At 48.8% G+C, this 230,686-nt stretch carries 217 protein-coding genes and 1 tRNA gene (1 of these 218 cut by a window edge); 27 read left to right on the top strand and 191 right to left on the bottom strand.

Annotated features, from left to right (window positions below):
* From WH45_RS15955 to WH45_RS15600, 72 genes are all read right to left on the bottom strand, one after another.
* On the bottom strand, positions 1-822 hold the 5' portion of the coding sequence (locus WH45_RS15955; protein ID WP_046215410.1) for a ribonuclease J. The gene continues 858 nt to the left of window position 1, outside the view; only the first 822 of its 1,680 coding nucleotides appear in the window; it begins with the start codon at positions 820-822; its stop codon lies off the left edge, out of view.
* A gap of 525 nt (positions 823-1,347) precedes the next feature.
* Positions 1,348-2,223, bottom strand: a complete 876-nt coding sequence (dapA, locus tag WH45_RS15950) for a 4-hydroxy-tetrahydrodipicolinate synthase (protein ID WP_082096876.1) — start codon at positions 2,221-2,223, stop codon at positions 1,348-1,350.
* Between the two features lie 38 nt (positions 2,224-2,261).
* Complete coding sequence (dapG, locus tag WH45_RS15945; RefSeq protein ID WP_200897721.1) at positions 2,262-3,500, bottom strand: aspartate kinase; 1,239 nt, start codon at positions 3,498-3,500, stop codon at positions 2,262-2,264.
* An 18-nt stretch (positions 3,501-3,518) separates the two neighbouring features.
* Positions 3,519-4,568 carry an aspartate-semialdehyde dehydrogenase gene (locus WH45_RS15940; protein ID WP_046215408.1) on the bottom strand — a complete coding sequence of 350 codons (1,050 nt, stop codon included), beginning with the start codon at positions 4,566-4,568 and terminating at the stop codon, positions 3,519-3,521.
* A 212-nt stretch (positions 4,569-4,780) separates the two neighbouring features.
* Complete coding sequence (gene dut, locus WH45_RS15935; protein WP_046215407.1) at positions 4,781-5,236, bottom strand: dUTP diphosphatase; 456 nt, start codon at positions 5,234-5,236, stop codon at positions 4,781-4,783.
* The gene (locus tag WH45_RS15930) at positions 5,220-6,473 is read right to left on the bottom strand and encodes a M16 family metallopeptidase (RefSeq protein ID WP_046215406.1); all 1,254 of its coding nucleotides are present in this window, start codon (positions 6,471-6,473) and stop codon (positions 5,220-5,222) included. Before WH45_RS15930 ends, dut begins: the two co-directional genes overlap by 17 nt.
* Before the next feature lie 145 nt (positions 6,474-6,618).
* Positions 6,619-8,727: a polyribonucleotide nucleotidyltransferase gene (gene pnp, locus WH45_RS15925; RefSeq protein WP_046215405.1), complete on the bottom strand. Its 2,109-nt coding sequence runs from the start codon at positions 8,725-8,727 to the stop codon at positions 6,619-6,621.
* A gap of 177 nt (positions 8,728-8,904) precedes the next feature.
* Entirely contained in the window at positions 8,905-9,174 is a 270-nt protein-coding gene (gene rpsO, locus WH45_RS15920; RefSeq protein ID WP_017813726.1) for a 30S ribosomal protein S15, read from the bottom strand.
* A gap of 187 nt (positions 9,175-9,361) precedes the next feature.
* Positions 9,362-10,300: a bifunctional riboflavin kinase/FAD synthetase gene (locus WH45_RS15915; protein ID WP_052723811.1), complete on the bottom strand. Its 939-nt coding sequence runs from the start codon at positions 10,298-10,300 to the stop codon at positions 9,362-9,364.
* Between the two features lie 79 nt (positions 10,301-10,379).
* A complete protein-coding gene (gene truB / locus WH45_RS15910; protein WP_046215404.1) occupies positions 10,380-11,333 on the bottom strand; it encodes a tRNA pseudouridine(55) synthase TruB in 954 nt (317 codons plus the stop codon).
* Positions 11,330-12,307 carry a DHH family phosphoesterase gene (locus WH45_RS15905; RefSeq protein ID WP_046215403.1) on the bottom strand — a complete coding sequence of 326 codons (978 nt, stop codon included), beginning with the start codon at positions 12,305-12,307 and terminating at the stop codon, positions 11,330-11,332. The genes truB and WH45_RS15905 overlap by 4 nt, the downstream gene beginning before the upstream one ends.
* A 17-nt stretch (positions 12,308-12,324) precedes the next feature.
* Complete coding sequence (rbfA, locus tag WH45_RS15900) at positions 12,325-12,687, bottom strand: 30S ribosome-binding factor RbfA (RefSeq protein WP_046215402.1); 363 nt, start codon at positions 12,685-12,687, stop codon at positions 12,325-12,327.
* A 17-nt stretch (positions 12,688-12,704) separates the two neighbouring features.
* A complete protein-coding gene (infB, locus tag WH45_RS15895) occupies positions 12,705-15,242 on the bottom strand; it encodes a translation initiation factor IF-2 (protein WP_046215401.1) in 2,538 nt (845 codons plus the stop codon).
* A complete protein-coding gene (locus WH45_RS15890; protein ID WP_046215400.1) occupies positions 15,217-15,558 on the bottom strand; it encodes a YlxQ family RNA-binding protein in 342 nt (113 codons plus the stop codon). Before WH45_RS15890 ends, infB begins: the two co-directional genes overlap by 26 nt.
* Positions 15,551-15,859 (bottom strand): RNase P modulator RnpM, encoded by a 309-nt coding sequence (gene rnpM / locus WH45_RS15885; RefSeq protein ID WP_017813719.1) that lies wholly within the window; start codon positions 15,857-15,859, stop codon positions 15,551-15,553. The genes WH45_RS15890 and rnpM overlap by 8 nt, the downstream gene beginning before the upstream one ends.
* A gap of 119 nt (positions 15,860-15,978) precedes the next feature.
* Positions 15,979-17,076, bottom strand: a complete 1,098-nt coding sequence (gene nusA / locus WH45_RS15880) for a transcription termination factor NusA (protein WP_046215399.1) — start codon at positions 17,074-17,076, stop codon at positions 15,979-15,981.
* 35 nt (positions 17,077-17,111) lie between these two features.
* Entirely contained in the window at positions 17,112-17,573 is a 462-nt protein-coding gene (gene rimP / locus WH45_RS15875) for a ribosome maturation factor RimP (RefSeq protein WP_046215398.1), read from the bottom strand.
* Positions 17,574-17,865: 292 nt separating this feature from the next.
* Positions 17,866-22,143 carry a PolC-type DNA polymerase III gene (locus tag WH45_RS15870; protein ID WP_046215397.1) on the bottom strand — a complete coding sequence of 1,426 codons (4,278 nt, stop codon included), beginning with the start codon at positions 22,141-22,143 and terminating at the stop codon, positions 17,866-17,868.
* 228 nt (positions 22,144-22,371) lie between these two features.
* Positions 22,372-23,829 (bottom strand): proline--tRNA ligase, encoded by a 1,458-nt coding sequence (proS, locus tag WH45_RS15865; protein ID WP_046215396.1) that lies wholly within the window; start codon positions 23,827-23,829, stop codon positions 22,372-22,374.
* A gap of 359 nt (positions 23,830-24,188) precedes the next feature.
* Positions 24,189-25,460 (bottom strand): RIP metalloprotease RseP, encoded by a 1,272-nt coding sequence (rseP, locus tag WH45_RS15860; protein ID WP_046215395.1) that lies wholly within the window; start codon positions 25,458-25,460, stop codon positions 24,189-24,191.
* 238 nt (positions 25,461-25,698) lie between these two features.
* The gene (locus WH45_RS15855; protein ID WP_046215394.1) at positions 25,699-26,850 is read right to left on the bottom strand and encodes a 1-deoxy-D-xylulose-5-phosphate reductoisomerase; all 1,152 of its coding nucleotides are present in this window, start codon (positions 26,848-26,850) and stop codon (positions 25,699-25,701) included.
* Between the two features lie 40 nt (positions 26,851-26,890).
* Positions 26,891-27,691 carry a phosphatidate cytidylyltransferase gene (locus WH45_RS15850; protein ID WP_046215393.1) on the bottom strand — a complete coding sequence of 267 codons (801 nt, stop codon included), beginning with the start codon at positions 27,689-27,691 and terminating at the stop codon, positions 26,891-26,893.
* A gap of 47 nt (positions 27,692-27,738) precedes the next feature.
* Entirely contained in the window at positions 27,739-28,503 is a 765-nt protein-coding gene (locus WH45_RS15845; protein ID WP_046215392.1) for an isoprenyl transferase, read from the bottom strand.
* A 66-nt stretch (positions 28,504-28,569) separates the two neighbouring features.
* Positions 28,570-29,124: a ribosome recycling factor gene (gene frr / locus WH45_RS15840; protein ID WP_046215391.1), complete on the bottom strand. Its 555-nt coding sequence runs from the start codon at positions 29,122-29,124 to the stop codon at positions 28,570-28,572.
* Positions 29,124-29,852: a UMP kinase gene (gene pyrH, locus WH45_RS15835; protein WP_046215390.1), complete on the bottom strand. Its 729-nt coding sequence runs from the start codon at positions 29,850-29,852 to the stop codon at positions 29,124-29,126. The genes frr and pyrH overlap by 1 nt, the downstream gene beginning before the upstream one ends.
* Positions 29,853-30,049: 197 nt before the next feature.
* Positions 30,050-30,700: a translation elongation factor Ts gene (gene tsf, locus WH45_RS15830; RefSeq protein ID WP_046215389.1), complete on the bottom strand. Its 651-nt coding sequence runs from the start codon at positions 30,698-30,700 to the stop codon at positions 30,050-30,052.
* Positions 30,701-30,953: 253 nt separating this feature from the next.
* The gene (gene rpsB, locus WH45_RS15825; RefSeq protein ID WP_017813707.1) at positions 30,954-31,652 is read right to left on the bottom strand and encodes a 30S ribosomal protein S2; all 699 of its coding nucleotides are present in this window, start codon (positions 31,650-31,652) and stop codon (positions 30,954-30,956) included.
* Positions 31,653-31,874: 222 nt separating this feature from the next.
* Positions 31,875-32,501: a hypothetical protein gene (locus WH45_RS15820; protein WP_046215388.1), complete on the bottom strand. Its 627-nt coding sequence runs from the start codon at positions 32,499-32,501 to the stop codon at positions 31,875-31,877.
* On the bottom strand, positions 32,498-33,124 hold the full coding sequence (locus tag WH45_RS15815; RefSeq protein WP_046215387.1) for a hypothetical protein: 627 nt from the start codon (positions 33,122-33,124) through the stop codon (positions 32,498-32,500). The genes WH45_RS15820 and WH45_RS15815 overlap by 4 nt, the downstream gene beginning before the upstream one ends.
* Positions 33,125-33,174: 50 nt before the next feature.
* Positions 33,175-33,483, bottom strand: coding sequence for a hypothetical protein (locus tag WH45_RS15810; RefSeq protein ID WP_046215386.1), 309 nt, complete (start codon positions 33,481-33,483; stop codon positions 33,175-33,177).
* A 26-nt stretch (positions 33,484-33,509) separates the two neighbouring features.
* Complete coding sequence (locus WH45_RS15805) at positions 33,510-34,916, bottom strand: DUF342 domain-containing protein (protein WP_046215385.1); 1,407 nt, start codon at positions 34,914-34,916, stop codon at positions 33,510-33,512.
* A gap of 32 nt (positions 34,917-34,948) precedes the next feature.
* Positions 34,949-35,737 carry a FliA/WhiG family RNA polymerase sigma factor gene (locus tag WH45_RS15800; protein WP_046215384.1) on the bottom strand — a complete coding sequence of 263 codons (789 nt, stop codon included), beginning with the start codon at positions 35,735-35,737 and terminating at the stop codon, positions 34,949-34,951.
* A gap of 15 nt (positions 35,738-35,752) precedes the next feature.
* Entirely contained in the window at positions 35,753-36,196 is a 444-nt protein-coding gene (locus WH45_RS15795) for a hypothetical protein (RefSeq protein ID WP_046215383.1), read from the bottom strand.
* 3 nt (positions 36,197-36,199) lie between these two features.
* Complete coding sequence (locus WH45_RS15790; RefSeq protein WP_046215382.1) at positions 36,200-36,697, bottom strand: chemotaxis protein CheD; 498 nt, start codon at positions 36,695-36,697, stop codon at positions 36,200-36,202.
* Positions 36,690-37,316 (bottom strand): chemotaxis protein CheC, encoded by a 627-nt coding sequence (locus WH45_RS15785; protein WP_046215381.1) that lies wholly within the window; start codon positions 37,314-37,316, stop codon positions 36,690-36,692. The genes WH45_RS15790 and WH45_RS15785 overlap by 8 nt, the downstream gene beginning before the upstream one ends.
* 1 nt (position 37,317) lies before the next feature.
* On the bottom strand, positions 37,318-37,776 hold the full coding sequence (locus tag WH45_RS15780) for a chemotaxis protein CheW (protein ID WP_046215380.1): 459 nt from the start codon (positions 37,774-37,776) through the stop codon (positions 37,318-37,320).
* Between the two features lie 30 nt (positions 37,777-37,806).
* Positions 37,807-39,903, bottom strand: coding sequence for a chemotaxis protein CheA (locus WH45_RS15775; protein WP_046215379.1), 2,097 nt, complete (start codon positions 39,901-39,903; stop codon positions 37,807-37,809).
* A 44-nt stretch (positions 39,904-39,947) separates the two neighbouring features.
* Positions 39,948-41,405 carry a protein-glutamate methylesterase/protein-glutamine glutaminase gene (locus WH45_RS15770; RefSeq protein WP_046215378.1) on the bottom strand — a complete coding sequence of 486 codons (1,458 nt, stop codon included), beginning with the start codon at positions 41,403-41,405 and terminating at the stop codon, positions 39,948-39,950.
* A gap of 27 nt (positions 41,406-41,432) precedes the next feature.
* Positions 41,433-42,323: a MinD/ParA family protein gene (locus WH45_RS15765; protein ID WP_046215377.1), complete on the bottom strand. Its 891-nt coding sequence runs from the start codon at positions 42,321-42,323 to the stop codon at positions 41,433-41,435.
* Positions 42,320-43,660, bottom strand: coding sequence for a flagellar biosynthesis protein FlhF (flhF, locus tag WH45_RS15760; protein ID WP_046215376.1), 1,341 nt, complete (start codon positions 43,658-43,660; stop codon positions 42,320-42,322). The genes WH45_RS15765 and flhF overlap by 4 nt, the downstream gene beginning before the upstream one ends.
* Entirely contained in the window at positions 43,657-45,690 is a 2,034-nt protein-coding gene (flhA, locus tag WH45_RS15755) for a flagellar biosynthesis protein FlhA (protein WP_046215375.1), read from the bottom strand. The genes flhF and flhA overlap by 4 nt, the downstream gene beginning before the upstream one ends.
* 22 nt (positions 45,691-45,712) lie before the next feature.
* The gene (gene flhB, locus WH45_RS15750) at positions 45,713-46,801 is read right to left on the bottom strand and encodes a flagellar biosynthesis protein FlhB (protein WP_200897713.1); all 1,089 of its coding nucleotides are present in this window, start codon (positions 46,799-46,801) and stop codon (positions 45,713-45,715) included.
* Positions 46,802-46,825: 24 nt separating this feature from the next.
* On the bottom strand, positions 46,826-47,623 hold the full coding sequence (gene fliR / locus WH45_RS15745) for a flagellar biosynthetic protein FliR (protein ID WP_046215373.1): 798 nt from the start codon (positions 47,621-47,623) through the stop codon (positions 46,826-46,828).
* A gap of 11 nt (positions 47,624-47,634) precedes the next feature.
* Entirely contained in the window at positions 47,635-47,904 is a 270-nt protein-coding gene (gene fliQ / locus WH45_RS15740) for a flagellar biosynthesis protein FliQ (protein WP_046215372.1), read from the bottom strand.
* A 37-nt stretch (positions 47,905-47,941) separates the two neighbouring features.
* Positions 47,942-48,709: a flagellar type III secretion system pore protein FliP gene (gene fliP, locus WH45_RS15735; RefSeq protein WP_046215371.1), complete on the bottom strand. Its 768-nt coding sequence runs from the start codon at positions 48,707-48,709 to the stop codon at positions 47,942-47,944.
* Positions 48,706-49,215 carry a flagellar biosynthetic protein FliO gene (locus WH45_RS15730; protein WP_235338397.1) on the bottom strand — a complete coding sequence of 170 codons (510 nt, stop codon included), beginning with the start codon at positions 49,213-49,215 and terminating at the stop codon, positions 48,706-48,708. The genes fliP and WH45_RS15730 overlap by 4 nt, the downstream gene beginning before the upstream one ends.
* 33 nt (positions 49,216-49,248) lie before the next feature.
* Positions 49,249-49,614: a response regulator gene (locus tag WH45_RS15725; RefSeq protein WP_017813687.1), complete on the bottom strand. Its 366-nt coding sequence runs from the start codon at positions 49,612-49,614 to the stop codon at positions 49,249-49,251.
* Between the two features lie 27 nt (positions 49,615-49,641).
* A complete protein-coding gene (gene fliY, locus WH45_RS15720) occupies positions 49,642-50,949 on the bottom strand; it encodes a flagellar motor switch phosphatase FliY (protein ID WP_046215369.1) in 1,308 nt (435 codons plus the stop codon).
* The gene (gene fliM / locus WH45_RS15715) at positions 50,939-51,937 is read right to left on the bottom strand and encodes a flagellar motor switch protein FliM (RefSeq protein ID WP_046215368.1); all 999 of its coding nucleotides are present in this window, start codon (positions 51,935-51,937) and stop codon (positions 50,939-50,941) included. The genes fliY and fliM overlap by 11 nt, the downstream gene beginning before the upstream one ends.
* A gap of 66 nt (positions 51,938-52,003) precedes the next feature.
* On the bottom strand, positions 52,004-52,486 hold the full coding sequence (locus tag WH45_RS15710) for a flagellar basal body-associated FliL family protein (protein WP_046215367.1): 483 nt from the start codon (positions 52,484-52,486) through the stop codon (positions 52,004-52,006).
* Positions 52,483-52,707, bottom strand: a complete 225-nt coding sequence (locus WH45_RS15705) for a flagellar FlbD family protein (RefSeq protein WP_046215366.1) — start codon at positions 52,705-52,707, stop codon at positions 52,483-52,485. Before WH45_RS15705 ends, WH45_RS15710 begins: the two co-directional genes overlap by 4 nt.
* 81 nt (positions 52,708-52,788) lie before the next feature.
* Positions 52,789-53,607: a flagellar basal body rod protein FlgG gene (flgG, locus tag WH45_RS15700; protein ID WP_046215365.1), complete on the bottom strand. Its 819-nt coding sequence runs from the start codon at positions 53,605-53,607 to the stop codon at positions 52,789-52,791.
* Between the two features lie 96 nt (positions 53,608-53,703).
* Positions 53,704-54,084, bottom strand: coding sequence for a TIGR02530 family flagellar biosynthesis protein (locus tag WH45_RS15695; protein ID WP_046215364.1), 381 nt, complete (start codon positions 54,082-54,084; stop codon positions 53,704-53,706).
* Positions 54,081-54,845, bottom strand: coding sequence for a flagellar hook capping FlgD N-terminal domain-containing protein (locus WH45_RS15690; protein ID WP_052723810.1), 765 nt, complete (start codon positions 54,843-54,845; stop codon positions 54,081-54,083). Before WH45_RS15690 ends, WH45_RS15695 begins: the two co-directional genes overlap by 4 nt.
* Positions 54,846-54,866: 21 nt before the next feature.
* Positions 54,867-56,285 (bottom strand): flagellar hook-length control protein FliK, encoded by a 1,419-nt coding sequence (locus WH45_RS15685; protein ID WP_046215363.1) that lies wholly within the window; start codon positions 56,283-56,285, stop codon positions 54,867-54,869.
* 104 nt (positions 56,286-56,389) lie between these two features.
* Entirely contained in the window at positions 56,390-57,331 is a 942-nt protein-coding gene (locus WH45_RS15680; RefSeq protein ID WP_046215362.1) for a MotE family protein, read from the bottom strand.
* 104 nt (positions 57,332-57,435) lie between these two features.
* Entirely contained in the window at positions 57,436-57,879 is a 444-nt protein-coding gene (gene fliJ, locus WH45_RS15675; RefSeq protein ID WP_046215361.1) for a flagellar export protein FliJ, read from the bottom strand.
* A gap of 6 nt (positions 57,880-57,885) precedes the next feature.
* Positions 57,886-59,205: a flagellar protein export ATPase FliI gene (fliI, locus tag WH45_RS15670; RefSeq protein WP_046215360.1), complete on the bottom strand. Its 1,320-nt coding sequence runs from the start codon at positions 59,203-59,205 to the stop codon at positions 57,886-57,888.
* Positions 59,198-60,046: a FliH/SctL family protein gene (locus WH45_RS15665; protein WP_046215359.1), complete on the bottom strand. Its 849-nt coding sequence runs from the start codon at positions 60,044-60,046 to the stop codon at positions 59,198-59,200. The genes fliI and WH45_RS15665 overlap by 8 nt, the downstream gene beginning before the upstream one ends.
* The gene (gene fliG, locus WH45_RS15660; protein WP_046215358.1) at positions 60,039-61,052 is read right to left on the bottom strand and encodes a flagellar motor switch protein FliG; all 1,014 of its coding nucleotides are present in this window, start codon (positions 61,050-61,052) and stop codon (positions 60,039-60,041) included. Before fliG ends, WH45_RS15665 begins: the two co-directional genes overlap by 8 nt.
* A gap of 13 nt (positions 61,053-61,065) precedes the next feature.
* A complete protein-coding gene (gene fliF / locus WH45_RS15655; protein WP_046215357.1) occupies positions 61,066-62,667 on the bottom strand; it encodes a flagellar basal-body MS-ring/collar protein FliF in 1,602 nt (533 codons plus the stop codon).
* Positions 62,668-62,712: 45 nt separating this feature from the next.
* Complete coding sequence (gene fliE / locus WH45_RS15650) at positions 62,713-63,027, bottom strand: flagellar hook-basal body complex protein FliE (protein ID WP_017813672.1); 315 nt, start codon at positions 63,025-63,027, stop codon at positions 62,713-62,715.
* Between the two features lie 30 nt (positions 63,028-63,057).
* Positions 63,058-63,507: a flagellar basal body rod protein FlgC gene (flgC, locus tag WH45_RS15645; protein WP_046215356.1), complete on the bottom strand. Its 450-nt coding sequence runs from the start codon at positions 63,505-63,507 to the stop codon at positions 63,058-63,060.
* Between the two features lie 2 nt (positions 63,508-63,509).
* Entirely contained in the window at positions 63,510-63,923 is a 414-nt protein-coding gene (gene flgB / locus WH45_RS15640; protein ID WP_046215355.1) for a flagellar basal body rod protein FlgB, read from the bottom strand.
* An 856-nt stretch (positions 63,924-64,779) separates the two neighbouring features.
* The gene (gene hslU, locus WH45_RS15635) at positions 64,780-66,189 is read right to left on the bottom strand and encodes an ATP-dependent protease ATPase subunit HslU (RefSeq protein ID WP_046215354.1); all 1,410 of its coding nucleotides are present in this window, start codon (positions 66,187-66,189) and stop codon (positions 64,780-64,782) included.
* A gap of 85 nt (positions 66,190-66,274) precedes the next feature.
* Positions 66,275-66,817: an ATP-dependent protease subunit HslV gene (gene hslV, locus WH45_RS15630; protein WP_046215353.1), complete on the bottom strand. Its 543-nt coding sequence runs from the start codon at positions 66,815-66,817 to the stop codon at positions 66,275-66,277.
* Positions 66,818-66,870: 53 nt separating this feature from the next.
* The gene (gene trmFO / locus WH45_RS15625) at positions 66,871-68,202 is read right to left on the bottom strand and encodes an FADH(2)-oxidizing methylenetetrahydrofolate--tRNA-(uracil(54)-C(5))-methyltransferase TrmFO (protein ID WP_046215352.1); all 1,332 of its coding nucleotides are present in this window, start codon (positions 68,200-68,202) and stop codon (positions 66,871-66,873) included.
* Positions 68,203-68,421: 219 nt separating this feature from the next.
* Positions 68,422-70,527, bottom strand: coding sequence for a type I DNA topoisomerase (gene topA / locus WH45_RS15620; protein WP_046215351.1), 2,106 nt, complete (start codon positions 70,525-70,527; stop codon positions 68,422-68,424).
* Between the two features lie 41 nt (positions 70,528-70,568).
* Complete coding sequence (gene dprA, locus WH45_RS15615; protein ID WP_082096892.1) at positions 70,569-71,711, bottom strand: DNA-processing protein DprA; 1,143 nt, start codon at positions 71,709-71,711, stop codon at positions 70,569-70,571.
* A 256-nt stretch (positions 71,712-71,967) separates the two neighbouring features.
* Entirely contained in the window at positions 71,968-72,897 is a 930-nt protein-coding gene (gene sucD, locus WH45_RS15610; protein ID WP_046215350.1) for a succinate--CoA ligase subunit alpha, read from the bottom strand.
* A gap of 46 nt (positions 72,898-72,943) precedes the next feature.
* Positions 72,944-74,101 (bottom strand): ADP-forming succinate--CoA ligase subunit beta, encoded by a 1,158-nt coding sequence (sucC, locus tag WH45_RS15605; RefSeq protein ID WP_046215349.1) that lies wholly within the window; start codon positions 74,099-74,101, stop codon positions 72,944-72,946.
* Positions 74,102-74,375: 274 nt separating this feature from the next.
* Positions 74,376-74,858 carry a MarR family winged helix-turn-helix transcriptional regulator gene (locus WH45_RS15600; protein ID WP_046215348.1) on the bottom strand — a complete coding sequence of 161 codons (483 nt, stop codon included), beginning with the start codon at positions 74,856-74,858 and terminating at the stop codon, positions 74,376-74,378.
* 231 nt (positions 74,859-75,089) lie between these two features.
* On the opposite strand from WH45_RS15600, the gene WH45_RS15595 reads away from it, so the two are divergent.
* Both WH45_RS15595 and WH45_RS15590 read left to right on the top strand, forming a co-directional pair.
* Positions 75,090-75,518, top strand: a complete 429-nt coding sequence (locus WH45_RS15595; RefSeq protein ID WP_046215347.1) for an organic hydroperoxide resistance protein — start codon at positions 75,090-75,092, stop codon at positions 75,516-75,518.
* Between the two features lie 527 nt (positions 75,519-76,045).
* Entirely contained in the window at positions 76,046-76,672 is a 627-nt protein-coding gene (locus WH45_RS15590) for a hypothetical protein (protein ID WP_046215346.1), read from the top strand.
* 176 nt (positions 76,673-76,848) lie between these two features.
* Here WH45_RS15590 and WH45_RS23775 read toward each other — a convergent pair whose 3' ends face one another.
* The 31 genes from WH45_RS23775 to WH45_RS15450 all read right to left on the bottom strand — a co-directional run bounded on the left by WH45_RS23775 (position 76,849) and on the right by WH45_RS15450 (position 105,174).
* Positions 76,849-77,004, bottom strand: a complete 156-nt coding sequence (locus WH45_RS23775) for a hypothetical protein (RefSeq protein ID WP_200897711.1) — start codon at positions 77,002-77,004, stop codon at positions 76,849-76,851.
* A 77-nt stretch (positions 77,005-77,081) separates the two neighbouring features.
* Entirely contained in the window at positions 77,082-77,237 is a 156-nt protein-coding gene (locus WH45_RS23660) for a hypothetical protein (RefSeq protein WP_162198447.1), read from the bottom strand.
* Positions 77,238-77,335: 98 nt separating this feature from the next.
* A complete protein-coding gene (locus WH45_RS15585; RefSeq protein ID WP_046215345.1) occupies positions 77,336-78,013 on the bottom strand; it encodes a sulfite oxidase-like oxidoreductase in 678 nt (225 codons plus the stop codon).
* Between the two features lie 394 nt (positions 78,014-78,407).
* The gene (locus WH45_RS15580; RefSeq protein WP_046215344.1) at positions 78,408-80,327 is read right to left on the bottom strand and encodes a YifB family Mg chelatase-like AAA ATPase; all 1,920 of its coding nucleotides are present in this window, start codon (positions 80,325-80,327) and stop codon (positions 78,408-78,410) included.
* A gap of 106 nt (positions 80,328-80,433) precedes the next feature.
* Complete coding sequence (locus WH45_RS15575) at positions 80,434-80,877, bottom strand: YraN family protein (RefSeq protein ID WP_052723809.1); 444 nt, start codon at positions 80,875-80,877, stop codon at positions 80,434-80,436.
* A 6-nt stretch (positions 80,878-80,883) separates the two neighbouring features.
* Positions 80,884-81,186, bottom strand: coding sequence for an EscU/YscU/HrcU family type III secretion system export apparatus switch protein (locus tag WH45_RS15570; protein ID WP_046215343.1), 303 nt, complete (start codon positions 81,184-81,186; stop codon positions 80,884-80,886).
* Positions 81,183-83,255 carry a Smr/MutS family protein gene (locus WH45_RS15565; protein ID WP_046215342.1) on the bottom strand — a complete coding sequence of 691 codons (2,073 nt, stop codon included), beginning with the start codon at positions 83,253-83,255 and terminating at the stop codon, positions 81,183-81,185. The genes WH45_RS15570 and WH45_RS15565 overlap by 4 nt, the downstream gene beginning before the upstream one ends.
* A gap of 272 nt (positions 83,256-83,527) precedes the next feature.
* Entirely contained in the window at positions 83,528-84,148 is a 621-nt protein-coding gene (locus WH45_RS15560) for a ribonuclease HII (RefSeq protein ID WP_046215341.1), read from the bottom strand.
* Between the two features lie 19 nt (positions 84,149-84,167).
* Positions 84,168-85,028: a ribosome biogenesis GTPase YlqF gene (gene ylqF / locus WH45_RS15555; protein WP_046215340.1), complete on the bottom strand. Its 861-nt coding sequence runs from the start codon at positions 85,026-85,028 to the stop codon at positions 84,168-84,170.
* A 24-nt stretch (positions 85,029-85,052) separates the two neighbouring features.
* Positions 85,053-85,742 (bottom strand): signal peptidase I, encoded by a 690-nt coding sequence (gene lepB / locus WH45_RS15550; protein WP_046215339.1) that lies wholly within the window; start codon positions 85,740-85,742, stop codon positions 85,053-85,055.
* Positions 85,743-86,209: 467 nt separating this feature from the next.
* Positions 86,210-86,554 (bottom strand): 50S ribosomal protein L19, encoded by a 345-nt coding sequence (rplS, locus tag WH45_RS15545; RefSeq protein ID WP_046215338.1) that lies wholly within the window; start codon positions 86,552-86,554, stop codon positions 86,210-86,212.
* Between the two features lie 220 nt (positions 86,555-86,774).
* Positions 86,775-87,155, bottom strand: a complete 381-nt coding sequence (locus WH45_RS15540; protein ID WP_046215337.1) for a hypothetical protein — start codon at positions 87,153-87,155, stop codon at positions 86,775-86,777.
* Positions 87,156-87,279: 124 nt separating this feature from the next.
* Positions 87,280-88,101, bottom strand: a complete 822-nt coding sequence (trmD, locus tag WH45_RS15535) for a tRNA (guanosine(37)-N1)-methyltransferase TrmD (RefSeq protein WP_046215459.1) — start codon at positions 88,099-88,101, stop codon at positions 87,280-87,282.
* Positions 88,101-88,622 (bottom strand): ribosome maturation factor RimM, encoded by a 522-nt coding sequence (rimM, locus tag WH45_RS15530; RefSeq protein ID WP_046215336.1) that lies wholly within the window; start codon positions 88,620-88,622, stop codon positions 88,101-88,103. Before rimM ends, trmD begins: the two co-directional genes overlap by 1 nt.
* A gap of 154 nt (positions 88,623-88,776) precedes the next feature.
* Complete coding sequence (locus WH45_RS15525) at positions 88,777-89,007, bottom strand: KH domain-containing protein (protein ID WP_017813643.1); 231 nt, start codon at positions 89,005-89,007, stop codon at positions 88,777-88,779.
* 48 nt (positions 89,008-89,055) lie between these two features.
* Positions 89,056-89,328 (bottom strand): 30S ribosomal protein S16, encoded by a 273-nt coding sequence (rpsP, locus tag WH45_RS15520; RefSeq protein WP_046215335.1) that lies wholly within the window; start codon positions 89,326-89,328, stop codon positions 89,056-89,058.
* Between the two features lie 106 nt (positions 89,329-89,434).
* Positions 89,435-90,829, bottom strand: coding sequence for a signal recognition particle protein (ffh, locus tag WH45_RS15515; protein WP_046215334.1), 1,395 nt, complete (start codon positions 90,827-90,829; stop codon positions 89,435-89,437).
* Between the two features lie 161 nt (positions 90,830-90,990).
* Complete coding sequence (gene ylxM / locus WH45_RS15510; RefSeq protein ID WP_046215333.1) at positions 90,991-91,353, bottom strand: YlxM family DNA-binding protein; 363 nt, start codon at positions 91,351-91,353, stop codon at positions 90,991-90,993.
* Between the two features lie 228 nt (positions 91,354-91,581).
* Positions 91,582-92,229, bottom strand: a complete 648-nt coding sequence (trhA, locus tag WH45_RS15505) for a PAQR family membrane homeostasis protein TrhA (protein WP_046215332.1) — start codon at positions 92,227-92,229, stop codon at positions 91,582-91,584.
* A 218-nt stretch (positions 92,230-92,447) separates the two neighbouring features.
* A complete protein-coding gene (ftsY, locus tag WH45_RS15500; protein ID WP_046215331.1) occupies positions 92,448-93,455 on the bottom strand; it encodes a signal recognition particle-docking protein FtsY in 1,008 nt (335 codons plus the stop codon).
* 75 nt (positions 93,456-93,530) lie between these two features.
* Positions 93,531-97,103, bottom strand: coding sequence for a chromosome segregation protein SMC (gene smc / locus WH45_RS15495; protein ID WP_046215330.1), 3,573 nt, complete (start codon positions 97,101-97,103; stop codon positions 93,531-93,533).
* Between the two features lie 155 nt (positions 97,104-97,258).
* On the bottom strand, positions 97,259-97,951 hold the full coding sequence (rnc, locus tag WH45_RS15490; RefSeq protein WP_017813636.1) for a ribonuclease III: 693 nt from the start codon (positions 97,949-97,951) through the stop codon (positions 97,259-97,261).
* 12 nt (positions 97,952-97,963) lie between these two features.
* On the bottom strand, positions 97,964-99,202 hold the full coding sequence (gene fabF / locus WH45_RS15485; RefSeq protein WP_046215329.1) for a beta-ketoacyl-ACP synthase II: 1,239 nt from the start codon (positions 99,200-99,202) through the stop codon (positions 97,964-97,966).
* 115 nt (positions 99,203-99,317) lie between these two features.
* Positions 99,318-99,551: an acyl carrier protein gene (gene acpP, locus WH45_RS15480; RefSeq protein WP_046215328.1), complete on the bottom strand. Its 234-nt coding sequence runs from the start codon at positions 99,549-99,551 to the stop codon at positions 99,318-99,320.
* A gap of 81 nt (positions 99,552-99,632) precedes the next feature.
* On the bottom strand, positions 99,633-100,388 hold the full coding sequence (gene fabG, locus WH45_RS15475; protein WP_046215327.1) for a 3-oxoacyl-[acyl-carrier-protein] reductase: 756 nt from the start codon (positions 100,386-100,388) through the stop codon (positions 99,633-99,635).
* 64 nt (positions 100,389-100,452) lie between these two features.
* Positions 100,453-101,385: an ACP S-malonyltransferase gene (gene fabD, locus WH45_RS15470; RefSeq protein ID WP_046215326.1), complete on the bottom strand. Its 933-nt coding sequence runs from the start codon at positions 101,383-101,385 to the stop codon at positions 100,453-100,455.
* Between the two features lie 89 nt (positions 101,386-101,474).
* Positions 101,475-102,461 (bottom strand): beta-ketoacyl-ACP synthase III, encoded by a 987-nt coding sequence (locus WH45_RS15465; protein WP_046215325.1) that lies wholly within the window; start codon positions 102,459-102,461, stop codon positions 101,475-101,477.
* A 77-nt stretch (positions 102,462-102,538) separates the two neighbouring features.
* On the bottom strand, positions 102,539-103,522 hold the full coding sequence (plsX, locus tag WH45_RS15460) for a phosphate acyltransferase PlsX (protein WP_046215324.1): 984 nt from the start codon (positions 103,520-103,522) through the stop codon (positions 102,539-102,541).
* Positions 103,506-104,102 carry a transcription factor FapR gene (gene fapR / locus WH45_RS15455; protein ID WP_200897726.1) on the bottom strand — a complete coding sequence of 199 codons (597 nt, stop codon included), beginning with the start codon at positions 104,100-104,102 and terminating at the stop codon, positions 103,506-103,508. Before fapR ends, plsX begins: the two co-directional genes overlap by 17 nt.
* A gap of 327 nt (positions 104,103-104,429) precedes the next feature.
* On the bottom strand, positions 104,430-104,603 hold the full coding sequence (gene rpmF / locus WH45_RS23200; protein WP_081604133.1) for a 50S ribosomal protein L32: 174 nt from the start codon (positions 104,601-104,603) through the stop codon (positions 104,430-104,432).
* Between the two features lie 61 nt (positions 104,604-104,664).
* Positions 104,665-105,174, bottom strand: a complete 510-nt coding sequence (locus WH45_RS15450; protein ID WP_235338392.1) for a YceD family protein — start codon at positions 105,172-105,174, stop codon at positions 104,665-104,667.
* Positions 105,175-105,344: 170 nt separating this feature from the next.
* Here WH45_RS15450 and WH45_RS15445 point away from each other — a divergent pair, with 170 nt between their 5' ends.
* Positions 105,345-106,565, top strand: a complete 1,221-nt coding sequence (locus tag WH45_RS15445) for a nucleotidyltransferase (RefSeq protein ID WP_046215321.1) — start codon at positions 105,345-105,347, stop codon at positions 106,563-106,565.
* A 140-nt stretch (positions 106,566-106,705) separates the two neighbouring features.
* On the opposite strand, the gene WH45_RS15440 is transcribed toward WH45_RS15445, so the two are convergent.
* The 3 genes from WH45_RS15440 to rsmD all read right to left on the bottom strand — a co-directional run bounded on the left by WH45_RS15440 (position 106,706) and on the right by rsmD (position 108,936).
* A complete protein-coding gene (locus tag WH45_RS15440; RefSeq protein WP_046215320.1) occupies positions 106,706-107,734 on the bottom strand; it encodes a YlbL family protein in 1,029 nt (342 codons plus the stop codon).
* Between the two features lie 97 nt (positions 107,735-107,831).
* Positions 107,832-108,359 (bottom strand): pantetheine-phosphate adenylyltransferase, encoded by a 528-nt coding sequence (coaD, locus tag WH45_RS15435; protein ID WP_046215319.1) that lies wholly within the window; start codon positions 108,357-108,359, stop codon positions 107,832-107,834.
* Positions 108,352-108,936 carry a 16S rRNA (guanine(966)-N(2))-methyltransferase RsmD gene (gene rsmD, locus WH45_RS15430; RefSeq protein WP_046215318.1) on the bottom strand — a complete coding sequence of 195 codons (585 nt, stop codon included), beginning with the start codon at positions 108,934-108,936 and terminating at the stop codon, positions 108,352-108,354. The genes coaD and rsmD overlap by 8 nt, the downstream gene beginning before the upstream one ends.
* A gap of 205 nt (positions 108,937-109,141) precedes the next feature.
* On the opposite strand from rsmD, the gene WH45_RS15425 reads away from it, so the two are divergent.
* The 3 genes from WH45_RS15425 to WH45_RS15415 all read left to right on the top strand — a co-directional run bounded on the left by WH45_RS15425 (position 109,142) and on the right by WH45_RS15415 (position 115,048).
* Positions 109,142-109,738, top strand: a complete 597-nt coding sequence (locus WH45_RS15425; RefSeq protein WP_046215317.1) for a TetR/AcrR family transcriptional regulator — start codon at positions 109,142-109,144, stop codon at positions 109,736-109,738.
* A gap of 100 nt (positions 109,739-109,838) precedes the next feature.
* The gene (locus WH45_RS15420) at positions 109,839-111,044 is read left to right on the top strand and encodes an MFS transporter (RefSeq protein ID WP_046215316.1); all 1,206 of its coding nucleotides are present in this window, start codon (positions 109,839-109,841) and stop codon (positions 111,042-111,044) included.
* A gap of 251 nt (positions 111,045-111,295) precedes the next feature.
* Complete coding sequence (locus tag WH45_RS15415) at positions 111,296-115,048, top strand: hypothetical protein (protein ID WP_152663573.1); 3,753 nt, start codon at positions 111,296-111,298, stop codon at positions 115,046-115,048.
* Between the two features lie 105 nt (positions 115,049-115,153).
* Here the strand turns inward: WH45_RS15415 and WH45_RS15410 are convergent, their stop codons facing one another.
* A complete protein-coding gene (locus WH45_RS15410) occupies positions 115,154-115,582 on the bottom strand; it encodes a NucA/NucB deoxyribonuclease domain-containing protein (protein ID WP_046215314.1) in 429 nt (142 codons plus the stop codon).
* 409 nt (positions 115,583-115,991) lie between these two features.
* Between WH45_RS15410 and WH45_RS23195 the strand changes: the two genes are divergently transcribed.
* Positions 115,992-116,168 carry a YjfB family protein gene (locus WH45_RS23195; protein WP_017813620.1) on the top strand — a complete coding sequence of 59 codons (177 nt, stop codon included), beginning with the start codon at positions 115,992-115,994 and terminating at the stop codon, positions 116,166-116,168.
* Positions 116,169-116,406: 238 nt separating this feature from the next.
* Here the strand turns inward: WH45_RS23195 and WH45_RS15405 are convergent, their stop codons facing one another.
* The 6 genes from WH45_RS15405 to WH45_RS15380 form a co-directional block, all read right to left on the bottom strand.
* Complete coding sequence (locus tag WH45_RS15405; RefSeq protein WP_046215313.1) at positions 116,407-117,588, bottom strand: acyl-CoA dehydrogenase family protein; 1,182 nt, start codon at positions 117,586-117,588, stop codon at positions 116,407-116,409.
* A gap of 225 nt (positions 117,589-117,813) precedes the next feature.
* Entirely contained in the window at positions 117,814-118,227 is a 414-nt protein-coding gene (locus WH45_RS15400) for an SMI1/KNR4 family protein (protein WP_046215312.1), read from the bottom strand.
* Between the two features lie 171 nt (positions 118,228-118,398).
* On the bottom strand, positions 118,399-119,295 hold the full coding sequence (locus WH45_RS15395) for an SMP-30/gluconolactonase/LRE family protein (RefSeq protein WP_046215311.1): 897 nt from the start codon (positions 119,293-119,295) through the stop codon (positions 118,399-118,401).
* Positions 119,296-119,319: 24 nt separating this feature from the next.
* Positions 119,320-119,988, bottom strand: coding sequence for an SGNH/GDSL hydrolase family protein (locus tag WH45_RS15390; protein WP_046215310.1), 669 nt, complete (start codon positions 119,986-119,988; stop codon positions 119,320-119,322).
* Positions 119,989-120,036: 48 nt separating this feature from the next.
* Positions 120,037-120,813 carry an alpha/beta hydrolase gene (locus tag WH45_RS15385; protein WP_046215309.1) on the bottom strand — a complete coding sequence of 259 codons (777 nt, stop codon included), beginning with the start codon at positions 120,811-120,813 and terminating at the stop codon, positions 120,037-120,039.
* 203 nt (positions 120,814-121,016) lie between these two features.
* Positions 121,017-121,850 (bottom strand): AraC family transcriptional regulator, encoded by an 834-nt coding sequence (locus tag WH45_RS15380; RefSeq protein WP_046215308.1) that lies wholly within the window; start codon positions 121,848-121,850, stop codon positions 121,017-121,019.
* Between the two features lie 113 nt (positions 121,851-121,963).
* Between WH45_RS15380 and WH45_RS15375 the strand changes: the two genes are divergently transcribed.
* The gene (locus tag WH45_RS15375; protein ID WP_046215307.1) at positions 121,964-123,991 is read left to right on the top strand and encodes a beta-galactosidase; all 2,028 of its coding nucleotides are present in this window, start codon (positions 121,964-121,966) and stop codon (positions 123,989-123,991) included.
* Positions 123,992-124,232: 241 nt separating this feature from the next.
* Here WH45_RS15375 and WH45_RS15370 read toward each other — a convergent pair whose 3' ends face one another.
* From WH45_RS15370 to WH45_RS15360, 3 genes are all read right to left on the bottom strand, one after another.
* Positions 124,233-125,225, bottom strand: coding sequence for an aldo/keto reductase (locus WH45_RS15370; RefSeq protein ID WP_235338391.1), 993 nt, complete (start codon positions 125,223-125,225; stop codon positions 124,233-124,235).
* A gap of 61 nt (positions 125,226-125,286) precedes the next feature.
* The gene (locus WH45_RS15365; RefSeq protein ID WP_152663572.1) at positions 125,287-126,795 is read right to left on the bottom strand and encodes a UxaA family hydrolase; all 1,509 of its coding nucleotides are present in this window, start codon (positions 126,793-126,795) and stop codon (positions 125,287-125,289) included.
* Positions 126,792-128,321, bottom strand: coding sequence for a tagaturonate reductase (locus WH45_RS15360; protein ID WP_235338390.1), 1,530 nt, complete (start codon positions 128,319-128,321; stop codon positions 126,792-126,794). Before WH45_RS15360 ends, WH45_RS15365 begins: the two co-directional genes overlap by 4 nt.
* A 197-nt stretch (positions 128,322-128,518) precedes the next feature.
* Between WH45_RS15360 and WH45_RS15355 the strand changes: the two genes are divergently transcribed.
* Entirely contained in the window at positions 128,519-129,196 is a 678-nt protein-coding gene (locus tag WH45_RS15355) for a tetratricopeptide repeat protein (RefSeq protein WP_046215305.1), read from the top strand.
* A 30-nt stretch (positions 129,197-129,226) separates the two neighbouring features.
* Here WH45_RS15355 and WH45_RS15350 read toward each other — a convergent pair whose 3' ends face one another.
* From WH45_RS15350 to rpiA, 22 genes are all read right to left on the bottom strand, one after another.
* A complete protein-coding gene (locus WH45_RS15350; protein WP_052723807.1) occupies positions 129,227-130,285 on the bottom strand; it encodes a phosphotransferase in 1,059 nt (352 codons plus the stop codon).
* A gap of 897 nt (positions 130,286-131,182) precedes the next feature.
* Positions 131,183-131,707: a (2Fe-2S)-binding protein gene (locus WH45_RS15345; protein WP_046215304.1), complete on the bottom strand. Its 525-nt coding sequence runs from the start codon at positions 131,705-131,707 to the stop codon at positions 131,183-131,185.
* Complete coding sequence (gene pucD / locus WH45_RS15340) at positions 131,704-134,055, bottom strand: xanthine dehydrogenase subunit D (RefSeq protein ID WP_046215303.1); 2,352 nt, start codon at positions 134,053-134,055, stop codon at positions 131,704-131,706. The genes WH45_RS15345 and pucD overlap by 4 nt, the downstream gene beginning before the upstream one ends.
* A gap of 6 nt (positions 134,056-134,061) precedes the next feature.
* Positions 134,062-135,051 carry an FAD binding domain-containing protein gene (locus WH45_RS15335; protein ID WP_046215302.1) on the bottom strand — a complete coding sequence of 330 codons (990 nt, stop codon included), beginning with the start codon at positions 135,049-135,051 and terminating at the stop codon, positions 134,062-134,064.
* A gap of 335 nt (positions 135,052-135,386) precedes the next feature.
* On the bottom strand, positions 135,387-136,178 hold the full coding sequence (locus WH45_RS22920; protein ID WP_052723806.1) for a nucleotidyltransferase family protein: 792 nt from the start codon (positions 136,176-136,178) through the stop codon (positions 135,387-135,389).
* Entirely contained in the window at positions 136,144-137,256 is a 1,113-nt protein-coding gene (locus WH45_RS15325) for an XdhC family protein (protein ID WP_052723805.1), read from the bottom strand. The genes WH45_RS22920 and WH45_RS15325 overlap by 35 nt, the downstream gene beginning before the upstream one ends.
* Before the next feature lie 116 nt (positions 137,257-137,372).
* Positions 137,373-138,698, bottom strand: coding sequence for a 5'-deoxyadenosine deaminase (locus tag WH45_RS15320; RefSeq protein ID WP_046215301.1), 1,326 nt, complete (start codon positions 138,696-138,698; stop codon positions 137,373-137,375).
* 494 nt (positions 138,699-139,192) lie between these two features.
* A complete protein-coding gene (ggt, locus tag WH45_RS15315; protein WP_200897725.1) occupies positions 139,193-140,782 on the bottom strand; it encodes a gamma-glutamyltransferase in 1,590 nt (529 codons plus the stop codon).
* On the bottom strand, positions 140,782-142,035 hold the full coding sequence (locus WH45_RS15310) for a pyridoxal-phosphate-dependent aminotransferase family protein (protein ID WP_046215300.1): 1,254 nt from the start codon (positions 142,033-142,035) through the stop codon (positions 140,782-140,784). Before WH45_RS15310 ends, ggt begins: the two co-directional genes overlap by 1 nt.
* Positions 142,022-143,296 (bottom strand): M20 family metallo-hydrolase, encoded by a 1,275-nt coding sequence (locus WH45_RS15305; RefSeq protein ID WP_046215299.1) that lies wholly within the window; start codon positions 143,294-143,296, stop codon positions 142,022-142,024. Before WH45_RS15305 ends, WH45_RS15310 begins: the two co-directional genes overlap by 14 nt.
* Positions 143,289-144,683, bottom strand: coding sequence for an allantoinase AllB (gene allB, locus WH45_RS15300; RefSeq protein ID WP_046215298.1), 1,395 nt, complete (start codon positions 144,681-144,683; stop codon positions 143,289-143,291). Before allB ends, WH45_RS15305 begins: the two co-directional genes overlap by 8 nt.
* An 82-nt stretch (positions 144,684-144,765) precedes the next feature.
* The gene (gene uraH, locus WH45_RS15295; RefSeq protein WP_046215297.1) at positions 144,766-145,113 is read right to left on the bottom strand and encodes a hydroxyisourate hydrolase; all 348 of its coding nucleotides are present in this window, start codon (positions 145,111-145,113) and stop codon (positions 144,766-144,768) included.
* Positions 145,110-145,622 carry a 2-oxo-4-hydroxy-4-carboxy-5-ureidoimidazoline decarboxylase gene (gene uraD / locus WH45_RS15290; RefSeq protein WP_046215296.1) on the bottom strand — a complete coding sequence of 171 codons (513 nt, stop codon included), beginning with the start codon at positions 145,620-145,622 and terminating at the stop codon, positions 145,110-145,112. Before uraD ends, uraH begins: the two co-directional genes overlap by 4 nt.
* A 283-nt stretch (positions 145,623-145,905) precedes the next feature.
* A complete protein-coding gene (locus WH45_RS15285) occupies positions 145,906-147,498 on the bottom strand; it encodes a PucR family transcriptional regulator (RefSeq protein WP_046215295.1) in 1,593 nt (530 codons plus the stop codon).
* A 389-nt stretch (positions 147,499-147,887) separates the two neighbouring features.
* Positions 147,888-148,343, bottom strand: coding sequence for a GNAT family N-acetyltransferase (locus tag WH45_RS15280; protein ID WP_046215294.1), 456 nt, complete (start codon positions 148,341-148,343; stop codon positions 147,888-147,890).
* A 41-nt stretch (positions 148,344-148,384) separates the two neighbouring features.
* Positions 148,385-149,140 (bottom strand): class I SAM-dependent methyltransferase, encoded by a 756-nt coding sequence (locus WH45_RS15275; protein WP_046215293.1) that lies wholly within the window; start codon positions 149,138-149,140, stop codon positions 148,385-148,387.
* 300 nt (positions 149,141-149,440) lie between these two features.
* Positions 149,441-151,180: an ATP-binding protein gene (locus tag WH45_RS15270; RefSeq protein WP_082096855.1), complete on the bottom strand. Its 1,740-nt coding sequence runs from the start codon at positions 151,178-151,180 to the stop codon at positions 149,441-149,443.
* Between the two features lie 30 nt (positions 151,181-151,210).
* Positions 151,211-152,290, bottom strand: a complete 1,080-nt coding sequence (locus WH45_RS15265) for a cobalamin B12-binding domain-containing protein (RefSeq protein WP_046215291.1) — start codon at positions 152,288-152,290, stop codon at positions 151,211-151,213.
* A gap of 35 nt (positions 152,291-152,325) precedes the next feature.
* The gene (locus tag WH45_RS15260; protein WP_046215290.1) at positions 152,326-152,631 is read right to left on the bottom strand and encodes an antibiotic biosynthesis monooxygenase family protein; all 306 of its coding nucleotides are present in this window, start codon (positions 152,629-152,631) and stop codon (positions 152,326-152,328) included.
* A gap of 496 nt (positions 152,632-153,127) precedes the next feature.
* A complete protein-coding gene (locus WH45_RS15255; protein WP_407668033.1) occupies positions 153,128-153,610 on the bottom strand; it encodes a MarR family winged helix-turn-helix transcriptional regulator in 483 nt (160 codons plus the stop codon).
* A 179-nt stretch (positions 153,611-153,789) separates the two neighbouring features.
* Positions 153,790-154,416: an FMN-dependent NADH-azoreductase gene (locus tag WH45_RS15250; RefSeq protein ID WP_046215289.1), complete on the bottom strand. Its 627-nt coding sequence runs from the start codon at positions 154,414-154,416 to the stop codon at positions 153,790-153,792.
* A gap of 271 nt (positions 154,417-154,687) precedes the next feature.
* The gene (rpiA, locus tag WH45_RS15245) at positions 154,688-155,365 is read right to left on the bottom strand and encodes a ribose-5-phosphate isomerase RpiA (RefSeq protein ID WP_046215288.1); all 678 of its coding nucleotides are present in this window, start codon (positions 155,363-155,365) and stop codon (positions 154,688-154,690) included.
* A gap of 180 nt (positions 155,366-155,545) precedes the next feature.
* Here rpiA and WH45_RS15240 point away from each other — a divergent pair, with 180 nt between their 5' ends.
* The 4 genes from WH45_RS15240 to WH45_RS22915 all read left to right on the top strand — a co-directional run bounded on the left by WH45_RS15240 (position 155,546) and on the right by WH45_RS22915 (position 163,236).
* The gene (locus tag WH45_RS15240) at positions 155,546-155,743 is read left to right on the top strand and encodes a hypothetical protein (protein ID WP_046215287.1); all 198 of its coding nucleotides are present in this window, start codon (positions 155,546-155,548) and stop codon (positions 155,741-155,743) included.
* A gap of 420 nt (positions 155,744-156,163) precedes the next feature.
* On the top strand, positions 156,164-157,921 hold the full coding sequence (locus WH45_RS15235) for a methyl-accepting chemotaxis protein (RefSeq protein ID WP_046215286.1): 1,758 nt from the start codon (positions 156,164-156,166) through the stop codon (positions 157,919-157,921).
* Between the two features lie 192 nt (positions 157,922-158,113).
* Entirely contained in the window at positions 158,114-161,818 is a 3,705-nt protein-coding gene (locus WH45_RS15230) for a non-ribosomal peptide synthetase family protein (protein WP_082096853.1), read from the top strand.
* Positions 161,819-161,979: 161 nt separating this feature from the next.
* Positions 161,980-163,236 (top strand): S8 family peptidase, encoded by a 1,257-nt coding sequence (locus WH45_RS22915; RefSeq protein ID WP_052723804.1) that lies wholly within the window; start codon positions 161,980-161,982, stop codon positions 163,234-163,236.
* Between the two features lie 178 nt (positions 163,237-163,414).
* Here the strand turns inward: WH45_RS22915 and WH45_RS15220 are convergent, their stop codons facing one another.
* From WH45_RS15220 to WH45_RS24155, 4 genes are all read right to left on the bottom strand, one after another.
* Entirely contained in the window at positions 163,415-164,197 is a 783-nt protein-coding gene (locus tag WH45_RS15220; RefSeq protein WP_046215285.1) for a hypothetical protein, read from the bottom strand.
* Between the two features lie 267 nt (positions 164,198-164,464).
* Complete coding sequence (fumC, locus tag WH45_RS15215) at positions 164,465-165,853, bottom strand: class II fumarate hydratase (protein WP_046215284.1); 1,389 nt, start codon at positions 165,851-165,853, stop codon at positions 164,465-164,467.
* A 204-nt stretch (positions 165,854-166,057) separates the two neighbouring features.
* Positions 166,058-166,735, bottom strand: coding sequence for a uracil-DNA glycosylase (locus WH45_RS15210; RefSeq protein ID WP_046215283.1), 678 nt, complete (start codon positions 166,733-166,735; stop codon positions 166,058-166,060).
* Between the two features lie 139 nt (positions 166,736-166,874).
* Positions 166,875-167,756 carry a methyl-accepting chemotaxis protein gene (locus WH45_RS24155; RefSeq protein WP_082096851.1) on the bottom strand — a complete coding sequence of 294 codons (882 nt, stop codon included), beginning with the start codon at positions 167,754-167,756 and terminating at the stop codon, positions 166,875-166,877.
* A gap of 815 nt (positions 167,757-168,571) precedes the next feature.
* On the opposite strand from WH45_RS24155, the gene fsa reads away from it, so the two are divergent.
* The 3 genes from fsa to WH45_RS15190 all read left to right on the top strand — a co-directional run bounded on the left by fsa (position 168,572) and on the right by WH45_RS15190 (position 171,273).
* Positions 168,572-169,252: a fructose-6-phosphate aldolase gene (fsa, locus tag WH45_RS15200; protein WP_046215282.1), complete on the top strand. Its 681-nt coding sequence runs from the start codon at positions 168,572-168,574 to the stop codon at positions 169,250-169,252.
* Between the two features lie 207 nt (positions 169,253-169,459).
* On the top strand, positions 169,460-169,900 hold the full coding sequence (locus WH45_RS15195) for a MarR family winged helix-turn-helix transcriptional regulator (RefSeq protein ID WP_046215281.1): 441 nt from the start codon (positions 169,460-169,462) through the stop codon (positions 169,898-169,900).
* A 35-nt stretch (positions 169,901-169,935) separates the two neighbouring features.
* Complete coding sequence (locus tag WH45_RS15190; protein ID WP_235338389.1) at positions 169,936-171,273, top strand: MFS transporter; 1,338 nt, start codon at positions 169,936-169,938, stop codon at positions 171,271-171,273.
* 90 nt (positions 171,274-171,363) lie between these two features.
* Here WH45_RS15190 and WH45_RS15185 read toward each other — a convergent pair whose 3' ends face one another.
* Together WH45_RS15185 and yicI are read right to left on the bottom strand one after the other, a co-directional pair.
* Positions 171,364-171,765: a GyrI-like domain-containing protein gene (locus WH45_RS15185; RefSeq protein WP_046215280.1), complete on the bottom strand. Its 402-nt coding sequence runs from the start codon at positions 171,763-171,765 to the stop codon at positions 171,364-171,366.
* A gap of 360 nt (positions 171,766-172,125) precedes the next feature.
* Positions 172,126-174,438 (bottom strand): alpha-xylosidase, encoded by a 2,313-nt coding sequence (gene yicI / locus WH45_RS15180; protein WP_046215279.1) that lies wholly within the window; start codon positions 174,436-174,438, stop codon positions 172,126-172,128.
* A gap of 294 nt (positions 174,439-174,732) precedes the next feature.
* On the opposite strand from yicI, the gene WH45_RS15175 reads away from it, so the two are divergent.
* Positions 174,733-175,581 (top strand): AraC family transcriptional regulator, encoded by an 849-nt coding sequence (locus tag WH45_RS15175; RefSeq protein ID WP_235338388.1) that lies wholly within the window; start codon positions 174,733-174,735, stop codon positions 175,579-175,581.
* A 219-nt stretch (positions 175,582-175,800) separates the two neighbouring features.
* On the opposite strand, the gene helD is transcribed toward WH45_RS15175, so the two are convergent.
* The 12 genes from helD to WH45_RS15115 all read right to left on the bottom strand — a co-directional run bounded on the left by helD (position 175,801) and on the right by WH45_RS15115 (position 188,806).
* Positions 175,801-178,158, bottom strand: a complete 2,358-nt coding sequence (helD, locus tag WH45_RS15170) for an RNA polymerase recycling motor HelD (RefSeq protein ID WP_046215277.1) — start codon at positions 178,156-178,158, stop codon at positions 175,801-175,803.
* Between the two features lie 219 nt (positions 178,159-178,377).
* Positions 178,378-179,121, bottom strand: coding sequence for a type I methionyl aminopeptidase (gene map / locus WH45_RS15165; RefSeq protein WP_046215276.1), 744 nt, complete (start codon positions 179,119-179,121; stop codon positions 178,378-178,380).
* Positions 179,122-179,526: 405 nt separating this feature from the next.
* Positions 179,527-179,970: a MarR family winged helix-turn-helix transcriptional regulator gene (locus WH45_RS15160; RefSeq protein WP_046215275.1), complete on the bottom strand. Its 444-nt coding sequence runs from the start codon at positions 179,968-179,970 to the stop codon at positions 179,527-179,529.
* A 51-nt stretch (positions 179,971-180,021) separates the two neighbouring features.
* Complete coding sequence (locus WH45_RS15155; RefSeq protein WP_046215274.1) at positions 180,022-181,119, bottom strand: FUSC family protein; 1,098 nt, start codon at positions 181,117-181,119, stop codon at positions 180,022-180,024.
* Between the two features lie 105 nt (positions 181,120-181,224).
* Positions 181,225-181,734, bottom strand: a complete 510-nt coding sequence (locus WH45_RS15150) for a DUF2062 domain-containing protein (protein ID WP_046215273.1) — start codon at positions 181,732-181,734, stop codon at positions 181,225-181,227.
* A 230-nt stretch (positions 181,735-181,964) separates the two neighbouring features.
* Positions 181,965-182,708, bottom strand: a complete 744-nt coding sequence (locus WH45_RS15145) for a glycerophosphodiester phosphodiesterase (protein WP_046215272.1) — start codon at positions 182,706-182,708, stop codon at positions 181,965-181,967.
* Between the two features lie 267 nt (positions 182,709-182,975).
* Positions 182,976-184,418 carry a serine hydrolase gene (locus WH45_RS15140; protein ID WP_046215271.1) on the bottom strand — a complete coding sequence of 481 codons (1,443 nt, stop codon included), beginning with the start codon at positions 184,416-184,418 and terminating at the stop codon, positions 182,976-182,978.
* A gap of 330 nt (positions 184,419-184,748) precedes the next feature.
* Entirely contained in the window at positions 184,749-185,219 is a 471-nt protein-coding gene (locus WH45_RS15135; RefSeq protein WP_046215270.1) for a DinB family protein, read from the bottom strand.
* Between the two features lie 73 nt (positions 185,220-185,292).
* Positions 185,293-185,487, bottom strand: coding sequence for a hypothetical protein (locus WH45_RS15130; RefSeq protein ID WP_046215269.1), 195 nt, complete (start codon positions 185,485-185,487; stop codon positions 185,293-185,295).
* Between the two features lie 439 nt (positions 185,488-185,926).
* Positions 185,927-186,982 (bottom strand): hypothetical protein, encoded by a 1,056-nt coding sequence (locus WH45_RS15125; protein WP_324292938.1) that lies wholly within the window; start codon positions 186,980-186,982, stop codon positions 185,927-185,929.
* Positions 186,983-187,325: 343 nt separating this feature from the next.
* Complete coding sequence (locus WH45_RS15120; RefSeq protein ID WP_046215267.1) at positions 187,326-187,862, bottom strand: sigma-70 family RNA polymerase sigma factor; 537 nt, start codon at positions 187,860-187,862, stop codon at positions 187,326-187,328.
* 212 nt (positions 187,863-188,074) lie between these two features.
* Positions 188,075-188,806 (bottom strand): class I SAM-dependent methyltransferase, encoded by a 732-nt coding sequence (locus tag WH45_RS15115; protein ID WP_046215266.1) that lies wholly within the window; start codon positions 188,804-188,806, stop codon positions 188,075-188,077.
* Between the two features lie 108 nt (positions 188,807-188,914).
* Here WH45_RS15115 and WH45_RS15110 point away from each other — a divergent pair, with 108 nt between their 5' ends.
* Positions 188,915-189,202, top strand: a complete 288-nt coding sequence (locus WH45_RS15110; protein ID WP_046215265.1) for a hypothetical protein — start codon at positions 188,915-188,917, stop codon at positions 189,200-189,202.
* A gap of 79 nt (positions 189,203-189,281) precedes the next feature.
* The gene (locus WH45_RS15105; protein ID WP_052723803.1) at positions 189,282-189,689 is read left to right on the top strand and encodes a PH domain-containing protein; all 408 of its coding nucleotides are present in this window, start codon (positions 189,282-189,284) and stop codon (positions 189,687-189,689) included.
* Between the two features lie 99 nt (positions 189,690-189,788).
* On the opposite strand, the gene WH45_RS15100 is transcribed toward WH45_RS15105, so the two are convergent.
* The 3 genes from WH45_RS15100 to WH45_RS15090 form a co-directional block, all read right to left on the bottom strand.
* Positions 189,789-190,298 carry a ribonuclease gene (locus tag WH45_RS15100; RefSeq protein ID WP_046215264.1) on the bottom strand — a complete coding sequence of 170 codons (510 nt, stop codon included), beginning with the start codon at positions 190,296-190,298 and terminating at the stop codon, positions 189,789-189,791.
* 98 nt (positions 190,299-190,396) lie between these two features.
* Complete coding sequence (locus WH45_RS15095; RefSeq protein WP_052723802.1) at positions 190,397-190,798, bottom strand: immunity 22 family protein; 402 nt, start codon at positions 190,796-190,798, stop codon at positions 190,397-190,399.
* Between the two features lie 266 nt (positions 190,799-191,064).
* On the bottom strand, positions 191,065-191,901 hold the full coding sequence (locus WH45_RS15090; protein WP_046215263.1) for a formate/nitrite transporter family protein: 837 nt from the start codon (positions 191,899-191,901) through the stop codon (positions 191,065-191,067).
* 364 nt (positions 191,902-192,265) lie between these two features.
* Here WH45_RS15090 and WH45_RS15085 point away from each other — a divergent pair, with 364 nt between their 5' ends.
* Complete coding sequence (locus WH45_RS15085; RefSeq protein WP_046215262.1) at positions 192,266-192,550, top strand: hypothetical protein; 285 nt, start codon at positions 192,266-192,268, stop codon at positions 192,548-192,550.
* 81 nt (positions 192,551-192,631) lie between these two features.
* Here WH45_RS15085 and WH45_RS24280 read toward each other — a convergent pair whose 3' ends face one another.
* The 5 genes from WH45_RS24280 to WH45_RS15065 form a co-directional block, all read right to left on the bottom strand.
* Positions 192,632-192,808 carry a WapI family immunity protein gene (locus tag WH45_RS24280; protein ID WP_456093681.1) on the bottom strand — a complete coding sequence of 59 codons (177 nt, stop codon included), beginning with the start codon at positions 192,806-192,808 and terminating at the stop codon, positions 192,632-192,634.
* Positions 192,809-192,910: 102 nt separating this feature from the next.
* Positions 192,911-193,186 carry a barstar family protein gene (locus WH45_RS15080; protein ID WP_046215261.1) on the bottom strand — a complete coding sequence of 92 codons (276 nt, stop codon included), beginning with the start codon at positions 193,184-193,186 and terminating at the stop codon, positions 192,911-192,913.
* 318 nt (positions 193,187-193,504) lie between these two features.
* Positions 193,505-193,948, bottom strand: coding sequence for a ribonuclease (locus WH45_RS15075; RefSeq protein ID WP_046215260.1), 444 nt, complete (start codon positions 193,946-193,948; stop codon positions 193,505-193,507).
* A gap of 288 nt (positions 193,949-194,236) precedes the next feature.
* On the bottom strand, positions 194,237-194,542 hold the full coding sequence (locus WH45_RS15070; protein ID WP_046215259.1) for a spore coat protein: 306 nt from the start codon (positions 194,540-194,542) through the stop codon (positions 194,237-194,239).
* 63 nt (positions 194,543-194,605) lie between these two features.
* Complete coding sequence (locus tag WH45_RS15065; RefSeq protein WP_046215258.1) at positions 194,606-194,800, bottom strand: spore coat protein; 195 nt, start codon at positions 194,798-194,800, stop codon at positions 194,606-194,608.
* Positions 194,801-195,095: 295 nt separating this feature from the next.
* On the opposite strand from WH45_RS15065, the gene WH45_RS15060 reads away from it, so the two are divergent.
* Entirely contained in the window at positions 195,096-195,824 is a 729-nt protein-coding gene (locus WH45_RS15060) for a superoxide dismutase family protein (protein WP_046215257.1), read from the top strand.
* Between the two features lie 153 nt (positions 195,825-195,977).
* Here WH45_RS15060 and WH45_RS15055 read toward each other — a convergent pair whose 3' ends face one another.
* The 7 genes from WH45_RS15055 to WH45_RS15025 form a co-directional block, all read right to left on the bottom strand.
* The gene (locus WH45_RS15055; RefSeq protein WP_235338387.1) at positions 195,978-196,280 is read right to left on the bottom strand and encodes a barstar family protein; all 303 of its coding nucleotides are present in this window, start codon (positions 196,278-196,280) and stop codon (positions 195,978-195,980) included.
* A 600-nt stretch (positions 196,281-196,880) separates the two neighbouring features.
* A complete protein-coding gene (locus tag WH45_RS15050; protein ID WP_046215255.1) occupies positions 196,881-197,999 on the bottom strand; it encodes a glycerol dehydrogenase in 1,119 nt (372 codons plus the stop codon).
* A gap of 379 nt (positions 198,000-198,378) precedes the next feature.
* Positions 198,379-198,462 (bottom strand) — tRNA-Leu (locus WH45_RS15045).
* 399 nt (positions 198,463-198,861) lie between these two features.
* A complete protein-coding gene (locus WH45_RS15040) occupies positions 198,862-199,611 on the bottom strand; it encodes an HAD family hydrolase (protein ID WP_082096843.1) in 750 nt (249 codons plus the stop codon).
* Between the two features lie 77 nt (positions 199,612-199,688).
* Positions 199,689-200,726, bottom strand: a complete 1,038-nt coding sequence (locus WH45_RS15035; protein ID WP_046215254.1) for a zinc-dependent alcohol dehydrogenase — start codon at positions 200,724-200,726, stop codon at positions 199,689-199,691.
* Between the two features lie 17 nt (positions 200,727-200,743).
* Positions 200,744-201,985, bottom strand: coding sequence for an aspartate aminotransferase family protein (locus WH45_RS15030; RefSeq protein WP_046215253.1), 1,242 nt, complete (start codon positions 201,983-201,985; stop codon positions 200,744-200,746).
* A gap of 336 nt (positions 201,986-202,321) precedes the next feature.
* Complete coding sequence (locus WH45_RS15025) at positions 202,322-203,524, bottom strand: MFS transporter (RefSeq protein WP_046215252.1); 1,203 nt, start codon at positions 203,522-203,524, stop codon at positions 202,322-202,324.
* 123 nt (positions 203,525-203,647) lie between these two features.
* Between WH45_RS15025 and WH45_RS15020 the strand changes: the two genes are divergently transcribed.
* Together WH45_RS15020 and WH45_RS15015 are read left to right on the top strand one after the other, a co-directional pair.
* Positions 203,648-204,295, top strand: a complete 648-nt coding sequence (locus WH45_RS15020) for a DUF1349 domain-containing protein (RefSeq protein WP_407668031.1) — start codon at positions 203,648-203,650, stop codon at positions 204,293-204,295.
* 933 nt (positions 204,296-205,228) lie between these two features.
* Positions 205,229-205,705: a YhjD family protein gene (locus WH45_RS15015; protein ID WP_046215250.1), complete on the top strand. Its 477-nt coding sequence runs from the start codon at positions 205,229-205,231 to the stop codon at positions 205,703-205,705.
* Positions 205,706-206,043: 338 nt separating this feature from the next.
* Here WH45_RS15015 and WH45_RS15010 read toward each other — a convergent pair whose 3' ends face one another.
* From WH45_RS15010 to WH45_RS14930, 17 genes are all read right to left on the bottom strand, one after another.
* Positions 206,044-206,301, bottom strand: a complete 258-nt coding sequence (locus WH45_RS15010; protein ID WP_046215444.1) for a hypothetical protein — start codon at positions 206,299-206,301, stop codon at positions 206,044-206,046.
* Between the two features lie 124 nt (positions 206,302-206,425).
* Entirely contained in the window at positions 206,426-206,755 is a 330-nt protein-coding gene (locus WH45_RS15005; protein WP_046215249.1) for a hypothetical protein, read from the bottom strand.
* Between the two features lie 202 nt (positions 206,756-206,957).
* Positions 206,958-207,527, bottom strand: coding sequence for a xanthine phosphoribosyltransferase (locus tag WH45_RS15000; protein ID WP_046215248.1), 570 nt, complete (start codon positions 207,525-207,527; stop codon positions 206,958-206,960).
* A 255-nt stretch (positions 207,528-207,782) separates the two neighbouring features.
* The gene (locus WH45_RS14995) at positions 207,783-208,961 is read right to left on the bottom strand and encodes a glycosyltransferase family 4 protein (RefSeq protein ID WP_046215247.1); all 1,179 of its coding nucleotides are present in this window, start codon (positions 208,959-208,961) and stop codon (positions 207,783-207,785) included.
* Positions 208,962-209,198: 237 nt separating this feature from the next.
* Positions 209,199-210,020 carry a Cof-type HAD-IIB family hydrolase gene (locus tag WH45_RS14990; RefSeq protein WP_046215246.1) on the bottom strand — a complete coding sequence of 274 codons (822 nt, stop codon included), beginning with the start codon at positions 210,018-210,020 and terminating at the stop codon, positions 209,199-209,201.
* Positions 210,021-210,091: 71 nt separating this feature from the next.
* Positions 210,092-210,856 carry a pseudouridine synthase gene (locus WH45_RS14985; RefSeq protein WP_046215245.1) on the bottom strand — a complete coding sequence of 255 codons (765 nt, stop codon included), beginning with the start codon at positions 210,854-210,856 and terminating at the stop codon, positions 210,092-210,094.
* A gap of 3 nt (positions 210,857-210,859) precedes the next feature.
* Positions 210,860-212,512 (bottom strand): RsmB/NOP family class I SAM-dependent RNA methyltransferase, encoded by a 1,653-nt coding sequence (locus WH45_RS14980; protein ID WP_046215244.1) that lies wholly within the window; start codon positions 212,510-212,512, stop codon positions 210,860-210,862.
* A 209-nt stretch (positions 212,513-212,721) separates the two neighbouring features.
* Positions 212,722-213,210 (bottom strand): DUF309 domain-containing protein, encoded by a 489-nt coding sequence (locus tag WH45_RS14975; RefSeq protein ID WP_046215243.1) that lies wholly within the window; start codon positions 213,208-213,210, stop codon positions 212,722-212,724.
* Complete coding sequence (locus WH45_RS14970) at positions 213,200-214,018, bottom strand: GTP diphosphokinase (RefSeq protein ID WP_046215242.1); 819 nt, start codon at positions 214,016-214,018, stop codon at positions 213,200-213,202. The genes WH45_RS14975 and WH45_RS14970 overlap by 11 nt, the downstream gene beginning before the upstream one ends.
* Before the next feature lie 60 nt (positions 214,019-214,078).
* Positions 214,079-215,173, bottom strand: coding sequence for a quinone-dependent dihydroorotate dehydrogenase (locus tag WH45_RS14965; protein ID WP_046215241.1), 1,095 nt, complete (start codon positions 215,171-215,173; stop codon positions 214,079-214,081).
* Positions 215,174-215,373: 200 nt separating this feature from the next.
* Complete coding sequence (locus tag WH45_RS14960; protein ID WP_046215240.1) at positions 215,374-216,789, bottom strand: L,D-transpeptidase; 1,416 nt, start codon at positions 216,787-216,789, stop codon at positions 215,374-215,376.
* A 231-nt stretch (positions 216,790-217,020) separates the two neighbouring features.
* Positions 217,021-217,263, bottom strand: coding sequence for a ferredoxin (locus WH45_RS14955; protein ID WP_046215239.1), 243 nt, complete (start codon positions 217,261-217,263; stop codon positions 217,021-217,023).
* A 202-nt stretch (positions 217,264-217,465) separates the two neighbouring features.
* Positions 217,466-218,761, bottom strand: coding sequence for a DNA polymerase IV (locus WH45_RS14950; protein WP_046215238.1), 1,296 nt, complete (start codon positions 218,759-218,761; stop codon positions 217,466-217,468).
* A gap of 127 nt (positions 218,762-218,888) precedes the next feature.
* Positions 218,889-219,317 carry a hypothetical protein gene (locus tag WH45_RS14945; RefSeq protein ID WP_046215237.1) on the bottom strand — a complete coding sequence of 143 codons (429 nt, stop codon included), beginning with the start codon at positions 219,315-219,317 and terminating at the stop codon, positions 218,889-218,891.
* 25 nt (positions 219,318-219,342) lie between these two features.
* Positions 219,343-220,200, bottom strand: a complete 858-nt coding sequence (locus tag WH45_RS14940) for a hypothetical protein (RefSeq protein WP_046215236.1) — start codon at positions 220,198-220,200, stop codon at positions 219,343-219,345.
* A gap of 22 nt (positions 220,201-220,222) precedes the next feature.
* Positions 220,223-221,830, bottom strand: a complete 1,608-nt coding sequence (locus WH45_RS14935) for a HEAT repeat domain-containing protein (RefSeq protein WP_152663570.1) — start codon at positions 221,828-221,830, stop codon at positions 220,223-220,225.
* A gap of 302 nt (positions 221,831-222,132) precedes the next feature.
* On the bottom strand, positions 222,133-222,696 hold the full coding sequence (locus tag WH45_RS14930; RefSeq protein WP_162198448.1) for an Imm50 family immunity protein: 564 nt from the start codon (positions 222,694-222,696) through the stop codon (positions 222,133-222,135).
* 175 nt (positions 222,697-222,871) lie between these two features.
* Here WH45_RS14930 and cimA point away from each other — a divergent pair, with 175 nt between their 5' ends.
* Both cimA and WH45_RS22910 read left to right on the top strand, forming a co-directional pair.
* Positions 222,872-224,491: a citramalate synthase gene (cimA, locus tag WH45_RS14925; protein WP_046215233.1), complete on the top strand. Its 1,620-nt coding sequence runs from the start codon at positions 222,872-222,874 to the stop codon at positions 224,489-224,491.
* Positions 224,492-224,901: 410 nt separating this feature from the next.
* Positions 224,902-225,543 carry a M67 family metallopeptidase gene (locus WH45_RS22910; RefSeq protein WP_052723801.1) on the top strand — a complete coding sequence of 214 codons (642 nt, stop codon included), beginning with the start codon at positions 224,902-224,904 and terminating at the stop codon, positions 225,541-225,543.
* Between the two features lie 33 nt (positions 225,544-225,576).
* Here the strand turns inward: WH45_RS22910 and WH45_RS14915 are convergent, their stop codons facing one another.
* From WH45_RS14915 to WH45_RS14905, 3 genes are all read right to left on the bottom strand, one after another.
* Positions 225,577-226,308: an exonuclease domain-containing protein gene (locus tag WH45_RS14915; RefSeq protein ID WP_046215232.1), complete on the bottom strand. Its 732-nt coding sequence runs from the start codon at positions 226,306-226,308 to the stop codon at positions 225,577-225,579.
* A complete protein-coding gene (locus WH45_RS14910; protein WP_200897708.1) occupies positions 226,305-227,378 on the bottom strand; it encodes a DUF294 nucleotidyltransferase-like domain-containing protein in 1,074 nt (357 codons plus the stop codon). The genes WH45_RS14915 and WH45_RS14910 overlap by 4 nt, the downstream gene beginning before the upstream one ends.
* Before the next feature lie 94 nt (positions 227,379-227,472).
* The gene (locus WH45_RS14905) at positions 227,473-228,864 is read right to left on the bottom strand and encodes an ammonium transporter (RefSeq protein WP_046215230.1); all 1,392 of its coding nucleotides are present in this window, start codon (positions 228,862-228,864) and stop codon (positions 227,473-227,475) included.
* A gap of 481 nt (positions 228,865-229,345) precedes the next feature.
* Between WH45_RS14905 and WH45_RS14900 the strand changes: the two genes are divergently transcribed.
* Positions 229,346-229,780, top strand: a complete 435-nt coding sequence (locus tag WH45_RS14900; protein WP_046215229.1) for a MerR family transcriptional regulator — start codon at positions 229,346-229,348, stop codon at positions 229,778-229,780.
* Positions 229,781-229,811: 31 nt separating this feature from the next.
* Complete coding sequence (locus WH45_RS14895; RefSeq protein WP_046215228.1) at positions 229,812-230,489, top strand: zinc metallopeptidase; 678 nt, start codon at positions 229,812-229,814, stop codon at positions 230,487-230,489.
* The last annotated feature ends 197 nt before the right edge of the window (positions 230,490-230,686 follow it).

The raw sequence follows: 230,686 nt of genomic DNA, 5'->3' as shown, positions 1-230,686 counted from the left end.
ATAACCGAGATCTTCGGCAATACCTACGACGTTAACCATACTGCGACCGATAACGGTTACTTTACGGCCTGTAGCTGCTGCTGCATTGATGACCTGCTGAATCCGGTGTACGTTGGATGCAAATGTTGCTACAACCACACGCTGGGATGCTTTGCGGAAGATATCTTCCATCACGATACCCACATTTTTCTCGGAAGGGGTATAGCCCGGTCTGTCTGCATTGGTACTGTCTGACAGAAGTGCCAGTACGCCTTTGCTGCCAATCTCAGCCATACGCTGCAGGTTGGCAAATTCATTGTTTACCGGAGTATGGTCAAACTTGAAGTCACCGGTGTGTACTACGTTCCCTTCCGGGGTAGCCAGGCAGATACCGACCGAATCCGGGATACTGTGATTGGTACGGAAGAACGTAGCTGTGAGGGTGCTGCCCAGCTTCACTTCCGAATCTTCATTAATCAGAATCCGCTTGGTTTCACCAAGAAGATTTGCTTCTTTGAGTTTGTTTTCTACCAGACCGATAGTTAATTTGGTACCGTATACAGGTACGTTCAGGTGTTTGAGCACATAAGGCAATCCGCCGATGTGATCTTCATGGCCGTGAGTTAACAGGATCCCGCGGATTTTGTCACGGTTTTCTGTCAGATACGAGATATCGGGAATAACGATATCGATCCCCAGCATATCTTCTTCCGGGAACTTAAGTCCGGAGTCGATGACAACAATATCATTTCCATACTGAACGACATACATGTTTTTACCAATTTCACCGACGCCGCCCAGCGCAAAGATCGTCAGTTTTTCGTTGTTTGTTTTTTTGGACAATGTAATCTATACCTCCTATGAATGTTGGACGTCGTTTTAATATTTATAAACAAAAATGACTACACTTATACATATATTAATTGGCAAAACTAACCGAAAATGTTGGCTATGACAATATAAACTGACTATACAGCCAATTGGATATGCAAGAAACCAGCATCCGAAAGTTTCATTTTCTTGCATGGTTTGCCGATTTTACCGAACGCTCTGCCTGACAAAGAATTCTATCAGCAAACTCTATTACTTTATACCGCACCCAGTCACTTGAGAATATTATACATGATTAAAAAACAAAAACACAAGTCATGTTTATCTTATGCGCTGACAGCGTATGTAAAATCCTTTTACAGCAAGGAATTTTCGCATCTACCTGATACAGAATCAGATGATTGGCACAAGCTGATATCCATCATCTATCCGTTTATTTGCATAAAAATAGCCGCCTGTTTCCAGACGGCCATGAATAGATTGCTTTATTACTTGCGATGGAATTATTGAAAATCAAACAGACAGCTGTAACGCCGCTTACAGCAGCGCGTCGATAAATTCGCGTTCCGCAGCTGTCGGCGCCAGCAGCGGCAGACGCAGATTGCCATTACCGTATCCTTTACGGGACATGGCGTACTTCACCGCAGCCGGGTTGGGCAGCGGGTCCGGACAGGCAAACAGCCCCTGGAACACAGGCAGCAGCTGTTGATTTATATGGGCAGCCTGCTGATAATCACCGTGCAGATGTGCCTGAATCATCTCGGCCATCTTGGCACCAACCACATGACTGGCTACGCTGATCACGCCATGAGCCCCTACAGCTATGGCTGCAAAGCAGGTGGCATCTTCACCGGAATAGACACAGAATCCTTCCGGAGCATGACCGGCAATCTGTGTAACCTGCTCAATAGAAGCACATTCCTTGGTGCCTACGATATTGCTGATTTCCGCCAGCTGAAGCGTTGTTGCTGCCGACAGGCTCGATACGGTACGTCCCGGCACATTGTACAGGATAATCGGCAGCTCTGTTGCTTCAGCAATGGCTTTGAAATGGGCATACATGCCTGCCTGACTCGGCTTGTTGTAATAAGGAACAACCAGTAGTATTCCATCCACTCCGCGCTTGGCTGCTTCCCGTGTCAGGTGAATGGAGTGTTTTGTATTATTGCTGCCGGTTCCTGCAATAATTTTGCAGCGGCCTGCTGCATGTTTGACGGCAAAATCAAACATTTCCAGCTTCTCTTCATCACTGAGGGTCGGCGATTCACCGGTTGTACCGCAGATGATGAGTGCATCGGACTTTTGCTCATCAATTAAATAATCTATTAAACGGCCTGTTGCCTCCCAATCGATCTCATCCTGATTGTTAAAAGGAGTAATCATCGCCGTCATCAATCTACCAAAGTCTACCACTGTATTTCCTCCTTCAATAGGGAACCAAACCGGACCGATTAGACGTGCAGCTCAAACTGATTATGCAGTGCTCGTACCGCCTGCACCATATCTTCCTTCTTCACCAGCACCCATATGGTTGTATTGGAGTCAGCCGATTGCAGAATGGATATATTTTGTTCAGTCAGGGCTGCGACGATCCGGGCCATAATTCCGGGTACTCCACTGATCCCGCCTCCGACGACGGATACTTTGGCACAGCCCGACAGACTGGAAGGATTGAGATTCATCTCTTCCAGCACCGCCAGTGCACGCTGTGCTTCATTGTCAAATACGGTATATACCGCTCCATAAGGCGTTACATTAATAAAGTCCACACTGATCCGGTTCTCGGCCATCGCCTGAAATACTTTCAGCTGCAGCTGTTCAATGCCTTCCTGCTGGCTTACGGTAATCTGGGTCACATTATTAACATACGTAATCCCGGTTACGAACCGGTCTACCACACCGCCCGGTGAGTCGACAAACTGCTCCGGCTGGGTAACCAGTGTACCTTCACCCTCTGCAAACGTCGAACGGACCCTTACCGGCACCTGGGCCTGCATGGCGATCTCGACAGCACGGGGATGAATCACCTTGGCTCCCTGATGAGCCATATTGCAAATTTCTGTATAGCTCACATAGGCAAGCGGCTTGGCATCTTCCACAATCCGCGGATCCGCCGTCAGAATGCCGTTTACATCTGTATAAATATCAACCATATCGGCATGCAGTGCAGCTCCAAGCGCTGTCGCTGATGTATCGCTGCCTCCGCGGCCAAGTGTTGTCAGGTCTCCTGCTTCACTCTGTCCCTGAAAACCGGTCACAATAACGACTTTACCGGCTTCCAGTTCACGCAGCACCCGTTCCGGACGCACTGCCAGAATACGGGCATTGCCAAAATTATCATCTGTAATAAAGCCTGCCTGGGCTCCTGTAAGAGCGACAGCAGGTATACCTTCGCTGGACAGCATTCCGCTCAGGGTAACCGCGGATATGATTTCCCCGCAGCCCATCAGCAGGTCGCGTTCTCTTGCCGATGGAATACTGCCGTTCAGCACTGTACTCTCCAGCAGAGTATCTGTTGCATAGGGATCACCGCTGCGTCCCATGGCAGATACCACGACGACAAGCTTGACCTGGCGGGCAAGCTCGCGTCTGATATGCCGCAGCACATGCTCTCTCGCCTCAGGGGTGGAGAGCGATGTGCCGCCGAATTTTTGTACCAGTATATTTTGTTTTTGCATTAAGGTTGCCATAGTGACAATATGCCTCCGTTAGCTGCTAACTGCTGCTGTTTTTGCTGCAATGATCTCGGCGATTTGCACAGCGTTCCATGCTGCACCTTTGAGAAGATTATCCGAGACGATCCACATGTTTAGACCACGCTCATCTCCCAGATCACGACGCAGGCGGCCGACGAATACGTCGTTTTTGCCGGCTGCTTCGGTGGCCAGAGGGTAAGCCTGGTTAGATGGATCGTCAACAAGAGTCACTCCCGGCGCATTCTGAAGAAGCTGTTTCACTTCGTCCAGATCAAAGTCCTGCTTGAGTTCCACATAGACGGACTCGGAATGACCATAAACAACGGGAATGCGTACGCATGTCGTTGTGACTTTGATCGATTCGTCCTCCATGATCTTCTTCGTTTCCCGTACCATTTTCATTTCTTCCAGTGTATAGCCGTTGTCCTGAAATTTATCAATCTGCGGGATGGCATTGAAAGCAATCTGATGCTTGACCGGTAGTGAACCGACTGGCAGAATATCCGGTTCGACAGTTTCATTATCCAGTATAGATTTGCTTTGACGCTTCAATTCTTCAATCGCCTGATTGCCTGCTCCGGATACCGCCTGATAGGTGGATGCAATAATGCGTTCGATTCCATAGCGGTCATAAAGCGGCTTCAGAGCAGCTACCATCTGAATGGTGGAACAGTTCGGATTAGCGATAATTCCCTTGTGGTCGGCGATGCGATCTGCATTGACTTCCGGCACGATCAGAGGGGTATCCGGGTCCATACGGTAGGCATTGGTATTGTCGATACATACTGCACCATGACGTACAGCATGTGGTGCCAGTGCCTTACTAATGTCACCACCCGCACTGAACAGGGCGATATCGATCCCTGCAAAGCTGTCCGGGGTCGCTTCTTCCACAGTTACTTCCTGGCCTTTAAAAGTTACCTTTTTACCGGCAGAACGCGCGGAAGACAGCAGCTTCAGTGTCTTCACCGGGAAATCCCGCTCTTCAAGCAATCTTACGATTTGTTGTCCTACTGCTCCTGTCGCACCAACGACAGCCACATTAAAGAATTGATTAGACATCTAGCATCTCTCTCCCCTTTGGTATTCCAGGGTCTATGTACAACAAGACCTGATCAAAGACACAAACGGCGGCCCTTATACAGACCACCGCAGACCCTGGCCGGCTTGCGCCGGAATATAATTTCAGTATCCTGCAATAATTGTAGAAATGATATCATTCCCTGTTATATCTTTCAACTGTTTCGCAAAAATGAATTTAACACAATAAAGTATTACTTCGTTCCTGTGTGTCCGAATCCACCTGCTCCACGCACCGTCTCTGATAATTCTTCAACCTGAATCAGATCGGTATCCGGCACAGTCTGGAATACCATCTGTGCCACTCGTTCACCACGGTTGATCACAAAAGGTTCCTGCCCCAGATTAATGAGCAGTACCTTGATCTCGCCGCGATAATCCGCATCGATCGTGCCCGGTGTGTTCAGACAGGTAATGCCGTGCTTGTATGCCAGTCCGCTGCGAGGACGAATCTGTGCTTCCAGACCGGCTGGCATGGCCAGGGCGATGCCTGTTGGTACCAGCGCACGGCTTCCAGGCTCCAGTGTCATCGGTTCGGTCACCGATGCATACAGATCATAACCGGAAGCCAGTTCCGACATTCTCCGTGGAAGTTCCAGTCCTTCGCTTCCAGGGAGGGTCTTGATTTCTACCTTAATGGACAAGTTCATCTCTCCTTACATGTGCAATGCTTTTATCCGATCCGCCAACCATTGCCAGAGCATACGGTTCAGCGAACATATCGTCAATGACCGAACGGATATCTTCCATCGTCACTTCTTCGATATATTGGATGGTCTCATCAACCGTATTATGCTTGCGCAGCATAATTTCGTTTTTGCCGAGACGGTTCATAATGCTGCTTGTGCTTTCCAGACTGAGGATCAGGCTGCCTTTGAGCTGCTGCTTGCCCTGCTCCAGCTCTTCTGCAGTGAGCCCGTTCTGCTTGAGATCCTGCAGCAACGCATGGGTCAGTTCAAACACATCGCCTGTCTGCTTTGGTGCGGTTCCTGCATAAATGGTAAACAAACCGCTGTCTGCATGCGCCGTATAATAGGAATATACGGAGTAAGCGAGTCCGCGCTTTTCACGAATTTCCTGGAAAAGTCGGGAGCTCATGCCTCCACCAAGCGCATTGTTGAGCAATACCATCGCATAGTATCTCGGATCATCTATTTTACCACCCGGGAAGTTCATGCAGATGTGATTTTGCTCCGTTTTTTTCTTGCGGAAAATAACATCGCCTTTGAACACCGGTGCCGTTACGATCGGTTCCGGACCATGCACATCAAAGTCACCAAAATACTTGTCCAGCAGTGGCACGACACTATCGTCAATATTGCCGGCAATACTGATTACCGTATTTTCTATCGTATAACGATCCTTCATAAACAGACGCAGCTGATCCGGTCCCATCGGCTTCAGGCGATCTTCGGTACCGAGGATCGGATAGGCCAGCGGATGATTACCATAGGAAGCCATGGTGACCAGATCATGCACAAGATCATCCGGGTCATCTTCATACATGGAGATTTCCTCCAGAATGACATTTTTCTCCTTGGCCAGTTCATTCGGATCCAGCAGGGAATAGAAAAACATATCGGATAAAATATCCAAGGCAATCTCCAGATGTTCATCCAGCACTTTGGCATAAAAACAAGTATATTCCTTGCTCGTAAAGGCGTTTACGTTGCCGCCAATACCATCAAAAATTTCGGCAATCCGTTTAGCGTCATAACGCTTGGTGCCTTTGAACAGCATATGTTCAATAAAATGCGAAATTCCATTCGTCACCAGACTTTCATTGCGTGATCCGGTTTTGATCCAGATACCAAATGTGACAGAACGGAAGGTAGGCATTTTTTCCATAACGATTCGAAGACCATTGTTCAGTTGTACCCGTTCCATAGGCGGACCTCCCGTTTCATAAATGCATTCCTATCCTAACAGAATATGAGTGTTGACTCAACACGATGGAATGAAAAAAAGAGACAGAAGAAATTCTGACTCTTTTGGTTAATACTATTCAGATGCGATTGGAATAAAGAACAAATCAGGAATTGGATTTTTCAGACGCGTCTGCTGTTAGCAGTACTTTACGTGACAGGTTCACACGGCCCTGGTTATCGATTTCCGTAACTTTAACGGTAATCATATCTCCAATGGCTATAACGTCTTCCACCTTGGCTACGCGCTCTGTAGAGAGCTGAGAAATGTGTACCAGACCATCTTTACCCGGCAGGATTTCCACGAATGCGCCAAATTTCTCGATTCGTTTTACTTTGCCCAGATAGGTCTCGCCGACTTTCACTTCACGAACCAGATTTTCGATCATGGTTTGTGCTTTCTGGATCATTTCCTCATCGGAAGAACCGATAAAGACGCGACCATCCTGCTCGATATCAATTTTCACGCCGGTTTCATCAATGATTTTGTTGATGATTTTGCCGCCGGGTCCAATAACATCACGGATCTTATCCGGGTTAATATTAATGATAACGATTTTCGGAGCATAAGCGGACAGGCTTGTTCTTGGCTTATCCATGATTTCATTCATTTTGCCGAGGATATGCAGACGTCCTTCACGAGCCTGGGACAGTGCTTCGGACAGAATCGCACGGTCGATACCGTTGATTTTGATATCCATCTGAATGGCAGTAACGCCTTCAGCCGTACCGGCTACTTTGAAGTCCATATCGCCGAGGTGATCTTCCATCCCCTGAATATCGCTCAGAATCGATACATGATCCTGATCCTTGATCAGACCCATGGCAATACCGGCTACCGGCGCTTTGATCGGCACACCTGCATCCATCATCGCCAGTGTGCTTGCACAGATACTTGCCTGGGATGTAGAACCATTGGATTCCAGAACTTCGGATACGACACGAATCGTGTACGGGAATTCCTTCTCGGAAGGAATTACTTTGGACAATGCGCGCTCACCCAGTGCACCGTGACCGATTTCGCGGCGGCCTGGTGGACGCAGTGGACGTGCTTCCCCTACGCTGAATGGCGGAAAATTGTAATGATGCATGAAACGCTTGGATTCTTCCGGTGCAATACCGTCCAGAATCTGTACATCACCAAGTGCACCCAATGTACAAATGCTCAGTACCTGTGTCTGTCCACGTGTAAACAGACCTGAACCGTGCGTTCTAGGCAGCATTTTTACATCACATTCGATCGGGCGAATCTCTTCCAGACGACGTCCATCCGGACGTACTTTGTCATGAGTGATCAGACGACGAACTTCTTCTTTGACAATATCATGAAGAACTTCTTTGACATCGTCCATCAGATCCGGTGTTTCGGCATATTGCTCTTCAAAGTGAGCAACTGCTTCGTCATTTACTTTGTCGATTGCTTCCTGACGTGCCTGTTTTTCAGCGATTTTCAGCGCATCGACCAGACGTGCAGATGCGAATTCACGCACAGCTGCATTTACGTCGCTGTCTACCGTATGCAGTTTCACTGCCATTTTCGGTTTGCCGACAGCTTTTACCAGTTCCTCGATCGTTGCAATGATATTTTGGATCTCATTATGACCAAACATGATTGCTTCCAGCATGATATCTTCCGGCAGCTCGTTGGCTTCCGCTTCTACCATCATGATCGCATCTTTGGTACCGGCAACAACCAGGTACATTTCGCTTACTTCCTGCTGTGCCTGTGTAGGATTAACGACGAATTCGCCATCCACACGACCTACAGCTACGCCGCCAATCGGTCCGTCAAACGGAACATCCGAAATGCTGAGCGCTGCGGAAGTACCGATCATTGCAGCGATCTGAGGCTCGCAATCCTGCTCTACGCTCATTACGTAGTTGGCTACCTGTACATCGTTACGGAAGCCCTCCGGGAACAATGGACGAATCGGACGGTCAGTCAGACGGCTCGCCAGAATGGCTTTCTCGCTTGGTCTGCCTTCACGTTTGATGAATCCACCTGGAATCTTACCTACAGCGTACAATTTTTCCTCGTAGTTTACAGTTAACGGGAAAAAGTCCAGATCTTTGGGTTCAGAGGAGGCTGTTACTGTACAAAGCACTGCGGTGTCTCCGTAGCGTACCATTACGGCTCCATTTGCCTGTTTAGCCAAACGGCCCGTTTCCAGTGTCAGAGTTCTGCCTCCGAGCTGCATTTCAACTCGCTGTTCCATGAAATTCCTCCTTTTTAGGTCATCATCACTATTCTATAATCAAATCCCAATTCCTGCCGGAAATGATAATCAGTAATCTAAAATATGTGTACTTACAAAAAGCAACCCGGCCGTTGCCGTTGGCTCCGAAAAGACCATACGGCTGAACAACCAGGCTGCTTTGGAATTGCTTTAGTTTTAGCGACGCAGGCCGAGTCTTTCGATCAGCGCACTGTAACGTCTAACATCGGTTTTCTTGAGGTAAGCCAGAAGCTTACGACGTTGACCTACCATTTTCAGAAGACCACGACGGGAATGATGATCCTTTTTGTGGCTGCGGAAATGATCCTGCAGGTTAACGATGTTTTCAGTCAGGATAGCGACTTGTACCTCTGGAGATCCTGTATCGGACTCATGAGTTCTGTACTCTTCGATCAGCTGTTGTTTACGTTCTTGAGTTAATGCCATCCTATTCACCTCCTTAGAATTTTCATAATAATCGCCATTAGCCTCGTTATCGGCGGTGAGACTCGAGTAACCAAGCTAAGGTTGTGTTGACTGTTTACTTGAAACAGCAACGTTAACCAGTATAGCACAACCTGATCATGAATATCAATGTTGTACTGCAAATTTATTGCAGGTGTCCGGCAAGGTGTCAGACCAGCCGTTTTCTCGCCTCTTCGGCATCGCGTCCGATCTGGGCGACCAGTTCATCAATCGATCCGAACTTCTGCTCCGGACGAATATAATCGATCAATTCTACGGCCAGCTGCTGACCATAGAGATCTCCCTGGTAATCAAAAATATGCGCTTCAAAGCTGGGACGCGTCTCTCCGGTCTGGAAGGTAGGCTTGTAGCCAATATTCATTACACCGATACGCCAAGCTCCTTCTGCCATTACCCGTACCGCATAGACCCCGGATTTGGGCACTACATATTTCTCATTGAGCTCCAGATTGGCCGTCGGGAAACCGATCGTACGGCCCCGCTTGTCGCCATCGATTACTTTGCCGCGGATCTGATAGGGACGACCGAGCAGACGGGCTGCTGTGGCTGCATCACCTTCACGCAGTGCGCGGCGGATCGCTGTACTGCTGACTTTGGTTCCTTCCAGCTGAAAAGCAGGCACGGTGTCCACCTGCAGGGATTCCTGTCCTAGCTCCCGGAGAAGCTCCGGATTGCCTGCTCCCTTATGTCCAAAATGGAAGTCGAATCCTACCACTGCCGTATGCACCTGTAGAGGACGCAGCATTTCATAGTAGAACTGCTCCGGCGTTACCGTCGAGAAAGCATGATTGAATTGAGCAACATACAGTGTATCCACACCCATGTTACGTAAAATCTCTTCCTTGATGGACAGCGGCGTCAGATAACCTTCATAATCTCCCTTGCCCAGAATTTCCTTGGGATTCGGATTGAAAGTCATTACCGAGGCTGCTATGCCAAGGCTTCTGGCCAGACGGATTCCGTGCTCAATCACACTCGTATGTCCAAGATGCAGCCCGTCAAACTGACCAATAGCCATAACCTGGCGATGGTTCGAATGAGGTCTGCCGCCCTCTGCCCAGGGATAGGATAACCTTACGATATTCACTATGATATCACCTGCATTTCCGCAATTAGTTCATTTCAGCGCTGCTGTCTGTATTGTAACCCATGAAGATATGGATAGGCTATGCAGGCAAAAACACCTTTACCGGTGCAATCTGCCCAGTCTGCTCATCCTCACGGAAAATTCCGATAAATATCTCTTCCGGACCATACAGCTTGAACAAGCCTATACTGCCTTTGTCCAGCTGCTGATTCGTTACAGTTGCAGAAGCATCCTCCACAGGGTGGATATAACGCTTATCAATCTTTTTACCCTGCAGCGTCGAACGGTATAGCGCTTCATCAACCGTAAATGAAGGCAAGCCGGACATCGCCTGATCCGCCGGGATCAGATGCTGCTCCAGTTCGCCGGTCTCCATAAGCGCTTCGATCTGTTCAAAGGTCAGACATTGATCCAGCCGGATTCCTGCCGACTGGGTACGCACCAGCTCCACCATCGTAGAAGGGACATGAAGAGCGCGTCCTACATCGACACATAGTGTACGGATGTACGTACCTTTGGAACAGAGCACACGGAACGAGACTTCCGGATGCGTGCCCGGTTTCCAGCCTGTCATTTCCAGACTGTAAATGGTCACTTCCCGTGCCTTGCGTTCCACAGTCTTGCCTTCACGAGCCAGCTCATACAGACGCTTGCCATCCACTTTGACAGCGGAATACATGGGCGGCACCTGCGAGATCGTGCCGATCATGCTCTGCAAAGCCGTATGCACCTGCTCCTCGGTTAGCTGTACTTCGTCTACCTGCTCGATAATCTCACCGGTAAGATCTTCTGTATCGGTAGCTATGCCAAAGCGCAGCGTTGCCTCATACTCTTTGGGCATTTCCTGCAAATATTCCACGATACGCGTAGAACGCCCCAGACATAGCGGTAATACGCCGGTGACGGCCGGATCAAGTGTACCGGTATGACCGATACGCTTCATCCGTACCAGACGGCGAACTTTGGCTACTACATCATGGGAAGTAAATCCTGCCGGCTTGTGTACCGCCAGTACTCCGTCAAACTGATTCATAAGGACTCCTTCACCCGCTGCACTACTTTTTCAATGACTTCATTCAGACTGCCTTCAAGTCTGCAGCCTGCTGCTTTGATATGCCCGCCGCCGTCAAAATGCTGGGCAATGGCTGCCACATCCACTTTACCGGCAGAACGCATACTTGCTTTTACCGCGTTGGCGTTGATTACTTTGAAGAAAATGCCAACTTCGACGCCCTGAATATTCCGGGTAAAGTTAACAATTCCTTCGAGATCCTCGTTCTCGGCTCCCGATTGGATCATATGCTCAGGCGTTACGTGCACATAGGCAATCTTGCCGTCAGCAGTCAGTTCCAGGGTGGATAAGGCAAGTGCCAGCACTTTGACCTGCGCCAGGGTTACTTCCTCCAATAATGTCTCTGCCAGCTCGGGACCATTGACTCCCAACTCCAGCAGCCGGGAAGCAATCTCCATTACCTTGGGAGAAGTGCTGGAATAGCGGAAACCGCCTGTATCGGTCAGCAAGCCTGTATAGATCGCTTCTGCCGCTTCGCTCGTCCATTCGACATCAAAGCAATTAATCCAGTCATACAGCACTTCAGCTGTAGCTGCAGCATCCGGTTTGATCACATTGACTGTGCCAAATCCGTCATTGGTTGGATGATGATCTATGTTTAGAATAGTGGCGGATTCTGCCATCCATTCTTTTACTAAGCCTACACGCTTAAAGTCTGCACAGTCGACGCAGATTATGTTCTGATATTCACGTTGTCCACCATCGGACAGCTGGTTGATGATTTGGTCCGATAGCGTAAGGTAATTCATACGCTTCGGAATCGGACCTTCATTGACCAGTGTGAATTTTTTGCCCAGACAAGACAGAAGCCAGCCCACTGCTACAGTGGAACTGACTGCGTCTCCGTCCGGCTGAACATGCGAAACCACCAGAAAATCATCGTGCTCCTCAACGAATGCTTTCGCATCCAGAAGCGCTTGTTCATAGGTCTGCATTGCCGTCTCCTTTGAAGTTACTCTTTGGAAGAATCTTCATTACGGTGGATCTGATTGATCAACTGGTCAATCCGATTGCCGTAGGCAATGGACTCATCAATTTTGAAAATCAGTTCCGGTGTATGACGCAACCGGATGCGCTTGCCGATTTCGGAGCGCAGGAACCCGGATGCTTTTTCGATTCCTTTCAGAGAACCTTGTTTTTGTTCATCATCACCCAGTACGCTGAGGTAAACCTCAGCCTGGGAGAGATCATTGGTAACATCTACACCGGTAACGGTCACAAAACCGATACGCGGATCTTTGAGTTCATTTTGGATGAGCAGACTCAGTTCTTTTTTGATCTGTTCGCCTACTCGTCCTGTTCTGATCTTAGCCATTCTTTTTCACCTCGCGATTAGCGCTCTACAGCTTCCATGATAAAGGCTTCGATAACGTCGCCTTCTTTGAGATCATTGTAGCCATCCAGCGTAATACCACACTCGTAACCCTGTGCCACTTCTTTGGCGTCATCTTTGAAACGTTTGAGGGAATCGATCTTGCCCTCAAAGACAACGATGCCGTCACGGATCAGGCGGGTCTCTGCAGAACGGGTGATTTTGCCGGAAGTAACCATACAACCTGCAATTGTACCAACTCTGCTGATTTTGAATGTGCTGCGGACTTCTGCATGTCCAATAACCACTTCTTTGTATTCCGGATCGAGCATACCTTTCATAGCCTGCTCAATCTCTTCAATTGCACTGTAGATAACGCGATGCAGACGGATATCTACTTTTTCCTGCTCGGAAGTTTGCTTCGCCTGTACGTCAGGACGTACGTTAAAGCCGATAACGATCGCATTGGAAGCTGCGGCCAGGATAATATCGGACTCGTTGATTGCACCTACACCGCGGTGGATAATTTTGACGCGTACGCCTTCCACTTCGATTTTTTCCAGAGAGCCTTTGAGAGCCTCTACGGAACCCTGTACATCACCTTTGATGATGACGTTCAGGTCTTTGATTTCACCGTCTTTGATATGTTGGAACAGATCATCCAGCGTGACGCGTGTATTGGCGCCCAGCTCGGACTGACGATGTGTAATCGCACGTTTGTCAGCAATCGAACGTGCTTTGCGCTCATCTTCAAATACCATGAACGGATCGCCTGCCTGTGGCACTTCCGTCAGACCGGTAATTTCGACCGGTGTGGAAGGACCTGCTTCTTTGAGGCGGCGTCCCTTATCATTTACCATCGCACGGATACGTCCGAAACAGTTACCTGCAACAAAAGCATCTCCGACTTTGAGGGTACCATGCTGTACGAGAATACGAGCTACCGGACCGCGTCCTTTATCCAGCTCGGCTTCAATGACTGCACCACGGGCACGCTTGTCCGGGTTCGCTTTGTAGTCGTTCACTTCAGCGATCAGCAGGATCATTTCCAGCAGTTCTTCGAGACCTGTACGCTGCTTGGCAGATACATTAACGAAGATGGTGTCTCCACCCCACTCTTCCGGTACGAGTTCATACTCGGTGAGTTCCTGTTTTACTTTATCCGGATTCGCACCCGGCTTATCGATTTTGTTGACAGCCACGATAATTGGCAGACCTGCCGCTTTGGCATGGTTAATCGCCTCTACCGTCTGTGGCATAACGCCATCATCCGCCGCAACCACGATGATTGTAATATCCGTCACCTGTGCACCACGAGCACGCATAGCGGTAAACGCTTCGTGACCCGGTGTATCCAGGAAAGTAATTTTTTTCTTATTAATTTCTACCTGGTATGCGCCGATATGTTGAGTAATACCGCCTGCTTCGCCGCCTGTTACGTTCGTGGAACGAATGGCATCCAGCAAAGTGGTTTTACCGTGATCGACGTGACCCATAATAGTAACAACCGGTGGACGTGCTTTCAGATCTGCTTCTTCATCGACTTCTTCCACTGTCTCGAAACGATCATCTTCCACTGCGATTTTCACTTCAACTTCTACGCCATAATCATCAGCAAGCAGCTGGATCGTATCCAGATCAAGCTCCTGGTTGATTGTAGCCATAACGCCGCTGCTGATCAGCTTCTTGATAACTTCGGAAGCATCCTTGTGCAGTAGTTTGGCTGTTTCGCCAACCGTCATCTCACCACGAACGATGATTTTCTTAGGCGTGTTGTCGATTTTCTCGCGCGGAGGCTGGTTGTAGTTCTGGTTACGTCCGCCACGGCCTTTGCCGCCACGACCGTTACGGTTACCACCGCCACCACGGTTGTTATCGAAACGTCCGCCGCCACCGCCACTGCCGCCGCGGTTATTGTTGCTGCGGTTACCGCCGCCACTGCTGCCACGGTTACCACCGGAGTTGGAACTTGATCCTGTTCCACCGCTTTGGGCAGTTCTTACCTGGCCGGAAGGCTGACGGTTCTGTGAACTGCTGCTGGATTGAGGACGGGCAGCTGCACTGCTAGGCTGGCGAGTGCCACCTGTAGTACTGCGATTACCCTGTTGACCGGTGGAAGTTCCACCCTGTGAACTGCGGTTGCCCTGTTGGCCGGATGAAGATCCGCCTTGTGCACTACGGTTACCTTGTTGACTTGACGACGAGTTAGAGCGGTTACTGCTTGTACCGCTTTGGGACCTATTATTCCCATTGGTTGAGTTGTTCTGATTTTTTATATCCATACCTACCTGCTTTTCCTGTCTATTTTTTTCGCGTGACGTCGAAGAAGCGTCCGCTATTGTTGACTGTCCAGTACTTTGGTTATCCGCAGCACTGGATTTAATATTTTTAAAAAAACCTTCGACTTTGGTGACAGCGTCATTTTCCATGACGCTCATATGATTGTTGACCGGTACATTCAGTTTTTTCAAGATCGTAATGATTTCTTTGCTGCTCATATTGAGAGATTTCGCATATTCATAAACTCTCAGTTTATCCTTCTGCTCCTGTGTGCTCAATATATTCCACCTCCGACGAATCCCCTATTCGTTTGCGGAGAAGCTTGGCGAACCCGTTGTCGGTCAATGCCAGCACGACACGGCCATCCTTTCCGATGCTTGTTCCCAGCTGATCACGATCGTAACCGATGAGCAGAGGGATCTGGTAACTACTGCACTTATCACGGAATTTCTTTTGCGTGTTGGCTGAGGCATCCCCGGCCAGGACGACAAGTGAAGCGTCGCCGGAACGAATCGCTTTGAGCACGAGTTCGTCCCCGGATAATACTTTACCAGCCCGCATTGCAAGACCGAGTAGGGATAATTCGTTATTCATTAGCGTCTCTCTCCTGCACTGAACTGAAATTGCTTTCTACGCTGCTAAACTCGCTGGCAAGCCGTTCATATATTTCCGGACTTACCGGCACTTTGAGTGCGCGGTCAAACGCACGACTCTTCTGTGCCAGCTGAAAGCAGGCCATATTGCCGCATACATAGGCGCCACGACCCGATTTCTTACCGGTCAAATCAATCTCCACCGTTTCTTCCGGTGTACGTACGATGCGAACCAGCGTTTTCTTAGGCATCATTTGCTGGCAAGCGACACATTTGCGCAGCGGTATCTTTTTGGTCTTCAATGGTACCATCCCCCTTCAAACTTATGAACTCTCCCGATTGCCATCATGCACACACATCAGAACGGCCACGGCAAACAGCGGCCTGTAAGAGAGTCCAATCCTGCAAGTAATGGGAAAGGTTAGTCAACCGATACGGAATCCTGATGCATTTCTTCGCCCATTTCTCTCGGACGTCCAAATTCTTCTTCTGCCTGTGTCTCGCTCTTGATGTCGATTTTCCAGCCAGTCAGTTTGGCGGCAAGGCGCGCATTCTGACCTTTGATACCGATTGCCAGGGAAAGCTGGTAATCCGGTACAATGACGCGGGCCATCTTCTCTTCCTCGAACACTTGAACTTCAAGTACTTTAGAAGGGCTCAACGCGTTGGCTACGTATTCTTCCACACTCTCCGAATAACGGACGATATCGATCTTCTCGCCGCGCAGTTCACCGACGATAGTCTGTACGCGTATGCCGCGAGGACCTACACAGGAACCGACAGGATCGACTTCCGTATTACGGGAATACACTGCGATTTTGGAACGGAAGCCGGCTTCACGAGCCACCGAGCGGATCTCTACTACGCCATCAAAAATTTCTGGCACTTCCAGCTCAAACAGACGTTTCAGCAGACCAGGATGTGTACGTGAAAGTACAATCTGAGGTCCTTTGGTCGTGTTTTCCACTTTGGTGATGTAGCCTTTGATACGCTCGTTCATATTGAACTTCTCATTCGGCATCAATTCGGTCAAAGGCAGTACAGCTTCTACTTTACCCAGATCAACGTAAATGTTACGTGCATCCTGGCGCTGTACAATACCGGTGACGATATCTTCTTCTTTATCAATAAAAGCATTATAAATGAGTCCGCGTTCAGCTTCACGGATACGCTGTGTAACAACCTGCTTCGCAGTTTGCGCAGCAATACGTCCGAAATCACGTGGAGTGACTTCGATCTCTGCTACGTCTTCCAGCTGGAAGTGCGGGTTAATCTCACGAGCGGAAGCAACCGAAATCTCAGTGCGCTCATCCAGTACTTCTTCCACGACCATTTTACGGGCAAAGACTTTGATCGCCCCGGTGTTGCGGTTCATATCGACCCGCACGTTTTGCGCAGTATTGAAATTGCGCTTGTAACTGGAAATAAGTGCCGCTTCGATCGCTTCGAATAAAATATCCTTGCTGATCCCCTTTTCGCGTTCCAGCTCATTCATTGCTTCAATAAAATCCATACTCATGGCTTTCAAGATCCCCCTTTCAAAAAACTACCGTTTTAAAAAATGATTGCCAGTCTGGCGCTGGCTACTTTTTCATATGGAATAGTGTAACGTTTCTTGCCCGCTTCAATGAGCATGTCTTCATTATCAAAGGAGAGCAACCGTCCTTCAAATTCCTTGGACCCATCCACTGGTTCATATGTTGTTACAAATACGTCTTTTCCGACTGCTTTGAGAACATCCGACTCTTTTTTGAGAGGACGTTCAGCTCCCGGTGAGGAAACTTCCAGAAAGTAAGGATCTTTGATCGGATCATTGGCATCCAGCTGCTCACTTAAATACTCACTAACCCGGCCGCAATCATCGATATCAATGCCGCCTTCTTTGTCCACAAATACGCGGAGAAACCAGTTCTTACCTTCTTTTACATATTCCACATCGACCAGCTCAAACCCATGTTCCTCCAAAAATGGCTGTACCATTTCCTCGACGGTCGTTTTAATCTTTGGTGTACTCAAACAATCCAACCCTCCATCGCCTCAGAATCCCTTATTCAAATGAGCGCTGCCGAATGGCGTATAACTGCTGCATCTTAAAGAAAATCGAACCAAATAAGAATCTTTCGGTTCGATCTTTTCCATAGGCTATACCGTATACCTTTATTCAACAACCTCATACCAAACAGTAAAGAGTGGGTTTCCCCACTCTTTACAGGACGGTTATTTCTTTCTTAGCTCCTTAAAATTATATCATAATCCTGCATTAGTGACAAGTGAAACGCCTTGACCACATTTGATAGGGTGCAACCCTTTAGAAAAGAGACAGCTGATTACTCTCAGGCAGACCGCGGAAGCAGCCCATCTGTGTCATCAGCTCCACGATCGTCTTGGTGGCCTTTGATTTCTGCTGGAAATCCTCGATCGACAGGAACTCTCCATGCTCACGGGATGCGGCGATATTACGTGCCGCATTGTCCCCGATACCCTGTACCGCAGAGAACGGCGGCAGAAGGCTTTTATCATCCACAATAAAGGAAGTGGCATCCGAACGATACAGATCAATCGGTTTGAACGAGAACCCGCGGGCTGTCATTTCCAGCGCCATTTCGAGTGCTGGCAGCATGTTCTTTTCCTTTGGCGGTGCCTGGAAGCCCATCTGCTCAATCTCTTCAATCTTGCGATAGATCGCTTCGTAACCTTTGCAGCACAGATCGATATCAAAATCCTCTACCCGAACGGTAAAGTAGGTCGCATAGTATTCAATCGGATAATACAATTTGAAGTAAGCCGTACGCACTGCCGAGATAACATAGGCAGAGGCGTGGGCTTTCGGGAACATATACTGGATTTTGAGACAGGAATCAATGTACCACTGCGGCACCTTGCATTTCTTCATCTCATCGATCCATTCCGGTGTCAGACCTTTACCTTTACGCACACTCTCCGTAATTTTGAAGGCCAGACCGGCATCCATGCCCGCTTTGTAAATCAGGAACAGCATAATATCATCACGACAGCCGATAACGGTCTTGATCGTACATGTGTTGTTCTTGATCAGTTCCTGTGCGTTGCCGAGCCATACGCCGGTTCCGTGTGACAGACCCGAGATCTGGAGTAAATCGGCAAAGGAAGACGGCTGTGATTCCACGAGCATCTGCCGAACGAACTTGGTCCCCATCTCCGGTACACCATATGTCGCTACCGGACTGCGCAGCTGCTGCGGCGAAATGCCCAGTGCTTCCGTCGAGTTAAACATGCTCATAACCTTCGGATCGTTCATCGGAATGGTCGTTGGGTCTACACCGGTCAGATCCTGCAGCATCCGCATCATCGTCGGATCATCATGACCCAGAATATCCAGTTTGAGCAGATTCGCCTCAAACGCGTGATAGTCAAAGTGTGTTGTTTTCCACTCGGCATTTACATCATCTGCCGGGTATTGTACCGGTGTAACATCCTCTACATCGATGTAATCCGGTACAACTACGATACCGCCGGGATGCTGACCGGTACTGCGCTTGACGCCCGTACACCCCGATGCAAGACGGTTCAATTCGGCACCGCGCCATTTTTTCTGGTGCAGTTCTTCATATTTCTTGGCAAATCCATACGCTGTCTTCTCGGCGACCGTACCGATTGTTCCGGCACGAAATACGTTCTCTTCTCCAAACAGCACTTTGGTATAATTATGCGCCTTGGGCTGGTAATCGCCGGAGAAGTTCAAGTCAATATCGGGAACCTTATCCCCTTTGAAACCAAGAAACGTCTCAAACGGGATATCCTGACCTTCGCCTTTGAGTTTGCCGCCGCATTGCGGGCAGTCTTTCTCGGGAAGGTCGAATCCGCTCGGTACGCTGCCGTCGAGGAACCATTCGCTATGCCGGCATTCCGAATTGATACAGATATAATGGGCAGGCAGCGGATTAACCTCAGATATACCGAGGAATGTCGCTACGACCGACGAACCTACCGATCCCCGCGAACCGACCAGATAACCGTCCTGGTTGGACTTTTTAACCAGCTTCTCGGAAATCAGATAGTTGGCAGAGAATCCGTATTTGATAATCGGCTCCAGCTCTTTTTCCAGACGGGCAATAACGACTTCCGGCAGATCTTCGCCGTAAATGGACTTGGCCGTCTCATAACAGGTATTGCGTATTTCTTCATCGGCTCCGTCCAGTAGTGGCGTAAACAGCTTGTCCGGGAACAACGGGAAGTCCTCGAATCGTTCTGCCAGCGCCTGGGTGTTGGTGACGACCACTTCATAAGCTTTGTCTTCGCCGAGGAAAGTAAACTCTTCCAGCATCTCACTTGTTGTACGCAGATGCGCATCCGGCTTGCGCTGATCCTTGAGCGGACTAAAGCCGGTAATGCCGTTGATCGTAATATCCCGGAACAGCTTCTGACGTGGCTCCAGATAATGTACATTGCCTGTCGCTACAACCGGCTTGTTCAGGCGGTCACCGATCTCGCACACTTTAGTCAGTGCGGTCTCAATCTCGCGTGGACTGCCGACCAGACCTTTATCCACCAGATGCATGTACATGGTCATGGGCTGAATCTCCAGCACATCGTAGAACTGGGCCACTTCTTCCGCTTCCTCCACGGTTTTATTCAACACCGCTTCAAAGAATTCGCCTTTCTCACAGCCGGACATGACAAGTATGCCTTCGCGGTATTCGGTTAATACGGACTTGGGAATACGCGGCACACGTTTAAAGTATTCGGTGTGCGACAGGGAAATCAGCTTAAACAGATTCTTTTTGCCTTTTTCATTGAGTGCATAGATCGTGCAGTGGAATGGACGGGCATTGGACAGATCCTGACCGACAAATTCATTCAGACGATCCAGCCGGGTTAAACGGCGCTCCTGTTCCGCATCCTTGAGCAATCCGAACAAAATGCCTCCCAGGGCAATCGTATCGTCAATCGCACGGTGATGGCTTTCCAGAGATACTTTATATTTATCCGCCAGTGTATTCAGACGGTGGTTTTTCATTTTCGGGTGAAGCAGTCTTGCCAGTTCCAGTGTATCCAGCACCGGATTTTTCATTTCCGGCAGATCATGATTTTTCAGTGTAGCCTGGATAAAGCCAATATCGAATCGTGCGTTGTGCGCGACCAGAATGCCATCACCGGCAAAAGCAACAAATTCACGGATCACCTGATCAATTTCTGGAGCTCCACGAACCATCTCGTCGGTAATATTGGTCAGCTGCTGGATATTGTACGGTATCCGTTCATGCGGATCGACAAATGTAGCATACCGGTCCAGCTCCTTGCCATCCTGCATTTTGACAGCGGCAATCTCGATAATCTTGTTTTGTGTGATCGACAGACCCGTGGTCTCGATATCGAATACGATATAGGTCGCATCTTTGAGTTCAATCGGCTGCGGCTCGAGTACGATGGCGACCGAGTCATTAATGACGTTGGCTTCCAATCCATACAGTACTTTGACACCGTGCTTTTTGGCTGCTTTGGCTGCTTCGGGATAGCACTGTACACCACCATGATCGGTAACGGCAATCGCTGAGTGCCCCCATGCGGCAGCTGTTTTTACATACTGGTCAATCGGTGTGACGGCATCCATCGTGCTCATTGTTGTATGCAAGTGGAACTCTACCCGCTTTTCCTCCGCATCATCTTTGCGTCCGGGAGGGGCCTTGATTTCATTCAGATCAGAAGGAATCATCGCCAGTTCCGGAATCTGCATAAACCGGTCATATTCCACCCGGCCGCGTGCTTTCACCCATTTGCCGTTAGCCAGCAGGCTCATCACTTTCAGATCTTCCTTGTTTTTGGCAAACATCTTCATCTGCAGGGAATCGGTAAAGTCGGTCAGGAAGAATGTAAACAGGGTGCTGCCATTACGCAGTTCCTTGCTTTCCAGTCCGAAAATGGTACCCTGAACCGTAATCTTTTTCTCTTCATCCTGAAGATCCTGCAGCGGCACTGCCTGCTCCTTGATCTCATAACCGACCTGGAGACGTACCGGCTCGCCATCTTCATCCACTTCTTCTTCCAGCTCGGATTCCATGCTGGTCATGATGCGTTCAATCTCCTGCAGTTCTTCCTGACGGCGCTGTTCATGGAAAGCCTGAACCGCTTCAGTCGTGTTCTCGCCCACTTCTACCTTGATCCGCAGCTGAAGACCGAAATAATCTTCATAAAAGCGTACAATCGCCTGGTCAATCTGCTTTTTCTTGGCCAATTCCATAGCCATCTGATCACTCATTGTCAGTGTCAGTACATCCCCGTTCAGTGCAAACTTGGCACGGGTCATCCAGCCGTTAACCGATGGGATCTGACGTTGTACCCATTCCAGGAAAAGGCTCCAATATTCTTCTACAATCTGCACATGATCAATATGATCACTATACCGGAACAGGAACTTGATTTTGGCAATATGGCTCATTTTGTCCTGTATATGTTTGCAAAAGGTACGATAGGTCGGTGAAGGAATAAGCGTCTCTTTACTAATCGTCAGCTTCCATTCCTTGTTGCTGCGGCTGATTTCTACCTGCTCAATCGCTCCGTCTGCAAAATAGGGCTCCATCAATCCGGCAGGCACCTGCGCCTGCTTCATTAACAGCTCGAAACGTTGTCTTTTCTCTCCGCTAGCGCTCACGCTTATGAGGTCCCCCTTCAAAAAAGTGGCAAGCTCCCGTTAAAGTCGGTGCCAGACTGACGTCTACTCCGCTCTCCGGAAGCTTGCCTGCTTGATGTCATGCTTCTGTATAACTGGTTCACATGTAACCACCAGGCATACGATATATTTCGGATAATTATATTATTCTGAACAGTAAATCAAAAATCAATATGCACGTGCAAACACAACGGTGTGCTTGGCAGGCTGTCCGGTTACCAGACATTTATCCTTCTGCACATCCAGCTGGAACGGAATGTTACGGATCGTTGCGCCTGTCTCTTCTTTGACTTGGCGCTCGGTCTCTTCCGTGCCATCCCATCCGGCGATAAAGAATCCACGTTTTTCTTCCATGATCGCTTTCATCTCATCCAGTGTATCGATCACATGCATGTTCTCTTCACGGAATGCCAGTGCACGGGCATACATTTCCTCTTGTACCTGATCCAGCATAGCTTGTACTTCGGCAACGATGTTTTCCAGAGGTACCTGTTTCTTCTCGCCGCTAATACGGGAGACAAGCACACATACACCGTTCTCGATATCACGAGGACCCACTTCCAGACGTACCGGAATACCACGCATTTCGTATTCGTTGAATTTCCAGCCTGGACGTACATCTGCACGATCATCGATACCAACGCGTACGCCTGCTTTTTTCAGTTCAGCGAACAGCTCATCGGCACGACCAACGACCAGATCACGTGTTTTGGGAGGTCCAATCGGAATGATCATAACCTGCTTCGGTGCTACTTTTGGCGGCAGTGCCAGACCGCGGTCATCACCGTGTACCATGATCAGCGCACCGATCAGACGTGTACTTACACCCCATGAAGTGGTATGCGCATATTCCTGTGTATTTTCACGGCTCAGGAACTGGATATCAAAAGCTTCCGCAAAATTGGTTCCCATATAGTGGGAAGTACCTGCCTGTACAGCACGTCCATCTTTCATCATCGCTTCGATGGAGTATGTAGCTTTGGCGCCGGCAAACTTCTCCGAAGGGCTCTTTTGTCCTTTGATTACAGGGATAGCCAGGAAGTCCTGAACAAACTCCGTATATACATCCAGCATGCGCATCGTTTCTTCCATTGCTTCATCCTGGGTTTCATGAGCGGTATGACCTTCCTGCCACAGGAATTCACTTGTACGCAGGAATGGCAGTGTGCGCTTCTCCCAGCGTACTACGTTCGCCCATTGATTGATCATTACAGGCAGATCGCGGTAGGATTGAATCCATTTGGAATACATATGGCCAAACATGGTTTCGGAAGTTGGACGAATCGCCAGACGTTCTTCCAGCGGATCGCCACCAGCTTCGGTTACCCAAGGCAGTTCCGGGTTGAAGCCTTCAACGTGTTCTTTTTCTTTCTCAAAAAAGCTCTCCGGGATAAAGAGCGGGAAGTAGGCATTACGATGACCGGTTTCTTTGAAACGACGATCCAGATCCTGCTGGATGTGCTCCCAGATCTCATAACCGTCCGGACGGAAGACGATACATCCGCGAACCGGGGAATAATCCATCAGTTCGGCTTTCTTGATCACGTCGATATACCAACGCGAGAAATCTTCGCTCTGTGGAGTAATTTCTGTTACAAATTGTTTATCCTGCTTTTCGTTCGACATAAAAATGGATATCCTCCTGTAAGTAACCAGTATTTAAATGAGCAGGCTGTCCGGCTGCCGGATCATAGACGAAATCGACTATTCAGGCAGCGCTCACCAACATATTTTCATCTATTGTAGCACGATTGCCGGAACTTGTTGAACCCTTTCAGACAAAGAAGCACAAGAGTGATGAAATGCAATCCGCCTGAAGGGCTTCAAAGCGTACAGCTGCATTTCTGTTCGACTCTTCTGCTTCTCTCTGCTGCTTGTATGGATCTGTATGGAACAGATCAATAAACCATCAAACAAATAGTATCCTGAACCTGTTAAATTAACAAGTCATTTCACAAATTGTTCTGCTTGCTGCTTCTTTTCCATTATCCGCGGATCAGCCTCAAGATATCGTTATACGTTACTGCAATCATCAGCAGGAACAGCATAGCGAATCCGATAACATGTACAAGACCTTCCTTACCCGGATCCAGCGGTTTACGGCGAATCCATTCTACAAAGATGAAGATCAGACGACTGCCATCCAGTGCCGGAATCGGAAGCAGGTTGAAAATTCCAAGGTTGATACTGATAATCGCTGTCCAGCGGATCATCTGTTCCAAGCCCATTTTAGCTACATCATTTGTCGCTTGAATCGTACCTACCGGTCCAGCCAGTTGATCCAGTTCAAATTGTCCGAAAATCAATCTCTTGAGACCTTCCAGAATAAGTCCGCTCATATCCACAAAGGATTGACCGGCATATTTGAAGGTTTCTCCAATGGTTGCACTGCGAGCCTCTACATTTGGGATAACTCCAACTTTACCAATGTTGCTTGCATCCAGTTTGGGCGTAACTGTAATGGTCTGTTCCTGACCATCCCGTTCAATCACCCACTGCATTGGTTTGTTTGGCGATTCCTGCACGAGTTTGACTAGTGTCTGCGGATTGCTTCCAACCGGTGCTCCATTAATCTTTTCTACCAGATCGCCTTTTTGTAGTCCCGCTTCATCTGCCGCTCCATTAGCCATGACCTGTGTAAGTTCAAGACCTCTTGGATTTTCCGCAGGCACACCAACCATACGTACATAGACCAGACAAAGTATAATTGCCAAAATAAAGTTCATGGCTGGACCTGCAAAAATGGACAGTGCACGTTTGCCGACCGATGCGCTGTTAAAGTGACGGTTGCGAGGTGCAATCTGAATCTCCTGTCCTCTCGCCATCATCATCGCCTGTGGATGAACAGCAAATGTCTGCATTTCGCCATCCACATCCATAACAATCTTCAGATCGTCGACCAGATCGATGGACTGCACTTCACCGCGAATTACATTTTTGCGGTTATCCAGCTGATCGACAAAAATGGTCTTGACCAGATTGTCCGATGTCCGTACTGCGATTGTCTGACCTGGCTGAATCTCTGCCAGTTCCGGGTCTTCACCGGCCATACGGGCATAGCCACCGAATGGCAGCAGACGAAGCGTGAACACCGTTTCATTTCTTTTATATGAAAAAAGCTTGGGGCCAAATCCTATCGCAAATTCCCGCACCAGTACACCGGCACGCTTGGCAAAGAAATAGTGTCCCCACTCATGCACAGTCACGATCGTAAAAAACATGAGTACAATCATAATAATTCGTTGAAGTGTCTCCAAATTGCCAAATCCTCCTTTTATGCTTGCGACCGAAGGTCTTACTATTAGATTATCACTTCTGTAAGGCTATATACAAGCATAGCTGGCGAAGACAATGTAACAAATTACTTTAATTGGAAAATGGAGGTTTGGTCTATTATACTGGTGAACCTCCATCCCCAGATTGCTAACGTTCTGATCTAATGCCACAGCCTTTTGCCCATCAAAAAACATGCAAGCTGCAATTAATCGACAGCTATCAGCTGTTTGTGGAAAAAGCCATTGCCCGTCTCCGGGTCTCCTGATCCACGGCCTGAATGACTTCCAGTTCCGGATTCGCCGTTGTCTGATGATTCTCCAGCGCATCGGCAATGATATCCTCAATCGCCAGGAAAGCAATCTCTCCATTAAGGAATCGGGCCACTGCCACTTCATTAGCCGCGTTAAATACAGTGGGAGCTGTTCCGCCCAGACGACCTGCTTCAAACGCCATACGCAGGCAAGGGAAGCGCTCATAGTCCATTTCCTTGAAGTTCAGCTGTCCGACCTGAGCCAGAGACAGTCGAGGTGATGGCGAAGGCTGACGATCGGGATAAGTTAGTGCATACTGAATAGGCACTCTCATATCCGGGTTACCCAGCTGGGCAATAATGCTCGTATCCACAAATTCCACAAAAGAATGAATAATGCTCTCCGGGTGCAGAAGAACCGAAATCTGATCGTAGGGCATATCAAATAACCAGTGGGCTTCGATCACTTCAAGCCCTTTGTTCGCCATACTGGCGGAGTCAATCGTAATCTTGGCTCCCATCGACCAGTTCGGATGCTTGAGTGCATCTGCCACCGTTACATTCTGCAGCTCTGCACGTGTGCGATTGCGGAATGAACCACCTGAAGCGGTCAGTGTCAGTTGAGCGATTCGCTCACGCGGTTCCCCATTCAGAGACTGGAACAATGCCGAATGCTCACTGTCAATCGGAAGCAGCTGTACTCCTTTTTGACGGGCACGCTCGGTAACCAGATGTCCTGCGGTCACGAGTGTTTCTTTGTTCGCCAGTCCGATCGTCTTGCCCGCTTCGATAGCTGCTAGGGTGGATGGCAGACCCATACTGCCCATTACAGCAGTGACGACAGTATCCGCCTCAGTGCCTGCAGCCACCTCGATCAGCCCCTCTTCACCGGAATAAATCTTGGTACCGGCGGGAAGCTGATGACAAATCTGTTCTGCCAGCTCCTGGGTAGCTACAGACACAATTTTCGGCTTGAATTCATTCGCCTGCTGCACCACCAACTCTGTATTGGTACCTGCCGCTATCCCTTCTACCTGAAAGGCTTCGGGATGAGCACGTACTACGTCCAGCGTCTGGGTACCAATCGAACCGGTTGAACCGAGAATTGCTATCTTTTTCATTGCGTCCTCCGTCTGCTCTTCATTTACTATATTGTTACTATCAATAAGGCATTAACATTAAAATATGCACAAAAGGAAAGACCATCAGCCAGCTGTCGCATCGATCCAGAATCCCTCCGTGCCCAGGCAGTATTTTCCCGGAATCCTTGATCCCGTAAATACGCTTGTATGCGGATTGAATCAGATCGCCCATCTGTCCGATGATGGATGCGGCTACACCGATCAGAATGGCAGTCCACAGCGGGCACAGCATCGGTGACATTACCGAAAAGACGACGGCCACCACAATCGCAAAAAATATACCGCCAACTGCGCCTTCAATGGTCTTGTTCGGACTGATCGAAGGCCAGAGCTTGCGTTTGCCCAGCGCTTTCCCTGTAAAATATGCGCCAATATCGCTCGCCCAGATGGACGCCAGCAGCATAAATGTCCAATATAAGCCATGGCCATCCGGTGCCTGACGTGTATATGCAATATAAGCAAAACCTGCACCTATATAAAAGGCTCCAATGAACAGAAGTGCCATTTGTTTAATATCCAGACGATTCTTGGATATAACAGTAATGGACAGCAACAACAGCATTGCGATCCATAGACTGTGATCAACGGACAATGGCGGTGTCAGATTCATTAGTGTCCAGGGAAAGAGCATATACGCGACACTAATGTAGCCGATCACCGCCGGTGCTCCGAATGGAGCCGCCTTTGTCATGGTTACAAATTCATAATATCCAATTAGAGCCATTGCCAGTATCAAGCCCTGATATGCGTAGCCACCAAGCAGGCAAAAGCTAACATAAACCGCTGCAGCTATGATACCAGTGATTATCCGCTCTTTCACAATCCATCCTCCATCCGAACAACGTACAGAGCGTTCGCCGGTACAACCTAGAGACCGCCATACCTCCGTATTCTGCGCTGATATTCTGCTACTGCTTCAATCATATGTTCTTTGCCAAATTCCGGCCAGTAAATCGGTGTAAACCACAATTCACTGTAAGCCAGCTGCCAGAGCATAAAATTGCTCAGCCGAAGTTCTCCACTGGTACGGATCAGCAGATCAGGATCGGGCAGATCTGACGATTGCAGCACGGTACCGAATGTATCGGGATTGATATCCTCCACAGACATCACACCGTTTTGGACAGCTTCCACCATTTTTTTTACACCTTCCGTGATTTCAACCCGGCTGCCATAGTTCATGGCAAATGTTAATACCAGCCCTGTATTGTGCTGAGTATCACGGATTGCTTTTTCCAGCGGTTCCAGTGTAAAGGAAGGCAGTACACTCTTATCTCCCATTAATCGGACCTGTACATTTTTCTCAACCAGTTCTTCGAGCTCTGTAGCTACAAATTCCCCCGGAAGCTTCATTAGAAAATCCACTTCTTCTCTGGGTCTTTTCCAGTTCTCTGTCGAGAAAGCATACATGGTCAAATATTTGACTCCAAGTTCATCTGCAGCAATGGTGGCACGCTTTACAGCTTTCATTCCGTTTTGGTGCCCGATAACGCGCGGCATGCCCAAACTTTTCGCCCAGCGTCCATTTCCATCCATAATAATGGCAATATGCTGTGGAATATTCTCCTGCGAAAGTTCGCCGGAACTTTGTTGCTCTTCTTTTTCCCACCACGAGCGAACACGCTTGAACATCACTTTTCCTCCATGCCAGTAGTGAAAAGAGACAAACCCCACCATTTCGGAGGGGTCGCCAGTCTCTTACACTTCCATAATCTCTTTTTCTTTCGCAGCCAGTACGTTGTCGACTTCCTTGATGAAGCGGTCTGTCAGTTTTTGTACATCTTCCTGATGACCACGGGATTCATCTTCAGAGATATCGGTTTTTTCCAGCTTTTTGATATCATCATTCGCATCACGGCGAATGTTACGAATGGCAACTTTGGACTCTTCACCAAACTTTTTGGTCAGCTTTACCAGTTCTGAACGGCGTTCTTCAGTCAGCTGTGGAATCGACAGGCGAATGATGTTGCCATCGTTGGCCGGAGTCAATCCAAGATCCGATTTCATGATTGCACGTTCAATGTCTGACAAAGAAGATTTGTCCCAAGGCTGAATGAGCAGCGTGCGGGAATCCGGTGTACTAATGTTGGCCAACTGATTCAGAGGCGTCATGGAGCCATAATATTCTACCTGCACACGATCCAGAATGGATGGCGTTGCGCGTCCGGCGCGCAGTGTAGCCAGGTCACGGCTCAGAGCTTGAATCGCTTTTTGCATACGATCTTCTGCACTTTTTTTAACCGATTGAGGCATTAATCTACACTCCCTTTAACAACCGTACCGATCTTCTCACCGAGTACGACTCGTTTGATATTTCCCTGTTCCGTAATGGCGAATACAATTAGCGGGATATTATTATCCATACACAGAGAAGACGCTGTCGAATCCATAACACCCAGATTCTGATTCAGCACTTCCATGTATGTAAGTTGTTCGAATTTGACAGCGGTCGGGTCCTTGAATGGATCTGCCGAGTACACACCGTCGACTTTGTTTTTAGCCATCAAAATAACTTCTGCTTCGATCTCGGCTGCACGAAGTGCTGCTGTTGTATCGGTGGAGAAGAATGGATTACCTGTTCCGGCTGCGAAGATGACGACACGTCCCTTTTCCAGATGACGGATAGCTCTTCTACGGATATATGGCTCAGCGATCTGCTGCATTGCGATCGATGTCTGTACACGTGTTGGAACATCAATTTGTTCCAATGCATCCTGCAGAGCCAGCGAGTTCATTACAGTAGCCAGCATGCCCATGTAATCTGCCGTTGCACGGTCGATTCCATTCGCACTGCCTGCAATACCGCGCCAGATGTTACCGCCGCCGCACACTACTGCTACCTCCACGCCCAATTCAACAACTTCCTTGATCTGATCTGCGATCGAAGAAATCATGTCTGCTTCAATGCCGTACCCCGTCATACCTGACAGCGACTCACCACTGACCTTCAAGACCACTCTTTTAAATACAGGCTTATTCAAATTCATACCCTCCACTTTGCGAATTTAGTTCTGATAGCGGTATAACCGGCTATTTTGATGTCTTTTACTCTGTTCCGGTTCCACTTACAGGCTTCCGTAATTAAACGATCTTACAAAAGAAGGAACACAGTCTGTGTCCCCTCCTTGTTTGTTATAACTGAATCGTTTTTCGGTGATGCCACCCGAAATGAATCGGATTAGCGGTTAACCTGTGCCATAACTTCTTCAACAAAGTTGTCTTCTTTTTTCTCCAGGCCTTCACCCAGTTCGAAGCGGGCAAAACGACGGATAGAGATGTTTTCACCGATTGTGCTGATTTTTTCGTTCAGCAGTTGGCTGATTGTTTTGTCTGGATCTTTAACGAAAGATTGCTCCAGCAGGCAGTACTCTTCATAGTACTTGTTAATGCGGCCTTCAACCATTTTTTCAACGATTTTCTCAGGCTTGCCTTCGTTCAGAGCTTGTGCTTTCAGGATTTCTTTTTCTTTCTCGATCGCTTCAGCCGGAACTTCTTCACGACGAACATACAGCGGGTTAGCTGCTGCGATTTGCATAGCGATGTCGCGAGCGAAAGATTTGAATTGATCAGTTTTACCTACGAAGTCAGTTTCGCAGTTGATTTCAACCAGTACGCCGATACGTCCGCCAGCGTGGATGTAAGATTCAACAGTACCTTCAGTTGCTGCACGGCCAGCTTTGTTTGCTGCTGCAGACAGACCTTTTTCACGAAGTACGTCTACCGCTTTTGCGATGTCGCCGCCTGTTTCTTCCAGTGCTTTCTTACAATCCAGCATACCTGCGCCTGTTTTTTCACGAAGCTCTTTTACTGCGCTTGCACTAACTGCCATTATTGTGACCTCCATATAATTGAGTATTTAAGTAACATCCATCCGACCTGCACAGCCGGGGCTGTCGATCGTTTTTCACCCTGGTATCCTTTACCGGGATACACCCAGTAGAAGCTTACCATATTTTATCAGGAAATTAAATTTGCAATTCCTCTGATATCTTAAAAAAAGGGCAGTGAAAGGCTATACACCTACCAACCACCCTTTTATTTTTACGCAATCTTCATTGCCATGTTAATGCGTGATCAGCTAATTATGCAGTAGTTTGCTCGCCTTGGTTAGCTTCGATAACCGCATCAGCCATTTTTCCAGTCAGCAATTTAACCGCGCGAATCGCGTCATCGTTACCTGGAATTACATAGTCGATTTCGTCCGGATCACAGTTAGTATCAACGATACCTACGATTGGGATACCCAGTTTGCGAGCTTCTGCAACAGCAATACGCTCTTTACGAGGATCGATGATGAACAGGGCGCTAGGCAGGCCTCTCATGTTTTTGATACCGCCCAAGAATTTCTCCAGACGATCTTTCTCTTTACGAAGCAAGATTACTTCTTTTTTAGGGAGTACTTCGAAAGTACCGTCTTCTTCCCATTTTTCCAGTTCTTTCAGACGGTTGATACGTTTTTGGATCGTTTCGAAGTTAGTCAGTGTACCACCCAACCAACGTTGGTTGATGTAGAATTGACCTGCGCGCTCAGCTTCTTCCTTAACGGAATCTTGAGCTTGCTTTTTAGTACCAACGAACAGTACAGTACCGCCGTCAGCTGCTACGGATTTTACGAAGTTGTAAGCTTCATCGACTTTTTTAACTGTTTTTTGCAGGTCGATGATGTAAATTCCGTTTCTTTCTGTAAAGATGTAACGATCCATTTTTGGGTTCCAGCGACGAGTCTGGTGTCCGAAATGTACGCCAGCTTCCAAAAGCTGTTTCATGGAAATAACTGCCATTTGTGTGTTCCTCCTAAGATTTGGTTTTTTGTGTGCCTCCGCTCTCGTCCACTTTCGGCAAGACTTTTCAATGAAAAGCACCTTTGCCTGAAATCAGAAAGCGTGTGTTTTAACACCACCAATTAATATACCATAACGCTAATATAATGTGCAATACCCAATCTTAATACGTTTGATTTTGGGCAGAAAAACAGCCACCTTCACGCCGCTTTTCGCAGTGTATCATGAAGATGGCTGTCCGGTAATCACGCTGATGATATCATCGTAATCCTGTTTGGTTCCAATCTTGAAAGTACCGATCTGGAGCTTGGTGTTGGCCTTGCGTTCTGAAGCTTTGTTGATGAATTCATTTTGGCTGCTGATCAGCCCTTCCTTTTTGAGGGAAAAAGCAACATCATCCAGATTTTCACCAGGATTAATTGTAAAGCTTACATCGGGTGACTCTGGAGAGGATGGAGCTTTGGATTGCTGTGTCTGGCTGTTCTTACTGCTCGCCGGCTGCTTGGGCTGGCTGGTGGTCTCGTTGGACGACGCCTTTGGCTGCTGCGGGCTGGTTGGCGCTTTTGGCTCTTTGGTAGTGGATGCTGCCTTGCTGCCGTTTTGCGCTTCTTCCTTTTTAGCTGCCTCTTCTGCCTGCAGCTGCTTCCACTGTTCAGCCGTATATACTTTTTGATCCGAGCTGAACACCTGCATATTCTGGGCTTGTGCAGCCTCCTGCAACTGCTCCGGGGTCAGCTGTGTTCCATCCATCATCGTCTGGCCTTTGCCGATATTCACAAGCTGCAGCAAAATGGCTCCTACGATCATCCCTATTCCTATTCCAATAATCAAAGAACGATTTTTGATCACGATTGTTCCTCCTGTTTGGCCAGCTGCAGAATGAGCAGTACTTCACCGCGCTGCAAACCGACCGTTTTGGCAATCGTGTCCACGGACTTGCCGCTCTCATGCAGCTTGAACAGCTCCGGATAACGGTCCTGGATCTTTTCGGAAGGTGTCTCTTCGACAATTGTCACCGGAGCCGTGTCGGACTGTTCCTCCATCATACGGGCTGCTGACTGGCGCAAGGCTTCTCCCTGCTGATTAAACCCTCTCATATCGACAGATGCAGCCGGGACTTCTATTGGTACCGGTACTACGGGGATCTGCTGATAGACAGGCTGTACAGGGGTAGCAGAAGCTTTTTGCTCCAGTTCCATCAGACGCTGCCTCATCTCGCTTACCTGCTCCTGCAGGGCCAGCTGCTTGGCTGTGGATTCCTGTTTGATCTGGGATACCAGATCAATAATTTCCTCGTTTTCCTTTTCAATCTCGGTCATGTAATGCTCCAGCGTATCCTCAACCTTTTCCACTGTAGCGGATACGGCGGGATCGGCTGCTTTGGCATTATTTTTTCGGGGAAGCATGATGCCGTAGACTACAGCGATCGCTCCCAAAAGAACAATATATACCCATGGCGGAAGTTCGCCCATATTTACTCACCCTAATAATTATGTCGTCGAATGGCAAACAAAACCTGTCTTTAGAAGGACAGGTCGATATGTTTGCCTTTGTATGGATGTTCGGCAGGAGTAGGTTCCTGGATAGCTTCTTCCTGCTCATGCTGCCTGCCGGAAGCGTGCTGCTCACCGGGATGGCCGTCATGGATGGAAGCGGAGGAAGATTCCTTGACTCCATCACTTTTGGTACGCATACGGTCTGCCTGCTCATTCAGCTGATCAGCGAGCATTGCCTGATCCAGCGCCGGACGTATAAGATGCTCCTGTTGAATCTTCCCTGCATCGCTGGTACGAGGTACCGCAATTTGCAATTCCACAGCTCTCATTCCCATGACGAACACCTGCCCTCACAATTTAATTAATGATTGGACAGCATTGCGATATCTCCATTTTCGAAAATGAAGTGAACGCGCTGTGCCGTATCTTTAATATACTTGGTATAACGGCCGATGACCAGCTTGGATCCGCCATAAATTGAATGAATGACTTCGATTTTGGCTTTGACGGATTGTTCCAGTGTTCTCTCGATATTGAGAATACTGTCTTTGATATCGTCCCGCTCACGCAGCTGACTCTTTTTGGTTGCAGACAGCTTGATGCGCAGCGCCATTTTATCGGGGCCGAGCTGTCCAACAGCAGCCAACTGGTCGAGCAAAGTCAATGCTTTCTCGGTTTTGTCGAGATTTTCCATATGCGTTTTGAGCTCATTTCTCAGGCTCACAAGCCGATTGCGCAGCTCCGGCAGTACGCCTACTTCCAGTTCAGTTACCGTGTACGCGGTGTTGCCGATCGTACGGGCTACGATAATTTCCCCTGCCTGTAAATGTCCGCCTACAATCAGACCTTTGGGTCCATTGCAGAGGATACTGTTACCGGCCTGTACCTGAGAATGCATGATGCTCTGCGAGACGATAACCGATTCTCCAGCCTGCACATGACCATCCTGGATAAAGCCTGTCTTCACATCTACAGCGGCTTTAACGAGACCTTTATGGTAGCCGATAATACCGCCGGTAATTTCGATCGAGCCGCCCGCTTCCAGTTCGGCACCTTCCACTCCGCCTACAACCCGGATATCCCCCGAAGCCTTGACCCGGAAATTGGAAAGCACATTACCGCGAATGACTACCGTTCCTACAAAATCAATATTGCCTGTATGGTAATCAATATCCCCATTTACTTCATAAACGGGAAATACGTTGATTTTGCCGTTATCCGTGCGTGAAATCATTCCGTCAATCGCCGCATACATCGCGGTCTGTTCCGGATTCAGCACAATATTTTTACCGATTTTGAATCGTGCTTCCTTGCCGGGTTTGTACGGAATTGGTTCGCCACTGACATCAATGCCAGGCTCGCCGGGCTGCGGATCAACCTTCTCGGCAATCAGCTGCCCTTTCATCGCATTGTTGAGACGTATAATTTCTTTGTAGTCCACTTTGCCATCTTCGGTCTCAAGTGGTCTTCTTGGATTGGAGTCCAGCGATACATTGTATTGAATTTTGCCATCAATTCCATTGACCGGTTTGACACCAAAAGCTACTGCGATAGCTTCGGATGCATATTGTTCCGGCTGAAGGGCGATTTTTTGCAATTCATCCATACGTATACCGTAGGTCACTCCCTGTGTACGCAAAAATCCCTCCAGTTGTTCAGCAGTGCATTCAAACTGTTCATCGTGTTTCGTAAGTTCCAGATAAGCTACAGACTTGTCATTCGAAAAGCTAAGCTTCAAGTATTCATCCAGCAATAGTTGAGAGGTCACGCCATTTTCCCCTTTCCTGCTTATAGCGGCGTTCACATATCCTGCATTAACAGACCTCTTTGTTTGTCGAGTGCTCCGCGGAGACGAAGAATTGCTTTGGAGTGCAACTGCGAGATCCGGGATGGAGACAGTGACATAACTTCTGCAATTTCACTGAGTGACAGGTCTTCATAATAAAGTAGTGAGACAACCGTTCTTTCTTTTTCGGTAAGCTTTTCGATCCCTTTCATCAGCAAATCTTTCAGTACAAAATCATTGACGGAGCGATCCGGATTTTTGGCTTTTTCATCCACAATCAGGGACATCCGCGTCTCGGATTCTTCTTCCCGGATAGGATCTTCCAGCGAGGTGATTGTCATGACTGCGACATCCTGCAGCATGGTCTGGAATTCACGTTCACTCACGTCAAGATAATTGCTGATTTCAGCATCAGAGACAGAGCGCATATACTTTTGCTCCAACTGCTGGTAGGCATCTTCAATTTTGCGGGCTTTCTCGCGTACAGACCGTGGGACCCAGTCTCCTTGTCTCAAACCGTCCAGAATAGCGCCTCTTACCCGCCAGGACGCATACGTCTCGAATTGAAGACCGCGTTTATAATCAAATTTTTCAATGGCGTCGATTAATCCCATGACTCCATTGCTCATCAGATCGTCTTTGGATACATTCTTGGGGAGACCGATAGCAAGGCGGCTTGAGACATATTCAACAGTGCCGAGGTGATTTTCAATCAATCTTTTTTTGGCTTCTACATCGCCATGTTCTTTCCATTGGATCCATAATTCGATGTGGTTAAGATGACTTCCTTTTTGCTCGCTCAATTGCTTTCACCCTCCTTACTTTTGTGTCAGATGGCGTACAGCCTTCGCCAGTTCCTCTGGATCTTGTTGCTTGGTTGAAACCAGTTTGGGAGGGTTAAGAGGAGCAAATTCGTCCTTCTGCCCTGAATCTGCTGGCTTCGGTGTCAGCAAATCATGCAATTCACTATCCTGATCAGGTGTCACAACATCAAAATGGCTTCCTCTGTCCTGATCGTCCTGAGAAAGCTCCTGTTGAGTTAATTCTTCGTTCCCGGTCGGCATTTTCGGTACTGCGCCTGCGGGATTCGCAAGAATCCCCAGAATAAAGCGCAGTACGAATGCCAGCAGGAACCACACTACAAACCCTAATATTCCTCTAAAGAGACTTGTGGTCCATAAATTATTTCCAAAAGAGACAAGGAAGGTAATGACAAACCCTATTATCCCAAACCAGAGGTTAAGTTTAATATTCCCTGCCATACCCTATATTTCCTTCTTACCCATTTGTACACTGCGAATCGACAACATACCAGTAACACAATTCATTTCAATGGTACGTCCGTAGTTCGCGCCGGTATCCTCGGCAATCAAAGGAATATTGTATTCTTTCAAAAATAATTTACAGGCTTCCACATTGCGAGGACCAATCCGCATGTGATCACCACCACTTGAAAAAGTAAACATCTGTGCTCCACCCGCCATTTTGGCGATCAGGCGTGAGCGTACAGCACCCATATCCTGCATTTTTTGCAATAATGCCGGCAGCGCGGTGTCTGCGTACTTTGCAATATTGAGCTGCCCTTCACGTGCAATATCCGAAGAAGGCAGCATAACATGGGCCATACCGGCAAGTTGAACATTTTTGTCATACAGTGTAAGGCCAACACACGAGCCCAATCCCGTCGTTCGAATTATCCCGGATGTCTTCACGACGTTCAAATCGGCCATACCTACTTTGACAACATTTTGTTCTTCAATCATCTTGGAGCGGAACTCCCAACGATTTAAAAATTTTATCAAATGATTCGGGATCCGGAATCAGAAAAAACTGTCCCTCTACAACTTCAGTTCCTTCAAGGAAGGTGGTATCGATCAATAAGGCATCATCGCCCATCTGACCGAACTGGAGAAGTCCGTAATTCAGAATGGCACCTGCCATATCCATTGCCAGGCCCGGAACGGTTGGGCTCATGGATAGACCGGTAAAATCAGCCAGAGAAGATAAATAGGACCCTGCTAATATATTACCAATTTCTGCGAGCGCTGACTGCTCCATTTCCGTAAAAAATTCCTCTTCACTGGCTTCAATGCCTGCCAAACGTCGCAGCAGTCCTTTGCCTGCCTCTGGCGTCAGTACGAAAAACAGGTTACCCGGCGCTTCTCCCTCGACCCGGAAAAAGATAGCCAGTACGATTTGTTCGGGACCGCCCACTTTTTCGGCAATCTGTTCGAAAGGAAGAATCTGCACTTTGGGTACGGCCATATCGATGGGCTTGTCCAGGAGCTGGGAGAGGGCAGTGGCTGCATTGCCTGCCCCGATATTCCCTACTTCTTTGAGCACATCCATTTTGAACCCTTCAAGATTTTTGAACAGGTCCATATTAGTCCTCAATGCTCTCTAACTGGACGACTTCGGTCTTGTCCAGTACTTCCGCAAGATTGAGCATAACCAGCAGCCGTTCTTCATCAAGCTTTGCTACTCCGTCCAGATATCTGGCTTTGACACCGCCCACTACTTCAGGCGGTTTCTCAATGCTGCTGCGTTTAATGTCAACTACATCATTTGCGGAATCCACGATAAAGCCAACTTGCATCTTCTCGACTTCAACGATGATGATACGGGTCTGATCATTGTATTCCTGGGACGGCAGGTTAAACCGTCCACGCAGATCGATAACCGGGATAACCACACCGCGCAGGTTAATAACACCTTTGACAAAACCAAGTGTTTTCGGGACGCGGGTGATCGGCATCATGCGCTCGATCGTCTGTACTTTGTCGACTTCAATGCCGTATTCTTCCGTTGCTAGTTTGAAAACGATAACTTTTAATTCATCCATGGGTAAATCCTCCTCAATAAATGGACTGCATTATTTAATAAATGCATTCGGATCAATAATCAAAGCGACCTGGCCGTCTCCCAGAATCGTCGCACCGGAGATGCCGCGTGTTTCCGGCAGATAGCTTCCCAGGCTCTTCAGAACGATTTCGTTCTGCCCAATGAAGTTCTCAACCGCAATTGCTGCCAGCTTATCTCCTTTGCGGATAACGACAATCTCGGTCTCTTCCTCTTCACGCTCATCGAAGTCAGGTACTTCAAATACACGGCTGAGGGAGAGAAGCGGGATATGCGTGTCACGGTAAGGAATCAGCTGACTGCCATGCAGATCACGTACCTGCTTCGCTTTGATGATGCCGGTTTCCACAATTGAAGTCAGTGGAATCGCATATTTTTCCGATCCAACACGGATCAGCATTGCAGAAATAATGGACAATGTCAGTGGGAGCTGTACCGAGAACTTCGTTCCTTTTCCAAGTTCGGAAGTTACCATAACATGGCCGCCCAGCGAAGTGATCTTGGATTTAACTACATCCAGACCAACGCCGCGTCCGGATACATCAGAGATGACCTCGGCAGTACTGAAGCCCGGGGCAAACAGCAGTTGGTACACTTCTTCATCTTTCATGGTGTTGGCTACATCCTGCGTAACAATGCCGTTTTTGATCGCTTTGTTAAGAACATTCTCACGGTTGATTCCGCGGCCATCATCCTCAATCTCGATAAATACGTGGTTACCGCTGTGGAAAGCACTCAGTTTTACCGTACCTGTCTCTTCTTTGCCAGCCGCAATACGGTCAGCTACCGGTTCCACGCCATGATCGACAGAGTTGCGAAGCAAGTGGACGAGTGGATCGCCGATCTCATCGATAACGGTACGATCAAGCTCTGTCTCTGCACCTGTAATAACCAGATCCAGCTTTTTATCAAGCGATTTAGCCAGGTCACGTACCATACGAGGGAAACGGTTGAATACAGTATCGACTGGTACCATCCGAAGTTTCAGAACAATGTTCTGCAGGTCTGTACTTACACGTCCCATATGCTCTACCGTATCGGTCAGGGCAGGAACCTTGACTTCACTCGCCAGCTGTTCCAGACGAACGCGGTCAATCAGCAATTCGCTGAACAGGTTCATCAGTACATCCAGGCGATCAATGTCTACACGAATCGTACGGGATGGTGCCGGTGCTGGGGCTTTGGCAGCAGCCTTTGGAGCGGCCGCTGCTTTTGGCGCTGCTGCAGGAGCTGCTGCTGGTGCTGATGCAGTTGTTGTTTGCTGTGCCGGTGCCGGGGCTGCTTCAGGTTCTGCTGCCGGAGCGGCAGACATTTCCTTGAGCGATTGGGCATCCAGACGGGTTACATTTACGCTCTCGATTTCGGAAATGCTGGTAACCATCGGTTGGAGCTCAGCCGGATCTTTTTGTGTTACATAGTACAGCGAGAAGCTGCGTTCGAACTTGTCCTGCTCAATATCCTGAGTGGACGGTTCGGATTTGATCACATCGCCGTAGCGCTCCAGCAGATCGAATACCATATAGGCACGAACCGCCTTGAGCTGGCAGTCTTCGCGGATTGCCACGTCCATGTACAGCGCCTGGTGGCCTTCTGCCATGGATTGTTCAATAACGGATTGTTGAAACTCATCCAGTTGGATGCCTTTGCTGTCCTTCACCGCTATTTCCGCTGCCGGTGCAGCCGCTGGCGTGCTTGCTGCTGCCGGTGCAGAAGCTCCTCCTGCCGGAATATCACCGCGTACGATAGCCTGCAACGATTCCACAATCGCTGTAACGTCCGCTTTACCTTCGCCGCCCTGCGTGATGTCCTGTACCATTGACTCCAGAGCATCCAGACCCTTGAAGAGCGTGTCAAAGATAAATTCCTGCATGGCCAGCTTTTCGTTACGCACCAGATCCAGTACGTTCTCCATTTGGTGCGTCAGCGCCGCCAGATCTTCAAATCCCATTGTAGCAGCCATCCCTTTCAGCGTATGCGCTGAGCGGAAGATAACCTGTACAATGCCCAGATCAGTGGGATTGCTTTCTAGTTCCAGCATTTTTTCATTTAATGACTGCAGATGATCGTTCGACTCATCAATAAACATGGATAAATATTGATTCATGTCCATCGTGAGACACCTCCTCCATAAAGTAACATAGGGCTTGTTATAAGCTATTTAACGATTTGTACAAGTTTAGGCGCAATTTCAGGTAATGGCAGGAGGTGATTTACACATCCAAGCTCTACAGCCGATCGCGGCATGCCGTATACGACACAGGTATCTTCGTTTTCTGCGAAGGTAGGGATTACGCCACTGTCGTATAAATTTTTCATTTCCTTCGCGCCATCGCTTCCCATTCCTGTCATAATCACAGCATAGCGCTGCAAATCGGAGAATGGGCGGATTGAGGCAAAAAGCGTATCCACAGAAGGACGATGCCCGTTGCGTGGTGGTTCCTGTGAAAGCTGAATACGATAGCCGCCCTGACTACGAACAACTGTCATATGATAACCTCCGGGTGCAATATAGGCTGTCCCTGGCTGAAGCGGCATTCCCTGTTCAGCTTCTACGACCGTAATCTGGCTCAGACTGTTCAGACGCTGCGCAAGAGAACGTGTGAAGTTCGGCGGCATGTGCTGCACGATCACGATAGGAGCCGGGAAATTCGCTGGGATCTTTTCAAGAAAGCTTTTCAGTGCTCTGGGCCCACCTGTAGAGCAGCCTACCGCCACCAGTTTGCCGATAGAGGCCGCAGGAACGTCAGTATGGGACGTTTTGCCTGTAATACCATCCGAAGTAGCTCCAGGAGCCGAAGACGCTACAGAAGGCTTCTCAGGCTCTTTACGAGCTAACGGATTAACTGGAGCTGCAGGAGCTTTTGGTACTTTGGGCTCAGCTGGCTTGAGCGGACTCGGCGCAGCTGTGCGTGGCTCTGCTGGTTTGGGAGGTACAGCCGGTCTGGATGGCTTGAGATCCTCAGTACGTCCAGGTCGTGCTGTCCGATTATTCAGCGGTGGTGCAGGTCTGCCTACAGGCGGTGGATTCAGGTTGCCTGGCTGAGGACGTCTGGACGACTCCTCGACAGACAGTTTGTTGTGGTGAGGCGCTGCCTGAGAAGGTGGAGGAGTAATGGTCTCTTCCCGTTTCTTCTCGACTTGCGGCAGGGATGGCGACGGAGCAGCGTCAGCCGCCATGTTTTTTTGTTCCGCCCGCTTGCGGCGTCTTTCCAATACGTGTACAGCTGTATTGAGCTGTCTCAGCAGCTGCTGTCCTACTTCTTGAATATCCTGTGAATTGCTGACCGAAGGTTTACGGATAAAGTCAAAGGCACCATTCTCCAGCGCCATGATCGTCTCACGCATGCCCTGTTCATTGATACCGGACAGCATAATGACCGGCACCGGACGCTGAGCCATAATCACTTTCAGCGCCTCCAGCCCGTTCATCTCGGGCATTTCGACATCCATTGTAACTACATCGGGTTTGAGCTCCATAACTTTCTGGGTAGCTTCCAGCCCGTTATTTGCCGTGTCAATAACCTGGAATGTAGCATCAGCCTCAATCAAGTCGGAAACAATTTTTCGCATGAACGGGGAGTCGTCTACAACCAGTACCTTATAAGTTGCCATAATGATAGCACCTCTGTCCCTACAGAATCATTTAGTACGCCGCATCCATTTCTGTATAAATCCTTTGATTCCTGTTAAGCTTCCCTCCTGGCGGGCATCCGGCGAAACTACATACTGCATGGCCAGGTTTTGGATGTCTCTTGAAGCGTGACATCCAGGAGCATTGATCGAAAAGGGAACTTGCTTTTTCACTGACTGGCTGACATGCGCGTCATCACTTACAAATCCCAACATCGGAATTTCGAGATTCAGAAACCGGCTCGTTACCAGCCTGATCTTATCCGAGGTCTGAACCGCTTCTTTCTGACTCTCTGCCCGGTTGACGACCAGTTTGAAGTTTGTGCTTTCCTCCATCCCGTACACAACCTTGATTAGGGCGTAAGCATCAGTGATCGCTGTTGGCTCCGGAGTGGTGACCACAATACACTCATCTGCCGACATAATGAACTGCAATGTTTCCTTCGAAAGTCCTGCTCCTGTATCAAACAGGATATAATCCATATCGGCAGCAATTTTTTGAATTTGAGTAGTAAAGTAAACTAAATCTTTCTCAGAGAGAGAAAATAATGAATTTAAGCCTGATCCACCGGCAATATATGGCAAAGATCCGGCGCCTTTTTCAATAATTTCGTCGATCTCTTTTTCTCCGCTCAAAAGATGCGAGAGATTATACTGCGAACGTACGCCCATCAGAACATCGATATTTGCCATTCCTATATCCGCATCAAATACGAGTACTTTACGTCCGAGGCGCTGCAGGGCAAGCCCAAAATTCAATGTGAAATTCGACTTGCCTACGCCCCCCTTACCACTCGTAACGGCAACAAACTTGGCGTTTTTCGCACCGCGTTCGGGAGCTTCCAGCGCTTTTGCTTTGGCAGACATCAGGTTTCTTAACGATTGGGCCTGATCCATCATGGCAGAATTTCTCCCAGTAACAGATTCGCCAGGAAATCAGGGCTTGGCATTAGCAGATCATCCGGTACATTCTGTCCATTGGTCATATAGGACAGACGCAGCGGATGGTCCTGAAGCAAATTAAACAGTGCGCCATAGCTTCCTGTTTCGTCAGCCTTGGTAAAAATAACTTTATCCAGCGGATATTTGCTGAAATGATTTGTAATGGTGCGCATATCCTCGGTTTTGGATGTCAGTGCCAGCACCAGATAGGTCTCGCTCTGCTCCAGCGGAGCCAGCAGGCTCTGCAGTTCGGATACAAGCAGCTCGTTCCGATAATTGCGACCGGCTGTATCCATCAAAATCAGATCACATTCGGATAACCGCTGCAGTGAGCGCTGCAAATCCCCTGGCGACTGGACCACTTCAAGTGGTACTCCCAGAATGGATGCATAGGTTCTCAGCTGCTCCACAGCAGATATACGGTACGTATCCGAGGTAATAAATCCTACTTTACGTTTGTATTTAAATAACTGCTCTGCAGCAAGCTTGGCGATAGTGGTCGTCTTGCCCACACCTGTCGGCCCGGCAATATACACAATCCGGGTCTGGGGATCAATGCCACCGCCAATGCGTGTTGCGGTAAACTGCTCAATCTGTGATTTGGCTGCAGATTTGGCTTCTGCTGCCGTTATTGTCTCCAGATTGGCAGACTGCTGTACAATTTGATCCATCCAGAGGTCAAGCAGCGGCTGCTCCACACCCTGTGCTTTGAGCTGATTCATCAGATTATGAAGCGGCTCCGGCAGATCGGCTCTTTCTTTATCCCGCGTCAGATCGGCCATCATCTGCTTCATCTGGCGCAGTTCTTCAAACAGTCGTTGTTCCGACATTTGATCAGTCGAATCCGTCACGGCATGTTCTGCCACTGTGGCAGCTGCTGCGGGAATATGCTGGAGTCTGGCACGGGCCACTTCCGGCACAAACGGTTCTTCCTCTGGCAAAGGAGGCACTGCTGCTTGCGCAGAAGAGGCAGGTTCCGGCTGATCTGCAGCCAGAGCCTGACGCATGGATTCAGCAAAAGCCTGACTGGACTTGCGATAAGCGTCAGGCACTGCCTTTTTGGGCACCGGAGCTGCTGCTGCAATAACAGGTTCAGGCTGTGCCTTGGGCGCTTCCTGGACCTGCTCCTTCTCTACCGCAGCGATAACTTCGATCTTTTTCTTTTGGAACATACCGAGAAATCCGCCAGTCTTGAGTTCCTTGGTGCTCAGTATGACTGCATCACTGCCCAGATCTGTACGGATTTTCAGCATGGCATCCGGCATGGTATCAACGATATAGCGTTTTACTCTCATAAGTTCACCACCCCGACACTTTGAATTTCAACATTGGGTTCCAGTTCGCTATAGGATAAAACGGGTATATCCTGCATGGTACGTTCAATCAACTGGCGCAGATACATACGAATTGCCGGGGAAGTCAGCACAACAGGCTGCTGTCCCATTTGAAGCAAACGGTTAACCTGCTCATTAATTTTTTGATACATCGATTGTGTGGACACCGGATCAAGCGCAAGATAGGTTCCCTGCTCGGACTGCTGCACACTTTCTGCAATCTTTTTCTCCAGATTCGGACCGACGGTAATAACACGCAGCGTCTCTCCCTGGCTGGTAAACTGCTGTGTAATCTGCCGGGAAAGGGACTGACGTACATATTCAGTCAATACATCCGGATCTTTGGTATAAGCTCCATAATCGGCCAGTGTCTCAAATATAGTTACCATGTCGCGAATGGAAATTTTCTCTTTTAATAATTTAACCAATACTTTCTGTACGTCACCTACCGACAGGATTGAAGGAATCAGCTCATCCACCAATACAGGGTAGTTTTCACGCAGATTGTCGACCAAAGAACGTGTCTCCTGACGTCCCAGCAGCTCGTGGGAGTGCTTTTTGATCAGTTCGGTCAGATGGGTGGCTACTACGGAAGGCGGATCAACCACCGTATATCCGGATAATTCAGCCCGATCTTTGGTTAATTCATCAATCCACAAAGCAGGAAGACCAAAAGCTGGTTCCAAAGTCTCTATACCTGTAATGGAATCATCATCAAAACCAGGACTCATGGCCAGGTAGTGATTTAGTAATAATTCACCACCGCCTACGATATTTCCTTTAATTTTGATTACATATTCGTTAGGTTTTAACTGAATATTATCGCGAATACGAATAACAGGGACCACAAGACCCAGTTCAAGTGCGCATTGACGACGAATCATAATAATTCGATCCAGTAAATCTCCACCTTGCTGGGTATCAGCCAGCGGAATCAATCCGTAACCGAATTCGAACTCGATCGGGTCGATCTGCAGCAGATTGATAACACTTTCCGGACTGCGAACTTCTTCGATCTGTTGTTCTTCTTCATGCTGTTCTGCTTCTGCTATCTTCTGCGTCAGATTCGCCTGCATACGCCGAGCTGCAATGAAAAGCAGAACAGCCAGCGGGAAAGTCGTAAGGAAGTGAATAGGTGTAAATAGACCCAGCAGCGTAATAACGCCTGCCACAATATACAGCAGGGTTGGATAAGAAAACAGCTGCTTGGTAATATCATCAGCCAGATTGCCTTCGGAAGATGCACGGGTAACAATCAGACCTGCTGCTGTAGAGATCAGCAGTGCAGGAATCTGACTCACCAGACCATCACCAATGGTCAATATGGAATACGTCGAAAGAGCATCAGCGAATGCCATTCCATGAATCGCTATCCCAATAATAAATCCACCAATCAAGTTGATCAGGAGGATAATAATACCTGCAATAGCATCCCCTTTAACGAACTTACTCGCACCATCCATCGCACCATAAAAATCAGCTTCACGTTCAATTTTGCTGCGTCGTTCTCTGGCTTGTTGTTCGTTGATCAGACCTGCGTTCAAATCTGCATCGATACTCATCTGCTTACCGGGCATTGCATCGAGTGTAAAGCGTGCGCCTACCTCTGCAACCCGCTCTGAACCTTTGGTAATAACGATAAATTGTACGATAACCAGAATCAGGAAGACGATGAAACCTACCGCAATCTGTCCACCGGCTACCCAGCTGCCGAATGTAGCAACAACCGATCCGGCATCACCCTCTCCAAGAATCAGTTTGGTTGTAGAAATATTCAGCGCAAGGCGGAATAGTGTTGTGATCAACAGCATTGCCGGGAATATGGAAAATTCCAGCGCTTCCTTGGTGTTCATCGCAATCAGCAAAATAATCATTGCCAGTGAGATATTGACGATGAGCAATACGTCAAGCAGCCATGCCGGGATCGGAAGGATCATCATCATGATAATTCCAATAACGCCTACAAGGACAACCAGGTCTTTTTTCTTCAATGTTATTCAGCCCTCCGATCCCTTACTTTGTTTTGCCTTTGACTTTGTATACATACGCGAGTACTTCCGCTACAGCCTGGAACAAATCTGCAGGTATGGAATCACCAATTTCCGATCTGGCGAACAGTGCACGAGCCAGCGGCTTGTTTTCCATAATCACGACGTGATTTTGCTTTGCTACTTCGCGAATTCGTAATGCCATATGATCCTGACCCTTGGCAATCACCTGAGGCGCCGCCATTTGCGAATTATCATATTTGAGTGCCACCGCAAAGTGAGTCGGGTTGGTAATAATAACATCGGCATTAGGTACTTCTTGCATCATCCGCTGCATCGCCATCCGGCGCTGTCTTTCACGGATTTTCCCTTTTATCAACGGGTCCCCTTCCGACTTTTTATATTCATCCTTGATATCCTGCTTGGACATTCGGATACTTTTATTGTGTTCATAACGCTGGTACATATAATCGAGTATGGCGAGAATAAATAGCGCAACTCCGACTTTGATTCCGAGGCTCACGGTAAGCTGCCCTGTAAAATGAAGAATGGCCTCCACGGACATATACGCTGTTTTGGAAATTTCATGTATAACGCCCTCAAGCGTACTGTATACAAGATAAGCGATTACACTCATTTTCAGTACTGATTTGATAAACTCTACAAAAGACCGCATCGATACGATATTTTTGAATCCCTTGATTGGATCGAGCTTGCTGAATCTGGGTGTGATCGGCTCTCCGGTAAACAGAAACCCAATCTGGGCATAACTTGCAGCCAGAGCCAGAATAACGACAATACCGAAGACAGGACCAAGCAGCAATAAAATCTGTATGGCATACTGTCCCAGCATCTGCATAATATTAACGACCGTTACCTCAGTAGACATCCGGTGGATGAAGGCATCTGTAAATAGCCAGGTAATACGCTTCATATAAAAATCATTAAACATAAGTAAGCATAATATCCCACCCAGCATGATCGCTGCGCCTGGTATATCCATACTTTTGGCAACCTGGCCTTTTTTACGGGTCTCCTGGCGCTTCTGGGGTGTTGCTTCCTCTGTTTTCTCGCCAGAGAATAACTGCAGATTCATTCGTAACCTGAATGCCAATGTACTGCCTCCCTTCCTCCGAGTCTACTTGGGCTGTGGAGCTGTGCCGATTACTTTCAATAAAGACTGCATCGCCTGAAATAGCTGTCCAAACAAATTTTCGAAAATAAAGGCAAAACTTGGTGTCAGCAGCATCAGCATGAACAGACCGACAATAATTTTGACCGGTACTCCGATAACAAAGATATTGAACTGCGGAGCACTCCGTGCGAGGAACCCGAGTCCCACATCCGTCAGGAACATTGCTACAACGATCGGTGCTGCCATTTGAAATGCGATCATAAACGAGTTGCTGAAGGTACGAATAAGAAATTCGCTGATGGAGCCATCCATCATCTTACTCATAATCTCTGCATCCAGTGGTATCCAATCATAACTGTACAATACCGATTGAATCAGATAGTGATGACCGTTCATGCTCAGGAACAGCAGTATGGCAAACATGTATTTGAAGTTACCGATCATCGGTGCCGAAGCTCCTGTCAGCGGGTCAAACACACTCGCTATACCAAAACCGGTCTGAATATCAATAAAGGAACCGGCCATTTGAATAACCGTGAACATCAGATAAGCGACATAACCGAGCAGCAACCCGATCAATACTTCGCGAAGAACGAGCAGTACGTATATTCCCGGTTCCTCGGATATGGTGACTGATGTTCCTTTGAGAAGGAAAATTAAAAGCGAGATAAAAAGAGCGATCCCTATCTTAAACGTATTCGGTACGCTTCGGGACGAGAAAATAGGTGAAACTACAAAAAAAGCGGTCATTCGACAAAAAATAAGCAAAAAAACAGGAAAACTTTGCTGCAGTATCTCCATAAGCAATCAGCCTAACCAATGTATTTGTATAAATTGCCGAGGATATCACCAGTGTAATCAACCATAACTGTCAATATCCACGGACCAAATAACAACAGTGCGAGCATTACAGCTACGATTTTAGGTACAAAGGCAAGAGTTTGCTCCTGGATTTGTGTAGTCGCCTGGAAAATACTCACAACCAGACCGACTACCAGTCCAAGAATAAGCATCGGGGCACTGATTTTTAAAACGGTGTATACCGCCTGTCCCGCCATACCGATGATAAACTCCGAACTCATGATTTACCTCCCTTAATGCGGTGTTTTGGGTGCTGCACTAATTAAAACTAATCAATAGCGATTTGACGATAAGATACCAGCCATCGACCAGCACAAATAGCAAAATTTTGAAAGGAAGTGAAATCATTACAGGTGGTAGCATCATCATACCCATGGCCATCAGTACACTCGCTACTACGATGTCGATGACAAGAAACGGTATAAAGACCATAAAGCCCATCTGGAAAGCTGTCTTGAGTTCACTAATTGCATAGGATGGAACCATGACCGAGAGCGGAATGTCCTGTACATTGTTTGGCTTTGGAGTACCGGTGTAATTCAGGAAAAGAAGCAGGTCTTTTTCTCTCGTATGCTTGAACATGAATTCCTTGATCGGCTTCTCTGCCGCCTTCAAAGCCTGCGTCTGGGTAATATCACCCTGCAGGTAAGGCTGTAAAGCAACTTCATTCATCTGGGATAATGTGGGTGACATAATGAAGATAGTTAAAAATAAAGCCAGTCCTACCAGTACCTGATTGGGAGGCATCTGGTTAGTCCCTAATGAAGTCCGGACAAAGCTGAGCACAATCACAATACGTGTAAAACTGGTCATTAATACCAGAAAAGATGGCGCTATGCTAATGAGTGTAATCATAAGCAAAATAGACAGCGAACTGGTCGCCGGGCCATCCGCTGCATTATCATTATTGCCGATCTGAATATCGATATTCGGTATCGGATCAGCAGTTGCAGCAAATATAGGGTGAACCGATAAGAAGCTGGCTAGAAAAAGCATCATAAAGGTTAATATCAGCTTTTTTTTCATGAATCCCTCGACCGATCTGTAGAATCTTCCTCTTTCAGCAGTTCCTCCATCTTCTGCCGGCGATTCGGAATCTGGCGCAGTTTGCTTTCGAATACTTCCTGGAAAGCATCCGTATCACCAAGTTCTTCTTCTTGCACGGAAGACTTAGGACGGAAACGGTTGCTGAGTTTGGAGATTAGCGGAGTAAGAATGTTATTCTGCTCCACCGATTCGGATTGAAATGAGCTTATAATCAGCTCTGCCTCTTCGGGATCAGAGATTTTATCCACAAGGGTAATATCATCTCCTACACCGATCAGATAGACGCTGCTGCCAATCTCAATCACCTGTAGCGACTTGTTTGGGCCCATAGCTACCCCGCCTATGGTGCGGATGGCACGGCGGGACAACCAGGTTTGATTTTTCCTGCCCAGGAACCGAAGCAGTAAAATAATTAGGCCTATTATTACAGCCAAGACGATTATAACCCAAACTAGGTTTAGGATATAATCGCCTGTTCCTCCCATTGTGGCTGCTGAACCTGACATGGGAATATTCTCCTATACTCCGAGCGTCTTGCTAATCGCTTCAATAACACGATCAGCCTGGAAAGGTTTTACGATAAAGTCTTTGGCTCCTGCTTGAATCGCATCGATAACCATGGCCTGCTGACCCATCGCTGAACACATGATTACTTTGGCTCCGCCATCCATCTTTTTAATTTCTTTCAATGCAGCAATGCCGTCCATCTCAGGCATTGTGATGTCCATGGTAACCAGATCCGGACGAAGTTCCTTAAATTTCTCTACTGCCTGTGCTCCGTCTTGAGCTTCTCCTACCACTTCGTATCCATTTTTAGTCAAAATATCCCGGATCATCATTCTCATAAAAGCTGCATCATCCACGATAAGAATTCGGTTTGCCATTGATTTAAAATCCTCCCTGAGTGATCTTTATTGTATTTTTTGAATTCGGTCCCACTGGCTTACGATATCTGTGACACGGACACCAAAGTTTTCATCAATAACGACAACTTCGCCTTTGGCGATCAGTTTGTTGTTAACCAGGATGTCTACCGGTTCCCCCGCCAATTTGTCCAGTTCAATAATCGCTCCCTGGGACAATTCAAGTATATCTTTAATTTGCCGTTGGGTCCTTCCTAATTCTACGGTGACTTTGAGTGGAATGTCCATCAGTAAGTTCAAATTATTTTCATCCAGGTTAGGAGGAGCTCCTGCGCCGAAGTTAGCAAATTGAACCGGTTGGACATTAACCTCTCTGCCTGCCGGTGCGCCATAGTGCTGTGGTGCCTGCGGATATGGCTGTGGCGGCATACCGTAACCCGGAGGATACGGATATGGAGGATACGGCGGATAAGGCTGATCAGGCATGCCATATGGAGGCTGCTGGCCATAGCCCGGCATTCCCTGCGGTGGCATCATTGGCGGCGCAGCAGGCTGCTCAGGAGCTTGTTGCGGCGGCATGGCTGCCTGCGGTGGTGCTGCCTGTGGAGGCGCTGCAGGAGCGGCTGGTGCACTTGGTACAGGCTGCTCAGGAGCAGCTTCCTCTCCGCCATTGATCAGAATATCTACCATGTACTTGGCAAATTCTACAGTAATCAGCTGCATGATAGTGGAATCAATCAGATCTCCAATCAATAAACGGAAAGAAATCTTGATTAATGTCTCCTCCGCTGGCAGCATGCTTACGCCCTGATCATTACTTACATCCAGGATATCAATTCCCGGTGGTGAGATATTAACAAACCGGTTGAAGATGGTCGACATCGAAGTGGCAGATGATCCCATCATCTGGTTCATGGCTTCCTGTACAGCGCTGACATGAATTTCGTTTAACTCTTCGTCCTTGGGATGTCCTTCACCTCCGAGCATCAAGTCCGCAATTACCTGAGCATCACGTGTTTGGATGACAAGAGAGTTAATTCCCTGGAATCCATCCACATACTCGACATGGACCGCTACATGCGGCTTGGGAAATTCATTTTCAAATTCAGTACGGGTAATGATGCCTACCTGTGGAGTAGTAATATCCACTTTTTGTCCCAACAGGGTCGATAATGCGGTTGCTGCACTACCAAATGTGATATTTCCGATTTCTCCAAGCGCATCCTGTTCCAGTGGAGTCAGAAAATCATCCACACTCTGTCCGGAAGTTCCTGAGGCTGCACTGTCATCATCACCGGATGATTGCTTAAGCAAAGCGTCAATCTCTTCCTGTGACAAATAATCTTTACTCGTCAATTTCTTCCACTCCTTCACTGACGATCTCGTCAATCTGAACGGCTACCCGGTCTTTTACCGTACCCGGGCTTCCTATAAATTTAAGCTGATTGCCTACTTTTATGGATAGTGAATCATGTACCGGTTTATTAAGCGAAATGACATCACCCACCGATAAGCTTAAAAACTCCTGAATGGATAATCGCGAATCACCCAGCTCAGCAATGATTGGCAGTTGTGCACGATTCACACGATACTCGAGTGCTTCCACTTCTTCTCGTGCCGGTTCTTTTTTCTGAGAAACGAACCAGTGATGTGCAGAAAGCTTGGTCATGATTGGTTCAATAACAACATGTGGAATACAAAGGTTAATCATCCCTGTCGTATCGCCAATTTTGGTACTCAGCGAGATCAGGGCAATCGTTTCATTCGGAGATACCAGTGACATAAATTGCGGGTTGGTCTCCAGTGCTTCCATACGTGGAGACAGATCAATCACTGTCTTCCATGCTTCCTGCAAGCTTTCGAACGTACGGCTGAACACACGCTCGATGATTGTAGTCTCAATCTCAGTGAGTGCATTGATTTTGGAAGGTGCTGTACCGGTACCGCCAAGCAGGCGATCCAGCATCGCAAAAGCGATATTCGGATGAACTTCCAGTACCATCCGGCCTTCCAGTGGTTCAGCTTCAAAAATGTTCAAAATCGTCATTTTAGGAATAGAGCGTATAAATTCGTCATAAGGAAGCTGCTCGACCTGAACAACATTAATTTGTACAAAAGTGCGAAGCTGCGCTGAAAAATACGTAGTCAGATAACGTGCAAAGTTCTCATGAATCCGGGTCAAACTCCGGATATGATCCTTGGAAAATCGGACTGCCCGTTTAAAGTCGTATACTCTAACCTTTTTCTGGGTCTCTTCCTTTTTGAGTTCCTCCGCATCCATTTCCCCGGAAGAAAGTGCCGCCAATAGGGCATCAATCTCACCTTGGGATAATACATCTACCATAATCTCACCCCCTTACGATAGTAAACTGATTCATTGTTAAGATTAGGTTGATTCCAGCTTTCTCTATTAAATGGAGCTTACGATGCGGTCGGATACCTGTACGTCTACCAGCTTGCCACCTTCGGCAGGCAATGCACTGTTAATCAATTTGAGCAGTTTGGCATCCAGCTGATCAATGCCCTTGGCACTGTTGAGGTCCTCCGGATTGGTGTCTGCCAGCGTTCTTACAATAATCGGTTTAACCTTCAGATCCTTGATCAGATCAAAGTTGGCCTTGGCGTCTTCATCGGCGAGTTGAAAGGAAAAGCTGATTTTCACTACATAGGAAGGGTCTGCCAGGTTTGTTGTCATATCCGTGATGTCCGATGATACAGCTGCAATCTCTGTCGCTGTCATACTTTCCAATTTGGCTTTCTCGGCCGCCGCGGCTTCAGCAGCAGTAGTTGGTTTCTTTTCACCAAACATATTTCCCATCAGGAAAAATGCAACCACACCAATCAATCCCAGCGCCAGTACCCCGCTAATTATCCAGGGTAGTAACTTTTTCATTCCAATTCCTCCATATGCTGCACCTTAATTGTTCCAGTAAGTGTGCCTATACTTTTATTGTATTCTTGAACCAGACTCGTTACCTGTGCCGCCTTTTCCAATACAATCAGACGCTTACCTGTGGTTAAGGTGATGTAGGTATCAGGCGTTTCTTCCACCATTTCGATTAGCAGGGCATTAAGCCACATGGGGGAACCGTTAAGCCGCGTGACAGGGATCATATATACCCTCCTTGAAAGTTACTTGCTATAGAGAAGAGGGAGAAGATAATATTCCTCCCTCTATCTATCTATCTATCTAGATTATCGTTTCAGGTTAACAACTTCCTGAAGGATCTCATCAGAAGTGGTAATGATACGGGAGTTCGCCTGGAAACCACGCTGTGCTACGATCATCTCGGTAAATTCACCAGTCAGATCGACGTTGGACATTTCCAGCTGACCAGCTACGATTGCGCCTGTACCATTCTCAGTATCTGCACCGGTCAGCAATTCAATCGTACCCTCGGGGTTGGCGTTCGGCGTTACACGATAAAGACTGCCACCGATTTTTTCCAGACCACCCGGGTTTACCACTTTGGCAATACCCAACTGAGGACCTGCTTCAGTTGTGCCATCTGCCAGTGTATACAGCAGAGTACCGTTATTTTGAATACTGAAGGAAACGGCAGCTTCATTAATCTGAATCGGTTCTCCACCGCTATCAACCACAAATGCTCCATCCGATGTTACGAGCTGGCGGGAAGCATCGACATGGAAGTCACCGGCACGTGTCAGGTAAGGAACTTCCTGCTCTGCAGACAGCTTGATAGCGAAGAAACCATCGCCATCGATACGCAGGTCTGTCGGGTTATTTGTTGTCTGTGCACTCCCTGCCAGATGAAGAGTATCAATCGAAGAAGTTTTCACACCCAGACCTACCTGCTGAGCGTTTACCCCACCGCTTTCTCCGTCTACTGGAGCCGTTACCCCTTTGGTAGTCTGGCTCAGGATATCCTGGAACATGACACGGGAGCTTTTGAAACCTGTTGTATTTACGTTTGCGATGTTGTTACCGATGACGTCCAGTTTGGTTTGAAAACCTTTCATACCTGAAACGCCGGAATACATGGATCTTATCATTAATACTTCCTCCTAATGAATGCATAATGTGGTGGTTGAGACTGCGTCAGTCGGTCGGCAGTCTCCTGGCTCTCCATTACTGGTCCGGCCAGAGAATTAAATAATTACAGCACTATCAATCTGAGTGAATACATTATCTTTCATTGAGTTGCCATCCATGGCGGTAACAACGGTCCTATTGGGCACATTGACGATAAGAGCGACATTGTTTTGCATTAAAATCAATGAATCTTTGGAGCCTTTGGCGGCGGCTTTATCAATCGCCTGATTCAAACTGTTCATCTGCTCACTGCTAAATTCAATTCCTCGTTGCTCCAGACGCTTGGAAGCGTGATTGCTGAACTTGAGCATGTTCTGATCCAGAATGTTTTGAAACTCATTGGGTTTGGAACCTGATATCGTACTTTTACTGCGTCCCAGCAATCCGGAATTGATATTGGACGGATACAGCTGGCCTACTTGAATGGGGCCGCTCATGACACCGCAGCCTCTGGATCTGCTGCTGTATTGCTTTCTTCAGCCGCTTGATTATTGGCTTGTGTATCCGTTGTAGATGAAGCAGGTACAGTCTGGGTGTTCTCTGCTGCTGGTGCTGTCGGTTGAGCAGATGCATCCGTTGGAACAGCAGAAGCTGTCTCGGTCTCTGCAGCAGCTGGTGCAGTCGTTGCCGGGCTATCTGTTGCCGCAGGTGAAGTATTACTTGCAGCCGGTGTTGCCGTAGTACTCGCTGGCGTCTGTGTCGCTGTACTTGCAGCTGGTGTCGCTTCAGCCGCTTTGGATGTCGCCGTTTCCACTTTTGCAATCAGTGTTAATGGAACTGCGTCTGCGCCTACCTGTGCGTATTGAACTCCGCCCTTCATAACGATACCTTCTACGATGCCTGTTTCATAAGTGGATGTTTTCTCGCCTGTTTTGCTGTCTGTTGCTTCATTAAGCCAGGTGACCTTCTTGCCGATCAGCTCTGAAGAAGCTCCTAATGAAGTATCGACAGATCCTTTCAGATTATCAAGCTTTTCTCCGATTTTTGTTAATTGTGTCAGTGAGGAGAACTGAGCCATCTGAGCGATAAACTGTGAGTTATCCATAGGCGACATGGGATCCTGGTTTTTCAATTGAGCTACCAGCAGCGCCATAAATTGATCTTGTCCCAACTCCGTTTTCGGGTTGGCTGCGGCCGTTTTTACATTACTTGCGGAATAGTTCGGCCATGTATTCGATGTGGAAATCAAATTCGGCAAAACATTCACCTCCATCCATAATTAAGCTTTAGCTACATACGTACTGCCATAAGCAGTCATATTGGCGGTTCCTGCACTCATTCTCTCTCCACGCCATTCATTCAGTTCATTACCAAGCTCTGCTGCCAGAATCGCATCGTCATTTTGTTCTTCTTTGGATTTGGATCGGCGTCCGGATTGCTGCTGGTCGGAACCAGACTGGAATCCTTGTCCCCCATTATATATATCGGATTGTAACGAAGAACTTTGAGTGACTTCGAGTTTTTCTACCTGAAGTCCCTGAGCTTGAAGTGCCGAGCGAAGCTGTGACATTTGCTGCTCCAGTATATCTTTGGCTCCATGCTTTTCCGTAACAAACTGCGCGATTAGCTGTCCATCTTGAATGCTGATCTTAACATCAACCTGTCCCAGCTGTTCCGGATTCAAAATAATCTTGGCTTCGGATACACCGTTAAGCTGCTGAATATCAAACTTGCTTACGATAAATTTCCCCATCTCCTGGGAAAAATTTTGTGCATTAATGGTTGGTGGTGGTGCAGCGGTCGTCAATGGTGTAGAATCAGCTTTCATTGCCAGCTGGCCGGCAGTTACGATTACCGGTTCTTGATGCTGTGTCTGAGTCGCTGCAGCTTCTGTACTCTCTACTGCACTTGCTGTCTGAAATGTTGAAGCACTATTTACAGTCTCGGAATCTTGAGCAGCGACTACCTGAAATGGTGTGTTTGACTGTTGTTGATTACCAGTTTGTCCACCACTGGCTTGTCCACCTGTAGATTCGCCTGATTTTTGCAGTACATTCTGAAGCTCATTCAGGAGCTGCTCCAGCTTGGGTTCAGCTTGCTGACTTCCACTCTGTACAGCCTGAAGTTTGTCAACGACCTGGGATACTGCATCAGCTACTGCAAACCGCAGTGTCTCTGGCTGTTGTGCAATCGCCGGAAGTGTTGCTGTCAGCGGTTGTGCTGTCTGTTGTCCGACAGCTGCCTGAGCCGTATCTGTACCTTCTCCCTGTGCTTCGGAACCTTCTCCCGATAATACCTGTTGTACCTGAACCAACCATCCTTGCAGCGATTGCATCAGGTTAGGATCACTTACTATGGAAGCATCCATATCTTCCAGCTTACCGAGGAGATCATCCAGTAACTTGCCAACTTTCTCTACTTGCTCTCCCTGACTCCCTTCCATGTTGTCCTGGTTACCGGAAATCATTTGTTGAAGCATTTCCAGTAACGAAGCGGCAGAACCCATAACTCCTGCAGAAACCTGACCGGCCATCGAAGTAGTTGCAGCAGTGCCTGCTGTTCCCGCGGAACCCATTACGTACGTCAGCGCCTGATTAAATCCTGCGGCTGCTGTACTTCCTGTTCCTCCAGCTGAAGCTGTTGCCGGGGTCTTGGCTGTTGCTGCTGTTGTTGTCATGTTTTGAAGTATCATGCTCATATACTAATTATCACCTACCGAGGGGCAAATTTTAATAAGAAGGAATTCCTGCTTATGACTGTTTTCGTTAGAATAGGAAATGATTCCGATCCTTCCTAGTGAGGTTAGTTCGCCATCAAACGGTTTACAATTTGAGCAGTTCCAGCCGGATCCTCAGCAGACATGGCTGATAGAATTCCAGCCCGTGTAGAATCGTCTATCGTGTTCAGAACCTGCAGCACCTTGCCCTGGCTTACCTTTGCGGTTTGCAGCAGCAATGATGCAGCACTGTTGGCTGGCATTGTTGTAAAGGTTTGCGCGAGTGCCTCGCTATCAAGCTTCGTACTTGCTGTAACTGTTGGCGTTGGCGTGCTGCTCGTTTTCACCTGCAGCGCAGCCAGGCTTGCTTCTGTGGCATTTTTCAAAGCCAGTGAGGTATCGGCAGCTGCTTTTGGGTCCATTTTCTGTAAAATGCTTGCCTGGTCCTGAGAGTTCATTTTGCTGAAAATCAGTATCTGTTCATCTGTAGTCATATTCTGTATAATCGCTGCCGCTTTGGAAGCGCTCATATCGGAGTACACATTCGCCAGATTTTTCAGCTGTTTGTCCTGCTCGGTTGGTGTAGTAACCGTACTTGCAGCTCCTGCTGGCGCTGTACCGGCTGCAGGTGTAGTTGCTGTACCTGTTGCTCCACCATTTGCGGCTGGAGTCTGGCTTTTCAGCTGATCCTGAAGCTTTTTGAGCTCCTGGGCCTGTGTAGCCTGTGCTTTCTTCGCCTCGTCCAGCTGCTGCTTTAACTGCTCTACAGTTGCTGCGTTACTTTCACTTTGATTGGATGCAACATCTGTGCTATTACCTTTATCGGCAGATGGGACCCAATTTTTCACTATAGGAATTTTATCCAGTGTGTTGAACATGCTTTGTCGTAAATCCACATTGAATAACATTACGATTGCGCCTACCAATACAAGGGTAAACAGAATTGGAGTAGCGATAAAAAGAAATCTTCCGAGCCCGCCTGACTCTTTTTCCACATCGACATCCAAATCCAGATTTTTCTTTGCCACGGTAATCCTCCTTGAGCAAAAACATCCTTCATGATTCTTCACTGATCAGGTAAGCCATGTACATTCTCAGCTTCCGGGTGCTGTTAGACGGATCAGATTACAATCTATTTCGATTGCATAGCGAATCGTACAGTCGCCATCTCATCCAGTTCATTTTGCTCACGCAGCATATTCTCCTGCATGAATTTTGCTTTTGCTTTATCTTTGGCCTGAAGCCATACTTTTTCATCGACCATTTTCTCGGTTAAATGAAGCTTTTTGTGTTCCACATTTACTTGTGCCTGGTGAACATCCGATATTTTTTTGGAAATACATTGATCCAGATAGACAATATAACGCTGCATATCCTGTAATTCCGATATGGGAGCACACTGCTCAATAGCCTGATTAATAGCTTCCAGTGTGCGGTTCTGATCTTCCAGTAACTGCTCCAGTGATTGTTCTTGTGCCTGTAACTCGCCCAAAGCTGTGGATAAAAGCCATTCTGCCTGGTTTTTAGCACTTGATTTAATGTCTACAACCTTTTGAAAGTTATACTGGAAATTCATAACTCATCAGCTCCTCACAAATTCGGAAATCATCTGCTCTTGCGCATCGGTTAGTGTCGTCTTCTCATGCACCTTTTGTTTTGTAAAATTCCAGACATCCTTGATCCGTTCGATCGCTTCATCGATATCCGGACTGGATCCCCTCTGGTAGGCACCAATATTAATTAAATCTTCGGATTCTTTATATACAGACATCAGACGCTTCATATTGTTGGCGGCATCAGTCTGTTCTTCCGTTACAATATCCTTCATAACCCGGCTGATACTGGCAAGTACGTCGATTGCCGGGAACTGTCCTTTATTGGCAATTGCCCGGTTGAGTACAATATGTCCATCAAGGATACCACGTACCGCATCCGCTATCGGCTCATTCATATCATCCCCATCTACCAGTACCGTATAGAATGCTGTAATGGAACCATTTGGTCCTGTACCGGCACGCTCCAGCAGTTTGGGTAATCCGGCAAATACCGACGGTGTATATCCGCGCATGGCGGGTGGTTCGCCGACAGCAAGACCAATCTCACGTTGAGCCATCGCATAACGGGTAACCGAGTCCATCATAAACATGACGTTCATACCCCGATCACGGAAATATTCTGCGATAGTTGTGGCAATTAAGGCCCCTTTAAGACGGATAAGCGCCGGTTGGTCTGAGGTCGCTACGATGACTATCGAACGCTGTAGCCCTTCCGGCCCTAGATCACGCTCGATAAAGTCACGTACTTCACGTCCCCGCTCCCCAATAAGGGCAATGACGTTCACATCCGCTTCGGTATTGCGGGCAATCATGCCCATCAGTGTACTTTTACCAACCCCGGAACCAGCAAAGATACCTACCCGCTGTCCTTTGCCAATTGTCAGCAGGCCGTCAATGGCTCGTACGCCCACGCTCATCGGATCCTGTACTCTCGGACGGGTCATCGGGTTGGGAGGTGTATTAAAGGTCGAATAGTGAGTCATACGTGCCGGAAGCAATGACCCATCGAGCGGCTGTCCAAGGCCATCCAGCACCTTACCCAGCAGTTCGGAGCCTACCTGTACCGTCAGCGGTTTGCCTGTACCGACAACGTCACAGCCTGGGCCGATCGATTGCAGTTCCCCCAGCGGCATTAACAGCACCTTGTTATCCCGGAACCCGACCACTTCGGCACGAAGTGGATCGGCACCCTTGGTAGGATAGATGTAACATAGTTCTCCGATGCTGGCATCAGGTCCTTCGGATTCAACCATAAGCCCAATAACCTGGGTTACTTTACCATTAATTCGTACTGGATCAAGCTGTTTGATATATTCCAGATAACGACCAGCATTCAGATCAAACATTCGCATTACCCCGCTCTTCATCATGGAGTGCCAAACGAAGAAGTTCTTTTTTCAGTTCTGCCAGCTGGGTATCCACACGTGCATCCACACTTCCGAATGCTGAGCGGATGACACAGCCGCGGTCACGAACTGTCGCATCCGGGAGAATCTGGAGTTCTGCCTGTGAATCAATAGCCAGTACCAGTTCTTCTCTTGCTGCATGAATAAAATCAAACTGGGAAGGGTTTACACACAATGTGATCAATCCCTGTTCCCGCTTACGGGCAAGCGTCTTCTTAATTAAGGAAAGAACCAGTTCCTGCTGGTCAGCCAGCTCTTTGTCGATAACCTTCTCGGCAATTCCGCAGCTAAGATTAACAAGGAATGGTTCCGCTTCCTGAATAATTTGTTCTTTGGCTTCATAAGCCTGGGTCAGTACCGTCTGAGCTTCCTGCATCATCTCATTAATGCGCTGCTGCATCTCAGTCTCTGCGCGCTGCTGCCCCTCCTCATAGCCTTCCTGGAAAGCTTGAGCCTTAACTGCTTCAATCAGATGCTCGTCCTGTTCACGCCGTTCATCCCACCAGGAAGCAATCATTTCCTGCGCGTTCTGAAGGATACGTTCCGCTTCTTCTGCTGCTTCGCGTACCTGACGTTCTGCGAATTCACGAGCATCCGCAAGCATTTGTTCTTTTAATAAAACGGTTTGTTCATCAATCCGCGGCTGGTCATACACGATGTGTGGAACCTGCTGATGAGCGCCAGCCGCCAGATTGGTTGGTTTGAAATGATCTTTGCTAAGATCCAGTTTTTTAAGAATTTCAACCGGAATATACTGGGATGATTTTATCAAATTAGACAATGATATCATCTCCTCCGCCACGAGCTATGATGATTTCTCCGGATTCTTCGAGTCTACGGATAATGCCTACGATACGACTTTGTGCTTCCTCTACATCTTTAAGACGTACAGGTCCCATGAATTCCATTTCTTCCTTGAACGTGTCTGCCATACGCTTGGACATGTTGCTGAATACCGCTTCGCGTACGTCTTCGCTGGCCACCTTGAGCGCCAGCTGCAGATCTGCATTTTCCAGATCGCGGATAATGCGCTGAATCGAACGATTGTCGACATTGACGATATCTTCGAAAACAAACATCCGTTTTTTGATTTCTTCTGCCAGTTCCGGATCCTGAATTTCCAGGGAATCAAGAATGGTTCTTTCTGTACCGCGATCGACACCATTCAAAATCTGTACGATCGATTCGATACCGCCTGCATTTGTATAATCCTGTGTAACCGTAGAAGAAAGCTTCTGCTCCAGTACACGTTCGATCTGGGCAATAATCTCAGGTGAAGTACTATCCATTACTGCAACTCTACGGGCAACCTCAGCCTGTTTTTCCTGAGGCAGCGACGATAGAATGGAAGCAGCCTGTTCGAACTGCAAGTACGAAAGCACGAGTGCAATCGTCTGCGGGTTCTCATTCTGGATAAAGTTCAAAATCTGACTTGGGTCCGCTTTACGAGCAAAATCGAAAGGACGAACCTGCAGCGTTGCTGTCAGACGATTGATAACTTCCAGTGCTTTGCTTTCTCCGAGTGCTTTTTCCAGGATTTCCTTGGCGTAGTTGATACCACCCTGGGAAATGTATTCCTGTGCCAGACAAATCTGATGGAACTCGGCGATGATAGTATCTTTATCCCCGCTCTCTACTTTGCGTACATTGGCGATTTCCAGTGTAAGCTGTTCGATTTCTTCATCACGTAGGTGTTTAAATATTTGAGCAGATACTTCGGGACCCAAGGCAACCAATAAAATGGCTGCCTTTTGCCGTCCGCTCAGTGGAGCTGTCCCCTTTGCCAATCCCGTTCACCTCTTATTCGTCAGCGAGCCATGTACGCAGCAGATTTACGAATTCGTCCGGTTTCTTTTTCGCCAGTGATTCGAGCTGCTTGCGTACCTGACTATCATTGGTCAAGTTGTCCAAACTAATGGAAGGAAGTTCTGTAACTGGAGGAAGCATAATGTCTTCTCCCATTTCTTCAGCCAGCTGCTGCTGTTTACGACGACGGTAAATAATAAATCCGACAATACCAAGAGCCAAGGCTGCTGCCGCACCGATGATCCAATTCATGTTGGAAGCAAAGAATCCTTCATCGGTTGTTTGGTTGGTAGCGAATGCCTGTGGAATAACATTAACTTTAGCGGTAAGAGCATCTGCATTAGCAGTATAGTCAATTCCATTCTCTGCAAGTGAAGCTCTTACAATGCTTTGCAGCATCTTTTGAATTTCTCCATTTAAATTTTCTTGTGCGGTGGTATCCAAATTAGGATTTGGTTCAATCGCTACTGTAATAGCCAGATCCTGCACATGATAAGGGCTGTCTGCAATTTCATTATGAATCCGGTTAACTTCGTAGTTGATCGTGCTTTGTGATTTCTCGGATTCGTTATTACCGGTGGCTGAGCCACCCGGGTAGGTTGGAGTGTCTGTGCTTCCTGTACCGGCTACGCCGCTGTCAGGTGTGCTTGTGCCTGTGTAGGATTCCTGAATTTCCTGGGCGCTGATCTCGATGCCCTTCATGTTTTCTTCATCTACAGGTTCTACCAGTTCCTCTTTGGATGTTTTTTGATCAAAGTTCAATGTGGAATTTACAAGAACATTAACCCTTTCAGGTCCTACCAGTCTGGCCAAGAATTGTCTTATGTTATTCTCTACGTCAGACTCGTATTTCTTTTGTAAAGCCATATTGTCCTGTACTGCACCGATCAGATCACCACGTCCGCCACCTTTGACTATGGAGACAAGCTCACTGCCGTCTGTACCGTTCGTGATCGTAATATTCTCAATCGGAAGACGAGGTACTGCTGTACTTACGAGGTTGAAATAACCATCAATCGCTTCCTGTGTAAGACGAACGCCCGGTTTGAACTGCATGACTACGGATGCTGTCGCATTATCTTGATCATCGGTTGCTGCAAACAGGCTTTCTTCAGGAAGGTTAATCAGTACTTTTGCATTTTCAACGCCATTCATGTTGCGAAGCAATTGGGATACTTCACCATTCAGTGCGTTGTTGTATTTGACATTAAATTCGTTATCGGTCATCCCGATTGCGGAAGAACTTGTGTTAAACTCGCTGAATCCGATAGAACCATTTTGGATCAAGCCTTGAGATCCTACTGCTACTTTTGCTTGAGCAGCACTCTCTGTTGGTACTGAAATGCTTTTGCCATCCTGGCTTAACTGGTAAGGAATTCCTTGTCCGGTTAAGTACTCCATAACTGCTGCCGAATCTGCAGCATCCATGTCCTGGAAAGCTACCTCATATTCTGTTTTGGAAAATTGTATTGTCAGTACTACGATTGCAATGATGATGAAGGCCAATGTTGATATCAGTAGTATTTTCTGATTTTTATTGAATCTTCTCCAGTATTGGACAATTTTATCTCTATACTGGGCAACTCTCTCATTCACAACGTCACCCCATTCGAAACTGTGCTATGAAACATATCATCCATCTTATAACTGTGTGCGCATGATTTCTTGGTAAGCTTCAATCGCTTTGTTTCGAACCTGAGCGGTCAACTGTAAGCTGAGCATCGACTTCTCTGAAGCGATCATCATCTGGTCGACATCGATTTTACCTACCAAAAACTGGTCATTCATTTTGTGTACCTGTTGTTCCTGAGCTCCCACCTGACTGATCGCATCCTGCAGATAAGAACCAAACTGTTCCATAGCCTGTCCTGGTGTTTCCTGTACCTGTGCAGCTCCTGAAGTCATTTGCAGCGGCGATGCAGCGGACATTCCATTAAACATCGTGTTTTCTATCATTAATTACCCCACCTTCCATTTTTTCACTCATTATTTACCAATTTGTAAAGCCCTGGTAATCATTGCCTTTGAGGCATTCAATGCAGTTACGTTAGCTTCATATGAACGCGAAGCTGATATCATGTCCACCATTTCTTTTAGAGTATCGACATTTGGCATTTTCACATATCCGTTTCTGTCGGCATCCGGATGTGTAGGATTGAATACGAGTTTGAATGGTTCTTTATCTTCATGAATTGCTACTGCTTTCACACCATTTACCCCGTTATTGCCATTCATTGCAGAATTCAGTGCATCGGCAAACGCTGGTTTGTTGGTTGAAAGCACTACTTCTTTGCGGCGGTAAGGAACCGCTTCTCCATTCTCGATCTTCGCTCTCGTTGTCTCGGCATTCGCAATGTTGGAGGATACGACGTCCATCCGCAGCCGCTGGGCTGTCAAAGCTGAAGCACTGATATCAAAACTATTACTTATTTTCATGATTACGCTCCTCCACCTTGAATTGCAGTACGCATCATTTTGATCTGGTGATTCACTTGCTCGATATAAGCATTGTAGCGAAGCTGATTCTCAGCCAGGCTTGTCATTTCCGAGTCCATGTCCACGTTGTTCAAGTTGTTATTCATCACCGTGCTGTTATCCGAGGTAATCATTGCTTTCGGAACACCTCCGGTAGAACCTATCTGGAAATGACGGGGATCCGTAGCATTACCGTGGATCGATCCGTTTGTGCCATCCATCTGCGCTTGAAGCATGTTTTCAAAAGAAACATCGGAACGTTTGAAGTAAGGTGTATCTGCATTGGCAATGTTGTTGGTGATTACTTGTTGTCTCAGGTTGGAAGCGTTAATGGCGCCTTCCAGTCTGCGAAATCCCACATCATTCAGCAAATTCACTCACGTCACCTCTTTCAGTCTGTGATTATATTCTAAATATGGGATGTGAATCTCATACTTTTTTCGATTTGTGCATTCATTCGACAAACATTGCATTTTTTTGTTTGGTTTACTAAGTTTCTGCGTCATATTTCCTAATGATTTGATACCATAAGTTTCCTAGAGAACAGGTTATAACACAATGAGAATAAAGGACTATCTTTTAGCGTATGCGCTCGTTTTTTGTCAATTTTTAAATAATTATTTCCAATTAATATAAGTAATATGACATTTATAGCAGATATTTGTATCAAACTGTTGGGAATAATGCTTTTAATTGGTAATTAAGGCCAGTGATTTCAGGTATAGGATTGGAGGGGAAGATACAACCGGGACAGTAGTTTTGTCCTGAAAAAATGGCTTAAAACCTTGGTTTTACCATTATCAGTCATAATTCATGTACCCTATAGCCTAGTGCGGATTACTTACTAACAATTAATTTATAGCGATCAAAGCTACGAACACTTCTATTTTCTGGAAAAAGTTCGACTTTAGTCAACTTGAGCTCCATTATTTACGAGGTTGGCAGGCTCATTTGCGCATTTGCGCAAATGCAATCATCATAACGTAAACACTAAGAAAAATCTACACTCATTTACTTATTATTACTTGATACGTGCTCATTGTTATATCGGATTACCTTTGATAATGTTGTAGGTGTTTTTGTTATATTCATCATACAATTTTCGCACTTATGAAAACATAGGAAAAAGGCGGGGAACTTGTAAAACAAGCCCCCCACCTTTTTCCTAAAAAACGATATTATGGTTTTGTCCTATTCCTAGACGTACTCCCATAGAATGATTTAACCATGCTATTAAAGAATATACTGGCTCAAATCCCGATCCTGAGCGATATCCTTGAGTTTCTCCTGTACATATTGCGGTGTAATCACAAACCGTTCCAGCGTCAATTCAGGAGCCTCAAAAGAAAGATCTTCAAGCAGCTTCTCCATAATGGTATGCAGACGGCGCGCGCCGATGTTCTCCGTGTTCTGATTGACTGTTGCTGCGATGCCTGCAATCTCCTGAATCGCTCCTTCTGCAAACTCCAGCTCAATATTTTCGGAACGAAGCAGATGTGTATATTGCTGGGTCAGTGCATTTTTAGGTTCCTTCAGGATGCTGACAAAGTCCTCCAGCGTCAGGCTCTCCAGTTCCACCCGGATCGGAAAACGTCCTTGCAGCTCGGGGATCAGATCCGAAGGCTTGGCCGTGTGGAATGCTCCTGCAGCCATAAACAGGATATAATCGGTTTTTACCGCTCCATATTTGGTCATGACGGTAGAACCTTCCACAATCGGCAGAATATCTCGCTGAACACCTTCGCGGGATACATCGGGTCCCGAACCACGGCCAGCACTAGCTACTTTATCAATCTCGTCTATGAAAATGATTCCGGTCTGCTCTGCACGGCGCAGCGATTCCTGGGTCACATCATCCATATCAAGCAGCTTGTTGGCCTCCTGCTGGGTCAATACCTTGCGAGCTTCCTTGATCGGCAGCTTGCGCTTTTTCATCTTTTTGGGCAGAAAGCTTCCCAGCATCTCTTGCATATTCATGCCCATCTGGTCATTGCCCTGGCCCATGAACATATCCATCATATTCGGTGTGCTGTCTTCCACTTCCACCTCGATGATTTGTTCTTCCAGCTTACCCGACAAAAGTTCAAAGCGTACCTGACGCCGTCTCTCCTGAATAGACGTGTCTTCGTTGCGATCTTCCATCGGCTCTTCAGGCTGGTTGCCATTACCGCCAAACAGCATTTCAAAAGGATTACGCTGCATTTTGGCTTTACTGGCAGAAGGAACAAGGATATGGACGATACGTTCATTAGCCGCTTCTTCCGCTCTGTCTTTCACTGCCTCTGTGCGTTCCAGCTTCACCATGCGGATCGCTGTCTCCACCAGATCACGGACCATGGACTCTACGTCGCGTCCTACATAGCCCACTTCAGTGAACTTGGTAGCTTCCACTTTGATAAATGGAGCCTGGACCAGCTTGGCGAGTCTGCGGGCAATTTCTGTTTTACCTACACCTGTAGGACCGATCATCAGAATATTTTTGGGTACAATCTCATCCTGTACGTCTTCCGCCAACAGGCTGCGGCGATAGCGATTACGAAGTGCGACAGCTACAGACTTTTTAGCCTTTTTCTGTCCAACGATATATTTATCCAATTCAGCCACAATCTGTCTCGGTGTCAATGCATTATGATCATTATTCATCTTGTTCCCTCCGTATCCATAAATTCAGAAAGAAAACCGGTGCGTACCGCCCCTGCAAGTAGAGTACGGACCGCACCGGCCAGGCTCACAATTCTTCTACGATGATATTGTTGTTGGTATATACACAGATCTCCGCAGCAATGTTCAGAGAAGCTTCGACAATCTCTTTGGCTTCCAGATCCTTGCTGTGGCGCTTAAGGGCACGAGCTGCGGACAGGGCAAAATTGCCACCGGAACCGATAGCGATCACATCGTCATCCGGCTCAATAATTTCTCCGCCGCCGGAGATAAGCAGAATACCGCTTTTATCCATAACGATTAGCAAGGCTTCCAGTTTGCGCAGTACTCGATCGGAACGCCATTCCTTGGCCAGTTCGACGGCTGCACGCTGAAGATTGCCATGATGCTCCTCCAGCTTGGCTTCGAACTTTTCAAATAAAGTTATGGCATCTGCAACAGAACCTGCGAATCCGGCAAGCACCTGTCCACGATAGAGACGGCGAATTTTCTTGGCATGCTGCTTCATAATTACATTTTGTCCAAAAGTCACCTGTCCATCGCCGGCGATTGCCGCTTTGCCGTTATGACGTACAGCACATATGGTCGTTGCGTGAAATGAGAGATCCATCGTTTTCCCTCCTGTTCATTATTTGTCCATATTGTCTGGCTATTAAGCTGACTTTACTCTGCAGGAGCAGGCTCTTCCAAGTGGAAGAACTGTCTGATACTCTCCAGTGCCTGCTGGGCCAACATTTCATTTTTTTCTTTTTTGTTACGGATTTTCTTTTCCGGTTTGGGCAGCAGACCAAAGTTCGCATTCATTGGCTGGAAATGGTCCGGATCGGCATGTGTAATATAATGTGCCATACTGCCCAGTGTGCTCTCCTGTGGCAATTGAATCAATTCTTCGCCTTTGGCCAGGCGTGCTGCATTCATACCGGCAATCATGCCGGATGCTGCGGACTCTACGTATCCTTCCACTCCGGTCATCTGACCAGCAAAGAAAATACGCGGCTGGCTTTTCAGCTGATACGTTGGTTCCAGCAGACGCGGCGAGTTGATAAAAGTATTACGATGCATTACCCCGTAACGGACAAAATCGGCATTTTCCAAACCAGGAATCATCGAGAATACCCGGCGCTGTTCTCCCCATTTCAGGTGAGTCTGGAAACCAACCATGTTATACAATGTACCTGCTGCATTGTCCTGACGCAGCTGTACGACCGCATAAGGAAGTTCTCCTGTATGCGGGTTAACCAGACCAACCGGCTTCATGGGACCGAATAACGCTGTCTGTTTACCGCGCTTCATCATAATTTCAATAGGCATACAGCCTTCAAAATAAATTTCTTTCTCAAATTCCTTGAGCTGTGCTGTCTCTGCGCCAATCAGAGCTTCATAAAAAGCGTTGAACTCTTCTTCGTTCATCGGGCAGTTCAGATAAGCTGCTTCTCCCTTGTCATAGCGGGAAGCCAAATAGACCTTGTTCATATCGATAGAGTCTTTTTCGATAATTGGTGCTGCCGCATCATAGAAATAGAAGTACTCTTCTCCCAGTAGAGACTGAATCTGCTGGGAAAGTGCGGGAGACGTCAGTGGACCGGTTGCAATCACAACGATGCCATCGGTTGGAATCTCCTGCACCTCTTCATTAAGTACAGTCACGAGCGGGTGATTATGCAGTGTGGATGTAATCTCTCCGGAGAAACCATCACGATCTACCGCCAACGCACCGCCAGCCGGTACAGCATTACGATCCGCCGATCCGATAACGAGCGAGTTCAGCATACGCATTTCTTCTTTCATAACACCGACTGCGTTTGCCAGGGTGTTGGAACGCAGTGAGTTACTGCATACCAGTTCCGCAAACTGATTGGTGTGATGAGCCGGTGTCTTCACAACCGGACGCATTTCATACAATGTTACCGGTATACCTTGACTGGCAATCTGCCAGGCCGCCTCGCTACCTGCTAATCCTGCGCCAATCACGGTTACCTTTTGAAATTCTGACACAATTCAAAACCTCCTGCATATTCCTGCTATAAATGAATGGGAAACAATGGGACCTGTATCCAGAAAAAGACTGCATACACGCCCAGGTCTCCGATAATTAATCTAAGCTTACTATCTATTAGTATACGCTAAACTGCTGCCAAATTCTAATGTCCGGATACACAGACAATATAATCAGCAGCAGCATGCGGTATTCCAATCAAGCCAGGTACAATCTCATCAATCGAGTTCGACGGCTTCGTTCTCGTTTTCCTCAACCATTTCGGTATGGTCACATTTTGTACATTGCAATTTGACACCCTGCTTGTTCCGTTTCTCGACCATCATCGAGTTGCATACCGGACACGGTTTGAGTGAAGGACGATCCCATGATACAAAGTCACATTCCGGATAACGATCACATCCGTAGAATACACGGCCTTTTTTGCTGCGACGCTCTACGACATGACCTTCATGACAGGTTGGACAAGGCACGCCAATATCCTTGATGATCGGCTTGGTATTGCGACAATCCGGGAATCCGGAGCAGGCGAGAAACTTGCCGAATCGACCGAGTTTATATACCAGGTGACGTCCACATTTGTCACAAATCTCATCCGATACTTCATCCTCGATCTCAATCTCTTTCATTTCCTCTTCCGCAACCTTGAGACGTTTCTCAAAGGATTCGTAAAACTGGCTCAGTACGTGTACCCACTCTTCCTGTCCATCGCCCACATGGTCCAAATCCTGCTCCATATGTGCCGTGAATTCCGGGTCCAGAATTTCGGGGAAAAATTCTTCCATCTGCTCAATAATGAGTTCGCCGAGTTCGGTAGGCATGAATTTCTTCTCTTCGATCGCTACATATCCACGCTTCTGGATCGTCTCCAGTGTTGGTGCATACGTACTCGGACGCCCTATGCCGAGCTCTTCCAGCGTTTTGACGAGACGGGCTTCCGTGTATCTTGGCGGCGGTTGTGTGAAATGCTGCTTGGGCTCAATCTCTTCTTTTTGCAGCTTGTCTCCTTTAGCCAGAGGCGGCAGGAATTTCTCGCCTTCTTCCTTGTCGTCGTCATTACCTTCCACATATACTTTCATAAAGCCCGGGAAGCGTACTTTGGAACCTGCTGCACGGAAGTTGGCAGAACCTGCTGCAATATCCACGGACAGGGTATCCAGTACAGCAGAAGCCATCTGACTCGCTGCAAAGCGTTCCCATACCAGTTTGTACAGACGAAACTGATCACGGCTCATATACTCTTTTACCGATTCCGGATCACGGACTGCCGATGTTGGACGGATCGCTTCGTGCGCGTCCTGGGCATTGGCATTCTTTTTGGTATATTGGCGGGGTTCTTCCGGGATAAAGTCAGCGCCGTATCGGCCAGTGATGTATTCGCGGATTTCTTCCTGGGCGGAAGCAGCAATACGTGTAGAGTCTGTACGCATGTAAGTGATCAGACCAACCGTACCTTCTTTGCCAAGGTCGATACCTTCGTACAGCTGCTGAGCAACAGACATGGTTTTGGCTGCGCGGAAGTTAAGCTTGCGGGCAGCTTCCTGCTGTAGGGAGGAGGTCGTAAACGGAGCAGCCGGATGGCGCAAACGCTCGCGTTCTTTGATATCCGTAACTTCAAATGCAGCATCGGCGATCGCTGCAAGCACTTCATTGACGTCGTCTTCACTGTGAAGCTCTTTTTTCTCGCCATTCAGCTGATTGAACTTGGCTTCAAAGGTAGTTCCGTTAATCGTAAGCCGGGCAGTAATGCTCCAGTATTCTTCCGGCGTAAATTCCGAAATCTCATTCTCACGATCAATAATAATTTTCACTGCAACAGATTGTACACGTCCTGCGGACAATCCCTTTTTGACTTTCTTCCATAATAGTGGACTGATTTTGTAACCCACCAGCCGATCCAGAATGCGTCTGGCCTGCTGGGCATTGACCAGATCCATGTTAATCTGACGCGGTGTTTTGAAAGCATCCTTTACCGCCTGCTTGGTAATTTCGTTAAATACAACGCGGCATTCTTCGCCTTCAGCCACATCCAGTGCATGAGCCAAATGCCAGGCAATCGCTTCACCTTCGCGATCCGGGTCAGCCGCCAGATAGACTTTTTTCACTTTTTTGCGTGCATCTTTTAATTCTTTTAGAACGGAACCCTTACCACGAATCGTAATATATTTGGGATCAAAGTCGTTCTCCACATCTACACCGATCTGACTTTTCGGCAGGTCGCGGACGTGACCCATTGACGCTTTGACAATAAATTTGCTGCCCAGATATTTACCGATCGTCTTCGCTTTTGCCGGTGATTCTACAATTACGAGTGAATCTGCCATCAGGTTCGTCCCCCTTTCTGTTATTCTATCTATGGTTTATTTTATATTAAGGTGTATATCGCACCAGAGCGTTGACTGATCTGTTTTTTTATGATTAAAGATAACAGAACCGTATGCAAAAGTCCAAAATCAAACTTCGATTGTAACTGAAGCTCGTCGATATTCGCATCTCCCTGCTCCAATATAAGGTATATCGTTTTTTCATCTTCTGTCAAATAAGAAATATCTGGCAATATCATGGATGAGGAGTCATGAGCATTATTAATATCCCCATTTTCTTCCTTTTTGTATGGTTTATCACACCAATTCAAAAGAATTGAATCATATTCCTTTATAATGTCATCCGCTCCGGTCACCAGGATGGCTCCCTGCTTGAGGAGCGAGAGTGTGCCCTGGCTTTTGGGAGAAGTAATCGGACCGGGTACGGCAAAAACATCACGGTTGCTGTCCATGGCATAATCGGCTGTAATAAGAGAGCCGCTGCGCACATCGGCTTCGACGACTACAGAACCGTGCGAAAGCCCGGCAATAATGCGATTACGCTGTGGAAACAGTCCCGGCGAAGAGCGCGTGCCGATCGGATATTCGGATACAATCAATCCACGTTCTGAGAGCGTATGATATAAAGACCGATTCTCCGGCGGATAAATAACATTAATCCCCGTGCCAAGTACTGCGATCGTATTGCCATTTGCCTGCAGTGCCGCTTCATGACAAGTGCTGTCGATTCCCCTTGCCATGCCGCTGACGACTGTCACTCCACGGGCTGCCATATCACCTGCCAGCAGCTCTGCCACTTTACGTCCATAAGCGGTCGGCACCCTTGTGCCTACCATGCCTATGCAAAAGGAAGAAAGCAATTCCTGTCTTCCGATTGTGTACAGCACCCACGGCGGCTGAGCGATTTCCTTCATTAAAATGGGATACGTATCATCCATAATCGTCATGATCTGAATTCCTTTATCCTGATAACGTGATAAACGGGTCAGCAGATAATCTTCCTGCAGCTGAGCAGGTAACGTCTGAGAGACTTTATCAGGCATGCCCAATCTCCGCCAGCGTCCGGCATCCCAATCCGGCAGTTCGCGCAGATCCGCATGTTGTTGTAGTATATCATAGATTCTTTTCCAGCCAATACCTGTCGCTTCATGTAATCCTATCAATATGGAACGTTCATCCAGCATCATTATCCATTCTCCTCTGTCAGGAGGCAGACGTGACCATCTACTCCATTTAATCGTATGTCATTTCATATTGCAAGCGTTTACTCTATTGGTGCTTGCAGCTGGACAACGCAAAGAAGCAACCCCTGTCTCAATAAGAGAATCAGAGGTTGCTTACCCTGTCACGAACGATATCCAATTACAGCTATTATAATGAAAAGAAAGACAGAAGTCTATCCCTGTTCATCGACAGGCTGAATCGGCTTTGTTCATTGTTTTAGTGAGTCGTGCACTCGCTCAGCAGACCGCGCTCTTCAAGCACTTCCACCAGCGTAGAACCCATCTCGGACGGCGTTGGAGCGACTTTGACACCGCAGGATTCCAGCTTGGCAATTTTCTCGGCAGCTGTACCTTTACCACCGGAAATGATTGCACCCGCATGACCCATACGCTTGCCTGGAGGCGCGGTAGCACCACCAATGAAGCCTACGACAGGCTTGGTCATATTCGCTTGAATCCACTCTGCCGCTTCTTCTTCCGCTGTACCGCCAATTTCTCCGATCATAATAACTGCACGGGTATCCGGATCTTCATTGAACATTTTGAGAATGTCGATGAATTCGGAACCTTTGACAGGGTCACCACCGATACCTACGGCAGAAGATTGACCAATGCCGCGTGTAGACAGTTGATGCACTGCTTCATACGTCAGCGTACCACTGCGTGATACGACACCTACATAACCCGGCTTGTGGATATAGCCTGGCATGATGCCGATTTTGCACTCGCCTGGCGTGATAACGCCTGGACAGTTAGGTCCGATCAATACCGTCTTTTTGCCTTCCATATAACGGGCTACTTTGACCATATCGAGTACAGGGATACCTTCTGTAATACAGATAACGAGGTCAAGGTCTGCATCGACCGCTTCCATGATGGAATCTGCTGCAAATGCAGGTGGAACATAGATAACACTTGCCGTAGCGCCTGTTTTCTCCTTGGCTTCAACAACCGTATTAAATACCGGCAGACTCACTGTGGAGCCATTCTCCAGCGTAATATCCACGTTGGTTCCACCTTTGCCCGGCGTTACTCCGCCGACCATTTGCGTACCATAATCCAGGGCACCTTTGGTGTGAAATAATCCCGTTGAACCGGTAATCCCTTGAGTGATCACTTTTGTATGCTTATCTACAAGAATACTCATTGTCCAGTCACAGCTCCTATCACTTAATTTAGGTCCTGGTGTTGTTTTATACCAGCGCTACGATCTTTTGCGCTCCATCTGCCATGGAGTCGGCAGCTACGATGTTCAGTCCCGATTCAGCCAGAATCTGCTTACCGAGATCCACGTTCGTACCTTCCAGTCTCACGACGAGCGGACGATCCAGCCCGATCTGCTTGGCAGCTTCAACGACGCCGTTAGCAATAACGTCACAGCGCATGATACCGCCGAATATATTGATGAAAATTCCTTTTACGTTCGGATCGGACAGAATGATTTTGAAGGCTTCGGTAACCTTCTCTGTCGTTGCACCGCCCCCTACGTCCAGGAAGTTGGCGGGTTCGCCGCCGTAGTATTTAATAATATCCATCGTGGCCATCGCCAGACCGGCACCATTGACCATACAGCCGATATTGCCGTCCAGAGCGATATAACTCAGGTCGAATTTGGAAGCTTCAATCTCTTTCTCATCTTCTTCTTCCAGATCACGAAGTTCAAGAATTTCCGGATGACGGAACAACGCGTTGGAGTCAAAGTTCAGCTTGGCATCCAGAGCCATAACCTGACCGTCACCTGTTACAACCAGCGGGTTGATCTCGGCAATCGAGCAGTCTTTCTCTACGAATGCTTTGTACAAAGACAACATAAACTGAGCTGCTTTGTTTACCAGCTTGGTAGGAATATTGATGGCATAAGCCAGCTTGCGGGCCTGAAAAGCCTGCAGACCGACCGCAGGATCGACAGCTTCACGGAAAATCTTTTCCGGTGTCTTTTCTGCCACTTCCTCGATCTCTGTGCCACCTTCTTCAGAAGCCATAATAACCACTTTGCCTGTAGCACGGTCGATAACTACGCCTATGTAATATTCTTTTTGAATATCACAGCCTTCTTCAATCAATAGACGTTTGATTTCTTTGCCTTCCGGACCTGTCTGGTGGGTAACAAGTACCTTGCCAAGCAGTTCCTGCGCATACGTACGAACTTCGTCTACGCTTTTGGCTACTTTAACGCCTCCGGCTTTACCTCTACCGCCAGCGTGGATCTGTGCTTTGACCACACATACCGGACTGCCCAGAGATTGTGCTGCTTCTACAGCTTCTTCTACTGTAAAGGCAACTTTGCCCTCAGGCACTGCCACTCCATACTGTTTAAGTAATTGTTTTCCCTGATATTCATGGATATTCATCTGGTAAATCCTCCTATCGACATGAATGCATTCCGGCCATATTGCCCGGCAAATCAATAACCTTTGCTATTGTAACATGTTTTTAAAACGCTTTCCTTAAAAATTTTACCATTTTAATCCACGATATGGAGAAAATTATAAGGAAGTAATTGCCTATGCTTAATATATCATGTATGCGTTAACAATGTAAAAAAATAAAATCCCTCTCAACTAAATCGTTAAGAGGGATGATCATTTCGTACCTGTATATCATTATAATCCGGCATCGGAAAAATTATTTCTTGTTTGCTGCCCCGCTTACATTAGCCTGATGAATATTTTGCAGCAGCTGCTTGAACTCGTGCAGCAGCTCGTCAAGCTTATCCGTGTTAATGCATGTTCTCTGCTTAATATCATCTGGAATGGAAACCGCTTGCTGCTGCAAGCTCCAGCCGGCTTCGGTCAATGTAATATGAACTTTGCGTTCATCTTCCGTAGAACGTTTGCGGATAATAAGGCCTGCCGCTTCCAGACGTTTGAGCAGCGGTGTCAGCGTACCGGAATCAAGGTATAATGCATTACCCAATTCTTTCACTGTACATTCCTGCTGTTCCCATAGTACGAGCATCACAAGATACTGCGAATACGTAAGGCCGAGATGATCCAGCAGCGGCTGGTACATTTTGGTCATTTCACGGGACGACGCATAGATGGCAAAGCAAAGCTGATTGTCCAGCTTAAGCTGGGGATGCGGATATTCCTGAGATTGAGTGTCCATTCTATAATCACCTGCTTTTATATAATGAGTATTCTGATAGGTTCGGGATTTTTATATAGTAATAACCCACCAAACGATATATGAATACTTGATTGTATTTAATGCTTAAACTCTATTCTATCACAAATTTAATTGCCTGACATTATTATTACGAAAAACATTTTACTTTTTATATTAATTGTGATAAATTTAATTTTGTAAAATAAAATATCGAAAAAGGTGGTAATAAATATGTTAAATATCCAGCAAAAAATGTACGAGACTTCTGTAACAGCAATTGGCGGAAGACAGGGTTACGTGGAATCTTCCAGCCCGGATCTGCGCCTTGATATTGCCACTCCAAAAGAAATGGGCGGTGCTGGTGGTGCCGGTACGAATCCCGAGCAACTGTTTGCAGCCGGTTACTCTGCCTGCTTTGATAGCGCGCTGAACATGGTAGCCCGTATGCAAAAAGTAAAACATGAAGGCACTCAGGTAACAGGTACAGTGAGCTTTGGTAAAGCGGAAGATGGCGGCTTTGCACTGGCTGTACGTCTGGATGTCCTGGTCAAAGGTATCGATCGTGATATAGCTTCCAAGCTGGCTGAAGAAGCACATAATGTATGTCCTTACTCCCGTGCAACACGCGGTAATATTGCAGTAAAAATTAACGTTCTGTAATTCATTTTGCAGCTTGATACATGATTGCCAGGTATTATTTTGCCGCTGTACGGAGAATAATTCGGAACCTAAAAGTCTATTTATACGCTAGCAGTGGCATATGTCATACTCATAATATCCATCCCTTTCCCCTTTCCAGTCTTTCTTTCCCCCTGAGAAAGATTTCTGATATAGGACGGTTCATATAAATATAATGAAGAGAAGCAGCTTCCCCTGGCTGCTTCTCTTTTTGATTTACAGCTATTTTCATGAGCAATTCAGATTAATAGTGCACACTATACAATATTATTTTTTATTTTTCTGGTACCGCATACATTACTATCATATCAGCTTTTGTAGTAGATTGAAGAATAGGCTTGCTGCCTGATCGGAATGTAAGCTTCGTGTCAAAAGTTGTTCATTGGTGTATGTATGTTATAATGAATATTGCTTTGCATCTTCATTGCAAAGGGTTATTACGCTCCATTTTACATGATCATGAGCACCAATAACCTTACCAAATCACGCATAATAACAGGAGGTCACTTATGAAACTGAAAATCACTACGCTTTTACTCGCACTCACTGTCGTTACAGCGACCGGCTGTTCCAAAGCCAACGAATCTGCGCCTGCGGCAGCACCTGCTACCGGGTCGACTACTACTGAACAGGGCACTACAGATACTTCCGCTACAGATAACAAGGAAGCTGACGAGCAAGGAACCGCTGCAAATGATACTACAAAAGACGCTGTTACCGAGAATAAGCCTGGTGAGTCGGATAATTCCACTGACTCTGCCAAAAGCGGTACTGCTGCTAATATGACTACCAAAGAAGTTGCCGCAGCTATCAAAAAGCAGGGAATCGATCTGGTATCTGAACCAGATGCTGCAGGAAAATGGGTACTCAATAACGTGAAACCAGATCGTTATGTTACAACCAAAGATCCTAAAAAAACCGAGCCTGTATCAATCTATGTTTTCAAATCCGAAGATGACCTGAAAAAAGGTCTGGAAGATCTGAAGACTCAGCAAAACGGTATTCCTTTCAAAAAAACCGAGTATACAAACGACAATGTACTGGTAATCTACTGGTTTAACCCGGATCTGAACGAGGGTAATGTAGAAAAAGGAGTTTTGGATGCCAAATTGTCTAAAGCAGTCGAAAGCCTGTAATAGGCTTATTATGAATTAGCAAAATTGAACCATAAAAATGAATTACAAAAAAGACTGGCGTGTTATAGCGTCAGTCTTTTTTACATGTGTATGCAGGATGTGTTGTGACTATGGTATGGAGAATATTTCTACAACATTTTCTGTTTCCTTTTTCTGCAATGTCTGATCAAGCGAACCTACGATTTATGACTACCTGTAAAGGGATTGGCTTCATATGTCAGATCGCGGCCGATCTCCTGCTCTTCCGCATGAATACGTCTGCCCACAGCTATGATATAAAGGGCATTCGCTGCTTTGGCAAATCCAGATAAGATATGCACTATAATCTCCATCCTGTCAACCTCCTCATCATCCTGCATTTCCATTTTGCTGCTAATTAATTTCAAGCTATACTGACATCTACAGCGTATTAATCACGTCCGCCGGTAAAAGGATTGATCTCGTGGGTAAGGTCACGACCTGCTTTTTGCTCTTCGTCATGAATTCGCTTGCCAATTGCAATTTTGTTCCATACCAGAGGAGCAAAGATTGCTGTCATAAACAAAATAAGCCAGAATAATTCCATATCATTCATTCCTTTCTTGATAATTATTCAAATTATTAATAGAAGGATGTATGATCATATACGGAATAAAAAGGAATTTGTTTCATATAAATGGAAATTCAATCCGCTTCGCAGTACTTCCATTCATCTTCGGGCATCTCATATTCGTCGGATGAGAAACGCTCTTCTTTGAAAGGATCGGCTATATTATGGAAGCCGTGGTTCTCCCAGAAGCCTCTTCGGTCTTCGTTCATAAATTCAATGCCCCGAATCCATTTGGCGCTTTTCCAGAAGTAAAACTGCGGTACGATCAGGCGCAGCGGCCAACCATGTTTGGCCGTAAGAGGCTTGCCGTCATAATTCCAGGCCAGCAGTACATCATCCTTCATCAGCTCTTCCAGAGCTACATTTGTCTCATAATCCGGATCAGCGTGGATCATCACATAACGGGCTTCCGGTTTGATTTTTAGCTGACGGACCAGATCCGAGAATCGGACTCCTTCCCATGGCGTATCAAACTTGGACCAGCGCGTAACGCAGTGAATATCACTTATCGTCTGTGTCACTGGCATCGCCTGAAGCTGTTCAAACGAAAAAGTATATTCCTGCTCCACTTCTCCAAAAATCCGCAGGTTCCACTCCTTCAGATCGTACTCGGGTACACTTCCTTCATGCAAAATCGGAAAACTGTCGGTAAGTGTCTGCCCCGGTGGCAGACGGTGCTGAAGCTCCTCATCCAATAAGGGTTTATTGAGAATACGTGCATTTTTAAGACGTTCTGCTTTATTGGACTGCATTGAACGGCCTCCTTTCTTCTAGTAAGTTTTATATTAACGATTGAAGCGCCAAATAGAAAGAGGCTTATTATGCTTTTTATCACCAAAAATATAACCGTTTCAGCCGCACCTTATCGGCAGCCCGATGTGTACATCTGTTATACCAAGTCTCAGATTCTCGTATCGCTAACTCCCCAGTCAGTTTTACTCCTCAACAAGGATACGCTTGTGTCATTTTAGTAGTAATTATGACCAATCAGGATGAGAAATTGCCAGACATACATAAGAGTGTAATGAAAAGCGGATCTGATTGCTTGCCAGCCCAATGATTTCAAGCCCTAATCTGTTCCTTTCGACAACAAACTGATAATTTTCTGCCAATGCTAAAATTGTGCAACAGCAAAATGATATCTGCCTAGCCCCCCGTTTTTTTGCGATCCAGCTGACGATACTGTATCGCTTCGGCAATATGTACAGCCTCAATCTGATTCTTTTCTTCCAGATCGGCAATCGTACGGGCCAGCTTGAGTACACGATCTCTCGCCCGCATGCTCATTCCCAATTGTTCAAATGCAGCTTCCAGCAGCAGATTCGCGTCTGCTGCCAGATGCGTATGCTCCCGCAGCCAGCGGCCGGACAACTGGCTGTTCCACTGGATGCCTATGCCTGCATAACGCTTCAGCTGGCGTTCATGGGTGCGATGTACAATATCTCTCATGCTGGCGGAGTCATAACCATCCGGTTGGAATCTTTCCGACTGCTGCCAGTCGCGCTCGCTCGGACGCGGCACTTCGATCTGCAGGTCTATCCGGTCCAGCAGCGGGCCGGATATTTTGGCGCGGTAGCGGGCAATCTGCGCATCGCTGCACGTACAGTGATGCACTGGATGGTGGCTGCCCAGGTATCCGCATGGACAGGGGTTCATCGAGCCAGCAAGCAGGAAATTCGCCGGGAAAGTAAATACGGCTCTGGCCCGGCTGATATGTACTTCATGATCTTCCAGCGGCTGCCGCAGTACTTCCAGCACGGATCTTGGAAATTCCGGTAATTCGTCGAGGAACAGAATTCCCTGATGGGCGAGACTCACTTCACCCGGCTTGGGAATACTGCTGCCACCGATTAAACCTGGAACGGTAATACTGTGATGAGGAGAACGGAACGGACGCGTAGAGACGAGTCCGGCTGTGCTGTCCTTGAACCTGCCAGCGACACTGAGTATTTTGGTCACTTCCAGTGCTTCCTCTTCGGTCAAAGGGGGCAGAATTGTTGGCAGACGCTTGATCAGCATAGTTTTTCCGGTACCTGGGGGACCAAGCAGTAAAATATTATGCATGCCGGAAGCAGCAATCATAAGTGCCCGTTTGACGTGCTGCTGTCCAAATACATCCGCATAGTCTTCATGGGTCGCTGGAGCAGACTGACGAAGTTCCCGAATATGTTGGCGGCTCAGTAACAGCGGCTCCAGATGAACCAGTTTACGCGGATCGGATTTCTTGAGTGGACCCGGCAGTTCGATCGCAGAGTCGTTCTGATTGGATTGTGCCTGTACAGATTCTACTGGTGACATATTGCCAGAATGTTCATCATTTTGGGCTGTACCTATTGCTTCCGGCGTCTCCATAGATTCGATTTGGGCAGCTTTTGAGTCTTTTGAGTCTTCAGATATGACAGTATGCTCGGATAACTCGGCATCTGTGCTATGCGCTGCAGCAACAGACTGTAAGGAAGCTGCCTGTGTCACTTTTTTGACAATCATGGGCGGCTGTCCCGGTACTCCCATCGTAAACACCTCAACACCTGTCTCTGTCCTGGAGGGAGTCGAATGATTATGATTCAGTTCCACAAACAGCTCATTCATATGCTTGATTCCATATATACGTACGCCCTCTACGAGTGCTGCCTCCATCGCATTCTCTGCGGGTAAAATAACGGAAGTTAATCCATGCTGACGGGCAGCATCCACCATCGACAGAACACCCGGTACCGGACGAAGTGCGCCATCCAGAGCAAGTTCGCCGATCAGCAGCATCTTCTCCTGACCGGGGAAAATAATCTGATCACTCGTTGCCAGTATCCCCATCGCTATGGCCAGATCAAATGCAGAACCTTCCTTGCGCAGATCGGCAGGTGCCAGGTTGATGGTGACCCGCTGGGAAGGAAAAGTAAACCCGCAATTTTTAATCGCCGAGCGGACCCGTTCAACAGATTCGCGAATCGCCGAATCCGGCAGACCGATAATGGATACCATCGGCAGCCCATTGGAAAGGTCCGTCTCCACTTCTACCATTACCCCATGAATGCCCTGAAGACAGGCACTGAACAATTTACCATACATAACAAAAACACCCCTTCTGTATACATTATCCTGCCAGTCTGCAGGAGTGTAATACAAATGGGTGCTTCCTCATTTTGCATATTATCATTTATTATTCTGTCCGAATTCAACGAAAAGCTTCTATAATATGTTCCAGCTCTACTACCTGATATGCCGAATTCATCTGTATTGTAATAACATCATAGCGAAAGCGCTGATTATATTGATGTGTAGCATAAGCATAGACTTCAGCGGTCTCCCGGATCTGACGCTGTTTGCGCCAGTCTACCGATTCAGCTGCTGTACCATGGGTTATACCGCTGCGGCTGCGTACTTCCACGATGACAATAATGCCGTCCACAGCGGCGATAATATCCAGTTCACCGCTGCGACAGCGCCAATTTCTCGTCATAACCTGATAACCCTGCTGATCCAGGTAATAGGCTGCCGTATCTTCGGCAATTCGGCCCTTGAGTTTTCTGTCGTCCTGCCGTTCATCTGTATGTTCACTTCTATCACTGTGCGCGACACATAAAGAGTCGGCATTAACGGACAAATCGGATTTATTCATATCTCATCACCAGATATCCAGGTTGGAAGTAAAGTTCTTGTCTGCCCGGTAAATAAATGTCAGGATCTCGGCGACCAGATCATACAATTCGCCTGGGATCTGCTGATCGAGATCAAGCTTGGACAGTACTTCCACCAGTGCAGCATCTTCCTGGATGGCGACACCCGCTTCCTGGGCCTTTTCCAGAATCGTCTCGGCGACCCGGCCTCGTCCTTTGGCGACAACGACCGGGGCTTCTCCCTGAGAAGGATCATATTTCAGTGCAACTGCACGCTTGCCTATAAATGAGCTATCTTTGGGCTTATTCATATTTTCATATCCACCCCTTTGTATTCAGGCGGTGCATACTGATCCATCAGTCCGAAACCAGGCGCAGCTGTACTGCCAGCTTCATTGGTCGAACGAACAGGCAGACCGGCGAACTGCAGGGATAACAGCTGATAACCGAGGGAACCGATCGCATCGGCTACTTCCTGCTTTTTGCTCTCTATCAATGGAGCCAGCTGCTCCAGATCATTATGCACTTTGAGTGTAACAATTTTGTCCACTACCTGCACATCCAGCAGCGTAGGTCCGAGCATTTTCATATCGAGATCAAACCACAAACGACAGTTGGAAGCATCCAGCTCTCCCTTGGCTCCCCTGCGTGACTGAATCTGTACAGAAGCGGTCTCCTGTCCGTCCGGTCCGTTAAAAGGCACAAACATGGTAACCTGGGCAAAAGGAGCCGTACGATCCGTATTCAGCAGCAGCTGCTGGCCGGTCAGCTGTTGTACGAGCTGCTGAGCAGCATCCTTAAGAGCAGGAGGCACATCATCCGCTGATGTTAATTGCAGCAGCAGACCTTTGAGTGTATCCTGTGCTTTAGCCAAGGCATCTTCAGCAGCCTGGAGAGCGGGCTGGGCAATCTGTGAAGCGTCCGGTCGGGTAACCGTATTCAGCAAGGCCGGATCATGTGCATGCAGTATATTCGGATGCTGTGCAGACATTGGTACTGCTGCAGTAGTTGGAACAATAATTGCCGGTGCCTGCGGTGCCACTGGAGCATTTGGAGCATCGGGTACCAGTGGAGTGGCAGCGGCTGGCGCTTGTCCGTTAACAGGTGTACTGCTCGCTGGTAATGGAGCTGTAGTACCAGCATTGGCAGTAGTACTAGGAACAGGCCCTCCTGTATTGGCAGGAGCAGGCTGGCGAGGATCTACATCAGGCTGCTGCGCCTGATTGGCTGGTCCAGGAGCGGCCGTTGTGCCTGCCTGCGCTTCCGCAGAAGCCGCAGTTGAGCCCGCAGTCAGCGTGAGTGCTGCGCGGACTGTCTGCTGCTCATATTCAGCTCCCAGGAGCTTCAGAACCTGTCCTACCCATGGAGCAGCCACTGTCGGCTTAGTCTGACCTGCAGCAGTGGAAGCTTGTGTTGATGAAGCTGCATTTTGCGCAGCTGATCCGGTATTACTGGATGCAGCGCGACTGGCAGGATCACTTTCCCCTTCGACTGATGCTGCCTGTGTACTTGTTGTACCGACATTTTGCAGCGGCGCATCCTGTCCTGCTGCCTGAGGCACCAGACTGTTGATCTGCTGAATGACATTTTGCAGCTTATTCAACAGTACAGCAGTTGTTCCGCCTGCATTGGCAGACTGTGCAGCGGGTGGAGTCGGAGAGGTCGTCATCCCCTTAGTGGCAGCCTCTGGTGTATCTGCAGCAGACGGAGCAGCAGATGAGGCAGCGGGATTGGCATTATTTCCATTAGTTAACGCACTCTGGGATGAGCCGCCGCCTTTGAGCTGGGTAGATGCAGACTGAAGCAGCTGCTCCATATTGCCCAGCATTTCGTGCAGCGGTGGACCGAACAACGCCTGATGCAATCCTGCAACACTCTGGCCTGTGACAGGCAGCCCTTTTTGCACAGCTACAGCTGCGGCTTGAACCCATTCTCCTACCGGAACAGCAGCAGGCTTCTGAGCAAGCGAAGTTTGTATATTTTTCACATTCTCCGGTGTTAAAGGGATACCTGATGTACGCATCTGGTTAATCATGGCCCGGTTATCTTTGGTGTCCGGGAGATTCATGGACTCCAGCACTTCTGCTGTAGAGGCAGCAGGCAGCTGTGCAGCAGGATTACCTGCAACCGGTTTGAGGACAGGCATGCCATCCTTGCCTGGAGGCTGTACCTGCAGCATGGTCGTCTCTCCCTGCTGAAGCGGTGTCTCGAGCTTGGCACGTACTTTGACACCCTGAATCTGTACGACTGCCTCCTGTCCGTCATCCGATATACTGGTTACCACTCCGCGGACCACCTGGCCTTCTTTTAATTCCATTTGCTTGGCTTCCCCCGGCTTGACATCACCCATCATCCCCCGGAATAGTGATCCGATATTCATCATCTAACCTCCTGTCTGTATTTATAAATAGGTATAGGGAACAATCCGTTCATGCTACATAGAACCGCTCCGGATTATTCGCCTTTGTATATTTATCGGTTACATACTGTCTTCCAATAAGTCAATGTCATATATACAGATATATACAAAAAGAACCCGATCTCTATAAAAGATTCGGGTTCTTCCCTAACCGTGTCTACGATAATATATGCAACATCGTAACCGATTCGCAGCAGGAAATCAACTATTTTCCTGCTGGATAATATGATTAATCAAAAAAGTGTCGGCTGCTCCAGCAGCAGATTGCCGAGGAAGCTGCGACGATGCAATGGCGTGACACCAAGCTCAAGGATACGCTCCCGGTGCAACTTGGTCGCATATCCCTTGTGACCGGCAATGCCGTAGCCCGGATACTGTTCTTCCCATTCTCCTGCACACAGCCGATCACGTGTTACCTTGGCAATAATAGAAGCTGCGGCGATACTGTGACTGTTGGCATCTCCCTTGATAATACTCTGCTGGGGAATCGGCATATCTACCGTTTCGGCATCCACCAGAATATAATCGGGTGCCACTGTCAGCTGCTGAAGTGCAATCTTCATCGCCAGGCGTGCAGCCTGTCTGATATTGATCTCATCGATCATTGCCGCATTGACATGGCCGACACCTACAGCAAGCGCCTGCTCCATAATTTGCGCATAGAGCTGCTCTCTTTTCTTGTCGGTAAGTTTCTTGGAGTCATTTACTCCCTCAATGATCAGCTCCTGCGGCATGATGACAGCTGCAGCTACCACATCCCCAAACAGGCATCCCCGGCCGACTTCATCGACACCGGCGATATGTTCATAGCCTGCTGACCAGCGTTCCCGTTCATAGTTCAACAGTTCAGACATGCCATAATCCTCCAATCATTTATGGAGTCTCCATGGAAATGCGGCCCATTTTGCCTGCACGGAATTCACGCAGGATAACTTTTGAAGCCTTCTCCAGATCGATACGTCCGCCGCTCATCAGACAGCCGCGCTTACGACCGATCTCTTCCATAATTTCCACGATATCATTTGGATTATCCAGATCCTGTGGTGGTTCTGACAGTTCAAAGCGTTCTGCGATATTTTTCCAGTAATATTCGCAAATGTACTTCATACCGAAATAAGCCACATCTTCGACATTGAGAATCTCTTCACGAATCGCTCCGGTTACAGCAAGACGGTAACCCACTGTCTGATCTTCAAACTTGGGCCACAGAATCCCAGGTGTATCGAGAAGTTCCATTTCCGTACCGACCTTGATCCACTGCTGGCCTTTGGTCACGCCTGGACGGTCTCCAGTAGCAGCAATACTTTTGCCTGCGAGTCGGTTAATCAGCGTCGATTTACCCACGTTCGGGATACCGACGATCAGTCCGCGCATCGGGCGCTGATTCATGCCTTTGGCAGCCCGTTTGTCGCGCTTTTCCTTGAGCAGCAGCTTGGAGCGTTCCGGAATCTCCTTGATTCCGTAGCCGCTGGCTGCATCAAGAGGCAGCACTTCATGACCTTGCTTTTTAAAATATTCTACCCATAATGCGGTTGTTGCCGGATCTGCCAGATCTGCTTTATTCAAAATAATCATTCTTGGCTTGCCCTGCAAAATCTCGTCAATCATCGGGTTGCGGCTGGATAACGGCAAACGCGCATCCAACAGTTCAATAACCATATCGATAAGCTTAAGCTTGTCTTCGATCTGGCGTCTTGCTCTTGTCATATGTCCGGGAAACCATTGAATGGTCACAGGTTTTCCCCCTAACTTCTAAAATTAATTTTGTGCGGCAGGTGCATCCTGATCGATCCATTCCGCATTGCTCAGCGGCCAGAAGATCACGTCAGCACGTCCAATAATATCTCCCAGCGGTACATAACCGATCATCCGGCTGTCCTGGCTGTTGGAGCGGTTGTCTCCCATTACAAATACATACCCTTCCGGCACTTTGCCATCCGGGAGCTGCTCTGTCGGGAAGTTGTTAATGTTATAATCGCTTCCCTGGGCATGTGCATTATCGATGGCTGCCTGAATGTACGGCTCGCTCATCACTTTTCCGTTCACCGTCAGCGTATCTCCTTCGACCTTGACGGTATCTCCACCCACAGCGATAACCCGTTTGATAAAGTCACGGTGCTGGGACGGAACTTTGAGTACGACCACTTCACCCGGCTTGGGATCGCGAATGTCGTACAGAATCTTATTTACAATAACACGTTCGCCGGTATGGAAATTAGGCTGCATCGAAGGCCCATCCACAATAAAAGGCTCAAAAAGGAACCAGCGGATCACAATGACGAGCAGCAGAGCTACAACAATCGCTTTGATCCATTCTTTGGCTTCGCTCTTCTTTTTGGGAGAAGCGGCTGCCGTCTCGGAATTGCTGCCTCCGTTTGTTGGTTCCTGAACTTCGGCAGACGGTGCTGCCTCAGCTTGATTGTTGGTTTGTTTTGAGTCTTGCTCCATAGATATGCCTTCTTTCCTGGTTGAATTGGCGCTTTGTATATGTACCATCCGGTAACATACAGGAGATTTCCCGGATGTTGTTACCAAGTACCTATACGATATCCTCTATCTATTTTACACACAATTTTGCAAAAACCAAATTTTGAAATAAGCTATTTGTCAAGCATTATCCCGGTTTTGCATTTTAGCCAGGCAGCCTTTGAAAATGATACAAAAAATCCCGTCTGCCGTCTTTTTGCAATTTGCACAATGAATCACAGTATAACTACCGATGCGGTAACGAATATCCTGACATACAAGCAATATCGTTGAGGCACGGGAGATGACTGCAATTCTGCAAAATCGCTTGTTCAAGACGGTCTGGCGGAATAGCAACTTTATTCTATAATCAAGCTGTAAACATCCTGTAAAAACAACGAAAAGGGCTTGTATGACCAAGCCCTTCTCTTCCGTATTCTCTGTAAGGATTAACGGCGCAGTTCTTTAATTCTCGCTGCTTTACCGCGCAGTTCACGAAGATAGTACAACTTCGCACGACGCACTTTACCACGGCGAGCCACGTCGATTTTATCAATTTTAGGAGAGTTTACTGGGAAAGTTCTTTCCACACCTACACCGTAAGAGATTTTACGAACTGTAAAAGTCTCACTGATGCCTCCACCTTGACGTTTAATTACTACACCTTCGAACAACTGAACGCGTTCGCGGGTTCCCTCAATTACCTTAACGTGTACTTTTAAAGTATCACCAGCACGGAAATTAGGAATATCCTTGCGCAGTTGATCTTGAGTAATCGCCTGAATGATATTCATCTATGACTTCCTCCTTCCACACAGATGTTCTTGCGACTCAGGGAGACCTTTTGTCTCCTCATCATTGTCTGCAGAGGACCACCAGATTCACACAACATTCGAATTATATCATAACTTTTCAGGTAATGACAAGCCCTTTTAAAGGGTTTGTCATTACATTTTTAGTATTTTATGATAATTAATTCTCCAATGACCATACATCCCTGATCAATGGCTCCACTTAACCGAAACGTTCCATGCGCAGCATTTTCTGTAGACTGTGCAAGCGGTCCAGCTCTTCACTGTAGCGGTCATAAGTAAGTCTGTCTTTTTCCATCACATTCAGACGTGCTGTCTTTTTGTGATCCATCATGCGGTCAAGCAGTTTGATGACGGTATTGCGGCCCGCGTAATCAGCGATAAAGTATTTTCTGCGCGGTTCTGCCTCCAGATACAGCAGATATTTAAATTCCGGCAGCAGCAGCCCGATAACCGAATCTGCCTCTGTATCGGTAAAACTGGCACTCAATATAGAAGCATAACCCTGACTGCGCAGATCGCTGCTGAGACGAGAAATCCACTCCGGCATGCTGTCGTCCTGTTGTTTATAAGAAGATGTCATGATACTACTCCTGTCTTTGTAGCCTTTCGTTAGCCGGATCATACGGTATGAAGCAGGCTGCCCTAAAGATGCAGCTTACTCTTACCTCTATTCATCGATAAAGCCTATCTGCTGCTGGATATCGTTATTCCACTTTATCGGTAGATTGCAGATTAGACTGCTGACGCAGCCACTGCTTTTCCTTTTCCGTCAATTCTGCTTGTTCCAGCAGATCGGGACGGCGCTGGAGCGTACGCAGCAGTGACTGTTCACGACGCCATTTCTCCACATTCGCGTGATGGCCGGACAGCAATACATCCGGTACCTTCATGCCTCGGAACTCGGCAGGACGCGTATAATGCGGATATTCCAGCAGACCGGTACTAAACGAATCGGTAACTGCGCTCGTCTCATTACCCAGTACGCCGGGCAGCAGACGTACCACACTGTCCACTACCGTCATTGCCGGCAGCTCTCCACCAGTCAACACATAGTCGCCAATGGAGATCTCATCCGTAACCAGATGCTCTCTAATTCGCTCATCATAACCTTCGTAATGCCCACAAATAAAAATCAGATGCTGCTCACGTGCCAGTTCTTCCGCCTTTTGCTGAGTAAATGTCTCGCCCTGCGGACACATCAGGATAATGCGCGGCTTGACTGCCGAAGACATATTAAGATCGACCGGATCGACTGCAGCCTGCTTTTCTTTTGGTTCTTCAGATGACAACTGCTTTTGAGCCAGCAAATCTTCCACTGCAGCGAAGATCGGATCTGGCTTAAGCACCATTCCCCCTCCACCACCATAAGGTGTATCATCCACTGTCCCATGCTTGCTGGTGGAATACGTGCGGAAATTCACCGCATTCAGCTCTACCAGCCCTTTGGCAGCCGCTTTGCCGAGAATGCTGGAGCCGAACACGCCAGTGAACATTTCCGGAAATAAAGTCAATACGTCGATCTTCATCATTCCAGCAGGCCTTCCATCACATGCACAGTAATCTTCTTCTCATCCACATTAATATCCAGTACCACGTCATGAATGTATGGGATCAGAATGTCTTTGCCTTTTGCCGGTTTGACCACCCATACGTCATTGGCACCCGGAGTAAGAATCTCTGTAATCACACCCAGAGATTGACCTTCATCAGTAACAACTTCGCAGCCGATAATCTCATGGAAATAATACTCGTCCTCTTCCAGTTCCACCGTATCATCTTTGGATACTTTAAGCACCCAGCCTTTGTATTTTTCTACGTCGTTGATATTGCCAAATCCTTTGAAACGGATAACATACATGTTTTTTTGCAAACGTGAAGACTGCACTTCTACCTGCTGGCTGGCACCTGTCTCTTCATGAACCATCTGCAGCTTGTTACCGGGTGCAAAACGTACTTCCGGGAAATCTGTATTCGGGTATATTTTGAGTTCTCCACGAATTCCGTGTGTATTTACAATTTTGCCTACCATCAACCATTGATCTGACATTGGTATTCTCCTTTGCTTACTGAAAGATGTTCTTGCTATTATAATCTGCCTGAGGCAGCATGAACTACAGCTTATTCTAACCAATATGTCTTGAATACTGCAAAAAATGTACGAAAAAAGGCTAGGATTCCTCCTAACCCTTTTTCGTATATTTTTAAGACATAATATCAACGGTAACCCGCTTATGTGTCTTAACTGCTGCAGAGGTAACAACGGTGCGGAGGGCCTTGGCGATACGTCCCTGCTTGCCGATAACTTTACCGGCATCGTCCGGATGGACGCTAAGTTCGTATACGATCAAGTTATCCTTCTCCACCACGTTTACCGACACATCTTCCGGATGATCTACCAGAGCCTTAGCAATAACCATTACTAATTGTTCCATCGTTGACCCTCCATGTGCCTCGCTGGTTAACCCAGACGCTGTCAGCTATTATTTTTGTTGTTTAAGCTCGTGAAATTTTTTCATCACGCCCGCTTTGCTAAGCAAGTTGCGAACAGTGTCAGAAGCTTGCGCTCCATCTTGAAGCCATTTCAAAGCTTTTTCTTCATCAATTTTAGTTACAGATGGTTCTGCAACCGGGTTGTAAGTACCGATTTCTTCGATAAAACGTCCATCACGAGGAGAACGGGAATCGGAAACAACGATACGGTAGAAAGGCGCTTTATGAGCACCGATACGTTTCAGACGAATGCGTACTGCCAAGAGAATTCACCTCCTTCAAATAATTCAAACTTCTATTTTACAGCCAGGCTGTTAAAATCAATTGAATACAGAGCGTTGTAATCACTGCGCTGCAGTTCCACCCGGTTTAACGGAATGGGAACTTCATGCCTCCGCCGCCTTTGCTCAGCTTCTGCATTTGTTTCATCATTTTGTTCTTGCCGCCTTTGGCGCTTTTCGGGTCCATCATATCCGAGAATTGCTTCATCATGCGGCGCATCTCATCAAACTGCTTGATCAGACGGTTCACTTCGGCTACGGAGGTTCCGCTGCCTGCTGCAATCCGTTTGCGTCGGCTGTGATTAATCACTTCCGGATGCTGTTTCTCCTGAACGGTCATGGAATGAACAATCGCTTCGATACGTCCAACCTGTTTATCATCGACTTGCAGGTTTTGCGTTTGTTTCATTTTGCCCATGCCAGGCAGCATATCCATAATTTGGTCCAGCGGACCGAGCTTTTTGACCTGATCCATCTGCTCCAGGAAATCCTCGAACGTGAACTCGGCGTTGCGCATTTTGCGCTCCATTTCCTTGGCCTTGTCCTCGTCGATATTCATTTGGGCTTTCTCAATCAAGGAGAGCATATCGCCCATGCCGAGAATACGGGATGCCATACGTTCCGGATGGAACACTTCCAGCGCATCCAGCTTTTCACCCAGTGTTGCAAACTTGATCGGACAGCCGGTAACTGCTTTGACGGACAATGCGGCACCACCACGGGTATCGCCATCCAGTTTGGTCAGTACCACACCGGTCAGCTGCAGCTGGTTGTTAAAGTTCTCTGCTACATTGACAGCATCCTGACCTGTCATCGCATCGACAACGAGCAGCACTTCATCCGGATTGGTCAGTTCGTGGATCTGACGAAGTTCATCCATCAGCTCCTCATCGATATGAAGACGACCGGCGGTATCAATGATTAGATAATCATTGTTGTTGTTCTTCGCTTCCTGAAGGGCCTGGCGTGCAATTTCTACCGGGCTCGTCTGATCTCCCATGGAGAAGACAGGGACCTTAATCTGTTCACCGAGCACCTGGAGCTGCTTGATCGCAGCCGGACGATAAATATCACCTGCTACCAGGAGTGGACGATGATTCTGCTTTTGCAGCATCCGTGCCAGTTTGCCGGAAGTGGTCGTTTTACCGGCACCCTGCAGACCGACCATCATAATAACGGTTGGCGGCTTGGTCGCTTTGGCCAGCTTGGACTGTGTACCGCCCATCAGCTCAGTCAGCTCTCTATTTACAATATCGATGATGACCATGCCCGGCGTGAAGCTTTCCATGACTTCTTTGCCGACTGCTTTTTCTTTGACTTTGGAAATGAATTCCTTAACGACTTTGAAGTTAACGTCCGCCTCCAGGAGAGCCAGTCGTACTTCACGCATTGCTTCAGCTACATCTTCATCGGATACTTTACCTTTACCGCGAAGTTTGCTGAATACATTTTGCAGCCGTGTCGTCAATCCTTCAAATGCCATGTGTCCTCACCTCGCTTCCATTTGGTTCTTGGCTAAGCTTTGTTGACAGCAGAGATGATGCAATCCACTGTTTGCTGCTCTGATCGTGTATTTATATAGTATACCGCATCCGGTTATGTAGTACTAATCCGGCCAAGCGATGTTTTCATTATTGATCGATGTTACAGTCGGTCAATGCTTTCCAGATGATCCATGATCTCCAGTGCTTCTGCCTGGTGCTGATCATTCAGTCCGCTCTGATGAAGCGCAGCTTTAAGCTTCTCCAGTTCCTTGACCCGCTGATAATGCTTGTCCATCAGTCCAAGCTTTTGTTCGTACATTTCCAGAACCTGTTCCGCACGCTTGATGTGCTCATATACCGCCTGTCGGCTGATATTGAACTCGGCCGCAATCTCACCGAGGGAATAGTCATCGTGGAAATAATATTTAAGGAACATTTGCTGTTTTTCGGTCAGCAGCAGTTCATAAAAGTCAAACAGTAAATTAATCCGGTTCGTTTTCTCGAGCCGATTCTCCTGACTCATCCGGGACACTCCCTCCGTCAAGGAAAAACACTTTACAGCACATCAACGTTTTATATCATATCGAAAATGAAATGAGATGTCAAGCATTTCACCTTAACATTTATTCATAAAAAAATCCCGCTGTAAAAAGCGGGATTTTTCAAGCCTTGGATAAGGTGAATCCGAGTCATTGGACTGCATATCAACTGCCCAAAAATAACTGCTTTCTGCCGGGCTATCGATCTATTGTTAACGAAGCGGCAGCAGATAAAACAGCACGGCAAAGAAATGAAGAATACTGCCGACCAGTACAAACAGATGCCAGACGGCATGATGAAAAGGAAAGCCCCGCCATACATAAAATACGGTGCCGAGTGTATACATCAGACCTCCGATGATCAACAGCGTCATGCCTCCCGGCGCCAGTGATGCCGTGAGTGGTCCCCAGGCGATCACAATCAGCCAGCCCATTAATAGATAAAAAACGGTCGACATAAACAGGAACCGTTTGACAAAGTAGGCTTTGAACGCACAGCCGAACAATGCAATTCCCCAGACGACTCCGAAAATACTCCAGCCGAGCGTTCCTTTGACTGCAAGCAGCATAAATGGTGTATACGTTCCTGCAATAAACAGATAGATGGCTGAATGGTCGAAGATTTCGAATAAATCTTTGGCTTTTCCGTCCTTAAAACCGTGCACCAGTGTAGAACTGATATACAACAGCAGCATCGTGATGCCATAAATCGTGAAGCTCACGATATGCCATGGCGTTCCCTTCAGACTGGCAAATGTAATCAGTATGGCGAGCGCAGCGATACTGAGAACTGCTCCAATCCCATGAGTAACCGCATTAGCAATCTCTTCTCTGCGCGTATAAGTGTACGTATTCGCCATAATTCACTTCCTCTCTTCGTTTTCCGTATCCAATTCCCTATTCTGTCTCTATGCAAGCCCTGTGTCCTTTAGCCCTCAGCAGTATGATTCGTTACGCCGGGGAGTCTATTAACGTACATCCGAATTGTAGATACTCTATTCATTGTAAACCTATTTGTCCTGACATTCCACCCGGGCCTGTTTCTCGGACGAGCAGCAGCTAACGGAGTATATCGCTATTACTCGGCTGCGTCTTCCTTCTCCGCCTCTTCTTCCGCCTGAATCAGCCCGGCGAACAGCGCATGAACAAACTGCTCACTGTCAAATGGCTGCAGATCGTCGATCTTCTCACCGAGACCGATAAATTTAACCGGCAGATTCAGCTCTTGACGGATTGCCACCACGATACCACCCTTGGCCGTACCGTCCAGCTTGGTCAGCACGAGACCGGTCACGCCGCTTTTCTCGCCGAACAGCTTGGCCTGGCTGAGCGCATTCTGGCCTGTCGTTGCATCCAGTACCATCAGTACCTCATGCGGCGCATCCGGAATCTCCCGCTGAATGACGCGGAAAATCTTATTCAACTCTTCCATCAGATTCGTTTTGTTTTGCAGACGGCCGGCGGTATCGCACAGCAGTACATCCACACCACGCTGCTTGGCCGCACGAACCGCATCATACATAACAGCTGCCGGATCGGAACCGGACTGCTGCTTGATTACTTCTACGCCAGCACGCTGTCCCCATACTTCCAGCTGTTCGATCGCTCCAGCACGGAATGTATCACCGGCAGCAAGCATGACTTTTTTGCCTTCCTGTTTGAAGCGGTGAGCCATTTTGCCAATAGTGGTCGTTTTACCAACACCATTGACACCGACAAACAGAATGACGGTAATCCCGCTTGGGTTGGTGTTCAGTCCAGGATTGTCATCTCCGCGCAGCAGTTCGGTCAGCTTCTCGGACAATACCGGCTGCAGATCGGCTGCATCCTCGATACGTCTCTTCTTCACTTCTACCCGCAGATCATCGATCAGTGCCATAACCGTATTTACACCGACATCGGCACCGATCAGAATCTCTTCCAGTTCTTCGTAGAACTCCTCATCAATCTTTTTGCGGCGGATAACCAGATCGGATACTTTCTCGACGAATCCTTTCCGCGTTTTCTCCAGACCGTCACGGAACTGCTTGGTGACTGTTTCTGTTTTTTGGGAAATGCTTTCTTTTAGTTTCTTGAAAAAGCTCATAGAATGCCTCCATTGGTTTATGCTTGAATAGGATTGAATATCATTGCTTTATTGGAAAACAGGCTGATCAGAAACTCAGGCAATATCCGCTTCCTCGATATCATCCAGACGGACGGATACGAGCTTGGATACACCGCCTTCCTCCATGGTCACGCCATACAGCACATCCGCTTCTTCCATGGTACCTTTGCGGTGGGTAACCACGATGAACTGGGTCTGGCCGGAGAATTCGCGCAGATACTGAGCAAAACGCACCACATTCGCTTCATCCAGTGCCGCCTCTACCTCATCCAGTACACAGAACGGAACCGGCTTGACCTGCAAAATAGCAAACAGCAGTGCCATAGCGGTCAGTGCACGCTCTCCACCGGACAGCAGCTGCAGATTTTGCAGCTTTTTGCCTGGCGGCTGGGCGACGATATCGATCCCTGTCTCCAGCATACGCTCCGGGTCCGCCAGTACCAGATCAGCACGTCCTCCACCAAACAGCTTGGAGAATACAGTGCCGAACTGTCCGCGAATTGCTTCAAAGGTATGCTTAAAGCGCTTGGACATCTCATCGTCCATTTCCTTGATCACCTGATACAGGGCGGTCTTAGCTTCAATCAGATCATTCTGCTGCTCGGACAGGAATTCATAGCGTTCATTGACACGCTGATATTCCTCGATCGCACCCAGGTTCACTTCACCGAGCGCTGTAATCTGCGCTCGTAGTCCGCGTACATCCTGCTCGGCGATCTGCAAATCTTCCGGCAGTTCATAGCGCTGCTTGGCCATCTCGTAGGTCAGTTCATAATCTGCCTGCAGCTTAGCCAGAATATTCTCCAGCTCCACATCGAGACGATTGACCTGGATCTCTGTTTTACGCAGTTCGTCTTCTACGGTCTTGAGTTCGTTGCGCTGCTCACGGGTTTTGTTTTCTTCCTGCTCCAGCTTTTGCTGCAGCCGTGTTCGTTCCGCACGCTTGAGCTCCAGCTCTTCACTCGTCTCTGTACGCTTGCGGCGCAGACGAATCAATTCTTCCTGCTGGCGCTGCTGCTCACGGCTGTTTTTCTCCATATCCTTATCAATGGCAGCCAGCTGCTCCCGATTGCTTTCCAGTTCACGTCCGTAGTCCTGGGACTCTTCCTGGGTACGGGACATTTGCTCTTCCAGCGAGAAGATTTCCTGGCTAAGCTTACCCTGACGGATTTTGAGATCAGTTACTTTCTCCTGAAGCTCTTCTTTCACCGATTCATTGGATTTGCGTGCCTGCTCGGCCGCCTGGATATCCGACTGGATTTGCTGTTCCTGCTGCTGCAGCTCTGCCAGTTTCTGCTCGGCTTCCTTGCGTGATTTGGCAATCGCAGCAAGCTCTTCATTGTAGGTTGTCTTCTCCTGGCCATACAGCTCATACTGCTCATTCACATGACGGAACTCATGCTCCAGCTGCTTGAGCTCACCGGCCGCCTGCTGCTCTTCATTACGTTTGCGGTCACCTGCGGAGCGCAGTTGATCCAATCGGTTCTCGGTATCCTGCAGACGCTGACGCATCTGTTGAATCTCCTGATGCAGACGCTTGATCTGCGCTTCACTCTCGATGATCTGTTCACCGAGCTGATCCAATTGACGCTTGCGTCCCAGCAGATTGGTATTTTTCTTGTGCTGGCTTCCGCCTGTCATCGAACCGCCGGCATTGACCACATCACCTTCCAGTGTAACAACGCGATAACGATAACTCAGCTTGGCCGCGATGCGGTTCGCCTGCTCCAGTGTCTCGGCAATAACGACACTGCCGATCAGACTGCCGACGATGGATGCATACCGGTCATCGTAACCGACCAGCTCTGCCCCGATCCCTACGAAACCTTCTGCACTCTCAGCCAGACGCTTGTCGCTTTCCTGGATACGGCGTGGACGAATAACGTTCAGCGGCAGGAAGGTAGCCCGGCCCAGCTGACGCTGCTTCAGAAAAGCAATCGCCTGGCGGGACGTCTCCTCATTCTCCATAACCACATGCTGAACGGAAGCGCCCAGTGCAGTCTCCATCGCCTGCTCCAGATGCTCCGGTACACGAATCAGTTCAGCGACGGCTCCATGTACGCCAGCCAGCTGGTTATTGCGGGAAGCTTTGAGCACTTCCTTGACTCCGAGCATAAAGCCTTCGAAGTCTTCCTGCATCTCCTGCATCGTATCACGCCGGGAAATAAGCGCTTCACGCCGCTGTTCCCATTTACGGATAGAGCTTTGCATTTCTTCGCCGGACTTTTGCAGTGCATGCAGCTGTTCGCTCTGCTGGATATAATCGGTCCGCACCTTGGCAATTTCCTTGGCTAATTTATCCATAAGAGTCGTCAGTGCAGCCTTGCTGTCTTCCAGGCGTTTCTTCTCATCTCGCCATTTGCCTGACTCGCTCTCTGCACGCACCATACGGCGCTGCGTCGCTTCAGTCTGCTGATCGGCATAACGGATCTCGTTACGCATCTGTGCCATCGTATTCATCAGTTCCAGCAGGTCACCCTTGAGGCTCTCCTCCTGATTCTGCTGAATCCCTCCGTTGATTCCGGTCAGACGCTCTTCTTCACTGGACAATGTCTGCTGCAGCTGGGACAGCTGCTCATTCAGTTCAGCCAGTCGGGTCTGCAGCTGCTCGGTCTCACCGGTACGCTGGCTGGTCCGTTCTTCACTGCGCTCCAGTGCTGCTCCCAGCTGTTTGCGATTATTTTCCAGATTGTGACGTCGTTCCTTGAGCAGTTCTCCCAGGCCTTCGGCTTTCTCGGTCTGCTCGCTGTATTGCAGCAGCAGTTCCTGAAGCCGCTCTACCGCTTGCTCCGCTTCACGCAGGGCCCCACGTTCATTTTCCAGCTTGGCATCATGACCGGCAACGACAGCTGCCAGCGCCTGCTGGGCAGTTTCCAGCTCTTTGAGCTTGTCCCCAGCCAGACTCCATGCGCTGTGAATACGTTCAATCTCATGGACATAGAGCGATATTTCTTTATGTTTCAGTTCTTCTTTGAGCTCCTTGTAGTGAAGCGCTTTGGCCGACTGCTCCTTGAGCGGGCCGATCTGATCTTCCAGCTCATGCACCAGATCATGGATACGCAGCAAATTCTGCTCAGTGTCGTCCAGCTTGCGGACAGCATCCTTTTTGCGAGACTTGTATTTGACAATACCGGAAGCTTCCTCAAAAATACCCCGCCGGTCTTCCGAACGGGTACTGAGTATCTCCTCGATCCGTCCCTGCCCGATAATAGAATAGGCTTCTTTACCGATACCGGTATCCATAAACAGCTCGGTAATGTCCTTGAGACGGCAAGTCTGCTTGTTGATCAAATATTCGCTGTCTCCGCTGCGATGTACACGTCGGGTCACGGTTACCTCGTTAAAATCAAGCGGCAGCGCCTGATCTTCATTATCAAGCGTCAGCGAAACTTCGGAATAGCTGACTGCCTTGCGCGAGTCACTGCCTGCAAAGATAATATCTTCCATTTTGCCACCACGAAGGGACTTGGCACTCTGTTCACCGAGTACCCAACGGATGCCATCGGATATATTACTTTTGCCGCTGCCATTGGGTCCGACCACAGCCGTGATCCCTTTGACAAACTCCATTTCCGTCTTGTCGGCAAATGATTTAAAACCGGATAATTCAATTCTTTTCAGGAACATAATTCGTGTTCACCTCTACTGCTATTGTAGCATAATTACCTGCTGTTCCATCAATGGAAAAAGAGCAAAAAGCGGTCGTGCCTCTTGTACTCCTCAAGGGGACTATGACTGCTCTTTGCTCTTTGTTTGTCCTGTAATTGTCAGAAAAGAGAATGTTATTTCAGCTTCAACCGGTTCAGTGCAGCAGACGCCGCGCGTTGTTCCGCTTCTTTTTTGGAGCGGCCTGATCCCTGGCCAAGACTCTCTTCTCCCATATATACTTCCGAGACAAACTCCCGCTCATGGGCAGGACCTTTTTCCTCGACGATACGGTACTCCAAAACGCCCATATTGTGATGCTGGGTAAGTTCCTGCAGTTCCGTCTTGAAGTCCATCATCTGGAACTGGCCACCGGGCGATATGCTTGAGAATACATACTTATCCAGGAAAGATTTTACTGCATCGAGACCCTGATCCAGGTACAACGCTCCGATAAAAGATTCAAATACATCGGCGAGCAATGCCGGACGCTGACGCCCGCCTGTCAGTTCTTCTCCTTTACCGAGCAGAACATAACGTCCAAAATCAAGTGATTCCGCAAACTTTACCAGGGAAGGCTCACAGACGATCGCTGCACGCAGCTTGGTCAGTTCGCCTTCCGGACGTTCGGGATATTCATTGTACAGATACTCCGACACCGTCAACTCCAAAACCGCGTCTCCCAAAAACTCCAGACGTTCATTATCCTGATGCTGACTGAAGCGATGTTCATTCACATACGATGCGTGTGTGAATGCCTGTTTGAGCAGCTGGCGGTTATGAAACTGAATTTGAATTTGTTGCTGTAGCTGTTTCACATCTCCGTTCAAGAAACTGACTCCTTACGCTTCAAATTTCTTCAGGATGATCGAGGCATTATGTCCCCCGAATCCAAAAGAGTTGGACATTACTACATTCAAATTGGCCTGACGTGGTTCATTCGGTACATAATCAAGGTCACATTCTGGATCCTGATCGTGTAGATTGATCGTTGGCGCAATAATCTGGTTCTGCAGAGACAATGCACAGATCAGCGCTTCTACCCCGCCGGCTGCGCCAAGCAGATGGCCGGTCATGGATTTGGTGGAGCTGACAGCAATCTTGGCTGCATGCTCGCCCAGTGCCATTTTGATCGCACGGGTCTCCGATTTGTCACCTACCGGTGTAGATGTACCGTGAGCATTGATGTAATCAATGTCTTCCGGCTGAATGCCTGCTGTGCGGATCGCCATTTTCATACAACGGGCCGGTCCATCCGGATCGGGTTCTGTCATATGGAATGCGTCTGCACTCAGACCATAACCAATAACCTCTGCATAAATGTGAGCACCGCGCTTTTGCGCATGTTCCAGAGATTCGAGAATCAGTATGCCTGAACCTTCACCCATTACGAATCCGTCACGTCCTGTATCAAATGGACGACTGGCTGCAGCCGGGTCATCATTGCGTGTGGACATGGCGCGCATCGAACAGAAACCTGCGAGTCCGGTAGGACGAATCGTCGCTTCCGCTCCGCCGGTAATCATTACGTCCGCTTCACCGCTCTGGATGAATTTGAACGCATCTCCAATCGCATGACTGCCGCTTGCACATGCCGTAACAGGTGCTACGTTAGGGCCTTTGGCTCCGTGAACGATCGATACATGACCGGAAGCCATGTTCGCGATCATCATCGGGATGAAAAATGGACTGATGCGTTTTGGACCTTTTTCCAGCAAAATGCTGTGCTGATCTTCAAACGTGCCCAGACCGCCAATACCGGAGCCGATAATCACGCCGACACGTTCAGGATCTGTATCTTCACGTACATTCAGCTTGCTGTCTTTCAGCGCTTCCGCTGTAGCCGCTACCGCGAATTGTACGAAACGATCGAGCTTGCGTGCCTCTTTGCGTTCCATATATTCTTCCGGGTTGAAATCATGAACCTGTGCGGCGATTTTCGTTGGATAATCGCTCACATCAAATCCTTCAATCGGTGAAATGCCGGACTTGCCGGCCATCAAGTTATTCCAAAATGTATCTTTATCCTTGCCCAGAGCTGTCATCACTCCGAGACCTGTAATTACCACTCTATGCTTCAAACACATTCACCTCATATCGACTGCATGTGTATATTTTGTATTCACTCCGATAGACGCCAAAAATGTGGAGAAGTCCCGACCTGCAGTATATCGCAGGTAACGGGACTTATGATCCTTAGGTATGAGATTGTATGTAGTTCACAACTTCACCTACGGTCGTAATTTTCTCCGCGTCTTCATCAGAAATTTCCAGGTCGAATTCATCTTCCAATTCCATAACGAGTTCCACCACATCGAGGGAATCTGCGCCAAGGTCATCTTTAAAAGAAGATTCAAGCTTGATATCAGCCTCGTCAGCGCCTAAACGGTCGATAACGATGCGTTTTACACGCTCCATAACATCAGACATCCGGTTCACCTCCTCTTCCAAGTATTATACGAAAATTGCAGATAAAAATCTATATAAGCATCTGTAAGAATGCTCTATATATTACATGTACATTCCGCCATCCACATGCAGGGTCTGACCTGTCATATAGGAAGCAGCTGGTGATACCAGGAAGGACACTACCTGAGCAATCTCTTCCGGCTGTCCAAGCCGTCCCAGTGGAATGGTATTCAGAATGCCGGCACGCTGATCTTCGTTCAGTTCATCTGTCATGTCGGTAGCGATAAATCCTGGCGCTACACAATTGACAGTGATTCCGCGCGAAGCGAGCTCACGGGCCGCAGATTTGGTCAGGCCAATTACGCCTGCTTTGGCTGCTACATAGTTGGCCTGGCCCGGATTACCCTGAACACCGACCACGGAAGAAATGTTGACGATCCGGCCATAACGCTGCTTCATCATCGGGCGTGTCACTGCTTTGAGGCAGTTGAATACGCCTTTGAGATTCGTCTCGATGACCTGATCAAATTCATCTTCCTTCATGCGCATAATCAGATTATCACGCGTGATGCCTGCATTGTTGATCAGAATATCCAGTCGGCCAAATGTATCATTGACCTGTTTGACCATGGCCTCTGCCTCATCGGTCTTGCCGACATTGGCTTGAATGGCAATAGCTTTTACACCCATGGCTTCGATCTGGCTTACGGTTTCATTGGCAGCAGACTCACTGCCCGCATAGTTGACGGCTACGTCGGCACCGGCAGCAGCCAGTGCAAGCGCAATACTGCGTCCAATACCACGGGATGCTCCTGTTACCAGTGCAACCTGCCCTTGAAGCGGTTTACTGTTTTCCATACATTCCTCCCTCTCCTGGTACGATTCGTAATTGATGCTGCATGGTTATCAAGTCAAGCCTGTATCAGGCGTCAACTTCAATAGTTTCCAGGCTTTCCAGACTGTTAATGTTAATGAGTCGTACATTTTTATCTGTCTTTTTGATCAGGCCTGTCAGTACATTGCCCGGTCCAATCTCGATAAATGTATCCACACCTTCATTAATAAGGTAGCGAACACTGTCTTCCCATAATACAGGAGAATACACCTGTTCTACCAGCAGCGAACGGATATCATCACCCGACGTCACCTGACTGGCTGTTACATTGGCTACAACCGGAATTGCTGCATCTTGAATCTGTACTTCCTGCAGACGCTCGCCGAGACGTTCGGCTGCAGGCTTCATCAGGGAAGAATGGAAAGGTCCACTCACTTCCAGTGCAATCGCACGCTTGCCGCCGATCTCCTTGACCCGGCCGGCAACCGCATCGACGCCTTCCCGGGAACCCGATACAACGATCTGTCCCGGACAGTTGACATTGGCCAGCTCTACCGCATGACCGTCGGCTGTAATCTCTGCACACAACGCTGTCAGCGCTTCGCGTTCCGCACCCAGTACGGCTGCCATGGCACCCTGGCCGGCAGGAACAGCCTGTTCCATAAATTGTCCGCGAGCACGGACAATCGCTACCGCATCCTCAAAGGACAGTGCACCAGCCGCTACAAGAGCGCTGTATTCGCCAAGGCTATGCCCTGCCACATAATCCGGCTGGATATTGCGGGCTTTGAGTGCTTCCAGCAGCGTGATGCTGGCTGTCAGCAGTGCAGGCTGCGTATTGGCTGTCTGCTTGAGTTCTTCTTCCGGACCTTCAAAAGCGAGTGTACTGATAGGAAAACCAAGCACTTCATCAGCCTTGTTGAAATACACTGCCGCTTCCGGCATTGCATCATACACATCCTTGGCCATGCCTGCTTTTTGTGCTCCCTGTCCGGGAAACACAAATGCGATTTTACCCATTCGGAATAACCTCCTGAAATCCGTTGATTATATTTGGTCGTTCATTTGCTGTCATGCTTATGCAGTTCTAATACTAACACGATCACCCGTTACCATACCAGCACGGATGCTCCCCATGTCAGACCGCCGCCAAAACCGACCATAACGACACGGTCGCCTTCGCTAATGCGACCCTGTTCTACCGCCTCTACAAGAGCCAGCGGAATGGAAGCTGCGGATGTGTTGGCATAGTTCTGCACGTTGACCATTACACGGTCTTCGCTCAGGTTCAGACGCTCCATGGCGGACTGGATAATGCGCACGTTCGCCTGATGAGGAATGAACAGATCGATATCATCCTTGGACATTTCCGCTTTGCGCAGCACTTCTTCGGTCGCTGTCCCCATTACACGTACCGCGAACTTGAATACTTCACGTCCGCTCATCTGGATAAAATGCTGCTTGGCTTCCAGTGTCTCTGCGGAGGCTGGTGTTCTGGAACCGCCAGCCGGCAGTTTCAGCAGTTCGCCGCCTGCACCTTCAGCGCCCAGATCAAATGATTTGAATCCACGCCCTTCGCCAACTTCACCGATCACTACCGCGCCGGCTCCATCGCCGAACAGTACGCAGGTATTGCGGTCGGTGTAGTCCGTAATCCGGGACAGTGTATCCGCACCGATGATCAGGGCATTTTTGTACATGCCCATCTGCAGCATGCTGGTCGCTGCTGCCAGCGAGTAGACAAACCCCGAACAGGCGGCAGACAGGTCAAACGCTGCTGCTTTCTTGGCTCCAAGCTTTTCCTGCAAAATGCAGGCGGTGGAAGGGAAAGACATATCCGGCGTAATCGTCGCAATCACGATCAGATCCAGCTCTTCTGCCGTAATGCCTGCAGAAGCAATCGCCTTGACAGCCGCTTCATAAGCCAGATCCGAGGTCGCCTGATCCGGTGCAGCGATATGACGCTCACGGATACCGGTACGGCTGACGATCCATTCGTCATTCGTATCGACCATTTTCTCCAGATCAGCATTGCTTAATATTTTCTCAGGAACATATTTTCCTGTTCCGATAATTCCGATAGGCAAAACGCTCATATAGGTCACTCTTTTCTCGCTAATTTCCATGATGGATAGAATCTGCAAAAATGTGCAAATGGCAATTCAACAAAAACCTATTGTATAACTTCTTTGGAAATGTTGGCAACCAGTCCGCTGCTAACCGCTACTCTGGCCTGGCGTACAGCGTTTTTGATCGCACCCGCATCGGAAGAACCGTGACTTTTGACAACCAGTCCGTTCAGTCCGAGCAGTGGTGCACCGCCATGTTCCTTATAATCCAGTGTATCCTTGAGACCGCGCAGTTCAGGCATCAGCACGGCTGCCGCCAGCTTGTTCTTGAGCGATCGGGTAAAACTATCCTTAAGCAGGGAGAAAATCGCCGAAGCGGTTCCTTCCATGGACTTGAGCAGAATATTTCCGGCAAATCCATCGCATACGAGAACATCGCATACGCCGTTCAGAATATCCCGCGCTTCTACATTGCCCACGAAATTGATCGGCAGTGCTTCAAGCAGCGGGAAAGCTTCTTTGGTCAGCTCGTTGCCCTTTTGAGCTTCGGTGCCGACATTCAGCAGGCCGATACGGGGATTCGCTACACCCTGTACCTTTTCCCGGTAAATGCTGCCCATCAGCGCGTACTGTGCCAGATGTTCGGGCTTGGCATCCATATTGGCACCCAGATCAAGCGCCAGTACGCCCCGGCCGTCAATGGTCGGAATCATCGGCGCCAGTGCCGGCCGCTCGATGCCTGCCATACGTCCGACGACGAGCAGACCTGTCGTCATCAATGCCCCGGTATTACCGGCGGAAATCATCGCGTCCGCTTCATTGTCCTTGACCATGCGGCCTGCGACGACCATTGAAGAATCCTTTTTGCGTCGAACGGACTTAACCGGTTCATCATCCGGTTCAATTACTTCGGACGCATGTACAATCCGGAGATTGGAAGGAATCTCGGACAGCAGGGATCGCATCCGCTGCTCATCACCAACCAGAATAATCTCCGTATCTTTCCATTCTTTTGCTGCCTGTAATCCGCCTAAGACATTGCTGTCTGGAGCATGATCTCCCCCCATCGCGTCAATCGCGATTCGCATGATCAAGTCCTCCTTCGTCGTGTTCTTCCCCGTCTGACCGGTAAATCACAAAGTTCCCCTGAAATACCATTTCTTCTCCCACATATGTCAGCACCTCTACCCGGGCTTTGCCTCTGCGTGTCGTGCCGGACTGTACATAGGCTTTGGCAATACATTTCTCTCCAAGATTCACCGGACGCACAAACCGCAAATCCGCTGAAGCGGTCAGAGCGATCGCATCGTTAATGACAGCTACCGCCAACGAGTTGGCCTGGGCAAAAATGTGGTGGCCCCGGGCAATATGGTTACGCGAGAATACATGCTCCTCACGAATCTCAAAAATGGAAATACCGCTCTTGTCCAGCTGCAAATCAACAACTTCCCCGATAACTTCATCGAGCGGCAGTGACTTGACCTGATCGTAGGAGCGTTCAGCCATCAGCTTCATCCGCTCCCGCAGCTCGGGAATGCCCAGCTCCATCCGGTCCAGACGAATCGTCTGAATGCTTACCTTCAGCTGGCGGGTCAGTTCCTGATCCGTAACAAATGGATTATCATCGATAATTTTGACGAGCCGCTGCTGCCGCTGCCTTTTGGGCAAACGTTCGATGGCCACACACCTCCCTTGTTGGCTACTGCTTTGATGCTGTAATGACATCCGAATGATGCCATGCTGCTGTTGTAAACCTATATGTAAACCTGTTGGTTTTGTTTTAGAACCTGGTACTAAGAATGTAGTATAAAGCATATTTCCGCAAAAAGAAAGAGGCAGTGCAATCTTCTTCCCTAAATCCATATGCCACAAGGGCTGAGGGGTTTTATTGCCTTCCAAACATGCACTCCAGATGACAGGAATATCCCCATAATCTGCCTGCAAAACAAAAAAGTAGTACTCCATCAAGTGATGAAGTACTACTTTTGCGAAAGACTATTGTTGTACAATCTCTCTTTGTTTGTAAGTTCCGCACACTTTGCACACGCGGTGAGATAATTTCATTTCTCCGCAGTTTTCGCATTTTACCATACCTGGTACTGCCAATTTAAAGTGTGTACGACGTTTGTCACGGCGTGTCTTGGAAGTTCTCCGTTGAGGTACTGCCATCGTTCCCACCTCCTTCATCTAATTGAATGCCATTTAACACTCTGAATACAGAGTTATCAAATCATTTGAAAAAATCCTTAAGTCCTGCCAGCCTAGGATCAATCGGCCGGTTATCGCAATCACAATCCTGTTCGTTCAGGTTGACTCCACATGTCGGGCACAGTCCCTTGCAATCATCCTTGCATAGAACTGCCGCCGGCAAATCCATTAAAGCAGCTTCTTCCAGATAAGGTTGAAGATCCACAGTATCACTCTTCACATATACTGCATCATCTTCCTCGGCTACGTTCTCCGGTTCTTCGCCGTGTCTGATCTCCTCATGAACTTCAACATCAAGATGAAGATCCACAGGTCTCAGACAGCGGGCACACGCCATCTGTAAGTCAAGCTTCAACGTTCCGTTCACATCAACAGCCTGATCTACACTGTACTTCGCTTTTACATCCACATGTAAAGGTGAAGCTGACAGGATATCATTACGTCCGCTTTTTACAAAGCCGGAATCAAGTGTCTGATGAAACTCTATAGGCTGATCGCTCTGCGCCATTTTTCTAAATTGGAATTGCATCATTATCACTCCAAACAAACAAAAATTATTATACCGATTAATGACTCTTTTTGTCAACGTATGATTTATTAATTCAGTATAATGATATCGTAAACGTATCATTTATAATAGAATCTACAAATTGCACATACGATTTATTTTACCATATTTTTACCCAAAAGAGGAGAGATTTTATGAAAGTTGCCGGCATTATTGTAGAATATAATCCGCTTCATAACGGACATCTGCTGCATATACATAAAACACGTGAACTGACGGGCTGTGATGCCGTTGTGGCCGTCATGAGCGGGGGCTTTACCCAGCGCGGCGAACCGGCGGCTTTTAGCAAATGGGCGCGGGCGGAGATGGCACTGCGCTGCGGATGTGATCTGGTGATCGAGCTGCCTTCTGTCTATGTGGTGCAGCCTGCAGAATGGTTTGCCTACGGTGCGGTTTCTCTGCTGGAAGCGACCGGAGTGGTTGATCAGCTGGTATTTGGCAGTGAAGCCGGTTCGCTGCTTCATCTGAATGCCCTAGCTGATCTTCTGACAGACGAACGGCCTGAATTCAGGCAGAGACTGCAGGATGCGCTAAAGGAAGGACTGAGCTACCCTGCAGCGGTCAGTCAGGCTGCCGGTGCGGCAGAAAGCATCTCATCGGAAGCGGCAGCCATGTTAAGCGAACCCAATAATACACTGGGGCTTCAATATCTGATTGCTCTGAGGCGTCTGAACAGTTCCATCGTACCCGGTACCATTCAGCGGGAAAAGTCTCATTATCATGATCCGCAGCCTGTGCATGAACAGATTGCCAGCGCAACGGCGATTCGTAATCTGCTCATGGAGCAGCCGGATCGGGCCGCTGCCTATATGCCTGCAGAAGTCATGCGCATTATCCACAATGAGACCGAGTCCGGACGCGGGCCGGCTCACATCAATGACCTCTGGCAGCCGCTGCTGCAGACGATAGCCACTGCTACACCTGCCCGCTTGGCTGACTATTATGATATGAATGAAGGACTGGAACACCGTCTGCTGTCCAAATTGACGTCCCTGACAGATTGTTCGGTGACCGGACTGCTGGACAGCCTCAAGACCCGGCGATATACATACGCCCGACTGCAGCGGCTGATCGCCCATCTGCTGCTCGGCCACCGGCGGACCGAACTGACGGAAGCCACCCTGCAGGACGGTCCCGGCTACCTGCGTGTGCTTGGCTTTACCGAACATGGACGCCAGCTGCTCAAATTAATGAAGAAAACGTCCACTTTGCCTGTGATTACCCGTCCAGCCGATACGGACCATCCGCATATGGAGATGGATATCCGGGCGACCGTAATGCAGGCGTCTGCTTTTGCTTCACAGGATGCTCGTCAACTGTATTCCGATTATTATCGTGCTCCGATCAGAGTCTAGAGAGTACATCATTTATGGATATATATGAATCCTATTGCCGTACAGAAAAAGCATCGTCACGAATGACGATGCTTTTCAGTATACCTGTGCAGCGTAGTGCAAAAAGCCTGCTGGAAGCTCACTGACTGTTTAAAATTAGTTTAACCTTTTGCAGGCAGACGATCCAGTTCACGGAGTGCATCATCCAGCGTCTTCACCGGAATCAGTCGCATGGTGGAATGCATCTTTTGCAGCTGCTTCTGAGCATCCGGATAATTCCCCTGGGGAACAAAGAAAATCTCGGCTCCTTTTTCCTGGGCAGCCACTACTTTGTGCTGGACGCCGCCAATCACGCCGACATTGCCCTGAACATCGATTGTTCCTGTGCCGGCGATCCGGTAGCCTTTGCTGAGGTCTCCGTCTGTTAGCTGATTGTAAATCTCCAGCGTGAACATCAATCCCGCCGAGGGACCTCCAATGCTCGTACTGGCAAAGTGAACTTCATGCGCCGGATCATCCGGCGTGACCTTTTGCACTTCGCCAATCGATACGCCAAACCCAACACGTGACTTGCCGCTGGCATCCCGGAAGCTTTTGAGTGTAATCTGCTGCTCCACTGTCGTACCTGCACGGTCAAAAGTAACATCAACCGTATCGCCGGCCTTTTTGCTCTGCAATATCTTTTCCAACTGTGCGAATGAATCGATCGCCTGCCCGTCCAGCTTTACAAAACGGTCGCCCGCATGAATCTGTGTATTACCTTCCGGCACGTTAATCACAAATACATACTGCGGCTCAACCGAGTAAGGCACTCCAGCCCGGTGATAAGCAGCGGCAACCGCGTTAGACTGGGAACTGTTCATATAATACAGCTGCTCCGCCTCATATTCCTTATGATTCGACTGGGGCGGTTTTGGGCCAATCTCTTCATTATCATCAAAAACGCTTCCGATCAGCATCGCCATATTAGCATAACTGACAGATACGGTGGTCATCATAAATGTACCTTTTTCGGTAGGATCGCCGCCGCTGACGGTGACCATCGGCTTTAGCTCGTCTGCACTGCCCGGTGCATTAAGCACGTAGGGAGTGGGCATATAGACAAGTACGTATACAAGAATAATCATGCATAGTAAATACAGCCAGGACCGTCTCGAGGACAGCGGCGGACGAAGATTTCGGCCGGACATGGGATTCTCTCCTTTGGTGTCTGATGCGCTGACGCTCAGTAGGTGTATAGGCAATTCTGCTTCCTTTTATTATCCCATGTCCACCGGTTCAATTCCACTACAGACTGCCTTCTCCATGCAGGTCTGCCGACATGAACTTGCGCTGCAGCTGCTGCTCAATCACCGGCGGTACAAAATCGGATACATTGCCGTTAAAGCGGGCAATTTCCTTGACCATACTGGAACTCAAATACGAGTAACGCGGATTGGTCATCATAAAGATGGTCTCTGCATCCGGGTTCAACTCACGATTAATGGAAGCCATCTGCAATTCATACTCAAAATCGGTTACCGAACGAATCCCGCGTACAACTACCTGTGCTTCACGTTCACGAATATAGTTGGCCAGCAGATCGCGGAAGCTGTCGATCTCGACATTGGGCAGATCGGCGGTCACTTCTTTTAGCTGAGCAACACGTTCTTCGACGGTAAACAGCGGCTTTTTGCTCAGATTGTTCAGTACAGAGACAATCAGTGTATCGAACTGCCGTGCGGCACGCTGAATAATGTCCAGATGCCCCATCGTCACCGGATCAAAGCTGCCGGGATATACGGCTACACGTCCCTTGTTCGCTGCATTATTCATTGTCCGCACCTCCTTGTTCATCTTCCGGCTCGTATCGATATACATGTACGGTGGTCTCGCCATACACCGCTTGCCGTACCCCCTGGAAATGTTCCAATTGCTCAGGATAACGATGACTGCTCTCAAACTCCAGCACGATAGTGGCTCCACGGTTGAGCAGATGACGCTCATGCATCTCGGTCATTAGCTCTGTGCCGTTCTTCATCCGATAAGGCGGGTCCAGGAACACCAGATCAAACGCGGCTTCCTTTTTGGCCAGCACTTTGAGCGCACGTCCGGCTTCATTGCGGTATACCTCTGCCTGGTCACTGAAGCTGGCCGCTTTGAGATTGCCTTTGACCACTTCAATACTCTTGTACTCCATATCTATAAATATGCCGTGTTCCATCCCGCGGCTAAGCGCTTCAATACCGAGTCCACCGGTACCGGCGAACAGATCCAGTACGGTTCCTCCTTCAAAATAGGGACCGATAATACTGAAAATCGCTTCCTTGACCTTGTCGGTTGTTGGCCGGGTTCCATTCCCGGGTACCGCTTTGAGCGGTCTGCCTTTGGCACTGCCTGATATGACTCTCATCTATTTATTCACCCGTTCTCTGATTTAGCATCGGACACTGTACCCTACGGAAAGCAAAGGCTGGCCGCAGGCCATTTGTCCTGTAAATTACGACGCTATCGTATCATATCACAGCCTTTTTTCAAAATCATCGGATAATCTGCTTGCTTTGTTCAAGCCGGATTTGCTACAATACTGAACAAACGTTCAGTGTTGAGGTGATATGATGAATAAAAAGCAGGCCCAGAGTGAATTGACCCGCAAAAAAATAAGTGAAGCGGCCCGAGGCCTGTTCGTACAAAAGGGATACAAGGCGACTTCCATCGAAGATATTGTCGCCGCCACAGGCAGCAGCAAAGGCAACATCTATTATCATTTCAAAAGCAAGGAAGGCCTCTTCCTTTATTTATTAAATGAATGGGATCGTGACTGGCTTGATAAATGGCAGGAAAAGCAGTCTTCCTATGCTACGGTAACCGATAAATTATTCGGCCTGGCCGAGCAGATCATCCAGGAAGAACTGAATCATCCGCTCACTCGTGCCGCTGACGAATTCTTCAGTAACGATGAGCAAAAAAGCGAAGTGGAAGAAAAAATGACCAGTATGATGGCCGAACATCTGCAGTTTAACCGGAAGCTGATTCAGGAAGGCATTGATGCAGGTGAATTTGCGGCAGGCCATGTGGAACAAAAAGCGATGGTATTGGAGAGCATTCTGGTCGGTCTCAGTCAGACGTCCCGTAATGCTTCAATCGAGACCATGCTGGACAGCTATCAGTTTGCCATTCGGACATTTCTGTACGGAATTGCCAGAGAAAAATGACAGGTGCGAACGACCTGTCTCTCTTCCGGTATACCCATGCATGAATACAGACCGAATGTTCAGTATATGAAAATCAATACATGATATGGTGGAGGATACAATGGCACTCTTATTACGCAACCGGGCAGCATTGCTGCTGCTCATGTTTAACATTTTTCTCGTCTTTACCGGGATTGGTCTGGTCATTCCGATCATGCCAACCTATATGAACGAGCTGCATATCGGAGGCAGCATTCTGGGCTTGATGGTCGCGGCATTCTCGATCAGCCAGCTCGTCTTTTCTCCTTTTACAGGACGTCTGTCCGACCGGGTCGGCCGCAAAAAGCTGATCATCGCCGGTATGATTATTTTTGCCATCTCGGAATGGTTGTTCGCTATCGCCAATGCACCGGGTCTGCTATTCGTCTCACGTATGATCGGCGGTCTCGGCGCAGCCCTGATTATGCCATCGGTTATGGCATATGCAGCGGATATTACTTCCAATGAAGAACGTGGTGCCGGGATGGGCTTTATTAATGCGGCGATTACAACCGGCTTTATTATCGGGCCGGGCATCGGCGGACTGCTGGCTGAATATGGTATTCGTGTACCATTTTACGCAGCAGCTATAGCCGGTCTGATCGCTGCGGTGGCTACCTTTATTCTGCTGCCGGAATCACTGAGTCCGGAACGCCGGGCGCAGCTGGCTACCGCACAGGATGCAGGTCCGCGAAGCAGTCTGGTTCGTCAGCTGATGGAATCATACCGCAAGCCTTATTTCCTGAGTCTGGTCATCGTGTTCGTCGCTTCGTTCGGACTGGCGAATTACGAAACGGTATTCTCGCTGTTTGTGGATCACAAGTTCGGCTTTACCGCGCGGGATATTGCCATCATTATTACATTTGGCTCCATCGCCGGTGCCGTCGTACAGGCGACCATATTTGGCTGGATGATCAACCGGTTCGGCGGACAGCGACTGATCGTGATCTGTCTGATTGCTTCGGCGTTGTTCATCTCACTGACACTGCTAGTGCATACGTACTTCCTGATCTTTGTCGTTACATTTGCCGTCTTTCTGGCTATGGATATTTTGCGACCGGCGATTGGTACCCAGCTGTCCCAGAATGCCGGAGACGAGCAGGGTTATATCGCCGGTCTGAATTCGGCTTATACCAGCCTTGGTAATATTGCCGGGCCGGTTGTAGCAGGTGCATTATTCGATCTGGATATTAATTATCCTTATGTACTGGCAACTGTTGTATTATGCGTCTGCTTCCTTCTGGCCATGCGGGTCAAACCGCCGAGATGGAATGACAGCACCGTATAATGCTTTATAATTAAAAATATTCAGCCTGATACCTCTTATACAGCAGGTACCTGCGCAGACTGCTTTTCCGTTATCAAACAAAATTCATTCTATTTCCAGCAGACCCCCACCATTTATGACAATATGGTGGGGGTCTGCTGGATTTTTTTATAAAGATGAACAACACCGCTTAGTCCCTATATCCATTTATAAGAATAAGCTGCTATATTAGTTTTAGTAATACATTTATACCAATTAAAGGAGGAATTTTTATGAGAAAAGGTTTAATTTGGGGATTGGTACTCTGTCTAATCCTCACAGGGATGGTGAACAACCGAACTTTTGCGGCAAGCTTCGTTCCTGAGGGAGAAGTTACAGGTACGATGCAGGAAGATGCCGTAGCCGATGATCCTGCCAAGCCGGCTGTACATAATGACGTGTACACTCTTCCGGAAGAGCCGGCTGTCTCCGCTTTGCAAAATGAGTCGTCGTCCGTACAGCAAGATGTATATGATCAATTGCAGAATTTCGCTATAGCCACTCCTTATGGCATGGGCTATTACAACGGATATATTTATGTCGCTCAGGGTCAGAACGGATTATCACGAATCTCCCTGACGACAGGCAAGATTCATGGAGTGGTAGGCAAAAGCGCCCGGGTTGCTTTTCGTTCCGTGACGGTGGATACATATGGCAGCCTGTACTACTCGCTGCGCTCCGATCCGAATGTTTACAAATTTACGTTCAACAAGTCTGTAGCGCTCCCTCTGACTGCCGACAAATTTGTAAGTCAGAGTACCATTTATACTGAAGTACCCCTTCCTTCCAATGGTTCAGAACATTCAGAAATCAGCGGTCTGGCCATGGGACCGGATAATCAACTGTATATCTCTCTTTTTAACAAGTACTATACCAGCTTGGGTCCTGAACTTACAGGATTGCTCAAATGGGATTCTTCTAAACAAAAATTTTATAAGGTTATTGAGGACCAATCCATGAGTATCAAAGCTATCGCTTTTGACCCTCAAGGAAATCTGCAGGTTCAGTTGGTTGGCTACTATGAGCACGAACCTCCGTATGTAATGGATCAATTAAATCGAATTCCGGGCAGTGCACTCAAGAATCTACCCGTTTCCGAAGAAACGCCCAAACCGTACTTCCATAAGTCCATGCATATTTATGGATTTGTTATCCTTCCCAATGGGAGGGTCTATGTGGCAGATAGCCAATCTATTTTTGCGCCTTTTCCCGATTCCAAGCCGCGGATCATTTTGAATAATTCTGAAGCAATCGAACTGTTCCAAAATGAGCCCTATGTTGAAAGAGGAGCGATCGTGGAAGATGAAAAATACGGTGACATTCCTCTGGAGCTTACCTATACGCTGGACGGACAACCTGTATCCCGTCTGGACACTTCCCTGCCGGGAGAGTATACGGTTTATTACAATGCCATAAATGCTGATGGTCTTGCAGCAGACACCCAAACGCAAATCGTTACCGTTAAGCCGCTACCCAAAGATCTATCCGAAATTGATCTGAGAAATCCAAAAACGATGGATTATGCCAATGGAAATCTATATGTAGCCAATGGTCCCATCTCTGATCAGTCCCAACGAACAGGCATTTATAAAGTCTCTTTATCCGATTACAAGCGCTCTCTATTGGTGGATACAAAACAGTTGTTTAGTGCGCTGACAGTAGATACGGCAGGTAATCTGTACTTCGTTCTCCCTAAAAGCAAACAGATCGGAAAAGTGGATGCCCGTTATCTTAACACGTCTGTACCTTTGACTTCGGAACAGTTTTTATCTCGTGCGGAGTATTTCATGCCCTTTACAGAAGGACAAGTATGGGCGAATGGCTGGATAACAGGTCTTGATTTTGATAAAGATGGAAAATTGTATATAGCATTAACAAAAGAAAGAGATGTGGATCCTGTTTCCATACTGGCACGAACAGATGCCGAGGATCTGAAAGTTACCGACCCGGTTGTAAACATCCCTTATATAATAAAGGATATATCATTCGGCCCTTCCGGCAATTTGCTTTTGCTGGAATCTTATATTCACCGTATAACAGCCACACAATTGCTGGATTTCCAACCAAACCTCGATACCGAAAAGCTAAGTGACAATTATCCTACCTTCTCAGGTGTCGGTATTGCTATTTTGCCGAATGGTGAAGTATATACCAGCAATGATAGCATCAATGGTACGTATGTATTCACAGATATACAAAAAACACCTTTTAGCGAGCCTGCTTTTCCTGAAGGGATTGAAGAGGATCATTACCGACTGGAAAATCTGAATATTACCGCTCCATGGAGTGTAGACTATCATGATGGATATGTGTATTTTGCACAGGGAATGTACGGATTATCCAAAGTGTCCCTTGCCACACGCCAGATCACATCAATCGTAACCAAGTCCAATACATTCTTTTTCTCTGTCGCTCTGGATTCCTCAGGCAACCTCTATTACACTACCCTTGATGATATGGATAAAGCATCTGTTAAAAAGGTAGCGGCTGAGGATATGCCGACCACTCCTGTAACGGCAGCGGAATTCAGCCGGATCAGTACAAATTATGCTGCATTCCCTTCTGAAGGGTTGTACAGCGGGTCCTCTCTGGAAATTGCAATCAGTCCGCAGGATGAGTTGTACGTCTCCACTACTGTCCCAGTGAAAGCAGGCAGAACGATTTTCAAATGGAATGTAAATTCCGGAAAGTGGATTCCGCTTCTGGCCAATAATGAACCTACATCACACATTGCTTTTGATACTAAAGGTAATCTTTATTTTATGGATTATTGGGGAAATAGCTGGAATTCGCTATTCACACAAGGAATCAATAGAATTACTGCAGACAGCCTGAATGGCAAATGGCCAATAACTGCGGATAAAGTAAACATTTATAAACACAAGGATTCCCAAACTGATAGTGCAAGAGACTTTTTGTTCCTGCCTGACGGCAAATCCTATATAGTTGATAGTGCGCAGATCCACCGTATTTTCCCGGCATCCCGACCTGTCATTGCTATCGATAAGGAAAAAATTTCGCAATTTCAGGATGATCTGTATTACGAACGGGGATTTACAGTAGACGATGATACGTATTCCGATTTCAAAAAAACCATTACGTACTCCTTTAAAGGTAAAATGGTTCCAAAAATTGATGTGCATACGCCAGGAATATATACGGTTCATTATAATGCGGTTAATTCTGCCGGTATCAGCGCTCTGGAGAAAGTACGCTTTGTCCGTATTAAGCCATTGCCCGTTTTTTTATCCGATTGGGATGTAGATGCGATCAAAGGAATGGGAAGCAATAATAAAGATCTGTATCTGACCAGCGAAGCAAGTGAACAGAATCCCAATTACGGGCTACTCAAAATCTCTACCTCCACTCTGGTCAAAACCAAAATTGCCGATCTTCCCAATGGCAAAGCGGTAACCGTCAATGATCATGGAGACATTTTCTTCTCCCGCTCCGGTTATGAGAATATGTTCTACAAACTGGATGCCCGCTATGTTAAAGAAGGAGCGGTGTTGTCCCATAATGAACTGATGCGCCATAGTCAGACATTCAAGCCATTTACCGATGCAGAAGTCAAAGGATATTCTGTGCAGATTACCGGTCTGGACTGGGATAAACGAGGTAACCTGTATGCAGCTGCTTCCTTTACCAATAAAAAGACGCATGTGACTACAGGCAAAGTTGTACGTCTGAAAGGAACCTCCTTCCAGAGTGCTATACCGGTTGTCGAATTCCCGACAGCCACCTATGACATCGAGTTTAGCCGAAACGGGAATCTATACGTTATTGCAGACGGATTCAAAATATACAAAGCCACTGCCGCTCAACTGAACACGCTGCCTCTGACACCCCAAAAGTTCACAACCATCGACAATCAGTTTGGTGATGAGGCGATTTCCTTCCTCGCTGATGGATATGGTTATGTAAGCAGCATGCAATTCAGACAATCATATGAATATAGTCTTGATCAGCTTCCATTCAAAGATTAAGGCTACAGCTACCCAAACTTGCCAATAGAAAAAAACACCTTCAGCAATCTGTTCCCTGTCATTGGATAGGGACTTCTGCTGAAGGTGTTTGCCTTTCATATGTTATTAGTTCACGATAAATTTCACTTTTGTACCATCCGGGTAATTCTCCAGTCGGTTGCCTACCCATGATCCGGCACCGCGGTTATCCGAAGGGGTCACATAACGGATATCTGCACCGGTACCGCCTTCCAGACACATCGCCATCGGCCATTCGTCGCGGTCATAGCCGGATTTGGTCGGTACGCCTCTCAAGGAATCTTCACGACGCTCACTCGCGCCTGTCCGGTCGATCGTACATACAGCCGAATGGCCCTCTGCAATCGCATCACGAATATGGTCGGCTGTCTCCGGGTAACGATCGGTAGGGAAATTCAGCGTATAATCGTAAGCTGCTGCCGCGTATACCTTATGTATTTGTGCTTCACCCTGAAGCACTACCGGCAATGTCATCATCATCACCAGCATTGTTACCGTCATCCATACTTTTTTCATCTCATCATCTCTCTTCCATTTTATTGGTAAATCAGGAAAACCTAGATTAGTTTAAAACATTATATTTAAAACTTAAATCATTTTATGTAAATTTATTCCACTATTTGTGTAAATATTGGTATAAAAAAGAACCCTGCCTTATCGAGGACAGGGTCTATGCAAAATATATATTTAAAGGGGTATGTAATTATTTTAACCATCCCCTCCGAAAATAACCTTATTTGTGCTTGAAAATCATATGAAATCAGCGAAGGATTAACGAAAAGGTGAGCAGAGAGCCCATTCGATCGATTGTAGTTTTCTTTGTCTGCTTATTCGCGCTTCGGTGTTTGCTGCTATTAATCATTTGTACTTTTGCAGCCGATAACCATACTATGCCCTGTCTTAGGCAGGAAAGGAGGAAGCATCCATGGATATCCCTGCTTTGTCAATGGCAATGAGCCAGGCTTCTGTAGCTCAGGCCGCCGGAATCCAGGTCATGTCTTTATCAAAAGATATGATGGAACAGCAAGGTCAACAAATGGCTCAGATGCTCCAGCAAGCTCCGCATCCGAATCTTGGCAAAAGTCTGGACATTCGTGCCTGAGTGATTCTGTCTGCGGACAGCGATTATTTCAGACATATTTCAGACGGCTTGACATGCTTCAATCCGAATTTGGGAATAGCACAAACCGCCTCAAATGACATTCATTGGGGCTGTTTGTGCTGTGCTCTGCTTCCGCTATCTGGGCAAGCTGTTCCGGAGAAGTTGGCTCTGGATAGGCTGCTCCGATGCTCTGCAGAAATAAGGATATCGTTATACCCGCGTTCTGAACGAGCTGTTATCAGGACAATTCCTCCAGCGCAGTCCGTGCCAGCGTCTGCAGGACTGCATCTTCCATCGGAGGATTATGCAGTCCTGCGCGGACATCGCGATACAGGCGTTCCAGCGGCAGATTTCTGGATAGAGCGGCTCCGCCGACGATTTTCATCGCTTTGTCGACGACCTGATTGGCAAGATGAACCGCATTGTATTTAACCAGTCCAAAGTCAGGACGCATATGCTTGCGGTGCTCGGGTTCACGATCCCAGCGATCTGCCACATCGTACATCAGCGTACGCGCCAGCCGCAGCTCGCTCTCGATCTGACCGATCCACTGCCGGATATGCGGTAGCGTGGCGATCGGTTCATTCAGACTGTTGGGCGTATAGCTGGCGGCAAATTCCAGTGCAAAATCACGCGCTGCATAGGCGATGCCGAGGTAGCAGGCCGGAATATGCAGCAACCAGCCATCCCCATCATCCCGCTCTGATTTGGATGTACCCGGCAGATGGATCGACAGCACCTGACGATCCGGCACAAACACCTGATCCAGAATCACATCATGGCTGCCGGTTGCTCGCATTCCGAGTGTATTCCATGTCTCTTCGATGCTAATCCCATCCCGTGACCGTACCAGAAAATCACCAATCTCCGGCTGATCCTCAATGCCGGCACTGACGATAAAGTCAGTCAGCAGCGGACTGAGTGTACTGTAGGTCTTCCGGCCGCTCAGCAGCCAGCCTCCCTCTGTGCGTACAGCTGTGGTCTGCGGGCGACCGCCCCGTGTCGGACTGCCTGTGCCGCGTTCACTGGCAAATTTGTTAATCATATTGCCATGGGCGACCACATCCTGGCAGAACTCCGAAAAGGTCGGCTCCGGCCAGCCGTCCGACTCGCGAAAATGCAGCATCATACCGCCATGCCAGCCGGCACTCAGTGCGGTAGAACCATCTCCGCGTGCGATACGCTCCTGCACGAGCAGCCATTCATACAGTCCCAGTCCTTCTCCGCCATATTCCCTGGCTACAGTCAGTTTGGCATAACCGGCTTCCTTTAATTCCTGGAAATTCTCAAAAGGAAACGAGCCTTCCTCATCATGCTTGGCTGCTCGCTCGGCGAACTTTACTGCCAGCCGATCAGCCCATGCGGCCAGCTCGGCTTCCTTTTCATTACGGATAAACAGATCGATTCGTTTGTCAGTCATATGTAACTCATCCTCTCCAACGCTTTGGTCTATTTAATCGGAATACGGCCTGATTTTATACTATATAAATTCAATGCTTTTAGTCGGATAAATGCGGTGAGCAATGACCAAGAGATACATGACTCGCCCATTTCCCTATAAGCCGTTAAACGCGAAACCGGGTCCCTAATCAAACAGGCAGTCAGGCTTCACCTGTATTACTTTCCTCTATACTTTCCTGCAGCATCATTCTTCCTGCAGAAAATCCAGAAAATTGCCAAACGATTCGGCTGCCAACTCCAGCTCCTGCAAATCCATTAACCAGATATAGATGCTGCCGTAATCCGGCTGATCCCGCAGGGATATCAGAAAATTATTGCCACCCTGATCATAGGCAAAAGGAAACAGCAGTTCCAGCTGCTCAAAGCTCTCCAGCAGATCGGCATAGAGCTGCTCTGCTGGCAGCCGTCCATAGCGAATAGAATCAAATCCTCCTACAATAAGCGCATTTCCTTCCCGGTCTTCCGGTAAATATCCGCCATTGTAACACAGATAATATTCCTTGAAAGCTGGGGGCAGCGGACGACCGAGCCGGGCTTCCAGCTCTTCCAGATCTTTGGCCGTCAAGGGATGTTCACTTTGTTCCAGTACAGGCTTCATTCCTTGTTCCTCCAGACAGATTATTGCTTTATTAGGAGCCACTTTGATATTTATTAGGAGAATAAACAGAAACCGCAGCATCCCGGTATACGGAATCTGCGGCGCTGTGGTTATGATGATCCATTGGGCCTGCTGTTACTTCTCGCAGACATGCGCTTGGATCAAATTATATCATGCACTCTGCCAGTTCGCAGCTTTTCCCAGATTGAATGCGCAGGCTGCTATACCCTTCACTCCCGGACGAACGACGAAGACGCCTCCCGCAGGAGAATCGGCTGCTTCATCGTCTTCGCGTGCTGTCGTAATGTACAGTTCATCCAGCTTGGCTCCACCAAACGTACAGGCAGTGACGCACTTGGCCGGCACCTGAACTTCACCGATAACCTGACCGGTAGAAGGATCAATCCGTGATACCCGGCTGCCACCCCAGCGTGCGACCCACAGCATGCCTTCGGCATCAATGGTCATGCCATCCGGGTAGCCTTCGCTATCGTCCAGCTCGGCTACTACGCGGCCGTCGGCAATGGATCCGTCCTCCATATTATAATCAAAAGCCGTAATCTGGCAGGTCGGTGTATCGATATAATAAAGCGTACGGTGATCACTGCTCCATGCCAGACCGTTGGAAGTGGATACTTCATCCAGCAGCAGGCGCACATGACCTTCCGTATCCATACTGTACAATGCGCCTTGCTTTTCCTCACCATTCAGACTCATCGTGCCGGCGAGCAAGCGTCCGGCAGGATCACATTTGCCATCATTGAACCGGTTGCCCGGGCGACCTTCCTCCGGATCATGAATCAGCGTCTTGCTGCCGTCAGCGAGATGAATCCGGTAAAAGCCGCTGAACAGTGCACCGATCACTTCGGTATCCGTATAGGGAACGACCGCTCCAATATGCTCTCCTACATTGATCTTCCGATCTTCCCCGGTCACCGGGTTATAGATATGCAGCTGATAGCCTTCGATATCCACCCATAACAGGTGCTGCTGGTCTGCATTCCAGCTCGGACCTTCGCCAAGCTTGGCTTTGGCATCAATCACCAATTCTGCGGTATACTGCTTCATTGTGTGTCCTCCAGATGTGTAGTTTCAGGACTGTACCGGGGAACGGCTCCAATCGTATCCGACTCCCTGTAAAAATGCCCGTGCCAGCACCATATGTCCTTTGGTATTCGGATGAACATGATCCCAGCCGTGAGACAGACTGGCCGGATATATGTACTGACTAATAGTGTCAAATGCCGCCTGCGTATCGACAAACAGTGTTCCGCTCTCTTCCGCAATGCGTTTTACGACTGCGCCGTATACATCCATCGTGGCTCTCATCGGATCTTCCGGTGTGGTGCTCATATAGTATGGCGTCATCAGCACAATGCCTTTTACTTTGGGCAGTGTCTGCTCTACCAGTTTGCGCAGCGTTTGCTCGTATTCTTCCAGATAGACATGGATATGCGGCTCGGTCGGATTGTCAAACTGGCGCCATACATCGTTGATTCCAATCATAATAGATACCCAGTCAGGAGTATGGGCAAACACATCCTGCTCCCAGCGATCTTCCAGATCACGCACGGTATTGCCGCCGATTCCGGTATTCAGTACACGGAATGCATAGTCCGGGTAAACCGCTTGCAAAAGAGCATCCACGAGCGAGACATAGCCATCTCCAATACTTCCATTCTGGCCTACAGGACGTCCGCGGCCGCAATCGGTTACCGAATCGCCAATCATTAACAGGGTGCTGTTTTTATCCATTTTCATCTCTGCCATCTCCTCTTTGTCAGTGAATCCAATCCATGAAGCAGATCCTTACCAACCCTGACGATGAAGCCAGGATATGCATTGTTTGGTCCAGTTTCCCATAACCGGGTGGTCCAGCGCAAGTCCTTTTCCATGGCCGCCGCTCTCATATACATGCAGCTCGAACGGCACACTGTGTTCTTCGAGTGCCAGGGCCATGCGCAGGCTGTTCTGTACCGGTACCGCATCATCATCGGCCGTATGCCAGATAAAGGCGGGCGGGGTCATAGCGCTCACCTGTTTCTCTGCGCTGCTGCCGGTTACGAGCTCTATCGCAGCCTGATCACCGAGCAGGGACATGCGAGAGCCTTCATGTCCAAAGCTGTCCATCGTAATGACCGGATAACAGAGCACCATCAGGTCCGGGCGTGAGCTGACTTCGCGATGAAGACCACTCAGCAGCTTGGTCTCCTGTTCCTGGAATACCGTTCCTGTCATCGCTGCCAGATGTCCTCCGGCCGAGAAACCGAGAATACCGATCCGGGAAGGGTCCACTCCATACTCAGCTGCATTGGCCCGGACATGCCGAACTGCGCTCTGCCCGTCTTCAAGCGGAGTCCGCCGCTGACGCGGAGAGAGACGATAATGCAGCACAAACGCGGAGATTCCATTTTCATTCAGCCATTCTGCGACTGGGGCGCCTTCGTGATCGGCACGAAATTCATAACCGCCACCCGGCAGTACAATCACTGCACTGTGCGCATCAGGCAGCAAATACGGTACCAGATACGGCCGCTCTCCCTGATCATCCACGACGGCAGGATCAGCGATCCAAATTTTGTCCATTTTCCTGTTCCTCCACTCTCTGTGTGTATAGACCCATCATCATCTGTCCGGCAGACTGGGTAACCCACTGGACAGATGATGATGGGATGGAATATCATATTCCAGCTCTGCTGCATCAGCCTTTTCAAACGCTATTATTGTAAGCGCTTCACAAAATAATCTCAATCAAAATGTGCATGACTGATGTTCAGCAAATACACATTTTAATAAAGATTCCGAAATTGTTCAGGAGTGACTCCTTCCAGGCGCCGGAAAGTTGCCACAAAATGACTGGAATCCCGGAAGCCCACCTGACCGGATACTTCCTTGATCGTCATGCGCGGATACAGAGTCATTAGTTCCTTGGCTTTGCGAAGACGCAGCAAAATGAAATACGCGTAAGCGGTCATACCGAATGTCTGACGGAACAATGTATTCAAATGCCGGGCGCTGACGCCTACCTGAATCGCCATATCTTCCAGTCCGATATTCGGATCATCATAATGCGCCTCCATGAAGCTCATTAGCGGTGCCAATCTCTCTACGGTATGGGACAGGGAGGGCAGATTGTTAATGCGTCCGTGCTTTTTGAGAATAGTCAGAAAACGGTACAGATCTGCGCTCGTATCCAGGCCTGACAGATCCCGGTTGCTGCGGATTTTGCCCAGCATATTTCCTGCAAAAGCTTCCAGCTCACAATCCCGATCCCATTCATAATAGGCAGAATGCGACAGCCCAAAGGTAGATAGCAGCCCAAGCGATTGCGGACCACCAAAAGTCAGATAGATGGTCTCCCATACACTGCTGACCGGACGGTAGCTGTGTGCATCGCGCGGAGCCAGGAGAACTCCCGAGCCGGGTTTGAGCAAATAACGTGCACCGCCAAAAGCGAACTCCCCTTCACCATGCACGGTCTGAATCCAGTGATAGCACGGATATCCATCCGGGCGATCAATATATTCCTGATCCGGATTCTCGCCGATACTTTCCATATGAATAGGAAGCTGAAGGTCTTTGAGCTCTGTAAAAAAGCGCCGATGCGGGTTGGTTACGTACATGATACGTTCACATCCTATATCCATATTTTTATACTATACACGGTTTATCTTATATTTTACAAGGGATGGTTATGATTTAGTATAGAGGTATTCTTATATAAGGAGTGACAGAATTGATTAGCAGCAAACTTCCGAAAATCTTCTACGGCGGGGACTACAACCCCGAGCAATGGGACAAACAGACACATCAGGAAGACCTCGGCATGTTCAAACAGGCCGGAATCGATATCGCTACCTTGAACGTCTTCTCATGGGCACGCAATCAGCCGGACGAAGTTACATATCAGTTCGAATGGCTGGATGAGCTTATCGACAGCCTTTATGAAAACGGTATCTATACCTGTCTGGCTACCAGCACAGCTGCCCATCCGGCCTGGATGGCTACACGCTATCCCGATATTCTGCGTACGGACAAGGATGGCCGCAAACGCAAATTCGGCGGACGCCACAATTCCTGCCCGAACAGCCCGACGTACCGCAAATATTCGGTTGAGATTGCCCGTCGTCTGGCAGAGCGCTATAAGGATCACCCGGCTATTCTGGTGTGGCATATCTCCAACGAATACGGCGGTGACTGTTACTGCGAGAACTGTGAGAAGGCATTCCGCGTCTGGCTCAAGCAGCGCTACGGTACACTCGATGCCGTCAATACAGCCTGGAATACCGGCTTCTGGGGCCATACCTTTTATGACTGGGATGAGATTGTACTCCCGGACAACCGCAGTGAAGAATGGGGAGAGAACAGCTCCAGCTTCCAGGGAATCTCGCTCGACTACTCCCGTTTCAATTCAGACAGTATGCTGGAATGCTACCGTCTGGAATACGATGCTGTACGCTCCGTTATTCCGGACGCTCTGATCACCACCAACCTGATGGGCTTCTACAAGCCACTGGATTATTTTAAATGGGCAAAATATATGGACATCATCTCCTGGGACAATTATCCGGGTCTGGATACGCCGGTCAGCTTTACCGCCCTCGCTCATGATCTGATGCGCGGCATCAAAAACGGTGAGCCGTTCATGCTGATGGAGCAGACGCCAAGCCAACAGAACTGGCAGGCCTATAACTCGCTGAAACGCCCTGGCGTGATGCGTCTCTGGAGTTATCAGGCGGTAGCGCATGGTGCGGATACGGTTATGTTCTTCCAGCTGCGACGGTCGGCTGGCGCCTGTGAGAAATTCCATGGCGCCGTTATTGAACATGTCGGGCATTCGGATACCCGTGTATTCCGGGAAGTCAGTGAACTCGGGTCTGAACTGCAGCAGCTCGGCGATCAGCTGCTTGATTCACGGATAGAAGCAAAGGTAGCCATTCTGTTCGATTGGGACAACTGGTGGGCGGTCGAGAAGTCCAGCGGTCCGACCATCGCCCTGAAATACGTCGATCAGATTCATAAGTATTACAAAGCCTTTTACGACCGTAATGTACAGGTGGATATCATCAGCGTCGACTCTGAATTTAGCGGATACGACCTCCTCCTCGCACCTGTACTATACATGGTCAAGCCGGGGTTAGCCGACAAGTTGGAACAATTCACCAGCAGCGGTGGCACTTTCGTTACCACTTTCTTCAGCGGAATCGTCGGTGAATCCGATCTGGTCACCCTGGGTGGTTATCCGGGCGAACTGCGCCAGCTGCTCGGCATCTGGGTCGAAGAAATCGACGCTCTGCTGCCGTCCATGCGCAACCGGATCGTCATGGATGGTACGCTTGGTGAACTAAGCGGTGACTATGAATGCGGCATGCTGTGCGATCTGCTGCACAGCGAAGGAGCAGATGTGCTCGCCCGGTACGGTGAAGACTTTTACCAGGGGATGCCGGTTCTGACCCGCAATGCCTTTGGCAAAGGTGAAGCATGGTATATCGCTTCAGATGGTGAAGAGACATTTATCGCCGGACTCATGAAGCATCTGTGTGAACAAAAGAGCATTCAACCGGTACTGGATACTCCTGCAGGTGTCGAAGCCGGATGCCGCGTCAAAGACGGAAAAAGGTTCCTGTTCCTGCTCAACCATAACGCCGAAGCGGCTGTCGTGGAGCTTGGAAGCCTTGACGCCAAGGATCTACTGAGTAATAATCAAGTTACTTCCTCTATTGAGGTTCCAGCGCGCGGTTCTATTCTCTTATCTGTAAAATAATTACATCGGATACCTAATTTATTGTAACATGAAAATAGCGATACGTAAAATGTTTATTATAACATTTGCGTATCGCTATTTTTGTCGAATAAGCTCCATTTATTCACATTCTTGTAGGCTTATGTTCGCTTACAATGGGCATAATCGAATTTATGATAGTTCGTTATTTTCAGATTCCATATTCTTGCTCGTTCGCGCTTCCTTTATCCACTCTATATTGATAGAAGACATAGACAGAATTCTAGAAAGGACTGCCTTCCCACTTGAACGTGCTGCTTCCATTCATCACATCCTGACTCCAGTGCCCGCTTGGCCATGTCTGTCCCTGAATCGGCTCCAGAATGTCCATTACACGCTGCAGCAGCTGCTGATCGAGCGGCTGCGCAGCCCAGCGGATATTGTCGGCCATCTCTGCCGTGCTGGCCGTACCAACAATGGTAGTCGCCAGCCTGTCGTTGGATACGGCATACTGGATCGCCAGCCGGGTCAGGCTCGTTCCCTGCTGCCGGCAGAACTCTGCGGCTTCACGGCAGCGCTGCTTGATCTCGGGAGAAGCCGGATGCCAGTCTGCCGGACCTTTATCTGACAGCAATCCCATCGCTAACGGAGCCGCATTAATCACGCCGATCCCTCTCTCTTTTAGCAGCGGCAGCAGATCAGTCAGGGTCGAATCGTTGAGTGTGTAATGGCAGTAGGACAGAATCACATCAAGATCGGTATGCTCCAGTACACGCTCATACCCTTCCAGCGGCAGACAGGACACTCCGTAAAAGCGGATTTTGCCTGCCTGCTTCAACTGCTGGAGTGCGGGTAACGCTTCATTCAGTACAATATTTAGATCGCCGAATTCAATATCATGCAGCAGTAGAATATCCGCATAATCCGTTCCGAGTCGCTGCAGACTCTCATCCACACTATCCAGTATCCGTTGACGGGAAAAGTCGAATTCCCTGTCATTATAACGTCCGGCCTTGGTAGACAGAATATAGCGGTCTCTCGGCAGCTGACGCAGCGCCCGGCCCAGCACTTGTTCCGAACGGGTCACTCCGTAATACGGCGACGTATCCACCAGATTGATGCCCTGTTCCATCGCTTCCAATACCGCTCGTACACCCTGATCCTCATCAATGTTACCAAATACATGGCCGAGCGGAGCAGCACCCAGACTGAGCGGTGACACCTCCAGACCTGTATTTCCAAGCTTGCGTCTGTTCATCATCGCTTCCACCGGCATCGCACGTCTCCTCCCCGTATCCATTCTTTCAGATACGATCCTATAATAGGCTATACCCCATTTACAGGATAACTCCATCTTTGAAAATGGCGATTTCGCGGAATCCGCGCTGTTCATTGTTTGTCTGGCTTCTGCCGGAAGCAATATCCACAATCCGGGATAACAGATCCAGCGAGACCTGTTCCATGGATTGCCCTTCCAGCAGCTGACCGGCGTTATAATCGATCCAGTGCTTTTTGCGGTTCGCCAGCTCGGACTGGGTCGCAATCTTGACGGTTGGCACGGGTCCGCCAAATGGTGTCCCCCGTCCGGTGGTGAATAATACGATATGGGCGCCTGCAGCCGAGAGTGCGGTCACGGAAACCAGATCATTACCCGGCGCTTCCACAATATTCAGTCCCGGCTGATGTACACGCTGGCCGTAACGCAGCACGTCCACTACCTGGGAATGACCGCCTTTTTGCGTACATCCGAGCGACTTCTCTTCAAGCGTGGTGATCCCGCCGGCCTTGTTGCCTGGCGATGGATTCTCATAAATATTCTGTCCATGATTCACAAAATACTGCTTGAACCCGTTGATCAGATCCACCAGCTGGCCGAATACCTGTGGACTGGCGGAGCGGTTCATCAGAATGGTCTCGGCGCCGAACATCTCGGGTACCTCGGTCAGAATCGCCGTCCCACCGGCGGAGACGATCCAGTCGGCCACTTCACCGACGAGCGGATTGGCGGTAATGCCGGATAATCCGTCGGAACCGCCGCATTTGAGACCGATTTTGAGCCGGGACAGCGGCAGCGGCTGACGCTGCTCCTGCTCGGCCAGCGAGACCAGTTCCTCCAGATATTCCATTCCTGCTTCGATCTCGTCATCCTCTTCCTGGGCTTTGAGATAACGGATTTTGTAGGCATACTCTTCCGGGATGTCGGCGGCAAACTGCTCAATCTGATTGTTCTCGCACCCCAGTCCGATAATGAGCACGCCGGCCGCATTGGGATGCAGCACGAGCGAGCTCAGCAGCTGGCGCGTATATTCCAGATCATCGCCAAGCTGGGAGCATCCGAATGGATGCGGAAAATGGTACACCCCGTCTACTCTCCCGACCATTTCCGAATGAGCGGTACGTGCCAGCACTTCACAGGTTTTGTTAATGCAGCCGACTGTATTGATGATCCATATCTCATTGCGAATTCCCACTTCCCCATTGGGCCGCACATAACCGTCAAAGGTGTGCAGATGCGGCGGGAGTACACGCGGCTGCCAGCTCAGCTCCGGTTGATATTCATACTCCAGTGTACCGGATAGACCGGTATGAAGATTATGACTGTGAATCCATTCCCCTGGAGCAATCGGCACTGTTGCTTTGCCGATCGAGAAGCCGTATTTAATCACATCCTGTCCAGGCTCAATCGAATGAACAGCTATTTTGTGACCACGCGGCACATCGTTCACCACAGATAGAATATTTCCATTATCCAGTACCAGCGTATCACCGGGTGCCATATCATGCAGGGCGATAATGACATCATCCTGCTGCTGGATAGCAATATAGTCTCTCATTATTGTATTCATGTCGGATTAACCTCCATTTGTATCCATTTCGATGCTACCGCTTCAGACAGTCCGGCGATAGCTGTCAGGTCTTCATTCCAGATCCCGGTATCTGCCAGTATGTCATGTATGACCTGGCGGCATGATGACTCATCATGCTGCTGCCATCCGGCCCAGTGACCCGCCAGCAGACCCAGCTGCCCGGAGTGATCACGAATGTTCATCGTACTGCCATTCGGCAGCTGTGTGGTAAAGATCTTCGTTCCATCCTGCTGCTCGGTCTCTTGTACCTGATACAGACGCAGCAGTGCAGCCAGTCCGTATACGAGCTGCTCCGGCAGCTGATCAAACTTTTCTGTATACGCTTTCAATACAGGCAGCAGACGGGACTGAAATTTGCTGATACTGTTCATGGCAATATCCTGCAGTCGGTGCTCCAGATACGGGTTGGCGAACCGCTCAAAAGTCTCCGCCGCATAACGCTTCAGTTCCTCCGGCAGGATCGGCAGCGCCGGGATAATTTCCAGGTCTACCGTCTGTCTCACCCATTCACCCAGTTCGGAATCTTCCATGACTTCACGAACCGTCGATTTGCCCTGCAGCAGACCTGCAGGCATCATGAGAGTATGCGCCCCATTCAGTATATGCACTTTGCGCTGGCGAAACGGCTTCAGATCCGGCACCCATTGTACATTCAGTCCGGCCTGGGCAAGCGGCAGACGGCGGTCGAGCGACGGATCACCCTGAATCGCCCAGAGATGATACGGCTCTGCTGTGGTCAGAAATGAGTCTTCATAACCCCAGCTGCCGGTCAGCCGCGCATATTCTTCATCTCCCGGCATCCCGGTCACGATCCGGTCCACCAGATTATTCAGGAACAGCTGTGACTGCTCTACCCAGCTGCAGAATTCTTCACCGAAGCCGAATTCACGTCCGTAGCGCAGCACATACTCCCGGAGTACATCTCCATTATTCTCTATCAGCTCACAGGGCAGGATCATCAGTCCGCGCTTCGGGTCTCCGTTGAAATGAGCAAACCGGCGCTGCAGCAGTACGGTCAATCGTGCAGGGAAATTGGTCATCGGCTCGCCGGGAACATAGTCGATCGGCGTATACACGAGCCCCGCCTCGGTCGTATTGGAAATGACCACATCCAACGACTCCAGCTCAGCCAGCTGCAAGAACCGTTCCCACTCGGTATAAGGGTCCACATAATCCCTGAATACCGAGATCATCTGGCGCTTCTCTACCTTTTGTCCATCCTGCAGTCCTTGCACTACCAGCGTATAGAGTCCTTCCTGCTGCTCAATCTGCTTGAGCTTGGCCGCTCCTCTTGGTGTAGGCGGAGTCAGTACGACGCTGCCATGATATTTGCCGGAAGCGATACTTTCCTGGAGCATCCAGTCGGCGAATCCGCGCAGGAAGTTGCCTTCTCCAATCTGCAGTACCTTGATTGGCAGCTGCTGCATGTGTACATGTTTGCGGCGTTCATCTTCACCGGTTAAGCCCAGTCGTAACAAAGGCTGTAGTCTGCTGATTGTCATCATATTCCTCCATTTTCGAAAATGTTCACGTTAACATTTTATGATAAAAAGCCTTTCTTGAACATCATTGTATCATCATTTAGACTGAAATAGTGAATATTTGACAGGAATTATATCATTTTTTAATAAAAATTTCTGGATTCCCGGCTGCCGGTTGATTGACAGTCTAAATGATATTTCCACAGGAGGTCGATCGAGTCATGAGTAAAATTTTTCTTTTCTCCATTCTGTGGTGGCTGCTTGGCAATCCGTTCCTGGCCCTGCTGGTCATCCTCTTTATCGTCTATGTGCTGGATCGCCGGTTTGTCGGCATCTCGCCCAGTCTGGTACGCCCGCTGCGGCGGCTGAGCCGTATTCGCAGCCTCCGCAGGCTCATTGCCGGCAGCCCCAGTGATATGTCTTCCCGTTATGAACTGGCCCGTCTGCTCATGGAACGCAAGCGTTACCGGGAAGCTCTCGGATGGCTGGAGCAGATCGGTCATGCCTATGAGGATTCGGCCGAATACTGGGATGATCTGGGTACCTGTCAGCTGTATACCGGTCAGCAGGCTGAAGGAGAACGTCGTATTTTACAGGCACTGGATATGAATGCCCGTGTCAAATATGGCGAGCCGTATCTGCGCCTTGCTTCCGAATATATTGGCAAAGATCAGGAGCGGGCGCTGCAATATCTGGAGCAGTTCCGCAGTATTCAGTCCTCTTCATGCCGTGCCTATTATATGCTGGGTATGCTGGACCGCTCACTCGGTCATACCGAAGCTGCCCGCAGCGTTTTTGACGAGGGGGTGTCCCTCTACCGTTCCCTGCCTAAATACAAAAAACGCAGCGAGCGCGGATGGGCATTCCGTAGCTGGCTGCGTAGAATATTCTCAACTTAACTGCTTTTGCCAAAATAATTAGGTTCCGGATCAGGCATCATATCCGAATATGCGGCGGCTGACTGCTTTAAGCAGGGGGCCGCTTTTTTTGTACCAGTTCAGTCCTTCGTCCAGACGTTTCGCCTGCATGATCACCACATCCGCCTGGTCGATCCCTTCGAAATAACGACTCAGAAAATGCATAAACACATCAATACGGCGCAGCAAAATAAGCAGCGGAAGCCGTACAGACTCCGCTTCCGTCAGCGTAACCACCGACGCATACCCCTGCAAAAAGGCAGTACAGCGCTGTTCATCCTGCTCTGTCCACTCCATGCTGCTCAACATATCCGACAGACAGACGGCCGGCTCCATCGCCCGCAAATCACGGGTTACAAATTCAAAATCCAGAATGGCGGTAATCTCGCCATCTTCCGATTGCAGCATATTGGATGCATTCAAGTCCCCGTGTATCAACTGATGGGGCAGCGAAGCGAGCCGGGTAATACGAACGAGCTGCTCGCCCAGTCCTTCACCGATCCGGTACAGCGTATCGGCAATCTCCGCAAAATTCTCCGGTGGATTCGCACAGAATGCTTCCAGTCGTCCCGGACTGCAGAGCGGATAAGACTGTCCCAGCCGGTAATAGGGCGGATAAACCGGATGCAAATCAATCTGAACCTGTGCCAGTGCAGCAGACAATTTGCCTGCGGCCTGCCCAAAACGGTAAATCTGATCTTCCGTTGCCAGAACGGGATTGCTGCCATCCACATAGTGAAATAAAGCCGCGAGTCTGCCGCTGCTCTCCCCTTCTGTCTGCGTTTTGCTGCTGGTCATGCATATCGTTTGGCCTTCCGGATCCTTGACGGGCTGCGGAATCTCCAGTCCTGTCAATACCTCGGGCAGTACCGATAATACTTCATGTTCATAGCGTACCTTGTCAGGCTCGCGGTGTGTCTCATAACGGCGCAGTACATAACGCCGGGAAGCATGGTCGATGAACATCGTTGTGTTGTTCATTCCGCCTTTGCCTTCTACCATATGCCAATTCCCTGATGGGAAATAGTGATCTGCCAGTTGTTCCATGGAATCTATATATTCACGTTCCAATGATTCCCCTCCTTGTTGCCTTTTATCCTATGCGGGTAAGGGAGAATGCCGATTACGACTTTCGGCTGCCGGTTCCCATACAGGCAACGTCGATGTGGCAGACTAATGATCATCCATTGATTGATTCAACCCGTATCCTGCTGTATCCCTAACCATCTCTGCCTGCAGATCAGCCAGCCGTTCATCCTGTGATCCACTCTGCTTCCGGTCGGACACTAATGATGACTATGTAGTCTCTGGCTGCTGCAGCCGCTCTATTTTAGCAGACCTGAATGTTCCGATCTGCTCTATTTCCAATCGAATTCTTCCCGGAATATGACCGGAAGATCATTGTGATGCCTGTTTACTTTTTGCTAGACTGAGGTGTCTTATAACATTCGACGGAAGCAGGTCTGCTTCCTGCCATTTCCGGCAAATCCCATCCCGTTACTCGTTGCCAAAGCTATATGATACCACGAACCAAAGCCAGTGAACACTATTTCGTCCGGGACCTGCCTGGACAGAGCAATTTACCGGGGGATCGCTGGCGCTGCTTCTTGGTGGGCAGCCGGTAGTCGTATGGGAGTTTTGCTAATTTGTGAACGGTTTCCTATCGGGAAGTAATTTACAGATCCCAAGTATATCATCGGTGGATTGAGTTTGGTGTTTAATATGTTTGGATTGAAATGGGCAGAAATTGTTTGTGGACGACGGAAATCGTTGCTTGACCTCTGCTGTTTGTACTTTGGTCGTTGCGCCAGGTTTTGTGGTGGATGCTTCGGCCTTCAGCCACTTTAAACAGGAATAAGGCTTATTATATGCCAAATAGCAGCCGACTTTGATTTCTGGTATCGGCTGCTATTTGGCATATTTTTGAGTTGTGGTTCGTCAAGCCGGGGAAGGAACGGTTTGAAAAGACTACTTCATTGGTAGCCCGGCTGTGGGGGACAGGGAGCTGCGATGGGCGCACTTGTCGGCTGCACTCTCGACAGCACGCATAATGCCGCCGTATCCGGTACACCGGCACAGATTACCGCACAGCCCTTCTTTGATTTCCTGTTCTGCTGGCTGAGGAGTGCGGTCCAGCAGTGCTTTGGTAGAAATGATCATGCCGGGTGTACAGTAACCGCACTGGAATCCGCCTTCTTCCAGAAATGCTTCCTGGATCGGGTGCAGCTCGCTTTCTGTCTCGCCATGCAGTCCCTCGATCGTCGTAATCTCGGTATCTGCGCACTGGTAGGCCATCATCAGACAGGAGTTCATCGGTTGTCCGTCGATCAGTACCATGCAGGCACCGCAGCGCCCGATCTCACAGGATACTTTGGTGCCGGTCAGATCCAGATCATCCCGCAAAATATCCAGCAGCCGCCGGGAAGGAGCAATCTCCATCTCTTGAGCCTTGCCATTCACTACAGCCTGCCATTGCATACTCGTCGCCTTCATCGTGGACTCACTCCTTCCTGCTGCCATCGACCTGCTCGTTGAATCAGCTGTTCCCGGGGGACCGGGAGATGGCTGATCCATTGTCCTGTTGCCTGACGGATCGCTGCTGTAATCGCCGGTGCCAGCGCGACCGAGCCAATCTCGCCGATTCCGCGGGGACCAAAAGAATCATTTTCCGGCAGATCTTCAATCACTTCGACCTCCAGCGAGGTATGCATATCCTGAATACCGGGAATCATATACGTATCCATATTGCGGGTCATATAATGTCCCTCTTCCATGACCGCATCCTCGGTCAGTGTAAATCCAAGTGCCATCACACTACCGCCCTCGATCTGCCCGACAAATCCCATCGGGTTGATCACCGGACCGGCGGCTACGGTATGGTACGTGTCCAGCAGCTTGACATGTCCGGTCAGTGTGTTCACTTCCACTTCGGCAGCTACGGCTGCATACGTATAGAGGAAATGCCCGCCGACCACTTCATCCGGCGTCGTTGGATAAGAGAACTTGGTATCAAAGGTCAATTCCTTGTCCTCAGTCACCCCAGCAATTTCCCGGTAGGAAACCACCCGTTTGCGGCTCATTTCCTCGCCTTCCTCCGTGATCATCTGCCAGATACCATGTTCACCTGTGGTCAATTGATCGATAGGGATCCCGGTCATTTCTTGTGCCTTTTGCAAAACCGCCTGCAGAAAAGGAGTCTTCAGCCGCTGCAGCGCCATCCAGGCCATCGTCGTTGAACGCGAGGCCGTACTGGAACCGCTATGAGGCACCAGATCCGTATCGCCAATCACAATGCTGATATCTTCAGCCGTACAATGGAACAGATCCATCAGCATTATTTCCAGAGTCGCGATCAACCCCTGACCAAATTCTTCGTAGCTGAACGCCACTTCGATCTGCCCCTGTGCATTCAGCGAAAGACGCCCTCCAGCCGGATCATCAATTCCATAGCCGAGCCCCGCTCCATGCATCGCCAGCGAAGAACCAATTCCGCGCTTGATCCATGGCGGCACCGGTGAAGCTGATGTCACAGGATCATATCCTGTCATGACAGCAGCCGGCAGAGCAGAATCTACTGTCCGGCGCTGCCAGAGCGAAGATTGCGCCAGCGCCTGCATCACCTGCTCCAGTCCGTTCGTTCGCCAGATCTCCTGCTGCAGCGGACCGGGATCATCGGGAAGCCGGCGATTGAGCATTCGGAATTCCCACGGGTCCATACCTATTTTCTCCGCCAGCCGATCCATCTGGCCTTCCATCGCGAAGATCGCCTGATTGCCGCCAAATCCCCGAAACTCGCCGGATACCCCATTATTCGTATAGACTGATACTCCCTCGACGTCCACATGCTGCAGACGATAAGGTCCCATACAATGTTCTGTGGCAAAATTCAGCACCGGGGCACCGAGTGTAGCATAAGCGCCGGTATCTGCGACGATACGTACCCGGTGCGCCTGCAGACGTCCATGCTCATCCATACCGGTCTCCATCTCAATCCGCATCGGATGGCGCTTGAGCCCTGCACGTACCGATTCCATGCGTGAATTGTGCATTTTGACCGGACGGCCGCTTTTCAGTGCCAGCAGCGATCCGTAAGGCTGTACATTCAGCTCATCCTTGCCGCCAAATGAACCGCCAATCGGACTGGAGATTACGCGAATACGTTCTTCTTCCCAATCCAGAATCCGGGCGATCTGCATCCGATCCTTGTAACCGTGCTGGGTCGGGGCATAGACGGTCAGACGCCCGTCAGGTTCGGGGACGAACAATCCGCCTTCCGTTTCCATATAGGCATGCATCTGGCGTGGAGTGCTGTATACTTCTTTGACCACATAAGTGCAGTTCTGCAGAACGGTATCTGCATCTCCCTGCTTGACCTGGGTACGATGCAGTACATTGCCCTGAGGATGCAGACGTGGAGCAGTGTCTTCCAGAGCGCGCAGCGGGTCGGTGATGGTCTCCAGCACTTCATAGTTCACCCGGATCAGAGACAGCGCATATTCGGCAATCTCCGGTGTGACTGCTGCTACTGCTGCCACGGCGTCTCCGATATAACGGACCATATCCTCACACAGTGCAGGCTGATCGGGTACGGCAATGCCAAACCGATTCAGACCCGGTACATCCCGGTAGGTGATGACGGCTATCACACCTTCATAAGCTTCGGCTGCCGATGTATCCAGCGATAGGATACGTGCATGGGGATGACTGCTGCGCAGCACCCGTCCATATAGCATGCCTTCTGCGGTCATATCTGTCAGATAACGCAGCTCTCCGGTTACCTTTTCCCGTCCATCTCTGCGTTTGCGCCATCGTTCCCCGCTATTCTCCCGGTTCAGCAGCATCTCCCGTCATCCCCTCTCCATCTCCTGATGTAATGTCTCCCACAATCCTGCCGCCAGCAGATTGCCGGCGGTCTGACGACGGTATGATTCCGAGGCAAATGGATCGCTGTAGCTCACCCATTCCTTTTCTACAAGTGCAGCCAATTCTGCTGTATACCGTGGGTCATAGACTTTGCCTTCCAGCAGCTGTTCACATCGGCTCAGCCGCATCGCAAGACCGGCACCACCGCCTGCAGCAGCCTTCACATTCACCAGTACTCCCTCACGATTCATAAGCGCCCGGAAAGCTACCGTCACGAGCGAAGGGGTAAATGCTTCTCTCCGTCCCACTTTGCGGTAAAAACTAATCTCCCGCCAGGATGGTTCACTGGAAAGGCTTGTATGGAAAGGGGCTGAGTTCTGATGATTATGCAGATCAGGCGCAGTATCCGGCCCACTTTTATCAATAACAATGCCGAGCAGTACCGCATACAGGCTGCGTCTGCCTACCCGAACCTGTTCCAGCCAATCGACCAGCTCCTGCTCGTATTCGGATGGATGATGTTCGGTGTCCATCCAGACGAGCCGAGCATCATGAACGAGCAGGGCAGGAATCATATCCCCTACAGCCGATGAAATATTGCCGCCTATCGTACCCAGATTACGTACGGCCGGAGCAGCGATATGACGACAGGCCGTACTGCAGGTATTGCCATGGATACGCAGCCGATGATCATGCCCACATTCACGCAGGGTCGTTAAGGCTCCGATCCGAATCTGCTGTTCATCTTCCATAATGCCATTAAGTCCCTCAATTGTATCGAGCCGGATCATATGTGCCGGGATGGTCAGCAGCCCGCCCTCCCACTGGGTACGCAGCAGGGTGCTGCCTGCGACATAGGCCGAATCCGCACCATATTGACGCTTTAGCGTGATCGCTTCTTGTGCACTCGCCGGCTCCCAGACATGGGGAAGTACCGGAGCAGGCAATGAGGATGCTGTACTTTGCCTATTCATGAGGCCACCTCCACATTGTCAATATTATTTAACATATCGTAATTAAACCAATAATAGGCGTCAACTAAACTAACTCATATTTGTGAAAATTCTAAATATTAAGCTTATTTTAGTTTTTATAATTAAATAATTCTAAAAAATCGTCATCATATGTAAACTAAATTTACGTAAAATATTTTATTATACTGAAATCAAAACAGATGAGAAGTACATAAAATGAAAGAACCTGCCAGGGTCCTGACCTATAATTCTCATACCAATTTTCCAATCTATTTTAGGCACTGACCTATCCGCTTCTATATAAATGATTCAACAAATAACAAAAACACTCCGGATTATCCAGCATTCAAGGAGTGTTTGATATGGTCGCGTATATGCTGCAGGGCTTCCGGTGTATCCGTATCCCAGAAATGATAGGCGGCATACTGCAGAGTCTGTCCCTGTAGATCAGGCTGCCGGAGCAGCTTTCTCGCTCCCTGATCTCCGGTTAGTTCATCCAGCCTGTTCCAGATACGGCGTGCCAGAATGACAGGTGGCTGAGCCTGCTGACCATCCGAGGCAGCCATATAATCCAGTGCCTCCCCGGCGTGCTGCCAGGATTTCATCATATCTGCCAGCATTGGCGCATCAATGAGCGGCTGATCGGCCAGCAGGATCATTACTGCATCGGCGGCTGACTGCCGAATCTGCTGCATGCCGCAGCGGATGGAATAGGACATGCCCCTGTCTGCTTCGGCACATTCTGCGGCAAACCATCCATCCGTACGGCAGCACCACTGCTGCACTTCCCTCTGCCATGCTTCGGAAGAATGAGGGGCATGCACAATAACGACCGGGGACAGCTGACCTTCGGAATGTATGACACTCAGCACGCTACCCCCCACACTGATTGACTGGTCGGAGGCAGATCGTCGACCTTCTACTGTCTGTTCCTGCTCTGTATGCTCCTGTACTCGGTCTCCGGCAGCAAGGGCTGTATGGTCGCCATCATTCTCTTGTGGATAATTAGGCAAATCAACCTGCCCTGCAGCTGCACCATTTGGATGTGGACAGAGCGGTAAAGAGAGCTTGTCTCTGCCCATCCGGCTGCTTCTACCTGCTGCCAGTACCAATCCGGCGATATGCATGAGCAGATCCCTCCCTCGGTTGCGGCTTACGATCCCTTTTGACGGCAATTAATTCGGCTGCAATGCTGATCGCAATCTCATCGGGTCCATCCGCTCCAATCGAAAGTCCAACCGGGGAATGCACATGAGGATAGGCAGGCAGCTGATCAAACAACCGTCTTGTTCGCTCGGATGATCCCATAATGCCGAGATACGCATAAGGACAATCCTCGATCAGCTCAATCCACTCCCTTTCTCGCGGGAAATTATGACTCATGAGCAGCATGTAATCACCGATCTGCGGAGAGATGCGGGTGTACAGTTCTGCCGGAAATCCGGTAATACAGACCGCACCGGGAAATCGCTCGTCGGTGCAGAGTGCTTCACGCCAATCTCCAACAACTACCCGAAATCCCGAAGCTTGCGCAAGCGAGCTGACGAGTCGACTGTCATCGCCTGCTCCAATCAGAATCAGACGCGGCTTGGGGCGGTAGGTACGGATGAACGTATACTTTTTATTCTCCATCGAAGGAGTATTGGCATATTCGGGATCGCGATTATGAGCGAGGAACAGGGTCTGGGAGACCCCAGGGGAAACGGCAGATGCAGATTCCTCCGTTAATGGTACGGACCGTGCTGGATCTCCAGGCTCGGCAGCGGTGGAAGACAGCCTGTACTCTACCTTCGGTCCATTTTCAACAAACGAACGGCTCAGCATGACTGCCTCTCCCTGCTCAAGCCGCTGATCAAGCGTCTCCAAAATATGTTCCAGTTCACCGCGTACCGGCTCCAGCAAAATATGGAGACATCCGCCGCAGCCGACATTCTCTCCCCATGACAGATCATCTGCCGGACGCATATCGTATTCCACCATCTGTACTGTGCAGCTGTTCCAGGCAGATTCCACCCGTCCGCACAGGTCTTCTTCCAGACAGCCGGGGCTGATCGTTCCATAGTGCCGTCCATCCTCGGTCAGCAGCATGGAGACGCCTTCCTTGCGGTAGGCATGACCCTGCACATGTACGACTGTAGCAAGAACGGTACGAATATGATGCTGACGTTCACGCCGGGCCATTACGCATAAATCCTTCATATCCATCGTCTTCAGCTCCCCTTTTCCAGATCGAATCCGCTATGAAAACTGCCTGCTCGTCCGCTCTCCAGTCAAGCCATCACCATTAAAAAATAGATTAAAACGTAAAAGTTCCTTTGCTATCAGCCAATCCGGCTCAGCAGCCGCTTGATCGAACGATCGGATTCACGCAGTACAATACTGCGGTCGATCGTCTTCACCTGACGGTTCTCAAAAACGATCTGGCCGTCAATAATGACCGTATCCACATTGCTGCGTGCAGCTGAGTAGACCACTCTGGAATACACATCCACATCATGAGAAGGAAACGTATGATAATCTTCCAGATCAAGCAGCACCAGATCCGCTTTTTTGCCCACTTCGAGGCTGCCGATTTCTTTGGACAGTCCCAGCACTTCCGCGCCGCCCATCGTCGCCATCCGTAGTACGGTACGTGCGTCCATCACAGTCGGACCATGCGGCACTTTCTGGATAAGCGCGGTCATGCGCATTTCCTGGAACATATCGAGATTGTTGTTGCACGGCGCTCCATCGGCTCCGATACCGACGTGAATATGACGGTTCATCAGATCGGGAATCTCTGCAATACCGGAAGACAGCTTCATGTTGGAGCCTGGACAATGGGTGACTTTGACCCCACGCCTGTGCAGAATCTGCTTCTCCTCTTCACTCAGCCAGACACAGTGCGCCAGAATGAGGCGCGGATTCGCCAGTCCGATATGATCCAGATAGACAATATTGCGCATGCCCCGCTCCTGCTCGACGAGTGCAATCTCGCCGCGGTTCTCCGAAGCATGGGTATGAACGCGCACATGATACTGGGCGGACAGATCACGCACTTCGGTCAGCAGCTTCTCCGTACAGGAGACGACGAAGCGCGGACAGAATGCATATTGGATGCGCCCTCCACCGAATCCGTTCCATTTTTCCAGCAGATCCACACTTTTTTGCAAAGATTCTTCGGTCTTTTCCTGCAGCGGCTCGGGTACATCATCTCCGTGATCCATCATCACCTTGCCAGAGATGACACGCAGACCGCTCTGTGCCATCGCCTGGAACGCTGAATCCGTATGGTGAACAGTCTCCATATCGCAGATCGTCGTTGTCCCGCTGGAAATGAGTTCGCCGATGCCCAGCAGCGCCGAATAGAAGATGGATTCTTCATCATGGGCAGCTTCCAGCGGCCAGATCCGTTTGCGCAGCCAGTCCATCAGCTCCATATCATCCGCCCGTCCCCGGAAAATGGTCTGGCACAGATGGATATGCGTCTGGATAAAGCCGGGCAGAAGCGTCTTGCCGCGCGCGTCAATCTCACGGTCGGCATAATCATCGAGATGAATGCCCATTTTGGCGATTTTGTTATTTTCAATCAGCAGATCGCCGGTAAACACTTCTTCGCTTGCGTTCATGGTTACGATTTGAGCTTGTCTGATCAGTATACTTGCCATTTCCGCTTCCCCCTCTGGTGTATGGCTGCTGCGACGTATATGGATGTGATGAGAGTCTGCGGCAGTTCATTGTTGGTTGTGCTGATTCTCTACTGTGGCTTCTATTTCTACATGGTATGTGTGGCAGATAAATAAAGAATGGGATGGATCTTGGTGGTTCACTCCAGAAAGGAATAAAGGCCTCTCCTCCGGTTAAGCCTGGAGATCTTGAACAGGTAGGCCTAAGGAAGATCTCCAGGCTTAAAGGTCGTCGATTGCCTTTATTTCCTTTCTTGCGTTCCGTGCTGGAGCCATCACTTTCTGTACATACTGGTTTTGAATGATGCATAAATTATAAGGAAATTAGAGCCGAGAACACTGGAAGGACTTCTAACACTTAGACCGTTTGTATTCTCTTTACCTTGTTCCGTTTTCGCTTCCTTCACTACTTTAATATCCCTATCGCCTCAGCTACCATCATCTTACTCCAGTACCGCTGCTTATCCGGCGATAGCTTATATGCCGATGGCCATGCCGTCGCTGCGGGGGTCGGCGGATCCGCTGAATAGGCCCTGGTCACTGATATGGATGCCCTGGGCCTCGCCCATCAGGGCATCGTAGTCGCGGACGGGTTCGACGGTGTGTCCGTAGGCTTCCAGTCTGGAATAGATATCTTCGTAAGAACGGTTCTCGATCTTCAGTGTATCGCTGAGTGTGCCCCAGGTACGTCCGTAGAGCCAGCGGGGCAGGGCGATAGCCTGTTGGATATTTAGCTTGTAATCAATGATGCCAGTCAGGATGGACAGCTGGGTCTGCGGTTGTCCTTCGCCGCCCTGTGTACCGAGCAGCAGGCAGGGTTTGCCGTTTTTGGTAACCATACCAGGCATGAGCGTGTGGAAAGTTCGCTTCCGCGGTTCCAATACATTCGGATGACGGTCGTCTAGGGAGAAGAAGGAACCCCGATTTTGCAAAATGACACCTTGTCCTCCCGGTACATACGCTGATCCAAAATCAAAATACAGACTCTGAATAAACGAAACGGCATTGCCTTCTTCATCCGTTACGGCTGCATAGGCGGTATCCTGTCCCATCGCAGCGGACAGATGATCTGCTGCCTGCGGCTGGTACTGCATTTCATGCCATAATTCCTGCGCATATTCCTTGGAGAGCAGCCGTTCGAGCGGGATATCGCGGAATCCCGGATCGGTCAGATAACGGTCCCGGTCGCGAAAAGCCTTCTTGACCGTCTCGGTCATCAGATGGTAGAACTCCGGCGAGAAGCGCGCCACAGCCGACAGATCGGTCTGCTCCAGCATATTGAGCATCATCAACAACGAAAATCCCTGCGTATTGGGCGGCAGCTGATGCACTTCATGCCCCCGGTAGGTAGTGGAGATGGGATCTACCCATTCTCCCCGATGCGCGGCAAAGTCTGCGGCAGTCAGCAGGCTGCCATCCTGCTCAGCCGCCTGACCGATCTGCTGTCCCAGCATACCTGCATACATATAGTCGCTTCCCTGCTCGGCGATTCCCTGCAGTGCGGCTGCCAGCTCCGGCTGCACGACCCAATCTCCTTCTTCCAATGGCCGTCCTTGCCGCAGAAAAGTTCGATACAGATAAGGGTCCGCCTGCAGCCACTCCAGATCACGCACCGTCCAGCGGGCCAGACTCGGTGAAGCCGGGAATCCTTCTTTCGCATAACGAATAGCCGGCTGCATCACTTCTGTCCAGGGCAGACGTCCATATCTTTTCCAGACCGCTTCCCAGGCATCGACCATCCCCGGTACGGTGACAGCAGATAGTGGTCCACGCTGTGGAATGGATGTATATCCTTTGCCCAGATACCACTGGGGTACAGCTCCTGCTGCAGAGCGTCCGCTACCGTTATAGGCTTTGATCTCTCCTGTTCGGCCGTCATGAATAAGGAAAAAGGCATCTCCGCCCGGCCCGGTCATATGCGGATACACGACACCGAGTACCGCACTGACAGCGACAGCTGCATCGATGGCATTACCGCCGGATTGTAATATAAAGGCACCGGTCTGACTGGCCAGATAATGAGGCGCAGCGACCATGCCTTTGCGTGAGAGGGGCATGATATTCATCAGCACGTCACTTCCTCCTTGCCGGCATAGACATCCAGCGCAGCCTGTACCCCCTCGCCCGCCGGCAGCTTCAGACCATGCCGCAGCAAAGTCGCTTCCAGCGCTCCCAGCACATGCAGCACATTTTTGCGGCTGCTGCTGTAGCCCATGCTGCCGATCCGCCAGATTCTGCCTTTGAGCGGACCGAATGAACTGGCGATCTCGATGCCAAAGTCCTCCAGCAGCATGGAGCGGACACTCTCGCCATCGATTCCCGCCGGAATCTCGATACAGGTAACGACCGGCAGGCGGGCCTCATCATTGCCGAACAGCTGCAGTCCCATTCCCCGTACACCGGCTACAATAGCTGCTCCGTTCTCCCTGTGGCGGGCAAAGCGCGCCTCCAGTCCTTCCTCCAGTAGAATGCGCAGCCCTTCCCGCAGTGCATACAGCATCGAAGTTGCCTCGGTATGATGATTTAACCGGGCCGGGCTCCAGTAGTCCTGCAGCTGGGCCAGATCAAGATAATTGCTGGCAATGCGACTTCTGCCCGATACGGAAGCCGGCTGGAAATCGGATGCGCTGCGCAGTCCGCGTTCGATGCTTTTACGGGCCAGCAGCTTGCGCTCTATCCGGTCATTGTAAGTGAGCGGCGCCATCCCCGCCGGAACCGACAGGCATTTCTGGGTGCCGCCCATAACCGCATCAATCTTCCAATCATCCGCATATACCGGTACACCGCCGATCGTAGCGACGGCATCGACGACGAACAACACATCCATTTCCCGGCAGTAATGCCCGATCTCCTGCAGCGGCTGCATACATCCGGTCGACGTCTCTCCATGCACCATCGCTACCAGTGCCGGACGATACTGACGGATCGCGCCAATGACCTGTTCCGGGTCAAATACCGTTCCCCACTCTGCTTCGATCGTGATCACTTCCGCACCACAGCGTTCGGCAATCTCGGTGAGCAGATGTCCGAATCGACCATAAATAGGCACAAGCACCCGATCTCCCGGTTCAATCAGACTGACCAGAACCGCTTCCAGACCGGAGCGTGAAGTGCCGTCTACCGGATAGCACCATTGATTGCCGGTAACGAACAGCTCACGCAGCATTTCCATCGTCTCATTCATCAGATCGGTAAAGGCGGGATCAAACTGTCCCAGGATCGGATAGGACATTGCCCGGAGTACACGCGGGTCCACTTCAACCGGACCGGGCGTCATAATCGTACGCGGCGGCGGTGCAAGATCTTTATAACGTTTCATGGCAGTCACCTCGGTAAGCATATTGATATAACCATTCTGTCAGTACGCGGAATCCCTGCATCAAATCTTCATTAGCCGTATATTCCAGCGGGTTATGGCTAATTCCCTCCCGGCTGGGTACAAAAATCATCGCTGCCGGACGCCGAGCACCCATGATCTGGGCATCATGCCCGGCACCGCTTGGCATGGTCCGGTGAGCAATCCCGGATGATGTACAGATCTGCTGCAAATCGGCGATAATCTCCGAATGCATTAGCACTGGATCAACATTCAGATGTTCCTCCCAATCCATTTCGAGTCCTTCCTGCCGGGCAATCTCTGTTAAATCATGCTGGAGCATGGACGTATATTCATCCAGCGCCTTCACATCGAGATGACGAATATCCAGTGTAAATGAAGTCGCTCCAGCAATCACATTCGATACACCCGGGGAAGGCTGGATCGAGCCGACCGTCGCGACAAGCGGATCACCGGCTTCCAGGGCGGAGCGGCGAATCCGGACAATCATCTCTGCCGCAATGGCAAGGGCATCACGGCGCCAGCCCATCGGAGTCGTGCCGGCATGATTGCTTTCCCCTTTGACCGCTACCCGGATTCGCCGCTGGCCGACGATACCGTTCACGATGCCAATCGCCTGATGGCTGCGCTCCAGTACACATCCCTGTTCTATATGAAGCTCCACATAAGTATCCCAGCTGCGCTTACACTGGATATGCGGTGAATCCGGGCCAAATCCCGCTTTCCTCATCGCCTGTTCCAGCGTGATTCCGTCTCTGTCACAGACAGCCGGAATCCGGTCCATGCTATAGTTCCCGGCTATATTGCCCGATCCCCAGTACGTCAGCGGAAAGCGGCTGCCTTCCTCCTCGCAAAAGGACACCACTTCAATCGTCCGTACCGGCGGACCGTACATTTCCTGCAGATACGTAAGTGCCAGTATACCGGCGACCACTCCATAGGCTCCATCGTATTTGCCTCCACAGATCACGGTATCGATATGAGAACCGGTAACAACCGGCAGCAAATCGGGATCGGTCCCCGCGAGTCGGCCGGTCAGGTTGCCTGCCTGATCATAAAAGGCGTCCAGACCGTGTTCCTTCATATAAGCAGACAGCGCATCCTGCGCAGCCACCCACTCGGGCGTATACAGCAGCCGGGTGACACCTCCCTGTTCATCTGCGCCATAACCGGACAGCCATTCCAGTATATGGTTCATTTTGGCACTGTACTGCTCCAGTAGCGTTATCGTCTGTTCAGCCATGGACGACACCTCCAGTCTGACGGACGACGAAGCGGCCGGCTTGGCTGCCCGTCAGGCCCTGCTGATGTTCGTATACCGTACAACCTCTTACGAGCGTACGCACAATATGCAAAGAGAAGGAATACCCTGTATAAGGATTCTGCTTATGCCGATCCTGCAGATCACTCCCGGTGAGTTCATAGCTGCCTGCCAGATCGACCAGCACCAGATCCGCATCCATTCCTGCGGCGATCTTGCCTTTACAGTGCCCCAGTCCCAGCCGTTCGGCCGGCCGGGTAGCCAGCATCTGCATGAGCTGCGACAGCGCAATAGCACGTTCGTGATACCCTTGTTCCAGCATGAGCAGCAGAGTGCTCTGACCTCCGGATATTCCGCCCCAGGCGGTAAAAAAGTTATCCGTCTGCTTCATCACAGGCGGACATGGAGAATGATCGGATGCGATAATATCGATCAGTCCTGCGCTGACCGCCTCCCACAGCTGATTTTGCTGCTGCCTCGTTCTGAGAGGGGGAGCGCATTTGACCAGACTTCCCTGTTCCAGCATGGATTCTTCCGATAGCACCAGATAGTGCGGGCAAGTCTCTACGGTGACATCCATGCCTTCCACTTTGGCAGCGGTGATGATATCGACCGCCTCCCGGCTGCTGATATGTACAAAATGCAGTGCACAGCCGCTCTGGCGTGCCAAGGACAATGCCTGCTGTACCGCCAGCATTTCCGCTTCGATCGGGCGGGAATGCACATAATCCATAATGCCTGTCCGTCCACTCGCCTGCGCTTCGGCAGCCAGCACAGAGACCAGCTGTTCATCTTCGGCATGCAATGCTAACACCTGTCCCAGCCGGGCAATCTCGGTCATACCTTCCAACAGGGTCTGCTCATCCGCCCGGGTGAAGATATCCTCGCCTTCTCCTCCCGGCTCTGACATAAAAGCTTTGAATCCGGCCACTCCGCCATCTGCCAATGCCTGCAGCTGATCGATATTGCCTTCCACCAGACCACCCCAGAGTGCATAATCCACATAAGAATGATTCTCGGCGGCATGCTTTTTGAGATCCAGATATTCCGGTCTGACAGTAGGTGGAACGCCATTGAGCGGCATATCCACATAGGTGGTGATCCCGCCTGCCGCCATTGCTGCCGATCCGGTCTCGAATCCTTCCCAGGTACCCAGCCCAGGTTCGTTAAAATGAACATGAATATCCACCGCTCCCGGAAGTACATGCAGTCCGGCAGCATCCATGACCGGTACATCCCCTGCTGCTGACAAAGGCGGCAGCAAGGCTTCAATCCGGCCATCTTTTATGGCAATATCCAACATCTCCACCCGATCCGGCAGGACAACCATTCCTCCTCTGATAACGCAATCCCAGATATTCGGCTGCATGACCCTTCCCCCTCTTCTGTCGACATCGTATGGCTGTATCCCTCTGCGGAATGCTTTGTGTATGTTCATTTCAAATCATCATCTAACTGCCTCTGTAGGTGCTGTAGCCACCCGGTGATAGCAGCAGCGGTATATGGTAATTCGCCTGTTCATCGGTAATGGTAAAACGGATCGGAATCCGATCCCATAGAGTGAGCGTTGTCTGACCTGTCTGAGCAGCCAGATAATCGCCTGCATGGAAAATCAGCTCATACATGCCGGGCTGCATTGTCTCACCGGATAGCAGCGGTTCGTCCAACCGCCCATCCGCATTGGTCGTTCCTGCCGCCAGCAGGGTATGAAAATCACCAGCATACAGCTCGACTCGCATTCTGACAGCAGGCCCTCCTTGCCCAAGATCCAGTACATGGGTAGTCAGTTTGCCGCTCATACCGCTATCCCGTGACGGCTCGCCCACTCCCGCAGCCGCAGGCCGACGATAATCTGTACCTGCTGGAGAGCTGTAGCAAACTCCTCGTCCTCCGGCTGACCGAGTCGCGCTTCCAGAGCGGCTACAATCTGATCAGCCGTTTTGCCTTTGACAGCCAGAATGAATGGAAAGCCATACGTATCCGTATACTTCTTATTTTCACGGGACAACCGCTCATACTGGTCGGCCGACAGATTCGTCAGCCCGGCACCTGCCTGTTCGGACTGTGAATGTTCACTCATCTGAATCCGGCTGCCCAGATCCGGATGCTGTCTTAGCAGCTCCAGCTGCTTCTCCCGACTGGATGACTGAACCACTTCGTTCATACTATCTAACATACCCTGTAAACTTGAGAACGGATTCTGTTCCCACGCCTGTTCAGCTACCCAGGAAGAATGTTCATACAATCCACCAAACTGCTGCAAAAACTCGTCCTTTGTCCATGAGTTCCATGGCTGCTCTGTTGTCATCACTGGTATCCACCCCATTTTATTCGTTATGATGAGATATTTTTATCATTGTACGTAAGGTTATTGAACATATCAACTAAAATAATTTTTATTTGTCATATAAAATAACATTGGATAACTGTTTTGTGTTCTGTGCCTAACGCCAACTATCAATTAACATAAAAAAACCTCATCAATCGAAGATTGCTCTTCTCGATGAGGCTGTTGGTCCCAAGCTATTTTCATTTTCATGTTTGATATGGAATCGATGGTTTCGTTCTTCCTACTAATTACCACGCTTGCCTCAGGACTGCTTGTGCTTCAGGAACTTGCGGAACGTAAAGACCATTTTAAGCTTCAACAGATCATTCGTTTTCTTAAAGTCCATCTGCAGCATGCTGCCGATTTTATCCATTCGGTAGGTTACGGTATTGCGGTGTACATACAGCTGCTTGGCCGCTTCATTGATTAGACCGTCATTCTCGACAAAAGCTTCCAGCGTACTCATCAGCACCTGATTCGGATCGCTGTCACGAATCATCAGCGGCTCCAGCACTTTGTGACAGTACGTCTCCATGATCTGCTCCGGCACATGCTGGAATACATAAGCAAACTCCACCGTATGGAACTGCAGCGCCATATGCCCCATGCCGAACCGCTTGGCCAGTTTGCGTGTCTCCGTCGCTTCCTGATAGGCTTCACGAAAAGAATCCGGCTTGAGCTTGATGTTGCTGATCCAGAAGCGCGGACTGCCGCCGCTGCTCGCCAGTCCGGCCATATCCTCAAACCGGTTCATCAGAAAAGCAGACAGCTCCTCTCCATAATCCCGCTCCGACGGACAGGCATAGATCGACAGAATTCCTTCTTCGACCCGGAAATGCTGGGACGGAAATAGCTGCATCAACGGATTATACTGCAGCTCCTGATGAATCTGCGCCAGCCTTTTCTCCGATGAAAACGCCTGCGGCTCCAGCGTGGTCATCACACATTGATACGGTCCCGGAAACAGATTCACTCCGAGCCGCTCTGCCCCCTGCATCAGATCCGTAAGAGAGATACGGCGGCTCAGATGCTCGGATACGAGTGTACGCATTCTCTCCTGAATGCCCGGATTAATATGTTCCCGGTATGTAGTGTCCATGTGAAATGCCAGTACTTCGGCTGCCTGCTGGAACAATTCCTCTTCTTCCTTGAGTGGCATCGCCGTATCGGTAAATACGAGCAAAAATCCATAATGCTCATCCCGCTGCATAATGGGCACCCGGTAGCAGCTGCCCTGATTCCATTTCACCCGTGTCAGCGCGATCTTCCAGGGCCAGCCCTGCAGCAATCCATCCTCCCGGCCTTCCCCGCTGTTGTACAGCACATGTCCACGCGAACCGATAATCGCTACCGGATACTGCAAAATAGTCTCCAGCACGGCAAATACATTGGTTTGGGAATTCTGGTTGAGGGCAAATTGCATCAGCTGCTTTTGCTTGGACAAAACCGACTGCAGCAGCTTGGTGCTGCGCTCATGTTCTACCTGGAACAGTGCATTCATCTGATCCGAAAAAGTAAATTCAAACGGAAGTTCCAGCAGTGGAAATTGCAGTCGATCCGCTTCCTCGATAATCATCTGGGGAATGACGTCCCAGAACCGGCCGAGTTTGACGCCCATGCCTGCACATCCGCGTTCATTCAATTTGCGCATCAGCTTGATTGCTTCTTCCTGGTTATCTTTCATTAGAAAAGCAGTAGTGAACAGCATCTCCCCACTTTTTACCCAATCGGCGATATCCGGTGCATCCATCACGTTCACCGACTTCATCAGCCGTGATGTTCCGCTGGCACCCGCAACCAGTCGCGCTTCCGAGAGCGGGTACACCGCCAACGCTTCCTGAACAGTCAATTGCATACGAATACCTCCCATTCACTTGACATAAGATGCTTGTTTGACTTATAAATCTTCCTGAAATTTCATTTCTCCGGCTTACAAACTTGAATATTGTCATGTATTATAACATACAAGTCAGCAAGCGTACTATATGGATAAATTATAAGGTGAGCTGTTCTTACCTATAAGCTCCTTCGTCAAATTCCTGTTTTAACTTTAAGGAGATATATTGTACCAACTTATCGAGCCAACAAAAAAAGCCTTTTGCCTGACCATTCTGTTTCTCTCAAAGAAAACAGACTGTCATAACAAAAGGCTTTGCTTTTACTATCGTACATTCTCGTTATACAGCCAAAGCAGCTCTAAAGTCTCTCTGTAGCCATACCTGCTTGCTGCCTGTTATTTACCCCTTACTCCTCTGACTCTTCTTCCTCCGCATGGAAAATGCAGACGAACTGCTCGGAAGCATCAGCTGCGCCAAAAGCATTTTCTCCCGTACCAATCACCGAGAAACCGATATTCCGGTAGAATTCGGCTCCCTCGGCATCCGCGTCCGCCATCAGCATTGCCGGCTTTTCCATAGCCAGCAGCTTCAGTATAATTCCGCGTCCATAGCCAAGTCCCCGCTCATTAGGAGCAATCGCCATATGCCGCACACGCAGCGCATCCGGCATCTCCTGATCCTGAGCACAGCCAATAACTCCAATCCATGCCCCATCTTCCAGATAGCCATACAGTCGCAGCTCAGGCTCTGTACGATATTGTTCAATCACAGCGTTCAGCACATCCTCATCCGGGAAAACGGCATAGGACAGCAGTTCACGCAGTTCGGGTTCATCCAGACGGTTATTAATTAATTCCAGCACAATGGTTCCTCCTGTTTGCTCATATCCACATCCTTACTATCTTACTCCTCCGGCTCTACCTGCTGCAACACATCCGGATGAGATTCTTGCGGTTCCTTGCAGACCGCATACGTAACCCAGTTGCCGCGCAGCTCGATATCCTTGTCGTCCTTGTTCTCTTCAATCGCCTGGGCGACCGCTTTGCGGGCCAGTACATTCCAGCCGGCATAGCTCTCATCCAGAATTTCCAGCAGACGCTCTGTACTCAGATTGAGTTCAATATTGCCTTCTTCCACCTGCTCCGTCTCCTGCTCTACCTGCTGCACAGACGAAGTCATCGAAATAAAGTGAATTCCGCCCATACGTGTACCTTCCTGCATATGTCCCAGTACACGCCGGAATGATTCTTCGGAAGACAGATGCTCCAGACAGCCTGTCGCGATAATATAGTCGCAGCTGTCCGGCTCGATTGAATAAGACTCCACATCATGCGTAACCGCCTTGATCCGATCCTGTACCTTATACTTGTCGGCATACTGCTGCAGCTGCTCAATCGCATCCTCCAGCAGATCTACACCGGTTACACTGCCGCCCTGCTTAAGCTGCTGAGCTACCGGGATGGCGTGTCGGCCTACGCCACAGGCCAGATCAAGCACATGAGGAGTCGGCGTATATTTGAGCAGACGCTCCAGCAGTTCCATAACCAGTGGTGTAGGCTGGGATATCCAGCTGCCTGATTCGAACAGTTCATTTTCTTTGTAAAATTGCTGATGATATTTAGCTTCCGATTCTCTCGCTGTATCAAAAGATGCGCACATCTATATCACTCCCGTTTCCGGACAGTACTCCCTGTCCCTGTAATTGAATCCCAAGATGCAGACGGGCTGTCTGCGCTCCATCTCCGGCAGCGCTGCCCGCTTCATTCACTTAAGTACCATTACCCACACCGGGAGATTTGCCTACATTACGTTTGGATTTACCATTCGTTCACCTGAAGTCTTTGCACTGTGTTAGCACCCTCTCTCTGGACTACGCGATATCCATCTGACTGCAGGCAAAAAAGAGCCTGTATGCATAGGGCATAACAGACTCTACTTTATAATAACAGGACCAGCATGCTAGTTAACCAGCTGTTCCAGTTCCTGCCGCGCCTTTTCGTAGGCGGGGAACAGTGCTTCAACCATATGGGACATTTCCTGCATTGCTTTCTGACGTGCTCTTTTCTCTATCTCGGATAAGAGCTGGGACAGATGATTGATACCGATACTGAGACTGCCGGATTTCAGTTCATGGGCGGCATCTGCCAGCGCCTCGGCATCCCCGTTAACAGCAAGCTTGCGAAGACGCTCCAGTTTGCCCGGTGTTTCGCTCTGATACATATCGATCAGGGTGCGCAGTACTTCCGGATCTCCTGCTTCATTCAGTTCCATAATTTCCTGAATCACACTCATGTCCAGAATTTTCTCGGTGACCGTCACGGGCAGCCATTTGTGCATGATTTTGGTCAGGCTATCCAGATTCACCGGCTTGGTCAAGATGTCATCCATACCTACATCCAGACAGCGCTGACGATCTTCCTGACTCGTATTGGCTGTCAGAGCAATAATAGGCACGGCTACACGCATCTCTGCCGCCTCCAGCTCACGAATTCTGCGGGTCGCCTGGAATCCGTCCATAACCGGCATCCGATTGTCCATGAACACCATCAGATAATTATGACTGAGATAAATGGATACGGCTTCCTGCCCATTGCTTGCCGTATGCACATCTGTAATTCCCATCTTTTTCAGTTGAAGCTGGATCACCTGGCTGTTGATCGGGTTATCTTCCACGATCAGAATCGGTTTCTCGATCTGACTAATGGCCAGAGAAGGCATCGAAGAATTTTCCTGACTGCCCGACTGCTCTGTGATTGCCTGTCTTGTCTGAACCAGCGGTTCGGCTTCTTTGATATTTTTCTTGAGCGGAATATCAAACCAGAACGTAGAACCTTTGCCTTTATCACTTTTCAAATCGATTGTCCCTTCCATTAACTCTACCAGCGATTTACAGATGGAGAGTCCCAGCCCGGTTCCTTCCACATCCTGCTGCTCCGGCCGTTCTGCTTGTGCATAAGGCTGGAATAGGTTCTTTTGATGATCCGGCGCAATACCGATGCCTGTATCAGACACTTCGATGTGGAGGAATTGTGAATTTGCACTATTTTCTTTTAACTGTATACTGATCTCAATTTTGCCGTTTTTGGTAAATTTATTCGCATTACTGAGCAGATTAAGGAGAATCTGACGAATTCGTCCGCTATCTCCAATCAGGTCACTCTCTACCCGGTAATCAATAAAGGCAGAAATGGTATTCTCATTCTCCCTTACCTTGGGCTCAATCAGACGAATAATATGATCCAGCAGCAGGCGCATATTTACCTTATCTTTCTGCAGCTGCATTTTGCCGGCTTCCATCTTGGAGAGGTCCAGCATATTATTAATCATACCCAGCAGCAGTTCTGCCGATTCCTGAATCAGCATCACCGAACGTTTCTGTTCCTCGGACAGATCGGAGGAGAGCAGAATCTCGGCCATACCAATAACACCATTCATCGGTGTACGTATTTCATGGGTCATAATCGCCAGAAAGCGTGCTCTGGCATGATTGGCGTGTACTGCTTCTTCCCTGGCTGCTTTTAGCTCTGCATTGCTTTTGGCCAGCAGACGCTGCAGATTAACCAGTTCACTGTTCATGGACGAGAATTCAGACAAAATTCGTTCTTCCTGGTGTTTGCTATTGATAATCTGGTGGGAAAGATCTTCAACCGTTTTTCGCAAAACCATGACTTCATGCTCTGCATTGGACATTGTATTCATCTTCCCTTCCCTATAATCCGGCTGATCCGATTATCCGAGTTGTACTGCAGGTATCAGAGTGTCAGCCAATTGAATCGCTGCATTCGCATCCGGAGCATAACCGTCAGCTCCCACCAGTTTCCAGAGACCCTGATCTATGTTAAAAGGCAGCCCTCCGACGATAATCTTCACATGCCGCGTCTTCTCGGAAGCCCGAATCTTCTCAATCAGCTCATGAGCCAGATGAACATGAAATGTCATCGTTACCGAGATGGCTACCATATCCGCTTCATAATCGACAATCGATTGAATCAGACTGTGATCCGGCACATTGGCACCCAGATAATACGTATCCCATCCGTCCATTTCAAAAAAATCGGTCAGCATGCGAATGCCAATTTCGTGTTGTTCATTGCCGACACAAGCGGATACGAGGCGACGGGATCTGCCCGTCCCTTCGGCCTGCAGCCAGTACGGATACAGACGGGAGATAATACTCTGGGTAGCTGCCGTGCAATAATGCTCCTGAGCAACATTGATCCGGCTGATCTGCCATAACCGTCCAATCTCGTACTGTACCTTCTGGAATATATGAATATAGATATCTTTTATGGAAGTTTCCTGATCGAGAAGAGTAAGAATGAGCGTATAGGCTTGTTTGCGATCTGCCTGCAGCAGATACTCCAGATATTCTCCTGCCTCCGTACCCAGTGGTGAATCGACAGTGATATAAGAGGTTTGAAGCTCTTCGGTTCGGACATGGTCGATTCCCATCTCCAGATAATTCATAACTTCGGATTTGTCATTGTGTTCGAAATGATCCAGCAGCACCTTTTTGATCGCAATCAGATTAACGATCAGATCCTCCTCGGTCACACGGTAACCGCTTAAAAGCAATTTGAGCCAAGAGATATAGTTCATGAACAAAGCAGGGCTCTTCATCAGTACGCTTTCGGCTAAATAACTTAAGCTGTACAAGGAATCCTGTTTTGTCCGCTCTCTACCCTTGGCTCCAAAACGTTGGTACAGATCCGGCTGCTTCAGGTACTGCATATGGGTAACCTGTTCAGCGAGCCGATCTGCTTCTATAATTAATTGTTCTCCTGCTGTTCCTTTTTCCTGTAGGGCCATTTGCGGACACCTCCTGCACCAACCCGTTAAGAGGACTACTCCGCACGTACCAGATAACGTCTAACAGTAGGCTTAATATCTGTTAATTCCTGATCCGGATACTTGCTTTCCAGTTCATGTATACGTTTGAAGTCGGAGCTCTGTACCCAGGCAATATAACTTTCCTTGCTGTCCCAGGTCATGTGAACGGTCAGTTCACCCGGTGTAATCTCACTCTGAAGAAGTTGAAACGATATGAAACCTGGCTGTCGGTCCACGGACCTGCTGCGGTTACGATAAATCTCCACCAGCTCTTCAGCCTTGTGTTCCGGTACATGGACGACCGACTGCACAATATACACGAAGTCATTTCCCCCCAAGCGAATTACGAGCTTATACCATATAAATGAGCCCGTCAAGTTAACTGCTTACAACTCCGTTGACCACCATTTATCCGTCTTTAGTGAAATTTTCCCATACATTGCCGAATTAAGCAAGTTCCTATACAACCAATTCCCTCCCGACCGCTAACTGTCTGTCTTATGTAAACCGGCGAAAATACGCGTCACTCAAGGGTTTAAGGAGCAATTTTTAGCGCAGCAAAAAAAACACAGGACATGTTGACCCTGTGTTAGCGTACTGTACACCATTTTGGATTAGCATCGATCTTCCTGATCACTGGTACCGAATCCGCATACAGGGTCTGTTCATATCCCCATACTTTCTTATAGTATGCAATCATTACTGAATACCTCTTCTTTCATTAAAGAAGAATAAGATAACAAGCGATTCCTGTCTAATGGATAAATGAACAACGATCAATGCAATAAAAAAGCCCAATCGGTAGAATTCTACCGATCAGACTGTTTTACCAGCAGCTGCAAAGCCCAATTTCTTGAGCAGTGGAATCACCTGAAGTTTCTCTTCGTGGTTCAATCCAGCCATGGCATTCTGAATCACTTTTTTGTGTCCGGCAAAAATGCTTTCAAAGAAATCCTTGCCCTGCTGGGTCAGTTCCGCGAAAATAACGCGGCGATCTTCCTCGCAGGCTCTGCGGCACAGCATATTTTTCTTTTCCAGCTTATCCACTACATACGTAATATTACCACTGGAGATCAGTACCTTCTCCCCGATCTTTTGCAGTGGCTGGGATGTCTCGCTATGATACAGGAAATCCAGTACCCCAAATTCGGTAGGATTCAGTCCATAGCTCTGAATATCACGGTGAATATGAGTCATAATAGATTGATACGTACGGGATAATACTATCAATAAATGAAGGGCTTCTTTCTCCTCCATATCTTCATTTTCCATATTGCTGCTGTTCATTTCGGCTTCCATTATACTTCCTCCTCTCTGCTAAAGACGGTCAGGCTGTCCTGCACCTTCCCCTTGAGTATATAAGAGCGCCTGCAAGAGTTCTTCTTTATTAATGAAATAAAGAATATGAACCAACTGTACAGACGCTACCTATTTTAACATATCACTTGCTTATTGCCTAAATGTTATTCAATCGTATATTAGAAACCTTTTGCAGTTTCAGCCGCTTTTTCCAGACCTTCAGCAACGATCTGCTGGGAACGGTCAGGGAATGCGTTGTGACCTTCGATAATGAACTTCTCAACATCGGTAATGCCCCAGAATCCGAGCAGTGTGCGTACATATCTGACAGCCAGTTCGATGTCTGCGCCAGGACCTTCCGAATAAACGCCACCACTTGCGTGCAGCAGCATTACTTTTTTGCCGCCAGCCAGTCCTACAGGACCTTCCGGAGTGTATTTGAATGTTTTGCCCGCTTGGGAAAGGTAGTCAAAGTATGTGTGCAGTACAGCCGGAACAGTGAAGTTCCACAGCGGGAAAGCAATAACGATTTTCTCGGCTGCCAGGAATTGGTTCATGTAACGGTTGATACGGTCTACAGCAGCCTGCTCTTCAGCACTAACTTCCATACCCTGGGCAGCCTTGAAGTTGGCACCCAGTACGAATGCGTCATAATAAGGTGGGTTCTCTGCGAACAGATCCAGTTCTTCCACTTCATCCTGAGGATGAGCTGCTTTGTAGCTGTTCAGGAAGGCTTCGTACAGTTGAACACTCACTGCCTGATCGGCAGGGCGGTTGTTTGCTTTGACAAATAATACTTTGGACATATTTGATTCTCTCCTTTGTTTTCACCGGAAATTATTAATTAGTAAATCTTAATTTAAAGATAGTGTAAAACATGATCTTTGTCAACTATAAATTTTCACTTTAAGATATCTTACCTTTATACAAAAATATCTCCCTGTACAACCTGCTTCAAAGCAGGTGTACCGGAAGATACTTTCAAATTTGAAATATTGTTTTTGCCATATAGGTTACTTTTCATTATAAATCAGCTGAATACATCCGATATACAATTTGTAGATCCGGCTGCTTTATTTACTTGCCTGCACGCAGAATTTCAATCGTACCGCTGTTATAAGCGATAACGGCTGTCGTAGCCATACCGATGAACAGCCCGTTGTCGACAACACCGGGAATATCGTTCAGCTGACGATGCATACGTGCCGGGTTCAGGATTTCCTTGAAATGACAGTCGACTGTGTAGTTGCCGTTATCCGTGATAAACACTTCTCCGGATTCCGTTTTGCGCAGCACCGGTGTGCAGCCCATACTTGCCAGCTTCTCGATCGTCCATTCATGGGCAAAAGTAACGACTTCAACCGGCAGGGGGAATGCACCCAGACGTTTTACCACTTTGTTATCTCCGGCCACAATCATCACCTGGCGGCTGCGTGCAGCGACAATCTTCTCACGCAGCAGTGCTCCACCGCCGCCTTTGATTAGATTTAAATCCGGGTCTACTTCGTCGGCGCCGTCAATTGTCAGATCAATCTGTCCCACTTCAGCAAAAGGAATAATGGGAATCGACATCTCTTTTGCCAGCTTTTCCGATTCGACCGATGTGGCTACCGCCTTGATATGTAAGCCCTGCTGTACGCGTTCTCCAAGTTTGCGAATGGCGTACACTGCTGTTGAACCGGTACCCAGTCCAACCATCATACCGTCTTCTACCCAATCGACTGCTTTTTCTGCAGCCAGCTGCTTGATATTCATGTTAACGTTTCACTCCATCACTCAAATTTGTATAATAGTCCTTGTTCGTGATTATCATGCATTTATCTGCAAATGTAGTCAGCTCATCCATGGATTTCATGGATCATTTGAACTATACTAGGGACTGGTGAATATACACTGTCCAATCCTGCCGATTCACAACTCAAAGGAGCCACTCATATGCGAACCGAAGACCAGATTAAATCCAAGCTAGGCGAATTGAACACGCAAAAAAGAAATCTGCAAGCTCGACTCTCCACCTTAACGCCGGAAGCTGTGGCTTACACTTCTCTGAATGAACAACTGGCAAGAATCAATGACATGACCACGATGCTGGAATGGGTGCTGGACCAGCCCCAGGGCAAATACCACGCTTGATTTGTTCTACGATACATTTTATCCCAAGTAAATCAGAATTACAAAATCAATTTGAAGCAGTTTTTATTAATCTTTTTGATTGCACCTATTGCAATTTTGGTAAATCGGTTATATCCTAATAGGCTAAAAAGACCATGTCATTAGAACTACTCACTTCCGTAAAAATAATTTTACTATATGCTATAACATAATTAGCAACAATTTCCGACATATTATCTTGTGCACGTCACCTACATGTCCGTCCTATTCTTGGAAATCAAGACATTCAGGTAAATCATTGTTTGAATATCAATGGTTCAAAATACCTAACTGACTTAGCTGGTATTGGATCTGCATCGTCGCACACCATGGTTACGGAGTTTCTTTTACAGGAGACCTTGTTATATTTGATTTTATTACCTTAAACAGGAGTGAAGAGCATTGAAGAAAATAGGCAGATTGTCCTTTTTCACGAAAAACTTATTAATCTCGGCAATTAACATTTTACTTATTGGTGTTATTTTGCTGGTCAGCAGTTACTTTACGCAGAAGACGATTCTGATCGATCAGCTGCATGGGCAGATTCAGGCAGTAACCGATACATTCGCACAGGGAATTACATCCCAGCAGGTACAGCAAGCCATGACTGAAAAAAGTTACGAAGGTGCTACACAGAGCGAGCTTCGTGCCTATCTCGACAACGTGAATAAATACAATCCTAATATTGCTCAAGCCTATGTATTTGGCACCGAGCTTGCCAATGGCAACCAGACTTCTCTCGTAGCCGTACCAACCAAGCTGATGGAAGCCCTCAAAGAAGGCAAAATGAACATTGGTGATCTGTATGAGCAACCAGAAACTATCGTTGATGGCGTCAAGGAAATGATGGCGACCGGCCAGACCACCTTTACAAGCTTCTACTCCGATGACTTTGGTCTCTGGACAACTATCCTGTATCCAATTAAAAACGCCAATGGTGAAATCTTTGCCTACTTTGGCGTCGATGCCGATGCAAGTGCAGTACCTGAAGGTCTTCATCAGCTGTTAGTACGTGGTATTACCATTATGGTTATCTTCCTGATCCTGATCTTCCTGGTACAATTCTTCATCGTACGCAGAACACTCGCTCCAATTCGCGAACTGATTCGTGGTATTGAAGAGGTCAGCAAGGGTAATCTCGATATTCATATCAAGACCGGCGAAGACGATCTTGGCGTTATCAATCATAAGTTCAACGAAATGGTTGCCAAGATGAACGGTGTAATTGTCAATGTTCAATCCGCTTCCAAGCAGGTTACCGAATCCGCGAAGATGCTGATGGATAGCGCATCCGATCACAGCAGCCGCTCCCTGACCCTGATTTCCAATATTCAGGAAATTGCCGACGGCATGAAATATCAGGAATCCGCTACCGAAGATACAGCCAAGTCCATGACTGAAGTATCCACTGTTATTCATACCATTGCTCGCAACTCTTCCAATGTATCGGATGAAGCGTATGCAATGGAACAGAAGTCTGCCAAAGGTAATGAAGTGGTTACCGAAGTCACCAACCAGATGACCCTGATCTCCGAATCCGTACACGAGACAGCCAAAGCGGTTGAGCTGCTGGAAAGCCGTTCCCAGGAAATCGGCAATATCCTTGGTATCATTACCGGAATCTCCGGCCAGACCAACCTGCTCGCTCTGAACGCATCGATCGAAGCTGCCCGTGTTGGTGAACATGGTAAAGGCTTTGCCGTTGTTGCCGGTGAAGTACGCAAATTGGCTGAACAGTCTGCTGAATCTGCCAACCAGATCAGCTCCCTGATCGCCGAGATTCAGACCGAGATTCAAAATGCCGTAACGTCCATGAAAAAAGGTACGCTTGAAGTGGAACAAGGCATGTCTATTGCTAACCAAACTGGCAAACTATTTGCCGATATCCACGATGCTACCAAGAAAGTAACCGAACAGATTCAGGACATTTCCAGTGCTACCCAGCAAATATCGGCCGGTACGGAAGAAATGACCGCTACAACGGAAAACCTGAAATCCACAGCAGCTGCAGCAGCGGCCAACAGTGCCAAAGTATCCGAACATGTGGAAAGTCAAAAAGCCACCGTCGTATCCACATCCGATGCAGCCAACCAGCTGTCCACGATGGCAGAGCAGCTGCAGGAACTGATTTCCCACTTCCACGTACGCAAAGTCGATTAATTATTGCTGAATCCACCATAGCCTGAAAAGAATGCCCTCCATGATTTTGATGGAAGGCATTTCTTTTCACGGCCTAATGGCTATATAAATAATATATCTGTATCACCCTGTCCATATTCCATTCCTATTATTTCATCATAATAACTGTGCTTTCTCATTGCACAGATTTGTTTAAACCAAGGAGAGATTATCATGTCCCAACCGGAAATTGCGAATCTACTAACTACCTCGACCCAGCTGCCAGCTCTACAGATTCCACTGGACAACTCCAGACAGTGGCAGAAAGACACGTTTGCGATCCACCGTTTTGATCTGGGCCAGCCTATTGCCGATTACATTCACCAGCTGACCGATCCCCTCAAAAAAGAAGCGGTTTTGCTAACTGGCTATCTCGGCTGGATTCATCGTATGTCTGCAGAGCAGGAAACTTCCGCTTTATTTGCTTCTGCCAGCGGTACTCTTCCTGTAACGGTTTCCTTTGAAGAGTCGCCAGGCTTCGAGCTGATGGTCGAGCAGGTGTATGATCAGCTTGCTGGTGAGAAATCACCCGCTCCGGTACAGAGTGAGACAGTGTTCAGCTTCGGCTTGACGATTCCGGCTCAACCGGGACAGCTCATTAACTGGGCGATTGAAGAACGTCCTTCCTCACTGACTGTTGTTATCGAATATAATGATTCGCTGTTCAAACCAGCGACGATCGCCCGCTTCTCCGCCTATTATGTACGCTTGCTTGAAGGCCTGATTGCCCAGCCACAGCAGCCGGTAGGTGCAGTGAATATACTCAGTGCCGAAGATGAAGTACTGTATGCCGCATTGAATAATACCGATGCTCCTTATGAGGAATCCCAGACCTATCACGGTTCCTTTGAACAGGCAGCACATCAGTACCCTGATCATCTGGCCATCAGCTTCCGGGATACCACCTATACCTACCGCCAGTTGAATGAAAAGGCCAATCAGATAGCTCATCTGCTGCTCAACCAGGGACTGCAAAAAGGGGAATTTGTTACCATGTTCCTCGATCGCAGCCTGTACAGTGTTATCAGTCTGCTCGGCATTATGAAAGCCGGCGGTGTATATGTTCCTGTTGATCCATCCCATCCGGATGATCGCAACCATTATATTATTCAGGATACACGTTCTGCCTTTGTCGTAACCCAGCATGACCACTACAACAAAGTCCATGAACTGACTGCCGGTATTGCTGCCATGCGTGGTATTATCAGCATTGAATATGTGAATTCTGTAGCAGCTCCCGAAACACTTTACAATCCGAATGTCGATGTACTGCCCGATGATCTGGCTTATGTCATCTATACTTCCGGCTCCACCGGCAAACCCAAAGGCACACTGATCGCACATCGCGGCGTAGTGAACCTGGGACAAATACTCAAAGAGCAGTTTGCCATTACACCGGAAGACGTTATGGCCCAGTTCGCCAGCTACAGCTTTGACGGATCGGTTTGGGATACGATCGCTCCGCTGTTCCATGGTGCGCATATGTATATGCTGGATGCGGATGAGCGTGTATCCATCGAAGAATTTGCCACCGCTGTAGAGCGTACACAATCGACGATCATCACGGCACTGCCGACGGTCTTTTTCAATCAGCTGTCTGCTTATCTGTCCGAAGAAGGATATTGCAAGCTGTCCAGTCTCCGTCTGCTTGCAGTAGCTGGAGAAGCATTATACGGAGAACGGGTTCGGGCTTTCCAGCAGAACTTTGGCGCTCCGGTTCAGGTTGTGAATGCCTATGGACCTACCGAGTGTACGGTCTGCGCGACCATGCACAAAGTCAGCGAACTGCTGCCTGAAGATGTAGTCAACGTACCAATCGGACGTCCGATTCATAATTATCAGATTTATATCATGAACGAGCACCAGCAGCTGGCGCCTGTAGGTGTACCGGGTGAGATGTATATTTCCACCATCGGTATTGCCAGAGGTTATCTGAATCAACCGGAAAAGACGGCTGCCGCTTTCCTGCCTCATCCTGAACGCGAAAATGAACTGCTGTACCGCTCGGGTGATCTGGCGAAGCTGCTGTCCGACGGAACGATTGAATATGTAGGTCGCAGCGATTCACAGATCAAGATCCGTGGACACCGCATCGAGATTGGAGAGATCGAGGATAACCTCAACAAATACGAAGGTATTCAGGATGCTGTCGTTGTTGCCAAAAAAGATAGCTCCAACCAGAACATGCTGGTCGCTTACTTTACTACCCAGGATGGCACGCTGCTGTCACCTGCAGCAATCAAACAGTTCCTGGCCGACCGCCTGCCTTCGTATTTTGTACCGCGCTTTATCTGCCAGCTGGATGAAATGCCGATTTCTCCAACCGGCAAAGCCGAACGTAAAAAGCTGATCGCCTATCCGAATACGGAAGTACAGGAACAACCTGCAGGCTATGTGGCTCCGCAAAATGAAACCCAGCAGCGAATCGCTGATGCCTGGGCACAGGTACTGAACAAGCAGGAGATTGGCATTCATGATGACTTCTTCTCGATCGGTGGCGATTCCCTGCACGTTATCCATGTACTGGTACTGCTCAAGCCGCATTACCCCGGCCTGAAAATTGCCGACTTCTTTGAGCACAAGACCATTGAAGGTCTTGCCGTCTGTGCAACCCAGCAGCAAGTGGAACCAGCGAAAGCAGAGTCCATTCCGACCAGAGAACTGACCGATCTGGTTGAATATCCCGAGAAGGTTAAAGGCTCTGCTCTCCCTTCACTTCGTGCTGCTGCCAATGTGCTGATTACCGGTGCAACCGGCTACCTCGGCTCTTATCTGCTGTTTGAACTGCTGCAGCAAAGTGATGCTCATGTCTATGCCCTTGTACGCAAATCAGGTAATGCCAGCAGCATGGATCGTCTCAAATCCACGATGGAACTTTACTTTGGACGCAGTATTCTGAATGGATTCGAGGAACGGGTAACCGTAGTCGAAGGCGATCTCGAAGCGGGACGTCTTGGTCTGAGTGATGCCGATTACCGGATGCTGACCGAGAATACTGATGCCATTATTCACAGTGCAGCGGATGTACGACATTTCGGTGATGCCGAGCAGTTCAAAAAATCCAATATCCTGTCTACCGCGGAACTGCTGGATATTGCAGCCAAGCGTCCGGGCGTACGTTTCCATCATATTTCCACGATGGGTATTCCGGAAGATCTGTCTCTCGAAGGCAAATGGGATCAGGTGATCGAACAGGGCTATCTGGCAGAAGATCTGCAGGCGACCAACGTATACACTAACAGCAAGCTTGAAGCTGAAAAACTGGTTATTGCAGCCGGTGAGCGCGGGATTCCGGTTAATATTTACCGGGCGGGCAATCTGTCCAGCCATTCCATCAGCGGCAGCTTCCAGCGCAATATTGATAGCAATGCCATGTACCGCATGATCAAAGCGATGCTTTTGCTTGGCAAAGCACCGGCTGTCGATCAATGGATGGACTTTACCCCAATCGACTATGCTGGCAAAGCGGTAGTTCACCTGGCATTACAAGAAGACACCGCTGGACGGATATTCCATATCTGTAATCCGCAACAGCTTCCTTATGGTGAGCTGATTGCATTGATTAACGAAGCAGGTTATATTGTAGATACTGTGCGTCCGGAAGAATATGCAGCCTGGCTGCTCGATCCGACAACAATCAAGCCTGCTGAAGCCATGCAGCTCGCTATGGCACAACTCGAAGGCGACGGTGCCAAGGATTCCCCTTACCGTCTCGCCAATCCCGTAACTGCAGCGATTCTGGAAAAGGCAGGCATTCACTGTGCCGCACCTGATTACCAGTTCATCTCGGCCATGCTGGGCTATGCAGCCAATATCGGATACTTCCCGGCCCCGGTTATGCTGGAGACGGGAACTGTGCAAGTTAATCACGTGGTATAAATCTCATTTATAAATTCATATGGTTTATTACAAAAAACCCTGGCCGCTTGATCGTCAGGGTTTTTGTAATAAATATTGTTAGATTAGCAACTTAGCAATGATTTAATTATAATATAACAAACAATGGTTTATGCCTAAATCGATTAAGGAGCTCAACTCATATGAAATGGATTAAAAAGATGAATACATGGAAAAAAAAGGCATATACTATAGCGGCGACTATTCCATTACTGTCCGCTCTGCTGTTGCCTTCCTTCCCATCCCATCCAGCAGCCGAATCCGATACAGCTACACAACGTTATCTGGTTGCCTACTCCGGTGAAGCCGGCAAGCAGGCAATTCATCAGCTGACTCACGCAGAGGCAACCATGCTGGATCAGCTTCAGGTAGCTGCCGTTGATTTGACAGCTGCGCAAAAGAACCAGCTGGCTCGCCAGCAGGGAATTACCAGTATTGAGCCCAATGAAGTCTACGCTTCGGCAGCCCAGGCTTTTGCTCCGAATGTCAAAGCGATTACCGTAAAACCCAATGAACAGGCATCATGGGGATACGGTATGATTGATGCACAGATTCCTTTCAATGCGGGTTATACCGGTAAGGGAGTCAAAGTAGCGATTCTGGATACCGGCATTTCCACTCATCCGGAGCTGAAGATTGCAGGCGGTGTATCCGTAGTGGGTTATACTTCCTCCTATGCCGACGATAACGGTCATGGCACATTTATGGCTGGTGTGATCGGTGCACAGGATAACGGCAAAGGTCTGATCGGAGAAGCACCCGATGCCGAGATCTACGGTGTGAAGATTCTGGATAGCAAAGGCAATGGCTCTACTGAAGATCTCGCCAAAGGCATTAACTGGGCGATCCAGAACGATATGGATATTGTGAATATGTCGATTGCTTTCCCGCACAGCTCTCCAGCTGTAGAGAAAATGATCACTGCAGCTGATGCCAAAGGCATTCTGCTGGTCGCTGCTGCCGGCAACAAAGGTACGGCTAACGCAGCTACCAATACGATTGAATACCCTGCCAAAGCAGCAGATAAGGTCATCGCTGTCACTGCGGTAGATAATACGCTGCAGCGTGCAAGCTTCTCCGCCAGCGGTCCGGAAGCGGATGTTGCCGCTCCAGGTGTAAGTATTGTAAGCACAGCCAGTAATGGCAAATACGAGCTTCGTGACGGCACATCGGTCGCTGCTCCTTTTGTAACCGGAATGGCTGCTGTCCTCAAACAGGCTTACCCGAGTCTGACCAATGCCCAACTGCGTGATGCCATTGAGAAAAGCAGTATTGACCTGGGACAGCCAGGCAAAGATAATTTGTACGGCTACGGAATGATCAGCTTCCACCATCTGTTCGATCACTCCATCATCCCCGCTTCTTCCGGCTTTTTCTTTACAGGGAAGATTAATAAATAATCTATCCGCTCCAGCACAAATTAGATGTCGGTTATTCCAATATGGATAAGAATCGTTAGTTGAAATAGTTGATAATTATAAATAAAAAAGCTGCCTCCCTCATGGGAAGCAGCTTTTTGGTTATCTTAATATTCCTATTCACCATATCTTAATAGAAACCCATCATCATGCAAAGGCACTAGATTTCTCCGACAGAGACGTTGCGACCCAGCCACTGCAGTTCGTTATCCAGAATGACATAATCCGTCCAGTTCAGGTCTTCGCCCACCCAGTCATGATATTCCAGTACCTGCCGGTACAGCAACTCCAGCGTGCTCTCAGATGGCTCTGTCATCAGTTCGCGTATCGTCTTCAGCAGCCGTTCAGGCTTTTTGCGGGCATGCTCCAGCGTATGTATGAGCCATTTGTGCCCGGGGTACAGCATTTCGTTATGGGCCAGAATGAGCCTGCCGCCGAACAGCACCATATTCATCACCGACTGACGCAGCAGATACGGCTCATCGGTCATAAATGCTTTGCGACATTCCTGATACCAAGCTTCGAATTGTGCATAAAACCGGTTGATATTGTCCTGCTTCTGCTGCAGGGGATATTCGGTAATGTCATTAATCCGGTTCCGCAGATCAGCCAGCCGGGAGAATACGATAACGACTCCCATAAAAGCCGAACGTGCCGGTTCACTGCCGAATCGTGCTACTTTGTCCATATAACCGGGCGAAATGTATCGCCCTGTCACCAGCTGACCAGCCGCTTCGGTATGATCCAATTCCCGGTAATGCAGAGATCCTCTCTGCAGACGCTGCTCGAACTCCTCGTCGGTTATAATAATCATCGCTTCCACTCCTGCCGATGCAGCAGTATTACTATATATTTCAGTGCCTCCCAGCAAAACGCCCAGTACTGAAGGATCATTTTGCAGCTGCTCACTCCATTTCGATAAATGACCTGAAAAGATACTCATAAAACCCTCCTTTTATCCAACACTTAATTGATAATGATTATCATTATTAATTATTGAATTCATTGTATATGAACTCTTCCTGTTTTGGCAAGGGATTGTGAGCAGAATGTGTCTGCTTCGGTAGAGGCCTGTTGATATTCTGTAACAAAAATGGCTTGATCAACAGCAAACAGGCCCTATCATCATGGATAAGGCCTGCGGGATCACAGAGTGTTTATTTATCACTGCTTATTACTGTTAATCGGTATAGCTGAAGCCAGACGAGGATCAGGCTTTCGGATGGATCATTTTGGATGGATCGACATACTCATCGAACTGCTCCTCGGTCAGCAGACCGCTTTGCAGTGCCGCTTCTTTGAGAGACAATCCTTCTTTATGAGCATGTTTGGCGATTTTGGCCGCATTTTCATAACCGATATGTGGATTAAGCGCCGTGACCAGCATCAGGGAGTTATCCAGATTGTGCTGAATCTGATCGATATTCGCTTCGATTCCAACCGCACAGTGATCGTTAAACGATATGATTGAATCTGCCAGCAGCTGCACGGATTGCAAGAAGTTATAAATGATGACCGGCTTAAACACATTCAGTTCAAAGTTACCCTGACTGGCTGCAAAGCCGATCGTCGCGTCATTACCCATAACCTGGGTAACCACCATGGTCATCGCCTCGGATTGCGTCGGATTGACCTTGCCCGGCATGATGGAGCTGCCCGGCTCATTGGCAGGGATCGTCAGCTCGCCCAGGCCGCTGCGCGGTCCGCTTGCCAGCCAGCGTACATCGTTGGCAATCTTCATCAGATCGGCTGCCAGCGCCTTCAGGGCACCGTGAGCATACACCACTTCATCATGACTGGTCAGCGCATGGAACTTGTTTGGCGCCGAGACGAATAACTTGCCGGTCAGCTCGGAGATATTGGCCGCGACCAGGCGTCCAAAGTCCGGATGAGCGTTAATGCCTGTGCCCACGGCAGTACCGCCAATCGCCAGCTCCTTCATTTCTGCGGTACTGGTATTGATCATGCGGCTGCTCTTGTGCAGCATCGTCTCCCAGCCGCTGATTTCCTGACCGAGTGTCAGCGGAGTCGCATCCTGCAGATGGGTACGTCCAATTTTGATCAGGTCCTTGAACTCATTGGACTTCTGCTGGAACGTCTCCTGCAGGCGTGCAATCGCGGGCAGCAGTACATCCTCGACCGCGAGCACACCGGCCACATGCAGTGCTGTCGGGAATGTATCATTGGAGCTCTGGGACATATTTACATCATCATTGGGATGAAGTCGTTCCGTCTTGCCCGCTTCCTCGAGCAGCTGGTTACCGCGATGCGCGATGACTTCATTGACGTTCATATTGGACTGGGTACCGCTGCCTGTCTGCCATACGACGAGCGGAAAGTGCTCATCCCATTTCCCGGTCAGGATCTCATCGGCTGCTTTGACGATCGCATCCGCTTTGTCTGCAGACAGTTTGCCCAGCTTTTCATTCGCCAAAGCGGCGCTTTTCTTGAGAATGGCAAATGCATAAATCACCTGAATCGGCATCCGTTCGCCGCCGATTTTGAAATTTTCCTTACTGCGCTGTGTCTGTGCTCCCCATAATTTATCAGCAGGGACATTAATTTCACCAATTGTATCCTTCTCCACACGGTATTCCACTTGAGTGAATCCTCCTTTGGATCGAATCATCTGTAATTGTTGTCATCATTTTACTTATTGAGCCCTTATAATTGTAACGCTTACATGCCCTAAAAATCCACCAATTTTGTATAAATGTTACCGTTTCAGGGTCTTCGGCAGGCTGCAAAATCACTGCATCTTGCCTGCTGCCCTTTTGCAAGTACATTTTAGCCGTGGTCCGGCCTATTCGGGCACACACCAGTCAATCGGCTCCATCCCCTGGGACAGCAGAAATTCATTGACCCGCGAAAAAGGGCGGCTGCCGAAAAAGCCGCGATGGGCAGACAAAGGACTCGGATGCGGCGACGTAATTACAAAATGCCTGTTCCGGTTGATATTGGCTCCCTTGCGCTGGGCATGGCTGCCCCACAGGATAAATACTGCCGGCGTCTCCCGCTCATTCACCGCTTCCACGACACGATCGGTAAAAGCTTCCCAGCCTTTGTTCTGATGCGAAGCGGCCTGTCCTCTGCGTACCGTAAGCACGGCATTCAGCAGCAGTACACCCTGCTCCGCCCAGTGGATCAGTGAGCCATGCGAGGGCACCGGACAGCCCAGATCGTCATGCAGTTCCTGATAAATATTATGTAAAGATGGCGGGATGGCCACGCCCGGCTTGACCGAGAAACTTAATCCATGCGCCTGCCCGGGTCCATGATACGGGTCCTGTCCCAGGATGACCACACGCGTCGAAGCCAGGGACGTATAATGCAGCGCATTGTAGATATCATACATATCCGGATAGATCGTCTGGGTGCGGTATTCCTGAGCCAGAAACTGTCGCAGCTCCGTATAATAAGGCTTATGCAGCTCCGGCTCCAGCACATCCGCCCAGTCATTGCGAAAGATTGCTTTACTCATGCTTGTACTCCTTTGCTGTGCAGATTGCAGATGACAGGATATGGTATCTTCTATGTATTATTAAAACATATCTGTACAGGTACAGACAAACAGCCCTTTCTGCGCCAGAAAGGGCTGCTCTTGTATGATTCGGATGAGATTACAGACGAGATTTGAGGAAAGTGTCCATGAACTTTTTGAAATCACGGCTCACGGTATTGAGATTGCTGACCACTTCACTGAATTCATTGACCAGCTGTGCCTGTTCGTTCGAGGATACGGCAATCGCAGATATTTCTTTTTCCATTTGTAAAATGGACTGCTGTACGCCACCGAGTGAGCTTTCGATATTTTGAGTGGCATTTTTGGTGTCGACAGACAGCTTGCGTACTTCGGAAGCCACTACGCCAAATCCCGCTCCTGCTTCACCAACACGGGCAGCTTCGATCGCGGCATTCAGTCCAAGCAGGTTGGTTTGTTCGGAGATTTCACGGATAAATCCGGCTACCTGATTGACTTCTTTGGAGTTCTCTACCGCTTTGCTTGTATTGCTTTGAATTTCGGCAGTTGTTGCAGACAGCTGCTGCGATTGTGCGGCGATCAGCTGTACCATATCACTGAGCTGATTGCTGATTTTCTCGATTTCCACAGTTACATTGGACATAAAGTCATTGTGCTGCAGTGTATAAGCGGACGCGATTGCACCGACGATATTACCTTTTTTGTCTTTTAAAGGAACGGATGTGGCATCCAGGGCAAAGCCGTACGCCGAGGCCGGTACACGATTGACGGAGATTTTACCGTTGCGAAGCGCGTTATTGAGATTGGTATCATCCGGCGAGATTCTTGTTCCTTTGAGCTTCAGATCGAGTTCTTTGGCTGGTTTGTAGTATTTGAATTCTTCGAGATCCGTTACTCCCAGCATCAGATCGTCACCGACCACATGTTCAAAATACTTCATGCATTCCACAACCATATCCACAATATTCATTTCTTGACCAGCAGCAGACTCCTGGGATTCGTTTTTGTAATTCATAGCCATCTGTATTCATTCCTCCGTCATTCATGCTCTATAGTATTCAGCTATTGCCTGTTATGCACCGACTCAGGCGATCTACCTGCTGTTTGATTTCGATAAAATAGCCCTTAATTTAATTTCGTCCGCACAGGATCAGAAGTGAATAGCTAAGATATTAAAGTTTAGGATTTTAGTCAGTATTATCCTCTTGTAAATTAGTCGGAACCGACTATAGATACCGCTTTCAATTGGATGCCGGCAACCTTCCTGTCAATCGGTCGCCAAAGTGCATAGGACTTTGTATGTAATTTTGTGTGCAATAATTGAAATGCTTATTCCCAACCCTTGAATATTTTGCTGTCTTGCTAAATGGTATGTTTGATCAGTAAAAATGATATGATTTTTTACCATATTACATTTACTATACGATAACTCAATTTACATTTCCGTAAATTAAAAAATCAAAAATATTTTTTACCTCTTTTGAAAGTCTCATTTTGACATTAATAATCGTTTTTTGCTACTATATGTTGATTATCTATTCGTCTAAAATCAACATATCGGTTTGGTTTTATCTTTGGTTGAATGTAAAGTGCAGGTTAAAAGCAGCTGGACCCATTGTGTGAAGTTTGGAATTGTGGTAAAACCTAAATATAGTAATAATTTTTAAGCAATTTGTACGGACAAATAAACCTCCGTTATGGGGTGTACATATGTATGGTAATGGGTAATGTACACATATGCATCTCCCGATAGCGCAGTTGATGATGTCGCTGGCAAGTTGCAATTATGCTTAGGCGCTATACACTATATATATTTATTAGAGGAGGAAAAGAGAAATGAAATTTTTCTTGGACACAGGTAACATTGAGGAAATCAAACGTATTGCTCGTTTGGGAATCGTAGACGGTGTAACCACCAACCCTTCCCTGATCGCCAAAGAAGGTCGCGTATTTAAAGATGTAATTGACGAGATCTGTGCAATCATCGACGGACCGGTAAGTGCTGAGGTTGTTAGCCTTGACGCTGAAGGTATGTTGAAAGAAGCACACGAAATCGCAAAATGGGCACCTAACATCGTTATCAAACTGCCTATGACTGAAGAAGGTCTGTACGCTTGTAACCAGCTTTCCAAAGAAGGCATCAAAACAAACGTAACCCTGATCTTCACTCCGGCTCAAGGTCTGATGGCTGCCAAAGCTGGCGCTACATTCATTAGCCCATTCGTTGGCCGTCTGGATGATATCGGCATCGATGGTATGCAGCTCATTCGTGACCTGCGTCAGATCCTGGACACTTATGGTCTGGAGTCCGAAATCATCGCTGCAAGTATCCGTAACCTGGAGCACGTAAGAGAAGCGGCACTGGCTGGTGCACACATCTCTACCATCCCTGGTACACTGGTACCTTCCCTGTGGAAACACCCACTGACAGACAGCGGTATCGAGCGCTTCCTGAAAGACTGGGAAACTGTTCCACAAGCCAAAGAACAAGTAAAAGAAGAAGCAGGATCTAAATAAGAACATTTTTATTTAAAAATGTAACTTATTGGAATCTATCTTCCGATATAGTATATATGAAACCACACACCAAAAGCGGGAATCGTAATGATTCTCGCTTTTTCTATTGAAAAATTTAGTTGCAGTAATTATAATTGCATTAACATATATTTTATTTAAGTTACTTATCATTTAAAATATAAACTTTATTACAAAAGGAGCTGCAGTATGAAAGAACTGGATTCGATCGGATTCCTGCTGGGCAGCACATACCGCAAAGTGAGTAATATGTTCTCCAGCCGGCTCAAAGAATACGATATTACACCGGAACAATGGAGCATCCTCTACTACATCTGTGCACGTGAAGGAATGAATCAAAAAGAACTCGCTTCCCATGCCTACAAAGATCAGCCGACAACAGCCCGTATTCTGGATGTGCTTCACCGCAAAAATCTGATCCGCAAAGAAATCGATCCGCATGATCGCCGGGCCTTCCTGGTGTATCCCAATGCAGAAGGCCGCAAGCTGATGGAGAAAGCCCATGAGCTGGAAAAGGAACATAATGAGAAAGTCGCTTCCCTGATGAATCCACAGCAGATGGAGCAGCTGCATGAACTGCTGAGAGAACTCCGCACACGTCTGGAAGAAAACTCGAATCATTTGGAATAAAGATTGGAATAGAGAAATGGAGAGAAATATATACAATGGAACAATCTGAACGTACCCACCTGGCCCAGTCGGCGGCAGAAGAACAGGCTTCCCCTGTCGCTCGTCTGTGGACCAAGGAATTTTTGATTCTGACTGCCTGTAACCTGCTTGTTTTTCTGAATCTGCATATGATTCTGTCTTCTCTTCCGCTGTATATGCGCGAGCATTTTCATGCGGGAGATTTTTATGTGAGTCTCTGTACGAGCCTGATGGCGCTGGCTGCTATCATCTCTCGCCTGTTCTCTGCCCGCGCGCTGGAACTGGGCAAGCGTAATGTTATTTTGTTTGGCGGTCTGGCGATTGCGCTGTTCGGCACGGTTGGTTATTACTTTAGTGCTACCATTATCGCCCTGCTCGTGATGCGGGTTATTTTTGGATTCGGTTTCGGGATGTACAGCACCACCTTCCCGACCATGGTCTCGGATATTATCCCGCGCAACCGGATGGGGGAAGGCATGGGATACTTTGGACTGTCTACGACGATCTCGATGTCGATGGGTCCGCTGATCGGGATGTGGATTGAAAAGCAGTACGGATTCACTCCACTGGTCGCACTCGGCTCTTTGTTTATTGTCATTTTGTTCCCGCTGGCCTACAAATTGATCCGTGGACAGAAAAAGCAGGCCCGGCTCAATGAACAAGCTGCTGCTTCTGCCGCCGGATCAGCTGCTGAAGGCGCTGTACCTGATTCTACTGCTGAAGGTGCCGTGCCTGCTCCTACTTCGGCTTCCAAACCGGCTGCTTCCAAATTTGAGAAAAAGCTGCTGCTGCCGAGTCTGCTGAACTTCCTCATGTCACTTACGTATGGCGGATTGGTCAGCTTTATCGCTCTGTTCGGCGGAGAAGCCGGTATCGCCAATCCGGGGTACTTCTTCCTGTTCAATGCACTGGCTGTCGTGCTGATCCGTCCGTTTTCCGGCAAGATCTATGACAGCAAAGGCCCAAAAGCACTCGTCGTACCAGGTGCAGTCATGCTGATCCTCGGTCTGGTGTTCCTGTCTTTTGCCCATTCGACGCTCGGTCTGTTCGGCGCTGCACTGTGTTATGGCATCGGCTGGGGCGCTCTGCAGCCAACGATGCAGACGTGGATGATCCAGGTCGTCAATCCGCATCAGCGCGGAATGGCCAATGGGATGTTCCTCAACTCACTGGATCTTGGTGTGGCCCTTGGAGCGATGATTCTGGGCACGGTAGCCAGTATGAGCAGTTATACTTCGATGTACCGCTTCTCAGCGCTGTTTATCGTTATTTATATCGTGATCGGAGTTATCTATATGGTTAAAGCCAAAAGTATACCCGGTCAGGAACAAACTGTGCATATCAAAATCAAATAACTACAGCTCCTCCAAAAGTGGCAGCCAAAAACAAAAGGACTTCGTATATTGAAGTCCTTTTGTTTTTGGCGTTTATGGGCATTCATGAAGTTATTTTAAAGCGATATGGATCGTTTTGGTACCGTCTGTGCTGTATTTTTCATAATCCAGTGTATAAGCACGCTGCAGACTGCCTTCTTCCTCCTGCTTCCAGATCGTTTTCCATGCTTTGATCACGCCCTGTTCATCGGCTGCGTCGACTGGGAATACCTGATAAGCGGCTGATTCGTCCACCTGCAAATGATCGGCATCCTCCCCATCTGTCTCTACAGCGATTGTCAGGGAATAGTCACCTTTATAATCGCTTTCATATTCATGATACACGCCGTATACAGCTCCCTGCTGCTGTGCCAGGTGTGGCTGAGATGCCTGCCATACTCCCTGAATTTTCTCAAGCATTTGTTCATCTTTGAAATTATTTGTACGTGTGCTTTGAATTTTTTGCAGTCTCATTATAATCTCCTTTTGTGTACGAACTGGCATTATGACAGGCCCTGCTTATGTAAATATCTCTGTATGTCTATTATGCATAATGCTTTCATCATTATAGAACGAATGTTCTTTCATTTCAAATTTTACCAGTATCCTTATGTGCGCGATGTATTAAGGATGACAGAAGGACCGATGGATCGTCTGGATGATATCGGTATCATTTGTTCAATGATTGAAAAAGCCGGCAAGGGCGTATAGACTCCCTAACCGGCTGGGTGCATTATGATATTTACTTACAAGATCATGTCTATCCACCTGTTCGTCTGTTTTCGTACAATCTCGCCTGTCCTGAGGCGAAGATCATCCGGTCCCAGACTATACTTACAGCGTAATCGTAATGTGATTGTCTTCTCCCTTGAAGACCAGACCCTGCTCACCTGCAGATTCGGATGCACCCTCTACGGAAGCGATATTCTGGATGCCGTGCAGGACGACAGACCAGTCGGTCAATGTACCTTCAATAGTGACTTCGATTTGGCCATTCTGACGTACGGCTGTAACATCCGCTGCTTTGTCTCCGTTCATCTGTACGAGACGGATCGCCGAGCTTTGCCCTTCTTCCAGTCCATAGATATGCAGTTCCACACCACTCGCGTAATCGTAGTCAGGCTTGCTGTCTTCCAGACCCATGGCGATGATGCTGCCCGGCTTGACCAGCACCGGCATATTCATATAATCATAGGTCTCATTGTACCAGCGACCACCCTGTACGATCTCATCTGTCAGCAAGTTCGTCCACTGACCTTCCGGTACGTAGTAGGAAGCGGTACCTTCTGCGTTGAAGATTGGAGCGACCAGCAGGGAATTCCCGAACATATACTGGCGATCCAGTGTATAGGTAGCCGGGTCCTGATAATAATCCAGTACCATTGGACGCATCATCGGCGTGCCCTGCTCAGAAGCCGTAACAGCCGCGTCGAACAGATACGGCATCAGGCGGCATTTCAGCTTGGTGAACTTGCGCAGTACGTCGACAGACTCTTCATCGAACAACCATGGCACACGGTACGATTCATTACCATGCAGACGGCTGTGGGAAGACAGCATACCGAATTGTACCCAGCGTTTGTATACGGCTGGTGCGGCTGTCATCTCGAAGCCGGAGATATCATGACTCCAGAAGCCAAAGCCGGATACTCCGAGAGACAGTCCGCCACGTAGCGATTCGGCCATCGATTCGAAGGTGGACGAACAATCTCCGCCCCAGTGAACCGGGAACTGCTGTCCGCCGACGGTTGCCGAACGGGCGAACAATGCCGCTTCATTTTTACCCAGATTTTCTTCCAGCAGTTCGAAGACCACTTTGTTATACAGGAATGTATAGTAGTTGTGCATTTTTACCGGGTCCGAGCCATCGTAGTAGACTACATCGGTCGGAATGCGCTCGCCAAAGTCGGTTTTAAAGGAATCGACACCCTGGTCGATCAGCACTTTCAGCTTGCTCTTGTACCAGTCGACTGCTGCCGGATTGGTAAAATCGACCAGACCCATGCCTGCCTGCCACAGATCCCACTGCCAGACGCTGCCATCCGGACGCTTCATCAGATAGCCATTTTCCATACCTTCGTCGAACAGATAGGATTTCTCGGCGATATATGGGTTGATCCAGGCGCAGATTTTGAGCCCTCTGTCTTTGAGACGCTTGAGCATGCCTTCCGGGTCGGGGAACATGCGCTCATCCCATTTAAAATCACACCACTGGTATTCACGCATCCAGAAACAGTCAAAATGGAAAACGGATAATGGAAGATCACGTTCAGCCATGCCATCGACAAAATGGTTGACCGTTGCTTCATCATAGTCCGTCGTGAAGGAAGTGGTCAGCCACAGACCGAATGTCCATGCGGGAGGCAGTGCCGGCTTGCCGGTCAGCGTCGTGTAGTTATCCAGTACTTCCTTTGGATTGCTGCCACCGATAATAAAGTACTCCAGCGTCTCGCCTTCTACACTGAACTGCACCTTGGATACATTCTCGGAAGCAATCTCATAAGAGACTTTCTCCGGATGATTGACGAATACGCCGTACCCTTTGCTGGACAGATAGAACGGGATGTTTTTGTAGGCCTGTTCGCTGCTTGTACCGCCGTCTTCGTTCCAGATATCCACGGTCTGGCCGTTTTTTACAAAAGGGGTGAATCGCTCGCCAAGACCATAAATGTACTCACCTACGCCCAGTTCCAGCTGCTCACGGAAAAAGACGCTGTCTTCCGGTCCATTGATATAACCCGGCCCTTTATGTACGCTGCCGGTCAGATGGCGTTCATTATAATCGAAGCTGATATTCCAGCCTGTATTTTTGGTAATGGTTGCTTTGAGTTCACCGCTCTGAAAGGACAGGGCTTGTTCATCATCCTGAATGGCAATATCATGATCCAGCTGAGCCAGTTCGAACTGGGGCGCTTTATTCAAACCGCCTTTGTGGTGATTGAATGTTACTTTGATTACATTGGGAATGGGCGAACTGAGTGTTGCCTTGATGAGTGCACCGTTCAGTGTATCGCCTTTACGCTCAATACGCTTGGTTGCTGCATATACGGTCACTTCATTATCTTTACGTACGATATCCCGGATATCGACCGGATGCTGCATGTGGTAGCCTTTGCGAATTTGCCAATAACCATCTGTAAATTTCATGAGTTTCTTCCCTCCACTGGAGTGTGTATTTGATAATCGGATAGTGGTGAACACTTGTGTAATCTTTATCTATGTATAATAATATTGATTAAGAAAGCGCTTTTCTTCTTTTATTTTGATAAATAGTAGCAGGATTTTGATATATCGAGTTACATATGCCAGTTACAACTATCATTATTACTGTACCTATACAGGCAGGGGGCGAATTCACTGAACAGCTTTGAACCCATTCGGGATAAATTAAAGGAAAACCGCATTCACGGCAGCCGGATGTATCCGGTCAGCGTTTATTTTATGGAGGATTTGCAGGAGGAGACGATTCTGGAATGCCACTGGCATGAGGAACCGGAGTTTATTCTGGTTACCGGCGGCAGGGCGATGTTCCAGATTGGCACACAGGCGTATGAAGTCAGTGCCGGGGAAGCGGTATTTGTGAACAGCGGGGAGATTCATACGGCCTATCAGATCGGCGAAGAATCCTGCAGCTTTGCAGCAACGGTCTTTGGCATGTCCCTGCTCAACAGTCCATCCTATGACACGGTGCAGGCCAGCTATCTGGACCCGCTGCTCGGCCGGCAGGTTCAGCTGCCTGTCCATCTGACCCGCAATCAGGAGTGGCAGGCGGAGATTCTGTCGCTGCTGGAGCAGATTATTCATGTGAATGAAGACCGCGGAGCTGCCTTTGAACTGAAGACCAAAGCGTATCTGTATCTGATCATCTCACTGATGATGGAGCATGTGGATCATCACCCGGTTTCCTTTACCGCTGCCAGTGACAAGATCGAGCGACTCAAGCTGGTGCTGGGGCATATTCACCAGCAGTATCAGCAGCCGCTGCGGCTCCGTGATCTGGCGGAACTGATCAATATGAGCGAAGGGCATTTCTGCCGCTTTTTCAAAAGTCTGACCCAGAAAAGCCCGGTGGATTACATTAACCGTTATCGCACCCAGCAGGCATGCCGACTACTGGAGACAACCGATCGCAAGATCGTCGATATCTCGCTGGAAGTGGGCTTTGACAGTCTCAGTTACTTTATATCGGTGTTCAAGCAGCACCGGGGATGTACGCCTTCACGGTATCGCAAGCAAGTGACCACAGCGACACCGGCGCTGATTACGGAGCTGATGGATGTGAATTCCTGAGCATGTATTTTTAAGGAAATCTTGGTTCGTTGTCTTCGATTCATCGACATAACCTCTTTTCTCTTTGTTACGTTATCTACTGACATCATCCTATACAAAAGGGAGAAAGATGAATATCTCATCCTTCTCCCTTATTTATTGGTTGGGTTGGACTACACACCCTGCTGCAGACGAACCGTAATGTAGTCCGTACAGTCATACTGCCCGATGGAATCCTGTTCAGCCGCGGTAGTCCTGCAGCACATAGCTCCCCGGGTTAACATCCTGGATCAGCGGAGTCGGCTCTTCAATCGCATACAGATACAGCAGATGCATCGCCCGGGTGCAGGCGGTATAGAACAGCTTGCGCTCGGCTTCGCGGTTATAACGGTCGCGGGAAGCATCATACAGGATAACCGCATCGAACTCTACGCCTTTAGCCAGATAGGCAGGGATAATAATTGTTCCTTTTTCAAATACCGGTGTGTTCTTGGTCATTTTGCGCATCGTGATCTGGTCCTTGAGCGCCTCATAAGCTTCAGTGCATTCGCTCTCGGTCTTGCAGATGATCGCGGTATACTGATACCCCTGCTGCTGTAAATGGTGCAGATTACGCACAATCTCCTGATGCATATCCTCGCGGTCACTGTACAGCGATACGACCGGTTGGTCACCGCGGCGGTTGAACGGAACAATATGCTCGCCGCCCGGAATCATCTGGCGGGTAAAATCCACAATCTCGTACGTGGAACGGTAGCTGCGGGTCAGACGGATCAGCTCGGTGTTCTCCTTGCCGTACAGCTCCAGCAGCGGCTCTTCTTCGTCGAAGACCGAGTTATGGCTGTAGATCGCCTGATTCAAGTCACCGAGTGCAGTCATGCGCGCTCTTGGGAATAGACGCTTCATAAACTCCAGCTGGAACGGTGAATAATCCTGCACCTCATCCACAATCATATGCTTGATCGATGTATTAGAGCGGAAGCCCTGGATATGTTCTTTGAGATACAGATACGGCGTCGCATCTTCGTAAGCGAGCTCGCCTTTTTGCATCCGACTGACGGTCTGTGGACCGAATTCATGCCATCCTTCCGGCAGTGAGCCGCCATTGACCCGGGTGAACAGCTGCTCATCAGTGAACAATCGGCGATACAGACCGCTCAGGTCGATAAAGCGCAGCCGTTTGACCCATTTGCGCAGCGGCTTTAGCCAGTTATTCACAACCATGCGTGCCGCCATCTCTGCTTCCAGCTGGAAGTCATCAAAGGAGACGGACTTGTTCTTCTGCTTGCGGCGCATCATGGTGTAGGCGCGATGATAATCATCGGTGCTGAGCGTCTGGATCTGCTCTTCCACCCATGGTTCCTTGCGCTCGCGGCGGCCAAAGTCATTGACTTCCTTGAGCAGCCATTCCCGCATCAGTTCGATCCGGTTGCCCAGCTTCACCGCAGGGTCATAGCTGTAGAACTGATCCAACATCTGCTGTTTGGACACAATCTCGCGTCCCTGAAAACGAACCGCCCGGAAGCTCATCCCTTCATGCAGCAGCAGATCCGCATACCGCCGGATCGCCTGGAAGTAGTGCGCAGACGACTTGTAACGAATGCCCTGCACACGTGCCGGATGTCCATCATCCTCCGACCAGGCGAGCAAATATTCCATCTGCGAGAAAATATCTTCCAGATCAAATTCATGACCGATCCGCACTTCCAGATACGCCTGGAATGTTGTCTGCAGCATATTCTCTTCGCCCAGTTCCGGCAGCACCGTGGAGACATAGCTGTTGAACATTGAGTTCGGGGAAAAGAGAACCATCTGGTCGGCACGCAGACTCTCCCGGTAGCGATACAGCAGATAGGCAACCCGCTGCAGTGCGGCCGATGTCTTGCCGCTGCCTGCGGCTCCCTGCACAATCAGCATACGGCTTTGATCATTACGGATAACGCTGTTCTGTTCCTTTTGGATCGTCGCGACGATATTTTTCATCTGGTTATCAGCGGTATGACTGAGTACCTGCTGCAGCAGTTCATCCCCGATCGTTACCCCGGTATCGAACAACACTTTGATTTCCGCATCACGGATAACAAATTGGCGCTTCAGCTCCATCTCGCCTTCTATCGTGCCTACCGGTGTACGGTAGGCAGCCGGTCCCGGTGCACCATCATAATATAGACTCGATACCGGCGCTCGCCAATCATAGATCAGGAAATCCTCTTCATTTTCATCGAGAAATGATCCGATCCCCAGATAGATGCGATCCGCTGGACCTGCATCTTTTTCCCTGAAATCAATTCGGCCAAAATATGGCGAGCTGGACAGCCGGCGCAGCTTGTCGAGTGTCAGACTGGAACGACGGTGACTCAGCTCCAGCTCGGACAGTACCTGGGACTGCTGACGCAAGCTCGTCGACGTCTCACCGACATCATCCTGCTCACTAAAGTTAATCGATACTTCATCCCAAAAGTCCTTACGCATGCCGACGACATCGCCACGGCTCTCGCCAACTTCCTGTTCCAGTACCCGGATCTTGCCAGTGATTTTGGCAGTCACATCGTCCACACGTTTCTGTTCTATTTTCCAATCGTTATCTTCTATTGCCATGCTGCCATCCCCTTCTCTGTATCTATTGTCCATCCAAAATTTCATTTGACATTTATATTAATGTGTGATATTATCATATTAAAATATGCTCTTTTTATAATACTCTGCCATTTTGTAGAGCATTTTTTATTTTACGACTTTCCATTACAAATTGCAAATAGTAAAGCCGCACGACTGAATATCTTCGGTCATGCGGCTTTTTTAGTTATCATGGCGCTGTTATTTGGTTAAAATAATCGGTTCGCCCTTGGTAATAATCAGGGTATGTTCATACTGGGCCACATAGCTGCCATCGTCGGTTTTGAGCGTCCAGCCATCGCTGCCTTCGTACACTTCCTCTGCCTTGGTCGAGACGAATGGTTCGAACGCGATTACCGATCCTTCTTTCCACAGATCATTGTCTGTCGGATCGTAATAGCTGAGAATATATTCCGGCTCATCATGCAATGACTTGCCGATGCCGTGCCCGGTCAGATTGGTAATGATCGTAAAGCCCAGCTTGCGGGCGGTATTGTAGCTGGCTTTGCCTGCATTGCTGCGCTTGGAGCCGGCTCTGATCTTTTTGGCAGCTGCGTCGAATGCCTGGATGGATGCTTCACACAGAGCAGTCAGCTTTGGATCGCCTTTGCCTGCGACAAAGGATACACCGGTATCGGCAAAATAGCCATCCAGCGAGCCGGACACATCGACATTGACCAGATCGCCTTCCTGAATAACGCGTTCTCCGGGAATGCCATGAGCCACCTCTTCATTAATACTGATGCATGTATATCCGGGGAAATCATAAGTTACTTTGGGTGCGGATACAGCACCATACTGTTCGAACAATTCGGCAGCGCGCAGATCCAGATCGATCGTACGTACTCCCGGCTGGGCCATATTTTTCAGTTCGTCACGGATAATGGCGACGACTCTGCCTATTTTTTTCAGACCTTCAATGTCCTGTTCTGTTTTTGCAATCATGCTTAATCTCCTTTACCTTCAACGTCAAGCAGCAGTTTGGCTGCTGTACGATTTCTAATCGAATTCACACTATCTTCTACTATACCTTATTATTCAAAAATTTGCACAGTGAACCATCTGTCTGCTTATCCCTTCGACAGCCGACATTCCCGGAAAGTCCAACTTATCCATATATCCTGCAAAACAAACTCCCGGATGAAGGAAAAGCCCCTCTCATAGAGACGGAATGTTCCTTCATCCGGGAGTATTTGCAGTTTATGGAATGCTGTAGATGGGGTAGGCATGAACAGATCCGCAGCTATACGCAAGTTATAACGTTTTTGTCATAATATATCATGTATGGCAGTTGTTATATGCCTTGATATCATTCAGATCATCATTCCTGGTCTGTGTCGTCGGTTATGTTCAGTCCATATTCTTGATAATGCGGTCTACCAGCTTAAGGGTGATCTCTCTTTCTTCACGACTGAATCCGCTGAATACTTCTTCAATCGTCTGGGTGGCCTTGGCAGCCAGATCATCGAGGATGCTGCGGCAGTAATCGGTCAGATAAATCAGGTTGGTGCGGCGATCATCGGGATGCGGTACACGTGTCACCATCCCGCGGCGGATCATATTGTCGATCAGTCTGGATACGCTGGGCTGATCCTTGCGCGACAGGCGCGCCAGACGGTTTTGTGTCTGTCCATCTCTTTTCCACAGATAGGAAATCAGTATCCACTGTTCATGGGTTACCGGATAACCGGCATCCCGGAACTGCTGGTTTAAGCGATTGTTGGTCAGGCGTGAAGCGATTGCCAGTTTGTAGCCTATTGAATTTTCTAACTCGTAAGGAACATTTGTTGTCATTCCCGTCTATCTCCTTTGAACCGAATCCTTAGTATGGCTGGGCCCGGAAGATTACTTCCAGGGCCAGCTTGGGAAAGTGCGTCGTACCGATTTGGATTTGGCGCCGTCCTGATCATCATCGGAATCGCGCTGAGTGGATTCCAGATGATCGACGAGGCGGTTCAGCCGCTCCAACTGGTATCCATAATCATACATCACGGCAGCTACGATCGACAATCTTAGCACGCCGCCGAAGTTCTCCTGATAGCGTTCGATCATCGTATCGAGGAATTTGTCATTGGCTTCCTCGACTTCTTCCGCTTCACTGTTGTTATTTTTGATTTTGTTGTTCAGCTTGAGCAGGATATGCTCATGGAACTTGATCAGCTGTTCCAGATGGGCATCAAAGTATTCATCCATCTCCGGCGTTCGCTCCGCCTGAAAATAGTGCTGTTCAATCGCAGTCAGTACATCATTTCCCTTGCGCAGGGTAGTGACCATCTGCTTGTTGACGACCAGATGCCTCTGACGGCTGAGTGAAGCTTTTTTGAGCTTTTTGGATTCTTCTTCCATCAGATTGTATTTGTCGGACAGGGATTGAATGGCACCTTCCAGGGCACGCTTCTCTTCCCGGAAAACCGTTTCCTTGATCTCGTCCGATACGGCGGTACGCAGCAGCAGCGACAAGCGGCTGAACGTTGTCTCAATCTGTGCCTTGAACTGACCCAGCGGCTTGGGTGGGGCCACAAGTATATTAATCAGGAATGCCGATACAATCCCGATAATACTGAGAGTGAAACGGTTGAGTGCAAACTGCCATTGTCCCTGGCCGGATACTTCCATGACGGAAATAACGGTGACCAGTGTCAATCCAATCGTATCGCCCATATTCAGCCGCAGACAGATCATGATGACGACAATACACATCAGACCGACAGCTATCGGTTCGTTGGAAAATACCATCCCTCCCAGCAGGGCAAATATGGCTCCAAGGGTATTGGTCTGGATCTGATCCAGAAAGTAGCGGAATGAACGATAGATGGAAGGCTGCATGGCAAAAATAGCAGCGATCGCCGCGATAACAGGCGGCGTCAGATTAAGCCAGGAGCTAGCGTATAAAGCAAGCGTAACCGCAATTCCGGTTTTCAGCATGCGGGCTCCAAAATTCACGGATGTTCCTCCTTTGATATTACAGTTAGTAGGATTGGGTTCTGGGATAGCAAATGCAGAATATATTATATTACCCGTATGTGTGCCTGTATAATGCAGGAGGATTTATTTTTTGCCGCGCAGCATCCGCAGCAGATGTTCACGGTAGCGAAGCATTACCCATTTGATCACGATGTAAATAAGAATGCCAAAGATCAGACTGTTTACTGTAGCGCCAACCGTAAAATCAATACCGGCATCCCGCCAGCGATGTGCATGATGAATCGGCTGCATATAATCTTCAGGCCAGTCCGGGACCTGCACATGAAGCATCCGGGAAGGCAGACTGGACGAGCGCCAGAGTGTTACCAGAAAGTGTCCGGTATGGTAATTCATAAAAAAAGTAAGCGGCCAGATGAACGAATCCAATGATGCCGCAAAGATGGCTGCCGGCAAAGCTCCCTTGACAAGCCGGTTTAATCCAAGCGACAGCAGCGGACCGATACCGAGCAGCGGGTACCAGCTGGGAACAAGTCCTACTGCAAATCCTACCGCTACCTGATGCGCCCCTTTTCGAAGACGAAGGAGGCGAATCGTGTTTAACTTGAGATAGCGTCCAATACGTATTTTTCTCATTGCTGGTCTCCAATGTATGACCTTTAATTTCAGTACAGTTTATTGTAACTTGTTCTGTTACGCTTGAAAAGCTTGGTGTCTATATTGTCACCAAAACACAAAAAAGCGTGTATACGTTATCAACGGTATACAGCGCTTTTTATGTGGGTGTTTAGGTTACTTGATAATAATTTGGTTATGAAAGGGCTGTTCTGCCGCTGGAGGGCAATGTACCGATATGCCCGAGCTTTTTAGCGTCCTGCCGCAGAACCCTGCAGCAGTTCATGCAGGCGGTCCGGATAATCGGTAATGATGCCGCTTACTCCCATTCGGATCAGCTCGCGCATCTCGGACGGATCATTTACGGTAAATGGATTGTAGATGACACCCTGCTCGGCCGCCTGCTGTACCATCCGGTCGTTCATAAACCGGTAGTACGGATGCAGTGCGGAAGCACCGATACTGCGCGCGTATTTCCAAGGTTCAAACAGATTCTCCCCATACAGTATCGCTGTATGGATCTCCGGCGCAATCCGCTTACAGGTCACCAGCGAATAGTGGTTAAAGCTGGAGATGATCACCCGCTGGGACAATCCACGCTTGCGGACAGCAGCAATCACTTTCTCCTCCATGCCTTCGTAAAGTTCCAGATTATTTTTCAATTCGATATTCAGCATCATGCCGGTCGGCTCGATCCAGTCCAGCAGCTGTCCAAGTGTAGGAATACGCTCACCGGCAAATTCACTGCTGTACCATGACCCTGCATCCAGTTCCATGATCTGACGATAGGTCAGGTCCTTGATCTCACCGGCCTGTCCGGTCGTACGCTGCACGCTCTCGTCATGAATCAGCACCAGACGGCCATCCCGGGTCATCTGTACATCGGTCTCAATTCCAGTAGCTCCAAGTTCAAGGCTTTTACGGAAAGCAGCCATCGTATTCTCCGGGCAATATCCCGAAGCTCCGCGATGCGCATAGTTTACAATCGTATTCATTGTATAAGCTCCTTTCGGCCAGACGCTGTGAGTAATATGAGGCTATAAGTCGGAAACAAGTACTTTGACCATTATAATGTTCCAATATTCGGGGAGTGTCAAATATGGTACAGACTGCTTATTTTGCCGATTCCATCTGTTCGGTACAGGCCTCTGTCTGACTGCAATTGGCCTCATAAAAGCCAAAAGACCGTCTTCCCAACAGGGAAAACGGTCTTCGGATTCTGCACAGCCTGGCTGCCGGAAGAACCGGAGCAGCTGTGCTATTTATTTAACCAGCGCTTTGTTCGCCAGTGTCTGGGTATCGGTTAGCATTGTCGCCATATCCATACCGTAATGATTGCCCAGCAGGATGACCATCACATCATCATCCAGATTATACGTAAATCCGGTCGCATAACCGGTACCGCTGCCGTTATGGTAGATCGTATGCTTGCCGGCTACATCCTTGATCAGGAACGCATACCCATATGGTTTGAGCTCCGAATATGGAGTGAACATCCGGTCGATCGTCTGCTCGCTCAGGATCGTATGTTTGGCAAAAGAACGATACCATTTCATCATATCATCCAGGCTGGAATAGAATGTGCCGGTACCGGATTGGGATACATAGTAGTCCGCCTCTTTCCATTCATCGGTCGTTTTGTCTTTGACATACCCTTTGATGGTTTTGGATTCCGGTGTCGCTTCGCCGGTATCCTTCATATTCAGCGGGTCCAGGAATGTCTGCTGGATGTACTGTCCGTAGGTCTCGCCGGATACCTGCTCCACGATGTAGGCGAGCAGTACATATCCCTGGTTGCTGTAGTTAAATGTAGTACCCGGTTCAAAGCGCAGCGGCTTGGTTTTGATCTCGTTCACTGTATCCTGCAGTGTTACGCCTTCACCGCGGGTAAAGTTGGAGTTAAAACCTGCCGTGTGCGAGAGCAACATATGAATCGTCATCTCATCACCGCGCGGGAAATCCGGAATATACTTGGTCAGCTTATCGTCTAGGCTGATTTTGCCTTCTTCCACCAGCTTCATAATCGAAGATGCGGTAAAGGATTTGCTCAGGGAAGCGATCCGGGAAATGCCGTTGGGATCGGTTGTGCTCTGTCCACCGGACAGGCCGTAGCCTTTTTTCAGCACAACTTTTCCTTTGTAGGCAACCAGTGCCAGACCGGAGTAGCCCTGTTTTTGTAAATATTCGTCAACGGTTTTCGCCGAGCTGTTCATTACGGTTGCCTGATCCGGCGTCAGATTGATCGTTGCCAGCTCCGGTGTGGAGTTTAGTGTCAGCTTGGCTTTGAAAGCATCCGCCAGAAAACGTGCCGGTACCATCATCGTTCCGTTCACATTGCGCGATGGCTCCGGCATTTGAAGGGTGTATCCGTCCAGTGTGATAACCGATGTATTCGGTGTATGTACAATGGTATCTCCATTGCTGTACATGACGACCGAGCGGGTTGGTGCATCCCAGGTCGCTCTTGCTCCCAGTGCACTTGCAGCTTCGCGCAGCGGCACCATAGTCGTACCGTTCATGACAAATGGTGCAGTAGACCAGTTGATTTCCTGACCGGCAATGGTAATGACAGCCGGTTTCTCACTGGCAGCCGCCTGTACCTGCGGCATGGAGTACGAAGCTGATCCGATCGATACGGTTAACGCGCTGACAACAGCCAGCTTGGCAGCCAGTGCGAGTCTGCTGCCTTTCGATTTGAATAACATAATGATAAAATCCTCCCGAGTCCAAAGTAGCATTATTCCTATGCTCATGCAGCCGATAAATGCAGCACTATCTATTATAAAGGTCGAAGCTTGACCGAAGCAAGGCTTACGACAATCTGTATTTCCTGCTATTTCTGCCTCTTGGTCTGGTGCTGCCAGCTGCTTTTATTCTCTTCCCTTATAAGTTTGTACTCCTCTTATCCCATAAAGTTGTGATATTGTTGCGAATTTTATGGCAGGTCCGGATAGGTAAATGGGTAAATACGCAGAAAAAGGCAGGGCATCATTTTACAGCGGCTGCCCTGCCTTTTCCTATTGTCTACTGTCCGGTCAGCTTAATCCCCGCCGGATCAGATTCGCCGAGACGGGCTCCCGTCCCAATTCACGTGACCATACCGACAGCTGACCCATATGATGAATCTCATGCGCGATCACATGCCGCATCACTTCACCGTATGTATACTGTTCCGCACTGCCGTCTTTTCGGACAGCCTGCAGGATCTGCTGTTCCATCTCCGGTGTCCATTCACTCACATAACGGCTGATCTCCGGCTGGAAACGATCAGACAGGTCGATGATCTGTTCCAGTGAATCTACAGTTTGGAACCATTCACTCTGATCCGGCTTGCCCTGCAGGTCACAGAGCCAGCTATGTTCCACATCAACAATATGGATCAGCGTCTTCAGTATGCTGCCTACTCCGCCTGTACGCTGACGGGTAAGCTCTGATGTCGGCAGTTGCCTGCACCAGTCCATCCATTCCTGCCGAACCTGCCAGTTGTAACGAAATAGCATTTCCATCGCTCGGTTCCTCTTCTCTCATATAGTATGGAGATGATGTATGTTCATGCGCTGAAGTGACTCTATGAACAGTTTACAGGAAATGATACAGATATGTCTTGCCGTCCATGCTGCGCTGATCCGGATCGTAGATAATGGCGTTGAGCAGCTGCTCGACCGTCAGGGTCATGATGAATTTCTGCAGTTCGCGCTGGGTATCAAATTGCAGACGCAGCGGCTGATGCTGTCCGTCTTGCAAGGCGATATCCCAGGTAGGCTGTTGTGGCATGGATGGTCTCTCCTTTTCACCGTAATTAGATTGCTGGGGATGATCTGCTTCTTTGGGTTATAACGTGCATTATTGCGTCTATCGTTCTTGCATCATTCGCTGCGGAAAGGGATAAGGAAGCGTCCTCCGGTTAAACCTGGAGATCCTGAATCGTTTATTCGAAAAAGGGAGCTCCAAGCTTACATGTCGTCCTTCGTCCATATTCCCTCTCCTTCACTAAGTGCGGGAACGGTTGGTTGCATACGTGTGTTGAACAGCTTGTATTCTACAGTAATACCCATATTTCTGTAGGTACGTACCATTCAGTAGGGGAAGCGGTCTTTGTTTATAAAAGGATACGAGCAGCCGACTTACTCTGATCATATGCTGCACAAAAAATGCGTGTCTGCCATGCATGTCTATATCCACTTTACAAAGGTGCATCAATCGCTATTCTCTACTATTTAATTTGCTCTTTAAACGGCTGCTTCGGGTAAATGATACTGCTCGGATCATCAAACATCTTGAACGTAAGCGGCTGTTGATAGGCAGCCGTACCGTCGATAATAATTTCATAACCTTTATATGCGTCTCCTTCGTACAATTGATTCTGCTCCAATTTATAATTTTTGCCTGAAGCATCTGTAAATGTATCCATTGCAAAAAAGTATCGATCATCATATGGATCAATCGAAGGATATGTCAACCCGATTCGGATCTTTTTCCGTTCTGTATCCTTGATAATGTACTTAACTTTGGTAAAGGTATCCGGCGGATTGGTTATTTTCTGCTGCTGTGTATCCAGTGTCAGGGCAAATGGTTTCGGTGAATTAAGCTTAATTTTGGCAAAATTTATCCATAACGACTGATCCTTTTTAAAGTACGTGCTGGTGTAATAGGCAATAAGATGCCCAGTTTGGCCCTCCCAGTAAAAATCTCCACCTTCTTCCAATAGTGGGATGTGCCCCAGCCCGGTAGGTTCATTTATCAGCAGGTCAGCTCCCGCATAATTCAGTTCTCTTCCTGTATGGAATTTCATGGTGTATTCCAGTTCCATCCGAAGCGGTGTCTGCCGAAGTTCGCTCAGCTGCACCATATAATCCTGAAAAGCATATGTGCGATGAATCGGCTGTGTCCGTTCCATGTTTTTGTAGCGCGAAGTGTCGATTGAGAATGGAAGGCGAATGTACCCATAATCTCCTGTTGTAATGCCATCGGATAATTCAAGAGACAATACCATCTTTTCCGGAATATCATTTCCTTTCATAAAATCAAAAACGAGCGCTCCCTGGCTAATGTTTTTGGCGGAATTAGGCATTGCAAAATTGCCAGAGTATGTGCCAAGTCCCTTATTTTGATCCGTATTCATAAGAGTCGGAGAAAGATTAGGACCGAATAATAAACGCTGATTTTTATTGGTATTCTCTGTCCTATACAGCACAATCACTCGTCGGCTGTCTGCAACTACGCCATCTAGTTGAAAAATGTAATTCCCTTTAATCATTTTCTGATTCAACGGCTGATACAATCCATGTTCAATCGCAGGCTGGAGTGTATGACGGAATACATCCAATCTGGACAGGTAGCCGACATAGTCAGGCACATTTGTACTGTACTGTTCCGGCACCACTTTATTCTTCGAGGCCTGATACTGACCGACTGTCACGAATATGCCTGCCCCCAATAATATCGTTATAGCCGCTGCAACGCCTATCAGTGAATGTGCAATTCGCTTACGCCCCGTCCTTTTCTGCTGGCGGGCCTGATCAATGCCGGAGCGGATTGCCCTGTCCATCCGCTCATCATCCATGTGATCAGCTTGTTGCTTCATTTCATCGGTATACTTTTGCAGCCTCTGATCATTCCGCTTTTCCATATGGCAGTTCACCTCCGATATGCATTTTGCCTCGAATCTGTTTCAGTCCCTGATGAAGCCAGGTTTTGATCGTACCTTCCGATCGCTTCAGCACCCTGGCAATCTCTTTTACTGTCATATCATCGTAATACTTCAGTACAAGTACATGGCGATAATTGGGTTTGAGTCGATCCAGTGCGCGTTCCAGATCCATTCTATCTTCTTGTTTCATCTCCGTAATCTGTCCGGACGTATGATGCTCTGTCAGTGTAATATTTCGCTTGCGGCGTTTCAATTCATCCATACAGCAATGAATCAGAATCCGAATAAGCCAGGGGATAAAAGCGTCAGGGGCGCGCAGCTTGTGACATTTGCACAATCCCCGGTACGTCACCTCCTGCAGCATTTCCAGAGCATCCTCTTCACTACGCATGTATCCATAAGCAATGCCATACAGTCTGCGGCGGTGCAGTGATACCAACCTGTAGTATGATTCTTCATCTCCATTACATGCCGCCGCTGCCAATTCTCTCTCTTCCACAGGATGCCTCCTCTCGCTATATTTATAATTTGAAAAATATGTATGCCTGAGAGCCTACTGCTACCAACTTTTCTTTCTATCCGTCTGTATATAAATAAGACTATCTCACCATCCAAACGGTTTTTTTATTTTATTCATACCAAAAAAGGGAGCAGCTTCTGCTGCTTCCCTCTGCAAACCTGTGCTGTATGGGTAATTCAACTCTATACCTGTTATACAGGTTTCACTGCCCGGAAAATAATAAATGACGGCTTTCGCCACTCATGAACCAGCGTCGGCATCTTGTCCACCGCTCCGGGGATCGGTTCCGGCTCGTTGACCTGCTCAATCTGCAGTCCATGCCGGATCATGCCGTTCAGCAGCGTGGACAGGGTACGGTGGTATTTGACCACATCTTCTACCACCCAGCGGGTATGACGGATGCCTTCCTCGGAGTAGTTATCCAGCGCATAGTGCAGCCGCTGACCCTGCTGGTCTTCGACCCAGCCATCCATATCAAGCTTGGCTGTCGTGACCGGATGCTCGGTGGAAAAGACCAGATGACCTCCCGGATGCAGCCAGCGGGCAATCCGGTCCATCAGCGCCTCATAATCTTCCACATAATGAAACGCCAGTGAACTGACAATCAGGTCAAAAGATTCCGCGGCAAAATCCAGTTCTTCCATCGGACCATGGATATAGCGGATCTTCGGATGCTCTGCTGCCAGACTGAGCATCCGGGCTGAGATATCCGCTCCGGTCACATGAGCAGCGCCCTGACCGATCATATAGGCAGCCAGCTGGCCGGAACCGCAGCCCATATCCAATACCTGCCTGTCCTGCAGTTCGGGCAGCATTCCCATCAGGGCAGGCTGTTCCACAAAGTCGTTATATGTAATCCCTGTACTGCGCAATCGATGATAATACTCGAAAAATTCCGGGTCATCGTAAATGTTTTGACGCATTCTGATCGCCTCCTGAGGTAGTGGCCTATCCGGGAAATGATGGAAATTGTTGTCCGGTTCTGTTATTTTAAATGTACATCTGCACTCTTAATCTGAAGAGGTGAATCCATGAAATCCAGATTGCTGCGATTAGCGGTTATGGCCCTTGTGGCTGTGGTCGCACTAACGTTTATCTATTATAGCAGTATCCAGATGATTGAAGGTACCTACCAGGTGGTCGGGGTCACCGACAAAGGCATCGTGGTCCAAAGGGGCAGCGAAGAAAGCAGTCTGCGCACCACTCCTGATATGATGGAGCTGATCCAGATGAATCATTTCTATGATATCGGGTATGAGAAGAGACTGCTGCAGGCTCCGGTCATCGATTATATTCGTCTCCATCCTGCTGGCCGCTGAGGGCTATCATCGGCGGCCAAATTTCCAGTATCCTATTCTACGGTCATGACCAGATTGACGAATGAGAGGAGTACACGAGATGCATACGTATACAAGCAAAAAAGACCGGATCTCGGCCATTATGTTCGGCCTGCTTATTACCATTATGATCGGCCTCGCCTGCCTGAATGTATGGACCAAGCATCTGCTGACGATCATTATCCCGCTGCTGGTCGTTATGTTCATCCTGTGGATATGGATCGGGACGGTCTACAAAATTGTTCAGAACAGCCTGACCATCCGCTCCGGTCCGTTCCGCTGGGATATCCCGGTACAGGATATTCATACGATACAGCCTTCACGCAAGCTCATCTCCAGCCCGGCGCTATCTCTGGAACGCCTGGAGATCAAGTACGGCACCGACAGCATTCTCATCTCCCCTGTCCAGGAAAATGATCTGATTCAGGAGCTGCTGCGGATCAATCCAGCTATTCATATCAAGAAATGAAGGCGCTTTAATCCATCAGCATATCTCATAAATAGGCGCCAGTTCAGCTAAGTGGAACTGGCGCCCTTCGTATTTTCCTGTCTGTCTACACTCCAATGGCTACTTCATCTGCTGAAATGACTTGTAATGATTGGTCGTTTTGTAGATCAATCCGTCGGATGAGTATAGAATCCGGTCAGCTCCGCGGAACCCGGATGTGTAATTGATATCCGCTTCATGCCATTTTCGCCCGGATGCACGGGGCAGTCGTCCTTCGCGGTTGCCGAACACATCACCGCCGATGCTTTTGCCCGGTGCTACTTTATCCAGATTGCCTTTGCCGGCATCCCAGCCCAGCTGTTCGGCTTCTTTCTTCGTTATATAATTGCAGGGTAGCTCGCCATGCTGCCGTAGATAATCGGCGACACCGTCAAATGTATTGATAACCGTGCAGCCAGTTTTCCCGGATGAATCGGTCGAAACGGAAGCGGCCTGCTCGCCGGACTGAGGTGCTGAACTGCTGCCTGGCTCACCGGTGAGATTCAGCCCGAACCGGTCACCTGCTCCAAACAGCAGCACTACCGCGGCGATGATCAACACGATAATACTGGATAATGATTTCTTGGACATAATTCCTCCTGTGCACACATGCTGTGATTGGTGCTGTATCACGATAGGAATCACATGACAGCTCCACATACCATTATGCTATCCAGTCCACTGTCTGTCTACAGCATCTCACAATCTACAGCACCGATATACGTCCACAGCTGTCCGCCAACATTCGCCTGCCGGATCGTTCCTTTATAGTCAAAATGGTACAGCAGCACTGCCGCATTTACTTTATCCCGCTCCAGTCTGGCTGGCTCCGGCAGCAATCTGGTAAACTCAGGCAGCAGCAGCTCACTGTACGATATATCCTGCAGAGCCGTCGCCCAATCCTGCCCCGGCGTCTCCAGCAGCAGCGCCTCCCGGAAATCATCGTCAAAATGATCCAGTTCAAACGCCTGCGCAAACAGCGGAAGTTCCGAATCTCCATCTTCCTCATAGGTGAATTCCAGCATCTCTTCCAACTGTTCTTCCGAAGCGGCATAGCCGATCCACAGCGATACCCGATTTTCCTTTTCCATTCCCTTGTTGCCCCTCCCGATTAAAATCAATTACTGAATATGGCCTGGATGAATTGGTATAATGATTAATTCTATTATATAGACTTGAGCGTGCAGAGCATAATAGAGCCTGATCGATCATTATCCACAGCTATACAAATCAATATAACAAAACAGCGTACAGACCCACGTTCATATACGTGTGGTCCATACGCTGCCTGAATGATCATCTTATTTATTCCGTTATCACGCTCACCACAGTCTGCATACAGACTGCCGGTGGATCGTTACACAGCGTTTTTCTGCGTGGAAGTTTCTGCTTTTACTGCAGCTGTATTGGTTTTGTTCTGACGGCGAACCGGAGAAATGAACCAGTACGCCATCCCCACGAATACCGCACCACCCACGATGTTGCCGAGGGTTACCGGAATCATGTTATGCATCCAGCCTGCCACAGTGATTGTATCCGGATGGCCTGGCAGCAGCAGTGCTGTCGACAACAGTGTCATGTTGGCCACACTATGCTCATAACCGCTGGCGATAAATGCGTACAGACACCACCAGATCAATACCAGCTTGGAGATATCATCCTTGGCACGCGAAGCCATCCAAATGGCCAGACAGACGAGCCAGTTACACAGAATACCGCGGAAGAACAGCATCGATACAGGCAGCGACATCTTGGTGGCAGCCGCCTTGAAGATCAGATGGTCCGCACCGATCTGCTGGAACAATCCTGTACCATACACGAGCAGACTCAGCACAACCGCCCCGACGAGGTTACCGATAAAGACGAGTACCCAGTTCTTGCCCAGATCCCCCATCGTCGTACGGCGAGCCAGCGTACTCATCGTGAAAAACATATTATTGCCTGTAAACAGCTCGGAACCTGCGAAAATAACGAGCGTCAGCGCAATACCAAACGACATCCCCATAACGATTGACTGCAGCGGCGAATGAATAGCTGCCAGCGGCGCACCGATCGAGAAGATCAGAATAATCCCGATCCCCACATAAGCCCCGGCCAGCATGGCAGATGCAAAATAACGCAGCACACTTTCATTCATCTTCTCTTTTTTCTTCACAGCAGCTTCTATAATATTCTGTACACCTTCAGTAAACATATCAATTCCCCCTGAAATAGCTTGTTCTTGTCGAAATCTTTCACTTTTTAAATTAAAAATGAACTATTTCTTTTTTGATTATACAAATTCCTTACGTATCCCGAAGTGACATTTCTCACTATTTGTGAATTATTTCACTTTATTTTGCGTGGATGATTCCAGAACTACATAAGCTCCTGAAATTTTTAATTGTATGATCTGCGAATATACCAGGCAATCTATCTTTGATTCTACAATTGAGAAAGTGTAGTGTCAGGTAAGATTGTAAATTTTTAATTCATTTTATATACTATACACTTGTATATTCATCAGTACAGCGAACGATATGTACGGTGCTTATAAAGTATAAAGGAGATTCTAACGTATGATAATTTTACAGCGATTCGTAATAACAATAACGCTTGCTTTGCTCCTTTTCAGCTTGTTTCCGGAGAATGGCATCTTGGCATCTCCATCATCCAATACAGGTTCAGCGGATCTGCAGACAAAGGAAAAAATTATGCAGGAATATGGACTTTCCGCACCTACTCCAGACGCTCATGAATATGATCTTTTTACACATGGCGATTGGGGGATAAGTTTCGGTGAAACAGACCCTGCTGTCAATTCCTGGTCGCGAATCATATGGGCATTAATTAGAGCCATCTAAATAAACGTAACCGTTGGCAGCTCTTATGGTTATTTTGTTTTTATAATGAATAATGGGTTGCCCTTTGCGGATATTGTTGAGTCATTTTTTCATTTGGATCAATTCAGAAGTCATTAGACAGGGAGATTTCAGCTTTACTGACTTTCCTGCTAAAGACTGTATGCTCAAAGTAACCATTAACCAATCATCGTAATAATCTTCAATCGTCGTATACTGATAATCACTAATCTGAAATTCAAATTGGATCTCTTCATTTATTAAAAGTATGTCTCATCATCCCTTTTCTATCTATCTATTTCATTAAGCAATCTCAAACTGCTGTACTTCACTTCGTTGCATGAACTTATCCTACATCCGGATTTAATCCTGCACCACAACCCGGAACCCGATTCCTTCCTCTTCCGCTTCTTCCAGCAGACTGCGCACCCGCTCCGCCTGATCGCCCAGTCGCTCCTGACTGACTCCATAGTTCGTCCAATGCAGCTCCAGCGGCAGCTCGATCATACCGGTCAGGCAATCCCAGAGCGCATCCAGATTACCCCCGTAAAATTCAGGCAGCTCCAACTTTTCCTTAAGCTGCTCGTGCAGTTCCTGAATTGTCGAGAATTCCTCTCCATTTAACCATACTGTCTTCATTTCCTGTTCCTCCCTCATTCCATTAACCGATAGTGTTCCTTCATTATGTATACGATTATAACATCACTACACCATAATCCTGCATCCTGGCAGCAGCGCCCGGTTGCAGGATTATAGGTAATGATCATGGTTACTCTCCACTGCGGCGTGAACGCTCTGTTCTCTCACCGCTTTTCCAGACAGGCGGGACTCGGGCCGGATGGGCGGTCATCGTCGGTTACCGCCTATTCTCCAATTATATTTCCATTACTATGGAAACTGCCCCATTCTGTCTTCCCAACCTGCCCAGGTCTCTATCCGGTTATCTATGTGTCTGTGTTATTTCATGCGGGTGAAGCTGGCATAGTGATCGGTCGTCTTGTAGATCAGACCGTCATTGGAGTACAGGATGCGATCCGAATTGCGGAAGCCAGATACATAGTTGATATCGGCTTCGCGCCATGTGCGTCCGCTTGCTGCCGGCAGCAGTCCTTCGCGGTTGCTGAATACGTCGCCGCCGATGCTTTTGCCTGGTGCGACTTCAGCCAGATTGCCTTTGGAGGATACCCAGCCGAGAGCGCTGGCCTGGGATTTGGTAATGAAATTGCATGGCAGCTTTCCGTTAGCGGACAGATAGTTGGCTACACCGGTAAAGGTATTGATGATCGTACAGCTGGCCGCAGAAGCCTTTTCTGCCTGCAGGACAGGCGCTGCTTGTGAACCCGTGAAGAAGACGACCGTCAGCATCATTGCGAGTAGTGCCGTGGACCAAAACTTTTTCATAAATACATCCTCCTATGTAATGCGTAATGGTGGGACTGTTCGTTACCTTAAACGTCCTGAACAGATTATAGGTAGCAAATTATCCACTTACCAGTTATATCACATGGATTTGTATAAATCTTCAATTTTAATCTCTGGATTTGTAAATTTTTAAAAATATAACCTCATGGGAAAATATACAAAAAAGCTGACAGGGCATAAATGCCTCCTATCAGCTTTGGATCGATCTTTTATATATTCTGTCAGTTCTCTTCCGTCTTACTCTATATCAAAGCGCGTGCTGCCGGATCATGGGTTCGGCAGATTGATAACCATCTCTGCTTTCTTGATATCATCCTTGAGCAGTTCATTCACGTCATAGGATTTATATAATCCATTATCGATCATGTACTTGGCAATCATCGCATGAAATTCGATTTCCTGATTAAGTTGTCTTTGCAGCACTTCTCTCACCTTAGGGGTCGCCGCTTCGGTAATGGCAACTGCATAGGTTCTGACGGAAGTCTTGGCAGCGAGCAGCAGATCGGCTGCAATCGCGGCATCGGTCATGGCTGGCATTCCTACCTGTTCGGCGAGCTTGTCTTTTATCGACATCTTCAGCACTCCTTTGTATTTGGACTCTCGTGATGTGGTTCCGGCTGGCGGATCGTCTCTGGGTTAACCGACTTCGATCAGGTCTTTCAGTTCTTCCAGTGCTTTTTTGGTCAGGGTCACGTCGGTTTGCAGCAGGGTTTTGAGCTGCTCGTCTTTGGCGAGTGGGACCATGGATGCTGCTTTGGCACCGCAGGTCGCTCTCATTGTAATCAGTTCATGAATTTCCAGTGTCTCGTGCATTGCCAACTTGTCAGCCATTCTGATTCACCTCCACATGAATTGAAGCTGCCTGTGGACTAAGCCATGAAGCCTGCGCTTATGTATCCGGGCTGCTCATGTATATGTTACCCGGCTCATTATGGATAAAACGGACTTTCTTCTTATTTTCCCATTAATGTCATAATTATTATTTTACTATTCATTTACATACATATCCCATTCAGAAAATATAGCAAAATATAAAACGTTTTCAATACAACTGCTTCTGCGCACCCATTCAGGGTAAACATGGATAGAGACCTACCATTTCATTTACCAGGGAGGATATACTGCAATGAAAAAGCCGCTTGGCAAAAAGCATTTGCTGTTCTCGTTTCTCGGTGGTGCCATCTTTTTCTCGGGCATCTCTTATGCTGCCGACCTTCAGGTTACGCCTAACACGGAGCCACTGAATTTCTACATGGATGGTGAAGCCCGCAAGACCGCTGCCACTTTTGACAACCATGGAACGATAGTTCCGCAATCTTTTGTGTACAATGGCACGACGTATGTTCCGATCCGGCATATGAGTGAACTGATGGGACATGCGATTTACTGGGATGGGCCGACCTCGACCATTTCGGTGGGTAGTCCGGTCGTACAGGTAAAGGACAGCCAGGGCAAATCTATCGGCACCATCACCCTTACCCAGCAGGACGATGGTGTATTGGCCAGAATCAATGTTTCCAATTTGCCTCCAGGCAAGCACGGATTCCATGTCCATCAATCTCCGATCAGCGGCAATGACTTTGCTACTGCCGGTTCCCATTTTAATCCGACAGGTCAGGAGCATGGTCATCTCAATCCCAATGGGGTGCATGTGGGCGATTTTCAGAATCTGGAGGTTGCAGCTGATGGAACAGCGCGGGCAGAGTTGAAGCTTGAGGAGGCCAGTCTGACCAAGGGTGACCCGCATTCCATCCTCGGTACATCGCTCATTATCCATGCAAATGAGGATGACCAGAAAACCGATCCTTCCGGCAATTCCGGCGACCGCATCGCTGGTGGCAATATTCCGCAGTAAATGGATCGTCCTTTTCTCTGTACCTATTTGTACCCTGTCGATACACATAACAAAAAGCTGCACCCGGCATATGACCGGTGTGCAGCTTATCTATATTGGCTCCTGTTCTGTAGATACCGGTTCACAGCATGGTGCAGTGCAGCGCAGCGCGCTTTACATCATTACCGCATCATGCTGAAGCCATACCCGGAAGCCATTGCCTTCTCCCTGTACTTCTTCCATCAGATCCAGTACCTGTTCGGCATACGGACCGAGCAGCTCGCGGCTGCGTTCGTAGTTGAGCCATTCGATCTGAAGCGGCATCTCTACGCTGCCTGTCAGACAATCCCAGAGGGCATCCAGATTAGCACCATAATGATCCGGCAGATCCAGTACCTGCTTGAGTGTCTGATGCAGCTCTTCTACCGTCGAGAAATCTTCACCATTTAAAATGACTGTCTTCATGTATACTCTCATTATCCACACCTTACCTTGTTCAACATTTACAATACCATTCCTACTGTTCCAGTCGGCATCTTAACGTGAACCTGTACTTCCGGAAGCTTCTTGGTACCGGCTTCTCTATCTGGGCCTGAGCGACATTGAGACCTGAAGCATGACAGCACGACACGCCTGCCGGATATATTCTCTTCTCCTGGCAGCCGCTTATACTCAGCTATTCAGTTATCTCCTTACCTTTATAACATATTCCCTTTGTAAAAGAACCTTATTTATTATGCATTTTTGTAAAAATTCTAAATAAGATTACTATGGAAATGATTGCAGGCAGCCTCTCCCCAGATTCTGCATACATGGAGCCGGCAGAACAGCCTGCCAATGATCCATCTCCAGTCCCGTCATGGGTATGTACAGAGTCACCAAGTTACCAGACTACCAGAAACCAGGCCGGATGGGAAGCGGAATCTGAAGGATAATACCAGCATGGCGGTCATGATAAAACAGCCCCATTCGCTGGCTGTGTTCTATCCGTTGTTAGGGTAAAAGAACCTGCCGGCCAACGATCACCGGCAGGTTTCTGGAGAAGCCTGCCTGTATTGTCAGATCCATTATTTCCTGTTAGTGTTGTCCTTTTTTGGCTTTGTAGGCGCGGGAATACTGGTCTGCTGCAATGATCGCATCCTTGACGTCATCGGCAGTGACGACAAACGGCAGATTATGGGCAGTCTCATCCGGCTTGGTCGCTGCCTGAGCCACACGATACAGATCTTCATCGGACACATCGGCGATTTTGAGATCTTCCAGCGTTACCGGCAGATCAAGACTGATGTAAAAGGCAATATAGCGCTCGATCTCATGAATCGGCCGTTTCTCCAGGGCCAGCTGTGTCAGCGTACCAAAAGCAACTTTCTCCCCATGAGTCATATGATGAATATCTCCCTCAAGTACGGTGAATCCATTGTGAATCGCATGGGCTCCTGCCAGGCCACCGCTCTCAAAGCCCAGTCCGCTCAGCAGAGTGTTGGCTTCGACGACTGCATCCAGTGCAGGCGTGACTACTTTGCGCTGAACCGATTCATAGGCCAGCAGACCAAAGTCAAACAGTGTCTCTTCACATTTACGGGCAATCGCTTCTGCTGCCAGTGTCGGCAGTCCGCCTGCCATCGTCGTTGCGCGTGCTTCGATAACTGCCCGTGCTTCTACCCAGGTAGCCAGTGCATCGGCAATACCCGAGGACAGGAAGCGTGCCGGTGCTCCGGCAATAATTTTGGTATCTACCAGGATCAGATCCGGATTTTTATTGTAAAATTTGTAGCTCTCGAAGATGCCTTCATCGGAGTAAATCACGGACAGTGCACTGGTCGGCGCATCCGTGGATGCTGTAGTCGGAATGATAACGGTATAGCCGCCCAGCACATCACTGACTGCCTTGGCGGTATCAAGCGTTTTGCCGCCGCCTACACCGATGACGATCTTGGCTTCATTTTCCCGGCCGATCTCTACCAGGCGATTGATCTCGTTGGTGGATGCTTCCCCGTTAAATACCGCTTTGACATAGCCTACAGAGGCTTCATCCAGGCTCTTCAGTACCTGATTACCTGCAATATCCCATACGATATCATCCGCGATGACGAGGGACTTGTCTCCTTTGAGCGCCTGTACATACTGACCTGCCTTTTGGATTACATCTCTTCCCTGCACATACTTGCCCGGACTGATAAATACGCGTTCTGTCATGATATATTGCTCCTCTCCAACCTGTAGTGGATCATGCGCCTGATACAGGAAGCACATGAATGAAGTCCATTACTCCGCTATGTACCTGATTGCTCCGCCAAGCTGCTGGCCGGGAACCGAATGGAAAGAACATTCTTCCCGCTGTTGTTGTGGCTTATGTCTTCTGAGCCTGTATACTCAGCTTGCTGGCCGCATATGAATGGCTGGCCTTCGCGAATAAATAGGCTTCCTTTATATATTCACCAGAAGTACTGTCCCATTAACAAGGATTCCTTGTCGGATATAAGAACAATATGGGTAAAAACGTTTAGATCGGATGCAGATACAACAAAAAGGCCTCATTCCATAAAGAATGAGACCTTTTTAGGCAAAAAAATAATGCGGTCGAGAGGACTCGAACCTCCACGGGGGTAAGCCCACACGGACCTGAACCGTGCGCGTCTGCCAATTCCGCCACGACCGCATAATTTAATGTTACCGTTCCATATCTAAATTTCCCGGCCACAAGAAATAGAATATCATATTAGTTAGCAAGCGTCAAACTTTATTTTATTCTGTATTTTTCCTTCTATATATAAAGATTATACAGTCAGCATATAATGACGACGTTCAGCCAGCAGAATTATCGGAATTTGTGATCACCGACTTTTCGGTAAGCTCTCCTTCCAGTCTCTATCTGCTCTGTTCACTCCTATGTGCCACCACTCCGCTTCCTATCCAATCCCCTGCTGGATCAGCCGGAGAATCAGTGCTGTACGGAGTGGCGCGACAATTCCATAAGAGTCTGCAGCCTCGATAGATATCGGTAGCTGTAATTAGTATGCAGTACGATGCCGATTGTTACTGACCTTGTATCACATGCTTATTTGGCTGCAGCTACCGACAGCTGGTGACGCAGTTCCCATAGCTCGGCATAGCTGTGAATGACCACATCCGCCTCACTCAGATTCTGATTGCCGGACCCCGGATTCTGGTGACCGATACAGCGCATGCCGGCAGACTTGGCTGCCCGCACCCCATTGCGGGAGTCTTCGATCACCATGCAGCGTTCCGGCGTCACGCCCAGGATCTCGGCGGCCCGCAGGAAAATATCCGGTGCCGGCTTGCCGTGTGCTACCTCTTCCCCACTAATCATATCGCGGAAAAAGCGGCGTATTTCCAGTCTTTCCAGAATCAGTTCAATCAGGGCACGCGGAGACGATGAAGCGACCACCATGGGCACACCGGCCTCTGTCAGCCATTCCAGCCAGTCGGTCAGCCCGTTGAACGGCTGCAGTTCCGGATGCTCGCGAATCACATCCATCACATGCTTCACATGGAACTCCAGCATCTGCTCCACCGTGCAATCGAGCAGATGCTTCTGCTGAACCTGCTCAAACATGGATGCCAGCGTCACACCTACATACGTATGATGTTCCTCTTCAGCCACACTGGCGCCAAAATGGACAAACGTGCTTTTTTCAATTTCAAAATAAATCGGTTCGCTGTCAATCAGCACCCCGTCCATATCAAAAATAAAGCCCTCGACCGGTTCATGCTGCCAGTCTGCCGATTCATGCTCAGCTGTCGAAGATAAAGAGTGCGCTGCAGATTCGTTGGAATTGGTTGTCATCGTCATTCCTCCATTACAAGTAAAATGTCCTTTTTCCTTACATTAACCCAATGCCTCCAGCGATTATCTGCCAGGCATCAGCAGGATTGTAACACAACCTTAATTGCGCTGGAGGAAGAAGTCAATGTGCCGTCATTGAGGTCACAGCCCAGCGTCTGGAATGCTTCCTTGTAGGATTGCAGCGGATACGTATGCGTGATCAGCTTGCTGGCGGGCACGAGTCCTTTCTCAATCATATAATGGGCTGTCGCAAACGTTCCGAGCGAGTCGATCGAACCGATAATTTTGAGACTGCGGTCTACGATCTCTTTGGGATTGAATGTGCTGACACCGTCACGCAGTCCGACCAGCATCAGGTAACCGCCATGCGCCAGATTGGACAGAATCTGCGTACCGATCACACCGGTCGTATCCACGACGAGATCCACCTGACGATCATCCGGTGAGATCGCCTCCAGGGCCCCTTCAAAGGAAGAATATGTAGACCAGCGTTCCGGTGCGATTGAATCTGCCAGACGCATACGTTCTTCCGAGATATCGACGATACTGCCTGTTACCCCTTTGGAAGCGAGAGCATAGCTGTACAGCATGCCAATCGGACCGGCACCGAGAATAATTGTGCGGAAATTGGGCAGCAGGTTAATCTGATTAATCCCGGTCAGCATGCAGCTCAGCGGCTCTGTCATGGTAGCTTCTTCATAGGTGACATGATCAGCCAGCTTGTACAGAAAGCGGTCTTCCGTTACATAATAATCGGTAAATGTACCATCACTGCTCACGCCGGTCTCGGTTGTACTTTTGTGAAGGCAGTGGTTCTGACGGCCTGTACGGCACATCGAGCATTGTCCGCAGTAATACGTCGGATCGATGACGACGCGGTCACCCGGCTGCAGTGTAGTTACACGCGCTCCCACTTCGATCACTTCACCGGCAGACTCGTGGCCGAGAATGATAGAGGATTTGGCATGATATTTACCGCTGATAATCCCCAGATCGGTACCGCAGACCCCTGTAGCGTGAATACGCACGAGCACATCACGGTCACCGGTAATCATCGGACGCGGTCTTTCTTCCAGTGCAACATCCCAGGCAGAACGATAGACAAGTGATAACATTATTTAACCTCCTCGGGTCAACCCATTTTTTGTAGTACACGTTCCAGACGACCAACGATTTCGACGAGCTCATCTTCTGTAACCGTGAGTGACGGACGAACTTTGACCACATTGCCGAATCCATAACGGGAACCGCGCAGAATCAGGTTTTCTTCCTTGAAGGCCATGTCGATGATCGCATTGGCTTTGCGGGAATCCGGTGCGCCATCGGCATCCTGAATCTCCAGTCCCCACATCAGACCGACGCCGCGTGCTTCACCGATCGTATCCGGATACAGTTCTGCGAGCGGGTTTAACAGATTGCCGAGCAGTTTTCCTTTGGTACGTACACTTTCGAGGAATCCGGAAGCCGATACCACTTCCATCGTCGATTTGGCAGCAGTCAGCGAGATCATATTGCTGCCCGAGGTAAAGGAATGCTCATGCTTTTCCAGCACATTCAGACGGGATTGCATCAGGACGGCAGCCACCGGCACACCAATTCCGCCGAGTCCTTTGGCGAGGGTAATAATATCCGGCTTGATATCGAACAGCGTGCTCGCATACATCTCGCCCGTACGGCCGACGCCTGTCTGCACTTCATCTGCAATCAGGATCATCTCATGCTCATCACACAGTTTGCGCAGCTGCTGGAAATATTCCATCGGTGGAATAATGTTGCCGCCATTGCCGAGAATCGGCTCGATAATCATGCAGGCAGTAGATCCTGAACCACCGAACTCCAATTGATCCGATAATGCTTCCACACACTGCATCGCACAATGTTCCGGATCAGTCTGGAACGGGCATCTGTAGCAGTACGGCACAGGCACATGCAGCGAATTGGGCACAGAGGAGTTCGGGAATCCTTTGCGGCGGAACGCATTCCCCGAGATCCCGGTAGCAAACTGGGTCTGTCCATGGTGAGAATAGAACAGGCTGACGATATCGGTGTCACCGGTATACTTTTGTGCAATCTTGGTCGCACATTCATTGGCCGTTGAACCGGTAATATCACGCATCCAGCCAGCGTCAATTCCATTGGGCGCTTCTTCTAGCAGCAGAGACAGCACTTCCTCTACATAAGGTTCGGTAAAGGAAGAAGACATATGGGTCAGATTCCCCACCTGCTCCTGAATCTTCTCAACAACATAGGGGTGATTGTAACCCAGTGACAGGTTGAACGTGCCGGACACGCCGTCCAAGTATTCATTCCCTGCGTCATCAATTAAACGGATTCCTTTTCCAATCGAAAATCGGCTTTCAGTAGTAGTTGACATGTATAATCCCTCCGGATGAATGTAATTACAATCGGTTAAGGGGCAACGGTAACGATGCGATTCTTTGATCAAGGAACTTGTTAACTGGTTGTTAAAAGAAAATTATTCTGATGAATCAGCCTTGGGATAGCTGAACTATCCGGTAGACCGACCCGCCAGGACAACGACGCCATCCATTCCAGTGACATGCCTTATACCCTCATGCTGGAAAAGCAGGCATCACCTCCTTTGCAGAATGGGATGCAGGAATCATACTGCAGATCAATCTTCTGCAGACCCGAACCTGGCGCATAGCCTCATGTTCGGTCTGCATATGGCCTATCTTCTATACATCCATCAATACTTGGACTCGATACCGGTACGCAGGGAGGTATCTGCCGATTTGAGCTGCTGTACCAGAATGATACTAACCAGCAGAATGAGTGCGAACAGAGCGAAGATCCATAGCGTCGGGCCAAATGACCAGCGATCCATACTCCAGCCGATCACATACTGCAGTACCGAACCGCCAATACCGCCCGCTGCAATCAGTGTACTGGTCGTCCGTTCCACCATACCCGGCAGCAGCGTATTGGCAAATACGAGCCCAATCGAGAACAGTCCTGATATGAACAGCCCTACGCCGAAGATCAACAGGTACATCATGATCGGATTGGTGAAAAAGGCTAGTGCGCTGATCAGCACCATCGAACCGAGCGCACTGCCGATCAGGAAAGGAACATAACTCATCGTCTCTGCCATCCGTCCGACAAACAATCTGCCGATCGTGATCGCACCCCAGAAGAAGGTCACGCTGAGCGAAGCAGCCGAGTCGCTGATCGAGATACTTTCAATCAGAATGGAGGGCAGGAAGTTCATCATCCCCAGCTCGATGCCCATATAGACAAAGAAGAACAGGACGAAGATGGACAGCAGTCGCAGCTGGGCACCGGTGTAACGCGACTTGGCCGCAGCAACCGCCTTGCTGTCCGGCTGCTGATCCTGATGCAGATGGGCCGAGCTGTCAGCCGGCATTCTTAGCCAGAACAGCAGCAGGACAAAGGTCGATAACGCCACCGTATAAAAGGACAGGTTCCACACATGCAGGTAAATGTACAAACTGGCCAGCGCCGGCAGCAGCATCGAGCCGACACCAAAGTAGACATCCAGCTTGGTCATGGCCACTGCCTTTTGCTCTTCGGCAAATTCGATCGTAAATGCCCCGATGGATGATTCAATAATCCCCGAGCCAAAGCCGACGAATATGGTCATGACTACCATCAGTGCCCATACCGGCATCGTTCCCATCACCGCATACGCAATCGTAATCGCCGCGAGCGCCACCAGCAGCAGCCTCTTGCGTCCGATGCCTGAGGATAACGATGGCGAGACCAGTACGCCTGCCAGGAATCCGATAAATTGCAGGAACAGCAGCGTACCTCCATCACTATAATCACGCCCATAGTGGGGCAGGATTACCGGCAGCAGTGCTCCCAGCATGACACTCGTTATTCCGATCAAAAAGTAAAATGCGCAGCTCAGTCTGAAAATCCGTTTCATTACCCTCATCACCTTTCCAAAAATATCTTTTTAAACTTGATATTTCCATTTCATTTACACATAATGAACTAGCGAACAGCTGCTATGCGGCTGTTCCCCATTTTATCCAGCAAAGGAGCAGGTATGATAATGAAAAATGTATTGGAAAATTTCACAGGTCAAACGATCGACGAACGATTGAAGTGGCACTGTCCTCCACAGGAATGGGAAGTATCCACAGACAAAAAGGTACTCTCCTTCAAACCTCTTGCAGAAACGGACTTCTGGCAGAAAACACATTACGGATTCCGCGTTGACAATGGACATTTCCTGTTTGCCGAAGTATCCGGCGATATGACGGTAACGACCAGAGTTCGTACATATCCGGTGCACCAGTATGATCAGGCCGGATTGATGATCCGCTTCTCCGAGCAGTGCTGGCTCAAGACCTCTGTCGAATTTGAGACCGAAGGTCATGCCAAGCTTGGCGTCGTCGTGACCAATAATGGATACTCCGACTGGTCCACCCAGAATTTCCAGGCAGGCTTCACGGAGCTGCTGTTCCGCATCAGCCGGGTGGCCGGTGACTACACCGTAGAATACGCCGAGCAGGAAGGCGACACCCCAGAATCAACAGAGTGGCATCAGATACGAATCGCGCATCTATTCGATGATATAAGCGATCAGACCCCTTTCCAATGCGGAGTGTATGCTTGCAGTCCCCAGGGACATGGCTGTCAGGTCGAATTCGAATTTCTCCATATCGAGCGTACAGACAAAGCTTCCAGCTGAGAAAGATGTCTGAAATATATGTATATGAATTGTTTCACTTACAATAATTAACTATAGATACTTTTATTATGACGGTCAATGTAAAATTTGCGTGACATTCGGGATATGGGATTGCCATCATAAATAAGAGATATTGCAATTTATTGAACAATATGGAATTACAATCTTTGATTGTCACATTATCGACAAAACCTTATTATTATGTACAAGGTCTTTTTTTCTTCAGAAATGACTGCAAATATGTACTACATTCCAAAACATCTATTTTTATTAGCCAATTCATATATTTATTTATCTTTGATTACTTCTTCTATACTGGCGTATGCGTACAAATAACCCGTTATTATCCAGAAGGCAGATTTTCTTCCGGTTAATTGCGGGTTTTTTATATGCTGACTGTTTTTAATTTCTGTCATGTAAAAATATGGAATAAAAAGAAAAATATGAATTCATCACTTTTATTGCGCATACGTTTGCACAATAGCTATTGGTAATTCAGTATCCTATTCTGCAACAAATGCAAACGCCAGTATACTGCTTTCACAACAAGAATAACAGTATATTGATAAAATATTTCAGAGGATCATTTGTCCAAAATGAAACAGACTTATGGCATGAAGAAGCAGGTTACCGTAGTTCCAATATGACATGCTAACATAACATTATGGAACTGTTGAAAGGACAATTATGCTGCCTGATCACCCGCATAATTTTAGCAGTCTGAATAACCCACTTCCCTGAATTCTTATTTGTTTTTAAAGAGTAATGAGAGCCATTACGATTATTTTCCAAATATTTGATTATACTGATCTCGAAATATCTTATTTTTCTTCTTTTTCTGCATAAATTGCCTGTTTACCGTAACTTTCACTTGCCAAATATCCCCATGTTCGGTACAATAAGAACATAAGTTCTCATAAGGTGGTGACATGAATGGCTGTCTTTTTATCTGAAGAAGAACGTTCCCTGGTAAAAAGCTATCTGCTGCTTGTTTATATTCAAAAGAAATTTGATCATGATACACGTGCGCTGGAAGAAAGTGATCAGCTCAGTGCGCCAGGCCTGTACCGGGAAGTAATCCGAAGTGCTGCTGACCGTGCCAACCTGCTGCTGTCCGAGGTAAGACGTGATCTGCGTAAGCAGAATCTGCGTCTGTATGAGGTCAACCAATCCGACAGCAGTGTAGAAGCTCAGATCCTCTGCAAGGGCCATCATGGCACCTTCCAGATCCCGGCGATAGAGTTCCGTCAGGAAGCGGCTGAGCGGATGCGTGCCTATCTGGGGCTGATACCGGCAACAGAGGCTTCTTCCGCACCGGCTGACGACAGACAGCCTGCACCCTATAATCCGTCCCGTGTACGCGAACCTGCACGCTACTCCCGCTATTCCCCTTACCGCACAGGGACCTGAGTATAGAAGCTATACACTATCATCCCTCTACGTGGTTTATCCCTTATTGTATATATACTTCCCTTTTTATTATATTGGTTATGTTGTATTGCAGCGTCTAACTCGCTTGTACAAGTTTTATTTTTAACGAACAAAAGCCATCTGATTCGGACCTCAGTCCGGCAGATGGCTTTTTTATTTATCGATGTTATTTATGCTCTTTATTTGCAGATTTGTTCAGATTGCCTTATCAACATACCCAACCTGCGATTCCATCTGTATAAGAACTACCTAGAATAGCTGCAGAATGGATGGGTAGGATTGCTGCGCCTGCTCTGCTGCTAATATGGTTCTCACTCTTATCCCTGTTCCTGCCCAGCGTCCGGCTCAACCAATTCGCTTTGTTCCAGTGGATCGATACGCGGGTCCTTGGATGGCTGAATAATATAGCTGCGGCTCAGCTTGGCCACATTACGATTTGGACGGCGGATCAGTACATGCTCATCATCCCAGGCAATGACGATACCGCGTACATCGTTATCACGTATGCCGTCTCGCACGACCCGGACTTTCTCTCCGGACTGGCGATAGGCGTCCAGTTCTTCTTCTGACATCATCATCTTCACCCTCTTTGCTCACTATGGATTATGCTATTCTTCCGCAATCTCTAATCTTCTACAAAAAAAGACCTAAATGAGATCATTTAGGTCTGAATGCTTGTTGAATGACTTCCTGCTATGATCAGCGCTGTGCGTGTTCTTTGGAATCGTTTTTCTCGAACCAATAATCAAGCACTTTCGCGGACATCACACGCTCGTTCACGTACTCTACCTGGTGATCGGAAAATTGCGATTTCCAGTTAAAGTCCAGCTCTTGACACAGATTCACAATGGTCAGCAATTCAGACCATGCTACATAACGTTTGTACCAAAAGAACTGCGGATGTTCAATCATATAGGGATACAGGTCATCAAATTCAGTGTGCTTACAATCCAAAGCACGCTCGAAGTGTACTTTTGCGGCGGCCAGTTTATTGATAAAAAACTCTTCAGTGATCGGCTCTTTGCTCATTAGTCTGCCTCCCCTCCCTAACATATCTTTATTATAAGACATTAATACCCCATTTGGAAAGAGAATATCATGTTTTCAGTCAAAGCATGTCTGGAATTGTCAAGTTCTTATTATCTCATGGGGCCATACTTACACTATCGGTTATCAATGTCCATAAAATAAGATAAACCAAAATAAAAGGTTTAAACATAAGTTGCCGAGATTAGGCGAAAGTAATATGTCCTTCATCCAGTGAGGCAATTTTCACAAGCGAATCCAGACGGATCCCCTGTTCGCGGATCGATTGTGCTCCATTTTGAAAACATTTCTCGATCACTATGCCTACACCAACCAGTGTCGCTCCGGAGCGCTGAATGATCTTGACCAAGCCGCGTGCAGCATCTCCATTGGCGATAATATCATCGATAAACAGAATACGGTCATTGGCAGTAATGAACTGCTGGGACAATACAATATCTGTCACAATGCCTTTGGTAAAGGAAGGTACACGCTCCACCAGTGCATCCGGATCGGCGAGCAATGTCTTTTTACGGCGAGCGAATACGAGCGGAACGCCCAGTTCATGCGCTGTCGCAAAAGCGACCGGAATGCCTGACGATTCTACAGTGACGACACGAGTAATCTGTTCAGAACGATACAGTTGTGCAAACTCCTGACCCATCCGCATGGTCAGCTGCGGGTCTACCTGCTGGTTCAATAGAGCGTCCAGCTTCAGTACATTATTGGATAGTACGGTGGCTTCCTGCAAAATTCGTTGTTTGAGTTCTTCCATGATTCGTCCTCCATCACTCATATTCTGATGGTTTGTGCTGCATCAGTATTCCGTTGTCAGCTGATCCTGGCGACTTGTGCGCCCGGTCCCTCTTTTCTACTGAGGCAATTCCATCCGGCGGCTGTCTCGATCATACGCATACAGACAATTATATCATGCTGCATGTCCATCTGTAGTATGGATTTGATTATACCGGATTAGTGCAGGCAAGTAATTTGCAAAATTGTAATGATTGTCGCCTTCTTCGCTGCTGCATTACTCGCTGTCCGATTGCTGGACAGTAAGATCCGACATCGAGTGAAGCGGATTCTCGGTCAAATACTCCAGATACAGCCTTTTGAGTTCATTGACCACATGGGTCAGCGAGTACTGATTTTTGGCTTTTTCCCAGCCGGTCCGAGCAAGCTCATAACGATATGAAGGATCGGTAATGACCTTTTCCAACGCATCGGCGAGCAGCTGCTCCTGATCCGGAGGGACCAGCAGGCCATTGACGCCGTCTTCGATCTGTTCGGCAATACCGCCTACATTGGTGCCGACCAGCGCCAGCCAGCAGAGCGCAGCCTCGGCAAATACAGAGCCAAACGCTTCTGCCCGGGAAGGCAGCACAAAAATATCAAAAAACGGCATAAACTCTTCCGGATGCAGGGTATATCCGTAGAAAATGGTATCCTCATAAATGCCCAGCTGCTGGGCCATCTGCTCCAGATCGGTCCGGCTCGGCCCATCCCCAATAATGTGCAGCACATAATTATGACCTCGCTGCTTGAGAATGGCGCAGGCTTTGAGCAGGGTGTCCAGCCCCTTGGCAGGTACGAGACGGCAGACCGTCATCAACTGCGGCACTTCATTTTCGTGCGGCACAGGCTTAAAGCGTTTCTCATCGAAACCGTTCGGCAGCACCTCGATCCTCTCGGGATGCTCCACGTAAGCAGACATATACGTACGGAAGGAATGGGATACGGTCATCAGGCGATCCGTTCGGTATTCCAGCTCACGATACAGGGAGGTGAGGAATTCCTGCTCCATGCTGCCTTCCGCAATTTTGCCGTTTAGCAGCAGCTCGCGTTCATAGCTGGAGTGTACGGTCTGCACAATCGGCGTATCCGGGAATACCTCACGCATGACCAGTCCAACCAACGGATGATGGGAATGAATCAGATCATAGGGCTTGTTCAGCCGCAGACGCGCCCACCAGCGGTAGTCACGATAGGTCTGGATATATTTCTGGACAACCGGACTTGTGCCATATACGGTCCAGTCAAACGTCTCAAATACGACGTCATCCTTGCCTTTGTTGCGTATCCGTTTGGGTAAAGAGAAGATCTCCATCTCCCAGCGTGCAGAGCTGAACCGTTCCTGCAGATAGGGAATCATGGACGAGACGCCTCCCGGTTGTTCAGGAGGGAAAAACAGGGCTTGCAGCAATCTCAAGAATATTCCTCCTTTCCCTTATTCGTCACTTCATTATATCAACATAACCATGCTGATCATCAAGTCTGACCCTATACTACAAGATTGTATCATGTATCGGGACAGACCAACATCATAAAACCGCTCAACTGCTTGAGCGGCTTCAGATCAGGCTGTTATCCGGTTGATTGCTGAATATTATGAAGGTGCTGGCGCACCAAGGTTGCACTGTCCGGCGCAGCATTGTGATTTAACGGATTAGCCGGTCACTCCAGCGTACTTTTGGAGCATATGATAGACGCCTTCCTCATCATTGGAATACGTCACTTCATCTGCAGCCGCTTTGACTTCAAGCGGTGAATTGTCGACGGCAATACCGAGACCGGCATATTGTATCATCGACACGTCATTGTAATAATTGCCGATCGCCATAATCTCTGCAGGAGCGATGCCCCGGCTCTCTGCCAGTGCCTGCAGCGCGTCTCCCTTGGACGCCCGGGGATGCATCAGATCGATGAAAAATTCCCCGCTGCGCAAAATGTTGAACTCCGGCGTCCACAGACTCCATTCCTTATAAGCGGTGTCCAGCTGATCCGGCGAAGCAAAGGCGCTCAACTTCAGCACGGGCGCTGACAGCTCCTCCCATGCCGGCAGCAGCAGCGGCTTCATCTGGAAGCTCTGGAACTTGGCATACATCTCCTGTGCTGCCGCCTGCATGTTCTCCGGCGAATCCACATATATTTCAAAAGCGGTATTGATATCAAAATGAATATCATGCTGGCGGCAGTAGTGCATATAATTTTCCAGTGCAGCGGTATCCAGTGGAAACTGGTGGATCACTTCACGGGTACCCGTATGCACAGTCGCTGCGCCGTTATGCACGATTACATAGCCTTCTTCATGCAGACCCAGTTGCTCCATATAAGGAATGGAGTTTACCGGTGTCCGTCCGGTACATAATACAATCTCAGTGCCGCGGGCAGCCACTTCCTGGAGTGCTGCAGCTGTCTTTGGGGAAATCTCGTGGTTGCTGTCCAGCAGCGTACCATCCATATCAAGAGCGATTAATCGATAGTTCATTGATCCACCTGCCTGTTTTTTAATATACATCCAATAGTGTTGGTTGGTTAGTTGCTTGATTGACCAGTCAGTTATGAAGTATGGTCGGCTGCGTTTCTCCCTATCGATTCCAGCTCCGCTGCCGTTAGTTCACGGTATTCGCCGAGCGGCAGCGCAGGGTCCAGCTGCAGAGCGCCCATGGAGAGCCGCTGCAGATAGATGACCTTTTTGCCGACTGATTCGAACATCCGCTTGACCTGATGGAACTTGCCTTCGGAAATGGTCAGTTGAATCCGGGATACGATGCCTTCCGGTGTAGGCATGTGTTCCAGAATACGAAGTTCTGCTGGAAGTGTCTCGTATCCGTCATCCAGTGTGACACCCTGACGGAACGCTGTAATATCATCTTCGCCGACTTCTCCCAGCACATCCGCCGCATACGTTTTGGGAACATGCTTGCGCGGAGACAGCAGATCATGGGCCAACTGACCATCATTGGTGAGCAGCAGCAGTCCTTCGGTATCCTTGTCCAGACGTCCAACCGGGAACGGCTGGAATACCTGATACTCCACATCCAGCAGATCGACCACAGTACGGTCACGCCGGTCTTCGGTCGCCGAAATGACGCCCTGCGGCTTGTTCATCATCAAATATATATATTCACGGTACATGATCTGTTCCCCGTCAAATTCAATCTTTTCCTGATATGGATCGACCTGCAGTCCGCTGTCCTTGATGACTGCGTCATTGACGGTAATCCGTCCCTGCTTGGCTGCACGCTTCAATTCACTGCGTGTGCCATAGCCGAGATTGCCGAGTATTTTGTCCAGACGCTGTTTTTTTACCGGTTTATTCATCGTTTAGATCCATCTCCATCCTGCCGGGTATTCGTTTTTGAGTATGTCGCCCTGCTGCCATTTTCCCCAGCCTGCCGAGAAGCCGTCGATACATACGAGCACATAGCCGCGCGGGGATGCTCCCTGGTCACACTGAATGCGCTCAGCCGGAACCGACAGTGTCTCGCCTTTGAGATACGATATCGCTTCCGGCGAATCCGCACTCAGATTCAGCCTGCGCTTGGCTTCGGCAGGCACCAGTGCGGCTGCCAGGGCGTGCCCTGGGGTAAAGCGGCCATTTTTGTAAGAGCCAAGATACCATCCCGGACGGATTACCTTGAGACCCTGCAGCCGATTCTCATCCACCGGGGACTGATACATATTCTGGCCAAAAGTAATCAGACGCTGCACTGTCCAGTCTCCGGTCAGCTCCTGTCCGCTGAACTCCATCCACAGTTGAGGAGGAGATGCTTCCTCCGTTCCTTGCGTCCGACTGCCGGCCGCTCCGCGTGCAGATTTGCCTTTGGACTCCGGACGTCCTCTGGAGTCGTCTCTGCCCGCCCGCCGTTCTGCCTTTTTCTCTGCCCGGCTATCCGGTCTGGAGGCAGCATGACGCTGCGGCCGTTCTTTATAGGTATGAGCGATGACGGGCGGCTCAGCAGGTATATAATCCGCCTGGCGAGCAGCCTGATGGTCCAGCACAGCGATATAATGCCCTTCTCCCTCCAGCTGATGCGGCCATAACCGAACGGTTCTGCTCGTCTGCTCGATCGATGCTGGAGACACCGGATTATACTCATCTGCCGAAATGGCGGTCAACACCGTCTCTCCCTGCTGAATCTCCTCCTCCACCCGGTGTGCCCATTCACTGCGTCCACGGCCAAAATGTTCGGCATGTGCAGGCAATGTCACGTTGAACTCCGGATGCTGATCGAGGAACACAGCGATACTGCGTTCATTTTCCTCCGGGGCAAAGGTACAGGTCGAATACACAATCCGGCCGCCCGGCGCCAGCATCGTCGCTACGGTCTGCAGAATATCCCGCTGCATGATCGAACAGCGTTCCACCGAATGGTTAATCCACTGGCGGGCGGCATCGTCGTCCTTGCGGAACATGCCTTCTCCGGAGCAGGGAGCATCGACCAGAATTTTATCAAAGAAACCGCCAAACCGGGTGGCAATCACCTCGGGTGATTCATTCAGAATCACGGCATTGCGGACACCGTACAGTTCCATATTTTTGGCGAGTGCGCGTGTACGCTCTGCACTTAGATCATTGGTGACGAGCAGTCCCTGCCCCTGCAGTGCTGCAGCAATCTGCGTCGACTTGCCGCCCGGTGCCGCGCACAGATCGAGTACACGGTCACCCGGCTGTACATCCAGCGCTTCGACCGGACTCATCGCGCTCGGCTCCTGTATATAATAGAGGCCTGCATAATAATACGGATGCTTGCCGGGGCGTGCCGCAGCATCCACATAATAGCCGGTCGGACACCACGGAATCGGCCGCAGCTCGAACGGTGACTGCTGCCGGAACTGCTCATTGGAGATTTTTAATGTATTTACACGCAATCCTGCACGGGGAGACTGCTCATAACTGTCCATAAAAGACTGGAATTCATCATCAAGCAAATCCTGCATCCGCTGCACGAATTGCGGCGGTAATTGTACTGACATAAGGTTATAGGCTCCTTCTGGATAGATAACGTACTTGTTAAGAACAAGCTATATTTTAGCATATTTCCCTCTCCCTGCGGCGACAAAACAAAAAGCCTGCCTTTTACAGGCAAGCTTTGTGGTATCCGGGTACAGATCAGTAGTCTGTTAATCTCTATAGGTACGAAGTTGTATGGAGCTGTGGGCAGATCCGATATGACCGAAATTGGTTACTCGGCACTTGATTCCTTTGCCTTGGGTCCGCGTTCGTATCCGGTACGCTGCGGAATATTCACCGGGATTGTAAGGGATGCCTCCTCTACCGCTCTGCGCAGCAAAGGATCGACAATCTCAATTTCCAGATCATAAAACTCAAACGGCTCCTGCTCATAACGCTCCAGCCGCCGAATATACCGTTCCACATCATGCCGCAGCTTGTCCAGATTAATCCCCAGCATATCGGGAGGATAAGGAGACAGCTTGCGGTGGCTGCTTTGTAGCATTTTCAGGGCACCGCTTAGCTTGTTATACATGGAATTGATCGTGCCATTGCGGAAATGGTACAGCCCGACCGCCACCTGCAGCAATCCCTGATAGACAGGTTCTCTGCCTTTGTCCAGCCACAGCTCTTCCAGTACTTCATGACACTCAAAATAATCCCGATCCCGGTTAAAGTATACCAGGTAGGCGACATACAGAGGTTCAAACTCAGCGCTCATGGTTTTCCTCATCGATCGTTCGTGAAGCGGCTTTGCGCTTGCGCTTGACATCATCAGCCAGCTGACGGAGTCCTTCAAAGTCCTTGTTTTGCCACAGTGCATTGAACTTGTCCTGACTCTCGATCGCCTCGGTAATCATATGATGGAAATACAGGCGATGAATATCCGTCAGTACCCGCTGGACGATGCTGGCATCATCCTCAAAGCTCTTCTGGGCATCCAGGATGTCTTCACGGATGCTGGACATCTCGTTATCCAGGATCATCGCCGCTTCGGCTGCTGTTTTCAGCCGGTTGCGGATCGGTGTCGGCAGACTCTGCCGGTATTTGTAATTCAGGGAGTGCTCGATCGTCGCCCAGAAATTCATCGCCAGAGTCCGGATCTGAATCTCGGCCAGTACAATTTTCTGACCGAAGGCTGTCTGTACCGGATACTCGGCGATCATATGGAAGCTGCGATAGCCGCTATCCTTGAAGTTGGTAATATAGTCTTTTTCATAAAGAACAGTCAGATCCTTACGGGCGCGAATGTACTGCGCAACCCAGCGGATATCCTCCACAAACTGGCACATAATCCGGATGCCGGCGATATCCTCAATTCCTGTCTCAAGCTCAGTCATCGGAACGTCCAGACGCTTGGCTTTATCCAGAATGCTGGATATTTTTTTGACGCGTCCGGTGACAAACTCGATTGGCGCGTATTCTTCCCTCTTTTTGAGTTCGGCGCGCATAGTTTTGAATTTTACCTTTAATTCTTCAACCGCTTGTTCATAGGGAAGCAAGAATAATTCCCAGTCTCTGTCATCCATCTTCATGCCTCCTCAGTCTATGACCTCATTCTTTCGAATTTACATGTATTGGGGGTTGGATTAGCGGTGGTCTGCCCCGACCGCCTCCGAGATATGTGTGAAGCCGTCACGCTTCATAAGCTCACGGATCCCGTTATGCAGCTCACGGGTCACCTGAGGACCTTCATAGATAAACGAAGTGTAAATCTCCACCAGACTGGAACCTGCCCTGATTTTGTCATAGGCATCCTGACTGGAGAAAATGCCGCCGCAGCCGATTATTGGCAGTCTGCCGCCGGTCTGACGATAGACGCTGGAAATGATCTCGGTGGAGCGCCGGGTTAACGGCCGTCCGCTGAGACCGCCTGCCTGTCCGGCATCGGGATGGGTTAATCCCTCTCTCGACAGAGTTGTATTCGTTGCGATCAGGCCGGCTGCTCCGCTGGACTGAATCGTATCCACCATGTATTCCAGCTCCGCCTCGCTCACATCCGGTGCAATCTTCACCAGCACGGACTTTGCCGAACCATGCTGCTGTTCCTGACGCTTCATCTCCGCCATCACGGCAGCAAGCAGTTCCTTCAGCTCATTGCCGTGCTGGAGGTTGCGCAGATCCGGCGTATTCGGTGAACTGATGTTGACGACAAAGAAGTCGGCATACGGGTAAAGGGTACGGATACAGGATTCGTAATCGTCAGCCGCCTGCTCATTGGGCGTTGTTTTATTTTTGCCGATATTCACGGCAATCGGGATGGAACGGGCATTCAGTTCCTGAAGCCTCTTCGCCATCGCATCGGCACCTTCGTTGTTAAAGCCCATCCGGTTTACGAGCGCCTGATCGGATGGAAGACGGAACAGGCGTGGCTGTTCATTACCCGGCTGAGGGCGTGGTGTAACTGTGCCCACTTCCATAAAGCCAAAACCGGATGCCGATAATCCAGGCACCGCCTGCGCATTTTTGTCCAGCCCTGCTGCCAGACCGACCGGTCCCGGGAATGTAATCCCGAACAACTCTGTCGTCATATCCGGTGTACTGGTGATGCCATACATGGAATTCATGGCTGCCAGCGTACCGGGAATGCGCACACCTGCGCCCAGTCCGCCGATTACAAGATGATGCGCTTTTTCCGGGTCCATCCGGAACAATACGGGTTTGAAAATGTTGCGATATAACAAGTTGCATTCACTCCGTTCCTGGCATTGGCCAACCGCCTGCATGCGTATCCTGCAAGGCCTCTTCCGACCGGCCTGCAAATTGATCTCTATAACAGTTTATCCTGTTCCGGGTCAAAAGAAAAGCGATCTTCTTGTTTTAAGAAGACCGCTTCCGGATTGCCGTTTGGGTTCATTCGCTGCACTGGCAGACACCGGCAAATTTAATCCAGCCAGTGATAGGTTGTATGAGGATCAGTCTGATTCTGGCTCTTGCTCGTCTTAAAGCGTTTCTCCGGTACCCATACCTTACCGGGCAGTACATCGCTGGCAATGGTTACTTTGGTTCCGAGCGGTACCATATCGAATAATTCTTCAACATCCTCCTGATCCATCCGTACACAGCCAAGCGAATCGTCCAGTCCGATACTGTCCGGTTCATTTGTACCGTGGATCGCATAGTTCGTATCAGACAGCTGCATGCCACGACTGCCAAAATCACCGTTCGATTTGCCGTTTGGATCCATCACTTTAATGGAGATATTAAACGTACCTTCCGGTGTTTTGGCACCTCCCAGTCCCACTTCATAGTTACGCAGCAGCACCTGGCCGCTCGCCACCGCGAGACGATGCTTTTTCTTGTCTACGATAATCTCTAGCGGCTGCTGGAAATAAGGCTGGCTGCCCAGCGTCGAAGCCATAATTTGCGCAGCTTCGCTATCCGAACCGGCTGCTGCACTGGCAGGCAGCTCGCTGCCGCTTTGCAGTGCCTTTAGAGCGGTAAAGGTCTGATTCATGACTTCTGTGCTGCCGGACAGCCAGTTGCCCGGGAACGCCGATTCCAGCTGACCCGGCTGGGCAGGCAGTTTTCCTTTGGCTGTCCGGTAATGGTGGATAGCCGTCTGCATGGCTGCCAGCTCCTCCTGCTGCTGCATCCATTCTCCGGCTTCCTTTTGATAATAACGGAGCTGTCCCGGCTTGCAATGGCAGTTCTCTGCATCATATGACTGAATCCTCGTCTGTCCAGGGTTATCTCCTTCTGCCAGCGTGTACATAACCGGCAGCTTCGGCTTCCATAGCAGCCATTTGTCCGACTTTTCCATTCCCAGCACAACAGCCGTATTCGGCGCTGTCTCCAGTGCCTGCTGCTGCATATAATCGGTAAAGGAATCTGCAGCCTCGTCACTGCCAAAGGATAACCCTACGGCTGTAAAGGCAAGCGGAGCACGGAACGGCGGCTTTTCCGGTTCGGAATTACCGGTATCCTTGCCGGTTTTCGTCTGGACCGGAGCAGCGGGATCATTCTGGGCCATCAGCTGGCTGCTGTCGTATGGCGCAGCGACTGAACGCATCATGAACAGGAACAGCAGCACCACTCCCAGCATGCTGTAACGCCATCGCCGTATTTTCTGCTCCCGCTTATGCGCCATTTCCATCACTTTGGCTTCATAATCTTTGAGTACATCAGCCGGTACTTTACTGTGTTCAAAAGCTTCGTAAATATCACCAGCCCGGTTATAACAGTAGTTGGCCTTGCCGACCTGTCCTTCTGCTTCGTATTCCTTGCCCAGCAGATACCAGCCCATCCGGTTATTCGGATGCATTTTCACATAACGTTTCAAATACAGTAAGTTTTTCATTCATCCATCCCCGGAATGGCTTCCGAATCTCCCTTCTTTGTAATATCAGATTATGTATTCTTCTCTGCGCAGAGTATGCCTATTATCTTCTATATCGGACAATACCCTCTTTTCTTCCAGTCATTTGCATAGGGCTGACGAATCAATTTGCATGATGCTATTTGCGCAAAAAACGCCCTGTCCACCAGAGTGGTGAACAAGGCGTTTGGCAAAAGCCATTCTCGCAAGAAATCAGGCTTCTTTGTTGAACGGAGCGTCTTCGATATGAATCGAATCGGTAGGGCATCCATCGCATGCATCCTGCATATCTTCGAACATATCGTCCGGGATAGCTGTTATGCCGCGGTTGCTGTCTCCATCGAAGATAACTTCAGCCAGACCTTCATCATCGTAATCATAAATGTCAGGCGCAGTAGCTCCACAAGCACCGCAAGCAATGCATGTATCCTTATCAACCCAGGTATATTTACTCATCTGTATTCCTCCTATCCATGCTTTCCAGTAGTCTGTTTATCGGACCCCGGTCTGTACATATAAACAAAATATAATATAAACCATCGAGAATTTCAAATGTATTACCAGCTGTTTTCCAATTACAGGCGTGTAATCCCTCTGAGACCGGAAGCCCGTTATGTTAAATTTTACCCTTTAAGCTGCCGGACCAAACGATTCCTTTCTATAAAGAATCTTCTTCCCCGGTAAAACGCTGACCGTCCCGCTGCAGTGAAGTTCCCCTGATCTTATGATTGCGGATCAGCACGGAAGGATCATTGCCGAGCATGCCTGCCGTCAGCAGTGCACTCTCGCCGAATTTATCCCGCAGCTGGTCAATCACTTCGTTTAGCTGTTCCTTTTGCGGCTGGCGCTCATAATCGAACAGATCGAGCTGGACAGCCGCTTCCTCGCGGGGCAGCAGATTTTGCAGGGTCACACCGAGCAGTCGTACAGGTCCTTTGCCAGCCCAGTGCTTGTCATACAGGGCGCAGGCTTCATGATAAACCTCCTCAGTCGTCTCTGTCGGTACCGCGAGCGCTCGGGAGCGGGTAATCGTCTTCATGTCCGGTGTGCGGATCGTAATCTGCACAGTCCGAGACATCAGCTTCTGCCGCCTCATCCGCCGGCATACCTGATCGCTCAGATTCAGCATGACCCGTCTTATATCCTCCAGATCCTGTATGTCTGCCGGCAGAGTCGTCGTATGACCAATGGACTTGTTCGGCTCATGATCTGGTTCTACAGGAGAATCATCCACTCCATTCGCTGCCTGCCTGAGCCAACTTCCCTGAATGCCGAATCTGGCCTTCAGCCTCGCCTCATCAGCAGCAGCCAATTGTCCGATAGTACGAATCCCCATTTCCCGCAGTTTGGCAGCAGTCTTGCTGCCGATACCGAACAACTCTCCACATGGCTGCTCCCACAGCAAACGGGGCACATCCCGAATACGGAGAACGGAAATACCGTTTGGCTTTTTCATATCCGAAGCCATTTTGGCCAGCAGCTTATTCGGTGCAATCCCTACCGAACACGGAAGCCCCAATTCATCTTGGATACGCCGCTGCAGTTCGGCGGCAATCTCCAGCGGCGTCCCGAACTGGCTGGAGCCTGTAATATCCAGATAACATTCGTCAATGGAGGTTGCCTGCAGCAGAGGAGTATAGCTGTAGGCAATGTTCATAAAAGCAGAGGAATACTTGCGGTACAGATGGAAATTCGGCTGGATTACAATGATATTCGGACACTTCTGTATCGCCTGGCCGACCAGCATCCCGGTTTTCACCCCCCGCTTGCGGGCTTCGTAGGAAGCGGTAACGACGATGCCTTTACGCTGCTCTACACTGCCGGCTACCGCTGTCGGCTTTCCTTTGTACTTGTCCGGCTCTTCAGCGGCATGTACCGAACAGTAAAAGGCGTTCATATCCACATGCAGAATCACCCGCCCGCGTGCCGGATAATAGGCTTTATTCCCGTTCATCGCTTCCCCCTTCTCCGGACCGGCATCCTGCCTGGTGTAACGGCTGATCACATACGCACAAACGTTCTATTTTATTATAAAAAAAGAATGGCGATCTGACAATCAACTTTGACAGTTATGCACGTGATTACTGTTCGTCCATGATAAATTCTTCGTAATATTCCAGACGATCAAGGGAGAATACGATCACCAGACGGTCCTGCGGTATCTTTTTCCCATGGAATCCACCCAGGCAGATACCCAGCTTGCGGAACAACATATATCCGCTCCCGCCCCGCACTGGCTCGTCATAAGCACTCAGCTTGGCAACCACTTCTTCATCACGAAACAGGTCGATACCTTCATGGAAAATTTCCGCTTCTTTCCGGTAAATGCATTCGGTCAGTTTTTTGTGCGTATAAATCAGTTCCAGTGGTCCGTACGTCTCGCGAATCTGCTTCATGATCGTATCGTTCACAATATCATCCGGCAAACCGGCAATCTGCTTGATCTGGGCCGGTGTCATGCCAAAGCGATATTCATTTACACCCGTATACGGTTCAATAATCAGCTGCATCGTAATCCTCCTCATTCTGGTCAATTTATGTCCAGCTCTGCATTACACAATCTGCATACTCATACATACGATCATAGAGAACAGAATGCTCACCCAATTGGAGTATCCGCTCGGCGGTATGCAATTTGGTGGCAAATGCTTCCGTCAGGCTGCCTGCTGCATCCTTGTCCTCCTCAAGGCTGCGTAGCTGCTGAAGCTCTCCGATCAGCCCCGCCTCCTGACCCAATCCGGCATCCTGCAGCGCAGTAATCAGCTGCTGGGACTGATGGCGAGCATCCAAGTTGTCCAGTGCTGTCAGCAAGCCATTCATGTGCAGTTCGGTATCATAGTCGATCAACAGCAGTATATTACGCACGGCAAGCGGCAGTCTGTCCCAGCTGCTGCGGATCTGTTCTGCATGCGGCTCTCTGTACATGATTCCGGCAATCTGCTCAATCCACTGCTCACCTGTCTTCACACTGGATTCCGGCAGCAGCGGCTCGTACCATTCTCTTTGCATCAATTGTTCATCATAGGCATACGGATATATCCGGGCTTCCACAATGTGCCGGTTCAACTCGGGACTGCGTCGGGCGGACGAAGTTCGTTCCTGCAGATCCACACGCTCCAGCTGATCCATGACTGTGCCGGCGACACGCGGATTTGGTTTCATCAGATAATCCTGCTGACGCTCGCGAAAAGGATGTACCTCCAGCACCTTGCCAAGCAGGCTGTTCAGCGACTCGCTGCCTGCATAGAGACCCGCTTCCGGATCGGTACATTCGAACTTGAGAAACATGATCGCCTTGTTGAGTGCCACAATTTCCGCATGGTTAATCTCAATCGTCCGGGGCGACTCTCCTTGCTGGGGCTCCAGTCGATATTTATTAAAGTATTGTTCCATCCTGCTATTCTCCTTTACCCTGTCATGAAGTAATCATCCAGCGCAGCAGATGGACTTTTTTACGATCCATCATTCGATTGCACGCTTCCAGCTTACTCAGCAGGATCTGTGTCTGCTCCTCGGAAGGACGATTCCAAAATGAACGGCTGGAAAGGTGTATCCAGTTATTTAGCTGGCGACCAACCTCATGCTGAATCCAGCCAGCACGTGTCTGCATAAGAATATCGAGCAGCCCATCCAGCTGTGTCCATCCGCCAAACGATGGCAGCAGACGCAGCATATTGCGCTGCACATGGATACGGGTATTTTCTGCAATACCATGGACCAGTTCATCTTTTTCCAGCAAATACACATGTTTCTTCAAAGCCTGGGCCGCTTCCCTGGATACTCCCGGATGGCTGTCCATCAGTCCCTGTCGGATCAGCTCTCCATATGTACCTGCATCCAACTGTGCCAGACTGCGGATCACAGCTTTTCTGACAGAAGCTACCGAATGATACGCATACTCCGCGATAATCTGGGCATCTTCTGCCTGACCCGTTTCTCCGAGTCCATACAGAGCTGCTGGCAGCAAGTGCTCATCTCCTGACCAGATCGTATCCAGGTAGAACTCTGTATAAGATACCTTTTCCATCCGTAACAGATATCTGCGTGCCACCTCGCGCACGATAGCATTGCGGTCCAGCAGACCCAATTTCAAAAAAGGCACTGCTTCTTCCGGAAACCGGTAAGCCAGCAGTTCAAGGCCTTCACGCCGCACTGCCGGGAAAGAATCCTGCACCATAAGCAAAACCAGCCTCTTCAGCTCTGAACCGGACAACGCTTTCCCCGTCTGCCGGGCCGCCCATACTCGTATGGAAGCATCCTGATCATACAGGCTTTTCTCCAATATTTCTGCCGGTACGGCTGCTCTCGATTCCAGAGCCATCTGCAGACAAAAGCGCCGAATATCCCGATCCGTCGATGTCATTCCCTGCTCCAGCTCCGGCAGGCATTCCGGCTCGCGCAGCAGATCATATACCGATTGTAGTAAGGCTTCATAGCGGTCTCTGCTGCAATGTTCCAGACGTTTTACCAATGCAAGATTGCGAATAAATATACCTGCATTATGCGTATGAATACGCTGCTTTAATGCTTTGTACGTATGAAAACGAATTGGGGATACCCAGTCATTCAGCCGGATTAACAGAAATGGAATCTCCGAACCGTCATGAAATTCGGTAATCCGCTTCAACGCCGCTTCCCGTACATAGCCGTTCCAGTGAAAGCTGGCCATAATAATTTTGACCGGATGTACCGAAGCCGGCCACTTTTTAATATTTTCCGTTGTTAAATGAACCCATTGACTGGCGTTTTCCGTGAAGCCATAAGGAAGGTATTCGCGCATTTTTTCACTGAGCCACACCAGATCCGTTGGTGGACAATGCTGCAGCAGTTCACTGATCGTATTCTCGGCAGCCATCTGCAGTTCCATATCCGGGGACTCCAGAAAAGGGGTGAGATACGGAATCGCTGCAATCTCTCCGGAACGCCGGATTAATCCGATCCACTTGCTGTTCTGCTGTTTGTACAGTTTGTTGATGCATACCTGCACCTGCTGGGACAATTCTCTTCTCGGTCTGAACATCATGCCGACCTCCTCACTTCGGGTCTATCTATATTACATCTTAACCTTTACTCAAAAGGATCATATCGTGATACAACAGTCTCTGTCTGTCTGATATAAGCTAAGCATTTGCACCCTGGTATACCATGTCCCAGGATGCGCGCATGCTTCATCTATTTCATCAGATTCTATCCATTCATGAGATTCTATTCATTCATGCTTTATGGAAGCCCAATTATCTATTACTCTTCATCAATAGCGATAATCATCTGCTGTCGATGACCCACTCTACATATACCACAGAAATCTAATGGCTCCACTCGAACTTACTTCCGCACCAATTCCGCCTGAATACCACCGCAGAAAAAGCTGCCGGACAATCCCTGTGCCGCTTCGATATCCACGACCATATCGGTACCGTCATAGCGGAAATCAACTTCCGCAATCACATTAAGACGTGCATCCGGTGGGGAGAACTCGATATCAAAAGCTTCCAGAAAAGTCAGCTTCACCTCACGGTCGGATAATGGCTCTGCCAGCTGAATCGTCAATTCCACCTTGTCCTTGCCGATATCATAGCCGGTAATAATTCCTTTTTCAAAATCCGGGAAATGTCCCAATTCGGCAATGATGTCCTTGCTGCCGCGAATGGATACGGTCGGCGAAAAGGCCAGCTGAATCACCGTCTTGCCTCCCCATGTCAATTCTTCTTCGCTAATGTACAACGTAATCTGCTCCGCATCCAGATGACGTACGCTGCCCACTACATAATCGCCTGCCTGCAGCATGACGATATCATGCAGATCAAACGGCAGCGGCTTCTCCAGCTGATACCGGATCGTATATTCCTTGCCATTCTGTTCTACCTTCTCTATTCCCACTTGCATCATTTGTTCCTCCATTCCCTTGGATCGCTATGTACAGGCTGTATATTTGGCAAATTTATCGTATACCTGACATTTATCCAATGCTATAATAACGAATTATACTAAAAAATAAGGCATCTCTGACACCCGCAATAAAATGTTTTTGAATCTTGGTCCAATACAAGGGGGATTCCACATCATGTCCACATCCATATCGATTTTCGATACGACGCTTCGTGACGGTACGCAGGGCGAAGGCATCAGCCTGTCTGCCGACGACAAGCTGAAAATCGCCAAAAAACTTGATGAACTCGGTGTACATTATATCGAAGGCGGTATTCCGGGCAGCAACGGTAAGGATATTGAATTTTTCAAGCGTGTACAGACACTGGGGCTGAATGCCAAGATTACCGCATTTGGCAGTACACGCCGCAAAGGAAGTTCAGCACATGACGATGCCAACCTGCAGCGCATGGTGGAATCCGGTGCACAGGCGGCGACACTGGTCGGCAAATCCTGGGACTTTCATGTCCACACTGCACTTCAGACGACACTGGAGGAGAATCTGGCGATGATCGCCGACTCCATCTCCTATCTCAAACAGCAGCAGATGGAACTGATATTTGATGCCGAACATTTTTTTGACGGGTATAAAAACAATCCCGAATATGCGGTATCCGTACTAAAGGCTGCCCATGCAGCAGGTGCAGACTGGCTGACCCTCTGCGATACGAATGGAGGCACGCTTCCCCATGAAGTGTATGAAATCGTCTCCAGACTGACCGTTGAACTGAATGGCGCTTCACTTGGCATTCATACCCACAACGACTGTGAATTGGCAGTTGCCAATACTCTCAGTGCAATACAGGCCGGAGCGCGTCAGGTGCAGGGTACGATGAACGGTTACGGCGAGCGCTGCGGCAATGCCAATCTGTGCTCCATCATACCCAATCTGCAGCTGAAGATGGATTATTCCTGCATTACCGATGAGCAGATTGCCCAGCTGACCAATACGGCACGCTACATCAGCGAGATTGCCAATGTGCATATGCCGGTGAACCAGCCGTATGTCGGTAATGCTGCCTTTGCCCACAAGGGAGGCATCCACGTCTCCGCCATTTTGCGTGACTCACGCACTTACGAACATATTGAACCCGAGCAGGTCGGGAACAAGCAGCGCATTCTCGTCTCTGAACTGGCCGGCCAGAGCAATATCCTGTCCAAAGCCAAAGAGATGAATCTCGAACTTAATCCCGAGAATGAAGAAACTCGCCAGATCATTGGCAAAATCAAGGATCTGGAGCATCAGGGATACCAGTTTGAAGGAGCGGATGCTTCTCTCGAACTACTGCTGCGTGAAGCCAATGGGGAGTTCAAGGAACTATTTGTTTTTGAATCGTTCAAAATGCTGGTTGAGAAAAACGCCGGCTCCGCTGTTGTCTCCGAAGCTTTTGTCAAAGTACGGATCGGTGGGGAAAGCATCTATACCGCTGCCGAAGGCAATGGCCCGGTCAACGCACTTGATAATGCGCTGCGTAAAGCACTGGTCGAATATTACCCGAGTCTGCGCGAAATGCATCTGTCTGACTACAAAGTCCGTGTATTGGACGAAGCCGATGCGACGGCATCCAAAGTCCGCGTACTGATTGAATCCCAGAATTTGCAAAGCACCTGGAGTACCGTCGGCGTCTCCGCCAATGTAATCGAAGCCAGCTGGGAGGCGCTCGTCGACAGTATCCGTTATGCCCTGCTTGGACAGCAGCTGCCGGATCAGAGTGACCATCAGGAATCCGCTGCCCACGGAATCGTGAATCACTAATGCAGTGAGTCGCTGATGAACCTGTTTTGTCAGCAGCGCACTGTAGCGCTTCATAGTGCTATAGTATGCTTACCTTCTGAAGTATTACTTTTCCAAGTGAGCAAAAGGGACCTTCCGTCCACCTCCTTTAATGACTACTATAAGATAACGGACAGTCATTTCTAGTCCGCTTCTGTAGGTAAAGGCAAGGCGACGGCAGGGTCCTTTTTTCCTGTGAATTGGCAATTACTATTATCAGTACCGTAGAGTCCGAAGCCCGTCAAGCACAGGGCACAATCAATGGATATAGCGAGCGCTGTGGCAATGGCAACCTGTGCTCTACCGGGCTGATGGCTTCACTTCCTACTTAACCAAATAAAAAAGAGACCCTCTGTCATCCAGAGAGTCCAAGCAAAGAGAGGGTACTACACATGACAGACCTTTTGAGCAGGGAAGAAAATAAGATCATCCACCTCGCTTCCACTGCCCTGAGACAGATCGAAGCGCATATGGTCTCCTCACCTGTCGCAGAAGTCTGCGGGGTGCTGCTCGGTAAAAAAGCAGCAGGCGGCATGCATATTCACTCCTACCGGAGGCTGCGCAACGTCGCACCGGACCCGCTGCATCATTTTTCTTTTGCACCGGAAGAATGGATTCCGTATTGCTGGGATAGTGAACTGATCGGCATCTTCCACTCTCACCCGTTCACCTCACCGGTGCCATCGGTAACGGACAGAGAACAACTGCCAGCATTCGCTTCCATGATCTCTGTCTATCTGATCGGTTCGTCCGTGCCAGGGTCCGGTATTGATTATGAGCCTGTTCAGACTACGGAAAGGATAACAGAGAAGATAGCGCTTGCTCCATCGCAGCCTTTTTCCACCTCTCATGCTCACTTGGTTAATCAGTCAGCAGTGAACGGCATCCATTCTCTATGTGATATAAGCTCACTTACAAGCCTGTATATCGGTGCCTACAAAATAGGAAAGTATCTCAGCTCACCGCCCAATAGCGCGGACACCCCGCAGCCTGATTTGTATATGCTGGAACCCGCTCTTCTGCAGATTGATTAATATCCGGTCAGACCTGTATATCCTATCCATCAGCTAGAAATTACACAGATAAGCGTACAGATCCTCCAGTGTATCCACCTGCTTGTGACGCATTAGACGAAGATATTCCTTCCACAGAGAAGCGGTCATTTTCGCATCCTCCAGCGCATGATGGCGCATCGTAACAGGGATATTCGCTTCCTCCAGCACTTCATCTAATCCGTAACTACCAAGTGAAGGCTTGAGCCATTTGGCAATCATCATCGTATCCAGTATGCGGTGGTTCAATTGAATCTTGGATGTTCTCCATAATGCTGCATTAAGGAAAGCTTTATCATGTCCCGTACCATGCGCAATCAGCACTGATCTGCCGGCAAAAGCCATAAAATCATGCAGACCGTCGATCAACGCTGGCGCCTGATCCGTCATTTCCTGGGTAATACCGGTCAGAGCCGTAATATTGTCAGGTATTGTTATTTTGGGATTTACAAGGGTATAAAATTCATCCACCTGCTCATCTCCAATCATCTTCACTGCACCAAAAGATAAAATTTCATCCCCATGCTGTGCATGGAACCCCGTCGTCTCCAGATCGAAAACGACGGTCTCCAGCCGACTGAGCGGCAGATGCAGCACTTCGGTGCGACGCTGTTCACGTGACAGAGAACGTATAAAAGCCATCTGCTGTGCAGAAGGTGCACCAAAGACCGAAGCAATCGCAGACGGCACACCGCCGCTGCGCAGACTCCGCCAAAAGCCACTTCCGGTTTTCGCAGGTTCTTTCATAAGCCTCTCCTCTCCAGAAAGCGTAATTGTCGCTGAAGTACACGATGAGCTTTCTTGACTGTTCCCAGACCGTCTCGTAATTCATGAAAAAATGGCCGCTGCCGCCAATCCTTTTGCAGCATGAATCCACTGCTTATATACAGTCCGTCCAGCTCACGAACCGGTGTAGAATTACGCATACGAAGCGCCGTCAAAAAGGCTTCCTGCATCATCTCCAGCAGAGCCAGTGATGCCGCCTCCAGCTGAATGAGCCGCTCCAGCCTTTTCAGTGTCGACGATTCATAAATGCCATGCTGGATCGACAGACAACGGGATGCATTGACCAGTGGAATGTAGATCCCGTATTTGACATCAAAGTCACCCGCATGCTCTCCAAACCGCTCGGGTACAATCTGTCCCAGCACATTCAGCGTTGCCTTGTGCCGAACCGTATTGCGCAGTACAGCGGCAGGCAGCGACGGCGTCTCCCGAATGCCCTCATAAAAGTATTCTTTCCAGCTCCTCGCCAGCTGCTTGTCTCCATACATATGGCGCATATCAGAAGCAATAATCCAGTTGCGGACCGGTTCCCAGCTCAGGTCTGATCGCCAAAGGTCCAACTGCGCACGCCAGTCGCTCAGTGTCCTGCGCCACATCGGTTCCGAGCACATCACTTTGCCCCGGCATTTCTCATACCCGGCCTGCTCCAGAATATCCGCGAGTCGGCTGCCGAATTCCGTGAAATAACGCTCCTTGTCTTCATGTTCATCATCGCTAATAATAAGTCCGTTATCCTGATCGCTCCAAAGCGTCTGCTCGCATCTCCCTGCACTGCCAAAAACAATAAAAGAATAAGCAACAGGAGGCGGACCGAAGCCCGCCTCAAGTAATTGCTGTTCACAAATGACAACTGCCTGCTGCATCACATAATCATGCATCTCGTTTACCGTCTTGACCCAGCTGCGAATATCCGCCTGCGGGAGAGACTGGTAAAGCGTACGCTGCACCATAATGCGCTTATTCCTTAACGTTTCCGCCGAATCGCTGTCCATCAGATCCGACAGGGAGAGATCGAGAAATGACTCCTTCATCGGCTTCATCTCCCAACACCTGTATTCTATGATGTTCTGTTCCTTCTGAAAGAAGTTCTTCTATATGAAGCCCTTCTATAATAAAGCGACCGTATCAGTTACTCGCCTTTTTGCGGTCCACTTCACCCAGTGCCTTCATTTGCTCGGGATAGCCATAAGAACCGTGCTCGCTGATATCCAGACCCATCATTTCCTCTTCTTCAGTAACACGAATGCCGCCTGCAGCTTTCATAATGCCCAGAATGATTAAGGACAGGACCAGTACAAATGCGAGCGTACCGACCATACCGAGCAGCTGAACGCCCAGCTGGTGGAAGCCGCCGCCGTAGAACAGACCCGGTGAACCTACGCCTGTTTGCTCTACCAGCTCAGGTGTGGCGAACAGACCTGTGGAGATCGCTCCCCACATACCGGCGATACCGTGTACGGAGAATGCGTAGATCGGATCATCAATACCCGCTTTTTCAAACCATTGCGCTGTAAAGAATGTCACCACACCAGCGACCAGACCGATTACGACCGAAGCCCATACATCGACAAATGCACAGGAACCGGTGATCGCTACCAGTGCCGCCAGTACACCATTCAGCATGCTTGGAATATCCGCCTTGCCAAGCACCACCCAGGAGATTAACAGTGCAGCGACACCGCCTGCTGCTGCTGCCAGATTGGTCGTCAGTGCTACATAAGTGAAGAATCCGCCGTTTGGAGACAATGCGCTGCCCGGGTTGAAGCCCATCCAGCCAAACCAGAGGATAAATACACCAACAACTGACAGTACCTGATTATGACCTGGGATGATGTTGGGTTTGCCGTCTTTGTTATATTTGCCAAGACGCGGTTTCAACAGGATCGTCGCTGCCAGACCCGCTGTTGCACCGGTTAAATGGACAACTGTCGAACCTGCATAATCCTGCATGCCCATCGTAGCAAGCCAGCCGCCGCCCCATACCCAGTGAGCGATGATTGGATAAATAACAATAGTAAATAAAAATCCGAATACGATATAGACACTCAGCTTGGCGCGTTCAGCGAATCCGCCAAAAGCGATCGACAGCGATACTGCCGCAAAAGCCAAATGGAACAAAAACATCATGGAGATGGGAATATCCAGTCCGGATAATGCGCCGTACAGACTCTTCATATCTTCGCCGTTCAGGAAAAATCCCTGATAGCCGAAAAATCCGTTACCGTCTCCGAAGCCCAGACCAAATCCGAAAGCCCAGAATCCGATCAAAGCAATACCGAGAGTCAGAATCGTCTTGCCGGCTACGTGCCCGGCATTCTTCATCCGTACCGACCCTGCTTCCAGCAGTGCAAAACCAGCCTGCATGAACAGCACCAGAGCAAAAGCCACGAATACAAAAAATGTGTCCAGGTTCATGGATACCTGCTCTGCCGTAACTTCCTCCGCTGCAAAAGCACTAAACGGAAATGCAAGAAGGGCTGATGCCGCTAACCCCATAACGGCCCATTTTTTTCTCATTTAACCCACTCCCTTATGTAATGTTACTTCACATATCGTGAAATCCTTAATGTCATTATAATCAGATTAAAACATCAATGACAAGAGTTAATTTGCAAAAGCATGAAAATAGTTTTGTAAAGCTTCCATCCTCGTTTACCTGCTAAATATGTATATAACAAAAATATCCATTTTATACCGAGGAATTAGTCATAAGCAAAATATTTTTCTTTATTTCACCTTTTATTTACTTAGGATTCAGCTATTTTTAAGCCATTTCTGTTATCTTATATATAAGTTATTTAATATACTTTTATATCATTAGTTTTATATGGCGTTAGAGACGAGCAATATGCTGTTTCCTGCCTGCAGTTACAGGGTATTTTTCACTAAGTATTACGTTTGACTGTATGGTTTAAATTCCTGTAATATAGGCATTAGGATTCAGCAGTGTTGAATCCTCGTTTACATGACCACAAACGGGGGTGGATACGTTGGGAATATGAAATTGTACCGTATTGGAGAACTGGCAAAGCTCGCCGGCCTGAGTGAACGAACCGTAGATTATTATACAAAGCTCGGTTTAATCGAGCCGGAAAGCCGTTCATTAAAAAACTATAGACTCTATGGTTTTGAAACTTTATCACGATTGGAACGTATTACAAAGTTAAAGAAGGATAAGTACACCCTTGAGGAAATCAAGGAAAAACTGAACGCCTGGGACCGGGTGACAGATGAAGAACAGGTTACCCAGCGCCTGACCGAACTTGAACTGCATATGCTGCAGCTCCAGCGTGAGGTGCGTGAACTGGAACCACTACTTCAACAAATGAAACCCAATCAGGCCAAACGTGCTTTCGTTAATTTGATTCCTCAGAGTGCTGCTTGCATTGAAGCTTTGAAATTCCTGCTTGGTCAGGGTTCAGGCTTGATGTAATCCGTTCTACATTAATATGGAGGAATGATACATGGCTGCACTATTTTTGGTATTAACACTTGTTGCTTTCGGCTTAACCATCTGGGCACAGTTCAGAGTTAAGGGAACATTCAATAAATATGCTGAAGTTCCCAATATGAATGGAATGACAGGCTACGATGCCGCCCGACATATGCTGGACAGCAACGGTCTGTACGATATTCCGATTGAACCTGTACAGGGCTCTCTCACAGATCATTATGATCCGGTACACCGTGTTGTACGTCTGTCCGAGCCGGTCTACTATGGTAACAGCATCTCTGCTGTTGCGGTTGCGTGTCACGAGATTGGTCACGCGATTCAGCATAAGGAACATTATCCGATGCTGGCCCTGCGTCACCGGATGTTCCCGGTCGTTAACTTTGCTTCCGGCATTGCACCATTCATGCTGATGGCAGGACTGATCTTCAGTTCCATGAATCTGCTTGGACTGGGAATTATCTTCTTCTCCGCTGCTGTAGCTTTCCAGCTGGTTACACTGCCAGTTGAGTTTAACGCCAGCAACCGGGCGCGTGATGTGATGGTAAGCGAAGGGTATGTAAGCCGTGAAGAAGAACGCAGTGTAGGTAAGGTATTAAATGCTGCCGCGCTGACTTATGTCGCTGCTGCCCTGCTGTCCGTACTGGAACTTGCACGTTACCTGTTCCTGTTCTTCGGTAATCGGGATTAACCTATTATACAGACCTTGCGTAATACTTGTATTTTGATTGTTAAGCAGACTGTCTCTGATGACTGTTCCTGAATAGGACTAGGCTATCTGCTGACAGCAATATGAAAAGCCTTCCTGACCTAGTTGGTCAAGCCCCTATTTTGTAGACAGTTAAAAAAGCCCCATCAAGCAAACTGGCGTCGGTACTCTACCGGCGT

Source organism: Paenibacillus wulumuqiensis, assembly GCF_000971965.1.
Taxonomy (GTDB): domain Bacteria; phylum Bacillota; class Bacilli; order Paenibacillales; family Paenibacillaceae; genus Saccharibacillus; species Saccharibacillus wulumuqiensis.
Note: the sequence above shows the minus strand (reverse complement) of the source record. Positions and strands in the feature narration are given on the sequence as shown.

Excerpts from the sequence above, each read along its gene's own strand:
- dapG (WP_200897721.1), bottom strand. The coding sequence starts at position 3,500 with ATGGCAACCTTAATGCAAAAACAAAATATACTGGTACAAAAATTCGGC.
- WH45_RS15940 (WP_046215408.1), bottom strand. The coding sequence starts at position 4,568 with ATGTCTAATCAATTCTTTAATGTGGCTGTCGTTGGTGCGACAGGAGCA.
- dut (WP_046215407.1), bottom strand. The coding sequence starts at position 5,236 with ATGAACTTGTCCATTAAGGTAGAAATCAAGACCCTCCCTGGAAGCGAA.
- WH45_RS15930 (WP_046215406.1), bottom strand. The coding sequence starts at position 6,473 with ATGGAACGGGTACAACTGAACAATGGTCTTCGAATCGTTATGGAAAAA.
- pnp (WP_046215405.1), bottom strand. The coding sequence starts at position 8,727 with ATGGAACAGCGAGTTGAAATGCAGCTCGGAGGCAGAACTCTGACACTG.
- rpsO (WP_017813726.1), bottom strand. The coding sequence starts at position 9,174 with ATGGCATTAACTCAAGAACGTAAACAACAGCTGATCGAAGAGTACAGA.
- truB (WP_046215404.1), bottom strand. The coding sequence starts at position 11,333 with ATGAATCAGTTTGACGGAGTACTGGCGGTACACAAGCCGGCAGGATTT.
- WH45_RS15905 (WP_046215403.1), bottom strand. The coding sequence starts at position 12,307 with ATGCAGACCTATGAACAAGCGCTTCTGGATGCGAAAGCATTCGTTGAG.
- rbfA (WP_046215402.1), bottom strand. The coding sequence starts at position 12,687 with ATGGCTAAGATCAGAACAGGACGAGTAGGCGAACAGATCAAAAAAGAA.
- WH45_RS15890 (WP_046215400.1), bottom strand. The coding sequence starts at position 15,558 with ATGAATAACGAATTATCCCTACTCGGTCTTGCAATGCGGGCTGGTAAA.
- nusA (WP_046215399.1), bottom strand. The coding sequence starts at position 17,076 with ATGAGTATGGATTTTATTGAAGCAATGAATGAGCTGGAACGCGAAAAG.
- WH45_RS15870 (WP_046215397.1), bottom strand. The coding sequence starts at position 22,143 with ATGAAGCAGGCGCAGGTGCCTGCCGGATTGATGGAGCCCTATTTTGCA.
- proS (WP_046215396.1), bottom strand. The coding sequence starts at position 23,829 with ATGTCGAACGAAAAGCAGGATAAACAATTTGTAACAGAAATTACTCCA.
- WH45_RS15855 (WP_046215394.1), bottom strand. The coding sequence starts at position 26,850 with ATGAAAAAGATAGCAATTCTCGGTTCAACCGGTTCGATTGGTACCCAG.
- WH45_RS15845 (WP_046215392.1), bottom strand. The coding sequence starts at position 28,503 with ATGTTCAAGCGTGTTCGCTCGTGGTGGGAAAAAGAAGAGCAACAAAGT.
- frr (WP_046215391.1), bottom strand. The coding sequence starts at position 29,124 with ATGCCTCAATCGGTTAAAAAAAGTGCAGAAGATCGTATGCAAAAAGCG.
- tsf (WP_046215389.1), bottom strand. The coding sequence starts at position 30,700 with ATGGCAGTTAGTGCAAGCGCAGTAAAAGAGCTTCGTGAAAAAACAGGC.
- rpsB (WP_017813707.1), bottom strand. The coding sequence starts at position 31,652 with ATGGCAGTTATTTCCATGAAACAGCTTTTGGAAGCTGGCGTACATTTC.
- WH45_RS15815 (WP_046215387.1), bottom strand. The coding sequence starts at position 33,124 with ATGGGCGAACTTCCGCCATGGGTATATATTGTTCTTTTGGGAGCGATC.
- WH45_RS15810 (WP_046215386.1), bottom strand. The coding sequence starts at position 33,483 with ATGGGAATGAGAGCTGTGGAATTGCAAATTGCGGTACCTCGTACCAGC.
- WH45_RS15795 (WP_046215383.1), bottom strand. The coding sequence starts at position 36,196 with ATGGCAGGGAATATTAAACTTAACCTCTGGTTTGGGATAATAGGGTTT.
- WH45_RS15790 (WP_046215382.1), bottom strand. The coding sequence starts at position 36,697 with ATGATTGAAGAACAAAATGTTGTCAAAGTAGGTATGGCCGATTTGAAC.
- WH45_RS15785 (WP_046215381.1), bottom strand. The coding sequence starts at position 37,316 with ATGGACCTGTTCAAAAATCTTGAAGGGTTCAAAATGGATGTGCTCAAA.
- WH45_RS15780 (WP_046215380.1), bottom strand. The coding sequence starts at position 37,776 with ATGGATGAATTAAAAGTTATCGTTTTCAAACTAGCAACGGAAGAATAC.
- WH45_RS15775 (WP_046215379.1), bottom strand. The coding sequence starts at position 39,903 with ATGGACATGAATCAATATTTATCCATGTTTATTGATGAGTCGAACGAT.
- WH45_RS15770 (WP_046215378.1), bottom strand. The coding sequence starts at position 41,405 with ATGGCAACTTATAAGGTACTGGTTGTAGACGACTCCCCGTTCATGCGA.
- WH45_RS15765 (WP_046215377.1), bottom strand. The coding sequence starts at position 42,323 with ATGATGGATCAGGCCCAATCGTTAAGAAACCTGATGTCTGCCAAAGCA.
- flhF (WP_046215376.1), bottom strand. The coding sequence starts at position 43,660 with ATGAGAGTAAAACGCTATATCGTTGATACCATGCCGGATGCCATGCTG.
- fliR (WP_046215373.1), bottom strand. The coding sequence starts at position 47,623 with ATGGAGATACTGCAGCAAAGTTTTCCTGTTTTTTTGCTTATTTTTTGT.
- fliQ (WP_046215372.1), bottom strand. The coding sequence starts at position 47,904 with ATGAGTTCGGAGTTTATCATCGGTATGGCGGGACAGGCGGTATACACC.
- fliP (WP_046215371.1), bottom strand. The coding sequence starts at position 48,709 with ATGAAAAAAAAGCTGATATTAACCTTTATGATGCTTTTTCTAGCCAGC.
- WH45_RS15730 (WP_235338397.1), bottom strand. The coding sequence starts at position 49,215 with ATGGGAGGAACAGGCGATTATATCCTAAACCTAGTTTGGGTTATAATC.
- WH45_RS15725 (WP_017813687.1), bottom strand. The coding sequence starts at position 49,614 with ATGGCAAACCGAATTCTTATCGTGGATGATGCAGCTTTTATGAGAATG.
- fliM (WP_046215368.1), bottom strand. The coding sequence starts at position 51,937 with ATGGTAGATGTATTATCCCAAGGTGAGATTGATGCCCTATTGGCGGCA.
- WH45_RS15710 (WP_046215367.1), bottom strand. The coding sequence starts at position 52,486 with ATGAAAAAGTTACTACCCTGGATAATTAGCGGGGTACTGGCGCTGGGA.
- WH45_RS15705 (WP_046215366.1), bottom strand. The coding sequence starts at position 52,707 with ATGATCCCTGTCACGCGGCTTAACGGTTCCCCCATGTGGCTTAATGCC.
- flgG (WP_046215365.1), bottom strand. The coding sequence starts at position 53,607 with ATGATAAGATCCATGTATTCCGGCGTTTCAGGTATGAAAGGTTTTCAA.
- WH45_RS15695 (WP_046215364.1), bottom strand. The coding sequence starts at position 54,084 with ATGAGCGGCCCCATTCAAGTAGGCCAGCTGTATCCGTCCAATATCAAT.
- WH45_RS15685 (WP_046215363.1), bottom strand. The coding sequence starts at position 56,285 with ATGAGCATGATACTTCAAAACATGACAACAACAGCAGCAACAGCCAAG.
- fliJ (WP_046215361.1), bottom strand. The coding sequence starts at position 57,879 with ATGAATTTCCAGTATAACTTTCAAAAGGTTGTAGACATTAAATCAAGT.
- fliI (WP_046215360.1), bottom strand. The coding sequence starts at position 59,205 with ATGTTTGATCTGAATGCTGGTCGTTATCTGGAATATATCAAACAGCTT.
- fliE (WP_017813672.1), bottom strand. The coding sequence starts at position 63,027 with ATGATAGAAAACACGATGTTTAATGGAATGTCCGCTGCATCGCCGCTG.
- flgC (WP_046215356.1), bottom strand. The coding sequence starts at position 63,507 with ATGAAAATAAGTAATAGTTTTGATATCAGTGCTTCAGCTTTGACAGCC.
- hslU (WP_046215354.1), bottom strand. The coding sequence starts at position 66,189 with ATGAATAATGATCATAATGCATTGACACCGAGACAGATTGTGGCTGAA.
- hslV (WP_046215353.1), bottom strand. The coding sequence starts at position 66,817 with ATGGATCTCTCATTTCACGCAACGACCATATGTGCTGTACGTCATAAC.
- topA (WP_046215351.1), bottom strand. The coding sequence starts at position 70,527 with ATGGCAGATTCACTCGTAATTGTAGAATCACCGGCAAAAGCGAAGACG.
- dprA (WP_082096892.1), bottom strand. The coding sequence starts at position 71,711 with ATGCTGGATGAACGTTCCATATTGATAGGATTACATGAAGCGACAGGT.
- sucD (WP_046215350.1), bottom strand. The coding sequence starts at position 72,897 with ATGAGTATTCTTGTAGATAAGCATACAAAAGTGATCACTCAAGGGATT.
- sucC (WP_046215349.1), bottom strand. The coding sequence starts at position 74,101 with ATGAATATCCATGAATATCAGGGAAAACAATTACTTAAACAGTATGGA.
- WH45_RS15600 (WP_046215348.1), bottom strand. The coding sequence starts at position 74,858 with ATGGACACTCAATCTCAGGAATATCCGCATCCCCAGCTTAAGCTGGAC.
- WH45_RS15595 (WP_046215347.1), top strand. The coding sequence starts at position 75,090 with ATGTTAAATATCCAGCAAAAAATGTACGAGACTTCTGTAACAGCAATT.
- WH45_RS15590 (WP_046215346.1), top strand. The coding sequence starts at position 76,046 with ATGAAACTGAAAATCACTACGCTTTTACTCGCACTCACTGTCGTTACA.
- WH45_RS23775 (WP_200897711.1), bottom strand. The coding sequence starts at position 77,004 with ATGGAGATTATAGTGCATATCTTATCTGGATTTGCCAAAGCAGCGAAT.
- WH45_RS23660 (WP_162198447.1), bottom strand. The coding sequence starts at position 77,237 with ATGGAATTATTCTGGCTTATTTTGTTTATGACAGCAATCTTTGCTCCT.
- WH45_RS15585 (WP_046215345.1), bottom strand. The coding sequence starts at position 78,013 with ATGCAGTCCAATAAAGCAGAACGTCTTAAAAATGCACGTATTCTCAAT.
- WH45_RS15580 (WP_046215344.1), bottom strand. The coding sequence starts at position 80,327 with ATGTATGGTAAATTGTTCAGTGCCTGTCTTCAGGGCATTCATGGGGTA.
- WH45_RS15575 (WP_052723809.1), bottom strand. The coding sequence starts at position 80,877 with ATGAATAAATCCGATTTGTCCGTTAATGCCGACTCTTTATGTGTCGCG.
- WH45_RS15570 (WP_046215343.1), bottom strand. The coding sequence starts at position 81,186 with ATGAATAAGCCCAAAGATAGCTCATTTATAGGCAAGCGTGCAGTTGCA.
- WH45_RS15565 (WP_046215342.1), bottom strand. The coding sequence starts at position 83,255 with ATGAATATCGGATCACTATTCCGGGGGATGATGGGTGATGTCAAGCCG.
- WH45_RS15560 (WP_046215341.1), bottom strand. The coding sequence starts at position 84,148 with ATGTCTGAACTGTTGAACTATGAACGGGAACGCTGGTCAGCAGGCTAT.
- lepB (WP_046215339.1), bottom strand. The coding sequence starts at position 85,742 with ATGGAGCAAGACTCAAAACAAACCAACAATCAAGCTGAGGCAGCACCG.
- rplS (WP_046215338.1), bottom strand. The coding sequence starts at position 86,554 with ATGAATATCATTCAGGCGATTACTCAAGATCAACTGCGCAAGGATATT.
- WH45_RS15540 (WP_046215337.1), bottom strand. The coding sequence starts at position 87,155 with ATGACATCTTCTTATAAACAACAGGACGACAGCATGCCGGAGTGGATT.
- trmD (WP_046215459.1), bottom strand. The coding sequence starts at position 88,101 with ATGAAGATCGACGTATTGACTTTATTTCCGGAAATGTTCACTGGCGTG.
- rimM (WP_046215336.1), bottom strand. The coding sequence starts at position 88,622 with ATGTCAGATCAATGGTTGATGGTAGGCAAAATTGTAAATACACACGGA.
- WH45_RS15525 (WP_017813643.1), bottom strand. The coding sequence starts at position 89,007 with ATGGAACAATTAGTAATGGTTATTGCTAAGGCTCTGGTAGATCATCCG.
- ffh (WP_046215334.1), bottom strand. The coding sequence starts at position 90,829 with ATGGCATTTGAAGGATTGACGACACGGCTGCAAAATGTATTCAGCAAA.
- ylxM (WP_046215333.1), bottom strand. The coding sequence starts at position 91,353 with ATGAGTCAGGAGAATCGGCTCGAGAAAACGAACCGGATTAATTTACTG.
- trhA (WP_046215332.1), bottom strand. The coding sequence starts at position 92,229 with ATGGCGAATACGTACACTTATACGCGCAGAGAAGAGATTGCTAATGCG.
- ftsY (WP_046215331.1), bottom strand. The coding sequence starts at position 93,455 with ATGAGCTTTTTCAAGAAACTAAAAGAAAGCATTTCCCAAAAAACAGAA.
- smc (WP_046215330.1), bottom strand. The coding sequence starts at position 97,103 with ATGTTCCTGAAAAGAATTGAATTATCCGGTTTTAAATCATTTGCCGAC.
- acpP (WP_046215328.1), bottom strand. The coding sequence starts at position 99,551 with ATGTCTGATGTTATGGAGCGTGTAAAACGCATCGTTATCGACCGTTTA.
- fabG (WP_046215327.1), bottom strand. The coding sequence starts at position 100,388 with ATGGAAAACAGTAAACCGCTTCAAGGGCAGGTTGCACTGGTAACAGGA.
- fabD (WP_046215326.1), bottom strand. The coding sequence starts at position 101,385 with ATGGGTAAAATCGCATTTGTGTTTCCCGGACAGGGAGCACAAAAAGCA.
- WH45_RS15465 (WP_046215325.1), bottom strand. The coding sequence starts at position 102,461 with ATGAGCGTTTTGCCTATCGGAATTATCGGAACAGGAAAATATGTTCCT.
- plsX (WP_046215324.1), bottom strand. The coding sequence starts at position 103,522 with ATGCGAATCGCGATTGACGCGATGGGGGGAGATCATGCTCCAGACAGC.
- rpmF (WP_081604133.1), bottom strand. The coding sequence starts at position 104,603 with ATGGCAGTACCTCAACGGAGAACTTCCAAGACACGCCGTGACAAACGT.
- WH45_RS15450 (WP_235338392.1), bottom strand. The coding sequence starts at position 105,174 with ATGATGCAATTCCAATTTAGAAAAATGGCGCAGAGCGATCAGCCTATA.
- WH45_RS15445 (WP_046215321.1), top strand. The coding sequence starts at position 105,345 with ATGAAAGTTGCCGGCATTATTGTAGAATATAATCCGCTTCATAACGGA.
- WH45_RS15440 (WP_046215320.1), bottom strand. The coding sequence starts at position 107,734 with ATGTCCGGCCGAAATCTTCGTCCGCCGCTGTCCTCGAGACGGTCCTGG.
- coaD (WP_046215319.1), bottom strand. The coding sequence starts at position 108,359 with ATGAATAATGCAGCGAACAAGGGACGTGTAGCCGTATATCCCGGCAGC.
- rsmD (WP_046215318.1), bottom strand. The coding sequence starts at position 108,936 with ATGAGAGTCATATCAGGCAGTGCCAAAGGCAGACCGCTCAAAGCGGTA.
- WH45_RS15425 (WP_046215317.1), top strand. The coding sequence starts at position 109,142 with ATGAATAAAAAGCAGGCCCAGAGTGAATTGACCCGCAAAAAAATAAGT.
- WH45_RS15420 (WP_046215316.1), top strand. The coding sequence starts at position 109,839 with ATGGCACTCTTATTACGCAACCGGGCAGCATTGCTGCTGCTCATGTTT.
- WH45_RS15415 (WP_152663573.1), top strand. The coding sequence starts at position 111,296 with ATGAGAAAAGGTTTAATTTGGGGATTGGTACTCTGTCTAATCCTCACA.
- WH45_RS15410 (WP_046215314.1), bottom strand. The coding sequence starts at position 115,582 with ATGAAAAAAGTATGGATGACGGTAACAATGCTGGTGATGATGATGACA.
- WH45_RS23195 (WP_017813620.1), top strand. The coding sequence starts at position 115,992 with ATGGATATCCCTGCTTTGTCAATGGCAATGAGCCAGGCTTCTGTAGCT.
- WH45_RS15405 (WP_046215313.1), bottom strand. The coding sequence starts at position 117,588 with ATGACTGACAAACGAATCGATCTGTTTATCCGTAATGAAAAGGAAGCC.
- WH45_RS15400 (WP_046215312.1), bottom strand. The coding sequence starts at position 118,227 with ATGAAGCCTGTACTGGAACAAAGTGAACATCCCTTGACGGCCAAAGAT.
- WH45_RS15395 (WP_046215311.1), bottom strand. The coding sequence starts at position 119,295 with ATGAAGCAGTATACCGCAGAATTGGTGATTGATGCCAAAGCCAAGCTT.
- WH45_RS15390 (WP_046215310.1), bottom strand. The coding sequence starts at position 119,988 with ATGAAAATGGATAAAAACAGCACCCTGTTAATGATTGGCGATTCGGTA.
- WH45_RS15385 (WP_046215309.1), bottom strand. The coding sequence starts at position 120,813 with ATGGACAAAATTTGGATCGCTGATCCTGCCGTCGTGGATGATCAGGGA.
- WH45_RS15380 (WP_046215308.1), bottom strand. The coding sequence starts at position 121,850 with ATGTACGTAACCAACCCGCATCGGCGCTTTTTTACAGAGCTCAAAGAC.
- WH45_RS15370 (WP_235338391.1), bottom strand. The coding sequence starts at position 125,225 with ATGCCGGTGGAAGCGATGATGAACAGACGCAAGCTTGGAAATACAGGT.
- WH45_RS15365 (WP_152663572.1), bottom strand. The coding sequence starts at position 126,795 with ATGAATACAATAATGAGAGACTATATTGCTATCCAGCAGCAGGATGAT.
- WH45_RS15360 (WP_235338390.1), bottom strand. The coding sequence starts at position 128,321 with ATGATGACAATCAGCAGACTACAGCCTTTGTTACGACTGGGCTTAACC.
- WH45_RS15355 (WP_046215305.1), top strand. The coding sequence starts at position 128,519 with ATGAGTAAAATTTTTCTTTTCTCCATTCTGTGGTGGCTGCTTGGCAAT.
- WH45_RS15345 (WP_046215304.1), bottom strand. The coding sequence starts at position 131,707 with ATGAAGGCGACGAGTATGCAATGGCAGGCTGTAGTGAATGGCAAGGCT.
- pucD (WP_046215303.1), bottom strand. The coding sequence starts at position 134,055 with ATGCTGCTGAACCGGGAGAATAGCGGGGAACGATGGCGCAAACGCAGA.
- WH45_RS15335 (WP_046215302.1), bottom strand. The coding sequence starts at position 135,051 with ATGAATAGGCAAAGTACAGCATCCTCATTGCCTGCTCCGGTACTTCCC.
- WH45_RS22920 (WP_052723806.1), bottom strand. The coding sequence starts at position 136,178 with ATGCATATCGCCGGATTGGTACTGGCAGCAGGTAGAAGCAGCCGGATG.
- WH45_RS15325 (WP_052723805.1), bottom strand. The coding sequence starts at position 137,256 with ATGGATATGAAGGATTTATGCGTAATGGCCCGGCGTGAACGTCAGCAT.
- WH45_RS15320 (WP_046215301.1), bottom strand. The coding sequence starts at position 138,698 with ATGGCAAGTATACTGATCAGACAAGCTCAAATCGTAACCATGAACGCA.
- ggt (WP_200897725.1), bottom strand. The coding sequence starts at position 140,782 with ATGAATATCATGCCCCTCTCACGCAAAGGCATGGTCGCTGCGCCTCAT.
- WH45_RS15310 (WP_046215300.1), bottom strand. The coding sequence starts at position 142,035 with ATGAAACGTTATAAAGATCTTGCACCGCCGCCGCGTACGATTATGACG.
- WH45_RS15305 (WP_046215299.1), bottom strand. The coding sequence starts at position 143,296 with ATGGCTGAACAGACGATAACGCTACTGGAGCAGTACAGTGCCAAAATG.
- allB (WP_046215298.1), bottom strand. The coding sequence starts at position 144,683 with ATGCAGCCGAATATCTGGGATTGCGTTATCAGAGGAGGAATGGTTGTC.
- uraH (WP_046215297.1), bottom strand. The coding sequence starts at position 145,113 with ATGAGCGGCAAACTGACTACCCATGTACTGGATCTTGGGCAAGGAGGG.
- uraD (WP_046215296.1), bottom strand. The coding sequence starts at position 145,622 with ATGACAACAGAGCAGCCATGGAACTCATGGACAAAGGACGAGTTTTTG.
- WH45_RS15285 (WP_046215295.1), bottom strand. The coding sequence starts at position 147,498 with ATGCAATTGACTGTTCAGGAAGCGTTGGCGGTGTACCCGCTCTCGGAA.
- WH45_RS15275 (WP_046215293.1), bottom strand. The coding sequence starts at position 149,140 with ATGTGCGCATCTTTTGATACAGCGAGAGAATCGGAAGCTAAATATCAT.
- WH45_RS15270 (WP_082096855.1), bottom strand. The coding sequence starts at position 151,180 with ATGAATACAATGTCCAATGCAGAGCATGAAGTCATGGTTTTGCGAAAA.
- WH45_RS15265 (WP_046215291.1), bottom strand. The coding sequence starts at position 152,290 with ATGGCCCTACAGGAAAAAGGAACAGCAGGAGAACAATTAATTATAGAA.
- WH45_RS15255 (WP_407668033.1), bottom strand. The coding sequence starts at position 153,610 with ATGGAAGCCGAAATGAACAGCAGCAATATGGAAAATGAAGATATGGAG.
- WH45_RS15250 (WP_046215289.1), bottom strand. The coding sequence starts at position 154,416 with ATGTCCAAAGTATTATTTGTCAAAGCAAACAACCGCCCTGCCGATCAG.
- rpiA (WP_046215288.1), bottom strand. The coding sequence starts at position 155,365 with ATGAATATCAAGCAGCTGGCTGCAGAAAAAGCAGTCGATTGGGTAGAA.
- WH45_RS15240 (WP_046215287.1), top strand. The coding sequence starts at position 155,546 with ATGCGAACCGAAGACCAGATTAAATCCAAGCTAGGCGAATTGAACACG.
- WH45_RS15230 (WP_082096853.1), top strand. The coding sequence starts at position 158,114 with ATGTCCCAACCGGAAATTGCGAATCTACTAACTACCTCGACCCAGCTG.
- WH45_RS22915 (WP_052723804.1), top strand. The coding sequence starts at position 161,980 with ATGAAATGGATTAAAAAGATGAATACATGGAAAAAAAAGGCATATACT.
- WH45_RS15220 (WP_046215285.1), bottom strand. The coding sequence starts at position 164,197 with ATGAGTATCTTTTCAGGTCATTTATCGAAATGGAGTGAGCAGCTGCAA.
- WH45_RS15210 (WP_046215283.1), bottom strand. The coding sequence starts at position 166,735 with ATGAGTAAAGCAATCTTTCGCAATGACTGGGCGGATGTGCTGGAGCCG.
- WH45_RS24155 (WP_082096851.1), bottom strand. The coding sequence starts at position 167,756 with ATGGCTATGAATTACAAAAACGAATCCCAGGAGTCTGCTGCTGGTCAA.
- fsa (WP_046215282.1), top strand. The coding sequence starts at position 168,572 with ATGAAATTTTTCTTGGACACAGGTAACATTGAGGAAATCAAACGTATT.
- WH45_RS15195 (WP_046215281.1), top strand. The coding sequence starts at position 169,460 with ATGAAAGAACTGGATTCGATCGGATTCCTGCTGGGCAGCACATACCGC.
- WH45_RS15190 (WP_235338389.1), top strand. The coding sequence starts at position 169,936 with ATGGAACAATCTGAACGTACCCACCTGGCCCAGTCGGCGGCAGAAGAA.
- WH45_RS15185 (WP_046215280.1), bottom strand. The coding sequence starts at position 171,765 with ATGAGACTGCAAAAAATTCAAAGCACACGTACAAATAATTTCAAAGAT.
- yicI (WP_046215279.1), bottom strand. The coding sequence starts at position 174,438 with ATGAAATTTACAGATGGTTATTGGCAAATTCGCAAAGGCTACCACATG.
- WH45_RS15175 (WP_235338388.1), top strand. The coding sequence starts at position 174,733 with ATGGAGGATTTGCAGGAGGAGACGATTCTGGAATGCCACTGGCATGAG.
- helD (WP_046215277.1), bottom strand. The coding sequence starts at position 178,158 with ATGGCAATAGAAGATAACGATTGGAAAATAGAACAGAAACGTGTGGAC.
- map (WP_046215276.1), bottom strand. The coding sequence starts at position 179,121 with ATGATTGCAAAAACAGAACAGGACATTGAAGGTCTGAAAAAAATAGGC.
- WH45_RS15160 (WP_046215275.1), bottom strand. The coding sequence starts at position 179,970 with ATGACAACAAATGTTCCTTACGAGTTAGAAAATTCAATAGGCTACAAA.
- WH45_RS15150 (WP_046215273.1), bottom strand. The coding sequence starts at position 181,734 with ATGAGAAAAATACGTATTGGACGCTATCTCAAGTTAAACACGATTCGC.
- WH45_RS15145 (WP_046215272.1), bottom strand. The coding sequence starts at position 182,708 with ATGAATACGATTGTAAACTATGCGCATCGCGGAGCTTCGGGATATTGC.
- WH45_RS15140 (WP_046215271.1), bottom strand. The coding sequence starts at position 184,418 with ATGTTATTCAAATCGAAAGGCAGCAGACTCGCACTGGCTGCCAAGCTG.
- WH45_RS15135 (WP_046215270.1), bottom strand. The coding sequence starts at position 185,219 with ATGGAAATGCTATTTCGTTACAACTGGCAGGTTCGGCAGGAATGGATG.
- WH45_RS15130 (WP_046215269.1), bottom strand. The coding sequence starts at position 185,487 with ATGCCACAACAGCCTACCTGGGATATCGCCTTGCAAGACGGACAGCAT.
- WH45_RS15115 (WP_046215266.1), bottom strand. The coding sequence starts at position 188,806 with ATGCGTCAAAACATTTACGATGACCCGGAATTTTTCGAGTATTATCAT.
- WH45_RS15110 (WP_046215265.1), top strand. The coding sequence starts at position 188,915 with ATGAAATCCAGATTGCTGCGATTAGCGGTTATGGCCCTTGTGGCTGTG.
- WH45_RS15105 (WP_052723803.1), top strand. The coding sequence starts at position 189,282 with ATGCATACGTATACAAGCAAAAAAGACCGGATCTCGGCCATTATGTTC.
- WH45_RS15100 (WP_046215264.1), bottom strand. The coding sequence starts at position 190,298 with ATGTCCAAGAAATCATTATCCAGTATTATCGTGTTGATCATCGCCGCG.
- WH45_RS15095 (WP_052723802.1), bottom strand. The coding sequence starts at position 190,798 with ATGGAAAAGGAAAATCGGGTATCGCTGTGGATCGGCTATGCCGCTTCG.
- WH45_RS15090 (WP_046215263.1), bottom strand. The coding sequence starts at position 191,901 with ATGTTTACTGAAGGTGTACAGAATATTATAGAAGCTGCTGTGAAGAAA.
- WH45_RS15085 (WP_046215262.1), top strand. The coding sequence starts at position 192,266 with ATGATAATTTTACAGCGATTCGTAATAACAATAACGCTTGCTTTGCTC.
- WH45_RS15080 (WP_046215261.1), bottom strand. The coding sequence starts at position 193,186 with ATGAAGACAGTATGGTTAAATGGAGAGGAATTCTCGACAATTCAGGAA.
- WH45_RS15075 (WP_046215260.1), bottom strand. The coding sequence starts at position 193,948 with ATGAAAAAGTTTTGGTCCACGGCACTACTCGCAATGATGCTGACGGTC.
- WH45_RS15070 (WP_046215259.1), bottom strand. The coding sequence starts at position 194,542 with ATGTCGATAAAAGACAAGCTCGCCGAACAGGTAGGAATGCCAGCCATG.
- WH45_RS15065 (WP_046215258.1), bottom strand. The coding sequence starts at position 194,800 with ATGGCTGACAAGTTGGCAATGCACGAGACACTGGAAATTCATGAACTG.
- WH45_RS15060 (WP_046215257.1), top strand. The coding sequence starts at position 195,096 with ATGAAAAAGCCGCTTGGCAAAAAGCATTTGCTGTTCTCGTTTCTCGGT.
- WH45_RS15055 (WP_235338387.1), bottom strand. The coding sequence starts at position 196,280 with ATGAGAGTATACATGAAGACAGTCATTTTAAATGGTGAAGATTTCTCG.
- WH45_RS15050 (WP_046215255.1), bottom strand. The coding sequence starts at position 197,999 with ATGACAGAACGCGTATTTATCAGTCCGGGCAAGTATGTGCAGGGAAGA.
- WH45_RS15040 (WP_082096843.1), bottom strand. The coding sequence starts at position 199,611 with ATGACAACCAATTCCAACGAATCTGCAGCGCACTCTTTATCTTCGACA.
- WH45_RS15035 (WP_046215254.1), bottom strand. The coding sequence starts at position 200,726 with ATGTTATCACTTGTCTATCGTTCTGCCTGGGATGTTGCACTGGAAGAA.
- WH45_RS15030 (WP_046215253.1), bottom strand. The coding sequence starts at position 201,985 with ATGTCAACTACTACTGAAAGCCGATTTTCGATTGGAAAAGGAATCCGT.
- WH45_RS15025 (WP_046215252.1), bottom strand. The coding sequence starts at position 203,524 with ATGAAACGGATTTTCAGACTGAGCTGCGCATTTTACTTTTTGATCGGA.
- WH45_RS15020 (WP_407668031.1), top strand. The coding sequence starts at position 203,648 with ATGATAATGAAAAATGTATTGGAAAATTTCACAGGTCAAACGATCGAC.
- WH45_RS15015 (WP_046215250.1), top strand. The coding sequence starts at position 205,229 with ATGGCTGTCTTTTTATCTGAAGAAGAACGTTCCCTGGTAAAAAGCTAT.
- WH45_RS15010 (WP_046215444.1), bottom strand. The coding sequence starts at position 206,301 with ATGATGTCAGAAGAAGAACTGGACGCCTATCGCCAGTCCGGAGAGAAA.
- WH45_RS15005 (WP_046215249.1), bottom strand. The coding sequence starts at position 206,755 with ATGAGCAAAGAGCCGATCACTGAAGAGTTTTTTATCAATAAACTGGCC.
- WH45_RS15000 (WP_046215248.1), bottom strand. The coding sequence starts at position 207,527 with ATGGAAGAACTCAAACAACGAATTTTGCAGGAAGCCACCGTACTATCC.
- WH45_RS14990 (WP_046215246.1), bottom strand. The coding sequence starts at position 210,020 with ATGAACTATCGATTAATCGCTCTTGATATGGATGGTACGCTGCTGGAC.
- WH45_RS14985 (WP_046215245.1), bottom strand. The coding sequence starts at position 210,856 with ATGAATAAACCGGTAAAAAAACAGCGTCTGGACAAAATACTCGGCAAT.
- WH45_RS14980 (WP_046215244.1), bottom strand. The coding sequence starts at position 212,512 with ATGTCAGTACAATTACCGCCGCAATTCGTGCAGCGGATGCAGGATTTG.
- WH45_RS14975 (WP_046215243.1), bottom strand. The coding sequence starts at position 213,210 with ATGAGCGCTGAGTTTGAACCTCTGTATGTCGCCTACCTGGTATACTTT.
- WH45_RS14970 (WP_046215242.1), bottom strand. The coding sequence starts at position 214,018 with ATGGATGACAGAGACTGGGAATTATTCTTGCTTCCCTATGAACAAGCG.
- WH45_RS14960 (WP_046215240.1), bottom strand. The coding sequence starts at position 216,789 with ATGAAAAACTTACTGTATTTGAAACGTTATGTGAAAATGCATCCGAAT.
- WH45_RS14955 (WP_046215239.1), bottom strand. The coding sequence starts at position 217,263 with ATGAGTAAATATACCTGGGTTGATAAGGATACATGCATTGCTTGCGGT.
- WH45_RS14950 (WP_046215238.1), bottom strand. The coding sequence starts at position 218,761 with ATGAACGGGAATAAAGCCTATTATCCGGCACGCGGGCGGGTGATTCTG.
- WH45_RS14945 (WP_046215237.1), bottom strand. The coding sequence starts at position 219,317 with ATGCAGCTGATTATTGAACCGTATACGGGTGTAAATGAATATCGCTTT.
- WH45_RS14940 (WP_046215236.1), bottom strand. The coding sequence starts at position 220,200 with ATGGAACAATACTTTAATAAATATCGACTGGAGCCCCAGCAAGGAGAG.
- WH45_RS14935 (WP_152663570.1), bottom strand. The coding sequence starts at position 221,830 with ATGATGTTCAGACCGAGAAGAGAATTGTCCCAGCAGGTGCAGGTATGC.
- WH45_RS14930 (WP_162198448.1), bottom strand. The coding sequence starts at position 222,696 with ATGATGCAAGTGGGAATAGAGAAGGTAGAACAGAATGGCAAGGAATAT.
- cimA (WP_046215233.1), top strand. The coding sequence starts at position 222,872 with ATGTCCACATCCATATCGATTTTCGATACGACGCTTCGTGACGGTACG.
- WH45_RS22910 (WP_052723801.1), top strand. The coding sequence starts at position 224,902 with ATGACAGACCTTTTGAGCAGGGAAGAAAATAAGATCATCCACCTCGCT.
- WH45_RS14915 (WP_046215232.1), bottom strand. The coding sequence starts at position 226,308 with ATGAAAGAACCTGCGAAAACCGGAAGTGGCTTTTGGCGGAGTCTGCGC.
- WH45_RS14910 (WP_200897708.1), bottom strand. The coding sequence starts at position 227,378 with ATGAAGGAGTCATTTCTCGATCTCTCCCTGTCGGATCTGATGGACAGC.
- WH45_RS14905 (WP_046215230.1), bottom strand. The coding sequence starts at position 228,864 with ATGAGAAAAAAATGGGCCGTTATGGGGTTAGCGGCATCAGCCCTTCTT.
- WH45_RS14900 (WP_046215229.1), top strand. The coding sequence starts at position 229,346 with ATGAAATTGTACCGTATTGGAGAACTGGCAAAGCTCGCCGGCCTGAGT.
- WH45_RS14895 (WP_046215228.1), top strand. The coding sequence starts at position 229,812 with ATGGCTGCACTATTTTTGGTATTAACACTTGTTGCTTTCGGCTTAACC.